Raw genomic sequence first — 226225 nt, 5'->3', positions numbered from 1 at the left:
GAGCAGGGCCGCCACGCCCAGCGCGCAGACGAGCGGCAGCTTCGCAATCGGGAGGTTGCGCATGAGGGTCTCCTTGAATGTCGTCGGGATGTCGAGCTCCCGCTTCAACACTAGGCGCGCCCTGCTGGCGCCGTTCCTCGGAGAGACCCTCGTTTCACGGGCGTCGATCGACGCCCGATGCATTCCGTGCCATTGGAAAAGGGGGCGAAGGGCGGCACGCCGCGTGCCGGGTGCCGTGTGCCGAATGCACGCTCAGCGCAGTTCAGACCCCCGGCACGCACACCATCGCGATGCTCGCCCACACGCCGAAGCTGAAATACGGGGTGAGCCAGAGCGCATCGGCCTTCCACGCCGTCCAGCTGCCGCTGTGCACGCGTCGGTTCCAGGCGTCGCGCGCGCCTTCGTCCAGGCGCATGTAGACCATCCCGCGCGCGCGGCCCTCGCGGTAGCGGCGGCAGTACATCGGCACGTCCACGCTCAGCACGTACGCGACGAAGCCCGCCGCACCGACGATGCCGGACAGCGCCACCGCCTGCACCCAGCCGGTGCTGTTGAACGCGATGACGCCGAGCAGGATCGCCATCCAGCTGAAGCCCGCCGCCCAGAGCGAGGACTCGACCGCCTGCGTGATGTGATTCAGCGTCAGCACGCTGTGCCAGCAGAACGCCTGCGCGATCACCATGAAGAGCGGGATCGCCCACGCCGCCTTCTGCACCGCCGGCATGCCGGCATGCGCAGCCAGTTGGTGGACCAGCAGGCCGAGCTGGAAGGCGAAGCAGATCTCGGCGATCGTGGCCGCGGTGCGGCCCAGGAAGATGCTGGACAGCTGCGTGTCGACGACGACCAGCCGCTCCAGATCCACCCGGGGAAACAGCGAGCGATAGGCGCAGACCAGCACGTAGACGCCGGACAGCGCCAGGTGCAGATGCGCGTAGACGCCGCTGACCGGCGCGAACTGCAGCACCGCCAGCCACAGGCAGACGTTCAGCGCGGCGATCGCGCGCAGGGCGCGCCACCAGGACAGGACGCCGGGATCCACGGCGGCGACGCCTATCGGAGATATGTGACGAAGTGATGACATGTCGCCGCGAGGGTAACCCCGGGACGATCGTCGAGGGAATGGCCCGGAAGGCTCATCCGGCGGATCGCGCGATGATGGACGGTCCCTTTCAGGAGAGTCCATGTTCGACCACGTCAAATTCGGCGTCCGCGACTATGCCGCGAGCAAGGCGTTCTATCTCCAGGCGCTCGAACCGCTCGGCGTGACCGTCGGCGGGGAGGGCGTTCCGAGCTACGGCATCGAGATCTGCGGCAGCAACAACGCGTCGCTGTGCCTGTTCGAGACCACGGAGCGGACCGCGCCGCTCCACATCGCCTTCGTCGCGCAGACGCGCGCGCAGGTCGATGCGTTCCACCGCGCCGCGCTCGCGGCCGGCGGCGCGGACAACGGCCCGCCCGGGCTCCGTCCGAAGTACCACGCGAACTACTACGCGGCCTTCGTCATCGATCCGGACGGGCACAACATCGAGGCGGTCTGCCACGCGCCGGGCTGAACTTCCTCAGCCCGGATTCATCGCCGCGAACATCGTCTCGTACCTGCCGTCGCGTTCCGCCCATCGGCGCGGAAGATCGCGGTCCAGCAGCACCTCGCCGCGCGGCGTGCGGCCGTCCTCCAGCAGCTGCAGCACCTCGGCCACGTAGTCGGCGAGGGGCATCGCGCGCGGATCGCTCGCCTGCTGCGCGCCGGTGAGGCCGGTCTGCACGTACGGCGGCGAAAGCTCCAGCACCTCGATCGGCACGTGGCGCATCTGGTGCCGCAGCGACTGCAGCCAGGAGTGCAGGAAGGCCTTGCTCGCGCAGTAGGTCGGGAAGTCCGCGCGAGGCACGAAGGCCAGCGCCGAGCTCGTCGCCAGGAAGGCGGCGTCGACCTTGCCCTTGAGCAGCGGCAGCACCGCCGCCGCGACGCGCACCACGCCCAGGATGTTGGTCTGCACGATGGCCTCGGCGTCGCCGGCGTTCCAGTCGTCGCTCGTCATGTCCTCGGTGCGCGAGATGCCCGCGTTGGCGATCACGACGTTGAGGTCGGGGAAGCGCGATCGCAGCGTCGACGGCAACCGTGCGAACGAGGACGGATCGTCGACGTCGAGTGCAAGCCCGACGAGGCCGGGCCGCCCGGCGCTCATCTCGTCGAGCAGGGACTGGCGTCGTCCGGTGACGATGACACGGTTGCCGCGGTCATGCAGCGCCTCGGCGAGCGCACGGCCGATGCCGCTGGTGCCGCCGGTCACGAGGACGGTGTTGTCGGTGAGTTTCATGGGAAGTCCTTCTGGGGATGCAGGGTTGCTGTGAAGCCGCAAACCAGACCGGCAGAAAGACGCCCAGGCGTGAGGGGCCCGGGCAGGCGATACCAGCGGTCATCGAAAACGGCGTCGTGATTCATCGAGAACTGCCCCGCTGGGCTCCTCTCGACAAAGGACGCGTTGGATGACGGTAACGCCTACGGCAGCGCGAGGAACGCGCTGCGGGGCGAAGTGTAGCGGAGGTCGCCGACGCGGCGCTCAGAAGCCGTAGAGGCTCAACGCGTTGTCAGTGAGGACGACCTCGGTCATCGAGTCCGAGGCCAGCCATCGCGCGAGCCATGCCGGCGACACCGACGTCGCCTGCGCCTGCTCATGGGCGGTGCACGGCCAGTCGCTGCCCCACACCAGCCGCATCGGCCCCACGCGGTCCAGCCAGCGGGCCGCGAGGTCTTCGGCGGCGCACCCGGTCGCCAGGCGGTAGGGCGCGCTCAGCTTCACGTAGAGCCGGTCGTGCTGGCCGGCGACCAGGCCGCTCACTTCCGTCGGCACCGCCGGCTTGCCGAAGTGGTCCACGACGACCGTGAGCGATTCGGGGAGTTGGCGCAGCACCTCCGCGAGCCGCCCGTGATCCGTGTGGATCTGCAGATGCCACGACAGCGCTTCGAGTTGGTCGAAGAGCGGATGGAGTTCTTCGCCGATCCGATGGTCCGTACCGACCAGGTTGAGGCGGATGCCGCAGACACCCAGCGCGTCCATGCGCCGGAGTTCGCTCACCGCGAAGTCGGCCGCGACGACGGCAACGCCGCGCAACTGCGCGGGCCGGTCCGCGAGGATCCGCAGCAACTGGCTGTTGTCGGTGCCCAGGAAGCTGGGCTGGACCAGCACGCCATGCGAGATCCCGTGCGGTGCGACCGCCGCGTCCCACGCGTCGATCGGAGCGGCGTAGGTCGGTACGTAGCGCGATCCCGGCGCCCCGGCGGTCGTCAGCGAAAACGCGTGGAAGTGCGTGTCGACCACGGCCGTGAGAGTCGCGGCGGGCGTGACGGCGGGCTTGACGGCGGTGTGGGGCGTCGGCATCATGAGCGAATTCTAGTCCTATAGAGGACTATAGGAAAACAGTCTTGGGAAACGCCAGTACTTCCAGCATCGCCAGCGCCGCGGGATCCGCGGACGCGGGACTCGCCCCGACCGCGGGCGTCAGCCGTTACGCGCAGCTCGCGCAGGACCTGCGCCAGCGCATCGTCGGCGGCGAGTGGTCCGCCGGCGCGGCCATTCCGTCGGAGACCGATCTCGCGCAACGCTTCGGCGTGGCGCTCGGCACGGTCCGGCAGGCTGTCGCCATGCTGGCGGCCGAAGGCATCGTCCAGCGCGTGCACGGCAAGGGCACCTTCGTCACGCAGGGCTTGAACGGCCCCTCGCTGCTGCGCTTCTTCCGATTCCGTGGTCCGGCCGACGGACCGCCGACCGCGCAGGTCCGACGCTGCCAGACCGTGCGCCTGCGCGCGGCCGAGGCGCAGACGCTCGGACAGGCGACCGGCGACAGCGCGCTGCGCGTGAAGCGGGTGCGGCTGCTTGACGGCAAGCCAGTGCTGGCCGAGGACATCCTGCTGCCGCTCGATCGTTTCGCGGCGCTGCGCGACTTGCCACCGAGTGACTGGGAAGACCTGCTCTATCCGATGCTGGCGCGCCTGTGCGGCGTGACGGTCGCGCGCGCCAACGATGAACTGACCTTCGGGCATCTGGACGCCGCGACCGCGGCGCTGCTGGACCTGCCTGAAGGCGCGCCCGGGATCCGCGTCGACCGCAAGGCCTTCGACCTCGGCGGGCAGTGCATCGAGCTGCGCACCACCTGGGGCGACGCCACCGCTTTCCACTACAGCGCCGAGACGCGCTGATCTTCTTTCCCTGGAGACCCACGATGATCCAACGACGCCATGCCGTGCTGACGGCGCTGGCCCTGGCCGCCCTGACCAGCTTCTCCGGCGCCGCCTCGGCGCAAGCCTGGCCGACCAAGCCGGTGACCTTCATGGTGAGCTACCCGCCCGGCGGCGGCGCGGACCTGATCGCGCGCCTGATCGCGCCCAAGGTCGGCGAAGCGCTCGGCCAGACCGTCATCATCGAGAACCGCCCCGGCGGCAGCGGCCAGATCGCCGCCGGCGCCGTGTCGCGCGCGCCGGCCGACGGCTACACGCTGCTGTTCGACGCGTCCTCGTACGCGGTCACGCCGACGCTGTTCCCCAACTCGCCCTACAAGCACGGCAAGGCCTTCAAGACGGTCGCGGTGACGGCGCTGTTCCCCAACGTCGTGCTGGTGAACGCGCAGTTCCCGGCGAAGAACGCCGCCGAGCTGATCACCGCGGCCAAGGCGAAGACGGACGCGGTCGCGTTCGCGTCGTCGGGCAACGGTTCGGCCCAGCACATCGCCGGCGTGCTGTTCGAGCAGGCCGCGAAGGTCGAGATGATGCACGTGCCCTACAAGGGCGGCGGTCCCGCGCTGACCGACGTGATCGGCGGTCAGGTGCCGGTGTTCTTCGGCAACGTCGCCTCGACGCTGCAGTACGTGAAGCAGGGCAAGCTGCGTCCGCTGGCGGTGAGCGGGAAGAAGCGCTCCGTCGCGCTGCCGGACGTGCCGACCGGCGCGGAGGCCGGCCTGCCGGGCTTCGAGATGTACGAGTGGAACGGGCTGTTCGCCCCGGCGGACACGCCGGCGCCGGTCGTCGAGCGCCTGTCCAAGGCCGTCCAGCAGGCGCTGGCCTCGCCCGAGGTCAAGGCGCGGATCGCGGAACTCGGCGGCGACGCCTTCCACGGCGGCGTGAAGGAGTCCGAGAAGTTCGTCGACGCCGAGCTCAAGCGCATGGCGACGCTGATCAAGGACCGCAGCATCACTGTTGAGTGAGCGCGACTCCGCTTTGGGCGCCCCGCGTCGTTGCAAATCCTCGCCATAGCGCTGCTATGGCTCCGGTTTGCGCCTAGCGGTGCATCCCAAACCGGAGCCGCGTGGCGTCAGTCGCGCAGCATCTTCAATCGAACGAGGCTCTCCGCGGTCGCGACGATCGCTTCCTCGTTCGAGCGCGGCCGCCAACCGAGCAGGCGTCGGGCCTTGTTGCCGGAAGCGTTGAGGTTGCGGTCGAGCAGCGAGGCGACGCTGCGGCCCGCGGGCGTGCCGCGCCCCATCAGCTTCACGAACCAGTTCGGCAGCACGCGCGTCTTCACGCGGTGCGCGGCGGCGCCCAGCTGCCGCTTGAGCACCCTGGCGATGTCGACCATCCACAGGCTGTCGCCGGCGGTGGCGAGGAAACGCTCGCCGTTGGCGGCCGGATTCGTCATCGCGCGCAGGTGCAGATCGGCCACGTCGCGGACGTCGACGACGCAGGTGTTGATCTTCGGGCAACCGGGCTGGCCGTTCATCATGCGCTGGATGATGCCGATGGAATGGGAGGTGTCGTGGCCCAGCGCCGGGCCGAACACCGCCACCGGGTTGATCGCGGACAGCTCCAGCCCGCGGCCTTCCTTCGCGATGAAGTCCCAGGCGGCACGCTCGGCCAGGGTCTTGGACTTCTGGTACGGCCAGACTTCTCCGGACTTGCCGGAGAGGTCGCTCCAGTCGGTCTCGTCGAAGGGGCGCGACATCGGACCGTGACCGGCGCTGATCGCGCCGAAGGCGGAGGTCAGGACCACCCGTTTCACGCCGGCATCCCGCGCCGCGCGCAGCACGCGCAGGTTGCCGTCCACTGCGGGACGGATCCAGTCGTCCTCGGTCGCCTGGGCGCCGGACGGCGTCGGCGAGGCGCCGTGCAGCACGTAGCGGCAGCCGGCCGCGGCGTCGGCCCAGCCGGCGTCGGCCGACAGATCGGCGACGACGAAGCACAGGCGATCGCCGGGTTCGGCGCCGCCGACGCGCAGATGGGCGAGGACCTCCGCCTCGCGCTTCGCCGTGCGCAGCGTGGTGCGCACGCGGTAGCCCGCCGCCAGCAGCGCCAGGATGCAGTGCTGGGCGATGAAGCCGGTGCCGCCGGTCACCAGGACCAGGTCGTTCGAGTTGCTCATGTCTTTCAGGCTCTTTCTGTCTTCCACGGGAGGTGACGTCGATGAACGAAACGATAGAAGGCGCGACTCGAACTGTGAATGCTTGAGCGTCCGCATCACTTGCGCGATAGTTCGGAAATGCAGGCCGATCCGTTCTCCGACATCCTCAAGTTCACGCGCGCCGCGTCGCTGGTCACCGGCGGGTTCCAGGCCGGCGGCGAGTGGGCGATCCGCTTCCCCGCGCCGGACAAGATCAAGTTCTTTGCAGTTGTGAAGGGGCGGTGTTGGGTTCGCATTGAGGGCGAGCCCGAGGCCGCCCTCTTCGAGACCGGCGACGTGGGACTGCTGGCGGCGAAACGGGCCTCGGTGCTGTCCAGCGCGCTGGACGTCGAGCCGGTGGACGCGATGGGGCTCTTCTCGGGCGCGGGTCGCTCGACGGCCACCTTGGGCAGCGGCGAGGACTTCGCGCACATCGGGGGTCATGTCTTGCTCGACCCGGCGAGCAGCCGTCTGCTGGAGGGCGTCCTGCCGCCGTGGATCCACATCCGGGCGGCCTCGCCGAGGGCGACGGTGTTCCGCTGGGTGCTGAACCAGCTCGTCGAGGAAAGGGCTCGTCCGATGGCGGGCACGCAGCTGGTGTCGGAACAGCTGTCGCAGCTGCTGTTCATCCAGATCCTGCGCGCGCATCTGGAAGCCTTGGGTCCGATGCCGGCGGGCTGGCTGCGCGCGCTGGCCGATCCGCGCATCGCGCCGGCGCTGCGCCTGATGCACGGCGACCCGGCGCGGAGCTGGCATCTGGAAGAACTGGCGAGTGCCTGCGCGATGTCGCGCACGACCTTCGCCGTGCGCTTCAAGGAGGTCGCGGGCGTCGCGCCGCTGAGCTACCTCGCCGACTGGCGCATGCGCCTCGCGGATCGCGCGCTGAGGGAGGAGGACACACCGGTGGCGGTGCTGGCGCAGACGCTCGGCTACGCGTCGGAGAGCGCGTTCAGCAACGCGTTCAAGCGCATCATGGGTCGCTCGCCGACGGCGTGGCGCAAGGCGGCGCCCGAGGTGCCCGCCGGCTGACCGGTGGCCGAAGGTCACGCGGCGCAGTCACCTCTGCCGTTTAGGCTTCCGGTCGGATGCATGGGCGTGCTGCTGTGAGGTGCGCCCGCATCGACGCACGGAGCCTTTTGATGATCGAACAAGCCGCCTTCGCTGAACTCTTCCGGGGCCGTCCCGTCCCGCAGGAGTTGTCCCGCCTGCTGGATTTCCAGAACGACCTCGATGCCGAATACACCGAGAGCCTCTTCCTGACCCTGCGGGAAACGAACGGGCTGACGGCGGGTTGGTCGAGGGATCCTGCCTTCCTTGCCCGGCTGACCGCCTTCGGCGTGGCCACCGGCTCGGGCTCGTTCTACGCGCTGTGGAACCCCGAGGACGGCTCCGAGCCGGCACAGTGGCCGGTGATCGTGTTCGGCGACGAAGGCGGGGAATGGGTGATCGCCGGCAACGTGCGCGAACTGCTGCAGCTGGCGGCGTTGGACGTCGAGCCCATGGTCATGCACGACAGCGCGTACTTCTACATCGACGATGAAGACGACGAAGACGACGAAGAGGACGAAGAGGACGAAGAGGACGAAGACGACGGCGAGTACATCGAGGCCATCGTCGCCTACCGCGACTGGTTGAAGGCGACCTTCGATCTGGAAGCCGTCGAGGATCCGGATCCCGTGGTCGAGGCCGCGCAGGCGCGATGGCAGGCCGCGTTCGACGCTTGGAAAGGGCCGTTCGTGCAGGGCGACGAGGTCGAAGGAGCCCATGCCGCGTCGGAGGACGAGCCCGAGGAAGCCGAAGAGGAGGAGGTGGACGAGCCCACGCCCAGCCGTCCCGACACGCCGGAGCGCCAGTTGCTCCTGGACTTCATCTCCGACGAGGCCACCTCGTTGCGCTACGGCGAGCAGGGCAAGTTCTGGCCCAGCCACCATCACCTGATCACGCCCCTGATCGACCAGGCGGGGACGTTCCTCGTGCCGGCGGAGCACACCGCGTTCTTCTTCCATCTGCTCCGGCTGGACCACCCGCCGTCGCTGACGTCGGAGGAGGATTTCGCGCTGCTGCTGCGCGCCTACGAAGGCCTGCGCAGCATCGTGTGGCGCGGCTACCCCGTCTGCAGCCTCCCGTTGCATGCCGCGGTCTTCCTCTTCGGGAACGACCAGTTCGCTCGCCTGCCCGGCGAGCCGGAACCCTCGCTCGCGGGCTACCAGTCGTCGCTGACTTTCCTGCGCTACGCGCGCTCGTTCTCCCACATGCCGGGCATCATGGGCAAGCGCCAGAAGTTCGTCGACCTGAGCGCCGATCGGGCCCTCGTGGCCCGGGTCCGCAAGACGCTGGTGCATGGCAACCAGGAGCTGATGGACGGTCTCGGTCAGCTGTGGCTCTGGGCCTTCGTGTTCCTCGTCCTGCAGGTGGAGGAGGAGGCGCAGCCGGTCATCCGGCAGATCCGCGAAGACGCCGACAAGGCGGGCGATCCCAGACATGTGGAGACGCTGGAAAGATTCATCGCCGCCGCGGCGGGATGACCAGGACGCCTGTCACGCCGCTGTCATCTTCTCGACACACACTCCGGAGCACAACAACAAAAAGAAGAGACGAACATCCAGAACAGGAACGACAAGAACAAGAGCGGCCAGTCCTACGACATGAGCCGCCATCGGAGGAATGAGAGCCTCCTGGACAGGCTGCTGAGGCGCCTGCGCCATGCCAATTGGGCGCGGCACCTTCATCGGCATGAGCAGCGGCAGCGTCAAGCGGCCCGACAGTGGCAGCGGCCCGCGCCGCCGGCCTTTCCCCCACACCTCAAGACCGCCTGGCTGAAGCAGGTCGCCATCGAGCATCCCGGCTGGAAGCCGGGAGAACGCGGTTGGCGCCTCGCGGCCTACGCCCTCGAACAGTTCTTCGACGCCAGTGCCGCCGCCGCGCCGCAGTCCTGCGCGCTGCCGTCGCGGGCGGCGGATCTGGTGTGGCACCTCTGGATCGAGCGCGATCCCGAAGGACTCGCCGCCTGGCAGCTGCAACGCTACGGGCGCACGGTGACCCATCGCGAGCATGAACCCGGCGAGGACAACGGCGCATCGCTCGCCCGCTGCCTGGTCCGCGCCTGCAGGGCGGAACGGAGCTCTCCAGTGCGAGGCGCGCTGCCTCTGGTCTTCCGCGCCGACCGGCTTCTGCGGACCCCCTGCGGCTGGTCCTACGAGCGCTTCCACGGTACGGTGCTGCACACCGACCTCAACGCGGACGGACGACCCTGCGGGCACGCGCACGGGCACGGCACGCTGATGCCGGCGGCGTTGGTCGGGTTCGGCCTCATCGGCGCGCGTGAGGCGGGACTCGCCGCGCGCGAACGCGGAGAGAAGGGCGACAAGGGCGGAGGGAGCGGCTGTGGCAGCAGCTGTGGAAGCAGCTGCGGCAGCGGCAGCGGAGACTGCGGGGGCGGCAACGGAGGAGGATGTGGCGATGGCGGAGGCGGGGACGGTGGAGGGAGCGGTTGCGGGAGCAGCTGCGGCGGCGGCTGCGGGAGTTGACGCCTAGGCGGCCGCGCCCTGCGCCTGCTCGAAGAACCGCATGAGGCTGTACGGCGCGTCCTCGCCGAGGCAGGCATCGAGCACCTCCACCGAGCCGATCGCCGCGGCCGCGCTGCGGGTGAACATCGTGGCCTCATAGATCGACAGCGCCGCCTCCAGATCGCCTGGATGCGCCGCGATCGCTGCGCCAAGCTCGGCGCCGTCGACCATCGCGAGGTTCGCGCCGTCGCCCGCCGGGGCCATCAGATGCGCCGCGTCGCCGATCAGCGTCACGCCGGGGACCCGGGTCCATCGGCCATCCGGAGGCAGCGCGTGGATGGGACGAAGCACCGGATCGGTCTCGCCGTCGGTGATCAGCGCGGTGAGCGCCGGCGCCCAGCCTTCGAACTCCGATGCCACGAGACCCAGCGCAGTTGCAGGCTCGGCGGCTTCGATCTCCGACACCCACGTCATCGGCTTGCGCAGCGCGACGTAGGTGTGCAGGACGCCGTCCGGCTCGCGATGCGCGAAGATGCCTTGGCCCGGCGCCATCGCGAAGAACGCGCCGCCGCCGACGGCTTCGGCACTCTCGGGATGACGGACATCGGCGTCGGACAGGTAGGTCTCGATGAAGGTGGTGCCGACGTACTCGGGCTTCGCCTGCGAGAGCCGCGGACGGACTTTCGACCAGGCGCCATCGGCACCGACGAGCAGATCGGTCGTCGCCGTCGAGCCATCGGTGAAGGTCAGGGCATGTCGACCATCGCCGCGCGCGTCGACCGACGCGAGCTTTCGTCCCCATTGCACCGTGCCTGCGGGCAGCGCGTCCAGCAGCAGCCGACGGAGTTCGCCGCGCCGAACCTCGGGGCGACCGCCCGTGCCGTCGTCGGGTTGGTCGAGCAGCACCGCGCCGGTCTTGTCCAGCACGCGCGAGGCCTGTCCGCCGGGATGGATGAGCCGCACGAACTCGTCGTGCAGCCGCGCCGCCTTCAACGCGACCTGGCCGCTGTCGTCGTGGATGTCGAGCATGCCGCCCTGCGTGCGCGCGGTGGGCGAGGCTTCGGCCTCGTAGACGGTCGAGGCGATGCCGTGGACGTGGAGGACCCGGGCGAGCATCAGGCCGCCGAGGCCGGCGCCGACGATCGCGATCGTGCGTGTCATCTGGAATCCTTCAGGATGAAGTGACATCGCCCGAAGAGGAAACAGGGTCGATGTGCAGCGTAGGTTTGTGGAATGACGTTCCATGATGATGGAGCGGCGTTCCAGATGTGTCAAGATCCGGGCATGGTCAAGAAGACACGTTCGCCTCAAAGGCGGGAGGATTCGCTCTCGCGGGATCGCATCGTCGACGCGTCGATCGAGCTGCTCGACAGCGCCGGGGAGGGCGGTCTGACCTTCCGCGCGCTGTCGGAGCGGCTCGCGACGGGGCCCGGCGCGATCTACTGGCATGTCGCCAACAAGGGCGATCTGCTCGTCGCCGCGTGCGACGCGGTGATCGCGGGCGTGATGGCCGAGGTGATGGCCGAGGTGACGGCCGAGGTGGCGGCCGCGCAGGTGGACGCGAAGGCCGGCGCGCAGGCCGGCACGCCGTCGCCGGAAGACACGATCCGCGCGCTCGCGCTCGGCATGTTCGACGCGATGGACGAGCACCCGTGGATCGGCTCGGCGCTGTTCCAGTCGGCCGGCGCGCTGCCGACGGTGCGCCTGTTCGAATGCATCGGGCGGCAGGTGAGGGCGCTCGGCGCGCCGGCGGCGGGGGAGTGGTCCGCGACCTCGGCGCTGCTGCACTACATCCTCGGTGTCGGCGGACAGAACGCGGCGAACCGGCTCTCCGCGCAGACGCGCGAGCTCGATCGGGAGGACTTCCTCGGCGAGGTGGCCCAGGCATGGACGGCGCTCGACGAGCGCGACTACCCGTTCACGCGATCGGTCGCGGACCAGCTGCAGGGCCATGACGACCGCGGCGACTTCCTCGCGGGGATCGATCTGATCTTGGGCGGGATCAAGGCGTTGACGGGAACCACGGCGCGCAGGCGGGTCGCCGCGCGGAGGTGAGCATGCAAGGAACTCACGAACCACCGACCGGGAACGAACCTGGCACGAGTCCCAGCCCTCGCCATTCGCTGCTGCGCTCTCGCGGCTTCTGGATCGGGGTCGCGCTGGCGGTCGTGATGATCGCTGTGATCTTCGGCTACGTCGAGATCAAGACGAGAGAGTGCCGACTGGTGTGCGGCGAGCAGTCCGCCAAGACGGCCCGCTTCGTCGTCGGCGGGGGCATCGTCCGGCAGTCCGACAAGCCGGTGACTGCACGCTGCGCCTGCGGCGGTTGAAGGCTTGTTGACTGCCGCGTCCGCTGGCCCTCACCCCCGCCCTCTCCCGCAAGCGGGAGAGGGAGTCCGACCGCGGCCCTTCTTGCTGCGTCTCCTTTTTGCGGGAGAGCTGCACGGAGTCCGCGGTGTACCGACTCCCTCTCCCGCTTGCGGGAGAGGGTCGGGGTGAGGGGCGCGCGCAGCGCGCTGGGTCTAGGCAGTCATGCGGCTTCCAGCGCCGATCAGACCCCGAGCGACTCCCGCAGTCGTTGCCCCGCGAACGCCTGTGCCTCGCGGGCCTTCTCCAGCACCGCCGCCGCGCCGAAGAATTCGTGAGCGACGCCTTCATAGTCGCGGCGCTCCACCGGCACCGACGCCTTTTCCAACGCGTCCGCGAGCTTCGTGCTGTCGCTGCGCAGCGGGTCGAGGCGGGCGCTGATCAACGTCACCGGCGCCAGACCTTCCAGGCGCGCGTCGATCAGTTGCAGGCGCGTGTCCTTCAGGTCCTCCTCGCTGCGCACGAGGTGATCCACGAACCACTTCACCATCGCGCGGTTCAGCGGCTTGGCGATCGCGTTCTCCAGATAGGACTCGGTGTTCAGGCTGGTCTGCGCGACCGGATAGACCGCCAGCACGTGGCGCGGCGAGGGCAGTCCCGCATCGCGCGCCGCGATCGCCGTCGCCACTGCTAGATTGCCGCCGGCGCTTTCTCCCGCCAGCGCCAGGCGCGCCGCATCGCCGCCGATGGAGGCGGCGTTCATGGTCAGCCAGCGGTAGGCCGCGAGCGCGTCGTCCCAGGCCGCCGGAAACTTGTGTTCCGGCGCCTGCCGGTAGTCGACCGACACGACGATCGCGCCGCTCTCCTTGGCCAGGCCGCGCGCGCCGCCGTCGTACACCCGACGGTCCGCGATCACCCAGCCGCCGCCGTGGAAGTACAGGATGACCGGCAGTGGTCCCGGAGAAGCCTGCGCCGCCGGCGTGTAGACGGTCGCGCCCAGCGGGCCGTCCGCGCCGGCGACCTGGATGTCGCGCGCCGTCACGCCGGGCACCAGCTGCACCGGATCGCTGCCGCGTCCCTGCTGCGCCAGCAGCGCCTTCACTGCGTCGGCGACCGTCGGCTGCCGGCGCGCCTCGGCGACGTCCAGCTTCTCGATCGCCTTCGGCCCGAGGGCCTCATGCGCCTTTGCGAGTTCGAGTTGATCGTCGTCCGCGCGGATCGCGGCCACCGCGTTGGACACGGCGTTGAGGATCGGATTGGGTTTGCCGTCGTCGGCGGATCGGTCGTGATCGGTCATTGAGATGCTCCGTGAAGTGGCCCCGGGGAGGAGAGCCGCCCGCTCCCTTCGGCAACACCCATGCCTACGCAGCGGTCTCACGCGCCGCGCGTACGCATCGTCAGGACATTCGGATTCATCGCATTCCCGTCCGACCTGTCCCCTTCAACGCTGACGCGTCGGCGGGCATACGGGTCGCCCCCTTGCCCTAGCGGTTGCAGCGGCGGACCTCCAACCCGCGACGCGGACAAACCGGCGCATCCAGGACGCCGTCGGCTGCGTAAAGGGACTCGGGCGGCCACCCTCCGCGCCCGCCTCCACCACATCGTTCCCTCCACAACGAGGAGCACTCCATGACCCCCATCCCGTTCGCCCCCTCGGCGACGACCCTGCGCATCGGCCTGTTCGCCGCAAGCGCGCTCTGCGCGGGCCTGGCCTTCGCGTCCAGCCATCGCGAGGCGCCCTTCATCACCACCGTCCCCAAGGCCGACGCGACCGATTTCTACATGTTCATGAGCTACGAGACCGGCCGCGCGGACTACGTGACGCTCATCGCCAACTACGTGCCGCTGCAGGACCCCTTCGCGGGCCCCAACTACTACGCGATGGACCCCAACGCGCTGTACGAGATCCACGTCGACAACAACGGCGACGCCAAGGAAGACATCACCTTCCAGTTCCGCTTCAAGAACACCTTGAAGGCCACCACACTGGCGATCGGCGACAAGAACGTCGCCATCCCGCTGGTCCAGTCCGGTACCGTCTCCGACGTGAAGGCCGCCGCGCTCAACGTCAACGAGAGCTACACCGTCGACATCGTGCGCGGCGACCGCCGCTCCGGCACGCGGACCCCGATCGCCAACGCCACCGGCGGTGCGACCACCTTCGACAAGCCCGTGGACAACATCGGCAAGAAGACGATCGCCGATTACACGGCCTACGCGGCCAAGCACATCTATTCGGTCACGATTCCCGGTTGCAACCAGCCGGGCAAGGTCTTCGTCGGCCAGCGCAAGGACCCGTTCGCGGTCAATCTCGGCACGATCTTCGACCTGGTGAACGCGCCCGTCGGGCTCATCACCGACCCGGCCCAGATCAACGCCGCGCCCAACACGCTCGACGGCAAGAACGTCACCACGCTCGCGCTCGAAGTGCACAAGAGCTGCCTGGTCGCCGGCGCCGAGCCGGTGATCGGCGGCTGGACCTCCGCCAGCATGCGCCAGGCCCGCATCCTCGATCCCGCGCCCAAGGCCGGCCATCAGACCGCCGACAAGGCCGGCGGCGCCTGGGTCCAGGTCTCGCGCCTGGGCATGCCGCTGGTCAACGAGGTCGTCATCGGGCTGCCCGACAAGGACCGCTTCAACGCCTCCAAGCCCAAGGACGACGCGCAGTTCGCCACCTACGTGACCAACCCGACCCTGCCGGCGCTGCTCGCCACGGTGCTCAACCTGCCGGGCTCCGCGCCGACCAACCTGCCGCGCAACGACCTGGTCACCACCTTCCTGACCGGGATCAAGGGCGTGAACCAACCGGCCAACGCGGTCGCCTCGGAAGAGCTGCGCCTGAACACGTCCATCGCGGCCGTGCCTTTCGCGCAGCAGAACCGTCTGGGCATCGTCGGCAACATCCTCGCCAAGGGCAACGACAACGCCGGGTATCCCAACGGCCGCCGGCCCAAGGACGACGTCGTCGACATCTCGCTGGTGGCGGTGATGGGCGGCCTGTGCGTGGCCAACGGCGATACCGACGCGCTGGGATTCGGCGCGGCCTGCAAGCCGTCCGCGGTGCCGCTGGGCGCCACGGCCTTCAAGCTGCATGACGCCGTCGACCAGGCCGTCGTGCCGCTGCTGCCCGGCTTCCCCTACCTGTACACGCCCATGGGCGGTACGCAGTGAACGAGGAGCCCCTCATGAGCGAATCCTCTTCGAGGCCCTCGGGCCCTTCGGTCTCCTCCGATCCTGACGGACGGTCACCCTCGGCACGCTGGCGCCGTCCGGCGCTCGCGCTGACCGCGGTCGCCGCCGCCGTGATGGTGGCTGGCTGTTTCGGCGGCGACGGGGACGGCGACAGCGGTGTCCCGGGCGATCCCAAGCCGGCATCGGTGCCCGACAGCGCGCTCGGTTCGTCCACGGCCTACACGCAGTTCACGCTGACGACCTCGCAGTCGAGCAGCGAGACCGCGGAGCCGCTGACGGCCGACAACGTGACGACGCCGCCCGCCAGCGAGACCGACGAACCGGCGTCCGTCACTTGAAGGCCGCGCGAGCCCTCGCGCTCGCGTGCGTCGCTCTGGTCGCCGCCGTCGCGTCGGCGGAACCCTTCACGCCTCGTCAGGACGACGAGGTCGTGGAGCGGTTGCCGCTGCGCGCCGGCTCGGCGGGAGAGCGTGCACGCCAGCGCGCCGAGCAGCGCGTGCTGGCGCAGCAGCCGCGCGATCTCGGGCTGGCCTTGCGCGCCGCGCGCGAGGCCGTCGAACGCAGCCGGCGCTACGGCGATCCGCGCGATCTCGGCACCGCGCAGGCATGGCTGCAGCCGTGGTGGAACGACCCCGCCGCGCCGCCTGCCGCGCGTCTGCTGAAGGCGACGGTGCTGCAGGCGCGGCACGACTTCGACCCGGCGCTGGCGGAACTCGACCGGCTGCTGCGCGAACGCGGGCTACCTTCGACCTTGCAGGCGCAGGCGGAGCTCACGCGTGCCGGCATCCTGCAGGTGCGCGGACGATGGGACGAAGCGCGAGCCGGTTGCCACCGGTTGGCGGCGCCTCCGCTGTCGCTGACGCATGGGCACGCGTGTCTGGCGGAACTCGACAGCCTGCAGGGCAAGGATGACGCCGCGACGCAGCGTCTGGCGATGCTCGACCGCGCCGCGGGTGCGCCGCATGCGTGGATCGCGCTGCTGCGCGCCGAGCTCGCCGAGCGTCAGGGGATCGCGACGGCGGGGCCGCTCTATGCACGGGCGCTGCAGTTGGACGATGACCTCTATGTCCGCGCGGCGTATGCCGACTGGCTGCTGGACGCGGGACGTCCGAAGGATGCTGCCGCGGTTGTGCGTGCCGGTCAGCCGGAAGGTCTGGACCAGATCCCCGATGCGCTGCTGCTGCGCCTGGCCATCGCGTGGAAGCGATCGGCCGATCCCGGCGCCGAGCGTGCAGCGACGGAGGTGCAGCAGCGCTTCGACGCCGCCGCGCTGCGCGGCGACAACAGCCACGCGCGGGAGCGTGCCCGCTTCGCGCTGGACGTGCGAGGCGACGCGGCGACGGCGTTGAAGGAAGCCTTGATGAACTGGGCTCAGCAGCGCGAGCCGGCCGATGCGGTGCTGCTCATGCGTGCCGCGCGCGCCGCGAAGCAGCCCGACGCGGCCGAGCCCGTCCGAACCTTCGTCCGCGAGCGATCGATGCAGGACCGGCGTCTCAAGGAGCTCGGATGAACGCGTGCTCCCGACGGGTCCTCGCCGCCTGCCTCGCGCTGGCAGGCGTCATGGGCGTTTCCGTCGCCGAGGCCCACAAGGCCAGCGACGCGTACCTGCAACTGCGAACGGACGGCACTGCCGCGACGCTGCGCATCGACATCGCCCTGCGCGACCTGGACCGCGATCTGGTGCTCGACGCCGACGACGACGGACTGCTGCGCTGGGGCGAGGTGCGATCGCGCGCGGCGGACATCGAGTCGCTCGCCGACCGCGGCGTGCGGATGGAGATCCGCGACGCGCAGGGGGCCGCCTGCCGGGCCGGCGCCCCCGCGCCCTTGCAGCTGGAGCAGCACAGCGACGGCCGGTATGCGGTGCTCGTGCGGACGTGGACCTGCGCCCACGCGCCGGCGATCGGCACGCTGTCCTACGGCCTGTTCGCGACGACCGATCCGACGCATCGCGGTGTGCTGGTCTGGCGGCAGGGCGGCGCGGCGAAGACCGCCGTCGTCGTGCCGGGAACGGCGGGCATGACCGTCGCACTCGGAGCGCAAACGGGATCCGAGCCTGCCCGGACGCACAGCCTGGCCGGCATCTTCCGCGACGGCGTGCACCACATCTGGATCGGCATCGACCACGTGCTGTTCCTCGTCGTGCTGCTGCTGCCGGCGGTCCTGCGCCGCGAGTCCGGGCAGTGGCATCCCGCCGATGCGTGGCGACCGGCGCTGTGGAGCGTGCTCGGCGTCGTCACGGCCTTCACCGTGGCGCACTCGATCACCCTGGCGCTGGCGGTCTTCGACGTCGTCAACCCGCCGTCGCGCTGGGTCGAAAGCCTGATCGCGTTGAGCGTGCTGCTCGCCGCGCTGAACAACCTGCGGCCGGTGCTGGTCGAGACGCGCTGGCGGCTGACCTTCCTCTTCGGTCTGGTGCACGGCTTCGGCTTCGCGAGCGCGCTGAAGGACCTCGGCCTCGCGCGGTCCGAGCTGGCGGCGCCGCTGGTGCTGTTCAACCTCGGCGTCGAGGCGGGACAGCTGGCGATCGTCGCCGTGCTGGTGCCGCTCGCCTGGGCGGCGCGGCGCTGGCGCGGCTATCCGCGATGGGTGCTGGGCGCGGGATCCGCGATCGTCGCGTCGATCGCGATCGTCTGGCTGGTCGAGCGTCTCTTCGATGTGCAGATCCTGGGAGTGGGCGGATGACAGCCGATCTTGTGATGGCCATGGCCGCGGTGACGCTGACGATGAGCCTGCTCAGCACGGCTCGCGCGGCTGAGCCGGCGACGGACGTGTCGAACGGTTCTACATCTTCGACGGCGGCCGCGAACGCCATCACGCAGACGGTCGCGCTGCAGCGCGTCGAAGTCGAAGGCCGCCATTACGACAACGGCATCGGCAGCAGCGACGCGGCGTCGCAGGGCACGATACGGGCCGGTCTTCTCAAGAGCCGGCCGGTGCTGCGGCCCGGCGAGGTGCTGGAGTTCGTGCCTGGCCTGATCGTCACGCAGCACAGCGGCGACGGGAAGGCGAACCAGTATTTCCTGCGCGGCTTCAACCTTGACCACGGCACCGACTTCGCCACCACGGTAATGGGCGTGCCGGTCAACATGCCCAGCCACGCGCATGGGCAGGGCTACGCCGATCTCAACTTCCTGATCCCGGAACTGGTCGATCGCATCGACTACCGCAAGGGGCCGTACTTCGCCCGCAACGGCGACTTCGCCGCGGCGGGATCGGCGGACATCGACTACCTGCGCGAACTCGACGCCCCCTTCGTCAGCCTGACGCTGGGCGAGGGCCGTTACCGGCGCGCGCTGGCGGCCGGATCGATGCGCATTGCGGAGGGCTTGCAGTTGCTGGGGGCCGTCGAGGCGATGGGCAACGACGGCCCGTGGCGCCTGCCGGAAGACCTGAACCGACGCAACCTCGTCCTGAGCCTGTCCGGCGCTTCCGGCACCGACCGCTGGCGCGTCGGCCTGATGGACTATCGCGCCGACTGGACGTCTACCGATCAAGTGCCGCAGCGCCTCATCGACGCCGGCAGCTTCAATGGCCGGCCGTTCGGCCGCTTCGATGCCATCGACCCGAGCGACGGCGGCCGCACGAGCCGCAGCAGCCTGTCCGGCGAATGGTCTCGCGACGACGGCGATCGCAGCACCCGCGTGGCCGCGTACGCGATGGCGTACCGGCTGTCGCTCTACTCGAATTTCACCTACGCGATGGAGCGCCCCGACACCGGCGACCAGTTCGCGCAGAAGGACGATCGCAAGGTCTACGGCTTCAGCGCGAGCCACGCGGCGGAGACGACGCTCGCCGGGCTGCCGGCCCGCGGAGAGGTCGGCGTGCAGCTGCGCCAGGATCGCGCGCGGGTCGGGCTCTTCGACACGCAGGCGCGCGCGACCACAGGCACGACGCGCGACGACCGCGTGCGGGAGACGCTCGCGAGCGTCTACGGCGACCTCGGTGTAGCGCTCGCGCCCTGGGCGCGCACTGTCGTCGGCGTGCGCGCGGACCAGGCGCGGTTCCGCGTCGACAGCCTCAGCGATGCGACGAACTCGGGGTCCGCGCGGCAGACCCTGGCGTCGCCGAAGTTCTCGCTGATCCTGGGACCCTGGTCGCGCACCGAGCTCTTCCTCAACGCCGGCCGCGGTTTCCACAGCAACGACGCGCGCGGCGTCACGGCGCGCGTCGATCCGCGCACCGGCGATCCGGTGGAGCCGGTGCCGGGGCTGGTGAAGGCGAAGGGCTACGAGCTCGGCGTGCGCAGCGAGATCGTGCCCGGGCTGCAGAGCTCGCTGGCGTGGTGGAAGCTCGACTTCGACTCGGAGCTGGTCTACGTCGGCGACGCCGGCGCCACGGAAGCCAACCGGCCGAGCCGGCGGCACGGCGTCGAATGGAACAACCGCTACGTGCCGGTCCCCTGGCTGCTGATCGACGCCGACCTCGCCTGGACGCGGGCGCGCTTCTCCGATGCCGATCCCGCCGGCGCGCGCATTCCCAACGCGGTCGACCGGGTGGCCTCGTTCGGCATGACGGTGCGCGAACTGGGCCCCTGGTCCGCCAGCCTGCAATGGCGCTACCTCGGCAGCGCGCCGCTGATCGAGGACGACAGCGTGCGGTCCCGTTCCTCGCTGACGACCAACCTGCGCGTGAGCCGCCGCATCGGCGCGAAGACCGAAGTGACCCTGGATGTCTTCAATTTGTTCGACAAGCGGGTCAACGACATCGAGTACTTCTACGAGTCGCGGCTTCCCGGCGAGGCGGCGGCCGTGGCCGACCGCCACGTCCATCCGGCGGAGCCGCGCACGCTGCGCGTCACCCTGCGCCGAAGTTTCTAGAGCGAGGACTGATCCAGATGTGCCTGGCCCGCGTAGAACCGCCCATGACGACCCCCTCCGACGACTCCGGTCCCCACCCGCGGATCGACGCCGCGCCGTCCTCTCTTGCTGAGCGCGACGCCCGACTCGCGGGGCTGATGACCCGGGTGGCGGCGTCCGATCGCAGCGCGTTCGACGAGCTCTACCGGGCGACCAGCGCGACGCTGTTCGGCATGGTGCTGCGCATCAACCGCGACCGCGGTCATGCGGAGGAAGTGCTGCAGGAGATCTACATCACCGTCTGGCGGCAGGCGCCGAGCTTCGACCTCGCGCACGGCAAGGTGCTGACCTGGCTCACGACGATCGCGCGGCACCGCGCGATCGACAGCCTGCGGCGCCGGGCCGCGCAGCCGTCGACCATCAGCCACTTCGGCGCCCTGGGCGGACGCGACGGCGGCGGAGACGGCCAAGGCGGGGAGGGCGAGCGCGACCTGCTCGACCACCTGCCCAGCGAACAACCCAGCCCGCTGGACCTGCTGGACGACGCCAACCGCGCCCACGCGCTGGAACGCTGCATGTCGCAGCTCAGCGGCGAGCAGCGCAGCAGCCTGGCGCTGGCCTACTACCAGGGTCTGTCGCACGCCGAGGTGGCCGAGCACATGAGCCAGCCGCTGGGCACGGTGAAGAGCTGGGTACGGCGCGGGCTGTCGAGCCTGCGCGGCTGCCTGGACCGGGCGACCGAACGGTTGGCGACGATGGGCAGGGCGATCTGATGGACTACGGACATCCGGAACGCGCGGAGCGGCTGGCCGCCGATTACGCCGTCGGCACGCTGCGCGGCGGCGCTCGTCGCAGATTCGAGAAGCTGTTGCCGGCGCATCCCGCGCTGGCCGCCGCCACGGCGACCTGGACTGCGCGTCTGCAATTGCTGGCGGGGCAGGTGGCCGCCGTCGAACCGCCTGCCAGCGTGTGGGCGACGATCCAGATGCGTCTGTTCGGCGCCTCCGACAGCGCGCCGTCGTCGACGCAGTCTTCGACATCGACGTTGCCAACGCCAACGCCCACGCAAACCTCAGCGACAACGGATGTGCGCCCGGCGGCCAACGATCGCCCAGGCGCGCTGCGGTTCTGGCGCGGACTCAGTGCCGTGGCCCTCGCGGCTTCCGTGGTGCTGGCGGTGATGGTCGCCCGGCCTGTGCCCGAGGCGGCGCCCATCGTGGTGGTGCTGCGCAGCACGCCGGAGGGCGTGGAGCTCGTCAAGACCGGCTTCGTCGCCAGCGTGTCCGCGGACGGACGCGCGCTGGTGCTGAAGCCCCTGGCGCCGGTGGTGATCGACGCGGCCCACGCGCTGGAGCTCTGGGCCGTGCCGAAGGCCGGCGCGCCGCGCTCGCTGGGCCTGATCGCGGCCGGCGATGTCCCGACGACGGTGACGCGCGCGAACCTCCTCGACGACACCCAGGCCTTTGCTGTCAGCCTGGAGCCCAGCGGCGGCTCGCGCACCGGCAAGCCGACGGGGCCGATCGTGTCGGCGGGCGGGATCTGAAGGGGCGCGCCAAGACGCACGAGGCGCCGATCCGGTGAGAGGTCTCCCAATGGGGTGTTCTTTTGTCGTACTGGGTTGTCCCTGATGTGGAGGACCTTGTCGAAAACATCGACGCCCGCTCGTCGTGTCTACGATGACCCCCCAACCCCAAGGAGACCCCATGCAAGCGAAGAACACGATCTGCGTCTGGTACGACAAGGACGCTGAAGAGGCCGCGCGTTTCTACGAGAAGACTTTCCCGGACAGCAAGGTCGGCCGCATCGCGCGCGCGCCGGGCGACTATCCCTCGGGCGTCGAGGGCGACGTGCTGGTGGTCGAGTTCACGGTGATGGGCATTCCCTGCATCGGCCTGAACGGCGGGCCGGGTATGAAGCACAGCGAGGCGTTCTCGTTCCAGGTCGCGACCGACGACCAGGCCGAGACGGACCGGCTCTGGAACGCGATCGTCGGCAACGGCGGTCAGGAGAGCGCGTGCGGCTGGTGCAAGGACAAGTGGGGCATCTCGTGGCAGATCACGCCGCGGGTGCTGTCGGAGGCGCTGAACAACCCCGACCGCTCGGCCGCCAAGCGCGCCTTCAGCGCCATGATGGAGATGCACAAGATCGACGTCGCCAAGATCGAGGCGGCGTTGAAGGGGTGAGCCCCTGAGGCACTGAGCCACCGATCGCCTGCGCTCAGTTCTTGGCGATCACCTTGTCGGCGAGCTTCTCCAGCAGGTTGAGGAGCTTCTCGCCGACCAAGGTGTGAAGATTCTTGGTCGTGACGTCCGGCTCGGTCTTCACCGACGAGGAACTCCGGATGATCGTCAGCAGGATCATCGTGGGCACCGAGAAGAGCGCGATGACCGTGGTCACGACGATGTGCCACTTGTCGGCGGAGACGGGAGGCCAGTGATCGAAGACGCCGACAAACACGCTGAGTGAGAACAGCCCTGCGGCGTAGAGCACGGCCGCGGTGGCCAGGCCGCCGCGTCCAGCCCAGGCACGGAGGCTCAGGTCAAGCTTCTGCGGCTTGCTCATGAATCGGTCTTCGACCATTTCGGCTTCTTTGACAGGGCTTGCCGCGGCGGTCATCTCCAGAGCCGAGATTGCGGGCAACTTCGGAAGTGTTGCTTTAATGGGGCGAGGCATGCGGCACCATCTTGGCGAAGTGTTTACGGATGACGTCGTCTCGCATCACGGTGATCTTCGCGTTCCTCGTTTCTTCCCAAGGTCCGCCGGGGTCGTGGGCGAGTGCCGACAGTTGATACCTGTTGAGCTTTCCGTACCGGCCCAGAATCTGATCGACGTAGAACCAGAATCGCTCGTCCTCCTGGCTGGGTATGAGGGGAACGAACTCGCATGTCTCGGGCTGGAACTCGGGCAGCATCTCGATCGCCTCGGCCTCGAACTCCTTGAGGCGGTAATAGAGCGATGAGAACAGTGGCCCGTATTCCCAGGCTTCGGGACGCTCGGAGACAACCGATTGCCCAAGAAGCGTCAGCGTCCACGCGTGAATGAAGAAAACGAGCTTCTGAATCTCCAGGTGGACGAAATTGCGTCCCGCCTGTTTTCCGCGGTAGACGAATGCATTGGCGACGAGTGCAGGTGCGTAACTCATGGCATGCGATTATCCGAGCGCATCCCGGCAGCGAAAGCGATTCGGCGGGGGAGGTGGACTCCCTCTCACGGGGGAATCGCGCCATTCAATTCGACGGACTTCTGACGATGAGTGACAACGACGAGTGGGGTGACCTACCCACAGCACTGGGTCAACTGCTGAATCGCCGCTTCGAGCACATCGTCGTGTTCAGCGGCGCCGGGATGTCGGCTGACAGCGGCATTCCGACCTTCCGTTCCGGCAGCAATGGGCTGTGGGGCGAATTCGATCCGCAGCAGCTGGCAACACCTGGCGCCTGGCAGCGGGACAAGGAGACGGTCTGGGGCTGGTACGAATGGCGCCGCGGGCATGTGATGGCCGCCAGGCCGAATCCGGGCCATGTCGCGGTGGCGCGCCTGCAGCGCGAATTCGGCGCGCAGGTCGTGACGCAGAACGTCGACGACCTGCATGAGCGCGCGGGCGTCGAAGGCGCCTTGCACCTGCACGGCAGTCTCTTCGCGGCGCGATGCGACCGGTGCGGCGCACGCGCCGCGCTGAATGATCCGCCGCCCGAAGCGCAGCGTCGACTGACGCCGCCGACCTGCGCGGCGTGCGGCAAAGGCTCGATCCGCCCGGGCGTGGTGTGGTTCGGCGAGCAGCTCGACGACGAGGTCGTGAACGCGGCGGCGCAACGCATCGCCGAGTGCGACCTGCTGCTGATCGTCGGCACCTCCGGCGTCGTCTATCCGGCCGCGGGCATGGTGCGGCTGGCGCCGAAAGGCGCGGTGATCGTGGAGATCAATCCGCAGCCGGGCGACGTCGCCGCGAACGTGAGCTTCCGGTGGCAGACGACCGCGGCGGCCGGGTTGCCGGCCGTGGCGGCGCGTCTGTCAGCGGGGGTGTCGGCGTCTCCGTGAGCCGCGGCGCTCAGCCCTTGGGCGGACGCTTGACGCCGTAACGCGGGCCGAGCTCGGTCCACAGGAACTGCGCGTCATAGACCTTGCCTTCGGCGGCCTCGGCCGGCTTGTCGTGGAAGCACTGGATGGTCAGCGTCGTGGCCGGCTGCTTCTGCGTGACCGTCTTGGCTTCGTTGTAGGTCGTCGTCGAGACCGACTTGGTCTCGTTGCCTTCGACCTTGCTCGTGGTCTCGGTCGTCTGCGTCGCCGGCACCTGGTAGCTGCTGGTGAGCATGTCGTTGCGCTCCTCGACGACGACGAAGTAGCGGTAGCCCTTGGTCAGCGTCACCTCGGCGCTGCGCAGCAGGGCCTGGTCCGCCGCCTTGGACGGCACGTCGTTCTGGTAGCCGGCGAAGGTCACGCGGTAGCGGTCCGGCGACAGCGGCACGTCGTTGTAGCCGTAGCCGCCGAACATGCGGGTGTAGGACGTGAAAGCGCAGGCGTTCAGAAGCGCCAGCGCGCCGATGGCGATCCATTTCTTCATTCAGGGTTCCTCCTCGGGGGACGACTGTCCGGAAGCGCCGTGACCGTCTCATTGCGGTCATGTTGCGGAATGCTTCGGAGTCGTCAGCAATTGCTCGTTCGAATAACGCGGCGGTTCATCATTCGTTGACTGCCGAGGCCGCTGGCCCTCACCCCCGCCCTCTCCCGCAAGCGGGAGAGGGAGTGAGAATGCACCGAGCCATTCGACTCAGGAGCACTGGGGTGGCCCCCTCTCCCGCACTGCGGGAGAGGGTGGGGGTGAGGGCCAGCGGCGTCTCGAACCGCGCAGTCCGGATTGGACCACCAATCCAGGCAAGACCTGTCACCGCTCGAACCGGTAGCCCACGCCGTAGATCGACCGGATGCGGTCCGTGCCGGCGCCCGCGCGCTCCAGCTTGCGCCGCAGGTTCTTGATGTGGCTGTCGACCGCGCGCTCGGTGACCTCGCGGCCGTCCACGTGCAGCAGGTCCAGCAGCTGCGTGCGCGCATACACGCGCCCGGGCTGCGCGGCCAGGATGTGGAGCAGCCGGAATTCGATCGGCGTCAGGTCCAGCGGCTCGCCGCGCCAGCTTGCCGTCCAGCCGGCCTCGTCGATGAAGAGCGCCTCGCTGCCGGCCGCGAAGGCGGCGACCGCGGCGGCCGTCGCCATCTCGTGCGCACGGCCGCGGCGCAGCGCCGCCTTGACCCGCGCCATCACCTCGCGCGGGCTGAACGGGTTCTTCGCGATGTAGTCGTCCGCGCCGGTCTCCAGGCCGGCCAGCCGGTCCGACTCGTCCGCCCGCGCCGTCAGCATCAGGATGGGCACGCTGCTCATCGCGCGCAGCGTGCGGCACAGCGTCAGACCGTCGATGCCCGGCAGCATGAGGTCGAGCAGGATCAGGTCGTGCCGCCGCGCCGTCCACGCGGGAATCACCTCGCGGCCGTCGGCCACGCATTCCGGCTCGTGTCCGGCCGCGCGCAGGTAGTCTGCCAGCAGCGCCGCCAACTTCGGTTCGTCCTCGACCACCAGGACCCGCGACGGGCCCGGCTCCATCGGCATCGGCGCCAGACCCGAGCCCGATCCCGCACCCGACCCGGATGGTGATCCAGATCCCTGCCCCGATCCGGACGTCGATCCTGCGCCGTTCTCAGACATGGACCGGCAGCTCCACGCGCATCCACAGGCCGCCCAGCGGCGAGGGGCGCGCTTCGATGCGGCCCTCGTGCGCTTCCGCGATGCGCTGGCAGATCGACAGCCCCAGCCCCGATCCGCCGCCGCGACGGCTGCGCGACGCGTCGACGCGGAAGAAGCGCTCGAACAGCCGCGGCAGATGCTCCGGCCCGACGCCGGGCGAGGTGTCCTGCACGTCGATCACCGCATGGTCCCCGCTGCGCCGCGCGCTGATGCTCAGCGCACCGCCGGCGTCCGTGTAGCGGCAGCTGTTCTCGACGAGATTGCCCAGCAGCTGCCGCAGCCGACGCTCGTCGCCGAAGACGCGCAGCGGCTGCTCCGGCAGGTCCAGCTGCAGCTTCAGGCCGCTGCCGTGCATGCGTTCGCCGAAGGCGCCCGCCGTCACGTCGATCAGCTGGCACAGGTCGACCTCCGACTTGCGGTAGGCGAGGGCGCCCACGTCCGCCATCGACAGCTCGTGCAGGTCGTCGACCAGCTTGTGCAGGATGCCGACCTCGCCCTGCAGCGAGCGCAACGCCTGCGCGTCGAGCTTGCGCACGCCGTCCTCCAGCGCCTCCAGCTCGCCGTGCAGCACGCCCAGCGGCGTGCGCAGCTCGTGCGAGACGTCGGCAAGGAATTCGCGCCGCATCGCCTCGTTGCGCTGCAGGGTCAGCGCGAGCTGGTTGAAGTCGCGGCCCAGGCCGGCGATGTCGTCGTTGTTGCGCGTCTCGGGCACGCGGACCTCGAAGTCGCCCGCCGCCAGCCGGTGCGTGGCGACGGCGACGCGACGCACCGGACTCAGCAGCCGGCGCGAGATCCAGAACGCGACCGCCCCGGCGAGCAGCACCGCCGCCCCGCCGACCACCCAGGCCGAGCGCAGCTGCGCGTCGTAGAAATGCTTCTCCGCGCCCGGGCTCACCGATTCGATGGGCGTCAGCGTCAGCCAGCCCACGGTCAGCCCGTCGACGATGATGGGCCGCTCCACGCTCGGCTCCACCGGCCCGGCATACCCGGCCACGCGCTCGCGGTTCTCGTCGAACAGCGTGAAGCGCCGCGTCGCGCCTGTCAGCTCGGCCGGACCGTGCTTGACGGCGGGCATGTCGGCCTCCGGCACCAGCGGGCGCAGCAGGCGGCCCCAGAGCTCCGGCTTCTGGCGCAGGAAATCCCAGCTCTTGCCGTTCTCGCGATAACCGGCGGTGACGCTGGTCCGTGCCAGTTCCAGCCGGTTCACGCCCTGCTCGTTGAGGTAGCCGATGAAGTCCCGGTTCAGGTTGATGTGCGAGAACACGCCCATGGCCAGCGCCACCGCCATGGCGGTGCTGAAGACGGCGGCGAAGAGCCGGGCGGTGAGGGTGAACGAGAGCTTCATCCGGGAGAAGGAAAAACGAAGGGGAAGCGCGGAACGGACCGTGGCAGTGTGCCGAAAGTGATGGGTAAACCGTCGACGGACGGGATGATGAGGGCGCCCGCGTGCGACGGGCAAGCCATCCGGGCGGAGGCCGCGCGCCTGACGCGATCTTCAAGGTCTCTCCACATTCGTGGACGAGCATCCGCCGCCATGCCGAAGAAGATTCTGACATCCACGTCGTTGAAGTCCTTGATCCCGTCGCGCACCCCGCGCGCGCCGTCCCTGGGTCCGATCGCCGCGGCGCTGGCCGCCCTGGCCGTGCTGGTGCTCGCCGGCTGCGGCGAGAAGAAGGACGAGACCGCCAAGCGCGCCCCGCCCGAAGTGGGCGTGATCGTGGTGACGACGCAGGACGCGCCGCTGGCGCTGGAGCTGCCGGGCCGGCTGTCCGCCAGCCAGGTCGCCGAGATCCGCCCGCAGGTGACGGGCATCGTGCAGAAGCGTCTCTTCGAGGAAGGCAAGCTGGTCCGCGCCGGCCAGCCGCTGTACCAGCTCGACGCCGCGACCTACGAGGCCGAGCGCGCGCGCACCGCCGCCGCGCTGCAGAAGGCCGAGGCCCAGGTGGCCGTCGCCCGTAGCCGCGCCGAGCGCGATGCGGAGCTGCTCAAGGCCGACGCCCTCAGCCGCCAGAGCGCCGACGACAGCGCCAGCGCGCTGCGCCAGGCGCAGGCCGACGTGGCCGTGGCCCGCGCCGCGCTAGCCGCCGCCCGCGTGCAACTGGACCGGACCCGCATCACCGCGCCGATCTCCGGCCGCATCGAGGTGTCGACGGTGACCGCCGGCGCGCTGGTCACCGCCGCGCAGACGCAGGCGCTGACGACGGTGCAGCAGCTCGATCCGATGCACGTGGACATCGTCCAGAGCAGCGCCGAGATCCTGCAGCTGCGCCGCCAGCTCGACGCCCGCAGCGGCAGCAGCAGGATCAAGCTGGTGCTCGAGGACGGCACCGAGTACGCGCGTCCCGGCACGCTGCAGTTCAGCGGCGTGACGGTGGACCGCGGCACCGGCGCGGTCACGTTGCGCGCAATCGTGCCCAACCCGGACGGCGCGCTGCTGCCCGGCATGGTGGTCCGGGCCAAGCTGCTGGCCGGCGTCGACAGCGGCGTGATCCTGGTGCCGCAGCAGGGCGTGACGCGCTCGCCCACCGGCGAGGCGACGGCGTTGGTTGTCGGACCCGAGAACAAGCTGCAGCTGCGCCAGCTGGTGCTGACCCGCGCGGTCGGCAACCAGTGGCTGGTCGCCAGCGGCCTCAAGGCCGGCGACAAGCTCGCCATCGAAGGTCTGCAGCGCGTGCGCGCCGGTCAACCGGTGACGCCGGTGCCGGCGGGCATGAAGAAGGGCGGTGCCGCAGGTGCCGGTGCAAAGCCGGCGTCGGCCGCGGCCTCCGCCACGGCGGCGGTCGCCGCGGAAATCGGCGGTCCGGCCGCTTCGGCGGCCACCACGGCCCCCACGGCATCCAGCGCGGGACGCTGACACCATGGCCTCGTTCTTCATCGACCGGCCCATCTTCGCGTGGGTCATCGCGATCGTGATCATGCTGGCGGGCGCCGCCGCGGTGCGCATCCTGCCGCTGGAACGCTACCCCGACATCGCGCCCACCCGCATCTCCATCAACACCAGCTACCCGGGCGCGGCCGCCAAGGCCATCGAGGACTCGGTGACGCAGGTCATCGAGCAGAACCTCAAGGGCATCGACGGCCTGTTCTCGATCGAGTCCAGCAGCAACGCCTCCGGCGGCGCCAGCACGGTGCTGAGCTTCGTCGCCGGCACGGATCCGGACCTGGCGCAGATGCAGGTCCAGAACAAGGTCTCGCAGTCGCTGTCGCGGCTGCCGCAGGCGGTGCAGGCGCAGGGCGTGCGCGTGACCAAGGCGGGCACCGAGAACCTGATGGTCATCATGCTGACCAGCGACAACCCGGCGGTGACCTCCGCCGACCTGGGCGACTACCTGTCCAGCACGCTGGTCGACATCGTCAGTCGCATCGAGGGCGTGGGCGACGTCAACGTCTTCGGCTCCGGCTATGCGATGCGCATCTGGCTGAACCCGGCGCAGCTGCAGCGCTACGCGCTGGTCCCGGGCGACATCCGCAGCGCGCTGCTGGCGCAGAACACCGAGGTCTCGGCCGGCCAGCTCGGCGCCCAGCCGGCGCCCGAGGGCCAGCGCCTGACGGCCATCATCACCGCGCGCGCCAAGCTCACCACGGCCGAGCAGTTCCGCAACATCGTGCTGCGCGTGCAGCCCGACGGCTCCGCGCTGAAGCTGGGCGACGTCGCCCGCGTGGAGCTGGGTCGCGACAGCTACACCACCAACGTCAAGAGCACCGGTCAGACGGCAGCGGGCATGGCCATCCTGCCGGCCAGCGGCGCGAACGCGCTCAAGACCGCGGAGCTGGTGAAGGCCAAGCTGGCGGAGCTCGAACCCTTCTTCCCGCACGGGATGAAGTCGACCATCACCTACGACACGACGCCGTTCATCAGCGTGTCCATCGAGGGCGTGGTGCACACGCTGGTCGAGGCGATGGTGCTGGTCGTGGCGATCATGTACCTGTTCATGCAGAACCTGCGCGCGACGCTGGTGCCGGCGATCGCCGTGCCGGTCGTGCTGCTGGGCACCTTCGGCGTGCTGGCGGTGGCGGGGTACTCGATCAACTCGCTGACGATGTTCGGGCTGGTGCTGGCCATCGGGCTGCTGGTGGACGATGCGATCGTCGTGGTCGAGAACGTCGAGCGCCTGATGCGCGAGGAGGGCATGAGCCCGCGCGACGCGACCCGCGAGAGCATGAAGGAGATCAGCGGCGCGCTGGTCGGCATCGCGGTCGTGCTGTCGGCGGTGTTCATCCCGATGGCCTTCTTCGGCGGCTCGACCGGCATCATCTACCGCCAGTTCTCGATCACGGTGGTGAGCGCGATGATCCTGTCGGTGCTGGTGGCGATGAGCCTGTCGCCGGCGCTGTGCGCGACGCTGCTCAAGCCCGTGCACAAGGGCGAGCATGCGGCGCACGGCGGGCCGTTCGGCAAGCAGCTGGACTGGTTCTTCGGCGGCTTCAACCGCCAGTTCGACAAGTTCAGCGACCGCTACACGGCGCGCGTGCGCTGGCTGACGGCGCGCGGCGTGCGCAGTTTCCTCGTCTATCTGCTGCTGATCGGCGGGATGGCGCTGCTGTACAAGTCGCTGCCGACCTCCTTCCTGCCGGACGAGGACCAGGGCAGCCTGCAGATGCAGGTCCGCATGGCGCCGGGCGCCACGGCCGAGCGCATGGAAGCGGTCGCGCAGGCGATGGAGGCCTACCTGGGCGAGCAGAAGGAAGTGCAGTTCTACAACCTCGTGCGCGGCGCCAACGGCGACCAGGGCTCGGGGCAGGGTTTCATCCGGCTGACCGACTGGAAGGAGCGGCCCGAGAAGGCGCAGGGCGCCGCGGCGCTGGCCGAGCGCTTCAGCCGCGAACTGGGCAAGAAGATCCGGGACGCCAACATCTTCATCGTGCAGCCGCCGACGGTGCGCGGCCTTGGCGGCAGCTCCGGCATCCAGCTCTTCCTGCAGGACCTGGGCGGCGTCGGCAGCGAGGCGCTGGCCGAGGCGCGCGAGCGCCTGATCGACGAGGCCAACAAGCATCCCGAGCTGGCGCGCGCGCGCATCAACAGCCTGACCGAGACGCCGCAGCTGCAGATCAACATCGACGACCACAAGGCGGGCACGCTGGGCGTGGCGACGACGACGATCAACGACACGCTGTCGATCGCGCTGGGCAGCAGCTACGTCAACGACTTCATCGACCGCGGCCGCGTGAAACGCGTGCTGGTGCAGGGCGAGGGCGCCTACCGCGCCGATCCCGACGCGCTGCGCCACTGGTACGTGCGCAACGCCAGCGGCGCGATGGTCTCGTTCAACGCCTTCGCCACGGCGACCTGGCAGAACGGCCCGCGCCAGCTGGTCCGCTACAACGGCAGCGCGGCGTATGAAATCCAGGCCGACGTACCGCCGGGCGTGAGCTCGGGCGCGGCGATGAAGGCGATGGAATCCATCCTGCGCGAGATGCCTCCGGGCGTCGGCTTCGAGTGGTCCGGCCGCAGCTACCAGGAGCGGCTCTCGGGCGACCAGGCGCCGATGCTGTATGCCGTGTCGGTGCTGTTCATCTTCCTGTGCCTGGCGGCCCTGTACGAGAGCTGGTCCGTGCCGTTCAGCGTGATGCTGGTGGTGCCGCTGGGCATCATTGGCGCGCTCGCGGCCAGCCACCTCGGCGGGCAGCAGAACGATGTGTTCTTCCAGGTCGGGTTGCTGACGACGGTGGGTCTTTCGGCGAAGAACGCGATCCTGATCGTGGAGTTCGCCGAGACCTTGCGCGGGCAGGGGATGAGCGTGCTGGAGGCGACCTTGAAGGCGTGCCGGCAGCGATTGCGGCCCATCCTGATGACTTCGCTGGCCTTCATGATGGGCGTGCTGCCGCTGGCCTTCGCGAGCGGCGCGGGCTCGGGCTCGCAACGCGCCATCGGCGTCGGCGTGCTCGGCGGCATGGGCAGCGCGACGCTGCTGGGGATCTTCTTCGTGCCTCTGTTCTATCTGTGGGTGAAGCAGCGCTTCAGCCGGGCCAAGCACGTTGAACCGACTCCGGACGATGCAGCCAAGGCGTCGGAGGTGAAGGCATGAAGACCGTCGCCCTCCTGCCGCTGCTGTTGGGCCTGAGCGCCTGCGGCAGCCTCGTTCCGAGCACCGACACACCGCGTCCCCCGCTTCGGGAAGACTTCCGTCCGAAGGCGGCATCGGCCGCCGAGCCAGCGCCTTCTGCCCCCGCGGCCTCGCACGAGTGGCGCGGCTTCTTCGCCGATGCGCGACTGGACGAGGTGGTCGCGACGGCGCTCGACCAGAACCGCAGCCTGCGCGCGAGCGCGGCCGCCGTCGAGCGCGTGCGGGCGCAGTACCGCGTGACCGCGGCAGACCGTCTGCCGGAGATCGGCGTCGGCGCGTCCGCGACGCGCCAGCGCACGATCAACGGCGAAGGCGCGACGACGACCTACGGCGTCAACCTCGGCCTGGCCAGCTACGAGATCGATCTCTTCAACCGCCTGGGCAGCCTGGAAGGCGCGGCGCTGTCGCGCTTCCTCGCCGAGCAGGAGACGCAGCGCAGCGCGCGGCTGAGCCTGGCCGCAGAGGTCGCGACCGCGTGGTTGTCGCTGGCGGCGGCGCAGCAACGCCTGGCCCTCAACCAGGAATTGCGCGACAGCCAGCAGCGGTCGCTGGACCTGGCGGAGCGTCAGTACGCGCTGGGCGCGGCTTCCGGACTCGATCGTGCACGTGCGCGCACGGCCTTCGAATCCGCGCGCGGCGACGCGGCGGAAAGCGTGGGCGCAGTGACGCAGGCGCGACTCCAGCTGGAGCTGCTCGTCGGTCAGCCGCTGCCGGATCGGCTGCTGCCGACCGCGCAGGAGGCGCAAGGCGCAACGAGCCTATCCAACGCCTCCAACGCCTCGAACGGTTCAAGCGCTTCGGGCGCTGCGACGGCCTCGGGCGTGACGGCGTTGCCGGCCATCCCCGGCGGCCTGCCCGCCGAGGTGCTGCTGCAGCGTCCCGACCTGCGCGCAGCCGAGCAGCGCCTGCGTGCGGCGGCCTTCGACGTCGGTGCGGCGCGCGCGGCGCGCTTCCCGCGCCTGACGCTGACGGCCAGCGCCGGCACGCGCAGTCCCGATCTGGACGGCCTCTTCAAGAGCGGCAGCGGCGTGTGGAGCATCGTGCCGCAGATCGATCTGCCGATCTTCGACGGCGGCCAGCGCCGCGCGCAGGTCGAGGTCAGCGAGGCCAGCCGGCGGGAGGCGCTGGCGGGCTACGAGTCCGCGCTGCAATCGGCCTTCCGCGAAGTCGCGGATGCGCTGGCGGTGCGCGACCAGCTCGCGGAGCGGCTGGATGCGCAACAGGCGCAGGTCGATGCGGCGGAGCAGTCGCAACGTCTGGCTGAACGCAGCTACCGCCTCGGCGGCAGCAGCCAGCTGGAATTGCTCGACGCGCAACGTCAGTTGACGACGGCCAAGCGCGCGCTCGTGACGCTGCGTCAGACCGAGCAGAGCAATCGCGTGGCGTTGCTCAGGGCGCTCGGCGGCCGTTGGACGCAATGACGGTGCAATGACGGCGCAGTGATGGCGCCGTGCGCCGGGGTGGGGGCTCAGCGCCCCGACTTCGGCGACGCCTCGCCCTGGAGCAGCGCGGTGAGCAGGCACTCGATGAAGCCGTCGCAGTTGCTGCTCGCGCGGGCGCGGTCGCTGCGGTCCTGTGCGGCACCGCTCGCCTGACGCGCACCGGCGCGTTGCAGGTCGATCGAGGCCTGCTGTTCGCGGGCGGCGGTTTCCCCGGAATGCGTGGCGCAGCCGGTGCTCAGCGCGGCGGCGATCGCCAGCATGAAGGGCAGGCCGAGGCGGCGGGTGATGGTCATCTGTTGCTCCCTGGATTCGTGTGCGTGCGCGCCCGTTCTTGTGGGTGTGGAGACGGTCGGGAGACCGTGTTCGAGCGCGACAGCGGCGAAGTATTCCTCAAGCGCCGGAGGTCTGCAGGAGCGCGTGGCGGTGATTTTCGCTTTCGAATAAATCGAAAATAAAGCTTTCGATTTATGTTGTAAGGAAAGAAAAAAACGTGGCGTAAACGATATTCGAAAGAATTCGGTGACTTTCTAGACTGGCCTGGTCATTCACCACGACCAGGGGACTTCATGAAGCAAGCCACGCGTCCGAACGCCAGGTTCAACTCGGCGTTCAACACGTTCACCCGTCTTTCCGCCGTCGTCGCGCTGGCCGGCGCGGCCGCCGGATTCGCGACCACGGCCGCGGCGGCGCCGACCGGTTTCGGCCTGATCGCCTACTGGGGCGAGACCGCCAGCACCTACGGCGGCCAGGTGCCCTCGGGCAGCTACGTCGTCATCAATCCCAACAGCGGGGCGCAGGGACTGAGCGCGAGCCAGGTGACCAACTGGAAGGCGGTCATCGCCAACATCCGCGCGCAGGGCGGCAAGGTGCTGGGCTACGTGCCGACCGGCTACGACCGCAACACCGCGGACGAACTCGCGCGCTACAACGCGATTCCCGCCGAGCTCTCGGCCTACAAGAACACGCTGGGCGGCGTGGACGGTTTCTTCTTCGACGAGGCCGCGCACGACGACGCCGCGCTGAGCGACGCGCAGAAGTGCAGCGGCACGCCGTCGAAGTGGGCCAACGTGCGTTCGATGGTGTCGGGCTCGGGCGCGGGCGGCATCAAGGTCTGGAACGCGGGCTGGCCGGGCGCGAGCGGCTGCTTCGTCAGCGCGGCGCAATCCGGCGAGCACATCGTGATGTACGAGGCCGCGTACGCCGACTACCTCAACGGCGCAAGCTGGCTCAACGGCGACGTGCAGAACCTGGCGACCTCGCTCAACGTCAAGACCTGGCTCCTGATCCACTCCGCGACGCAGGCGCAGATGCAGGCGACGCTGCGCGGCACGACGGCCAACTACGTCTACGTGACCAGCATGACCTACAACCCCAGCCTGCCGTGGGGCGGGCCGATCTGGAACTACACGCCGACGTATTGGGGCAACGACACGACCAGCGGGACGGAGCGCTGGTGCCTGAAGAGCTTGAAGAGCGGCGGCAGCTGCTAACGCTGCCTTAACACGTCCACGAGTCCCTCTCTCTCATGGATCGACCCGGTGCCGGCGCCGGGCGATCTCCCCAAGAATGCGCGCATTCAAAAAAGCGTTTCTTGGAATGAGGGAGAGAGGAATGAATCAATCTCGTCGGCGGCGCCTTGCCGCCTGGGCGCATGCGTCCGTGTGTGTGGCGATCGGCACGCTAGGATTGATGAACGGGGCCGCGAACGCGCAGGCGGCACAACCCGCTGCGGCTGCTGCGGCCGCAGCGGCGAACAAGGGCGCTCCGCCCTCGATCGCCGATTTCTTCCGCGATCCGATGATGCGGCGTCCCAAGATCTCGCCGGACGGCCGCGCCATCGCGCTGGTCGTCAGCAGCGCGCAGCACGATCGCAGCGCGCTCGCGGTGATCGAGCTGGACCAGGGCGGCCGCGCCACGCAGGTCGCCAGCTTCGTCGATTCCGACATCGCGCGCTTCGACTGGGTCGGCAGCAACCGCCTCGTCTTCACGTCCGGCAAGGACCAGGCGGGCAAGCGCAGCGACTACAACACCGCGGGCCTGTGGACCGTCAAGCGCGACGGCTCCGAACGCCGCCAGCTGATCATGACCCGCTACGCGCAAGGGCAGACCGGCGAGACGCGCGTCATCTCGCGGGCGCTGCCCTACGAATGGGTTTTCCTCGGCACGCCGGACGACGACACCGGCGAGGTCATCGTCGGCTACGGCCGGTACGACGCGCGCGGCGATCTGAAGTCGGTGCAGCTGGCGCGCCTCAACGTCGAGACGCAGCAGCGCCGCATGCTGGACACCAAGTCCCCCGAGAACGCCGTCGGCTGGAACCTCGACCCCGTCGGCGAACCGTGGGCGCTGAAGACGCGCGATGAGGACCGCGAGGCCCTCTACTTCAAGACGGCCGACGGCACCTGGACGCTGGCGCAGGAGGGCAACTACGTCACCTCGCCGACCGTCACGCCGCTGGCGTCCGACGGCCGCGACCTCCGTCTGGTCATCAGCAGCTCATCGGGCACCGACGCGCTGTATCGCATCGATCCCAAGACCCTGAAGAAGGAGGCCGAGCCGCTGGTGTCGCTGGCGGGCTTCGACTTCGACGGCGAAGCCGTCTTCGACGCGGAAAGCCGGCGCCTGCTCGGCCTGCACTTCGTCAGCGACGCGCCCAACACGCACTGGTTCGATGCGACGCTCAAGCAGATGCAGGCCAACGTCGACGGCGCGCTGCCCGGGCGCATCAACACGCTGCAATGCCGGCGCTGCCTCAAGACAGGTCGCGTGCTGGTGACTTCGATGTCGGACACGCAGCCGGAGGAATACTTCTTCTACGACCACGCCGCGAAGAAGCTGAGCTCGATCGGCGCGTCGCGCCCGTGGATACGCGCCGCCGACATGGCGCACGTCGAGCAGAGCCGCATCGTCGCGCGCGACGGGCTGGAGATCCCGGTGACGGTCACGATGCCGCGCGGCAAGGCGGATGGACCGCGTCCGGCGGTGGTGCTGGTGCACGGCGGTCCGTTCGTGCGCGGCACCACCTGGGGCTGGAAGGCGGAGGCGCAGTTCCTGGCCTCGCGCGGCTACGTCGTCATCGAGCCCGAATTCCGCGGCAGCTACGGCTACGGGAGCAAGCTGTTCCGGGCAGGCATGAAGCAGTGGGGCGAAGGCATGATCGACGATCTCAGCGATGCGCTGGCGTGGGCGGTCAAGCAGGGCTGGGTCGACGCGAAGCGCGTCTGCATCGCCGGCGCGAGCTATGGCGGCTACGCGACCCTGATGGGCCTGATCAAGGACCCGGGCCAGTACCGCTGCGGCGTGAGCTGGGCCGGCGTCACCGACCTCGACTACCTGTTCAGCCTGGACTGGAGCGATGAGAGCGAAGCGGGACGTCGATACGGCCTGCCGGCGCTGGTCGGCGATCGGGTGAAGGACGCCGAGATGCTGCGTCGCACCTCGCCGCTGCGCCGCGCCGCCGACCTGAAGGCGCCAGTGCTGCTGGCCCACGGCTATGACGATCGCCGCGTGCCCATCGACCACGCGTCGGACTTCCGCCGCGCGCTCGACAAGGCAGGGCACACGGACCTCGAATACGTCACCTACGAGGGCGAAGGCCACGGCTGGCGCAAGCTGTCGACGGAGGTCGATTTCTACGGGCGGATGGAGCGCTTCCTGGCGAAGCATCTCCAATAAGGAAAAAGGCCTCGCCGGGAGGCGAGGCCTTTCAACTGCGGGAGGCCAGGCGCGGGCACTCCACGGCGCAGGGGGCGTCCCTCCGGGAACCCCCAGCACCATTCCGGCCCCACTCACAGCCGCAGACTGCGGACCGAGATCTGCGGGGGCAGGTGTTGCGCTGGTGCGGCTTACCAGCCGATCGTGTACGTCACCGTCGTCGGCGCGTTCGTGTGCAGGGACGGGCTGAAGCCGCCGACGTCGTCGTAGGCGAAGCCGTATGCCAGGCCGTAGCCGTTGGCAGCGCCTTCCGTGCCCTTGATCGAGTGGTCATGCCAGAACTTGGCGAACCAGTTGCCGCGCGTGCCGGCCGGGTAGAAGGCCGCCGGACGGTACCAGTCCGCCGGCGTCGCCAGCACGTGGCGGTTCAGCGCCGCGCACACCTGCGCCTGGATCTGCAGCTGGATCGACTTCGCCGCGTCGGCCGGCGTGTCGACCTGGAAGCTGCCGTCGGGCTTGCGCGGATCGTCCAGCTTGCCCGCACCCAGGAACACCTCGGCCGTGTTGGGCTTGCCGTTGATGTAGTACGTGCCGTTGGAACGCCCGCCGGTGAAGACGAAGCGGTTGGTGCTGCCGTCCACGCGACCGCGGAAGGTGCCCAGGTTGTCCAGCGTGAAGACCAGGTCCTGCGTCTTGAAACGGTTCCACATGTCGCCGATGTAGCCGTCCAGGTAGGCACCGTTCACGTCGCCCGGGCGGAAGCTCGCATGCGCAGGCGCCAGGATGCGGGTACGGTAAGGGACGTTCGGGAAGTTGGGATCCGCCAGGCTGCGGAACTCGACCGGCACTTCCTGCTGGAACTTGGTGAACAGCGCATCGCGCGATTCGGTCAGCGGCTCTCCCACCGTCTTGTCGTAGCCGCCCAGACCCTGCACGCGCAGCTTCAGCGGGAAGCCGAAATGGTCCACGCGCGTGGTGTTGATGAAGATGCCCTGGTCCGGCTGGCCCTTGGGAATGAGCGCGAATTCACCGAAGTCGAAGATGACGTCCAGGTTGGGATCGCTCGAGTTTTCGATGTTGGCGCCGGCGTAGGCGATGTTGCCCGCGCCGTCGGTGTTGACCTCGATGAACATGGGGCTGCCGACCGACATCAGCACGCGCGCCGAGTTCACCGGCGGGATCGTGATCTGCTTCGTCTGCGACAGCGGGAAGAAGTAGTTGGCGTACTTGCGGCCGTTCTTCGTCACCGTGTTGTCGGACAGGCGCATGGGCACGACGTTGCCGCCGGCGTCCACGTGCACGAACTCGCCCGTCTGCCAGCTCTTGCCGATGATGGCCCAGTACACCTGCGAATCGGGCCAGCGGCCGTTGGTCGCGTTCTCGATCTTGAAGGTGGTCCTGGCGTTCCAGTCGGCCGGGTTGCCCGGATTCCCTGGATTGCCCGGATTGGTCGGCGTGCCCGGATCGGTCGTGCCGCCGCCGGCCGTGACCGTCGCGGTGAAGCGCGCGCTGTCATAGGCCGGGTTGCCGTTGTTGTAGGTGAACCAGTAGTCCACGCGGGTGCCCAGGGGCGCGCCGGGCAGTGTCAGCTCGTAGCGCGCCGCGCCGCCGTTGAAGGGCATGCGCAGGTTCTGCTGCGCACCGCCGTTGAGCTGGTAATGCGCGTCGACCCAGGTGGTCGCGACGTTGGACTTGAACCAGAGCGAGGCCTGGCTGCCGTTGTACGCGACGCCGTGCGAGAAGCTCGCGTTGGTCTGCGCCTGCGTGGGCACGCTGACGCTCAGCACCAGGAAGGCCAGGCAGGCGCCCAGCCAGGAGAGGAGACGATTCATGAAGGCTCCAAGAGGTTTCGATGGTGTGCTGGAGGCACCGATCGACGCAGTCCGTGGAACGTTCTGCGACGCTCCAACGGGTCCGCGACTTCTCTCCTGCGCCAACCATCCTAGGGAAAAGCCGTGGATTCTGAAAGCGCTTTCACCATTTCGAGGTATGCGATTGCAACGGCTTGAAAGCGGCGGACCGGCCACGGTCCCTGCAGTCATGGCGTGAGGACCGGTGCGAACAACGGGCGGACCGACAAGGCGGAAGAGGGCGCAAGAGGCTTGAAATGGGGGCTGCGGGCGAAGAGCGCCGCCCGCTGGTACGGACCTCGCTTATCGTCATGGCCGCCTTTTTCCGCTTGCCCGCAGCCGATCCAAGCCCGATTCACGCCCGATGTCGACACCTTCCGCAACGTCTGAAGCCGAGTTCTCCTTCCGCAAGATCGCCGTGCCGGCGTTCGGGCCGTCGATGTTGTTCGGACTGGGCGAGGGCGCGATCCTGCCGATCGTGCCGCTGATGGCGCGGGACCTGGGCGCGTCGGTGTCGATGGCGGCCTTCGTGGTGACGCTGATCGGGCTGGGCTCGCTGCTCAACAACATCCCCGCGTCGGTGATCACCATGCGCTGGGGCGAGCGCTGGGCGATCGTCGCGGCGGGCGTCTGGAGCGCCCTGGGCATGGCGCTGGCCGTGCTGCTGCCCGGCGTGCTGGCGCTGGGCATCGGCTGCTTCATGGTGGGCATGTCCCAGGCCGTCTACAACCTGGCGCGCCAGAGTTACCTGACCGAGGCCGTCCCGGCCGCCTACCGGGCGCGGGCGCTGTCCACGCTGGGCGGCGTGATGCGGATCGGCATGTTCATCGGTCCGTTCCTGTCGGCGGCGGCCGTGCACGCCTTCGGGCTGCAGGCCGCCTTCGGCGTGGGCATCGCGGGCGTGCTGGCCGCGGCGGCCATCGGCGCGCGGCTGCCGGACCTGGAGGCGCCGCCGCATCCCGCGGGCGGCGCCGCGCCGGCGCCGGTCTCGCTGAAGTCCATCGTGGCCGACCACCGCAAGGTCTTCCTGACGCTGGGCCTGGGCGTGATGCTGGTCAGCGCCGTGCGCGCGTCGCGGCAGGCGGTGATCCCGCTGTGGGCGGACCACCTGATGCTGGCGCCGGCGGTGACCTCGCTGATCTACGGCATCTCCGGCGGCATCGAGATGCTGCTGTTCTACCCGGCCGGCCGCGTGATGGACCTGAAGGGCCGCCGCTGGGTGGCCGTGCCGTCGATGGCCATCATCGGCATGGCGCTGCTGGCGATGCCGTTCACCGTCGGCTTCACGACGCTGCTGATCGCCGCGACCGCGATCGGTTTCGGCAACGGCATCGGCTCGGGCCTGATCATGACGCTGGGCGCCGACCACGCGCCGCGCCACGGCCGCGCCTACTTCCTCGCGGTGTGGCGCTTCCTGTCCGACGTCGGCGGATCCTGCGGACCCGCGCTGCTGTCGGCGCTGGTGGCGACGGCGTCCCTGGCCGGCGGCATCGCGGTCACGGGCTTGCTGGCGATGCTGGCGGCGACGCTGCTGGGGATGTGGATCCCGGCGCGGAACGCGGGGACGTCCGCGGCGTCGGGAACGACGGGATCGGCGGGAACGTCGGCAAGGCCGCCAGCGCCTCCGCGCTGATCCCGCGCCGGTCCATCACGGGCGGGACGAGGGCGTCCCGCCAGCGATCCTCGAAGGCGTCGACCTCGCGCAGGTAGCGGACGTGGCTGGCGACGTCGGTGCCGGCGAGCCGTTCGCCGCGCAGCGTCAGTGCAAGTCCCGGCGACAGCCACGACCAACGCTCGATCCACGCCGCCTGCCGCAGGCGCGCGTCGTCGAAGCGCCGCATCAGCGGTCGCAGCACGCGGTCCTGGGCGAGCACCCGCGGGACGAAGCTCGCGGGCCACACCGCCGGCAGCTGCGCGGGGATCGTCGGATGTCGTCCGTACCAGTCGCGGGCGAGGGCGTCCTCGTGGACCTCGCTGTTCTGTTGCGCCTGACGGATCTGAACGATCGCGGCCAGACGGGACGGCATGGGCGCCTCGCGCTGGGCGCCCCACACCAGACCGGCGGGGACGACGAAGGTCAGCGTCAGCCACAGCCCCAACGCGGTGAGCATCGCAGCCGGTCCGGACAACGGCAGCGCGGAAAGCAGTCCGCCCAACGCGACCCATGAGCCGCAGAAAGCTGCCAGCGCGAGCGCCCAGTCTCCGACCACGGCCGCACTCCCGTCCGGATCGAGCAGCAGGGCTGGCAGCGTCGCGATCCAGGCCGTCGCCCACAGCGCGAGGAACCGCCACCCCAGCGCCGCCAGGATCACCGGCAGCATGCCGCGGCGCGCCTGCACGCGCAGCAGGCCGAGGCGGCCCTGCTCGCGCTCCTCCTGCAGCAGTCCGGCACACAACGCCAATGCGACCAGCGGCAGCAGCAGCGCCACCATCGCGGGAACGCCGGGCAGACTGCTGTCGACGAGCAGCGGGTTGCGCAACGGACCGGGCGGCCGCGCGTCGACATGCCGGCTGTCCAGCGTCGCCTTCAACTGCACCGGCAGCACGCGCAGTCGATGGCCGCCGAGCCCGAGCCCGTCGCCGACCGTCATGCGCGTCGCGCCCAGGTCTCCGCGGCCGAGCTGGTAGGTCGCCTGCGCGGCGGCGGGACCGGGTGTCGCCGCGCGGGCCTGCGCGACGGCGGCATCGATGAGCGTCGTGCGTCGCGCCTCGTCGGCCGCCGCGGCGCGTCTCCAGTCGCGGGCCTCGAAACCCGCGGACACGGCGGCGACCAGCAGCGCCAGCAGCAGCGCGCCCAAGGCAATCCATGCGAGCGGCTGTCGTCGCAATCGCATGCCTTCGGCGCGCCAGGTGTCGAGGTCGGGAATGAGGGTCGTGGGACGAAGGATCGCCGCACGAAGGTTCAAGGGGAGAGCGTTCATGAAGTGGGCGTTCATGGGACCAACCTCCGCGCGCTCAGCAGCAAGCCCGCGACCGCTGCCGCGAGCCAGAGCGCCAGCAGTCCGAGATCGGGCAGTGCCGCGCCGAAGGTGAAGCGCCACCCGGGTGGCTCGTAGGTCCACGCCGGGATCGCCCGCCACTGCGCGTCGCCCGCGTAGCGGCTCTCGAAGGAGGTGAGACCGCGCGTGGCGTCGCGGTCCCATTCGTCCATGCGCGAGGTGAAGGTCTGGCGGTATCGCTCCGCCGCTTCCTCGAAATGCCGGCGATGCGCGAGGTCCGTACCGGCCAGCGCGCCGCCGATCGCGCGCATCGGCGCGTAGGGACTGATCGCGGTGAGCGCGCGCAGCAGCGTCTGCTGGCGCAACTGCGCGGCCCACAACGCGTCGAAGTGCAGGGCATGCACGCGTGCCGCGTAGCCATCGCGGAACAAGCGGCGCGCCGCGTTCGCGCCCAGCGGCAGGTCTTCCAGGCGCGTCACGCCGTGCTGGACGAGCAGATCGGCCTCGAAGGCCTTCAGGCGTTGCTTCGCATCGCCGTCGCCCGGCAGGCCGTGCTCGATGTCGCGGCCGATGGCCGACCAGAATGCCTGGCCTGTCGGCAAGGGCGCGAGGCGTTCGACCGCCGCCGCGCCCAGACGCGGCACGAGGAACACCGCGACGACCCAGAGGCCGGTCAGCGTCAGCAGCGCGGCGCGGGAACTGCGACAGTGCGCGGAGACGATCACCGTCAGCGCGGCCCAGACGGCGCAGGAGACGAGCAGCGCGGCGCCGAGCGAGGCGCCCAGCGCGAGCGCCTCGAACGCCTTGATCGCGTCCCTTCCGTCGGCGACCAGCCAGGCGCCGAGCAGCAGTGCCGGCAGCAACACCAGCGATACGGCGGCGCACAGGCCCAGCCATTTGCCGAGGATCATGGGACGCGTCCGGAGCCCGACCGCCTGCAGCATCCGCAGCGTGCCGGATTCGCGTTCTCGCGTGACGGCGCCGTGTCCGAATACGGCGATCAGCAACGGCACCAGCGCGCTCAGCACGAACGCCGGCGTCAGGTCACCGAGACCGATCGATGGCGCGGCATCCGCCGCCGCGGCGAACATCGCCATGTTCCGCTTGTGAGGCTCCAGCCAGATCGCCTGGCCGGTCTGCGCATCGATGCCGGGCTCCACCGCCGCCAGCGGCGCGCTCGGCTTGAACGCATACAGCCCGAAGTGCGCGCCGCGGTGCGGATGCTTGTCGCCCTGGTGGTCCCATTGCGCGCGGGACGCGGTCTCGACGTCCCGTCGTTCCCGCTCGGCGGTCTCGCGCCGTTGCTGCGCCAGCGCGAGCATCGCAGCGAAGAGCAACACCAGTGCGATGCCCAGCACCCATAGCCGACCGTCGCGCAGCTGCGCGCAGGTCTCCTTCATCACGAGGGCAGCGATCATGTCGAGGTCTCCTCGACGGCACGGGGCCCGCCGCGCGCATGCTCCAGGTAGATGCGTTCGAGCTCGTCATGCGCGACGCCGCGCGCATCGAACTCCGCGACGAGGCGACCCTCGCGGAGGATGCCGATGCGGTCGGCGACCTGCAGCGCATTGAAGAGGTCGTGGGTCGCCATCAGGATCGCCATGCCGGCGTCGCGGGCGTCGAGCACCCCGCGCGCGAACTCGTTGGCCGCCGCCGGGTCGAGGCCGGAGGTCGGTTCGTCCAGCAGCATGGCGCGCGCCTGGCGCGCCTTCGCGATCGCGAGGCCGACCTTCTGCCGCATGCCCTTCGAGTACGCGGCGACGCGCTGCGAATGCGCCTCGGCCGGCAGGCCGGCGGCGGCGAGCAGGTCGCAGGCCCGGCCGAAGGCGATGCGCGATCCGGAGAGCGTGCAGAAATACTGCAGGTTCTCGATGCCGCTCAGGTACGGGTAGAGCGCGACGTTCTCCGGCAGGTAGGCGAGCCGGGCGCGCGCCGCCTGCGGATCGCGCGTGGCGTCGACGCCGTCGACCAGCGCCTGGCCGGCTGCCGCCGGCACGAAGCCGAGCAGCGCGTTGAGCGTCGTGGTCTTGCCCGCGCCGTTGCCGCCCAGCAGCGCGTACACGCAGCCGGACGGCACGCGCAGGTCCAGCGCGTCCAGCGTGACGCGCGCGCCGCGCCGCACGACGAGGCGTCGGGTTTCGAGCAGCGGGTTCGCGTCCGGCGACTGGGCGGCGCCCGTCGGCGGCGTGGCGTTCCTGCAGGGAGCGGCGTCCGTCAAAGGTGCGGCGCTCATCAGAAGAACACTTTCAACGAGGCGCCGACGGTGCTGCGCGGCACCGGCGACAGCATCAGCCCGGCGGCGCTGCCGTAGGCGATCTCGGTGCCGTAGCGGTGGGGCTGGAACACCGCGTACAGCGTCGCCTGCATCGAGGACCAGTCGTAGGTCGCGCGCAGGTCGTAGCGCGTGTAGACGGGCATCTCGCGCTCCTGAGTGGCCGGCGTTCCGACGTACCAGGGGATGCCGGCGATGTAGTAGGCATCGGCGTTCAGCGTCATCCGGCCGGCGCCGAGCGCGAAGCGGTGCTGCACGCCGCCCTTGAGCTGGCGGCCGGGCACCGACAGCTTCGCGCCGGTGTTGACCGCGGGGTTGTTCACCTTGGCTTCGAGGATGCGGCCGAGGCTGGCATAGACACTGGTCGACGCGGCGATCTGCCAGCGGGTCTCGAGCTCCACGCCCTTGCGGGTCGTCTCGCCGACCGACTTGAAGGAGCCGTCGGGCTGGCCGGTGATCTCGTCGTCGTTCTGGATGTAGTACGCGGTACCGGACGCAGTCCAGCCGGCCAGCGGCGCGGTGGTGAAACCGGCGTCGTAGGAGCGGACCTTGCTCGGGGCCACCAGGCTGATGACGCCGCCCGACGCGCCCAGCGGTCCGGTCGCGCCGCTGCTGCTGATCTGCTCGGCGGCCGGCGAGCGCATGCCTTGCGCGACGTTGGCGAACAGCTCCAGCGTCGGCAGCACCGACCACGACGCGCCCAGCTTGGGCGTCAGCACGCCCTTGCGGTAGTCGGTGCTGGCGGCCGGCAGCTTGAGGTTGTCGATGTCGTAGTCGAAGCGGTCGTAGCGCGCGCCCGCGCTCAGCTTGAGGTCGCGGACGGGACGCCACTGCGCCTGCGCGAAGACGCCGTAGGTGAGCAGGTCCAGGTCTTGCGCATTGACGTAGTTGGGCGTCGGCGCGCGGTTGACGAAGATCCGGCGCGAGGCGTCGCCGCGGTCGACGCGCGCTTCGGCGCCGACGGCGATCGCGGCGTCCTCGCCGAGGCGGAAGTTCTGCAGCACGCGGCCGCCGAAGATGTTGCGGTGATCGACGCCGACGGTGTGCGTCGTGACGTTCGAGGTGATGCCGCGCGTGCGGTCGAAGCGCTCGGCGTAGGCGGTGCCGTACCAGCCGGCGTCGCCCTCGGCGGGCGCGCGGTTCAGGACCAGGGAGGTCCGGCGCGCGTTGCCGAAGCCCGGGTTGTTGGCCTGCGTCGAGCGTGGATCGAGCCCTTTCTCCAGATCGGGCAGCAGCAGGTAGCCGGCGGCGGCGAAGTCGGCGACGTAGCGGGTGACGCGCAGGCTGTAGCGGGCGTCGCCGATGCGGGTGCCGAGCTTCCAGAAGACGGTGTCGCGGTCGGTGCGGGAGTCGCGCCGGTAGCCGTCGTTGCGGTAGAGGTCGGCGACGAGCAGCGAATCGATCTTCGGGAGCCCGCTGAGGAACGTGCTTCCCGATGCGTTGCCGGAGGCCCGATCGACGGCGCTGGCAGTGCCTCCTCCCAAGGTGTTGGAGAGCACGAGGGTCGCGCGGCGCAAGCCGTAGCGCTCGACGCTGACGCCGAGGCTGGACGGCGTCGCGGCGCCGCCGTCGCGGGTGCGGATGTCCACCGCGCCGGCGCGGTTCTGGTCGCCGTAGAGCGCGGAGATCGGTCCCTTGACGACGTCGATGCCGCCGATGAGGTCGCCGACCAGCCATTCGAGGAACACGGGGCCGTGGCCGGCGCCGCCCTGGCTGGACGGGATGTTCTGCGGCACGCCGTCGACGTAGACGGCGGTGTCGGCGCCGTGCGTGCCCTGCGTCGCGAAGCCGCGCATGCGGAAGCCGTTGCCGGTCTCGCCCTGGTCGATGTTGTTGGCCAGGACGCCCGGCACGCGGCGGAAGACGTTGGAGATGTCGCGGCCGATGTTGGTGGCGGCGATGTCGTCCTCGCTCAGGTGCTGGACGGAACCGGGCAGGGCGGTCGGCTTGAGGCTGAGCTCGTTGCGGTCGCCGGGTTGGCGGATCGTTGAGGCGGCCTTGCCGGAGACTTCTACGCGGCGCAGCGGTTGAGCGTCGGCGGGCGTGTCGGAGGCCGGAGCAGGCGCATCGGCGTGCGCGATGTCGACCGCGAAGACCAGTGCGAGGAGGAGGGCGAGGTGAGTCGGCGCGAAGGGGGTGGAGAGGGAAGAGGAACGATTCGAGTACATGAGGGAAGGCCCGGGAAGAGGAAAGTCGACGCCAAGCGCGGCCGTCACCCGGCACCGGGGGTGCGGATGAAGCCGTGAAGACGTGAGAGGTCAGGCGTCCGGAGAGGACGGGAACCTAGGCCCGGGGTGGCCCTCGAGGAGGGGCGGCCAGCTCGCAGCGGCCGGTGGGCAGGCCACAGGTCGGTGCGAGGGGCGGGGGAGACGCTTCCGCGTGGAAGCTGAAGACGAGCGGCGTGTCCGATGCGGCGAAGAGTTGCGCATGGAACAGGCACCACGCGCAGCCGTCGCCCTTGACCTCGCCGGCGCCGCTGCCGCCGTCGAGGCCGTCGGCATCGCCGTGGTCGTCGAAGGCGAATGCGTTGGCGAAGGCGTTGGGGCCGGGGTCGGAGGTCATGCCCTCACCAGAGGACGTCGTCGCGCCGACGATTTCGGCGATCGCCTGACCCGTGTGCCGGGCTTCGTGCAACGGCCACGCCAGGAGCACGCTCGCCACCAGCAGGGCGAACGTCCACAGCGTGAGGGACCGGTTGAAACGAGGCATCGGTGCGGAGGAGGGGCGGTGAAACGCGCGGCCGGCATTGTGCACCGGTCTTCGTGACGCTCCGTTGGTCATGCAGGTCCGGCGCGGCAGGTCGCCGGCTGATAGAGTCGCAAATGATGAACAACAAATGGATTGCGACATGAAGGTGTCGGTGCTCGCGCTCGAAGGCCATTTCGATACCGGCCTGGCTGTCACGCTCGATGCGCTGCGCGCGGCCAACAACCTGTCGGCCTTGCTGCCGGGTCTGGCGCCGCCGTTCGACGTGACGGTCGTGGGCGTGCGCAAGCGGGTGCGCTCCGGACAGGGGTTGACGGTGCCCGTCCAGGAGATCTCGTCGCGGTCGCGGCCGGACTGGGTCGTCCTGCCCGCGCTGGCCGCGACGACGCCCGACCGCCTGCTGCCCGCGCTCGAACGGCGCGACGTGGCCGATGCGATGGATCAGCTGCGGACCTGGCATGCGAAGGGTGTGCCGATCGGCGCGTCCTGCATCGGAACCTTCGTCGTCGCGGAGGCGGGTCTGCTCGACGGGCGCGAAGCGACGACGACCTGGTCGCTGTCGCCGCTGTTCCGGCAGCGCTACCCGAAGGTCGCGCTCGACGAATCGCGGATGCTGGTGCCGACCGATGTCGGCGTCACCGCGGGCGCGGCGATGGGGCACCTCGACCTGGCGCTGTGGCTGATCCGCAAGGCGAGTCCGGAACTGGCCGCGCTGGTGTCGCGCTATCTCCTCGCCGACATCCGCAGCCTGCAGGCGCCGTACATCATCCCGAATCACCTGGCGCAATCGGATCCGTTGATCCTCAGTTTCGAGCGCTGGGCGCGCGGGCGCCTGAAGGACGGCTTCTCGCTGCAGGATGCGGCCGGTGCGCTGGCGACGACCGCACGCACGTTGCAGCGGCGGTGCCAGGCGGTGCTGGGAAAGTCGCCGCTGGACTATTTCCAGGACCTGCGCGTCGAGCGCGCCCAATCGCTGCTGCACGGCAGCGGGCAGGACCTCGAGGCCATCGCGGCGGAGGTCGGTTATGCCGACGGCGCGACGCTGGGGACGTTGCTCCGTCAGCGACTGGGACGCGGCGTCCGCGAGCTGCGCAACGATCTGCGCTGAGCCCGCGGGAGCCGGATCGTCCCGTCCGACCGGACCTTCGACGGAACGTCCGGTCGGGCGACGATCACTTCGCCGGAATCAGCCGCGCGAGCGGCATCAGCGGCACGACGGGGCGCAGTTCATAGCTCATGAGTCCGTCGGCGACCAGCGGCAGCGCGTCCAGCGTGGCCTTGGCGTCTTCCACCGACGGGACGTCCATCAGGAAGATCGGACCGGCTTTCTCCTGGAACCAGAACTGCTCGACCTTGCCGCCGAGGTAGAGGCGGACGGTGTCGTGCACTTCGGCGGGCATGTGCGACTCGATCGCCTGCGGGGTCAGCGAGGCGGTGGGCGTGGCGATGGCGAAAACCTTCATGGTGAGCTCCTTGTCAGATCGAAGGGGTTGGACAACGAAGTGAACTCTATCGATGGCGTTCGGAGGCATGAACGGTCACAAACGACATCTTCTGAGCCGATTGCGACATCCGGATTCGTCGTCGAGCCGGGGGACTACAGTTGCGCCATGTCTGTTCCACCTGTCGACTTCCCCGCCGGCGTGCCGGCCGATCCGCCTGCGGGCTTCCGACCCGGATCCCCGCTCAAGCTGCTGCGGACCGGGCGTCTGCTGATGCGGTCTTCCACGCCCGCATTGGCCGAGGCGACGATCGCCTTCCAGTCGCGCAACCTGGCGCACTTCGCCCGCTGGGATCCGACGCGGCCGGCCGATCATTGGGAGCTCGATGTCACGCGGGCCCGTCTGGGCCGCGAGGATAAGGCCTTCGACGCGGGCACCATCTGGCGCTACTGGCTGTCGCTGGCCGAGGCGCCGGAGCGCGTGATCGGCGTGTGCGCGGTGTCCGACGTGGTGCGCGGCGTGTTCCAGAGTGCGATGCTGGGCTACAGCCTGGACGAGGGTTGCGTCGGCACAGGGCTGATGCAGGAGGCGCTGACGCATCTGATCGACGAGGTCTTCGGGCCGGCGGTGTCGCTGCATCGCCTGCAGGCGTCGGTGAGACCGGAGAACGCGCGCAGCCGTCGCGTGCTGGAGCGGCTGGGTTTCCGCCGCGAGGGCTTCAGCCCGCGTTACCTGTTCATCGACGGCGCGTGGCGCGATCACGAGACCTTCGCGCTGATCAATCCGCAGTGGGGCGAGACCCAGCGGCCGGCGACGTGATGCGCCGTCCATGCTCGCGACGCTGACCATCCTCCTTCCGCTATTCGGCCTGATCGCCGCCGGGTACGGCGCGCGCAGGTTGTCGCTGCTCGACGGCCATGCGGCCAGCGTGCTCAACGCCTTCGTGGTGTGGCTGGCACTGCCGGCGCTGCTCTTCGACATCACCGCGCACAGCAGCTGGGCGGCGTTGTGGCAGCCCGGCTTCGTCGGTGCCTTCGGCCTGGCGACGGCAATGATCTTCGCGACTGTCTTCCTCGTGCGGTTGCGCGCCGGACGTCCGATGGCGGACGCGTCGGTCGAGGCCGTGGCGGCGTCCTACTCCAACACCGGCTACGTGGGCCTGCCGCTGTGCCTGCTCGTCTTCGGTCGCGGCAGCCAGGTCGAGGCGACGATCGCGACCTTGATCGTCGTGTGCGTGCTGTTCTCCGTCGCGATCGTGCTGATCGAGCTCGGCCTGCAAGGCGGCGAACGCAGCCGGGCCGGTCGGGTGGGCGCGGCGCTCTGGCGCTCGCTGAAGCATCCGCTGGTGCTGTCGCCGCTGCTCGGCGCGGCGTGGTCGGGGACAGGTGTTGCGCTGCCGGCCGTGGCGCACACCTTCCTGCAGCTGCTCGGCCAGGCGGCGACGCCGTGTGCCCTCGTGGCGCTGGGGGTGTTTCTCGCGGACTGCCCCGTGCGGCGCGCCGATCGCGGCACCGCGTGGGCGCTGGTGGCGGTGAAGCTGCTCGCGTTGCCGGGCCTGACGTGGTGGCTGGCGAATCACGTCTTCATGTTGCCGCCGCACAGCGCGGACGCCGCCGTGCTGCTCGCCGCGCTGCCCACCGGCACCGGGCCGTTCATGCTGGCCGAGTTCTACCGACGGGACGTCGGGGTGTCGTCGACCACCACGCTGGTGTCGACCGTGCTGTCGCTGGGGACGCTGGCGGTGGTGCTGACGCAGCTGCGATAACACGACTCCGACGACCTTCAGATCAACGGAGGGGCGCTGTTGTGTTCTTGCCGACTGGGTGAAATGGACCTTCTCCGGGGCTGCCTAGACTGGTCATCAATCTCAAGCGTGCTGAAGGTGGTGCACATGACGAAGTTGATGACTGACGAGTCGATCAAGGCATTGATCGAGATGCCCAAGACGGTTCGGAATCCGCGGGCTCGATGGATCGAGCAGAAGGGCTCGATTCGCAGGACTTTCGATGCGGAGAGCGCGGATGGCCGGTTCAAGTTCCGCGTCTACCAGCGACAGAACCTGGAGGAGCCTGAATCCTTCTCTTGCGGGTTGAGCCTCCTGGACCAGGACGGCGAAGAGGTCACGCTGGTACGTTGCAATGGCCCTTATCACCGCCATGGCAATCCGCTGGAGGGTGAACGCCTCGACTATCTCAGCCATGTCCATTTTGCGACCGAGCGATACATGGCGGACGGAAGGAAGGCAGAGCATTTCGCCATTCGCTGCGATGCATATGCTGACCTGTGCGGGGCCACGCGCCATCTGGTGCATCTTTGTGCCATCGCGAATCTTCCGATGACCGTCAAGATCGCTGGAGAGATGACGCAGGGTGTCTTTGACGTGGAGTACTGAACATGACTGCTGCAAATCTTCAAGAGCGGTTGTGCGAGTTGGTGTGTCAGGAGATGCAGCTCGTCGAGCGGCGAGGGCAGTGGATGGTCTCGCTTCCGTTCGAGGGCAGGGACGGCGATCACCTCGTGGCACATCTGACGCAGCAGGGCGATGGCTGGCGGATCAGTGACCGGGCCAACACGTTGATGCGCCTGAGCTACGAGAACGATCTGCCGAAGTTGCTGAGCGGGGCTCGCGGCAGGTTGTACGAGCAGGTCATGCGGGAGTCCGGAATCTCGGAGGACGATGGTGAACTGTTCATCATCGTGGGCGCCGACGATCTGGCGCGCGGACTGTTTCGCCTCGGGCGCGGGATGTCGCGGCTGGAAGATCTGGGACTGTGGAGTCGAGGTCGCGTCGAATCGACGTTCTACGACGACCTGAACTCGGTCTTGCGCAATGTGGTCGGGGGGGATCGTCTGATCCGGGACTACGTCGATCCGGATGTTCCAGGAGGCGACAACTACCCCGTCGACTTTTTCGTGCAAGGGATTCATGCGCCGCTGTACGTGTTCGGCGTGAAGGGGGCGGACAAGGCCCGCCTGACAACCATCACCCTTCAGCATCTGAAGGCACATGCGGGGAGTTTCGATTCGCTGGTGGTCGTCAACGACCTGGGAGACATCACCAAGCCGGACATCGAACGTCTGACGAAGGTGGCCAACGACATGGTGTTCGGGCTCGACGACACCGGCGCGATCCGAGAAAAGATCGATCACCGACTTCGGGCCTGAAGCCACGGTTGCGGGTTGAGCATCGTTGGAGAGCGAAGGCGATCACAGTCTTCGCATGAGCATGTGCGCGGAGCTTCGTTGGCCGGGCACGCCGACGCCCGCAGGCTATGGGGTTGTCGTGACTGATGAATCCCCGAAAGCCCCCATGTCTTCTCGCTTGTCCCTTCGCTCGCCCGCTCGTTCGTCCTTCCGTCCGCTGAACGCCGGAATCCCGCTGAGCGCCGTCGCGCTCGCCGCCATCGCCAGCCTCGCACCGGCCGTCCAGGCGCAGAGCCAGACCCAGACGTCGATCTCGACGTCCGCCGCGACCGCACCGTCCGACCAGCTTCAGCAGGTCGTGGTCACCGGCACCCGTCGCGTGAACCGCACGGTCGCGGAGTCCGAATCGCCGGTCGACGTGCTCAGCGTTGCCGACCTGCAACGCACCGGGACCTCCGAACTCGCGACGGCGCTGGGTCAACTGCTGCCGTCGTTGAACTTTCCGCGTCCCTCGCTGACCGACGCCTCCGACGCCGTGCGGCCCGCCCAGCTGCGCGGACTGTCGCCCGACCAGACCCTCGTGCTGATCGACGGCAAGCGCCGCCACACCACCGCCGTCGTCAACATCAACGGCACGCAGGGCCGCGGCTCCGCGCCGGTGGACCTGAACACCATCCCGTTCGCCGCGATCGAGCGCGTCGAGGTGCTGCGCGACGGCGCCGCCGCGCAGTACGGCTCCGATGCGATCGCCGGCGTGATCAACATCGTGCTGAAGAAGGGCGCCAAGGGCGGCAGCGTCAGCGCCGAGGTCGGTCAGACCGACTCGGGCGACGGCTTCCGCCACACCGAAGCGGCCAGCGCCGGCTTCTCGCTCGGCCAGGACGGGTGGATCCGGTTCGCGCTGGAGAACCGCCATCAGCAGCGCACCAACCGGGCCGACGTCGACACGCGCGATGCGGCGACGGAACCCCGGCTCGGTCAGGTCAACAACCGCCTCGGCGATCCGGACAGCCATCAGCAGTCCGCCGTGATCAACGCGGAGATCGCGCTCACCGGCAGCCTGCAGGCTTATGCCGTCGCCACGCTCAGCCACCGCGACACGGTCTCCGCCGCGTTCTGGCGGACTCGCGCGACCGCCGTCGCGAACAACGTCGCCGGGCTGTATCCCGAAGGCTTCCTGCCCTTGCAGGACAGCACCACGGTCGACACCGGCATCGTCGCCGGCGTGCGCGGCGAACTCGCCGGCTGGTCCTGGGACGCGAGCATCAACCATGGGCGCAACCGCTTCGACATCGATGTGGCGAACACGGCCAACTACTCGCTCGGCAATGCAAGCCCGACACGCTTCGACGCCGGCCGCCTGAGCAATCAGCAGACCGTGCTGAACCTGGACCTGTCGCACGAGGTCGATCTCGGCCTTGCCGCGCCATGGACGCTGGCCTTGGGCGCCGAAGCCCGTCGCGAGCGCTACGAGATCGACGCTGGCGAGCCCGCGTCCTATCAGGGCGGCGGCGCGTCCGGCTTCCCAGGCTTCCAGCCGAGCAACGCCGGCGCGCATTCGCGGCACGACGTCGCTGCCTATGCGAGCCTCGAAGGCCAGGTGACCAAGGCTTTCAGCGCCTCCGCCGCGCTGCGGGCCGAGCACTACAACGACTTCGGCAACGCGACCTCGGCGAAGCTGTCCGGCCGCTATGCGTGGTCGCCGGCCGTCGCACTGCGCGGCACCGTGTCCACCGGCTTCCGCGCGCCGTCGCTGGCGCAGCAGTACTTCGCCACCACCTCGACCAACCTCATCAACGGCGCGCTGGTCGATGCCGGCACCTTCCCGGTGGAGTCCGCCGCCGCGGCGGCGCTGGGTGCGAAGCCGCTCAAGGCGGAGAAGTCGCGCAACGTGAGCCTGGGCCTGCTGCTGCAGCCGCTGGCGCAGTGGCAGACGACGGTGGACGTCTACCAGATCGACATCGACGACCGCATCCTGCTGTCGGCCAACCTGACCTTGCCGGCCGCGCTGCGCAATCAGCTGGCGGCGCAGGGCGTGCTGGTCAGCGCCGGGCGCTACTTCACCAACGCGCTGGACACCCGCACGCGGGGCGTGGACGTCGTGAGCACCTGGCAGCAGGACTGGGGCGGCGCAGGGCGCGGCCAGTACACGGTGGCCTACAACCACAACAAGAACTCGATCCGGCATGTCGACGACAACCCGGCGATCCTGACCGCCAACGGCCTGGAACTGATCGACCGCGTCTCGCTGGCGCGCGCCACGATCGGGTCGCCGAAGGACAAGCTGGTGCTCGGCGCCGAGCATCGCTGGGGGCCGTGGATCGGACGCGTGGCGGCCAGCCGTTACGGCAGCTTCGTGATCCGCCAGTCCAACGCGGCCAACGACCAGACCTTCGGGCCGGCGTGGCTGCTCGATCTGTCGGCAGGGTGGGAGCAGGGCGCCTGGTCGCTCAGCGCCGGCATCGACAACGTCACCAACCGCTATCCCGATCGGGTGATCGCGGTGAACGCCGTCGGCGGGATCCTGGCCTACAACCAGTTCTCGCCGTTCGGCGCGAATGGCCGCCAGTACTACGCCAAGGCGCGGTATCAGTGGTGATCAGGCGGGGCGTGAGGGCCGGTGCCCTCCGCGGTCAAACCAGGCCTTGCTTGGAAGCCAGCACCGCGGCTTCCGCGCGGCTCGACACGTTGAGCTTCTTGTAGATGCTCTTGATATGGTCGTTGACGGTGAACCACTTGATGCCCATCAGGTTCGCGATCTCCTTGATCGTGAACCCCTTGCTGAGGTAGGTCAGCACCTCGTTCTCGCGCGGGGTCAGGCGTTCCCATTCGGGCACCGGATCCAGCGTGACGCCGCGGCTGCTGGGCGTGGCCGAGGAGGTCAGGCTGCCGAAGCCGGAGTTCAGCCCCATCGGGCCGGAATCGCCGGTCGACCCCGGACGGAAGTGCGACAGCAACCGGCGCGCGATCGCCGGCGAGAGCGGCGGCTGGCCGCGCACGATGCGCTGCAGCTCTTCCACCAGCACCTCGAAACGGTCTTCCTTGAGCAGGTAGCCGTCCGCGCCGCGTTGCAGCGCGGGGAAGAGGTGGTCGTCGTCCGAATACAGGGTGGTGACGATCTTGACCGCCGGCTTGCCGGCGAGCTCGCCCAGGAACTCCATCCCGTTGCCGTCCGGCAGCTCCAGGTCGATCAGGATCAGCTTGTAGCCCGTGGCGGGCGATTCGGCCTCCACCTTGGCCAGCTGGCGGCGTGCGCCTTCCAGGTCGCCGGCCTCGGTGATCTCCATGCCGTCGCTGAAGCTTTCGCGCACCACGCGGCACAGGAAGCTGCGGGCGACGGGGTTGTCTTCGACGATGAGAACTTTGACGGCCATGGTGTGGGGAGCGATAGCTGGCCGCATCCTAGCAGCGCCCCCCGGGCTTGCATGCCCCGTGAAACAGGGTGTCGGCGGACGCTACCTCCCCCGGTCGTCCCCAAGTCGTCCGACGGACTGTCCTCAGCGGAATGCCGGGGCGGCAGCAGCGGCAGGACGGTCAGCCGTTCACCACCACCAGCTTGCCCACCACCTGCCGCGAGGCCATGCGCGCGAACGCCCGCGGCAGTTCCTCCATCGGCAGCACCTGGTCGATGACCGGCCGGATCTTGCCGGCCGCGTACCACTGGGCCAGCGCCATCATCATCGCGGCGTTGCGCTTGGGTTCGCGCTTCGCGAACTCTCCCCAGAAGACGCCGACCAGCGACGCGCCCTTGAGCAGCGCCAGGTTCAGCGGCAGGGCCGGGATGCTGCCCTGGGCGAAGCCGACCACCAGGTAACGCCCGCGCCAGCCGATCGAGCGGAAGGCCGCCTCCGCCAGGTCGCCGCCCACCGGGTCGTAGATGACGTCCGGACCCTTGCCTTCGGTCAGGGCCTTGATCTCGTCGCGCAGGGAGCCGCTCGCGTAGTTGATCGTGGCATCGGCGCCGATCTCCCGGCAACGCGCACACTTCTCGTCCGACGAGGCGGCCGCGATCACCCGCGCGCCGGCCGCCTTGGCGATCTGGATCGCCGCCGTCCCGACGCCGCCCGCCGCGCCCAGGATCAGCACCGTCTCGCCGGCTTGCAGCGCGGCGCGGTCGATCAGCGCGTGGTGGCTGGTCGCATAGGTGCAGATGAAGGCGGCCGCGTCCTCGAACGGGAAGCCCGGCGGCAGCGGCAAGGCCAGCGCCGCCGGGACCAGCGCCTCGGTACCGAACCCGCCGGTGCCGGTGAACGCCGCCACCGCGTCGCCCGGCTTGAAGCCGGTCACGCCGTCGCCGACCGCCTCGACGATGCCGGCGAACTCGGTGCCCGGCACAAAGGGCAGCGGCGGCTTCATCTGGTACTTGTTCTGCACGATCAGCAGGTCGGGGAAGTTCAGGCTCGCCGCCTTGATCGCCACCTTCAGCTGGCCCGGGCCGGGCGTCGGGGAGGGCAGTTCCTTCCACTGCAGCGCCTCGACGCCGACCGGGTTCTCGCACAGCCATGCCTTCATGTCTCGTCTCCTGGTTCCATTGGATCCGGCCCCTGGCCGGGGTCGCCGGGCGCATGATAGGCAGCACGGGTGGACCCTCGCGTCGCCGGGGTGACGGCCTGCCTACAATGCCGCCCATGCGCATCCTCATCGCCAACGACGACGGCTACCTGGCCCCCGGACTCGCCGCCCTGGTCCGCGCCTGCGAAGGGCTAGGCACCGTGGAAGTCATCGCCCCCGAGCAGAACGCCAGCGGCACGTCCAACTCCCTCACGCTGCACCGGCCGCTGTCGGTCTACACCGCCTCCAACGGCTACCGCTATGTCAACGGCACGCCGTCGGACTGCGTCCACCTGGCCCTGACCGGGCTGCTGGACTACAAGCCCGACCTGGTGCTGTCCGGCATCAACAACGGCGCCAACATGGGCGACGACACCCTCTATTCGGGCACCGTCGCCGCCGCGACCGAGGGCTACCTCTTCGGCGTGCCCTCCATCGCCTTCTCGCAGGTCGAGAAGGGCTGGGGCCACCTGGACGCCGCCACGGCCGTGATGCGGACGCTGATCCAGGACGTCATCGCCGGCGGGCTCGACAAACCCTTCCTCCTGAGCGTCAACATCCCGAACCGCGCGGACGCCACGTCCTTGCCGCGTCGCATCACGCGCCTGGGCCGCCGGCATGCGAGCGAAGCCACCATCCAGCAGCGCAGCCCGCGCGGCGACATGATCTACTGGATCGGCCCCGCCGGCGCCGAGCGCGAAGCGGGCGAGGGCACCGACTTCCACGCGACCGCCAACGGCGCCGTGTCGGTCACGCCGCTGCAGGTCGACCTCACCGAACACGCCACGCTGGGCCACTGGCGCCAGCAACTGCAGACCGACGGCCGTCCATGACCTCCTTGCCGCCCCGGCCCAAGCGTTTTCCGCTGTCGCTGGACAAGCTCGGATCGACCCGGCCGGGCGCACCGAGCGTGGCCGCTGCGGCTGCGGCCGCCGAGGCGCGCGAGCCGCTCAAGCCGCAAGGCCACTGGCAGCAGGCCGCCGCCATCAAGGCGCGGCAGACCACGCCGATCGGGCTGGGCCTCGATTCGGCGGGCGTGCGTCAACGCATGGTGGAGCGGCTGCGCCGCGAAGGCCTGTCCGACGAGCGCGTGCTGCAGGCGCTGGCCACCGTGCAGCGCCATCATTTCGTCGACTCCGCGCTCGCCACGCAGGCGTACGAGGACACCAGCCTGCCGATCGGCCACGGGCAGACGATCTCCAAGCCCTCCGTCGTCGGCCGGATGATGGCGCTGATGCTCGACGCCCCCGGCGCGCGCCAGCGCGGCCATCTGGGCAAGGTGCTCGAGATCGGCACCGGCTGCGGTTACCAGGCCGCGCTGCTGATGCAGCTGGCCAAACAGGTGGTGTCGGTCGAACGGCTCAAGCCGCTGCACGACAAGGCGCGCGCCAATCTCGTGGGCCATCACCAGATCCGGCTCGTCTACGGCGACGGCATGCTCGGCCACCGGCCCTCGGCGCCCTACGACAGCATCATCTCCGCCGCCGGCGGCGACGACATCCCGCAGGCCTGGCTGGACCAGCTCGCGCCCGGCGGCCGGCTGGTCGCGCCCATGACCGCGCCCAGCGGCCGGGGGCAAGTCCTGGTCCTGATCGATCATGTCCGCGACGCCGCGGGCTCGCGTTTCCTGCGCAGCCTGCATGAGGCCGTCCTGTTCGTGCCCCTAAAATCAGGGGTCCTGTAGCGCGCCGGCCTCCCGTTTGCCTCCCCGCGCTTCGGCTTTCCATATGACAACTTCGCGCATGCAACCACTCTTCCGTTCCCCGCTGCTCTGGGTCACCGCGGCGGTGCTCGCGCTCTCCGGCTGCCAGAACACCCCGCACCGCGCACCGGTGGAGGATCGCCCCGTGGGCAAGGCCGCCTCGCCGGCCATCCCCGGCACGGCCATCACGCCGGCCCCGGAATCGAAACCGCTGCCCGGCGCCGAGAACGCCGGCAAGCCCGGCTACTACACCGTCAAGCCCGGCGACACGCTGATCCGCATCGCCATGGACAACGGCCAGGGCTGGAAGGACGTGGCCCGCTGGAACGGCATGGACAACCCCAACCTGATCGAGGTGGGTCAGGTCTTGCGCGTGGTGCCGCCGGGCCTCGACCCGACCGCGGCGACCACCAGACCGCTGACGACGTCGAAGGTGGAGACGCGTCCGCTGGATGGCAAGTCCCCGGCTCCGGCGACGACGACCGCCGCGGCGTCCGCGCCCGCCAGCGGTGTCACGGCGCCCAGCGCGCCCGCCGTCACCAAGGACGACGACGACATCATCTGGGGCTGGCCCGCCTCCGGCGCCGTGGCCGCCGGCTTCGACGAGGTCCGCAACAAGGGCATGGCCTTCTCCGGCAAGGCCGGCGATCCGGTCTTCGCCGCCGCCGATGGCCGCGTGATGTATGCGGGCGCGGGGTTGCGCGGATACGGCAACATGATCATCATCAAGCACAGCACGAACTATCTGACGGCCTACGCGCATAACCAGACCCTGCTGGTCAAGGAAGACCAGGTGGTGCGCAAGGGCCAGAAGATCGCCGAGATGGGTTCCAGCGACGCGGATTCGGTGAAGCTGCACTTCGAAGTGCGCAAGCAAGGCAAGCCGATCGATCCGTCCAAGTTGTTGCCCGCGCGCTAGAGGCGCTCAAGGAGGCGCCGCAACATGACCTTGCATCGCGCCTCTTCGACTGACGGACTTCTGCCTGACGGCCTGGATCGACCCGTTCATCCCGGCCGCTTCAAGCTGCCGCCCGAGCTGGCCGCCGATGGCCACGATGCGGGAGATGGTGCCGGGCGGGATGCCGCGGGCCATGACGACGGCCATGAGGGGCATGACGGCAACGGCCACCATGACGGTCACCACGACGGCCATGACCACGACGGCGAACGCGAGCCCGCATCGCGTGACGACGCCGACGCGTCCGGTCCGGTCGAGGCCGCCACCGACGATGACGACGACGTCCGCGTGCTGCGCGGCGTCGAGTCCGAGGACGGCAAGAAGGCCAAGGCGGGCAAGGGCGATCTCGGCCCCGCCGACGGCGACGCCACCAACGCGCTGCAGGCCTACCTGCGCGACATCCGGCGCACGCCGCTGCTGACCCCGCAGGAAGAGTACGACACCGCCGTGAAGGCGCGTGCCGGCGACTTCGAGGCGCGCCAGGCGATGATCGAGCACAACCTGCGCCTGGTCGTCAGCATCGCCAAGAACTACCTGGGCCGCGGCCTGCCGATGAGCGATCTCATCGAGGAAGGCAACCTCGGCCTGATGCATGCGATCGGCAAGTTCGAGCCCGAACGCGGCTTCCGTTTCTCGACCTACGCCAGCTGGTGGATCCGCCAGGCGGTGGAACGCGCGCTGATGCATCAGGCGCGCCTGGTCCGGCTGCCGGTGCACATCGTGCGCGAACTCAATCAGGTGCTGAAGGCACGTCGCGCGCTGGAGTCGCTGGCGGCGCAACAGGGCGGCGAAGGCGGCGTGCGCGCCGAGGACGTGGCGCAGGCGCTCGGCCGGCCGGTCCAGGAGGTCGCCGAGCTGCTGGCCTACGCGGAGCTGCCGAGCTCGCTGGATTCGCCGGTCGACCGCAACGGCGAAGGCGGCGAGTCCATGCTGGACCTGGTCGCGGACGAGCAGGCGGTCGATCCGGCGGGACATCGCCTCAGCCATGAACTCGAGGACCTGCTCAAGGGCGGACTGGCCTCGCTCAGCGACCGCGAGCGCGAAGTGCTCGCCGGTCGCTACGGCCTCGCGGACCGCGAGCCCGAGACGCTCGACATCCTCGCCGTGCGGCTCAGCCTCACGCGCGAACGCATCCGGCAGATCCAGATCGAGGCCCTGGCCAAGCTCAAGCGCAACATGATGCGGCAGGGCATCAGCCGGGATTCGATCTTCTGAGGCGGTCCTCCCGACCCGCGTGCGGGGCGCTGGGATAATGCGCCCCCATGACTGATGTATCGGAATGGCTGAAGGTCGACTCGCTGGACCTTGAAGCGCAGGGCGTCGCCCACAACAGCGAAGGCAAGGTGGTGTTCATCGAGGGCGCCTTGCCCGGCGAGGAAGTCCAGGTCACCGTAGGCCGCAAGAAGAACAAGTGGGAGCAGGCCGTGATGGTCGCGATGCGTCGCGAGAGCTCGCAGCGCGTGCGCCCGGTCTGCCCGCATTTCGGCCTGCACCCGGGCGCCTGCGGCGGCTGCAAGATGCAGCATCTGCATCCGGGCGCCCAGGTCGCCGTCAAGCAGCGCGTGCTCGAGGACAACCTCTGGCACCTCGGCAAGGTCAGGACCGAGGCGCTGCTGCGCCCGATCGAGGGCCCGGCCACCGGCTACCGCTATCGCGCGCGCCTGTCGGTGCGTTACGTGCCGAAGAAGGGCCACGTGCTGGTCGGCTTCCATGAACGCAAGAGCCGCTACATCGCCGACATGCAGGTCTGCAAGGTGCTGCCCGAGAAGGTCAGCGCGATGCTGATGCCGATGCGCGAACTGGTCGGCGCGATGGACGCGCGCGACCGGCTGCCGCAGATCGAGCTGGCCATCGGCGACACGGACGGCACGCAGGTCATCGCGCTGGTGCTGCGCCACCTGGAGCCGCTGAGCCCGGGCGACATCGCCAGGCTGCGCGCCTTCGCGGCCGAGCACGGCGTGCAATGGTGGCTGCAGCCCAAGGGGCCGGACACGGTGCACCTGCTCGACCAGGACGGGCCCGAGCTGGCCTACACGCTGCCGGAGTTCGGCGTGGTGATGCCGTTCAAGCCGACCGACTTCACGCAGGTCAACCACCACATCAACACGGTGCTGGTCGGCCGCGCGCTACGGCTGCTGGGCGTGCAGAAGGAGGAGCGTGTCATCGACTGGTTCTGCGGCCTGGGCAACTTCACGCTGCCGCTGGCCACGCAGGCGCGCGAGGTGCTGGGCATCGAGGGCAGCGAGGCGCTGGTGCAGCGCTCGCGCGAGAACGCGAAGCGCAACCGCCTGGACCACAAGGCGAGCTTCGTCGCCCGCAACCTGTTCGAGATGACGCCGCAGCTGCTGGCCGCCGACGGCGTGTCCGACCGCTGGCTGATCGATCCGCCGCGCGAAGGCGCATTCGCGCTGGTGAAGGCGCTGGCCGACCTGATCAAGGCTCCGTCGCTGGCGCCGGGCTGGACGCCGCCGGAACGCATCGTCTACGTGTCGTGCGCACCGTCGACGCTGGCGCGCGATGCGGGACTGCTGGTGCACGTGGCCGGCTACCGCTGCACGAAGGCCGGCGCGGTCAACATGTTCCCGCACACGGCCCACGTCGAATCGATCGCGGTGTTCGAGCGCGATCCCGAGGCGCAGGCGCGCATCGCGCGGGGCGAGGTCGTCACGCCGGTCGTCATTGATGAGGCCGCCGTCGACACATCGTCGTCCCCGAGCGCTGAGTTGTCCGATTGATGAGCTCGTGAGCGCGATGTCGGGCGCATGACGGGTCGCGAGGGCAGGGGCCGCTCGTAGAATCGACGGCTTCGGTTTCTCGCCTCGGCAGGTCCTCCAGATGTCCGGCAGCACTTTCGGCAGCTTGTTTCGCGTCACCAACTTCGGCGAGAGCCACGGTCCGGCCATCGGCTGCGTGATCGACGGCTGCCCGCCGGGGCTGGCGCTGTCGGCGGCGGACATCCAGCCCGAGTTGGACCGTCGCCGTCCCGGTACCTCGCGTCACGTGACGCAGCGCCAGGAGCCCGACCAGGTCGAGATCCTGTCCGGCGTCTACGAGGGCCTGACCACCGGCACGCCGATCTGCCTGCTGATCCGCAACGTGGACCAGCGCAGCAAGGACTACGGCAACATCCTCGACACCTTCCGTCCCGGCCATGCCGACTACACCTACTGGCGCAAGTACGGCCTGCGCGACCCGCGCGGCGGCGGGCGCTCGTCGGCGCGCCTGACGGCGCCGATGGTGGCGGCCGGCGCGGTGGCGCGCAAATGGCTGCAGGAGGAACTGGGCATCGGTTTCCGCGGCTGCATGACGGCGCTCGGCGAGATCGACCTTGCCTTCGAGGGCTGGGAGCACGTCGGCCAGAACCCGTTCTTCGCCGCCAACGTCTCGCAGATCCAGGCGCTGGAAGACTACATGGACGCGCTGCGCAAGGACGGGGACTCCGTCGGCGCGCGGCTGATGGTCGAGGCCACCGGCATGCCGGCCGGCCTGGGTCAACCGCTGTTCGACAAGCTCGACGCCGACATCGCCTACGCGATGATGGGCATCAACGCGGTCAAGGGCGTGGAGATCGGCGCGGGCTTCGAGAGCGTGCGCCAGCGCGGCAGCCAGCATGGCGACGAGCTGACGCCGCAGGGCTTCGCCAGCAACAACGCCGGCGGCGTGCTGGGCGGCATCTCCAGCGGCCAGGACCTGCGCGTCTCGATCGCGATCAAGCCGACCAGCTCGATCAGGACGCCCAAGGCGTCGATCAACCGCGCCGGCGAGCCGACGACGGTGGAGACCTTCGGCCGCCACGATCCCTGCGTCGGCATCCGCGCAACGCCGATCGCCGAGGCGATGCTGGCGCTGGTGGTCATGGACCATGTGCTGATGGACCGCGCGCAGTGCGGGGATGTCGAGCTCCCGATTCCCGCGATCGCGGGTCAACGCCCGACGGGTGACTGACGGTGGCTGACAGCCGCCGCGTGCTGCGCGCCAGCGCGCTGCTTGGCTGCGCCTACTACGGCAGCATCGGGCTGTTCAACCCGTTCGCGCCGCTCTGGTACAAGTCCCTGGGCCTGCCGGTCGTCGCGATCGGGCTGCTGGTGTCGATGCAGAGCTGGACGCGGCTGTTCGCGCCCTACCTCTGGGGCCTGGTGGCCGATCGCAGCGGACGACGCGTGGAGCTGATCCGCGCCGCGGCGCTGGCCTGCTGGGTCAGCGCGCTCGGGCTGCTGCTCGTGCCGGCCACCTCCACCTCGGGCGCGGCGCCGGTCATCGGACTGACGCTGGTCGTTTTCCTGATGTACTTCTTCAACGCCTGCGTGACGCCGCTCAACGAGGCCTTGATCGCGCATGAGCTCGCGGCCAGCGGCGGCATGGATCCGAAGCGCTACGGACGCGTCCGGCTGTGGGGCTCGGTGGGTTTCCTGGCGACCGTCGTCGGCGGCGGCTGGTGGTTCGACTGGGCGGGGATGTCGGTGTTCCCGTGGACCATCGTGGTCGGACTGACGACGCTGGTCATCGCCGCCTGGCGTCTGCCCAGGCGCGCGGCCATCCAGCACGACGCGGCCGAGCCGGTGTCCATCGCCGACACGCTGCGCCGGCCCGAGGTCGGCTGGTTCTTCCTCGGCATGTTCTTCACGGTGCTCGCGCACACGGCGATCTACGCGTTCTACAGCCTCTACCTGGACCGGCTCGGTTATGGCAAGGGGCAGGTGGGGGCGCTGTGGGCGGTGTCGGTGGCGACGGAGATCTGCTGGTTCGCGCTCCAGGGGCGCTGGGTGCGGCAACACCACCTGCACCACTGGCTGGTCGCCGCCGCGTTGCTGGCGGCGCTGCGCATGGCCGGTACCGCCTGGCTGGGCGCCAGCCTCGCCGCGATGGTGCTCCTGCAGTGCTGCCATGCCGTCACCTTCGCGGCGCAGCACACGGCCTGCATCGGCCTGATCGGCCGCTACTTCCCCGGCCGCCTGCAAGGGCGGGGGCAGGCGCTCTACGCGGTGCTGGGCTACGGCGTGTCGGGCGTGCTCGGCAGCCTGGGCGGCGCCTGGTTGGCCGAAAGTCATGGGTACGCCGCCTGCTTCTGGGCCGGTGCCGTGTTCGCGCTCATCGGCGCCTGGAGCCATTGGCGGTGCGCGAAGCGGGATCCCTTGCACGCAATCTGATGCGGGCCCTGGGAAGGGCGCCAATTTCAGTCCCGGAGAAAAGCAGGCCATGACGCGCAATCTGCAATTCGTCGCGTCCGGCCTTCGCATCAATTTGGGGATTCCTACACTCCGCCGCATTCAAGGATCATCGATTGGGTGATCCCGTGTCGACGGATGGGGGAGATCATGCGCAAGCAATGGTGGTTGGGTGGTGTGGCGGTAGCGGTCCTCGCGGGCGGCGCCGGCGTGTATGCCACGAGCGGGAGCAGCGCTCCCGCCGCGAAGAAGGACGAGGCCAAACCCGCCCTGGAATTCCAGGCCGGCGAGATCGTCAGGCCGGTCATGGCGCCCATGCCCGGCGTCATCGAGTTCTCCGGCCCGCTGGTCGCGCCCAACACCGTGATCGTCCGCGCCAAGGCCTCGGGCAGCCTGGACCGCCTGGCGGTCGCCGAAGGCAGCCGCGTGAGCGCCGGCCAGTCGCTGGGTCAGCTGGACCTGGAGGAACTGCGCCACAAGGTCGCCGAGCGCAACGCCAGCGTCGAGGCCATGCAGGCCATGTACGAACAGTCCGAGCGCCAGTACAAGGCCAACCAGGGCCTGGCGGCGCAGAACTTCATCGCGCCGACGGCGCTCGACAACTCCCGCGCCCAGCTCGAATCGGCCAAGGGCCAGATGCTGTCGGCCAAGGCGCAGCTGGGCACGAGTGAAGTGCTGCTGCGACAGGCCGCGCTGGTGTCGCCGATCAACGGCATCGTCGCCAAGCGGCACACGCTGCCCGGCGAGAAGGTGGCCGCCGAGCAGCCGGTGCTGACCATCGTCGACCTGTCCAAGCTGGAACTCGCAGGCCTGGTCGGCATGCACGAGGTCAGCAAGCTGTCGCCCGGCATGACGGTGCAGCTCCGCATCGAAGGCTTCGACGAGCCGGTGACGGCCCGCATTGCGCGCATCTCGCCGGCCGCCGAGCCCGGCACCCGCTCGATCGGCGTCACGCTGTCGCTGGACAACCCCGGCGAGCGCTTCCGCGCCGGCCAGTACGCGGTCGCCCGCGTCGAACTGGCCGACGACAAGCCGCGCCTGACGGTGCCGGTGACCGCGATCGGCGCCGTGTCCGGCCAGGAACACGTCTGGCTGATCGAGAAGGGCACCCTGGTGCGCCGCATCGTCACCACCGGCCGCCGCGACCCGCGTGAGGGCCGCGTCGAGATCCTCGCCGGCGTGACGCCGCAGTCGCAGGTGCTGGGCGCGCGATTCGACAACCTCAAGGAGGGCGAGCGCGCCGAGATCCGCGCGCCGAAGGCCAGCGTGGCCAGCGCCGCCGCGAGCGGCAGCGCCGCCCAGTAAGCACAACAACAAGAACAACTTCTGCCGAGGAGCTTCCCATGTGGATGACCCGCGTCTCGATCCGCAACCCCGTCTTCGCCACCATGGTCATGGTCGCGCTGTGCGTGCTGGGGCTGGTCGCCTATTCCAAGCTGGGCGTCGAGCAGTCGCCCGACATCACCTTCCCCGGCGCGCAGATCGACATCCAGTACCCGGGCGCCTCGCCCGAGGCCGTCGAGCGCGAAGTGGCCAAGCCGCTTGAAGAAGCGCTCAACACCATCGCCGGCGTGGAGCGCGTGCAGTCGCGCAGCTTCGAAGGCCGGGTGCAGACCTCGGTCGAGTTCTCGCTGAGCGCCGACATGAACCGCGGCATGCAGGAGATCCGCGACCGCGTCGCGATCGCGCAGGCGCAGTTCCCGCGCGAGGTGAAGCCGCCCATGGTGCAGCGCTTCCAGGGCGAGAACGCGCAGCCCATCATCGTGGCCGCGCTGATGAGCTCCAACCGCACGCTGCGCGAGCTGTCGATGCTGGCCGACCTGAACGTCTCCAAGCGCCTGGGCCGCGTCGAGGGCGTGGCCAAGGTGGACGTCGGCGGCATGGCCGTGCGCGAGGTCCGCATCGACCTGGACCCGACCCGCCTGCGCGCCTACAACATCACCCCGGCGGAGATCTCCACCGCGCTGAACGCGGCCAACACGGACGCGCCGGTGGGCCTGATCTCCAACCGCTTCGACGACGCGATGCTGCGCGTCGAGGGCAAGGTCAAGGATCCCAAGCAGTTCGTGAACGTCGTCGTCGCGCGCCGCGGCGACCTGGCGCTGACGCTCGGAGATCTGGGCACTTTGAGCGAGCGAGAACGCGAGCTCGACTCCATCGCCCGCATCAACGGCCAGCCGGCCGTGACCTTCAACATCTTCAAGCAGCAGGACGCCAACATCGTCCAGACCGGCGAGGCGGTGAAGGCCGCCGTCGAGGAACTGCGCAAGTCGCTGCCCAAGGACATGGAGCTGCGCCTGGTCTACGTCAACAGCGACTTCGTGAAGCATTCGCTGGACGGCCTGCGCCACACGCTGATCGAAGGCGCGCTGCTGACGATCGCCATCGTGTTCCTGTTCCTGCACAGCTGGCGCTCGACCATCATCACCGGGCTGACGCTGCCGATCTCGGTGATCTCCAGCTTCATCGCGATCTACGCCTTCGGCTTCACGCTGAACTTCATGACGATGATGGCGCTGAGCCTGTGCATCGGGCTGCTGATCGACGATGCCATCGTCGTGCGCGAGAACATCGTGCGCCATGTCGGCATGGGCAAGGGCCACCGCAGCGCGGCCGAGGACGGCACCAACGAGATCGGCCTGGCCGTCATGGCCACGACCTTCGCGATCTGCGCCGTGTTCGTGCCCGTCGCCTTCATGGGCGGCATCGTCGGCAAGTTCTTCTATCCCTTCGGCATCACCGTCGCGGTGGCGGTGCTGGTGTCGCTGTTCGTCAGCTTCACGCTCGACCCGATGCTGTCGTCGGTGTGGCCCGATCCGCCCAGCACCTACGTCAAGAAGGTGCCCGTGATCGGCCACCTGATCCGCGCGACAGACGCCGGCATGGACGTGCTCCACACCGTCTACGAGAAGACGCTGCGCTGGGTGTTCTCGCCGCGTCGCTTCCGGATCCCGCTGCCGGCCTTCGGTCGCCCGTTCGGGGCCGACACGCAGCGCCTGAAGGACCAGCCGCGCCGACTGCGCCTGGCGACGATCACGCCGCGCGGCATCGTCGCATGGTCGGGCGTCGGCAGCTTCGTGCTGGCGATCCTGCTGGTGCCGGCGGTGGGCAGCGAGTTCCAGCCGCAGATCGACCAGGGCTTCACCCATCTGACGCTGCGCATGCCGGTGGCCACGAGTCTGGAACGCGGCGAGGCCAAGGTGCGGCAGGTCGAGGAGATCCTCGCCACCTTCCCGGAGATCAAGACCGTCGCGACCGTCGTGGGCAGCAGCGGCGAAGGGCTGGCGACCGGCCGCAACCAGGCCAACCTGGACATCGCGCTGGTCGACCGCAAGCTGCGCAAGCGCACCCAGACGCAGGTCGAGGACGCGATCCGCGCCGAGATCGCGCGCATCCCCGGCGTCGAGGTCAGCGTGGGCTTCAACCGGCCGGTGTGGGTGACCATCCTCGGCTCCGATCCGGAAGTGCTGACGCAGGTCGCCAAGGACTTCGCCGAGAAGGTCAAGAAGATCAAGGGCGCCGTGGACGTCGACACCACCGTCAAGCCCGGCCTGCCGGCCTTCGCGGTCAAGCTGCGCGACAACGCGGTGCGCGAGCTCGGGCTGAACGCGGTGCAGGTGGCCTCGTCGCTGCGCGCCTACGTCAACGGCGACATCGCGACCTACTGGACCACGCCCGACGGCAACCAGGTCGAGGTGCTGCTGCGCCTGCCCAAGGCGCAGCGCCAGAGCATCGAGCAGATGCGCAACCTGCCGGTGGCCTTCGCCAAGGACGGCTCGCCGATCTCGCTGGAGCAGGTGGCCACCATCGAGCCGGTGTTCAACCCCGAGGTGATCCGCCGCCAGAACCTGCAGCGCCGCGAGGCGGTGTACGCCGGCGTGCAGGGCCGCCCGGGCGGCGACGTCAACGCCGACGTGCAGAAGCTGATCAAGGAGACGCAGCTGCCCCCGGGCATCAGCTTCATGGTCGACGGCGACGGCAAGCAGCAGGCGGAAGCCTTCAACGGCCTCATGATTGCGATGGGCCTGGCGCTGATCTTCATCTACATCGTGCTGGCCAGCCAGTTCGGCAGCTTCGTGCAGCCGATCGCGATCATGGCTTCGCTGCCGCTGGCCTTGATCGGCGTCATGGTCGCGCTGCTGCTGTGGAAGACGACGCTGAACATCTTCTCGATGATCGGCCTGGTGATGCTGATGGGCCTGGTGACCAAGAACGCCATCCTGCTGGTCGACTTCACCAACCACCTGCGCAAGGACCAGAGCCTGTCCGTGCCCGAGGCGCTGCTGCAGGCCGGCCTGATCCGGATGCGCCCGATCATCATGACGACGGCGGCGATGGTGTTCGGCATGCTGCCGATGGCCATCGCGCTCAACGAGGGCGGCGAGATCCAGGCGCCCATGGGCCGCGCGATCATCGGCGGCGTGATCACCTCGACCATCCTGACGCTGGTGGTGGTGCCGGTGATCTATTCGTACCTCGTGCGCGGCCGCAAGGTGTTCTCGACGGCCGATGCCGCCGCGACGCCGGGCGACTCGGAACCGGGGCACGATCGACCGGTTGTGATGCCTGTCACGCCCACCCCTGGAATCGCGGATTGAGACTGCAACAATAAGTAGTGCGGCGTAACTGGATGACTTGTTGAGGCGATGGGCCTCTTCGGGGCGGGCGGGCAGATTAGCGGCATCGTTTTCAACGCGCTCTGCCGCTCACTCCCGTGTCCATGCCGCCGCCCAATCCGCCGATCCCGCTGCTGCACCGCCAGGCGCTGAAGCGGGCATTCCCCGCCAGCGTCGCGGTTCGCAGCGCGTCCGTTCCCGCCTCGCGCGTCGTCGTGCCGGCCGCCAACGATGCCGATTTCAAGGCGGGCGACCAGGACCACGCCGTCCTGCGGTGGCGGGACCTCCATCTCGCGCCGACGCCGCTGTTCTTTGCAGTGCTCGCCTGCGCGATGCCGCTGCTGATGCTGGGCGCCGCGATCCATTCGCCGGTCGCCTTCGTCACCGGCGCGCTGCTGCTGGCCGCCGCGCTCGGCTGCCTGTGGCACGGGATCCAGACGCTGCGTGGGCTGCGGCTGCGTTGCGGCTCGCCGCTGCCGTGCTTTCCCGGCGACCAGGTGATGGTGGCCCTTGAAGTGGCGAATCCCGCCGGTCGCCCGCGCTGGGACGTCGCCGTGACCTTGGGGATGACGAAGCCGCCGGGCGTCAACGGCTGGATCGATCTCGCGCCGCGCTCCCGCCAGCAGGTGATGATGCCGCTGGTCGCGGCCGGGCGGGGCCGGCAGCCGCTGCCGCTGATCCGGCTGGAGACGCAGCATCCCTTCGGCCTGGTCGGCGTCAGCGCGTTCTGGGCGCCTCGCAGCAGCCTGCTGGTCGTCGAACGACCGGCGCTGTCCGCCGGCGCCTAACAGCTCTCCCGCAGCACCAGCTCGAAGCCCAGGTCCATGCAGGCCTCGGGCACTGCCTCGTGGCGCATCAGCGCGACCAGCATCCGCGCCGCCTCCAGGCCGATCTCCCGTCTGGGCGTGCGCACGGTGCTCAGCGGCGGCAGCATCTGGTCGCCGCCGGTCAGGTCGTTGAAGCCGACGACGGCCACCCGCTCCGGCACCTTCACGCCCTGGCGCAGCGCCTGCAACAGCGCGCCTTGCGCCAGGTCGTCGTTGTTGAAGAAGATCGCATCCACCTCGGGCGCCTCGCGCAGCACGCGTTCGAACATCACCGCGCCCAGTGCCAGCGACGACGGCGCGGCATCCATGAACTCCAGCGCCGGATCGTGCGCGGCGCCCAGCGCGGCGCGATAGCCTTCGGCCCGCTGCAGGGTGCGCGGATCCAGTTGCGCCGCGGCGAACGCGATCCGTCGGTAGCCGCGCCGGACCAGCTCGGCGGTCATCGCATGGCCGGCCGCCTGCTGCGAGAAACCGACCGAATGCAGACCGCTGTCGGTGTCACCGCCGCGGTTCTCCATCACATGGACGCAAGGCACGCCGCTGCCCTGGAGGAGGGCGCGCGACGCGTCGGTGCGATCGAAGCCCGTGACCAGCAGGCCCGCTGGCCGGTTCATGAGGTAGGTGCGCAGCAGCGCCTCTTCCTCTTCGGGGTCGTAGTGCGTGACGCCGATGAGGCTCTGGTAGCCGGCGGCCAGAAGCGTGCGCTGGGCCGCATCGAGCAGATCCACGAACAGCGCGTTCGACAGCAGCGGGATCAGCACCACGACCTGGTTGCTGCGTGCCGAGGCCAGCGCACGCGCGGCCGGATCCGGCACGTAGCCCAGTTGCGCGACGGCGGCGGTGACGCGCTCGACCAGTTCCGCGGCCACGCTGCGCTCGCCGCGAAGCGCGCGGGACGCAGTGATCGGGCTGACGCCGGCGGCGGCGGCCACGTCCTGCAGCGTGGCTCGGCCGGTGGCGCGACGGCGTTTGGAGGAGGGCGCGTTCATGGGTGGGAGGATAGCGCTGTCCTCCTGCGAAAGAAGCCGGGACGGACCCCAGGACCGTGCGTGCGAGCCTCACGAAACCCCGCGTAATCCCTGATTTGGTGCCTGCGCGCACCACCTAAGATAGCGCTATCCCGTCTGCTTTCCTGTGCGACGAGGACTCGACGGCGACCCCGGAACCCTCCGCTCGCCGTCTCTTTTCAGAACTTGGGATAGCGCTATCCAATGACTTTGCCGACCGTCACCGCCGCTTCGATCTCCGCGCGCGCCATCGTCGTGATGGGGGTCGCCGGCTGCGGCAAGACCAGCGTCGGACAGGCGCTCGCCCAGGCGCTCGATTGGCCCTTCATCGAGGGCGACGCCCACCATGCGCCGGCCTCCATCGCCAAGATGCAGGCAGGTCAGCCGCTCACCGACGAAGACCGCTGGGGCTGGCTGGAACGCCTCGGTCAAATGCTCGCCGAGCAGTCGCCGGTCGTGCTCAGTTGCTCCGCGCTGAAGCGCGCCTATCGCGACCGTCTGCGCCGCGCCTGCCCGGCGTTGCGCTTCGTGTTCATCGACATCGACAAGGCGCTTGCGCTGCAACGTGTCGCCGATCGCGCCGACCGCCACTTCTTTTCGACCACGCTGGTCGACAGCCAGTTCGCCACGCTGGAATCGCCCATCGGCGAACCCGGCGTCATCACCGTACCCGCCGCGATGACGCTGGTGGAACAGGTCGATCTGGCGCTGACGCTGCTCGCCCCAAAGAACAACCAGGAGACCGGACCATGACGCCCCCCGCATCGGACGCTCCCGCCGCATCAGCGGCATCAGCGGCCCCCGCGCGCCGTTCCCGCCTGCAGATGCTCAGCGAAGCCGCCATGGCGCTGTGCCTCGGCGTGATGGCGTTGGCCGTTTTCATCAACGTCGTGCTGCGCTACGGCTTCGGCAGCGGCATCAATGCGAGCGAAGAGCTGTCCCGGCTGCTGTTCGTCTGGATGGTCTTCATCGGCGCGACCGCCGCCTACCCGCTCGGCGAGCACATGGCCTTCACCAGCCTGCTGCTGCCGCTGCGCAAGAAGCCCGTCGCGCTGCGTGTCATCACCGCGCTGATCCGCGTCGCCGTCATCGTCGCGGCGGGCCTGGTCGGCTGGGGCGCCTGGCAGCAGGTGGTCGTCGGCATGGACAGCCAGTCGGTCGTGCTGGGCTATTCCAACGCGCTGCTGCCCTTGCCGGCACTGCTGTCCTGCAGCGCGATCGCGCTGATGGCCGTGTGGGAGTTGATCCGGAACAAGCCGATCGATCTCGAGCACGAGTCGGACATCGAATAAGGGCAGGGCGCATCCATCATGAGCAACGAAGCACTCGCCTTCATCGTCTTCTCCGGCGGCATGCTGCTGCTGATGGGCCTGGGCATCCCGATGGCCTTCGCGCTGGTGCTGACCGGCGCCGGCATGGCCTGGGCGCTGGACTTCTGGGACACGCAGCTGCTGGCCCAGAACCTGGTCGCCGGCATCGACAGCTTCCCGCTGCTGGCCGTCCCGTTCTTCATCCTCGCCGGCGAGCTGATGAACGCCGGCGGCATCAGCCGGCGCATCATCGAGATGGCCCAGGCCTGGGTCGGCCACATCCGCGGCGGGCTCGGTTTCGTCGCCATCGGCGCGGCCGTGCTGATGGCCAGCATGAGCGGCTCGGCGCTGGCGGACACCGCCGCGCTCGCCACCATCCTGCTGCCGATGATGCAGCGCCACGGCTATCCGATGGCGACCTCCGCCGGCCTGATCGCGTCGGGCGGCATCATCGCGCCCATCATCCCGCCGTCCATGCCCTTCGTGATCTACGGCGTGACGACCAATACCTCGATCTCCGCGCTGTTCATCTCCGGCATCGTGCCCGGCCTGTTCATGGGCGTGGGCCTGCTGATCGCATGGAAGCTGCAGCTGCGCAAGATCGACCTGCCGCCGGGCACGCCGCTGCCGATGCTCGACCGGCTCAAGGCCACGGTGAAGGCGTTCTTCGCGCTGCTGATGCCGCTGATCATCATCGGCGGCATGAAGACCGGCGTCTTCACGCCCACCGAGGCCGCCGTCGTGGCCGCGTTCTACGCGCTGGTCATCAGCTTCGTCGTGCACCGCGAGATGAGCCTGCGCGACCTGCACGGCGTGCTGGTCCGCGCCGCGAAGACGACGGCCATCGTGATGTTCCTGTGCGCCGGTGCGCAGGTCGCCAGCTACATGATCACGCTGGCCGACCTGCCGGGCGTGCTGACCGGCTGGCTCGGCGGGCTGATCGATTCGCCCCGCCTGCTGATGGCGCTGATGATGCTGATCCTCGTGGTCATCGGCACCGCGCTGGATCTGACGCCCACCATCCTGATCTTCGCCCCGGTGATGCTGCCCATCGCTGTCAAGGCCGGCATCGATCCGGTCTACTTCGGCCTGATGTTCGTGCTCAACGGCGCCATCGGCCTGATCACGCCGCCGGTGGGCACGGTGCTCAACGTCGTGGCCGGCGTCGGCCGGCTGTCCATGCACCAGGTCATCAAGGGCGTGAACCCTTTCCTCATCACGTACACCATCATCCTGATCGCGTTCACCGCGTTCCCCGAACTGGTCACCGCGCCCATCAAGTGGATGCGCTGAGCAGCGCCGGGCGCCTCGTCAAGAATCCCGTCGAGTCCGATTCCCCAAGGAGACAAGCATGAGCCTGAAGAGCCTGAACACCCGCCGCAAGATCCTGGCCGTCGCCTCGGCGCTGGGCGCCGTGATGCTGACCGCCGCGCTGCCCGCGCAGGCCGCCGACATCAAGCCGCGACTGATTCGCTTCGGCTATGGCCTGGCCGAGAACAGCAACCAGGGCCGCGCGGTGAAGGTCTTCGCCGACGAAGTGAACAAGCTCTCCGGCGGCAAGATGAAGGTGCGCGCCATCGGCGGCGCGGCGCTCGGACCCGACAACCAGATGCAGCAGGCGCTGATCGGCGGTGCGCAGGAGATGATGGTGGGCTCGACCGCGACGCTGGTCGGCATCGCCAAGGAGATGGCGCTGTGGGACACGCCTTTCCTGGTCAACAACGTCCGCGAAGCCGATGCGCTGCTGGACGGACCGGTCGGTGACAAGGTCAAGGCCAAGCTGACCGACAAGGGCCTGATCGGCCTTGTCTACTGGGAGAACGGCTTCCGCAACCTGACCAACAGCAAGCACGCGGTCAACAAGCTGGAAGACCTCAACGGCATCAAGCTGCGCGTGATGCAGAACAACGTCTTCCTCGACAGCTTCAAGCAGCTGGGCGCGAACGCCGTGCCGCTGCCGTACTCGGAGCTGTTCACCGCGCTGGAGACCAACGCGGTCGACGGCCAGGAGAACCCGTACAACACCATCCTGTCGGCCAAGTTCTACGAGGTGCAGAAGTACCTGACGGTCACCAACCACGTGTACAGCCCGTGGATCGTGACGGTGTCGAAGAAGTTCTGGGACGGGCTGTCCAAGGACGAGCAGGCGGTGCTGCAGCAGGCCGCGGTGAAGAGCCGCGACTTCGAGCGCAAGGACACGCGCGACGAGGCCGCCAAGGCGCTGGCCGAACTCAAGACCAAGGGCATGACGGTCAACGAGCTGAGCCCGGCGGAAACCGCCCGCATGCGCGACAAGCTGACGCGTGTGAATGCGGGCGTGGCGACGCAGGTCGGCATGGACCTGTGGAGTGAAACGCAGGCGCAGTTGGCGAAGCTGCGCGGCGGCAAGTGACGCATGACGTGACTGCATGACGTGAACGCATGACGCTTGTGCGACAGCGCGGCTCGGTGTTTTCCCCGGCCGCGTCTGCGCACGAATGCGCACCGCGCGTGTCGCTTCTCCCCGATGCGCAGGTGACGATTCGTTACCGCCGCCTATCATGGTTCGACAGCCTCACCTGATTCGCGGATGCATCGACGACACCTGACCCTGGCGGGTCTGGCCTGGCTCAGCGGCGCACAAGCCGCCAGCCACGCCACCATGCTGCCCCCGGCCGTCGCGCCGGGGCCGGCGTCGACACCGCCCGCGCCGAATCCGGCGCCCCTGGCCACCGCCTCCTCCGGCGGCGCGCCGCCTGCGTCGCTGCGCCTGCTCAGCGAAGAGTTCCCCCCGATCAACTTCACCGAGGCCGGCCAGCCGCGCGGCCTCTCCGTCGACCTCGTGCAGGCGATCCAGAAACGGCTCGGCCAGTCGCTGCCCATCGAGTTCATGCCCTGGGCGCGCGCCTTCCGCGAAGCGCAGGACGGGCCGCCGGCCGCGCTGTTCTCGATGGCCCGCATCCCCGAGCGCGAGAAGCTCTTCCAATGGGTCGGCCCCATCGTCACCTTCCAGAGCACCTTCTACGCCAAGGCGGGCAGCGGCCTCCGACTGCGCTCGCTGGCCGAAGCGAAGCGCGCAGCCAAGGTGCTGGTCGTGCGGGACTGGTACACGCTGGCGCAGCTGCAGTCCGCCGGCTTCCACAACCTGCAGCAGATCAGCGATCCCATCCAGGGCGTGCGCATGCTGGCCGCCGGACGGGCGCCGCTGTTCGCGGCGGAGAAGCTGTCGATGCCGCAGACGCTGGTGCAGGCCGGCGTCGCGAAGGACGCGCTGGAAGAGGTCTTCAGCTTCGCCGCGAGCGAGGGCTACATCGCGTTCTCGCGCAGTACCCCGATGGGGACGATCCACGCCTGGCAGTCGCAGCTCAACGAGATGAAGCGCGACGGCACCTTCCAGGCAATCCACAAGCGCTGGCTCCCGGGCGACCCGGCGCCGAGGTAGGCGAAGGCGCAAGCCTGTTCTTCGATGGCAATCGGGGCGGCGGGTCGATGCGTGCGCATCGAGCGGACGCATGGTCGACGGCGGACCTCCATCATTCGAACTTGTCGATTCAATCGACAACTCATCGGTGGTCGCCACTCTGCGCCGCTCACCATGCCGTCCCCGTCATTCCCCGGCGCTGCATGCGCCCCTCAGCCCACGCATCTCGCAGGCGTTGCTGCAGCCGTCGACGCCTCCTGGCAGGAAGACCCTGACGGCGCCGCCAGCGCGAGCACGGCATGCCGTCAGGCCGCCTGCGCGGTCCGCGCGGACTGGTGGCCCCGAGGTGTCGGACTGCACGTCGATCAGCAAGGGCTTCGCCATGAGTTCGAGCCCGTGGAAGGTGCTCGAGTCTGGCTGCAGGTCGAGCAGGAGGCCGAGGGATGGACGTCCGAGGGGCCCGGGGCTCGCCACTCGGAGCGATTTCTCGGGCATCTGTTGCATGAACTGCGCGAGCACACCCGTGGCGTTTCTTCGTCGGCGTGGTCTCGGTTGCCGGAGTCCGAGCGGGCGATGAGCGGCTCGCTGGAGAAGATCCGACAGGCCCATCTCCCGGCTGCGCCTCCCGCCGGGCGCGTGGTCGGAAGCGCGGTGTCCGGAAGATGGGAGGTCGGTGAGTCACTGAGCCCGCAAAGGCCCGTGCCGGAACAGACGCCCGGCGGCACCGGGGTGAGCGCCATCCAGGCGGACGTGGCGCGCCTCATCGGCGCGGCGCTGTTGCAACGCTTCGACTGGACTCGACCGGTGGTCCTGGAGCAAGAAGCATTTCAACGGTTGGCGCAGATCCTGGCGCGTCGCTCGTCGTCGCCTGCCCACCGGTTGCCGCGCCTCGGCAGCGAGGGCGGCGCCGTCGAGCGGCCCCACTGGTCGCTGCGTGTCGGCGGCGACGGCGCCAGCGTCGAACTGGCGCTGCATGAGGCGGGCAAGGTCCGGTCGCTCGGTACGGTGCTGAAGAAGGGGCCGCATACGGACGGCGCGAGGATCTTCCGTCCCGATCCTTCCGACAATCTCCAGTTCATGTGGGCCGAGATGGCCGAGGCCTACAACGGCGCGCCCCGGGCCATGGGGCGAGTGATGCTGCCCAAGGGCGCGGTGCCCGATGGCGCCCGGGCGCTCGACGGCATCGATCCACAGGGCCGTGTCATCGTGCTGGGGCATGGCGACCCCGGCGGCCGCTGGCGCGCCGCCACGGTCGGGGGGCTCACGGCACGGCGAGTGGCTGAGCAACTGCTCGACCAGGGTTTGCCGAAGGATTTCGCCGGTACGGTCTATCTGCATTCCTGCAGCAGCGGCAGCGGTCTGGGGCGCATGCAGGCGTTTTCCTGCCAGTTGCAGAAGGCTCTGGCCGCGAAGGGGCTTCGCGGCGTCACCGTCGCAGGACGTCCCGGTGTCACGCAGGGGTCGGTCGGGCAGTCTCGTGTAGCGCCTTCCGAAGTCGTCCTTGGCGGCGCCGGGTTGGTCCGTCGCACGGACCGGCTCGTCGTCAACCTCGAGCGGGAGCAGCGCCATTGGAGCGCCGTCGCTGCCAAGGCCCTGGACGGCGGTCAAGTCAAGGAGGCCGAGGAGGCTTCCAGGGCGGCCGACATCCATGGGCGACTGGCCGGGCAGGAGAGAGCCTATCGCGACCGGATCGCCGGCATCGGCCAGGCGGCGGCCCTGGCCCAGACGATGTCACGCATCGAGTCGATCGGATTGCCGGCCGAGCTGGGGCGCAAGCCACCTCTCCATCGGCGGCTGCTGAACGGCCTGCGGGGCCTGTTGTCCTGGCGTCGATCTGCGGACCGGCTGGAGATCGAGCGTCGGGCGGAACACGCGTTTGACGGCGAGACCTTCCGGGCCGCCGGCGTGAGGAACATGTGGGGGATCTTCGGCCCCAGGCGATGAGCCGACCTAGCGGCCTTATATTCCGGACGCCCCCGAGAAAGGTTCCCATGGCGTCGTCCTCGCGTGTTCCCAAGCCGGATCTCCGGCAGTCCCTGGATCTCGCCCTGCAGGGCGGCGGCTCCCACGGCGCCTTCACCTGGGGCGTGCTGGACCGGCTGCTCGAGGACGGCTCTCTGCGCCTGGACGGTGTCTCCGGCACCAGTGCCGGCGCGATGAACGCCGCGGTGATGGCGACCGGTTTCGCACAGGGCGGCGCGCTGGGGGCGCGACAGGCGCTGTCGCGCTTCTGGCAGGACGTCTCCGGCGTGCCGGCGTGTTTCGGCGTCGTGGGCGAGACGAAGGGGCCCGCCGACATCGCGCGGCTCGAGACGCCCGCCTGGGTCTTCAACCGCAGCGCCTGGCCCGGCATGGCCGCCTGGGACGCGTGGCTGCGGCTGTGGAGCCCGTATCAGCTCAACCCGTTCAACCTCGATCCGCTGCGGGACATCGTCCGCCGCCACGTCGACATCGACGCCGTGCACGCCGGACCGATCAAGGTCTTCGTCACCGCGACCTCGGTGCGCACCGGCCAGCCGCGCGTGTTCAGCGGCGAGGACCTGAGCATCGAGGCGCTGATGGCCTCGGCCTGTCTGCCGCACAGCGCGCAGACCGTCGTCATCGACGGCGAGCCGTTCTGGGACGGCGGCTTCTCGGGCAATCCGGCGCTGTGGCCGCTGGTCTACGGCACCGAATCGGACGACGTGCTGCTGATCCAGATCAATCCGCGCCAGCACGACGGCATCCCGCGTACGTCCACCGAGATCGACGACCGCATCAACGAGATCACCTTCAACGCCAGCCTGGTCGCGGAGCTCCGGGCGATCCACTTCGTGCAGCGGCTGCTGCGCGATCAGCGCGTCGATCCCACCCGCTACAAGCAGATGCGGCTCCACCGCGTGGCCGACGAGGGCGGGCTGGCGCAGTTCGGCGCGTCCAGCAAGCTAAACACCGATCCGCGGCTGCTCACGACGCTGTTCAGTCTCGGCCGCGCGGCCGCGGACGGCTGGCTGGCCACCTGCGCGAAACACGTCGGCCATGAGAGCACGCTGGACATCGGCGAGGTGTTCCTCGCGAATCGCGTGCGCAACGCGCGGCCGGCGGTCAAGCCCCCGAAGCGTGCCGTCGACAAGGCGGTCGGCAAGCTCATGGGGAAGCCGGGCAAGACCTGACACGACCCGACATGAAGGCATGACCCCGTGAGGGCCGGGTCTACTGGCCCGGCGACTTGAGCGCTGCGCGCGGAGCGACAAGAATGGGACTCCCATTCTTCAACCGCCCCGCACCAGCGACCTTCCCGGCAGCACGACGCGACGGGCTCCTCCGGAGTCTCACGATGTCCCATGCCCTGCCGCCGCTGCCTTATGCCGTCGACGCGCTCGAGCCCCACCTCGACGCGCGCACGATGGAGATCCATCACACCCGGCACCACCAGACCTACGTCAACAACCTCAACGGTGCGGTGGAAGGCACCGCCTTCGCCGACATCCCGGCCGAGCAGTTGATCGTCCAGCTCGATGCCTTGCCGGAGAACATCCGCGGCGTGGTGCGCAACAACGGCGGCGGACACGCCAACCACAGCCTCTTCTGGACCGTGATGGCCCCGGCAGGTCAGGGCGGGGGCGGCGCGCCGACGGCCGACCTGGCCAAGGCCATCGATGCGGACCTCGGCGGCTTCGACGCGTTCAAGGACAAGTTCACCAAGGCCGCGTTGACCCGCTTCGGCAGCGGCTGGGCCTGGCTGACGGTCGACGCGGACGGCAGGCTGGTCGTCGAGAGCAGCGCCAACCAGGACAGCCCGCTGATGCTCGGCATCGGTTCCGGCGGCACGCCTGTCCTCGGGCTGGACGTGTGGGAACACGCCTACTACCTGCAGTACCAGAACCGTCGTCCCGACTACATCGCGGCGTTCTACAAGGTCGTGAACTGGGACGAGGTCGCGCGTCGCTTCGACGCCGCGCGGAAGTCGCGCGCCTAGTCGCGCGGGCCGCGTCCCGGCGCCGGGGGACAGCGCCCCCCCCGGCGTCGCATGAATCCTTCACCGGATCGTCATCCGCTTCCCTGAACATCCATCCCCATATCTCGACGTGCGGAAAGCACGCGGTTTTCGGGACCATCAGGGAACACTTCGATGCGATCCATCCTGCTCCTGGCCGCCGCGGCGGCCGGCCTCATCCATCAGACCGAGGCCAGCGCCTTCGCCCAAGAAACCCACAAGCGCATCGCCATCGATGCGGTCCGCTACATGCAGCGGCATGCGGACACCACCAACTACGCCAAGCTGCTGGCCGGCGTGACCCGCGCGGGCTACACGATCGACCAGTTCGCCGAGCAGCTCGGCCAGGGCGCCTACGACGTCGACGATTTCGCCGACACCTACCTCTGCGGCGCCGTGACCGGCGACTGCGTGCTCGCGCCGGTCTGGGGGCTGGGCTCGGGCATCGTCAACTACACGTCCTACTGGCACTTCCAGAACCGCACGCAGGGGCCCGACGTCCACGGCAATCCCTTCGGCGGCTACAACTACGCGAAGCTCACGGTGAAGGGCGACATCGACGACCTCGCCGCCGCGTGGCTGGTCGGCGACCACCTCGACGACGGCAAGGGCGGCATGAAGGGCTGGTTCAGCGACGGCAGCAAGTACAACTCGTACGGACTGACCGAAGCGAACTACCGCCAGGGCGGCGCGTCCAGCGCGTCGATGTACGCGGACTTCGAGAAGGCGCCGTTCCAGCCGATCGACAACCTCGGTCAATACTGGTGGTCGCAGTTCCTGGCCCGGCCCACGGTGCAGAGCCTGGGCTTCGTGATGCACACGACCGACCTGCTGCAGCCGCACCACACGTGGACCACGTCGGCGTTGAACCACTCCGGCTGGGAGACCTGGGTCAAGGACTACTACGACAGCGAGACGCTGAACGCGGATGCGCTGGTCACCACGGCGCTGGGCAGCTACGCGCCGCTGGCGGCGACCGCGACCGACATCCGCCCGCTGCTGCGCCAGGGCGGGCAGATCTCGTACAGCCGCGGCGGGCAGGTGCTGTCGACGACCGACCACGCGGTCCGTCGCGACGTCGGACGCGTCGTCGTGCCGCACGCCATCGCGATGGTCGTGCATCTGCTGAATCGCGCGGCCGAGCGGCTGTGAGGGCGCGGGCCTCGCGCGCCGCGGCGGCGACCGTGGCGGCGCTGGCGGTCGTCTGCGGCGCGACGATCATGCCGGCGAGCCGCGGCATCGCGGCGACGGCGGTCGATGCGCGCGTCTCATCCGCCTGGATCGCCCGTGTCGGCGACGACACCATCCTGCGCCGTCCCGCCGAGGCGCTGCTGATGCTCGCCCGACGCGAACAGCCTGACCTGACGCTGCAGGAACTCGCGCGCCGGCTGGCGATCGATCTGCTGATGGGCGACGCGGCCGCGCGGGAAGTCGGCGACGAGTCGTTGTTCGCGAGTCGTCGCGTGGCGTTCTCGCCGGAGGTTGACGTGCGACGCCAATGGCTCGCGACCCTGCAGCAGGTCTGGCCCGAACGGATCGAGCGCGACTGGAAGGCCGCGAAGCCCGAACTGTCGTCGACGGTCGATGCGCGCGCGTGGCAGGCGCTGTGGTCGGCCGGGCAGGGCGGGGGCCTGCGGATGAACGAGGACCTCGACGCGGCGCAGCGCGCCGGCGCCGCGCGGTTCGTGCTGCTGCGGCATCGGGCGTTCGGCCGGACGCCCGCCGGGGCGATCACGCTGGCGGACGTCTGGCCGACGCAGAACGTGCAAGGCCGCCGGCTCCTGCTCGGCGGTGATCTGGACTACGCACGCGCCCAGGCGCGTCAGCTGCTGCGGGAACGCTTCGTCGAGCAATGGCTGCGCGGCGAGAGCGGCTGGAGCGGCGCCGAGCTCGACTTCGTGCGCCGGATCATCGAGGCCCGGCAACGCAAGCTGGCCTGGGAGCGATGGCAGGGTCTGAGCGGCGATCCGCATGCGGAAGCGCCGCCCCGGGACGCGTTGGCGGCGTCGGTGTCCGAGGACGAGATCGGCGCGTACTACCGCGCGCATCTGGACCGGTTCCAACGGCTGGAATCCGTTGAAGGACTGCGTCTGCGCTGCGCAGCCGCAGCTTGCGCGGACCAGGCGCCGGGGGCTGATCTGCAAGGACGCCCCGGCGCGGTGCGCGTGTCCTGGCGCCTCGGCGACCCCAGACCCGCAGCCGAGGTCGATGCCTGGGTGCTCGATCTGCTGCAGGCCTGGCCGGCGGGCGTGGCCTCGCCGCCCATCCGGCATCCGGACGGCAACGGCTGGGAACGCGTGCAGGCGCTGTCGGTGAAGCGCGGGCGTCATCCCGCGGACAGCGAGACCGTCCGCCACGAGGCGCGGCAGGCGGTCGCCCTGGAGAAGCTGGAAGCGCGCTGGCAGCAGCGCCAGGTCGAGCTGCTGGCCTCCGCGGGCCTGCGCTGGGCGCCCGGCGTCGCAGCGCCGGCATCGCCCTTCGAGCCGCAACGACCGACGCCCACGGGCGGGGAGCATGGCCATGCGCATTGAAGCGGGCGCGGCGATCGCGCTGACAGGCGTCGCGCTCGTCTGGGTCGCCTTCAACGCGCCGATCGGCTTCGGCGGCAGCGAGGCTGCGGAGCCGACCGCGGTTCACGCGGGACTTGCCCCCGCGTCGGCGTCGAGCCGTCCGGGCAACGAGGGGCTGTCGACGCGGGAAGCTGACCTCTCGTCGTCCACGGACAAGGCGGTCGATCCGGCGGCAGCCGCGTCTGCCTTGGCGCCGGCGACGCCGGCGTCGTCAGCAGGCAATGAGCTTCCCGCAGCCTGGAGCCTCGCCGATTCGCGCGTGGCCGGCGACGATCGCACGCCGCCGATCCAGCGGGCGGGCGAGGAGGCGGCCACCCCCGCGTGGCAGCTCGACAACCACCCGGCCTACGCGCGGCGCGAGCAGGACAGGCATCAGGCCGTGCAGCGCGCCTTCGTGGACGCGGCCGATCGCGAACTGCCGCTGCTCGACCGTCAGATCGAGCAGGGCCGCGCGATGGGCGTGCCGCCGGATCAGCTCGCCAAGGGCGAGGAGAAACGACGCCGCATCGCCGAGATGCGCGCGCGCATGCAGGCGGACCTGGCTGCGAGCGCGAACGCGCCCTGAGGCCGCAGGAGGGCCCCGAGGGCGGGGGCAAGCGTGTGAGAAGAAGGGCTCAGGCGATGCGCCGGAAGCGCAGTTCCTCGATGAGCGACTCGTCGCCCACGGAACTCACGCGCTGCTGGACCACCTCGGCCCGGCCGTCGGCGGCGAGCTTCTGGATCTCGCGCGCGGCGCTGTCGAAGACGAGCGGATGCTCCAGACCGGAGCCGGCGTGCGGCAGGTCGACGAGCTCCCCCGGCGAGGAGTCGAGGAACATCGTCATGGCGATCGAACTCATGCTGGACCTCACGAGTGGGCTGGACACCGGCAGACTCTATGCTGCATCGCAGCAGGTGCAAAGCCGGTTCCGACAAGTTCTGGCCCGGACGTCCGGCGATCGCACCGAACCGGCGTCTGCACCAGATTGATGCCGGAAGATGAAAGAAAAACGGGAGACTTGATGGCTCCCGTTCTGGTTTTACCTGCCGTTTGCCCGCGGTTCGCAGGCCGGGGGATGTCAGGCCACCGCCATGTTGCGCACCTTGAACCGCGAGATCGCTTCGGTCAGCGCCATCGCCTGCTGGCGCAGGCTCTCGGCTGCGGCAGCGCTCTGCTCGACCAGCGCCGCGTTCTGCTGCGTGCCGCGGTCGATCGCGGCCACCGCCTCGTTGACCTGCACGATGCCGTGGGTCTGCTGATCGGTGGAGGCGCTGATCTCGCCCATCAGGTCGGTGACCTTGCGGACCTGCGTCAGCACCTCGTCCATCGTGCGGCCGGCTTCCTGCACCTGCACCGCGCCGGCGTCGACCTTCTCGACCGAGTCCGAGATCAGCGTCTTGATCTCCTTGGCCGCCTGGGCGCTGCGCTGGGCCAGGGCCCGCACCTCGCTGGCCACGACCGCGAAGCCGCGACCCTGTTCGCCGGCGCGGGCCGCCTCGACGGCCGCGTTCAGGGCGAGGATGTTCGTCTGGAACGCGATGCCGTCGATCACGCTGGTGATGTCGCCGATGCGCTTGCTGGAACCGGTGATGGCTTCCATCGTCGTCATCACGCGGTGCACGACCTCGCCGCCCTGGCCCGCGACCTGCGCCGCGGCGTCGGCCAGGCCGGTGGCCTTGCGCGAGGACTCGGCGTTGACCTGCACCGTCTCGGTCATCTGCGCCATCGACGACGCCGTCTCCTGCAGCGCGCTCGCCTGGGTCTCGGTGCGGCTGGACAGGTCCTGGTTGCCGCTGGCGATCTGCGTCGACGCCGTGGCGATGCCGTCGGCGGCCTGGCGCACATGGGTGACCATGGTCGACAGATTGCCGCTCATGGCCTTGAGCGCGGTCAGCAGCTGGCTCAGTTCGTCGCGGCCGTCGACCTGGATCTCGTCGCGCAGGTCGCCGTCGGCGACCGACTGCGCCACCTTGATCGCGCGGTTCAGCGGCGCCGTCACCGCGCGGCTGATCAGCCAGCCGAGCAGACCGGCGACGGCGGCGGACAGCACGGCCGTCGTGATCAGCAGCGTGCGGTCGGTGGCGAAGAGTTCGGTCGCTTCCTTGGTCACCGCCGCGGAGCGCTCGTCCTCGTAGCGGATGAAGTCGCCGGTGGCGGTCAGCAGCGCGGCCAGCAGCGGGCGGCACTCCGCGTTCATCTTGGCGACCGCGTCGTCGCGCTTGCCGTCGTTGGCCAGGCCGACGATCGCCAGCGCGACCTTGCCGTACTGTTCCTCGACGGTGGCGACCTTGTCGAAGAGGGTCCGGTCCTGCGGCGTCACGTCCTGCGCGGCGGCCAGGTGGGACTTCAGCGTGGCCAGCGACTGGCCCACTTCCTCATGCGCCTTCGTCACGGCCGCCAGTTCCTTAGCCCGGTCCTCCGGCGTGGTGACCAGCACCAGATTGCGGGCCGCGATCGCGCGCGACTTGGCCGCGGATTGCACCGCGATCACCATGCGCTCCCGCGCGGCGACGCCGCTCAGGTAGTTCTCGACGCGCGAGCTCGACTGGTTCAGCCAGTGAAGCGCCGCGCCGGACACGCCGGCGACGATCAGCGCCATGACGCCGAAACCCGCCCACAGCTTGGTCTTGACCTTGAGGCCTGAGAAGTTCATTTGTTATCCCCCTGATGGATGTGGGACCGTGGTTGCGATCCCAATGTGATCTTCGGCGCTATCCGCACGTTTCTCAATTGGAAGCGCGCCGAAAGCCGTGTGCGGGGATCACCTACATCAGGGAGAGGAGGACCTCGCGGTCGGGGGAAACCCGATGGCATGCGGTCCCCGGGGGCTCAGCGGCCCCATCGGTCCCCTCGGCGACTAGGCGCCGAAGGCGTGCGCCAGGCCGGCGACTTCGCGCTCGAAGATCATCCGCTCGCGCTGCACCGCCTGCTGGGCGGGGCGCGACAGCTCCAGGTAGAGCGGGAAGTTGCGCATCAGCTCGTGCGCGCCGGCGAAGACCTGGTCGACCTGGTCCGGCTTGAAGTAGCACTCGTCGGGCAGGGCGTAGTCGCGCGCGGCGCCGACGTCCAGTGCGAAGACGCAGCAGTCGCGCATCAGCGCCTCGCGCGCCAGGCGGTCCTTGCCGGGGAAGGTGCCCAGGTCGATGAACAGCCTGCTCCGGCCCAGCGCCTCGTAGACCTGCGCGCGCGTCAGGCCGCGGATCAGGTGGACCTTGCAGCCGTTCTCCGCCTCCAGCCGCGCCGCGATGGCGCCGACGTCGTAGACGACCTTGTGGTTGGCGTTCAGGGCGATGTCGGTCTTGGCGGCGGTCTCGAAGACAGGCTCGCCCTCGGCCGGCGCGGGCTTGCCCGGCGTGTAGTCCGACAGCGGCAGCGTGCGCCCGCAGCCCAGCGCCCGGATCACGTCGTGCGCGTAGCCGGACTGGTAGGTGTGCAGCACCCGCTCGCTGCGCAGCAGGTTCAGGTTGATCTTGTTGACCGACAGGTACTCGAAGGCGTTGTCGATGCTCAGCCACCAGACCATGGGCGTGCAGGGCTGGAAGTAGCGCAGCCAGTGCACATAGGTCTCGGCCAGGACGACGCAGGTGTCCGGCGTCATCGCGATCTCCTCGGCCAGCCGCACCTGGTACTTCTGGTAGTCGGCCACGGTGTTGGGCCGCGGCTGCAGCTTGAGCGCCGTGCCGGCCGTCAGGCCGTTGCGGCGGAACAGGTCGTCGACCGCCGGCAGGTCGGTCGGCAGCACGTACCAGACGCGCGCGTCGTGCCCCTGGCGGATCAGCGAGTCCGACAGCTGGTGCAGGGCCTCCGGGCCGCCGGTCTGCACGCCGTGAGGGATCAGGATGACGATCTGCTTCTTCGCGTTCATGGGGAGGCTTTCGAGAGAGAGTCCAGCCGCGCCTGCAGCTTCTGCGCCGCGGCCGGCGAGACCGCCTGCAGTCCGGGCAGCAGGAAGCCGCTGCGGCTCTTGACGATGCGGTCGGAGAGATGGTCCAGCAGGAAGTCGGGCATCTCGCGGTAGACGTTGGGCAGGTGGAAGATGCCGTGGAAACCGAAGGTGGGGTAGGGCACCGACGGGAACTCGACCGAGAAGTGCGAGGCGATCGCCTTGGGCGCGAAGCGGCAGCCGGCGCGCTCCAGCGTCTCGCGCATGGTGCGGCAGATGAAGAGGTCTTCGGCTTCGGTCGGATCCGGGTAGTCGAGCTGCGCGACCGCGTGGACCAGCCGCTTGGAGCGCCACGAGAAGCCGCCGTTGCCGACCTCGTTGACCTCGTAGTTGGGCCAGGGCGCGCCGATGTAGTCGTAGTGCAGGAAGTGCGGTGAGAACTGGTCGGCGTTGAGCACGAAGCCGTCGTACTGGATCACCAGCACGTGGTCGGCGCTGAGGTGCTTGGCGAGCTCGCGCGTGATCAGCAGGTTGTACTCGGTGATCGAGCGCAGCGTCGGCACCGGGATGACAGGGAGGCCAGGCCAGAGCTCGGGCTTGTCCGAGTAGATCAGCACCTGGCTGAAGGGCAGGCCCTGCAGCTCCATCGCCCGCATGCTGTGCAGCAGCGCCTGGCGCGCGAGCACGTGCAGGTCGGTGTCGACGATGGCGACCGCGATGCTGGGCTTCGATACGGACGGTGCGCTCATGTCACAGCAGGTCCAGGAGCTGCTTGGTCACCGTGGCCCAGGAGAAGCGCTTCTCCAGCCGCAGGCGGGCCGCCTCGCGGCGCGGCGCCGGGGTCAGGCGTTGCTCGACGACCTGCAACATCGATTCGCGCAGGTCGTCCAGGTCGGGCACCACGAAGGCGCCGACCGGCTGCGGCGCATCGGCGTCGGTGCCGGGACGGCTGTGCAGGCGGTGACAGAGCTCGGGCGGCGTGAAGTCGTCGGTGGCGCCACCGCCGCTGACGATCACGTGCGTGCCGCAGCCCATCGCCTCCAGCACCGGCAGGTTGAAGCCTTCGGCACGGTAGGGCGAGACGTAGGCATCCGACAGCGCGTACAGCGAGCGCAGCTGCGGCAGGTTGAGGCTGGTCGACAGGATGGCGATGCCGTCGCGCACCTGCGGCGTGTTGAGCAGCGGTGCGCGCGTCGCGAGTTCGGCGAAGACGCGCTCGACGCCGATGCCGTACAAGCCCTGGTGGTCCTTCAGGATCAGACGCACCGGCAGGCCCTTCAGGCGCAGTTCGGCGAAGGCCAGCAGCAGCAGGTCGATGCCCTTGTTCCAGGTCGCCACGCCGACGTTGGTGAAGACGGTCTCGTGCGGGGCCATGCCCAGCGCCGCGCGCGCGGCCTGGCGCTGCTCGGGCGTCATCGGGAAGAAGGTGTCGGTCTTGTAGCCATGAGGCACCACCTGGACCTTGTCCGCGTCGAAGCCGTAGTCGACCAGCCGGGCCTTGGACCAGCGGGTCGGCGTGACGACGAAGTCGTCGCCCTGCGTCAGCGCGGAGGGCGCCATCTCGGGCGGATCGAAACTCTTGCCCGAGAGGCCGAACTCGGTGACCACGAAGGTGGCGTTGCGGCGCGCGGCCGCCGGGTCGGTGAGGCGCACCGGCGACGCGATGCGCAGCCGCGCGTCCATCACGCGGTCGCCCGGATCGGGCAGGCCGTCGATGATCGCCCGCTCCTCGGGCGCGAAGCCGGAATCCAGCTTGCTCTTGTCCCAGTGCGGCATGAAGAACGGGGCGTCCTTGTGGAACAGCTCGAACCGCGGGTCCTTCACCATCTCCAGGATCTGGTTCTGGTTGACCATCGCGATGGAGTGGTTCACCCCCCGCCAGCCTTCGATGCACAGTGTCTTCATCGGGCCATTGTGTCGCGCCGCCACGCCGACCATGCCCGGATAAGGGGGACAGGTCCGGGCCAACTCGGTCCGGACCGGCCGGGTCGCGCGTCGGACCGCGTTCGCCGGGACCGCGTCAGACCGTCGCCGGCAAGGCGTCCATCGTCAGCAGATCCCGGCCGCCGAGGGCCGTGTCGACGTGGCCGCCCAGCGTCACCCGTCCCCCGCCGAGGAAGCGGTCGGCGAAATCGTCTTCGCCGGTGCCCGGCGTGGCGCGCACGTCGGCACCGAGCCCGCGTTCCTTCACCCGCTGGACGGTCTCGTTGACCACCAGTTTGAAAGGCTGCCAGCTGGATTCGTCGGCCGCCGTCGCGGCGATCTGCCGCTGCAGGATCGTCACCTGTTCCTGCGCACCCGCGTCCGGAGGCATGCCGGGCGGCAGCGGACGCTGCAGCACCGCGAGCCGGTCCATGCAGGCGTTGATGGTCTCGGCGGCCTCGGCCGTGAGGCACTTGCGCTCGATGAAGACCCGGTTGCCGCCGGGCGGCAGGTTGACCAGACGGGTGAGGAAGTCGTCCAGCATCCGGTCGCCGTCCCGCAGCCGACCGTCGGGCCCGCGCTTGCCCAGGCGCGCCGACCAGGCATCGCGCTGCGTGTTCAGGACCTTGATGAAGTCGTCCCGCACGCCGAATTCGCGGTGCTTGAAGGACAGCCGGGGATGAACCTTGCCGTCTTCGGTGGTGATGCGCACCATGCCGTTCGTCGACTGGATCACCAGTTCGGTGTCGACCCCGACCTTGTGCCGTCCGAAGAGCGCGACCTTCGGTCCCCCCGGCACCGGGAGCGTGGGATGGCTGATCCCCAGGCTGACTCCGGCGCCGAGCGCCGTGCGCGAACCGCTGCCCGCCTGCACGCTGCGCAGGGCGCCGGCGGCGTCGCGCGATTCACTCTTGTTGAGCAAGGTGTGCTTGAGGCCCACGCCTGCGACCAGCGAGACGCCGACGCCGGGTCCCAGCCTCGCGGCCGCCGTGCCCTCGAGCGACACCGACACGTCGGCGGTGCGCGTCTTCGCGGCGTTCCAGCCGAAGGAGACCGTCGAGAGATCGCCGATCCGGTCCACCATCTGCGTCCACATGGCGCCGCCGTGCGCGGGTCGTTGCGCCGCGGGCTGGTCGGCGATCTCGAAGATCGCGTTCACGACGTCGGCGCTGGCGGGATTCCAGAACGCCGACGCCGCGCCGGCGGCCTCCGCCGACTTCGTCGCGAGCGTGGCGTCGCGCTTCGTACGGATCATCAGACCCTTGGACACGAGGTGGGAGCCGCCCAGCCGGGCCATGGCCTGGGCCGTGAGGTTCACGACCGGCCCCGCCTGCGCGCCGACGCGCACGCCGGCGCCGATCGAACCGGTCACCTTGCGTTCATTGCCCAGGAAAATGAGTCCTGTCGTCGGCGCGACGCCGGTGCGGAACACGGCCGCGCGGCTGTGGTCCAGGTTGAACTCTCCCACCGGCGTCACGCCGGCCGTCATGCCGCCCAAGCCGCCGACGCTCGCCACGCCGTAGCCGAAGGTGCCGCCCAGCCCGTACTTGCGACCGTCGCTGTAGGAGGACGAATCGTTGCCGGCGACGATCGGGAGCATCACCCGGCGCAGGATGTCGCGGCGTCGGGCGGGCGTCGCCCGGTCGAAGTCGGCCAGCAGGGATCGCCGTTCTTCGTCGGACGTGAACGGGCCGCCCGCCGGGTCCGCTTCGAGCTTCGCGATCCATGAGACCGCCGTCCCTGCCTTTACGGTATCCGCGGTCATGCCGACCCGCGCCACCGGTCCCAGGTCCGCGCCCATCGGCCCGGCCTGGAGCAAGGTGCGCAACGGCGATTTGTCTTTCCCCATCAGGCGGCGCACGGCGCGGACCGGCGCGCGCAACCTGTCCAGGGCGGTCGGCGACCGACCCTCCGGCGTCTTGCAGGCGAGGTCGATGTAGATCACGAACTTGCGCAGCCGCTTGGCCATCAGGTGGAAGTCGGAGCCCTGGCCGCTCTCGGTGAAGCCGTTGCGCAGCGCGACGTAGGCGGGCTTCATGTCGGGACGGGCCTCGGCCGCCCGGAACGGTCGATCCAGGTTCTCCGTCGCGTACAGGAAGGCCTGCGCGGCCAGCGTCGCGGGGTGCTCGGCCTCGCGCGGACCGCCGGGGCGGTGCCGGGCATTGCCGGTGCCCAGGCGCGAGGGATCCAGCAGTCGCGCGCTGTCCGGGTGATCCTCCAGGGCGTTCCTGATGTCGGTGGTCGACTGCCGCCCCCGTACCTTCATGCCGAGCGTGAGGAGCGCCTCCTCGGCGCGCAGCCCGAGCTTGTAATGCTCGAACGATTGCTCCGCGTATCGTCGCGCCTCAGGGCCGAGCACCGGCGCCGGCAGGGCGATCCCCTGCAGATCGAGCAGCGTCTGGAAACCGCCGGCGGTCGCCGCGAGCGTCCTCCGGGCCGCGTTGGCCATCCGTTCGATGGCGGGGTCGTGACGCGCGGCGCGTTCGGCCGCCTTGCCGCCGGCGGCCGTGCTCGTCGACAGACCTGCCAGCGCCGGCGGCAGGTCGTGGCGCAGGAACTCATGGACCTGCAGCGCCCGCGCCGGATCGGCGGTCACCGTGCGCAGCGTCGAGGCGATCAGCAGCGCCTGCTCATGGCGCAGGGGATGACCGTCCGGCCGTCCGTCGACCTCGCGCTTCGAATGGTCGAGCAGGACCTGCGCGAGACATGCGGCGTCCGTGCCCGTCCGCAGACGCGATCCGGGGCGTTCTCCGATCGAAGGGAGCGGCGCGAACAGGCGGTCGACCTCGGCGCTGAACGCCACCGCGCTGCCGAACGCTGCAGGCGCGCGCACCGGCGGGGCGTCGTGGCTCGATCGCTTCGACGCCCCCTGCGTCAGGAGCGCCGCGACCCGGCCGCCGGCCGTGCGCGCCTTCCCGTCGATCGCCTGGAGGCCGCGCGGGCTGGCGGCGGTGGTCGGACGTCGCGCCGTCGCTTCGACGTCGGGTGTCGACGTGGGCGCCTTGACGGTCGAGCTGACGGCGAACGGTCCGACCGCCGCGTCCACCTTCACTGGCGCGAGGCGCTCGCGCAGGCCGTCCAGCGGGCGGCGCAGGACCTCGCCGAGGCCGCCCCGGCGGGCGGAGGCGCTCGTCGAGGCGGCGCTCGATTCGTCGTCGCCCGGAATCCCGGTGCCCGCGTCGAGCGACGACATCGCGTGACAGCGATCGGCCAGCGCGCAGACGGCGTCATCCAGTGCTTGCAACGCCGTGTCGGCGGCCGACTGCAGCTCGTCACGCCGGCGCCGGGCCTGCGAGGCCATGTGCTCGGCCATGCCGGCATGGCCGGCCAACGCGGCGTGGATGTGGCGGCTGTCAGTCCCCTTGTCGATCGCGGCCAGCGTCGCATCGGCCAGCGCCCGGTGAGCCTGGGTGGCCTGCGTAGCCGCCTTTGCGACGACCTGTGCCGCCTCCCGATGCGCCTGGATGAGACCGCAGTGCCGGGCGAAGTCGATATCCAGCTGTCGCCGCGTCTCGATCAGCGTCGCCGCTTTCGAGGCGTCGATCCGATCGCCGACGGCGAAACGCCGCCGGTTGAGCGTTTCCCAGTCCTGATCGGCCCTCGACAGCACCGCCGCATCGGCGGACTGGCGGTCGATCGCGGTCAGGACCCGCGCGTGCGCCTGTTCGGCCTCGATCCGCGCGCGGTCCGTCGCCGCGTCGATCGCCGTGGGGATCGCCGCGTCCGTCGCTGGATGATCCGCTGCCATCAGCACGCCGGGCCGCAGCCGGCCAGGAGGCCTCCGACGCCCGGCCTGACCTGCAAGGTCCGTCTCGTCGGCGCCCTCGGCGGGTTGCGGCGTCCCGGCCGCGATGCCGGGCTGCGAATCCGTTGTCGGGCACGTCGACGGGATCGCGGCGGAGGACCGCGTGGAACTGCTGCCGAAGAGACCGAACCGCATCATCGAGCTCCTTCGCGAGACGACGGGTCCGACCGTCTCGCCACCACGGCGGACCGTCGCTCAAGGGCCCGTCATTGGCCGAAGATGAGTTCGAGAGTGGGACAGTTGTCGTTCGAGGTTCGTCGTGACAACCACTCAAAGATGCATAAGACGGGCGAGGTCCTGGGAGCGGACAGGCGTCGCCGCGGCATCGAACGGCCGCTGGTGCGAACGGCTGGGGCGGCAGGTCACGCGCTCGGCGGCGTGCGATCAGAGCAGCGGCGCGGCGCTGTCGTCTTCGAGGCGTCTGGCCGTGGCGTGAAGCGCCGCCATCGCGGCGTGATGCACGACCTGTGCCGAATCGTCCGTGGCGGCCGGCGTGGCGGACAAGGCGGCCGCGGAGGCGCCGTCCGTGCCGGACGCGCTGGCCGCCGCCGCCGCGGTGTGCGTCGCGTCCGTCAGCAGGGCGGTCGTGGTGGCCGACGGCGCCGCGAGCAGGTCCTCGGCGGCGAGATGCGCCTTGGCGGCCTGCGCGTCGAGGCCCGAAGCCGCCGAGGCGCCCGCGCCGTCCGTCGACTTCGAGAACCAGACGTCGCCCATCTGGTGCGTCACGCCGTCCACCGTCTTGTAGCCGGAGATCAGGCCGATCAGGTTGCCGTGATCGACGGTCGAGCTGGCCTGCGCGTTCAGGTCCAGCTCGACGATGCCGAGTTCCGCCAGCGACTTGAGCTCGCCCGCGTCGGTCTTGCCGTTGCCGTTGGCGTCGGCCCAGATCCGCAACTGGCTGAAGCCGGCGTCTAGCGCGTTCAGCACGTGGTCGCTGTTGGCGTCCAGGGCCTGCATCGCCTCGTAGCCGTTGGCGGCATGCTTCCCGTTGGCCAGCACGGTGCCGGTGCCGAACAGCTCCGCGCCCGAGTCGATCTGCCCGTTGCCGTTGATGTCGCGCGCCAGCAGGCCGTTGCCCTGCGCCATCCACCCCCATTGCTGGGCGTGGCCGGTGTTGTTCATGTCGAAGCTGACGCCTTGCGCCGCAGAGACCGTCCCGAGGCCGTGGCCGTCGAGGTTGAGCATGATCGGCGTGGCCAGGAACAGCGCGTCCAGTTGCGCGCCGGACATCGCATGGATGGTCTCGGTGCTGAACGCCAGCACCTGGTCCATGCTCAGCGCGGCGAGGTCGCGGGTCTCGAAGCCGACGATCGCGTCGCTGCCGATCGCATGGATCTGGTCCACGGTCAGCGCCTTGGCCTGGTCGCGGCTCAGCGCCGTCAGGTCGTCGCTGGACATCGTGGCGAAGGCTTCCGAGGTGATCGCCGCCAGCTGCTGCGTCGTCAGCGAGGCGACCTGGCGGCTGTCCAGCGCCTCGATCGCGTCGGAGTTCATCGCCGCGATCGCCTCGGTGTGCAGCGCGCGCAGCGTCTGCGTCGTCAGTCCGTGGATCTGATCGGAACCGAGCGCCGCGAAAACGTCCGTCGACAGCGCGTTCAGCATCGCCGTGCCCAGCGCGCGGAAGGCCGAGGAGGTCAGGGCCGCGTAGTCCTCGGTCCCGAAGCCGCTCAACTGCAGGCTGGTCATCTCGACCAGCTGGGTGCTGGTCATCGCGTGGATCTGGTCGGTGGACAGCGCCGCGAAGTCGCCGGCGTCCATCACCCGGATCGCCCGGCCGGGCAGCAGGGCCACGTCCTGCGCGTCCAGCGCCGCGATCTGGTCGCTGGTCCAGGCGAGCACCTGCACGTTGGTCAGGCCCAGCATCTGCGCCGTGCTCAAGGCCTGGATCTGGTCCGTGTGCATCGCCGCCGCCTGCTGGAAGGTCAGCGAGCCGACCTGATCCGGCCGCAGCGACGCGATCTGGTCGGTGCTGAACAGCGCGATCTGGTCCGATCCCATCGCCTTCAGCGCGGTGGTGTGGAGGACGGCGAGGTCCTGCGTCTCCAGCGCGGCGATCTGCGTGCCGCTCAGCGCCGCGAGCTGCGAGGACCGCAGGGCGGCGAACTGCAGCGTCGACAGCGACGCCAGCGCCGTCGGGTCCATGGCCGCGATCTGCAGCGAGCTCAGCGCCGCGATCTGCTTGGCCGATAACGCGGCGATCTGATCCAGGTCCAGCGAGCCGAACTGGTCGCTGCTCAGGCCGAGCAGCGCCTGCGAGCCCAGGCTCGCGAGCTGCGCGGTGCTGAGGTGGTCGATCTGCTCCGCGGTCAGTCCCAGCAACTGCTTCGACGTCAGCGCCGCGAGCTGCGCATTGCTGAGCGAGGCGATGCTGTCGACGTTCATCGCGCCGAGCTGGGCCGAACTCAGCCCCAGCAGCGCCCGCGTGTTCAGGCCGACGACGTCCTCGAACTCCAGCTGGCTGATCTGGCCGGTCGTCAAGGCGGCCAGCTGCTTCGACGAGAACACCGAGAACTGGGCCGAGTCCAGTCCGTTCAGGTCGGCCTGTTCCATCGCCGACAGCTGGATGGTCGTCAGCGAGGCGATCTGGTTGGTGCGCATCGCCGCGAACTGCTCGGGCACCAGGGCGTTGAGCTGGTCCGTGGTGAAGCTCTGCAGCGACTGCACGGTCAGGCCGCGCACGCCGTCCGTCGACAGTGCGTCGATCTGCGACGGCGCCAGCGCCGCGATCTGGCCGGTGCCCAGCAGCGCCGTCTGCGCGCTGCCGAAGGCGCCGACCTGCTCGCGGCTCAGCACGTGGATCTGGTCGGTCGTGAGCGCGGTGAGGTAGATCGGCTTGAGGCCGGCGAGCAACTCGGGCGCCAGCGCGCCGATCTCGTCGGTGGAGATGGCCGCGAGCTGGAACGAGGTCAGCGCCGCGAAATGGGCCGAGCCCAGCGCGTTGAAGCTGTCGTGGTCGAGGCTGCGCACCTGCGTCGTGCTCAGCGCGGCGAGCTGCGCGTCGCGCAGCGTGGCCACGCCGAGCGGGCCGAGCGCGTCCAGCTGCTCGGCGCTCAGGCCGCGGATCGCCAGCGTCGAGATGGCCTGGAGCGCCTGCGAGGACAGCACCAGCAGCTGGTCCGCGGTCAGCGCGCCGATCTGCGCGGAGTTCAGCGCGAAGGACTGCGCGGTGCTGAAGGCCGCGACCAGGTTGACGTCCAGCGCCTGCACCTGCGCGCTGGTCAGCGAACGGATCACGGTGGCGTTCAGCGCGCCGAAGTCCTCCGGCTCGAGCTGCGAGACCTGTTCGGTCGTCAGGCCGCGGAACTGCGCCGAGGTGAAGGCGGCGAACTGCGCCGTCGTCAGCGTGTTCAGGTCCTCCACGGTCAGCGCCGCCAACTGCGCAGTGCCGAGCGCCCGGATCTGGTTGGTGGTCAGCGCCTGCAGCTGATCCGAGTTCAGCACGTCCAGCTGGTGGTCCGTCAGCGTGGCGATCACGCGCGTAGACAGCGCCTGGATCGCGCCGGTGCCCAGCGCCGACAGCTGCTCGTCGCTCAGGTCGCGCAACTGCGTCGTCGACAGCGAGCCCGCCTGCGCGCCGCTGATCGCCGCGAGCTGCTCCGAGCTCAGCGACGCCAGCTGCGCCGGCGTCAGGCCGCGCAGGGTCGTGCTGCTGAGCGCGGCGAGGTCTTCCGTCGTCAGCGAATGGAACTGCTCCGGCGTCAGCGACTGCAGCTGCTTGGAGCTGAAGGCCGCGATCTGCGCGGTCGTCAGTGCGGCCAGGTCGTCGGTGTCGAAGGCGGCCAGCTGGCGCGTCGTCAGCATCGCGATCTGCACCGTCTTGAGCGCGCCGAGCTGCTCGGCGCTCATCGCCGCCAGCACTTCCGGCTTCAGTCCGACCAGCGCGCTGCTGCTCATCAGCCGCAACTCGTCGGTGCTGAAGGCCGGCAACTGGTCGCTGGTGAGGCCGATCAGTTGGGTCGAGGTCAGGCTCTGCACCTGGCGCGAGCTGAGCGCGTCGACCTGGTCCGAGGACAGGGCGCCCAGCTGCTGCGAGTTCAGCGCGCGCAGGCCCTTGGTGCCGATCGCGGCGAGGTCCTCGCCCTCGAGTGCCGCGACCTGCGCGGTGCTCAGCGACTTGATCTGCAGCGTGTTGAGCGCGCCGGCCTGCTCCGTCGTCAGCGCGACCAGCGAGTCGGTGCTCAGCGTGCGGAACTGCTGGCTGGTCAGCGCGGCGATCTGCCTGCTGTCGAGCGACTGCACGGCGTCGGACGACAGGTGCGACACGGCGGCCGTGCTCAGGCCGCGGACCGCGCCGGTGGTCAGCGCCTGCAGCGCCTCGGTGCTCAGCGCGCTGAGCTGGTCGCCGCTCAGGCCCTTGGTCTGGTTGCCGCGCAGCGCGCCGATCTGGGCGGTGTCGAAGGCGTTGAGCTGCTCGGTGCTCAAGGCGCCGATCTGCACGGTGTTCAGCACCTGCATCGAGGCGGTGCTGAAAACGGCCACCTCGTCGGTGGTCAGCATGCCGATCTGCTGGCTGCCCAGGCCGCGCACCTGTACCGACGACAGCGCCGCGACCTGCGTGCTGTCCAGCGCGGTGAACTGCGCGCTGTCCATGCGACGCAGCCGGTCCACGGTCAGCGCGGGGATCTGCGTCGTCGTCAGCGCATGGATCTGGTCGGTGGTCAGCGCCGCCAGCGAGGACGTCGTCAGCGTGCGGATCGCCGCGGTGTTGATCGCCTGGACGTCCTGCAGCTCCATCGCGCCGAGCTGGCCCGACGCGAGGTAGTTGAGCTGGCGCGCCGACAGCGCGGAAACCTGGAAGGTCGTCAGCGCCACCACCTGTTCGGCGGTCAGCAACGCCCACTCCGACCCCGTCAGCGTCGCGAGCTGCGTGGTGGTGAGCGCTGCGATCTGCTCGGGCGTGAGCGATCCGACGTCGAAGGTGGCCATGCGGGAGAGGAGGGGACTACTGGAACCTGGCGGGTCTGCCGTTTGCGGCCTTCGACCATGCGCCGGGTGGGCGCAGTTCAGAAGCCGCAAACGGCAGACCGGGGGCGCGAGGCCCCCGGTCCGGTGCTGCCGCTTAGATCAGCGGGACAGCGCCGTTCTGGTCGTCGTCATGCAGCTTCTTGTAAGCCGCGCTCATGACGTCGTGGTTCACCGTGTCGGTGGCCGCGACGGTGGTCGCCGCCGTGACCGCCGTCGCGGTGGCGGCCGTGCCGCCGCCGAGCAGGTTGGCTTCCGGCTGGGCGAGCAGGTCGCCCAACTGCGGCGCGGCTTCCCGCGTCGTGCCGTGGACCTGCTGGGTCGCGCCGTCCTTGGCGAACCACACGTCCGACATCTCGTGCGTCGTGCCGTCCGCCTTGGTGTAGCTCGACACCAGGCCGATCAGGTTGCCGTTGTCGACGTCGGTGCCCTTGGTCGCGTTCAGGTTCAGGTCGGTGATGCCGAGCTGGGCCAGCGAGTGCAGTTCGCCCGCGTCGGTCTTGCCGTCGTGGTTGGCGTCCACCCAGACCTGCAGCTTGCTGAAGTCCACGTCCTTGGCGTTGATGTGGCCGTCATGGTTCGTGTCCAGCGAGGCCAGGGCGGCGAAGCCGTCCAGACCCTTGCGGCGGTTGACCTCGGTGCCGGAGCCGAAGAGCTCCGCGCCGCTGTCGATCGTGCCGTTGCCGTTGCGATCCATCACCAGCAGACCGTCGTTGCCGCCGACCCAGCCCCACTTGTCGTTGTGGCCGGTGCCGTTCAGGTCGAAGTTCACGCCGTTCTGCGCCGACAGGGTCTGGACGCCGTTGCCGTCCAGATCCAGCACGATCGGGGTGGCCAGGAAGTGGGCGTTGATCTGCTCGTTGCTCCAGCCCGCCTTCTGGTCGGAGGTCATCGCCAGCACCTGGTCCATGCTCATGCCGGCCAGATCCTGCGTGTCCCAGCCGATGAACTGGTCGGAGGTCATCGCCACGATCTGGTCCGTCGACAGGCCCAGGATCTGGGTGGACGTCAGCGCGTGGATGTCGCCGGAGTCCAGGGCCAGGATCTGTTCCGTCGTGAACGAGTGGAACTGCGCCGAGGTCAGGGTGCCGAAGTGCGTGCTGGTCAGCGCGCCGATGTCGTCCGTGGTCAGGGCGGCGATCTGGTCCGTGCCCAGCGCGCGCAGTTGCGCGGTGCTGAATTCATGGACCTGCTCGCTGCTCAGGGCCGCGATCTGGTCGGTGTTGAACGCGTGGATGGCCGCGGTGCTCAGCGCATGGATGCCGGCGGTGGTGATCGACGCGATGTCGGCGGTTTCAATGCCGGCCACCTGCGTCGCGCCCACGGCGCTCCACTGCTGCGAGGTCAGGGCGTGGATCTGATCCGAGGTGAAGGCCTCGAAGTCCGCCGAGCCGAAGGCCACCATGTTCGCGCTGCTGATCGCCGCCAGGTCGCCCGAGTCGATCGCCTGGACCTGGTCGGTCGTGAAGGCGTGCAACTGGGCCGAGGTCATGGCCACGATCTGCTGCGAGGTCAGCGCCTGCACGTCGTCGGTGGCCATCTGGCTCACCTGCAGCGTGCTCAGCGCGCCGACCTGCTGCGTCGTCAGCGCGGCGATCTGGTTGCTGTCCAGCGCCGCCAGTTGCGCGCTGTCCAGCGAGCGGATGGCCGCCGTGCTCAGGCTGCGCAGATCGGCCGTCTCGAAGGCCAGCATCTGGTCGGTCGTCAGACCGTCGACCTGCGCCGAGCTCAGGGCCGCGGCCTGCGTCGAGCTCAGCGCGACGATCGCGTCCGTGCTCAGCGCGCCGATCTGGGCCGAGCCGAAGGCCTGCAGCTGCGTGGAGGTCAACGCGGCGACGTCTTCCGTCGTCATCGTCGAGATCTGCGCGGTCGTCAGGGCCTGCAGCTGGGCGTTGCCCAGCGCGCGGATCTGGCCGCTGGTCAGCGCGTTCAGGTCGTCGCTGGTCAGGTTGGCGATCTGCACCGTCGTCAGCGACGCGACCTGCACCGAGGTCAGCGCGGCGATCTGGTTGCTGTCCAGCGCTTCGATCTGGTCCGTGCCGAGGGCGCGCAGGGCGACCGTCGACAGCGAACGCAGGTCGCCGGTTTCCATCGCGGCCATCTGGTCCGTCGTCAGGCCCTTGACCTGCGCCGAGGACAGCGCGGCCACCTGGACCGAGGTCAGCGCGACCACCGAGTCGGTGCTCAGCGCGCCGATCTGGGCCGAGCTGAGCGCCTGGACCTGCTGCGAGCTCAGGGCGGCGACGTCGTTGCTCTCCATCGTCGAGACCTGCGTCGTCGTCAGCGCGGCGACCTGCTGGGTCGTCAGCGCCTTGATCTGGCCGCTGGTGAGGGCGTTCAGATCGTCCGAGGTCAGGTTGCTCACCTGGGCCGTCGTCAGCGCGGCGACCTGCTGCGTCGTCAGCGAGGCGACCTGGTCGGAACCGAGGGCCGCGAGCTGGTCGCTGGTCAGCGCGCGCAGCGCCACCGTCGACAGGGCCTTCAGGTCACCGGATTCGATCGCACCGATCTGGTCCGTCGTCAGGCCGGCGACCTGCTTGCTGGTCAGCGCGGCGACCTGCAGCGAGCTCAGCGCCACGACCGCTTCGGTCGTCAGGGCGCCGATCTGGTCGGAGCTCAGCGCGGCGACCTGGTTGGTCGCCAGCGCGGCGACGTCCGCGGTTTCCATCGTCGAGACCTGCGCGGTCGTCAGGGCGGCCACCTGGGCGGTGCTCAGCGCCTTGATCTGCGCGCTGGTCAGGGCGTTCAGGTCGTCGGAAGTCAGGTTGCTCACCTGGCCGGTCGTCAGCGCGGCGACCTGCTGGGTCGTCAGCGCGGCGATCTGGTTGCTGTCGAGCGCTTCCAGTTCCGCCGAGGTCAGCGACGCCACCTGACCCGTGGTCAGGGCGCGCAGCTGGCCGGTGGTCAGCGCGGCGAAGTCGTCGGTGGCGAACTGGCTGATCTGGCCGGTCGTCAGCGAAGCCACCTGGGCGGTGGTCAGCGCCTCGACCTGGTCGGAGCTCAGGGCCTGCAGCTGATCGCTGGTCAGGGCGCGCAGGGCGACCGTGGACAGCGACTTCAGATCGGCGCTTTCGATCGCGGCCATCTGGTCGGTCGTGAGACCGGCGACCTGCTTGCTGGTCAGCGCGGCGACCTGGCCCGAGGTCAGGGCGACGATCGAATCGGTGCTCAGCGCGCCGACCTGGGCCGAGCTCAGCGCGGCGACCTGGTTGGTGTTCAGCGCCTGCACGTCGGCGGACTCCATCGCGGCGACCTGGGCGGTCGTCAGCGCGGCGACCTGCTGGGTCGACAGGGCCTTGATCTGGCCGCTGGTGAGAGCGTTCAAATCGTCGGACGTCAGGTTGCTGACCTGACCGGTCGTCAGCGCGGCGACCTGCTGGGTCGTCAGCGCGGCGATCTGGTCGGAGCCCAGCGCTTCCAGCTGGGCCGAGGTCAGCGCCTGCAGGGCGTTGGTCGACAGGGACTTCAGGTCAGCCGTTTCGATGGCGGCCATCTGGTCCGTCGTCAGGCCGGCGACCTGCTTGCTGTTCAGCGCGGCGACCTGGCCGGAGCTCAGGGCGACGATCGCTTCGGTGCTGAGCGCGCCGACTTGCGCCGAGCTCAGCGCGGCGACCTGCTGCGAGTTCAGCGCGGCGACGTCGTCGCTGGTCATGGTCGAGACCTGGCCGGTCGTCAGCGAGGCGACCTGCTGGGTCGACAGCGCCTTGATCTGGCCGCTGGTCAGCGCGTTCAGGTCGTCGGAGGACAGGTTGCTGACCTGCGCGGTCGACAGCGCGGCGACCTGGGCGGTCGTCAGCGCGGCGATCTGGTCGGAACCCAGCGCGTCGAGCTGATCGGTGCCCAGCGCGCGCAGCGCCGTGGTCGACAGGGCCTTCAGGTCACCCGTCTCGATGGCGGCCATCTGGTCGGTCGTCAGGCCGGCGACCTGCTTGCTGGTCAGCGCGGCGACCTGCGCCGAGCCCAGGGCGACGATCGCCTCGGTGCTCAGGGCGCCGACCTGGGCCGAGCCCAGGGCCTGCACCTGCGCGGTGGTCAGCGCGGCGACGTCTTCGCTGGTCATCGTGGAGACCTGCGCCGTCGACAGCGCGGCGACCTGCTGGGTCGACAGCGCCTTGATCTGGCCGCTCGTGAGGGCGTTCAGGTCGTCGGAGGACAGGTTGCCGACCTGGGCGGTCGTCAGCGCGGCGACCTGCACGGTCGTCAGCGCGGCGATCTGATCGGAACCCAGGGCGTCGAGCTGGTCCGTGCCCAGGGCACGCAGCGCGACGGTGGACAGCGACTTCAGGTCGCCCGTCTCGATCGCGGCGATCTGGTCGGTGGTCAGGCCGGCGACCTGCTTGGTCGTCAGCGCGGCGACCTGCGTGGAGGTCAGGGCGACGATGGCTTCCGTGCTCAGCGCGCCGACTTGCGACGAGCTCAGCGCGGCGATCTGGTTGGTCGCCAGGGCGGCGACGTCCGCGGACTCCATCGTGTTGATCTGGCCCGTCGTCAGCGCGGCGACCTGCTGGGTCGTGAGCGCCTTGATCTGGCCGCTGGTCAGGGCGTTCAGGTCGTCCGAGGACAGGTTGCTGACCTGGCCGGTCGTCAGGGCGGCGACCTGCTGGGTCGTCAGCGCGGCGACCTGGTCGCTGCCGAGCGCATCCAGCTGGGCGGTGCCGAGCGCGGCGATCTGGGCGGTGCCCAGGGCGCGCAGCTGGCCGGAGGTGAAGGCGCCGAAATCGTCCGTCGCGAGCTGGCTGACCTGGCCGGTCGTCAGCGCGGCGACCTGGGTGGTCGTCAGCGCCTGGACCTGGTCGGTCGACAGGGCCTGCAGCTGGTCGCTGGTCAGCGCGCGCAGGGCGGTGGAGGACAGCGAGCGCAGATCAGCCGTCTCGATCGCGGCCATCTGGTCGGTCGTCAGGCCGGCGACCTGCTTGCTGGTCAGCGCGGCGACCTGGCCCGAGGTCAGGGCGACGATCGAGTCGGTGCTCAGCGCGCCGACCTGTGCCGAGCTCAGCGCGGCCACCTGGTTGGTGTTCAGCGCCTGGACGTCGGCCGATTCCATCGTGGAGACCTGGGCGGTCGACAGCGCGGCGATCTGCTGCGTCGACAGGGCCTTGATCTGGCCGCTGGTCAGCGCGTTCAGGTCGTCCGAGGTCAGGTTGTTCACCTGGCCGGTCGTCAGCGCGGCGACCTGCTGGGTCGACAGCGCGGCGATCTGGTTGCTGTCGAGCGCTTCCAGCTGGGCGGCCGTCAGCGACTGCAGCGCGTTGGTGGCCATCGCCTTCAGGTCGCCCGATTCGAGGGCGGCCATCTGGTCGGTGGTCAGGCCCGCGACCTGCTTGCTGTTCAGTGCGGCGACCTGCTGCGAGGTCAGCGCGACGACGGAGTCGGTGCTCAGCGCGCCGAGCTGGGCCGAGCCGAGGGCGGCGACCTGCTGGGTCGTCAGCGCCTGGACGTCGGCGGATTCCATCGTGTTGACCTGCGCGGTGGTCAGCGCGGCGACCTGGGCGGTGCCCAGGGCCTTGATCTGCGCGCTGTTCAGCGCGTTCAGGTCATCGCTGGCCAGGCCGGCGACCTGGGCGGTCGTCAGGGCGGCCACTTGCACGGTGTTCAGCGCGGCGACCTGGTCGGAACCCAGCGCGTTCAGCTGGTCGGTGGTCAGGGCGCGCAGCGCGGTGGTGCTCAGCGCACGCAGGTCGCCGGTCTCGATGGCGGCCATCTGGTCGGTGGTCAGGCCGGCGACCTGCTTGGTCGTCAGCGCGCCCACCTGCACGGAGCTCAGGGCGACGATCGCGTCGGTGCTCAGTGCGCCGATCTGGGCCGAGCCCAGCGACTGCAGCTGCGCGGTAGTCAGCGCGGCGACGTCGTCGCTGGTCATGGTCGAGATCTGGCCGGTCGTCAGCGAGGCGACCTGCGCGGTCGACAGCGCCTTGATCTGGCCGCTCGTGAGGGCGTTCAGGTCGTCGGAGGTCAGGTTGCTGATCTGGCCGGTCGTCAGCGACGCGACCTGGACGGTCGTCAGCGCGGCGATCTGGTCGGAGCCCAGGGCCTCGATCTGGTCGGTGCCCAGCGCGCGCAGCGCGGCGGTGGACAGCGCCTTCACGTCACCCGTTTCCAGGGCGGCCATCTGGTCGGTGGTCAGGCCGGCGACCTGCTTGGTCGTCAGCGCGCCCACTTGCGCGGAGGTCAGGGCGGCGACGTTTTCCGTCGACAGCGCGCCGATCTGGGCCGAGCCCAACGCGGCGACCTGCTGGGTCGTCAGCGCCTGCACGTCGGCCGATTCCATGCCGTTGACCTGACCGGTCGTCAGCGCGGCGACCTGGGCGGTCGACAGCGCGCGGATCTGGGCCGAGCCCAGCGCGTTCAGGTCGTCCGTGGCCAAGGCCTGGATCTGCGCCGTCGTCAGCGAGGCGACCTGGGCGGTCGTCAGCGCGGCGATCTGGTCGGAGTTCAGGGCGTCGATCTGGGCGGTCGTCAGGGCGCGCAGCGCGTTGGTCGACAGCGCGCGGACGTCCACCGTCTCGATGGCGCCGACCTGGTCGGTGGTCAGGCCGCCGACCTGCTTGGTCGACAGCGGGGCGACTTGCTGCGAGCTCAGCGCGGCGATGTTCTCGGTCGAGAGCGCGCCGACCTGGTCGGAATTCAGCGCGGCGATCTGCTGCGTGGACAGCGCCTGGACGTCGCTGCTCTCCATCGTGGAGACCTGGGCCGTCGTCAGGGCGGCGACCTGCTGGGTCGACAGCGCCTTGATCTGGCCGCTCGTGAGGGCGTTCAGGTCGTCGGAGGTCAGGTTGGCGATCTGGGCGGTCGTCAGCGCGGCGACCTGCGCGGTCGTCAGCGCGGCGATCTGGTCGGAGCCCAGCGCGGCGATCTGGTCGGTGGTCAGCGCGCGGATGGCCGCGGTGCCCAACGCCTTCAGGTCGCCGGTTTCCATCGCGGCCATCTGGTCGGTCGTCAGGCCGGCAACCTGCTTGGTCGACAGCGCGGCGACCTGCGTGGAGGTCAGGGCGACGATGTTCTCGGTCGACAGGGCGCCGACCTGGTCGGAGCTCAGCGCCTGCACCTGGCCGCTGGTCAGCGCCTGCACGTCGGCGCTTTCCATCGTGTTGACCTGGGCGGTCGTCAGGGCGGCGACCTGGGCGGTGCCCAGGGCGCGGATCTGGGCCGAGCCCAGCGCGTTCAGGTCATCGCTGGTCAGGCCCTGGACCTGGCCGGTCGTCAGCGCGGCGACCTGCTGGGTCGTCAGCGCGCCGACCTGGGCGGAACCCAGCGCGTCGAACTGGTCGGTGGTCAGCGAGCGGATCGCGGCGGTGGACAGGGCGCGCAGGTCCTGCGTTTCCATCGCGGCCATCTGGTCGGTCGTGAGGCCGGCGATCTGCTTGGTCGACAGCGCGGCGACCTGCGACGAGCTCAGCGCGGCGATGTTCTCGGTCGAGAGCGCGCCGATCTGGGCCGAGCTCAGCGCGACCACCTGCTGGGTGGTCAGCGCCTGCACGTCGGCGCTTTCCATCGCGGACACCTGGGCGGTGGACAGCGCGGCGACCTGGGCGGTGCCCAGGGCGCGGATCTGGGCCGAGCCCAGCGCGTTCAGGTCGTCGCTGGACATCGCCTGGACCTGGCCGGTCGTCAGCGCGGCCACCTGGCCGGTCGTCAGGGCGCCGACCTGGTCGGAGTTCAGCGCGTCGAACTGTTCGGTGGTCAGCGAGCGGATCGCGGTCGTGGACATGGCGCGCAGGTCGCCGGTCTCGATGGCGGCGACCTGGTCGGTCGTCAGGCCGGCGATCTGCTTGGTCGACAGCGCGGCGACCTGCGAGGAGCTCAGCGCGGCGATGTTTTCAGTCGACAGCGCGCCGACCTGGGCCGAGCTCAGCGCCACGACCTGCTGCGTCGTCAGCGCCTGCACGTCGGCGGATTCCATCGTGTTGACCTGGCCGGTCGTCAGCGCGGCGACCTGGGCGGTGCCCAGGGCGCGGATCTGGCCCGAGCCCAGCGCGTTCAGGTCGTCGCTGGACATGGCCTGGACCTGGCCGGTCGTCAGGGCGGAGATCTGCTGGGTCGTCAGCGCGGCGACCTGGTCGGAATGCAGCGCGTCGAACTGGTCGGTCGTCAGCGAGCGGACCGCGGCGGTCGACAGGGCGCGCAGGTCCTGCGACTCGATGGCGGCCATCTGGTCGGTCGACAGACCGGCCAGCTGCTTGGAAGTCAGGGTCGCGAACTGGCCCGAGGTCAGCGCGACGATGGCGTCGGTGGACAGCGCGGCGATCTGGGCCGAGCTCAGCGCGGCGACCTGGCCGGTGGTGAAGGCCTGGACGTCGGCGGACTCCATGCCCTGGACCTGGTCGGTGGACAGCGCGGCGATCTGGGCGGTGCCCAGGGCGCGGATCTGCGAGCTGTTCAGCGCGTTCAGTTCATCGGTGGACAGCACGGCGACCTGGCCGGTCGTCAGCGCGCCGATCTGGGTGCTGGTCAGCGCCGAGATCTGGTCCGAATTCAGCGCCTGGACCTGGTCGGTCGACAGGGCGCGGACGGTGGCGGTCGAGAGCGCCTTCATGTCGTCGGAGCTGATGGCCGCCATCTGGTCGGTCGTCAGGCCCTTGACCTGGGTGGAGCTCAGTGCGCCGATCTGGCCGGAGCTCATCGCCTCGATGGAGTCGGTGCTCAGCGCGCCGACCTGGGAGGAGCTCAGGGCGCGGACTTGCGCGGTCGTCAGCGCCTGCACGTCGGTGCTGTTGACGCCGGCCAGCTGGTCGGTGGTCAGCGCGGCGATCTGCTGCGTGGTGATGGCGCGGATCTGGTTGGTGTCCAGGGCGGCGATTTCATCGCTGGCCAGCTGGCGGATCTGCTGCGTGGACAGCGCGCCGATCTGGGCGGTCGTCAACGCGGCGATCTGGTCGGAATTCAGTGCGGCGATCTGGTCGGTGCCCAGCGCGCGGACGGCGGCGGTGCTCAGCGCGTGGACGGCGTCCGAGGTCAGCGCGGCGGCCTGGTCGGAGGTCAGCGCGGCGGTCTGCGTGCTGCTCAGCGCGGCGGCCTGGCCGGTGCCCAACGCGGCGACGCCCTCGGTGGAGAGGGCGTGGACCTGCTGCGAGCTCAGCGACTTGATCTGGTTGGTGGTCAGCGCCTGGAGGTCGTCCGACGCCATGGCGCCGATCAGGCTGGTGGAGATGGCGGCCACCTGCTGCGTGCTCAGCGCGCGGATCTGGTCGGAGGCCAGGGCGTTCAGGTCGTCCGATTCCAGGTTGCGGACCTGGCTGGTGGTCATCGCGCCGACCTGCTTGGTGGTCATCGCGCCGAACTGGTCGGAACCCAGCGCATTCAGCTGCGTGCTGGTGAAGGTCTGCACCGCGGCGGTGGACAGCGCGCGCAGGTCATCGGACTCGATGGCGGCGATGTTGGTCGTCGTGAACAGCGAGACGGCCTTGGTGCCGAGCGTCGCGAACTGCGAGGTCGTCAGCGCCTGGAACTGCTCGGTGGTGAACGCGGCCCAGTCTTCGCTGGTCAGGCGCGCCAGGGTCGTCGACGTGAGGGCGGCGATCTGGTCGGTCGTCAGGTTGGTAATCAGCGATGCCATCTTGGAACTCCGTGAACCTATGGGGGCGGATGCGCCCATAGGCGCGAGGTGGATTTGGGTCAGCTTGTTGTTGGCGGGCAGCCGAACTTCCGGATGCCGTCAGTCGGTTTTCGGACGCCGATTGACAAACTTGAGCTAGCCCGGAAATGTTATTGGCGGCGCGCTTAACGTGAACGGAACAAAAGGACCCGGAGTCGGCCTCAGTTCACGGTTACAGAAGCGGCGTAAAGCCCGCGAACGCGGGGGAGGAGATGCTTGCCTCGGCAAGGGATTCCGGCGGCGTCACCGAACGATCGTTCGCTTGTCACGCGGCGGACATCCAATGGTGATCGGCACTTACGTGAGATCCTGAAGGTCGATCGGCGCCGGAGGGTCGATGGGCGAACGCCGTGGCGGCACTTCCGAGGCCTGCAACACGATGTAAACCGTGTGAACGAAGACCAGATACCCGGTGACCGCGACCGGGCTTGGCGCGGGGCGGGGTGTGTCGATCGTGATAAGTTCACGGGTTTTGGACGGGCCGCCGCCGCTCAGTATGGAGGGCTGAATCCCTTCTATTAGTTATTGACGGCTCATTAATATGACGACGAACGCTCCCAGGCCCTATCGGATCCTCGGCATCCAGCAGATCGCGATCGGCGGTACGGACAAGTCGGCGCTGCGACGGCTGTGGGTGGACGTGCTGGGATTGCAGGTCGTCGGCCGTTTTGTTTCCGAGGCGGAGAACGTCGACGAGGACATCTGCGCGATCGGCGACGGTCCGGCGCGGGTCGAAGTCGACTTGATGCAGCCGCTGGATCCGGAGAAGAAGCCGGCGGTCCATGCGACGCCGCTGAATCACGTCGGGCTGTGGGTGGACGACCTGCCCAAGGCGGTCGACTGGATGGTCGCCCACGGCGTGCGCCTGGCGCCCGGCGGGATCCGCAAGGGCGCGGCGGGCCACGACATCTGCTTCATCCACCCCAAGGCCAGCGACGAGTTCCCGATCGGCGGGGAGGGCGTGCTGATCGAGCTGGTGCAGGCGCCGCCGGAAGTCGTGAACGCCCTGGGCGGCTCCGTTGGACGGAGCGGTTCAGACGGGCCGGGCGACGCCAGCGACGCCTGAACCCGGTCGGCTCACCAGAACTTCCACCAGGGGGCGGACGGCTCCGGTTCTTCGGCGGCCGCCTTGCGTCGCATGCCGGAGCGCTGGAAGTGCAGCAGCGGGATGGAGAACGGATCGACGCTCGCCTCGCCGCCGCCTTCGAGCTGATAGCCGAACCGGGCGAGCAGGACCGCCTCCCCGAGTTCCAGCGGATGGAAGGGCAAAGGGTAGGCGTCCTCGCCGTCGCCTGGGCCTGCGCCGCCGCCGTCATCGGCTTTGGCCTCGCCCCTGGCGGCGTCCGTCTGGCCCGACGTCCCGCCGACGGGCACGCGATGCGGTTCCGCCCAGAACGGGGCCTCGAAGGGCAGCGGCTCGCCGATGTCCTCCAGGATGCCGCTGTCGGGCGCCAGGCTCAGGGAACGGATGAGCCGGCCGTCCTCCCAGACGGCGAAGGCGAACCAGTCGACCACGCTGTGCATCGCGTGCAGGGTGATCCGGCGCTTGCCGGCGATGTCGAGGAAGCGGCCCGGCAGCTGCGAGGGATGATCGACGGCGAACTCGCTGGCCGCGATGACGCTGACGCCGGGGAAGCACCCGACGAACATGAGCGGGTCGGGCGGATTGGTGTAGCTCAGGTCGCCTTCGCCGATCAGCTCGAGCGTCTCGCCCGGGAAGAGCTGCTCGGCCAGCGCGCGCGACGCGTCGCGGTCCAGCGCGGGCCGCGCCTGCAGCGCCGCGCGGGCGTCGTCGTCCGCGATGACCAGCATCCAAGTCTTGGCCCCCATGCGCCATCCTCCGCGTTCAGTGGCGAGGATGGTAATCGCCCCGGGCCTCGCTCAGGCCTCGCTCAGGCCTTGCTCAGGCCTTCCTCCGGCCTTGCTCAGGCCTCGTACGGCCCCTTGCCCGGCAGCGCCCAGAGCAGGCCGAGCGTGGCGCCCGCCGGTGCCACGGTGAGGTGGTCCTCGCCCGCCAGCACGCGGGTCTCGATGCGCAGGGACTTGTAGCGGCGGCTGCGCAGCAGGGTGTCGAAGCGGCGTGCGTCGGCGACCAGGTCGCCGTCCTTGTTGAAGCGCGGTCCCGGCGCGACGGCCTCGTAGGCGCCCACGTACTGGAAGATCCGCGCGGCGAGGTCGGTATGCTGCTTCGCGTAGGCGGCCTCGCGTTCGAACATCAGGCGATGGTCGAACCAGAACGACGGGCTGCCGAGGATGTAGTGGCTGAAGAGCGCCGGGTTGGCGAACAGGACCTGCGCCGCGAACAGCGCGCCGTAGGAGTGCCCGAGCAGCACGCGGCGGTCGGGCGCGATTCGGTACCGCTCGGAGATCGCCGGGATCGCGACCTCGGCCAGATATTTCAGGTAGGCCGGCCCCTCGCCGTAACGCGGCGCGCCGTAGCGGTCGGCGGGGCGACCGGGCCTCATGCGGGGATCGCTCGGCGTGTAGTCGCGCGAGCGCATGTCGACCGCGGATTCGTCCTGCGGTCCCGCCAGCCCGATGACGGCGAAGTCGGCCAGGTTGCGCCCCTGCTGGCCGACGCGGTTGCGCAGCGCCCGCACGAGCGGGAAGGCGTACGGCGCGTCGGTCACGAACACGGCGGGCCGGAGACCGGCGGACGCGGATGCCGACGTAGAAGCATTCGGCGGCAGGTCGACCCAGACCTCGTAGCGCCGGCCGGTGACCGGATCGGGCAGCGGATGGACGAAGGTGCCGGGGAGGGCGTAGGGCCCGGTGGCGTCCGGCAGCGCGGGCGCAGAGACGGACCGGGCGGTCGGCGTCAGCAGCGAGCCCAGCGCCGCGGTGAGGAGGTGCCGGCGGTCGATCATGCGAGGAAGCGGGAGTGGCGGAGGGCCGCGAGTGTCCCGCGACCGGGCCGGGTCGCGCGCCCGGCTCGCCGTTACGGGGGTTACGGGGGTGACGGCGCCGTCGTCCTCAATCGACCAGGATGTTCCGGTTCTTCAGCGTCAGATGGATCTTGTCGCCGACCGTGTCCTTGTTGAAGGGCTTGACGATGTAGCCGGTCGCGCCGAGCTGGGCGGCGCGGATGATGTCTTCCTTGCGGCCCTCGGCGGTGACCAGCAGCACCGGGACCTTGCGCAGCGGATCGGACTCCGGCCTGGCGCGCAGGGCTTCGAGGAACTGGAAGCCGTTCATCACCGGCATGTTCACGTCGCTGAGGACGAAGTGGACCGGCTCGCCGGATTCGGCGGAGATCTCGAGCTGGCGCAGCGCGGCCTTGCCGTCCTCGGCTTCGAGGATCTTCTTGAAGCCGAGTTCCCGGAGCAGCCCGGAGATGATGCGGCGCATGGTCGAGAAATCGTCGACCACCAGGAAACAGAATTCTTCGCGTTTGATCGTCGTGACCATGTGCAACCCCTTCAGGGGTGGAATCCTAGCGCGGGCGGGCGCCGGCGTATGCGTCGAAAAGGGGCTCGCTTCGGGGTCATCGCGCTGCGGGTAGCATGACCGGATGAGCTCCACAACGCCTGACCCCGTCGCCGCGCTGCTGCGCCATGCCGCCGCCACCTGGATCGCGCCGCGCTTCCGCCACCTGGCGGACGACGAGGTGATGGAAAAGGCCCCGGGGGAATGGGTCACCACCGTGGACCGCGACGTCGAAGCCTTCCTGACGCCCGAGCTGCGCGCGCTGGTGCCGGGCTCGCGTGTCGTCGGCGAAGAACAATGCGCGGAGACGCCGGAGCTGCTCGACCAGCTCGACGAAGGCGCCGTGTGGCTGGTGGATCCGCTGGACGGCACCTTCAACTTCATCTCCGGACGCGAGCCGCTGTCGTCCATGGTGGCGCTGCTGGAAGACGGCGTGACGGTGGGGGCGTGGATGCTCAACCCGATCTCGGGCGTGCTCCATCACGCGCGGCGCGGGCAGGGCGCCTGGCGGGAGTCCGAACGTCTGCACGCAGCCTCCGGCCCCGGGCTCGAACGCGCGGTCGTCAAGACGCGCTTCCTGCCGCAAGAACACCAGGACCGCGTCGCCACCTGGCAAGGCGTCGAGATCCTGCCCGGACTCAACTGCGCCGGCGCTGAGTACCCCGCACTCGCTGAAGGCGCGTTCGACGCCACGCTCTACTGGCGCAAACTCGCCTGGGATCACGCGCCGGGCACCCTGTTCATCACCGAAGCGGGTGGCTTTGCCGCGCGGCTCGACGGCACACCGTACCGCGCCGGAGACCGGCAGCCGGGGTTGCTGGCGGCGCGCAGCCGGGAAGTCTGGGAAGAAGCAGCCGCCGCCTGGAAGAAGAAGCCGTAAGTCCGGAACGCCGATTGCCGCCTTCGCCGTCGATGACGGCTTCCCTCGATATCGCACGCCGGCTCGATCGGCTGCCCTGGTCGCGCTGGCATTGGCGCGTGGTGCTCGCCCTGGGCGTGGCCTGGGTCCTCGACGGCCTCGAGGTGACCCTCGTGGGTTCGGTCGGGGCCGTGCTGGAAAGACCTGACACCCTCGGCCTGTCCGCCGTCCAGGTCGGCTGGTCCGGGTCGCTGTACCTCGCCGGCGCCATCGTCGGCGCCCTGGTGTTCGGGCGGATGTCGGACCGGCTCGGGCGCAAACGCCTGTTCCTGGCGACGCTCGCCATCTACGCGGTGGCCACGCTCGCGACCGCGTTCTCCACCGACTTCACGTTCTTCGCGTTGTGCCGCTTCATCACCGGGCTGGGCATAGGCGGAGAGTACGCGGCCATCAACTCCGCCATCGACGAACTCGTCCCGGCCCGCGTGCGCGGACGCGTGAACCTCGCCATCAACGGCAGCTTCTGGATAGGCGCCGCACTGGGCGCGGCCTCCAGCCTGCTGTTGCTGCATCCGGACGTGCTCGGTCCGGTGCAAGGCTGGCGGGTGGGCTTCGGAATGGGCGCGCTGCTGGCGGTCGGCATGGTGCTCGTGCGGCGCCACGTGCCGGAAAGCCCGCGCTGGCTGCTGCGCCACGGCCGCGTGGAGGAAGCCACCCGCATCCTCAATGCCATCGAGGCGGAAGTCGCCGCCCAGCACGGCCCGTTGCCGCCGCTCCCGCCGCAGCAGGCGACGGACGCGCGGGAGCAGCGCCCCGTGCCGACCCTGCGCGAGGTGCTGCACGTCCTGCTGCGCCGCTATCGCGTGCGCAGCGGCGTGGCGCTGTCGTTGATGCTGGCGCAGGCCTTCTTCTACAACGCGATCTTCTTCAGCTATGCGCTGGTGCTGACGCGCTTCTACGGCGTCGAAGACCATCGGGTGGCGCTCTACATCTTCCCGTTCGCGCTCGGCAACGTGCTGGGGCCGCTGCTGCTGGGGCCGCTGTTCGATCGGGTCGGCCGGCGCCGCATGATCGCGCTGACCTACGGCCTGGCCGGGGTGGGCCTTGCCGCCACCGGCGTGGCCTTCGTTGCGGAGGTGCTGGATGCGCGCTCGCAGGCGCTGTGCTGGTCGGCGGTGTTCTTCTTCGCCTCGGCGGCGGCCAGCTCCGCGTACCTGACGGTGAGCGAGGTGTTCCCGCTGGAGATGCGCGCGATGGCCATCGCGATCTTCTACGCGGTCGGCACCGGCGCAGGCGGCTTCGCGGCGCCGCTGCTGTTCGGCTGGCTGGTGGAGAGCGCCGACCGCGTCAACGTCGGGATCGGCTACGGCATCGGCGCGGTGCTGGTGATCGTGGCGGGCCTGCTCGCGCTGCGCTTCGGTGTCGATGCGGAGCGCAAGCCGCTCGAGGAGATCGCGCAGTCCCGCTGAACTGATCGGGGTCCGTCTCCCTCTCCCGCTTGCGGGAGAGGCCAGGGGTGAGGACCAGCGGCGGTGGACGTGCCGAGGTCTTCGAGGGCGGCGCGTCAGCGTTTCCCGAACCAGCGCCTGACGCGCCGCTTCCAGTCCAGCCATTGCCGATGGCGTGACCGGTCGATCCGCTTCACATCGATCAAGGTGACGTCGCCGCAGGCGGACATGGTGTGCAAGCCGCTGGCGAAGTCGCGATGCGCCAGGTCGCCGGTGAAGGTGGCCGGCAGCGCCTGGACCTCGACGGCCTCCGGCGACAACCGGGTGAAGCGCACCCATCGCGTCGCGCCGCCGTAGCCGTTGCGGCTGTCCTGGACCGGCAGGGTCACGAAGCCGTCCGCGCCGACGAAGGGCGTGCCGGCCGGCCGGGCGCCGTCGTGCGCGGACCTCACCGGATTGGCGCGGTGCGGCGTCCACGGGCCCTGCAGCGACGGCGCATGCGCGACGTGCAGTTCGCGCTGATCGCGCTTGTCCGGGCCGATGACCGCGTAGAACATCCACCAGGTCCCGTCGTGCCGCAGCAGCGAGGCGTCCACCGCGCGCACGCCCGGCAGCAGCGCGCAGACCCGCTCCCAGCGTTCCCAGCGCTCGGCGCCGTCCACCGCGCGGTAGAGCGCGACTTCCTCGGCCTGGCTGGACTCGGGGACCATCCAGACCTGACCCTCGTGCTCGAAGACGAAGGGATAGGAGAGGTGGAAGGGCGTCTGCAGCACCGGCCTGGGCGCGCTCCACGCGCCGTTGCTCAGGTCCAGGGTGAGGCGCTGCAGGTCGGCGCGCTTGGTGCGGTAGTCGAAGTTCTCGACGAACACATGCAGCGCGTCGCCCTCGCGGAGCGCGAAGGGATCGGCGTAGTAGCGCCAGTCGCCCGCCTCGGGCATCCAGACGATGCGGTCCCGCAGCTCGTGCAGCCGCTCGGGGCTGAGCAGATCGATGCGTTCGGGGACGACGCCGACGGTCCAGAAGTCGGACTTCGGGCGCTTAACCATGAGAGCGGGGCGTCGACATCAGCCGCGCCGTTCAACCGTGGCTCAGGCCGGCCAGGTCGTGCACCTGCGCGCCTTGGCGGGTCAGCACGTCCTGGTAGAGCGCCAGCGTGGCGCGCACCGCCGTCGAGCGGTCATAGCGACGCATGTCGTAGTCCACCGGGCGGCGGTTGTCGCGTTGCCGCTGCTCGATCGCGGCGGCGATCGCCCGACCCATCGCGGCCGCATCGTCGATCGGCACGATGGCCGATTGCGCCGGGTCCAGCATCTCGTTGGCGCCCAGCGTCGCGGTGGCCACGATCGGCAGGCGCGCGCGCATGGCTTCGAGGATGGCGAGCGGGAACTGCTCCTCGCGCGACGAGGACACGTACAGGTCCATCTCGCCGAGCAGCTCGTCCACGTTCCAGCGGAAGCCGAGCAGGTGGATGCGCTTGTCGTCGCCGCGCAGCGCCTCCAGCTCGGCGCGCTGCGGACCTTCGCCGATCAGCACCAGGTGGGCGTTCGCCGGCGCGTGCTGCTGGAAGGCCTGGATCAGCGTGTGCATGCCCTTGGCCGCGTGCAGCCGGCCGACGCAGCCGATCACCGGTGCGGCATGCGGGATGCCGAGCTCCATGCGCAGCGAGCCCGAAGGCGCCTTCGCCGCGCAGGACGCGGCGCTGCGTTCCGGGGCCCAGTTGTAGATGACGCGATGCATGCCGCCGAATTCCTTCAGGTGACCGACCTGCGCCGAATTGACGCACACCAGCGCGTCCATGCGCGCGTGGTGATGCGTCTTGTACCCCACATGCAGCGTGCCGACCCGTGCGCTCTCCCTCGCCGCTGCCACCGCCTTGCAGGCGGGGCCGAGGTGGCCGTGGACGATGTCCGCGCCCAGCCTGGCCGCCAGACGTCGCACGCGCGCCCCGCGCAGCACCGGCAGGCGCAGGCCGTGGAAGCTGACGCGCTGGTCCAGCGCGTGCCGGACCGCGGATCCCGCCGGTCCGATCACATGGACCGTGTGGCCCAGCGCCGCCTGGGCGTTGGCCAGATCGACGCAGTGGTGTTCACCACCGGCGATGCGAGACGAGAAGACCACATGGACGATGGAGAGTGCGCGCATGACGTCGAATCGGCAAAAAGGATAAATAACGTCCGGAGTCTATTTCTTAACATTCAGCAATAGAGCGGGATTTCCCCCGAGATCGTGGGATGTACGGTGCGTCAATAGCAAAGGTGTGCGCAATTCCATGGGCGACGTTGACGCCAGACGAACAATCGACCCGGACCGCCTGCAGGAAGTCATGGGGAATGGGGGTGTAGTGGCTACGGCGTCGAAGAAACTGCACGTAACCAAACCGGCAGCCACCTGACGGCGGGCGGCGGCGCGACGAAGCGCTGTTTCCCTGGGATGAACTGCAGGGGGTGACCATCTGCATGCAGGGTCATTGAAGTTAAGCTAGCGCGCCTTTTTGCGGCTTTCGCACGAAGGACACATCTTTACGCCACCTGCCACGTTCCCCCGGAGCCCGCTTCATGCTGCGTCTGTCGCTGATTGCCCTTGTCGTTGCGTCCCTGCTCGCCGGTTGCGGCAAGTCCTCTCCCGACAAGAAGGCATCGCCCGCGGCCGAGGCGGCCAGCGCCGCCAGCCTGCTGGTGTCCGCCGAGGACGTCCAGACGCTGGGCGTCAGCGCCTACGCGAGCGGTCCGGTGATCACCGGCTCGATCCAGCCGGAACGCCGCGCCGACCTGCGCGCGGAACTGCAGGCCATCGTGCTGCAGGTCTACAAGGAGAACGGCGAGCGCGTGAAGCGCGGCGACCTGCTGGTGCGCCTGGACGACACCGCCATCCGCGACACCGTCCAGTCGGCGGACGAATCCGCGCGGGCGGCCTCGCAGAGCTTCGAGCAGGCCGAGCGTCAATATCAGCGACTGAAGACGCTGCAGGCGCAGGGCATGAGTTCCATCCAGGCGATGGAAGACGCCGAGATCCGCCGCAACAACGCGCAGAGCGACCTGGTCGCCGCCCGCGCCCGCGTGGCCACGGCGCGCCAGCAGCAGCAGCGCACGGAGGTGCGCGCGCCCTTCGACGGCGTCGTCAGCGACCGCAAGGTCTCGCCGGGCGATTCGGCGCAGATCGGCAAGGAACTGATCAAGGTGATGGACCCGGCCTCGATGCGCTTCGAAGGCCTGGTCTCCGCGGACCGGATGTCCGAGCTCAAGCTTGCGCAGGTGGTGTACTTCCGCGTCAACGGCTATCCGCAGGTGGACTTCCAGGGCAAGGTGCGCCGCATCGCGCAGGCCGCCAACGCCAACACCCGTCAGGTCGAGGTGCTGGTGGACTTCGCGGGCGCCCAGCAGCCCGGCGTGGCCGGGCTCTATGCCGAAGGCCGCGTGCAGACCAACAGCGTCTCGGCGCTGATGGTGGCGGACAGCGCCCTCGTGCGCGAAGGCGACAAGTCCTTCGTCTGGCGCGTGGACGGCGGCAAGGTCGCCAAGACCCCCGTGAACCTGGGCGCGCGCGACGACCGCCAGGGCCTCTACGTGGTCACCAGCGGCGTGAAGCAGGGCGATCGCATCCTGCGCAGCCCGACCAGCACGCTGCTCGACGGTCAGCGCGTCGAGTTGAGCAAGACGGCCGTCAGCGCGGCCGGCACGCCCAGTCCGGCCAAGGGCCTGACGAGCACCACGGGTGCTCCCGCGGCCGGCTCGACGACCTCGGGTTCGACGACGTCCGGCTCGACCGCCGCGCCGCTGCCCGTGCTGCCGGTGGCCTCGGCCGCCTCGGCCCAGTGACGCGCACAGGAGCCTGAACCATGTTCCTCTCCAATTTCTCGGTCAAGAAGCCGATCGCGATGATCGTGATCATCATCGGCTTGATGGCCCTGGGGCTGCTGGCCCTGTCCAAGCTGCGCGTCAACGAGCGGCCCGACGTCGACCTGCCGCTGCTGGTGGTCAGCATCAGCTATCCCGGCGCGTCGCCGGAGACCTCCGAGCGCGAGATCGTCAACCGCATCGAGAAGTCGCTGCAGAGCATCTCCGGCGTGAACGAGGTGCGGTCGACCTCGGGCGAAGGCTCGGCCCAGCTGCTGCTGTTCTTCAACTTCGACAAGAACATGATCGAGGCGGCCGACGAGGTCCGCAACGCGATCGCGGCGGTCCGGCACAAGCTGCCGACCGAGATGCGCGAGCCGGTGCTGCAGCGCGTCGACCCGTCGGCGCAGCCCATCATGCAGCTGGCGCTGTCGTCCAGCAGCCAGTCGCACGCCGAGATCTCGCGGATGGCCGAGGACCAGTTCGCCGACCGCTTCCGCGCCATCCCGGGCGCGGCGACGGTGACGGTGAACGGCTCGCTCAAGCGCGAGCTGTCGGTGCTGCTGAACGCGCAGAAGCTGCGTGAGTTCAATGTCTCGGTGACCGAGGTCGTCAACGCGCTGCGCATGCAGAACACGACGGCGCCGGTGGGCAAGGTGCGCGGTCAGCTGGAGGACCAGAGCATCCGGCTGCTGGGCCGCATCGAGTCGCCGGCCGACTTCAACCAGATCGTGGTCAAGCGCTCGGGCAGCGAGCTGATCCGCCTGGGCCAGGTGGCCACGGTGCAGGACGGCTTTGCGGAGCAGACCGGCCTGTCGGTGCGCAACGGGCATCCGAACGTCGGCATCATGGTCACGCGCTCGCGCGACGCCTCGACGGTGAGCGTGGCCAAGGAGGTCCGCAAGCTGGTCGAGGAGATCGACAAGACGCTGCCCAAGGGCACCAAGCTCGAAGTCGTGCAGGACGGCGGACAGGACGCGCAGGACAGCCTGAACAACGTGATCCACGCGCTGGTGTTCGGCGCGGGGCTGACGATCTTCGTGGTCTACGTGTTCCTGAACTCCTGGCGCTCGACGATGATCACGGCGCTGTCGCTGCCGACGTCCGTGATCGCGGCCTTCATCGCGGTCTGGCTGTGCGGCTTCACGCTGAACTTCATGAGCCTGCTGGGCCTGTCGCTGGCGATCGGGGTGCTGATCGACGACGCGATCGTGGTGCGCGAGAACATCGTGCGCCACATGGAGCGCGGCGCCGACCGCCGCACCGCGGCGTTGAAAGGCACGGCCGAGATCGGCCTGGCCGTGGCGGCGACGACCTTCTCGATCGTGGCCGTGTTCATCCCGGTGGCCTTCATGCCGGGCGTGTCCGGCGAATGGTTCCGGCCGTTCGGGCTGACCGTGGTGGCCTCGGTGCTGGTGTCGCTGTTCATCTCGTTCACGCTGGACCCGATGCTGTCGGCGTTCTGGGGCGACCCCCCGGGGCACCATGAGGCGCCCAAGCGCGGCATCTCCAAGAAGCTGCAGACCTTCAACGAGTGGTTCGACCGCCAGGCCGACGGCTACGGTCACGTGATCGCCTGGGCGCTGCACCATCGCCGCTGGATGGCGGTGTTCGCGGTGCTGAGCTTCGCGCTGGCGATCTTCCTGCAGGTGCGCCTCGGCGGGACGAGCTTCCTCCCCGCGTCGGACTCCGGGACCATCGCCATCGAGGTCCGCACGCCGGCCTCGTCCAGCCTGGAGTACGCGCGGCTCAAGATGGGCGCCGCCTCCGCGCTGGCGCGCGAGATGCCCGAGACCGTGGCCACCAACGAGAGCGTGAACGCCAGCGGCGGGCGCGTCTATGTCGACCTGGGCAAGAGCACCAAGCGCAAGCGCAGCGCCGCCGAGATCGCCGCGGACCTGCGCACGCGCGTGGCGCGGCTGGTCGGGGCGGAGTACGTGGTGCTCGATGACCTGAACAACGGCGCGCAGAAGCCGGTGCAGATCCGGTTCTCGGGCGCGGACTCGCGCAAGCTGATGGAGATCACCACCGACTACATGGAGAAGCTGCGCCGCGTGCCGGGTGCGGTGGACGTGGGACTGTCGGAGCAGGACCCGCAGAACGAGCTGCAGATCGAGCTCAACCGCGGCCTGGCCAACACGCTGGGGATCTCGGTGGGCGACGCGGCGAATTCGCTGCGCGTGGCCTTCGCCGGCGTGGAAGTGGGGGACTGGATCGACCCGAGCAGCGAGACGCGCGACGTCGCGGTGCGGCTGGCGCCGGAAGACCGGGTCGACGCCAGCAACATCGAGCGCCTGCCGATCGCCGTGACCGGCGCCGGCGTGATGGTGCCGCTGGAGCAGATCGCCACGGTGACCATGGGCAAGGGTCCGGCCAAGATCCAGCACGCGGACGGCAAGCGGATGATCGCGGTGTCGGCGAACGCGCACGGCCGCTCGCCGGGCGAGGTCACCAGCGATGCGCTGAAGCTGGCCAAGTCGATCAACTTCCCGCCCGGTTACGGCATCGAGCTGGCGGGCGCGGCCAAGGACCAGCAGGAAGTGTTCAGCGCGATGGCGATCGCGCTGTTCTCCGGCATCGGCCTGATGTACCTGATCCTGGTGATGCAGTTCGGCAGCTTCACCGCGCCCATGGGCGTGATGCTGTCGCTGCCCCTGTCGCTGATCGGCGTGGTGGTGGCGCTGCTGCTGACCAAGGGCACGCTGAACCTGATGAGCTTCATCGGGATCATCATGCTGGCCGGCCTGGTGGCGAAGAACGCCATCCTGCTGCTGGACGCCGCGCGCCAGGAGGAGGCCGCCGGCGTGCCGCGCGAAGAGGCGCTGATGCATGCGGGCCGCAAGCGCTTCCGTCCGATCCTGATGACGACCTTCGCGCTGATCGCCGGCATGTTGCCGGTGGCGGTGGGCATCGGCGAGGGCGGCGAGTTCTACCGTCCGATGGCGGTGGCCATCATCGGCGGGACGATCACGTCGACCTTCCTGACGCTGCTGATGGTGCCCAGCTTCTACGACAGCATCGAGATGTTCCGCGACAAGCAGCGCGCGCGCGTCGCCAGGGCGGCGGACGGTTGGGGCAAGGCGGGGGCGATGGCCGTCAACCGGCTGATCGAGCTGGCGGTGATCCTGGGCTTCCTCACCGGGCTGATCTTCGTGTGGTGGCTGATCGCCGGGCTGATCAACCGCGGCCGCCCGGTCGCGCACCACGAAGCCGTGCTGGGCGCGGGCGACGACTGACGCATGATCCGGGCGACCCGGCGACGGGTTGACCGGGCACATGGAGCAAAGCGGAAGGGCGCCTCATCGAGGCGCCCTTCTTTCATTACGTCGTCCGCGAGCTTTGTACGCCTGCCGTGTCGCCCGGCGCGTACTCAGACCACCCGCCCCGGATTCAGCAGCCCGCGCGGATCCAGCGCCTGCTTGATCTGCCGCATCAGCTGCATGGCCACCGGGCTCTTGCGCTGCGCGAGTTCCTCGCGCTTGAGCTGTCCGATGCCGTGCTCGGCGGAGATGGAGCCGCCGTGCGCCGCCACCTGGTCGTAGACGACCTCGTTGACCTCGGCTTCGTGCTCGCGCAGGAAGTCGGCGGCCGCGACGCCTTCCGGCGCCTGCAGGTTGTAGTGGAGGTTGCCGTCGCCCAGGTGGCCGAAGTCCACCAGCCGCGAGCCCGGGAAACGCTCCGCCAGCAGCGCGTCGCAGCGCTCGACGAAATCCGGGATGCGCGACACCGGCAGCGCGATGTCGTGCTTGATGTTCAGGCCTTCCTCGCTCTGCGCCAGCGGGATGGACTCGCGCAGGTGCCACATCGCGTGGCTCTGCGACAGGCTCTCCGCCACCGCGGCGTCGTCGATGGCGCCTCGCTCCAGCGCCTCTTCGAGCAGGCCTTCAAACTGCGTGCGGGCGTGTTCCTCGCCCTCGCTGTCCGAGAGTTCCAGCAACACTGTCCACGGACGCGGCCCGAGCGGCTGCGGCAGTTGCGGGAAATGCTTGCGGACCAGCGCCAGCGACAGCGCGTTCATCACCTCGAAGCCGGTCAGCGCCGCGCCGCAGCGCGATCGCGCCAGGTCCAGCAGCGTGACCGCGTCGCGCAGCGAGTCGCAGGCGGCCAGCGCCGTCATCCGCGCGCGCGGCAGCGGATGCAGCTTCAGCGTCGCCGCGGTGATCACGCCCAGCGTGCCCTCGGAGCCGATGAACAGGTCGCGCAGGTCGTAGCCGGTGTTGTCCTTGCGCAGCCCGGACAGCCCGTCCCAGACCGTGCCGTCGGCCGTCACGACCTCCAGGCCCAGGCACAGCTCGCGCGCGTTGCCGTAACGCAGCACCTGCGTGCCGCCGGCGTTCGTGGCGAGGTTGCCGCCTATCGTGCAACTGCCCTCGGCCGCGAGGCTGAGCGGGAACAGCCAGCCCGCTTCGCGCGCCGCCTGCTGGACGTTCTGCAGCACGCAGCCGGCCTCGACGGTCATCGTCAGATTCGAGGGATCGATCTGGCGGACGCGGTTCAGCCGTTGCAGGCTCAGGAGTAGCTGCGTCCCTGAATCGTCGGGAACGCCGCCGCCCACCAGTCCCGTGTTGCCGCCTTGCGGCACCAGCGCCACGCCGTGTTCGCGCGCGAGCGTGACGACCGCGGCGACCTGCGCCGTGTCGGCCGGGCGGACCACCGCCAGTGCGCGTCCGACGTAGCGTTTGCGCCAGTCGCGCTCGAAACCGGACAGGTCGTGTTCGGCGGGCAGCAGCACATGGGCGTCGCCCAGCGCGGCGCGCAGGGCCTCGATCAGGGCGGCGCTCATCGCTCGTCCTTCGACGTCACGACCTGCGGCGCCTCGTCGTCGTTCCGCGGTGCTTGCACCGTTGCGGCTTCCGCCGATCTCGCCTCGGCCAGCCGCTGCCGGATCTGAGCGGCGCAGGCGACGAAGATCGTCACCGACAGCACCACCTCGACCCAAGCGAGCGCCATGCCCAGGCCGCCTTCGGACGTGCCGCGCACCAGCCCCTCGGTGACGTAGAGCCAGATCATCAAACTGACCCAGCGGTAGGTGTACATGCGGTAGCGCCACAGTCCGGGCAGCGGCAGCAGCAGCGGCAGCGCCTTGATCGCGAGCGTGCCGCGTCCGGTCGGGGCGAGCCAGAGCTCCCAGGCCAGGCAGACCACGGCCAGCGCCAGCGTGGCGTAGAACGCGACCTGCCGGCTGCCGCGTTCGCGCGCGGTAGGCGCCGAACGTGTCGTCGGCGCGGTGGTGGGCGCGATGGTGGACGCGATGGTCGGCGAGGCCGGCGCGGAGCTCGTCGAAGGGGCGGCGGCTAGGCTTGACATGGCTGGCATCATAGCCAGCATGATCAGTGAAGTTCAGGCGCAGACGCAGAGCTGGCGCGAGGGAATCCGGGAGCTCGGACGCGAGCTGTTGACGTGGCCGTATGCGCGCACGCTGCGCCTGTTCGTGCAGCGCTTCCGCGAGGAGCGCCTGGGCCTGACGGCGGGCAGCCTGACCTTCACGACGCTGATCTCGCTGGTGCCGCTGCTGACCGTCGCGCTGGCGCTGTTCACCGCGTTCCCGATGTTCTCCAGCTTCCAGTCGGCGCTGGAGAAGTACTTCCTCAAATCGCTGATCCCGGACAACATCGCGCGCCCGGTGCTGATGTCGCTGACGCAGTTCGCCGCGAAGGCGAACCGGCTCGGCGTGGTCGGCCTGATCGTGCTGGCGGTGACGGCGCTGTCGCTGATGCTGACGATCGACCGCACGCTCAACCAGATCTGGCGGGTGCAGCGCCCGCGTCCGATCGCGCAGCGCGTGCTCGTCTACTGGGCGGCGTTGACGCTGGGCCCGCTGCTGCTGGGCGGCAGCCTGACGGTCACGAGCCTGCTGATCTCGGCCAGCCAGAACCTGGTCGACAACATGCCGCGCGGCCTCGTCGTGCTGCTCAACAGCGTGGACCTGCTGGTGCTCTGGGCCGCGATCGCGGGGCTGTTCCACTACGTGCCCAACACGGATGTGCGCTGGCGCCATGCGCTCACCGGCGCCGCCTTTGTCGCCGTGGCCTTCCACCTGGCCAAGCTGGCGCTGGCCTGGTACGTGAAGCAGGTGCCGACGTATTCGACGCTCTACGGCGCGTTCGCGGCGGTGCCCATCTTCCTGATCTGGATCTACGTGGGTTGGTCGATCGTGCTGCTCGGCGCGATCCTGGCCGCGAACGCGCCGGCCCTGGCCGGCGGCGTCAGCGTGCGCGGCAACAAGCCCGGCATGCAGATGGCGCTGGCGCTGGACGTGATCCGCGAGCTCGACACGGCGCGGCTCGGCGGTGAATCCGGCTTGTCGATGATCGGCCTGTCGCAGCGGATGTCGGTCGACCCGCTGCAGCTGGAGCCGGTGATCCAGCACCTGCAGAAGCTGGACTGGATCGGGCGCCTGGAAGAGGAGGGCGCGCAGCGCCTGGTGCTGCTGTGCGATCCCGCGTCCACGATCGCGGCCCCGCTGATCCGCGCGCTGCTGGCGGACCGCCAGCCCGGGCTGTCGGAACTGTGGGAGAAGGCCGGGTGGGAGCAGACGACGGTCGGCGTGCTGATCGGGCACGGGGCGCCTGATGCGATCGCATCGCCCGTCTCGTCTGCCGCCTCCGGCGCGATCGGCGGGCTTGCCGGAGCCGCAGCCGCGCTGACGCCGGCGGCGTCCTCGACGGCGCCTGCTAGCGCAGGTACATGACGGCCGCGCCGCCGATCACGGCCAGCAGCGCCGCCACCGAGTAGAGCGCGCGCCGGTACGGCGGCTTGGGCCGCGTCGCGCCGGTGGGTTTGATGCCGTACTTCGGCGTCGCGCCGAGTGGCAGGGCTGCCTTGTCGATCAAGGGAGTGGAGCGGTGCTCGCGCGCTCTCTGCTCGGCCACGCGCAGGCGCGCGGATCCATCCAGCAGCTGGAGCTGCTTCGCCTGGGTTTCGGTGTCGATCGTGGCGGGCTGGGTCGGGGTGGGGATGTGGGGGTGCTTGTCTGAAAACGAGCGTTGCTGCATGTGGACTGCCTTGACTACGCTCCCTCGCCTCCGCGAATGCGGCCCATTGTCACGACCTCGTCGTGCGGGTCAAGTAACAGGAGGTAGGGGCGGTGGAGGGGAAAACCGCAGGCGCGGTCTTTCAAGCGTGCAGCACGACGAGCAGCGCCGTCGCCGCCTTCTTCGACAGATTGCGGATCGCATGTGCGCCGTCGACCGCGTAGCGGGCGGTCTCGCCGGTCTTGACGATCTGGCGGCTGCCGCCGGCGGTCACTTCGAGTTCACCGCCGAGCACACTCAAGTGTTCGCGTGAACCTGGCTCATGCGCCGCCGACTCCAGCGCGCCGCCGGGCTGCACGGTCAGTTCGTACCACTCGAAGTTGCCGGCCAGGTCGATGGGGCCGAGGATGCGCAGCCGGCACAGGCCGTCTGGGCTGGACAGCGCCGGCGTCCCATGCGACGCGACGACCTCGATCGTCGGCGCGGCGGGTCTTTCGCCGCCCAGCAGCTCCGACAACTCCACCCGCAGCGCATTGGCCAGCCGCCATACCACGGCCACCGTGGGGTTGGCCTGGTTGCGCTCGATCTGCGAGAGCATGGACTTCGACACCCCCGCTCTTCGCGAGAGTTCGTCCAGCGACAGGCCCTGCGCTTGCCGCAAGGTCTGCAGCGTGGCGCCGACCCGGGGCGGCTCAAGTTTCTCGGAAGGATTGGCGGACATCGGGGTTGGCGCTACGGTTGGGGGAGGCCGCCGACGCCTTGACCCGGTGTCGCGCTTCCTTGATACTGCACGGCTGTTCGATATAACGAACACGTTCGATTTAACGGATTGTGCCGCAGGAGCACCGCATGACCAACATCGTCCCCCCGTCCACCGACGACTTCTATCGCCACCTGCAGAACGAACTGCAAGGCATCCGCGACGCCGGGCTCTACAAGAGCGAACGCATCATCACGGGCCCGCAAGGCGCGATCGTGAAGACGAACGACGGTCGCGAGGTCATCAACCTGTGCGCCAACAACTACCTGGGCCTGTCCTCGCACCCGCAGGTGGTGGAAGCGGCCCATGAAGCGCTGCGCACGCACGGCTACGGCCTGTCGTCGGTGCGCTTCATCTGCGGCACGCAGGACATCCACAAGGAACTGGAACAGCGTCTGGCGCGCTTCCTCGGCACCGAGGACACCATCCTGTACGCGGCCGCCTTCGACGCCAACGGCGGTCTGTTCGAGCCGCTGCTGGGCGAGCAGGACGCGATCGTCAGCGACGAGCTGAACCACGCGTCCATCATCGACGGCATCCGCCTGTGCAAGGCCAAGCGCTTCCGCTACAAGCACAACGACATGGCCGACCTGGAGGCGCAGCTGGTCGCCGCCCGCGCGGCCGGCGCGCGCCACGTCATGGTGTTCACCGACGGCGTGTTCTCGATGGACGGCACGATCGCGCAGCTCGACAAGATGCGCGAGATCACCAACCGCTTCGGCGCGCTGCTCGCGATCGACGAGTGCCACGCCAGCGGCTTCATGGGCAAGACCGGTCGTGGCACGCACGAGCACCGCGGCGTGTTCGGCAAGGTCGACATCATCACCGGCACGCTGGGCAAGGCGCTGGGCGGCGCCTCCGGCGGCTTCACGACGGGCCGCAAGGAAGTGATCGAGCTGCTGCGCCAGCGCTCGCGACCCTACCTGTTCTCCAACACGGTGGCGCCCAGCATCGTCGGCGCGTCCATCGCCGTGCTGGACCTGCTGGAAGGCAGCACCGCGCTGCGCGACAAGCTCGAGACCAACACGACCTACTTCCGCGAGGCGATCCAGCAGGCCGGTTTCCAGATCAAGCCGGGCACCCACCCGATCGTGCCGGTGATGCTGTTCGACGCGGTCAAGGCGCAGCGCTTAAGCGCGCGCCTGCTGGAGCTGGGCGTGTACGCGGTCGGCTTCTTTTACCCGGTGGTGCCCAAGGAGCAGGCCCGGGTGAGAGTGCAGATCTCCGCCGTGCATGAGCGCGAGCATCTGGAGAAGGCGGTCGCCGCCTTCGCGCAGGCGGGCCGCGAGCTGGGCCTGGTGAAGTAAGAAGAAGCCTGAGAAGTAGATCCCCATGACGAAGATCCTGTTGATCGGCGCGAACGGCCAGATCGGTTCCGAACTGGCGGTGGAGCTCGCGAAGCGCCACGGCAACGCCAACGTGATCACGAGCGACGTGGCGCCGCAGGGCCGCGTGCCGCAGCTGACGCACGAGATGCTGGACGTGACCGACGCAGCCGCGCTGGCGGCGGTGGTCAAGCGCCACGGCATCACGCAGATCTATCACCTGGCGGCGGCGCTGTCGGCCACCGGCGAGAAGCACCCGATGTGGGCCTGGGACCTGAACATGAAGGGTCTGCTCAACGTGCTGGAGCTGGCGCGCACGGAGAAGCTGGAGCGCGTGTTCTGGCCGAGCTCGATCGCGGCCTTCGGTCCGCAGACGCCCAAGCGCGACACGCCGCAGACCACGGCGATGGACCCGTCGACGATCTACGGCATCTCCAAGCTGGCGGGCGAGGGCTGGTGCCGCTGGTACCACGCCAACCACGGCGTGGACGTGCGCAGCCTGCGCTACCCGGGCCTGATCAGCTGGAAGACGCCGCCGGGCGGCGGCACGACCGACTACGCGGTCGAGATCTTCCACGAGGCGCTCAAGCACGGCCGCTACACCTGCTTCCTGAAGGAAGACCAGGCGCTGCCGATGATGTACATGCCCGACGCGCTGCGCGCGACGCTGGAGCTGATGGAAGCGCCGGCCGATCGCATCACCGAGTGGGGCAGCTACAACCTGGCGGGCGTGAGCTTCACGCCGGAGCAGATCGCCGCGTCGATCCGCCGCCGGATCGCCGGCTTCGAGATCGACTACGCGCCGGACTTCCGCCAGAACATCGCGGCGAGCTGGCCGCAGTCCATCGACGACTCGGTCGCGCAACGCGACTGGGGCTGGAAGCTGGGCTACGACCTGGACGCGATGGCGGATGACATGCTCGCCTCGCTGAAGGCGCAGGCGGAGCAGACGACGGCGCCCGCGCAGGGCTGAGCCGCCAGGCCGGCGAGGACGTAGAGTTCGGGCTGGTTCCTCCAGCTCCGACTGCCAACGTGTCCCGACTCGCCACCGAATTCCAACGTCTCTATGCCGCCGGTCCTGAAGGATCGGTGCGCGCGCTCGTGCTCGACGTCGGACGTCCGTCCGACTGGGAACTGCTGAGTGCTGTCTGGCGCGGTGTTCAGCTCGAGCTGTCGCTGCCCGCGCCGGGTATCGCCATCGCGGGGGAGAACAGCTATCAACTGTGGTTCTCCTTGCAGCAGGGCTGCACGCAGGACGAGGCGAGGGCGTTCCTCGATGGATTGAAGGCACGCTACCTGAGCGGCGTCGCCGCGCCGCGCATCCGCTGCCTGACGGAAGCTCCGGCCGTGCCGACGGAGGTCAAGGAGGGCCAATGGTCCGCGTTCGTCGCGCCGGACCTGGCGCCGGTGTTCGTCGAGGCGACCTGGCTCGACATTCCGCCGGGCGTGGAAGGGCAGGCGGACCTGCTCAAGTCCTTGAGGAGCATCACGCCCCAGGCGTGGCGGGCCGCGATGGAACAGCTCGAACCGGCGGCGGTGCAAGACCTGGCACTGATGCCCCCGTCGACGCCCGTACGGCCGTCTCCCGACGTCGCGCCGACCGCCGCGACCTATTCGCCGTCGACGACCTTCAACGACCCGCGCGCGTTCCTGCTTCAGGTGATGAACGATGCCAGCGTGCCGATGGCGTTGAGGATCGAGGCGGCGAAGGCGCTGCTGCCATCGAGCGGGGTCTGAGTGCTCGTTCAAAATGAGCATGGTTGAGTAGATGACGCGACAGGCGCCGGCGCACAGACTGGAGACTCCGGATTTCGAGGAGATTCAGATGCCCGTTAGGTTCATCGTCAGCGAATACAACCTGCTGTGGGAGGCGCTGAAGCACTATCGCCAGCACCTGGAGCATGTCTCCACAAGCTCATCGGATGAAGACGAGCAATTGTTCGTGGATGAGAATCTCGTCAAGCTCGACGGCATGTTCAAGGATGTGCAGGTGGCCGCCAAGCAGGACTGGGACCTCGACCTGAAGTGACGGGTCTTGCTCCACGTTGATCCGGGGCGCCCGCGCTTCAACCGGGCAGCATCAGCACCCCGTCCGGATATCTGGCGCACATGAAATCCACGAAGGCCTTGACCTTCGGGCTCGCGAGGCGGCGCGAGGTGTGCAGCACCCACAGCTCGACCTCCTTGCCGCGCACCGCGCCCCATTGGACGAGTTCGCCGCGCGAGAGCTGGCTCCAGACGGCGGACTGAGGCAGCAGCGCGACCCCCGCGCCGGCGAGCGTCGCGTCCCGCACCATCAGCATGGACGACAGTCGCAGCACGGGTCGCGGCGTCAGCGTGAGCGAGCCCCCGTCGAGCTCCCATACATCGCCTTCGCGCGTGGTGCTCACGACCGCAGGCACTTCCACGGCGCCATCGCCAGCCGGCGCCTTCTTCGCACGCGCCTTGCCCGAGCCGGGCTTTGCGAATGCTGGAGCGGCGACGACCACCAGGCGATCCTTTGCGAAACAGCGGCCCACCAACGCGGTGTCCATGCGCGGATTCGGCCGGATCGCCACGTCGAAGCGTTCGTCGACCAGATCCACCACCCGGTCCTCCGCGACGACCTCGACGGTCACTCCGGGATGGAGTGCCTGGAACTCGGCGCACAGGCGTCCCATCGCGAGCTGCGAGAACAGCAGCGGCGCGGCGATGCGCAACTGCCCGCGGACCTGGTCCGCGCCCTCGCGCGTGGCGGCGAAGGCGTCGACCACCTCGTTCATCGGGCCCTCGGTCCGGCTGAGCAGCAATTGACCGGCTTCGGTCAGCTCCAGCCCCTTGGCGCTGCGCTCGATGAGGCGCACGCCGAGCTGCTCCTCCAGATCGGCGACACGCCGCGACAGGGTCGCCTTCGACCGCCGGCCGGCGCGGCTGGCCCGGCCGAAGCCGCCATGCGTCGCCACCAGGTTGAAGTCGGCGAGTGCGTTCAGATCCATGTGTTCCACCAGTGAGACAGTCTGTACTGATTTTGGCGTCTGTGTTTATCAGATGCAACGACCTATCGTTCATCCATCGCAACCCCTGATGGAAAGAACTGAACCATGACCACCGTTCAAACCCAAGCCCAGACCCAAGCCCAAACTCGCGAGGCGTCTCCCGCAAGCATCCTCGTCAGCGGGGCCACCGGCACCGTCGGTTCCCTCGTCGTTCAAGGCCTGGCGCGCCGCGGCGCGTCGGTGAAGGCGCTGGTGCGAAAGCCGGGCAAGGCGCAACTGCCGGCAGGCGTTGCCGAGGTCGTCGCCGACCTGTCCGACATCCCGTCGATGCGCCACGCGCTCTCGGGCGTGAGGACGCTGTTCCTGCTCAACGCGGTCACGCCGGACGAAGTGACCCAGGCCCTGCAGACGCTGAGCCTGGCGCGCGAAGCCGGTATCGAGCGCATCGTCTACCTCTCCGTGATCCACGCGGACGAGTTCGTCGACGTGCCGCATTTCACCGGCAAGCACACGGTGGAGCGGATGATCGAGCGCCTCGATCTGCCGGTCACCGTGCTGCGCCCGGCCTACTTCATGCAGAACGATCTGCAGGTACAGGCCGTGGTTGAAGGCTACGGCGTCTACCCGATGCCCATCGGCGACGCGGGCGTGGCGATGATCGACACGCGCGACCTTGCGGACGTGGCGGTCGCGGAACTGCTGCGTCGCGACGCAGCGCCGACGGCGCTGCCGCGCGTGGTGCTCGATGTCGTGGGACCGGAGGCCCTGTCGGGCGCGTCAGCCGCCGACATCTGGGGCCGCGTGCTGCAGCGGGAAATCCGCTACGGCGGCGACGACCTGGCCGCCTTCGAGGCTCAATTGGCCCAGGCGATGCCGTCTTGGATGGCCTACGACATGCGCCTGATGATGGCCCGCATCCAGGAGCAGGGCATGAAACCGGCAGCCGGCACGGTGCAGCGGCTGGAGGCCTTGCTGGGTCGGCCGCTCCGGCGCTATGAGGACCTGGTCAAGGAACTCGCCGGGGCGCGTTGATCGCCGGCTGCGGAGCCCGGATGCCTGGGGCTCCGGAAGGAGGGACCGAAGACCGGTTCTTCAGAACCGGATCTTCCCCGTCCAGATGTCCTTGTACATGACCCAGTCGCCCATGAAGCTGTACAGCGGGCGCTTGAAGGAGGCGGGTTTGTTCTTCTCGAAGCCGAAGTGCCCGATCCACGCGAACGCGTAGCCGCACAGCAGGCCGATGAGCACGAAGCTCCAGGTCTGCGTGACCAGCGCGTAGGCCAGGCACAGCAGCCCCAGCGTCGAGCCGACGAAGTGCAGCCGCCGGCAGGTCCGGTCGCGATGCTCGCCGAGGTAGAAGGGATAGAACTCGGCGAAGCTGCGCATCGCCTTCACGCGGTCGACACCGGCGTCCGGTTCCTCGGGCGCGTGGGGCAGGGGGCTGGTGCTCATGGTCGTCTCCTGGCGCGGCCCTCGCGGGGCCGTCTGCTTGGCTGAGGTTGTCACCGGACGGCGCTCAGCCGAGCGCCGCCTTCAATGCATTCAACGTCCCCTCCGGCGCCTCGGTCATCAGTGCATGCCCGGCCGGCAGGGTCGTCACGCGTGCGCCCAGCATCTCGGCCAACGGCTTCGCGGCCTTGGGCGGGGTCATCGCGTCCTTCGCGCCGAGGATCATCTCCGTCCTCACGCCGGCTGCGGTCACCTTCGCGACAGCCTCGGGCGCGCCCTGGTAGCGATCGCAGACGAGGAAGTCGTGTTCGAAGAGGTTGCCGTGTTCGCCGTAGCCGTCCTGCAGGCGTTCCATCAGCGCCAGGTTGCCGCCGTGCATCCACGCCCCCGGTCCCGGATACGACGGCTTGCCGGACGTCGTCGAATGCGAGAACGCATTGACCATCGCCATCGCCGCCCGCGGTCGTTCGCGCGAGGTGCTCAGCAGCGCGTCGGAGACCTTCATGGGCCACGCGGTGCCGACCATGACCAGCCGCGACACGCGCGCCGGACACCGCGCCGCGGCCTCGAGCGTGATCAGCGAGCCCATGGAATGTCCGACCAGCGACACGCCGCCGTCCGCCTTCACGCCGGCGGCGTCCAGCAGGTCGTTGATCCAGTCGCCGAGCGCTTCCACATCGGCCAGCGCCGGGCCTTCGCTGCGACCGTGGCCGGGCAGGTCCACCGCCAGCACGCTGCGTCCGTGATGGGCGAAGTAGCGCGCCAGCAGCGTCCACACGCTGTGGTCGTGCAGCGCGCCGTGGATGAAGACGATGCAGGGCAGGGCCGCGTCGAAGCGCTTGCCGCCGGTGTACGCATAGGCCGCGCGGCCTTGGACCTTGAGCTGGTTCGCACTCATTTCGACGCCACCTTCAATGCGGACTTCAGATCGGCGATCAGGTCGTCGGGGTCTTCGAGACCGATCGACAGCCGGATCGTCCCCGCGCCTATGCCCGACGCCGCCAGCGCCGCGTCGTCCATGCGGAAGTGCGTCGTCGACGCCGGATGGATCACCAGCGATCTCGCATCGCCCACGTTCGCAAGGTGCGAGAACAGCCGCAGCGATTCGATGAAGCGCCGGCCGGGTTCGCGCCCGCCCTTGAGGTCGAAGCTGAAGACCGCGCCGCTGCCCTTGGGCAGCAGCCGCTGCGCCAGCGCGTGGTCGCGATGCGAGGCCAGCCCCGGGTAGTTCACGCGCTCGACGATGTCCTGCGCCTCGAGGAATTCGGCGATCTTCTGCGCATTGCTCACGTGGCGCTGCATGCGCAGCGGCAGGGTCTCGATGCCTTGCAGGATCAGCCAGGCGGTGTGCGGACTCATGCAGGCGCCGAAGTCGCGCAGGCCTTCGCGCCGCGCGCGCAGCAGGAAGGCGCCGACGGTGCTCTCCTCGGCGAACACCATGCCGTGGAAGCCGTCGTACGGCTCGCAGAGTTCCGAGAAGCGGCGGCGCTCGCCGCTGGCCGCGTGGGCGCGGTCCCAGTCGAAGCGGCCGCCGTCCACCAGCAGTCCGCCGACCACGGTCCCGTGTCCGCACAGGAACTTGGTGGCCGAGTGGTAGACCAGGTCCGCGCCCAGTGCGATCGGCTGCTGCAGGTAGGGCGTCGCGAAGGTCGCGTCGACCAGCAGCGGGCGATGCGCCTCGTGCGCGATCTGGGCGATGGCCGGGATGTCCAGCACGTCCAGCCCGGGGTTGCCGAGGCTCTCGCCCAGCAGCAGCTTCGTCTGCGGCCGGATCGCCGCGCGCCAGGCGTCGAGGTCGCCGGGGCGCACGAAGGTCGTCTCGATGCCGAAGCGCTTGAGCGTGTAGTGCAGCAGGTTGTGCGAACCGCCGTACAGCGCGCTGGACGCCACGATGTGGTCGCCGGCCGCGGCGATGGTCGCGATCGCGAGATGCAGCGCCGCCTGCCCGCTGGCGGTCGCGAGACCGCCGATGCCGCCGTCCAGCGCGGCGATGCGTTCCTCGAGCACGGCCGTCGTGGGGTTCGACAGCCGCGAGTACACATGGCCGCTGCGTTCCATGTTGAACAGGCCGGCGGCCTGCTCGGCGCTCTCGAACACGAACGAGGTCGTCAGATGCAGCGGCACCGCGCGGGCGCCGGTGCTGGGATCGGGGGCGGCCCCGGCGTGTAGCGCCAAGGTATCAAAGCCCGGGTCGGATGGACCTGACATGGGTGTCTCCTGCTTGTTATGGTGTCCAGTCGTGTCTGGCGCCGGGCATTGTGTGCTATGTTGCCAGCCAAGCTTTTTCTCATGCGGCCATGAAAGTCTCCGACATCCTGCGCGTCAAGGGCAGCACGCTCTTCACCGTCTCCCCCGACACCCCGCTGGCCCAGGCGGCCGAGACCATGGCCGAACGCGACATCGGGTCGCTGGTGGTGATGGAGTTCGGCGACCTGGTGGGCATGCTGACCTTCCGCGAGGTCATCCAGGCCGTGGTCGGCAACGGCGGCAGCGTCGGGACGCGGCTGGTGCGCAGCGTCATGGACGACGCGCCGCTGACCTGCACGCCGGAGACCGAGATCGACGAGGTCCGCCGGATGATGCTCGGCCGCCATGCGCGCTACATGCCGGTGCTCAACGGTCGCCAGCTGATGGGCGTGATCTCGTTCTACGACGTCGCCAAGACGGTGGTCGACGCGCAGGACTTCGAGAACCGCATGCTCAAGGCTTATATCCGGGACTGGCCTGCCGAAGACGGCGCGAACGCGGCCTGATCACCCCGCTCCAATGAAAACGCCCCGATCTACCGGGGCGTTCTTCATTGCAGGTGAGATTTCAACGCTCGATGACGGGCGTCTTCACATCCAAGCCACGCCGTAGTAGTCGTAAACCTTGCGGCCGTACTCGTCGGAGTACTCGGGACGATCGGTCTGCGCGTAGCGCGGCGCCTTCTCGAGTTGGTCCTCGCGCAGCGGCACGACGTAGCCGTCCAGGCTGGTGTCGTACTTCAGCATGTTCCAGGGGATCGGATAGCGGTCGGTGCCGATGCCCATGAAGCCGCCGAATTCGAGCGCCGCATAACGGACCAGGCCCGAGCGCTTGTCGATCACGAGGTTGTCGATCGAGCCGAGCTTGTCGCCGTTGCCGTTGTAGACCTTGGTGCCTTCGACGCGGTCGGATGCGATGGTGGTGCTGGCCATGAGGGGTCTCCTGGTGGGTTGGGATAAGACCTTCAAGGCAATCGCCGTGCCGTCGTCGGCGATCGCAGGGGAGCGGGAATTTCCCTTGCCTCGACAAAGAAATCCCGTCGCGCCCGACGCCCAGATCGCCGCCCCGTCGCGGCCGCCCTGCATGCCCAAGCTGCCCCACGCCGTCCAGGAAGCCATCGACATCGTCGGCGAAGCCGCGCAAGGCTGGAGCGACGACAACGCGCCCAGCATGGGCGCGGCGCTGGCGTACTACACGCTGTTCTCGATCGCGCCGCTGCTGCTGATCGTCATCAGCGTGGCCGGGCTGGTGTTCGGCGAACAGGCCGCGCGCGGCGAGGTGATGGAGCAGCTCTCCGGCCTGCTCGGCACCGACGGCGCGATGGCGGTCGAGGATCTGCTCAAGCGCGTGAACCGGCCGGAGGAGGGCGGCTGGGCCGCCGCGATCGGGACGGTCGTGCTGCTGGTCGGCGCGACCTCCGTGTTCGCCGAACTGCAGAACTCCCTCAATCGCATCTGGAAGGCGCCGACCGCGCGTCCCGGTCCGGTGTGGCAGGGCCTGGTGACGCTGCTGCGCAAGCGGCTGCTGTCGCTGGGGCTGATCCTCGGCCTGGGCTTCCTGTCGATGATCTCCATGGTGGCCAGCGCCGCGCTCGCCGCGATCAGCAAATGGTGGACGCCGTGGCTGGGGACGGAGTTCGTCCTGCTGGCCCAGATCCTCAACGGCACCTTGGCGTACGCGCTGATCACGCTCATGTTCGCCGTCATCTACAAGTGGGTGCCCGACGTCCCGGTGCGCTGGCGCGACGTCTGGGTCGGCGCGCTGATCACCTCGGCGCTGTTCAGCCTGGGCAAGACGCTGATCGGGTTGTACATCGGCCGCAGCGGCGTGAGCTCCGCCTACGGTGCGGCCGCGTCGCTGGTCGTCATGATGCTGTGGGTCTACTACTCGACGCAGGTCTTCCTGATGGGGGCGGAACTGAGTTGGGCCTTCGCCAAGCGCCACAGCCTGCGGGAGCAGGCCGTGGCGACGGTGGCGCGGACGCTGGAGCCGCGCTGAGGCTAGCGGACGATCACGCGCAAAGCCGCGCGGATCCTCGTTCTTTGTCCGGCATGCCGCTTGCCTCATGCAGGGGATGATCGCGACGTCCCTCGAGCAGCGCGCCCCTGTGTCCAGCCTTCCTGAGCTGGGCGGCTCGATCGCGTCCGATCGCGACGGCCCGTTGCCGTCCGATGCGATGCCGCTCGACGCGCTCTCTCTGGCCGAAGAACGCCACCGCCGCTGGTGCAACGTGCGTCGCGTGCTGCTGATCCGGCTGGACGGCATGGCGGGCGTGCTGGCCTCGACGGCCGCGTTCGCGGCGGTGCACGAGACCATGCCCTGGACGCAGCTGACGCTGCTGGCGGCGCCCGACGCGTTGTCGCTGCGGCCGCATCTGCAGGCGGTGGACGACCTCATGACCTTCAACGCGCCGTGGACCGCCGACGGCGCCGCGACGCTGAACGCGGAGCCGCCCACCATGCGCGGCGACGCCGAGATGCACCTGGTGCGCAAGCTGCGTCGCAGCCACTTCGACGCGGCGGTGCTGTTCTCGCCGGCTCACCAGAGTCCGCTGCCGGCGGCGCTGCTGTGCCGCATGGCGGGCATTCCGCTGACGCTCGCCCATGTGCGCGAACCGGCCCACGGACTGCTCAGCGATGAACTGCTGGCGGAGCGCGACCCCGGCGTCGACGCGGACGACGGCCGCCGCCAGCTGGCCCTCGTCGCGCACGTGGGCATGCAGACCGCCGACGAACGCCCCCGATTGCGGCTGCTGCCCAAGGACAGTCACCAGATGCGGAACGTCTTGCAGCAAGCGGGCCTGGGCTTCGGTCAGCGCTACGTCCTGGTCTGCCCGGGCGGCGGCGGTACGCGACACAGCCCGGCCGCGGCGTTCGCGGCGGCGACGGAGGTGCTGCTGGATGCCTGGGCCGACGACACGGCCGTCGTGCTGTGCGCGACGCCCGGCGAAGAGGCCGCGTTGGCGGAACTCCGCGCGGCGATGCCGGCGCGGGGCCAGGTCTTGCCGCCGGTCGCCTCGATCGGCGAACTCGCGGCGCTGGCGGCCGGCGCCCGCGTGGTCATCGCCGCCGACGAGCTGCCGCTGACCATCGCCGCCGCCGCCCGCGTGCCGGCGGTACTGCCCGGCGACGCGCTGCGCCGGGACGTCCACATCGTCTGAACCGTATCGCGACCATCGCCGACTTCAAGGGCCCGGCTTGCCTCGTGAGGGGCGGGCGCTGTCTTCTGAAAGGAATGGGACGCGATGACTTCTCCTTCGTATGGCCGTAACCCGGCGATCTCGATGCCGTGGCCCCGCGACCTCCAGGAGGAGGCCGCGACACGGGCGACCGGCGTCGAGGACGATGGCCTCGATGCGATGGCGCACGGCGGAATGGACCGCGACTTCGATCGGTCGTCCATGTACTCCGGCGCGGAGGCCGCGGACAACGTCGAGCGCCTGTTCCGCGAAGCGCAGAATGCCCGTCGCCTGGACCAGCTCAGGGAGGCCTGCCCGCGGCAGGCCCGGACGCCTCCACACGGCGGTACCTGGCCGATGACGGCTACGGCTCCTCCCGCGCACGCCGGAGGAGTCTTTTCCCAGCCACTTCAGCCGCCCTGCCAGCTGCCTTTGCAGCAGCCGTTCCAGCAAGGCTTTGCACAGCCGTTTCAACAGCCATTCCCATCAACCGCTCCCGTGTTCCGTGGCTCGTTCCCCACCGCGAGTCCCTACGGCGCCCAGCTTCCGTTCCAGTCGGCGCCCGGTTCGTTCTTCTCGCCGTTAGGCGGTACGGGCAATCCCTTCCTGAGCGGCGGCATCGGACTGGCGCTGGGCCTCGGTCTCAGCGGGCTGGCGTCCGGCCTAGGCGCGTTTCTCGGCGGCGCGCTGGGAGGATTCGGTGGCTTCGGTCCTGGCTTCGGCTTCGGTCGCGGCTGGTGCGATTTCTCGCCGTCCTACTGCGGCTGGTGGTGATCCCCTCTCCGACATCGACCTCCTGTTGAGAAAGGCGCGCGGCGCCAGTCCGCGCTGTCCCGCAAACGCGCACGAAATCGTCACCGAACGTTCGCGCGGGCACGGTGCTTGCCTCTCTCGCCAGCCGCGCGTGGACGCTCGGCAAGCGCGCGGTCCGGACGGATGTCCGGCCGCGCACCCGTTTCCATCACAGGAGGTTTCTCATGCACCTGCACAAGCTCGCCTGGGCGATGCCGCTGATGTTGGCCGCGACCGTGGCCCACGCGGAAAGCTCCGGCAGTTTCCTGGAGGGTGCCAGGCTCGCGGCGCTGGTCCGACCGGAGGCCGCGGCCCCGGCCAACGGCCCGTCCCACCACGTCCCCGCCGGCGTGCGGCCCGCCCCGCAGGGCCAGACGCCGACGTCGACGGCTGCCGTGCCGACGAGCCCGTCCTCCGTCATCGACACCGAGTCCGAGCCCACTGGCGCGTCGTTCGAGATCCGCAACTTCTTCACCCTGGTCGTCGCCCTGGCCTTGGTGGGATGGGTCCAGCGCCGCCGCCGGGATGCCTGAGCCCGACGTCCCCTCCGGCGGTCCCGCGGACCGCAGGCCGGCACCGGCGTGGTCCACGGACCGCTGCCGGTGTCCTTTTGTGGGGCGTGTTGTTCGCATGTCGTCTGCGCATGGACGCTGATCGACCCGCTCTCACCGGAATTTTTTTCAAATCGACGGCGCAAGGGGCTGGCAAGCCGGCCGCTTGCTGCAAGAATGAGTTAGACGAGATCGGTTGACCTAGTTCACGAAACGACCGACTCAAAGAAGTGATACCCCTACAACGAAGGATGTACCGGTGACCCATGCGTTGATCGTGGATGACGATGTCGATTCCGTCGCCACCCTGCAGGAACTGATTGCGAGCGAGAAGTTCACCGTGTCGGTGGCCCACACCCTGCGCGATGCCCGGCGGCACATCGCGCTGCAGCAGCCCGACGTGGTGCTGCTGGACCTGCAACTGCCGGACGGCAACGGCATGGAGCTGTTCCAGGATCCCCAGCTGGTGGCCAATTCCGAGGTGGTGCTGATCACCGGCCATGCGAGCCTGGACACCTCGATCCAGGCGCTGCGGCTGGGCGCCGCCGACTACCTGGTCAAGCCGATCAACATCAAGCAGCTGCAAGGCGTGCTGTCGCGGGTGATGAAGCCGGCCGCGCTGCAGGCCGAGGTCTCGGAGCTCAACGCCAACCTGGCCAACACCGGCCACTTCGGCCTGCTGTGGGGCCGCACCCAGCCGATGCAGCGGATCTACGACCAGATCTCGCGCGTGGCGGGCACCAGCGTGTCGGTGTTCATCAACGGCGAGAGCGGCACCGGCAAGGAACTGGTGGCACAGACCGTGCATGACCTGAGCCGTCGCCGCAAGAAGCCCTTCCTGGCGGTCAACTGCGGCGCGATCTCGCCCAACCTGATCGAGAGCGAGATCTTCGGCCACGAGAAGGGCGCCTTCACCGGCGCCGACAAGCAGCACGAAGGCTTCTTCGAGCGGGCCAGCGGCGGGACGCTGTTCCTGGACGAGCTGACCGAGATGCCGATGGAGCTGCAGGTCAAGCTGCTGCGCGTGCTGGAGACCGGGCGCTTCATGCGCGTGGGCTCGACCACGACGCTGGACGCCGACGTGCGCGTGATCGCGGCGTCCAACCGGCCGCTGCTGCAGGCGGTGCAGGCCGGCAAGCTGCGCGAGGACCTGCTGTACCGCCTCAACGTGTTCCCGATCGAGATGCCGCCGCTGCGCGACCGCCTCGACGACGTGCCGCTGCTGGCCGACCACTTCCTGCGCCAGATCGCGGCCAAGGAAGGCAAGAACAAGCGCTTCACGGCGAAGGCGCTGGCCCAGCTCCAGACGTATCACTGGCCGGGCAACGTGCGCGAGCTGCGCAACGCGGTCCAGCGCGCCTACGTGATGGCCGCGGCCGACGTGGTCGACGAGCAGTGGCTGCCCAAGGGCGAAGGCGTCGCGGTGCCGGCAGGCGCAGCTTCGGCTGCGTCCGCGGCGGTCACCAGCTTCGGCGTCGGCGTTCCTGCGCCAGCACCCGCGCCGACGTTCACGACCTCGGCGGAATCCTCGGGTCCGTCGATCACGATGCCGCTGGGCAGCTCGATGGCGCAGGTGGAGAAGGCCTTCATCCTGGCCACGCTGCAGCACTACAAGCACCACAAGGAGCAGACGGCCGCCGTGCTCGGCATCAGCCTGAAGACGCTCTACAACCGCCTCAAGGAATACGCCGCGGAAGACGCGGCGGCGGCCGATCAGGCGGCGCAGTAAGAAGGACTGCCCAACCGCGCGAAGCCAAGCGCGGGCACTCCACGATGCAGAGGGCCTCGCGTCCGCGAACCCTCAGCATCATTCCGGCCCCACCGGAAGTTGCTGACTCCGCGTTCCTGGCGCTGCCGCGTGGAACTCCCTCTCCCGCTTGCGGGAGAGGGCAGGGGTGAGGGCCAGCGGCCTTGGCATGCGGCCTGCCTTGTGAAGGGCAGGAGGACTCGTATGTCGCTGCGTTGGGTGTCCGATTGCGAACCCGGTCTGCGCCGAAAGCGCGCGGCCAAGGGCTTCCGTTACGTCGATGGTCAGGGGCGTCCCGTGCGCGACGCCTCGACGCTGCAGCGCATCCGCGCGCTGGCGATCCCCCCGGCCTACGAAGACGTCTGGATCTGCGCCCGCGACGACGGCCACATCCAGGCCACCGCCCGCGACGCGCGCGGGCGCAAGCAGTACCGCTATCACGCCGACTGGATGGCGCTGCGCGGCGAGAACAAGTTCGGCCTGCTGCTGGACTTCGGTCGACGCCTGCCCCCGCTGCGCCGCCAGGTGCAGCGCCGGTTGCGCGGGGACGGCGCCGGCGGCAACGTCGACCGTGAGCGCGTCATCGCGGCGCTGGTGCGCCTGCTCGACCGCACCTGGATGCGCATCGGCCACCGCGAGTACGCCCGCAGCAACGGCTCCTACGGCCTGAGCACGCTGCTGTGCCGGCATGTGAAGGTCAAGGGCGACGCGCTGCTGCTGAGCTTCCCCGGCAAGAGCGGCGTGCGCCACCAGCTCGCCGTGCGCGACGACCGCGTCGCGGCGCTGGTGCGGCGCTGCCGCGATCTTCCCGGCCAGGAGCTGTTCGGCTACGAGGACGACGCCGGCGAGCCGCACCGCATCGACGCCTCCGACGTCAACGACTGGCTGGCCACCGCCGGCGGCCCGACCTGCAGCGCCAAGGTGTTCCGCACCTGGCACGCGAGCGTGCTGGCGCTCGATCTGCTGTCGGACCATGCCCGCGCGGGGACCGCGCCGGTCGAGGCGTTGAAGCAGACGGTGAAGGACGTCGCCGCGCGACTGGGCAATACCGTGGCGGTCTGCCGCAAGTCCTACATCCACCCGGCGGTGCTCGAATGGGGCCAGTCCGACCGGCTGGCGTCCCTGCCGACGCAGCGCTGGATGAGCGCGCCGCCGGCCGTCGCCGGCCTGAGCGTCGCCGAGCGGCGCCTGATGGGGCTGCTCCGCACGCAGCCGCGCGTGGAGATCGCTACGCCGGCGCCTGCGCCGTTGCCGGCGAAGACATCGCGGTCGTCGTCGCGCTCAGGCGGCTCAACGGCTCGTCGAGCGGCTCGCTCATCGACGCCGACATCGACGCCGACATCGACGATGAAGTCGACGACGACGAAGCGGAGGTCGACGACGTCGGATCCGAAGCCGCTGCCGCCGCCTCGCGCAGCAGGTGGCCGGCCAGCGACGGCCAGTCGCTGAACACGCCGGCGGGCTCGCGCAGCGGCGAGCGCCGCCAGGCCGTCTCGCCGCCGGTATCGAGCAGCAGTCCGGTCGCGCCGGCGCGGTGTCCTGCCTCGACGTCGTCGAGCAGGTCGCCCACCATCCACGAGCGGCCCAGATCGAGCCCGTGCGCCCGCGCCGCGCGCGTCAGCATGCCGGGCGCGGGCTTGCGGCACAGGCAGGCCGGACGACCTTGCGCATCGGGGCCGTGCGGACAGACCGCGACATCGTCGAGCACCACGCCGAACTCGTCCTTCAGGCGGCGCAGCAACGCCCCCTGCAGCCGCGCGAACTGCACGCGGGTGAACGCGCCGCGCGCGATGCCGCTCTCGTTGGTGACCAGGACCAGGGCCAGTCCCGCGGCGCTCAGCCGCGCGAGCGCCTCGCCCGCGCCCGGGATCAGCCGCAGGCGGGACGGATCGTGGATGGCCGCATCGTCGGGCTCCACCAGCGTGCCGTCCTTGTCGACGAAGACCGCCGGACGCAGCGCCGCCGGCGAAGGGCCGTCGGGCCGTTCACGGGAGAAGTCGAGGTCGTGGAGGGAGAGGGTGGTGAGGGGGGCGTCGAGCCAGGCAGTCACTGGGAGTCTCCGCGACGCGCTCAGCGCACCCAGCCGTAGTCGGTCTGGCGCGGCGCCAGCGACTGTTTGTGCCGCGCCATCAGCCCGGACTCCCGCCGCGCGCCGTCGCCGGCCGGATCCATCATCACGCCGGTCTGCAGGCCGCCGCCCTCTGCGTGGCCCAGGCCGCTGCCTTGACCGTTGCCTTGACCGTTGCCTTGCGTGCTGCCCTGACCGCTGGCCGCGTCCGAGGGCCGCGCGCCGCGCGGCGGCGGCAGCAGCTCGGCCAGTCGGGCCAGTGTCTTGCGCACGTCCAGCGGCTTGGCCCAGAGTTCCATGAACCCGCAGCCCAGCGCATCGAAATCGGAATCGGCCGTCACGGCGATCGCCGGCACCTGCGCCCAGCCGCGCCGCATGCGCAGCAGCTTCAGCAGGTCGGAACCGTGGCAATCGGGAAGGTGGAGGTCGACCAGCAGCAGCGAGGGCTGCAACTGCGCGCTCAGGCGCCAGGCCGGCATGCCGGCTTCGGCGACGTGCAGACGCAGGTCGCGGCGTTGTTCGAACATCGCCTCCATCACGATGACGTTGAGCGGGCTGTCTTCGACGTACAGCACCGACGTGAGACCGTCGTTCATCGTTCGCTCCTTCCCTGTTCGTATCCAGTTGGTCGCGAGATATGGCAATTGCCGTGCCCGACGCGCTCCCGAAATCTCGGGATTGCCTTCGGGGACAGCGCCGTCGGCAGCGCGAGGGCGATGCGTCTGCTGCAGGTCATTCGGCTCGTCCGGTGTAACCGGTGCATGACCCTGACGTCAATCTCGGTGACATGTTGGAGGGCCTTCTTTTTCCGTCGCTTCGCGTGCGGGAAAGACGGCGTACGCGATGGGTACGAGGCTTGCCTTGCGGAGGGGGACTCCCCGTCTTTCTCCGTCACTACCAGGAGCATCCCATGGCCACCAGCATCCGTCCGGGCGCGCCCGACAGTCCCGAGGACCAGGACCGCGACGACGACAGCCGCCCCACCAGCTTCGGCGTGCACAAGCCGGTGGACCACCTGGTAATCAGCTTTCCCGGCGCGCCGGAAGCCGGACAGGCGCGCGCGGCGCTGAGCGCGCACGGCATCGCCGACGCCGACCTGCATGCGATCGGCGACCGCGAGATGCTCGAACTGGTCGAGCGCGACCTCAAGCGCGCCAGTCCGCTGGCCGCGATCGGGCAGGAGATCAACCTGCTGCGCAGCCACGGGGAACTGGCCGAACGCGGCTACCACTTCCTCGTCGTCAAGGCGAAGGACGACGCGCAGGCGCGCGAGATCGCCGAGATCGCGCGCCGCAACCGGGCCGAGCGCGCGCAGTACTACGGCCACTTCATCATCGAAGAGATGCTGGAGCCCGAAGGCGGCAGGCCGCAGGTCGCGGAGTCGCCGCACCGCGGCCTGGACACGCACCCGAAGCCGCCGCTGCCGCGCTGATCGACGCATTCGCGCGTCGCCAGGCATGGCGGCACGCCGCTTGCCATTCCGCACTCCACCGATCCATGCCCTTGCTGCCACTGCGCACGACGAAAGGAACCTTCCCATGAGCACCACGCCCAACAACGAGAAGAGTGACAAGACCGTGCCGTTCACGACGGCCGACGACGCCGCCAAGCTGGTCAACGGCACGACGCCGTCGAGCACCGCGGCCGCCGACCTCGTGAACCGCGCCGCCGACAAGGCGCACGCCACCATCGACCGGCTGGCCACGGTCGCCGCCCCGAAGGCGCAGCAATTGCAGAAAAGCCTGGAGGACACGAACGAGCTGATCCACGACCGCGCCGAGCGTCTGCGCATGACCGGCAACGAGTGGTGCGACAGCCTGCGCTCGAACGTGCGCGAGCATCCGCTGATGGCCGTCGGCACCGCGCTGGCGGTCGGCCTGCTGATCGCGCGCCTGACGCGCTGACCGCGGCGCGCCCATGAGCGACGTGCCGCACGCTTCGCCGTCCTTCCCGCCACCGTTCCCGCCGCCGCCGCCACCTCGGCAGCCGCCGTCCTCCGGGCCCGCACCCGGATCGACGGCCGGTCCTGCCGGCCACTCATCGGGCGATCCGACAGGTCATCCGGCGGGGAGCCCCACGGGCGACCCGACCGGCGGCCGTCCGCCGTCCGGCGACGGCCCTGCGGTGGGCGCCTCCTGGCTCGGCGACGTGCAGGGCATGGCCCGCGCGGCGCGCGGCATGCTGTCGGGGCGCCTGCTGCTGCTGGCGCTCGAACTGCAGCGCGCCAGACACGGCCTGGTCAGCCTCGCGATCCTGGGCGTGGTCGCGGCGATCGCCGGGGCCACCGCCTGGTTCGCGCTGTGGGCCCTGCTGGTCGCGATCGCCGTCCACTTCGGCCTGAGCTGGCCCTGGGCCTTCGCCGGCGTGCTGGTGATCAACCTGCTGCTGCTGGTCTGGATCGCGGCCGCGATGAAGGCGCTCACGCCGATGCTGGCGCTGCCGGCCTCCCGCCGCCAGTTCCACTGGCTGTTCAACGATCCGATGGATCCCGAGGAACCGAGTCCCGATGGCCGCACCGCAAGACCGTCCTGACCCCCGACGCATTCCCGACGTCCCCGACCCCGGGGGCGCGGCCGAGTCGATCGAGGCGCTGACGTTGCGCATCGAGATGGCGGAGCTGCGCGTCGTGCGCCGCGACCTGGAATTCCAGCTGCACTGGGACGCGCTGCAGCAGCGCGGCAAGGCCGTGATGGTGCCCAGCCGCTGGCTGCTGCCGGCGCTGGGCACCGGCGCGAGCTGGCTGTTCTGGCGCCTGGTGCGCGGCAAGCGACGTCGGCATGACCGACATGACCGGCATGAACGGCATGAACGGCATGAACGACCCCGCGACGACACGTCGCCGCAGCAATGGCTCAGCGCGTTGCTCGGCTCGCGGGCAGCGGCGGCAGATCACCACGCGGACCGCGCCAAGCCGGCCGCCGATCGTCCGGATGTCGGCACGCTGCAGCTGCTCACGCTGCTGTGGAGCCTGATGCCGACGACGGTCCGCGGCCGCGTCGGCCCCGAGATCACGCAGCTGGTGCTGGGCGTGATCGCCGGGTTCATGCAGGGCCGCAAGAAGCAGCGGGAAGAGACGCGAGAGGACGCCCGCTAGGCGACGATGGGTCCGCTCTCGACCCACCAGGACAAAGGCGCGCCCGAGGGCGCGCCTTGTCGTTGATGCGGCCGATACGACGCGTCCGACGCGTGCGACGACGCGTCGGACCCGCCCGATCAGACCTTCTCGGCGTTGCGCGCCTGATCGCGCAGCAGCTTGATCTGGTCGTGGTTGCGCAAGGTGCCGGCCAGCTGGCGCTGGACGACTTCCAGCACGCCTGCGGGCAGGTCCTTCTGCGCCGCCTTGCGGTAGCGCGCGACGGCCACGTCCTCGCCGCGCTCGCATTCCTCGAGCATGGCCTTGTCGCTGTAGCCGGTCAGCGTGCCCTTGACCGCGACCCAGCCGCGGTGCAGCGAACCCGCCGCACTGCCGTCGTCCTCGGGCGTGCCGCCGTGCTGGCGGACCAGCTGCTGCAGCTCCGAGGCCGCCTGGCGGCATTCCGCGGCGCGCTGCGCGAAGACCTCGCGCAGGCTCGCGCCCTTGACGTGTTCGGCGGAGCTCAGGAAGCCGTACTCGCCGTCCTTGCAGGTTTCGACGAGCGTGTTCAGTTCGTCGATGACGTCCTTGTTGTCCATGGCAGTCCTTTCCGATCGGGGGAGTGGTGATGCCATGAATCAGCAAGTCACGTACCCGTCGGCAGCCCCATCGCGCGCCGCAGCGCCTCCAGGATCTGCGACGGCGAGGCCGGCTTGCGCAGCACGATGAACGAGGACTCCGCCGTCAGCGCCTCGCTGAAACCGCTGATCAGCACGATGGGCAGGCCGGAGCGGCGCTTGCGCAGCTCGCGCGCCAGCGCCTGGCCGTCCATCGATCCCGGCATCACCACGTCCGACAGCACGATGTCCACGGCCGCGCCGCTGCCGAACAGCTGCAGCGCCTCGTCCGCGTCCTTGGCGCTGAGCACCTGGCAGGAGAAGCTGCGCAGCAGCCCGGCGGTGACGCGGTTGAGCTCCTCGTTGTCCTCGACCAGCAGCACGCGCACGCCGGCCAGGCTGTTGGTGAGGCCGTCGTCGCGCGTGCGCTCGGTGCCGTCGACGCGGGCGCCGTCGGGCACGACGCGCGCGCTCGTCTGCGCCGGCAGCAGCAGGGTCACCGTCGTGCCGGCGCCGAGCTGGCTCGCGATGCGCGCCGTGCCGCCGGCCTGCACGCAGAAGCCCAGCACCTGGCTCAGGCCCAGGCCGGTGCCCTTGCCGACGGGCTTGGTGGTGAAGAAAGGCTCGAAGACGCGCGCCAGCAGGTCGTCGGGAATGCCGGGACCGCGGTCGGTGACGCTGATGGCGACGTACTCGCCGGGCGCGAGGTCCTGCACGTCGCCGGGCGAGGCGCGACCGGCCTCGATGATGATCTCGCCCATGCCGTTGGTCGCGTCGCGCGCGTTGAGCGAGATGTTGATCAGCGCGAGCTCCAGCTCGGAAGGATCGACGCGCACGCTCGGCAGGTCGGGCGCCATCGTCAACGCGAGCTGCATGCGCTTGCCCAGCACGGTGACGAGCAGCTCCTTCATCTCGCCCAGCGTGGAGCGCAGGTCCACCACCTGCGGATGCACGGGCTGACGGCCCGCGACGCGCAGCAGATGCTGGGTCAGGCGGCTGCCGACGTCGACCGAGCGCATGATCGCGCCCAGCGGCATCGCCAGCGATTCGGCATGCGGGCTGCGCTGGATCAGGTGGGCGCTGTTGCTGATCACGCCCAGCAGGTTGTTGAAGTCGTGCGCGACGCCGCCGGTGAGCCGGCCCAGCGCCGCCGTGCGCTGCGAACGCGAGCTGAGCTGCTCGGCCTCGCGCGTGCGGTCGATGGCCTCGTTGACGCGTTCCTCGAGTTCGTAGCGGCCCTGGTGGATCGCGGCGCTCGCGTCCTCGAGCGCGAGCGCGACCTCGTCGCACTCGACCATGCCGGTCTTGCGCGCGCGCACCGGCTCGCCGGCGCGCAGTTCATTGGCGATCTCGTTGAGCGCATGGATGGGGCCGGAGATGCGCCGGCTGATCCACAGCGCGCCGAACATGCCCACCAGCACCAGCAGCAGCGCGCCGATGGCGATCGGCTGCAGCGCGGCGCGCGCGCCGAAGCCGCCCGGGCCGCCGTCGCGCGGCACCGCGGTGATGACGGTCCAGCCTTGCGGGGATTTGCTGAAATAGCCCGTCACGGGCTTGCCGTCGAGGTTGACGGACTCGAACTGTCCCTCGTCGCGCGTGGCCATCAGGCGCTTGAGGTCGTCGGTGCTGGGGCGGCCGGCGTAGCTGATGCCGCCGGGATGACGCGCGACGACGGCGCCGTGGGCGTCCACGATGGAGGCCGTCCAGTCGGCGGGCAGGCGCTGCCCGTCGATGATCTGCTGGATCTCCTGCGGCAGCACGGTGATGCTCATGTTGAGCCAGACATGACCGCCGCGCTCGATCGGCTGGATGATCTGCGCGCGCAGCTGGCCGGTGGCCGGATCGGGCGACAGGTCGCCCATCACGGCCTGCTCGACCAGCGGGACGCCTTCGCGGACCAGCACCGGACGCGACGCGGCGGTGGTCGGCAGACCAGGCGGCGGTGTCGCCGCGGCGGCGGTACCGGCGGCCGCGCCCAGCGAGGGCAGGGACGGGACGCCCGCCGAAGCCGCGATCCCCGCAGGCGTCGCGTTCGTCGCCGTCTCCGGCAACCGTCCCGGCGCGAGCCGGGTGCTGAACAGCGTCCGGTCGGGCGCGTTCAGCTCCACCCAGCCCGACAGCCCCTGCATCGCGCGGCGCGACTGCAGCTCCAGCATCGCCAGGTCGTCCGGCGGGATCTGCGGCGACGCGTCCAGGATCTGCGACAGCGACAGCACCCGCGCGATGCCGGCGCGGCGGGCCAGTTCCTTGTCGACGACCATGGACAGCGCGCGCGTGCTGTCGCGCATGTGGCGCACGGTGGCGTCCTGCTCGTCGTTCCAGGTCTGCCAGCTGACCCACAGCGCCGCGATGATGCCCGGCAACATCACGGACAGGACGAGCACGAGCAGGCGGGAACGGATCGGCAGGGGCATGGGCGATGAATCGGAGGAGCGGGCGGAAAAACCGGCGGAAAGGCGGGTGAACCACCGCGGCCCGAGGGCGGCGGCGCGGTCGCGCGGGCCGGAGCGTCGCGGCGGCAGATTATGGGTGGTGCTGTTCAAGGGCGTTCGGACGGGGCACCACGGGGGCGGCGGCGTCGGCGGAGGGCTGGGGAACGTGCGGGGACACCGGCAGGGGCACGTCCGCGGGCATGGCCACGGGCGCGTACGGCGGACGGGGCGGGGGCGGCCGCAGCAGTGTGCTGAGCGGCGTGCAGGGGCGGTCGCTGCCGCGCAGGTAGACGGCCACCGGACGCATCTGGCGGTTGCGGGCGCTGATGCTGCGCAGGCAGATCAGCAGCGGCACCGCCAGCACCGCGCCGGCGACGCCCCAGAGCCAGCCCCAGAACATCACCGACAGCAGCACCGACAGCGGATTCATCGACAGGCGCTTGCCCACGACCAGCGGCGTCACGAAATTGGATTCGATCGCGTGGATGCAGAGGTAGGACAGCACCGGCGCGGCCAGCGCCGCCAGCCCCGCGTCGCCCAGCGAGGACGCCAGCGACGCCGCCAGCAGCAGGCCGCACATGATCAGCGGGCCGAGGTAGGGGATGAAGTTGAACATCGCCGCCAGCGCGCCCCAGAAGCCGGGGTTGGGCAGGTCGACGAACCACATCGTGCCCGACACGATCAGGCCGACGCCGATGTTGATCGCGCTGACCGAGGCGACGTAGCGCGAGATGTCGCGCTGCGCCGCGCGCAGGCCGCCGAGCACCACGGCGCGCAGGCGCGGGCGATGCGGCAGCAGCTCGATGCAGCGCGACAGTACCCAGTGCTCGGACGCGAGCAGGAAGTAGAGCAGGATGGTGGTGGCCGCCGTGGACACCAGGAACTTCAAGCCGATGCCCAGGGCCTGCGCCGTCAGCGCCACGCCCTCGCTGGCGATGCGCTCGCGCACGGGATCGGTGGGCGGCGTCGGCGGCGCCGCGCGGCTCGAGCTGCGCCGCTCCGCCGGCGGACCGAAACCCGGGATCGCCGCGCGCCACTTGTCCACCTGGTTCAACGCCTGCGAGACCGCCACCGGCGCGCGCTGCCACCACTGCGCCACCGGCTCGGCCAGCAAGGCCACGCTCAGCACCGTGCACCCCACCAGCGTCGTCACCAGCATCGCCGCACTCACCGACTCCGGCAGGCCATGATGCCGCATCGTGCGCACCGCCGGCGCCAGCACGAAGGTCAGGATCAGCGCCACCAGCACCGGCAGCACGATGGCACTCGCTTCCTTCAGCAGGAAGACCAGCGCAATCAACAGCAGGCCTCGCGTCGCCCAGCGGCGCATCGTGGTCGGGGGCAGGGCGGAGGGGCGCAAGATGGTAAGGATGACGGAAGAGGGGACCGGGCAGGCTCTTGAAGCAAGGCCCGGGCCAGGAGGGAGCGCTACCACCCGGATCCAAGGCCGCCAGGTACGGGCAGTTACGGCGGTGGATGCCGGTTCGGAAGGCACCCGGACTCCGCTCCGCCAAGCGCGGGCTCTCCACGAGGCAGGGGGCATCGCGTCCGCGAACCCCCAGCCTCATTCGGGCCCCACAACCATCCGCTGACTCCCTTTCAAGTGGTCGGCGGTGAGCGAGGGGCGTGAACGCTCCGGCCGTCGGTAAAAGGTGCCGAAAGCCTTGCGAGGATCAGAGGGTCGGCAGCGGTTGCGGACGATGGGCGAACCGGCGCGGGGGCATCGAGGGGCTTCCGCGTTCGGCGGAGCTCGATGGCCCCGTTGCCCGGCAGGCCCCGTGCCTACTGCGTTTGCGGCATTCGGGCAGGCACGCCAAATGACGCAGGCTCCGCGATATGAAACTTCGCGGACGAGGTGGCATGGTCCTTGCGCTGATGGCTCCAACAGGCCGGTTCGCCGGCACTGCCTACAACCCGTTCCCGTCCTCGCCGACGGGGACTCTCCGGAACCGGTTGTCGGCAGCCTCACCCTCTACCGGACAGGAGTCTCACAAGTGGGAGCAATGGAACTCAGGCACGAGCACAGACAGACCCAGACGCTGTCGCCTCGCCTCCAGCACGCCGTGCGTCTGCTGCAGATGTCCTCGCTGGACTTCTCCACCATGGTCACCGACATGCTGGGGCGCAATCCCTTCCTCGAAGTGACCGAGGCCTCGGACGATTCGTCGCCGCTGGACGCGGACGTGCCGGTCGCCGCATCGCCGGTGATGTCGGATGCGCCGGAACCCTTCCCGGACGACCGCGAGATCTGGCGCGCCGAAAGCTCCGGCTCGATGCGTCGCGCGGAGGACGGCGAACTCAGCGCGCTGGAGATGACCGCGGCGCAGACCTGCCTGCGCGAACACCTGCGCAGCCAGCTGAACGTGCTGCGGCTGTCGCCGCGCGATCTGGTGCTGGCGACGATCGTGGCGGAATCGGTCGATGACGACGGCTATCTGCGCAGCTCGCTGGAAGAGCTGGCGGCGGTGGCGCAGATGCAGCCGCCGGTGGGCATCGACGAGATGCAGATCGCGCTCAAGCGGGTGCAGGCGCTGGACCCGCTGGGCGTGGGCGCGCGCAGCGTGGCCGAATGCCTGCTGCTGCAGCTGCCCAAGCTGGAGGACGCGCGCAGCCGCAATCTGGCCGAACGCATCATCTCGCAGCACTTGAACCTGCTGGCCTCGCGCGACATTCCGTCGCTGGCGCAGCTGCTGGACGTGAGCGTGGCGGAGGCCGAGTCGGTCTGCCTGAAGCTGCGCCGCTTCGACCCGCGGCCGGGCTGGCGCTACGAGACGACGCAGGCGGCCTACATCGTGCCGGACGTGCTGACGACCAAGGTCCGCGGCCAGTGGCGCGTGCAGCTGAATCCGGCGGTGATCCCGAAGGTGCGCATGAACCAGGTGTACGCGGAGCTGTTCCAGCGCCACCGCCAGCAGGGCCATGCGGAGATGGCCAACCACCTGCAGGAAGCGCGCTGGACGATGCGCAACATCGAGCAGCGTTTCTCGACCATCCTCGACGTGGCCAACGCGATCGTGAAGCGTCAGCGCCACTTCCTGGAGTTCGGCGCGATGGCGATGAAGCCGCTGGGCCTCAAGGAGATCGCCGACGAGGTCGGCATCCACGAATCCACGGTCTCGCGCGTGACCAACAACAAGTACCTGGCGACGCCCAGCGGCGTGTATGAGCTGAAGTACTTCTTCTCGCGCGCGATCGTGAGCAGCAACGGCAGCGCGTGCTCGGGCACGGCGATCCGCGGCCTGATCAAGGACATCATCGAGGCCGAACGCGCGGAGAACCCGCTGTCCGACGCGGAGATCACGCGCCAGCTGGCCCGTCAGGGCCTGGTGGTGGCGCGTCGCACGGTGACCAAGTACCGCCAGATGCTGCGCATCGACGCGGTCGAACGGCGCCGCCAGCACAGCTGACGACCCCTTTTCCCGAGGCGCGATGGAGACAAGGACGGAGCCCCAAGAGGCTCCGTTTTCATTGGGGACGCCGCCGCGCGCGAACGCGTGAACCGCGGACTGCCGAGGCCCACTGATGCGCCTTTGCGGAAATACGTCCGATGGCCTACTCCATGATCCCGAGCTCGTCGAGCCATACCTTCTACGGATCCGTTGTCGAACCGCCCGCGCAGGACGCCGGAGCCGTCCCTTCCGGCAGTTGCCTGGATTTCCCGGAACCGGGAGATGGCGGTCTGGCATCGGTTCCCATCGCAGCCATCCACGAGGTCGTCCAACGCGTCATCGGCACCGGCCTGCGGGCCTGCGACGACAGCGCGCGGCGCTTCTGGCATCGAACGTACACCACGCTGCGTTCGGACATGCGCCAGAACCAGGACCAGAACCAGAACCAGAACCAGAACCGGGATCGGACCGGGGTCGCCACATGGGGCGGTATCTGCCTCGAGGACTTGCGCTGGCGTTACCTCCAGTTGAGCCGGAGCGGCGATCCGTCGTGGCGGCCCTTGTGCGGCAAGATCGGCGAGTACTTCGAACTCAGGGACCAGTTGCAGCAAGCCCTCGACGCCTACCGGTCGCCGGACGTCACCGCTGAAGGGAAAGTCGACACCCGGGAGTTCTACGAGAACGTCGCCGAGGCGATGCGGTCAGCCTTGGGGGATCTCCGTGCCGAACGGCTGCATCTCACGGGCGCGTGGCCCGCGCCATCCGCTGAAGGTCCGCCGGTGCGGGGGCGCCAGTCTGGGATCGGTCTGCAGCAGCGCAGACCATTGGAAGCCTCGGCGCCGCCTTGTTCGCTGGACTTCCCTTCGCGACTGACGCCCACGGCACCGCCGATGTCGGAGTCCTGGTTCGATGTGAACAGGATCGCCTACCCGCCGATGCTCACGCGCCACAGCATGGCCCACCAGGGAACCGGGGGGGTTGACGTCAGCGGCTTGGCGCGTCTTTCGTGGACCGCGACGGTGTCGCGTCCTTGACCAGCCGATCGCGTCGCTCGGCGTCGAGTCCCGGCGTCGAGCGCAGGTCGGTGTCGACCTGACCCTGCTGCAGGTCCTCATGGGCCTGGCCGATGACGGCGCGCTGGTCCTCGCCGGCCGCGCCGGAACCCATGCCGCCGGTCGAATCGCCGCCGACGCTCTGGTCGCGTTCGTGCGGCAGCTGCGCGTCATCGTCGTTGTGCGTCGGCGCGGCGTCGGGCGCAATCGAGCCCGGCGCCACCGGGGCCTTGTCCAGCATGCGGCGCGGGGCGGCGGATCCGTTCGACGGGGCCTGCGGCTTGTCGGTGCGGTTCGTCATCGAGGTCTCCTGAGGATTGCGATGTCCCCTTGAGGCAATCGCGCGACCCGTGTTCGTCAAGCAACGAGCAGGCTGACAGACAGCGCGAAGACAGGTTTCCTGCAACCCCGTCCACTGAGCCGGGTTCACGGGGACGTATCGGACGTCCCCGGATTGCAAAGGAGAAAATCTCATGAGCCTGCCCCTGCTTGGCAACCCTGTCAGCGGAACATCGACCGCGCTCGATCAGCTGTTCGCAGCGCCGGAACTCTCTCCGGTGACGACGCGGGCCGCGATCGTGCCGGGCGATCCGCTGGAAGCCTGCCTGGAAGGCCGACTTCCGCCGGGTCGGATGCCTCGTCTCGACCGGGAGCGAAGCCATGGCCATCGGTCGACGACGGCCGGTCCGCGCGCCTATCGCGGGGACCTCAAGACGGTGAACCGCTACCTGCAGCAGACGTGCCCGTATCCGGAAGGATTGGGCCAGGCATTGCAGCTTGTTGCCAGGAGCGTGTACAGCGCCGTGCTGACCGGCGCCCTGGCGAAATCGTCGACAGTGGAGCGTCTGCTCGACACGGCGAGGGATCTGTCGATCTGCTTCGATGCGAGGGAATCGCTGACCACGCTGCATCTGCAGCTGCAGGAATATCGGGGGGCTGGCGACGACTGGTTCAGGAACGGCCTGGACCGCTTTGAGCAGTTCCTGCGGAAATTCGACGAATGTCTGAATCGTCCGGGCCTGCGCGAGGGCGGCGAATCGCTGGACGGGCAGGTCGAGGCGTTGTACGTCCGCGCGCAGGAGGCGACCAGCTATGCGAGCCAACTGGTGCGGGCGGCCAGCGCGATGCACGCCGATGTGATGAATACCCGCGCATAGGCATCGCCGGAACGGCGCTTGCCCGCCCCGCGGGATGCAAGCCTGGAAATCCCGTTTCTCTATCCTCGACGCCGACCTCATGCTCTGGGGTCAGCTGTTGCTCGGCGCGCTGGTGATCGTCGCCGGCGCGTTGCTGCTGCACGCCATCCTGCGGCCGATCGCACGACGCCTGGCGCGCTTCTCGCCGTTGCTGACCTCGGTCGTGCAGCGCGTCGACAACCCGGTGCGATGGGCGCTCCCCCTCATCGGTCTGCTGATCGCCGCGCAGGGCGTGCCCGACACGATGCCCGGCATCGACGGCGTGCAGCATCTGCTGGGCGTGCTGTGCATCGTCGCCATCGCGGCGGTGGCGGCCGGCGCGATCACCGGCGTGGCCAACGGCGTGGCGCTGCTGAATCCGGCGGACGTCGAGGACAACCTCGCCGCGCGCCGCATCCAGACCCAGACCAAGGTGCTGGCCCGCGTGGCCAAGGGCGCGGTAATGCTGACCGCGTTGGCCTTCATCCTGATGACCTTCCCGCGCGCGAAGCAGGTCGGCGCCAGCCTGCTGGCCTCCGCGGGCATCGCCGGCCTGGTCTTCGGCCTGGCGGCGAAGTCCGTGTTCGGCAACCTGCTCGCCGGCCTGCAGATCGCCATGGCGCAGCCGATCCGGCTCGACGACGTGCTCATCATCCAGGGCGAGTGGGGCAGGGTGGAGGAGATCACCTCCACCTACGTCGTGCTCAAGATCTGGGACGAACGCCGGCTGGTCATCCCGCTGCAGTGGTTCATCGAGAACCCGTTCCAGAACTGGACACGCACCAGCTCCAGCATCCTGGGCACGGTGATGCTGTGGGTCGATTTCACGCTGCCCGTCAACGAGCTGCGCGACAAGGCGACGACGATGTGCAAGGGCTCGGCCCACTGGGACGGCCGCGTCTGCGGCGTGCAGGTGGTGGAGACGACCGAGCGCACGATGCAGATCCGCGTGCTCGTCAGTGCCAAGGACTCCGGCAAGGCCTTCGACCTGCGCTGCGAACTGCGCGAAGGCCTGATCGCCTGGCTGCAGAAGACGCACCCGCAGTCGCTGCCGCGCGTGCGCGCGCTGGTGGAAGACATCCCCGCACCCGCCGCTCCGGTGCTCAAGCCGTCGTTGCCACCGTCACCCGCCCCGTGAAGGACTCCGGTAGGACTCCCTCTCCCGCTTGCGGGAGAGGGCAGGGGTGAGGGCCAGCGGCGGTGGCAGTACGGACTTCCTATTCACCTTCGCCGGCTCCTCGACTGCGGAAGCTGAGCACGGTTCGGGTCAACCGGGTCCCCTTTTCTCCATCTCCCTCCTTTGCTTGCCTCCCGGCAAGCAAATTCCCTCCCTAAGTTCCGAAAAGGGGACCCGGTCGCCCCTCTCCCGGTTCACCGAGGTGCTCCAACATGAGTCGGAGCACCTCATCGATCTCCGCCTGCTCGTTGAGGTAGTACCTCGCATGACTGTGATCGAGCCTCGGACCGACTCGCACCGTCACCCAGTCGGCGCCGGCACGCTGGAAGGCCGGCTCGTCATTGGTGTCGTCACCGACGTAGAAGCCCGCGTCGGCGCCATAGCGCGCCGTGAGACGCGTCATCGCATCACCCTTGTCGGGGGCGCCTTCGACGAGCACGTTGACGACACGCTTGCCCGGCTCGGTGACGATGCCCGCGGGCAGATCGGCGACCAGCACGGCGATCGCGTTGCGCGCCGCCACCGGATCCTTCGCCATCCGGTAATGGATCGCGATGGACGCCCCCTTGTCCTCGATCGTCGCCCCTGCCTGGTTGAGCGTCGGCTCCATGCGGAGCATGCGCTCCCGGAACGTCCCCAGCGTCGTCACCACATGCGGGTCGGGTCCGTCGAACTCGTCCTCCGCGCCGTGGTTGCCGACGATGTGCGTGGGCTTGAAGCCCAGCCGGTGCCGCACGTCCAGCACCTGGCGGCCGCTCACCACCGCGACCGGCAGGCGCGCGGCCAGCCGCTCCAGCAGTTTCGCGGTGGGCTCGGGCAACCGGGCCTCGTCGGGATGCATGACGATGGGCGCCAGCGTGCCGTCGAAGTCGAAGCCCAGCAGGGGACGGCGTGTCATGAGGCGGGCGACCGCGGCGCGGCCCTCCGCGTCGAGCAGATATCGCACCGGCATCATGGCGTCAGCGTCTCCTGTCCAGCTTCCCTCGATCGCCGCTGCACGCGGCGCGTGATGCGCTCGCGCAGCCGCCATTGACCCGCGTCGGTCAGCATGCGGCCGGCCCAGCGGTAGACGTTGAACTCGCGCACCGTCATGCGCAGGCTGGCCATGCGCTCGCGCTGTTCCTGCGGCGGCATGAGCGCCGCGCGGTGCAGGGCGTCGGTGGTCTCTTCGACGTGGTACGGGTTGATGACCAGCGCCTCCTGCAGCTCGCGCGCCGCGCCGGCGAAGCGGCTGAGGATCAGCACGCCCTGTTCGTCGTCGCGCGCGGCGATGAACTCCTTGGAGACCAGGTTCATGCCGTCATGCAGGCTGGTCACCACGCACATGTGCGCGGCACGGTAGAGCGTCATCAGCGCCGCATGGTCGTGGTGCTCGGCCAGCAGCACGACCGGCTTGTAGCCGGCGTCGCCGAAGCGCAGGTTGATGCGCTCGGTGACGCGATGGATGCGGTCCTGGAATTCGCGGTACTCCTCCAGCGCGTTGCGCGTCGGCGCGGCCACCTGCACGAGCACGAAGCGCCCCTGCCACTGCGGATGCTTCTCCAGCAGGCGCTCCACCGCGTGCAGCCGTTCCAGGATGCCCTTGGTGTAGTCGAAGCGGTCCACGCCGACCGCCATCACCGTGTCGGGGGCGAGCTTCAGCCGTTCGAAGACCGCCGCGCGCGCGTCCGCCGGCGAATCCCAGCCGGCACGTTCCTCGTCGGTCGGCCACGCGATCGAGATCGGGTAGCTTTGCACCAGCGTCGGCTCGTCCTGGTAGCTGATGGTCGAATGCTCGTGCTCGATGCGCGCCTCCAGATAGCGGTCCACCGTCTCGGTGAAGTTCTTGCAGTGGAAGCGGGTGTGGAAGCCCAGGATGGTGCTGCCCAGCATGCCTTGCAGCAGCTCGCGGCGCCACGGGCAGATGCCGAAGGACTCGGGGTTGGGCCAGGGGATGTGCCAGAAGGTGATGATGGTGGCCTTGGGCAGTTTCTCGCGGACCATCGCGGGCAGCAGGGCGAAGTGGTAGTCCTGCACCAGCACCACCGGATCGTCGCCGCGGGCCTCTGCGACGACCGCGTCGGCGAAGCGCTGGTTCACGGCCTTGTACTGCGCCCAGTCCGATTCGCGGAACACCGGCCGCACGTGCGCCACGTGGCACAGCGGCCAGAGACCTTCGTTGGCGAAGCCCTGGTAGTAGCCGCGCTCCTCCTCTTCGCTCAGCCAGACGCGGCGCAGCAGGTAGTCCTGCGTGTCCGGCGGCACGGCGACGCGGTCGTGCGCGTCGACGACGTCCCGGTCCGCGCTGCCGCTGCCGTGCGCGATCCAGGTGCCGGAGCAGGCGCGCATGACGGGTTCGACCGCGGTGACCAGGCCGCTCGCGGGCCGGCTCACGCTGATGCCGTCCGGACCGCGCTGGTGGATGTAGGGCTCGCGGTTGGAGACCACGATCACCTGGTCGCCGCGCAGCTGCGTGCGCAGCAGGCTGCGCAGCCGCTCGGGGTCCCAGGGCGTGAGCGGACCGTGCTCGCGGTAGAGGTTGTCCTCGAGCTCGCGGATGTGCTGGCGGATCTCGACCTCCAGCGGCTGCAGCTCGGGCGGGGCCGTCTCGGGGCCGCCGCGGAAGCCGCCGGTGTTGAGCAGCGGCCGCACCAGCCCCTCGCCGCGCAGGATGGCGCGCATGCCGGAGACCCAGCCGCGCCAGCTCAGCTGCGCCACGATCATCGTGATGCCGGCGATCGCCAGGCCCAGCACGGTGATGAAGATGATCATGTAGCGCCGCGTGTCCAGGCTGCGCCGGTCGGGCAGGCTGAGGTCGTGCAGCAGGACCAGCCGCTCGGCGTCGGGCTGCCCGGGATTGACCGGGAACACGCCGATGTGGACGGCGCCGCTGGTCAGTTCCAGCCGGGGATCTTTCAACGCGGCGCTGGCCTCGGCCTCCTTGCAGCTGAGCGAGCCCGGGAAGCCCTTGGTGCTCATGACCTGCGTGCCGTCGGGCGCGCACAGCGCGATGCCGACGAGGCGCTCGTCGAGCACGCCGCGCTCCAGCAGGTTGCGCAGGCGTTCGCGCTGGGCGCTGGGATCGATGTCGCTGATCGCGACGGACAGGGTCTTGGCGACCATCGCGCCGCGCAGGCTCAGGTCGCGCGAGAACCAGCGCAGCGTCATGCGGTCCAGCAGCGGCAGCGCCAGCAGCGCCGCGAGGGTCAGGGTGATCAGCAGCGGAACCAGGAAACGGATCTGGAGGTGCAGCGACTTCATGCCCGGCCCCCCGCGCGACGCGGCGCAGGGTCTGCGAGGAAGAAGTCGCCGTCGCCGTCGTCCGCATCCTCGTCGCCATCGTCGGCGTGGACCGGATGCCCCTTGAGCGCGTGCATGCCGCCCAGCGCCAGTCCGGCGGCGAAGGCGCCGTAGACCAGCAGCAGGCTGGTGACCGAGGGCGGCCGCGTGCCCGAGGCGGTGGCCCGCTTGTCGGCGCCGGGCGTGAGCACGCTGGGCGTGACGACGCGGTCGACGCCGACGGCGACCGCCGTCAGCAGCAGCGCGTCGGTGACCGCGTTGCCGCGCGTGGGCCGGCGGCGCATCGCGCGCAGCCGGTCGTAGAGGGCGCCCCAGACGATGCCGGTGGCGGCGTGCAGCGCGATGTCGGCGGCGGAGGTCTTGAGCGGCGGACGGCCGACGCGGTACTCGGAACGACCGACCAGATGGGCATGGTCGGACCGGCTGCCGCGCAACAGCGCCAGTCCTGAGAACAGGCTGGCCAACACGCCGTCGGCGCATGCCCGGCGCAGCGCCGGGAGCAGCAATGCATTCAAAGGCGACTCCTGTGACAGAGGGAAACAAGCCCCTGAAGATGGCAATCGCCGTGCCGCCCAAGGCCGGTGCGGGCCGACATGCGCCCCGGGGGCGCGGCCCGGTCCGCCCGGAGTGCCCGGACCGCCTGGCTCAGGCCTCAGTTCACGGCCGTCGGCGGCGGCATGTAGGGCGGTTCGCGCACGGGCACCGGGTTCTCGCCGGGAATGGGCGGGTCGATGACGCCGGGCGGATCGTCGCCGGGCTCGGGCGCGGGGCCGTGCGGCGGCGGCGGGACGAAGGGGACTTCGTTCGGATGCGGCGGGTTCGGCGGCACCGTGTGGGCCTCGAAGGGGAGGGGCAGTTGGTACATGGCTTTCCTTGTGTCGCGGGACGCCTTGCAAGCGGCGCGCCTGACAGCGACGAGGGTCGGCGACCGGACTCGTGCGCTTCCTCCCGATTGCGGTGCGCCACCGGACGTTCTGTCGGCAAGCGCTGCCGAAGCGGGCGTCGTGACCGCCCCGGGGGCGGCACCGCGTTTGCCGGATCACGATGAACACAGGCTTCCCAGGAGTTCCGCCTCATGAACGACCCGGCCTTCGAGACGTTCCGCACCGCAGTGCTGGCGGCCTCGCCCAAGCCCGACCAACCGCGACGCGCCGACGAGGAGCGTCCCGCCGAGCCGCCCGCGCCCGGACCGGACCAGGCGCCGCATGAACATCCCGACGATCCTGGCGTGCATCCGGACGGACCGAAGCGCTATCACGACGATCACGCCGCGCCGGCGCGCCAGCAGCTGGATAGCCGGGTGTCGCAAGGAGAACCCGCATGAGGTCGCACGTCCTGCCGCAGACCGATTTCCGCGCGGACCTGATGGCGCGCGACGAGGTCGTGGGGCTGCTGGTCGACGACCACCAGCGCGCGCAGCACGCCTTCCACCAGTTCGACCGGCTCTGGGCGCTCGGCGACCACGAGTCCTGCGAGGCGCTGGTGCGCCGCACCTGTGCGCTGCTGACCGTGCATGCGACGCTGGAGGAAGAACTGTTCTATCCGGCGGTGCGCAAGTGCCCGGAGATCGGCGCCGTCGAGCGCCGTCTCATCAACGAGGCCGAGATCGAGCACCTGGTCGTGCGCATCCTGATGTCGCAGTTGCGCCGCATGCGCGCGGACGACACGCAGTTCGCGCCGCTGGTCGGGGTGCTCGGCCGCTACGTCACCCACCACGCGCAGGACGTGGAGCAGGGCATCCTGCCGCGGCTCACGCATGCGTCGTCGGTGGACTGGCGCGCGCTGTCCGCCGCACTGCGACGCCGTCGCGACGAACTCGACCGCCAGTGGCGCGACGAGCTCAGCCAGGAGAGCCGGGAGTACGAGCGTCAGCAGGACGCGTGAGCGGGGAGTCGGCCCGTTCTGCAGCGCGTTCAGCCCGACGCGCCAGCGACGCCACCATGGGATGCGCGGTGAACTGCGCGAGCAGCCGCGCCTTCTGCTGATCGGTCAAGGTCGACGCTTCGATCATCGCGGGCCAGGTGGCGAAAGCCGCCTTCACGCAGCGCGTGATGGCCGTTTCCGCCGGCTTGACGGGGATCCTCAGGCGATCGCAGAAGACCTGCAGCAGTGCCGGGGACATCGACTGCCGCAGGAGGGGCGCGTCACCGGCGTCCGTCGAGGCGGTGCGTCGCGGCAGGAGATGGGGCGGCACGATGTGGAGCGCATGCCCGCGCAGTCGATGGAACACCGCATAGGCCACCAGGTCGTAGGCGGGCGACAGCGTCGGAGTGACGCCGTCGAGGTAGCGCACGCCGATGTTCTTCAGGTGCATGTCGGCGTTGCCGATCAATTCGTTGACGACGATGCGCCGCAGCAGTTCGTGCACGGCCGGCTCGCCCATGGAGGGCTCGGTCATGAGCACCGCCGCGAGGTCGAGGTAGCTGAGCCGCGCGCCGTCCGGCCCGCGACCGTACTTGTCCTCCGGCGAGCAGCCCAGGATCTGCGCGAAATCCTCGACATGGATGCGCCCCGCCGGCGACCGGTCGAAGCGCGTCACGGCCAGGAAGTTCGTCCGTGCCGTCGCGTCGCCCAGTTCGTAGCCGTGCTGCAGGCCCAGCCGTTCCAGCGGTTCCAGCACGGCCTCGCAGGTGTCCACGCCGGCCGCGCGCGCCAGCCGCAGGCTCAGGTCCTCGACCTCGGGCAGCAGCGGCTGGCCCACCACCGGCAGCTTGGCGATGATGTGGGTGTCGTGGTCCTTGGTGCGGCCGACGTAGCGCTCGCCCTCGCGGATGACGCCGAGCTTCGGTTGCACGCCCGACAGCGAGACGCCTTCCTCGAGCGGGTCCGCGGTGACCGACATCTCCAGCGCGTCCTGACCCTGCGTGACGTAGCGCGCGAGTTCCTCACGCGTCAGCTCGACAGGGAGCGCATGAACGTTGCCGGGCAGATCCTTGCCGCAAGCCGCGAGCATCTCGAAATGGTCGTTGGGCGCGCAGTCGCGCAGTTCGGCGACGTGGTGGCGGAAGACGCCCTCGGGCAGCAGGTTCTGGAAGAAGCCGGGCAGCATCCAGCCGGCGGACGGGGAGTGACGGCCGTTGAAGCTGACCGAGCGGATGTCGCGCCACAAGGCGGCCTGCGCCTCGGGCGTCGCCGCCCGCATGGACAGCGACAAGGTCGGTGCGGCCGGACCCGCGCGTGTCATCAGGTCTTCGTCGGCCACGAACCGGTTGATGACCGTGTCGTCGTTCAGGACGTACTGGAACAGCACGCCCAGACGCAACGCGCCCAGATGGATGGCCAGCACCTTCACGTTCATGCGCGTTCCTTGCCGGCGGCGCGGGCATCCTGACGCGCATGCAAGGCCTCCAGGGCCTCGGTGACCACGGAACGCACCGGCGGGCCGACGGCGTCCCCCGCGGCGACCGCCCGGGCGGCGCCCTTGGGCACCAGCACCAGCTCCAGCCCCAGTTGATGCGCCACGCTCATCAAGGTGGAGACGCGGAAGTCCTCCTGACCGCTGAGCACGTGCGTGAGCGTGCGGGCCGAGATGCCCGCCGTGTCGGCCAGACGCGCCTGCGTCAGCCCGTTGCGACGGGCGGTGTCACGGAGGATGCCGGAGATCTCAGGGAGTGTGAGCATGGCAATAAAGTTCCAATTCGTCCTGAAACAGTACTTTATTGCTGATTTCAGGTCAAGTGAATTGGAAATAAAGTGCCAAATCAATGGAATATGGAACTATGTTGCCACGTCGGCACGTGAGGCCGGGGACGACAGCCATCGCTCTCGGACCCGGTCTGCGGCGCGGGCATGCGCCCTTTTCTTGCGGACGCCGCGCCAGCAGGCGGCGGGCAGGCAGGCCGTCAGTCGCGCCAGCAACCGTCCCGGCAGCGACCTCCGGGAGGCCAGCCTGTTCGCGGCCCACACGGCGCGCAGATCGTCCAGCAGCCGGTTCACGGTCTCGGTCTCGGCTTTCTGCCGCCGGGACTCGCGCCGGCTGTGCAAGTTGAGGAAGGTCCACCCCGCATCCAGGAACGCCGTCATGGTCTCGCCGGTGGCGGGACGTCCAGCGTGGCACCATGCCCGATGTTTCGCCTGGACCCCGGTCATGGTGATCGGTGCCGGAGGCCGGACGTCGATGCGAGTCGGCGGTCCGCGAAAGGCCTGGCGTATCCGGGCGCCCAAGCGGGAGAGGAAGTGTTGCTGCTGACGGTCGCGCGGCGTCCGGGCCGCCGCGGATGCCGCCGGGCCGCCCTCGGGAAAGTCGGCGTCGTGGACATCGTTCGCAGGGTGCCGGAGCAGCGGGAACAGGGGAGGGAAGGACATGGGGAGTACCGGCTCGCCCGTCGCCGACCCGAACGGGTTGTCGCGAGGGCCTGCCGGACTCTGTCGATCCCCCGGCCGTCCGGTTCGTCTCAGCGCGACGCCGGCGTGCTGGCCGCGCCCGCCGCGGCCGGGAAGGCCGCCTGCGGCCCCGCGGCCCCGGACGCGGTGACGCGCCAGATCACGTTGCCGACGTCGTCGGCCACCAGCAGCGCGCCCTGGCGGTCGAGCGCGACGCCGACCGGGCGGCCCATCGCCTGACCCTGGGCATCGAGGAAGCCCGTCACGACGTCGATGGGGAGTCCGCTGGGCTTGGCGCCCACGAAGGGCACGAACACCACCTTGTAGCCCGCCGGGACCTTGCGATTCCACGAGCCGTGCTGACCGATGAACATGCCGTGCGCGAAGTCCTGCGTCAGCTTGTTGCCGTCCGACGAGGCCAGCCCCAGCGAGGCCGTGTGCGCGCCCACCGCGAAGTCGGGCACCAGCGCCTTCTCGACGAGCTCGGGCCGCTGCGGCTTGACGCGTTCGTCGACGTGGTTGCCGTACCAGCTGTACGGCCAGCCGTAGAAGCCGCCGTCCTGGACCGAGGTGATGTAGTCGGGGACCAGGTCGTCGCCGAGTTCGTCGCGCTCGTTCACCGCCACCCACAGCGCCTTGCTGGTGGGCTCCCACGCCAGGCCGACCGGGTTGCGCAGGCCCGAGGCGAACACCCGCGTCGAGCCGCTCTGCAGGTCGACCTCCAGGATCGCGGCGCGGCGCTGCTCGTTCTCGATGCCGTTCTCGGCGACGTTGCTGTTGGAGCCGATGCCGGCATACAGCTTCGTTCCTTCGGCGTTGGCGATCAGGCTCTTGGTCCAGTGGTGGTTGATCGTGCCGCCGGGCAGGTCCGCCACCTTCGTCGGCTTGCCGGCGAGCTTGGTCTGCCCCGTCGCATAGGGGAAGCGCACGATCGCGTCGGTGTTGGCGACGTAGAAGCTGTTGCCGACCAGCGCCATGCCGAACGGCGAGTTCAGGCCCTCCGCGAACGCGAAGCGCTGGTCCGCGACGCCGTCGCCGTTGGTGTCGCGCAGCAGGGTGATGCGGTTGGCGCTCTTGGGCCCGGCGCCGGCCTTCTTCTGGAACTGCTTGGTGATCCAGGCCTTGGGGCCCTTGCCGTCGTCGGGGCGCACCGGCGCGTTGGTTTCGGCGATGAGCACGTCGCCGTTGGGCAGCACGTAGAGCCAGCGCGGATGGTCGAGCTTGTCGGCGAAGCGCGTCACCGCCAGACCGGCCGCGGCCTGCGGCTTCGCGCCGGCGGGCCAGCCGACGGCCTTGGCGACGTTGATGGTCGGCACCAGCGATTTCTGCGGCTCGGGCAGCGCGGGGTTGGGGCCGTAGCCGGGCGGCGTCGCGGGTTGGGCCTCAAGCGCGAGCGCCGGGTGCGAGCAGGCGGCCAGGGCGCTCAGCGCGACGACGGCACCCGCGACGCGGGTGATCCGACGGGCGCGAAGGGAAGGGCGCGGGGCAGGGCCCACGGACAGGGGGCGGGCGGTCATCTTCTTGTTCATCGGCTTCTCCGTCGAAGGGCCGCCCCGGTCGGGGCGGCGGCAGCCGACGGATCAGCAAGCGGGATGCCCGGCCGCCACCGGCCGTCCGCGGCTCACCGGGGATGGCGGAGGGACAGTGCTTCCGCCGCGTCCGCCAGGACCATCGCCAGCGGCAGGTGGGGCCCCGCCTTCAGCGCCGTCTGCAGCGCCCGCAGCGGTTCGAGCATGAGGCCGATCGCGTCCTTCCGCGTTCGGGCGAAATGTCGAGGAGGCAGACCCGTCTGGGCGGCCCGCCTGGCGACGGCGACGTCGATCCGTGCGCGGTCGATGTGCAGGCTCCGTGTCAACGCCTGAAGATCCAGCCGCACGATGCATTCCGCCAGCGCCGCGTCGACGGGCTGGTGCAGCGCCGGCAGGGTCTCGCCGGCGCGCCGGGGATGCGTGAACAGCGGCGAGACGCCGCGCAGCCCTTCCCGCGCGATCTCCCCGGGCCGGGTCACGTCCATCTGCAGTGCGGACGGCCGCAACTGGCCGCGCGTGTCGAATCGCATCTGGTCCCACCCCGCGCCGGGCCGCCCCATCAGCCACTGCGCCAGCACGGCGCGCTGCAGGGCGGGTCCGCCGACCAGGTCCGCCCCCAGGTGCCCCTCCAGCCACTGTCCCTCGCCATCGACCAGGACGCCGACGGCGCCGTCCAGCGTCGCCGCGGAGGCCTCGGGAATACCGAGGTCCACCCCGAGCTGCTTCAGGCGCGCATCGAGCGCGCCCATCAGGGCGGCGTTCTGGGGTCCCCGGCCGGACTCGCCGGCTTGCGCGCGCGTGGGCATCGGATGGAAGCGGTACACGTCCAGGTCGTCGATGTCCCGGACGACCGCATCCGGCGCGACCGGGGCCGGCGTTCCCGGGGGCGCGGGCTCCGCGTCCGCCGCCTCGGCGAGATCGACGTCGCGGCGGAGTTCGCGCAAGGCCTGGGCATGCGCCTCCCGGCCTTCCTCGCGCTTGGCGGGCCGGTCGCCGTGGCGGTCCGGGAATTGCGCATCGATCGCCTGCTGACGTCGCCGGCGGTCGGCCAGGAGGCGTTGTTCGAGTTCGAGCAGGTAGCAAGAAGCCAGGTGGATCTTGGCCTTGCCGACGTCGTCGGGGCGGCCGGCGCGCGACTTCCGCGCGATGTAGCTCGTGGCCGACCGGCGCAGGCGCCGTGCCTCGCCTTCGTCGAAGGCCTCGGTCCGGGGACGGGCGCACCAGGCGTCGTAGTCGCGCCGCAGTGAGGCGAAGCTGTGCGGATCCGGCGTGCCCACGTGCCTGCCGATCACCTTGACGGCCTTGCGCACGGCGCGGTCGACCCGCCGGGCGAAGGCGCGTCTCGTGGGGCGGTGCGCCTGCTTCGTGAGCAGCGTCTGGAGAAAGCCCTGCTGGGTCGCGGTCATCCCGGCGTCCGGGACGGACTTCGACGGTGGGGCGCTCTTGCGCGTGTGGATGAATGAGCTGATGAAGGATGGCATGCGCGACGATCTCCCGGCGGCCCGGCCGTGGTCCCGACGGGATCGCTGCGGGGGCACTGGGCTTGGTCCTCGTCCTGCACCCCGGGGTTCCGCGCCACGCACCCACCGGCGCAGCCGCAGGAGCCTCGGCACGACCTGGCACTCCGCTTGCTCAAGCGGCGGCTGGTTCGACGTACGCTACACGGGCATTCCCGGGAGGACGATGAAGACGAAGCGATACACCGCCTGCGCGGGCGTGGCCATGCTCGGCGGCCTGTGCGGCGCGGTGCAGGCCCAGGTGCAGGCCCAGGTGCAGGTTCAGGAGCAGGTGCAGGTTCAGGAGCAGGTTCAGGAGCAGGTTCAGGCCCGGACACCGGCGGCTTCGGCGCCGGCCGGGAGCACCCGGCCCCTGCCGACGGTCGTGGTCTCCGGCAGCGTGGCCGAGCGCCGGCTCGACGAGGCCCCGTACGCGGCCTCCGTGATCGACGCCGACACCCTGCGCGCCGCGGGCCCGATGATCAACCTGTCCGAGGCGCTGAACCGCGTGCCCGGCCTCACCGCCAACAACCGTCAGAACTACGCGCAGGACCTGCAGCTGTCCTCGCGCGGCTTCGGCGCGCGGGCGCCGTTCGGCGTGCGCGGGCTGCGCCTCTACACCGACGGCATTCCGGCGACGATGCCCGACGGACAGGGCCAGGTCACGCACTTCGACCTGGCCTCGGCCGCGCGCGTGGAGGTGCTGCGCGGACCGTTCTCGGCGCTCTACGGCAACAGCTCGGGCGGCGTGATCGCGCTGGTGAGCGCGCCGGTGCGCGAACGCTTCGCCGAACTGGACCTCGACGCCGGCAGCGCCGGGCTGCGCCAGGCGCGCGTCACCGCCGGGACGCCCTTCGGAGACGGATGGGAGGCGCAGGTCGGCGCCTCGCGCATGGAGACCGATGGCTTCCGTCCGCACAGCGCCGCGCGGCGCACGCTGGCCAACGGCCGCCTGGCCTGGACGGGCGCGCGTGATCAGGTCCTGCTGCTGGTCAGCGACATCGATCAGCGCGCGCAGGATCCGCTCGGGCTGACCGCGGCGCAGTTCGCCGCCGATCCGGACCAGACCGCGTCCCAGGCGGAACAGTTCAATACCCGCAAGAACGCGAGCCAGACGCAGCTCGGTACGCGCTGGCGGCATCGTTTCGACGACGGCGGCATCCTGTCCGAGAGCGTGCTCACCGCCTACACCGGGCGCCGCTCGGTGACGCAGTGGCAGTCCATCGCCGTGGGCGCGCAGACGCCGCCGGGCAGCGGCGGCGGCGTCGTGGACTTCAGCCGGGACTACGACGGCATCGACACACGCGCGCTGTGGCGGCTCGGCTCCGCGACGCTGGCCACCGGCGTGAACCTGGAACGCCAGGAGGACGACCGTCAGGGCTACGAGAACTTCCTCGGCGCGGGCGCGTCGCAGCAACTGGGCGTCACGGGCGCGCTGCGCCGCGACGAGCAGAACCGGGCCGTCACGCGCGAGGCCTACGCCCAGGGCGAACTCCCGCTGACGACGACGCTCACCGCCAGCGCCGGCGTGCGCGCGGGACGGGTCTCGCTGTCGGCGCGCGACCGCTTCCTGGGCAACGGCGACGATTCCGGATCGCTGCGCTACGACTACGCCAACCCGGCGGTGGGACTGGGCTGGAAGGTCGCGCCCTCGCTGCTGCTGCATGCCGCGCTGGGTCGCGGATTCGAGTCGCCGACCCTCAACGAGCTGGCCTATCGCGCCGACGGGCAGGGCGGTTTCAACACCGCCTTGCGGCCGCAGAAGAGCGTGCAGCAGGAAGTCGGGGCGAAGTGGCGCGCCGGGACGGTCGAGTTCGACGCCACAGCCTTCCACGTCGCCACGCGCGACGAGATCGGCGTGCTGACCAACAGCGGCGGACGCTCGAGTTTCCAGAACGTCGGCCGCACGCGGCGCAGCGGCGTGGAGCTCTCCGGCGCGTGGGACCTCGCGCCGCGCTGGCGCGCGCAGATGGCGCTGGGGACACTGAAGGCGCGTTATCGCGACGGCTTCCTGACCTGCACTGGCACGCCGTGCCCGACCGCCGACGTGCCGGTGGCCGCGGGCAAGCGCATCGCGGGCACCAACGGCGGCAGCGCCTACGCGGAACTCGCCTGGCGGCCGTTCGAGGCCGCGCGCGACGGCGAACTCGCGGTCGAATGGCGAGGCGTGAAGCGCACCGCGGTGAACGACGTCAACAGCGAGTGGGCCGGCGGCTACGGCGTGCTCAACCTGCGCGCCCGGCACGGCTGGACCCTGGGCGCGATGCGCGCGGAGCTGATCGCGCGCGTCGACAACGCCGCCGACCGGCGCTACGTCGGCAGCGTCATCGTCAACGATGGCAACGGCCGGTTCTACGAGCCGGCGCCCGGGCGTTCATTCTGGCTGGGCCTGTCGCTGCGCGCGGCGTCGCCACGGCAACCATGAACGCCTGGTGACGGTCGCCGACGCCGGCGGCAACTCCGGCAGAGGCAGGTCGTAGCGGTTCCTGGTGTCTTCGATGAGCCGCCAGAGCGTCTTCAGGCGCCCGTTGTCCGCCTCCACGCGCCGCGCGTCGTCCTTGCCGAGTCGCTCCAGACCCCTGGAGATCTTCTCCGCCGCCTCGACAGTCGCCCGGAGCAGCTTCTCCGCGGCCCGCCGACGAAGCGGGCCCGAGGCCCGCAGACGCAGGGCGATGGCGTCGCGCAGAAGCGGCGCGACGGTTCTGTCCCGCCGCTTGAACGGGTTGAACGGGGCGTAATGACGCAGCCAGGCGGACAGCTCGTTGTCCGCGATGGTCGCCGGCGGGTCTGCCCGGCACGGCGGGTCGGGCTGGCGCGGCGATGCCGCCACGGGCCGCGAGCGCCCGGAGACCGCTGGCGGACACGCCAACGTCGCCGGCGATGTCGGTGGAAGCACGGTCGTGCGCATCTCGCTCTGACGGTGGCCGCGAGGCACGGTCTGGACGGCATCGAGGCCGTCCGGACGGAGGTGGGACAGCCAGATCGTCACGTGATTGGAGAAACGTTCGAACAGTTCCCGCAACGTCGCGCGAGGATGTGCCTGGAGCACGTTCTGGAACGTCCTGATCGTGTCGACGCTGCGATAGACCGCACCGCGGCTCAATCCCGCCTGCCGGTCGCCGTGGCCGGCGCGAGGCCAGCGGTGCCAGTCCAGGGCGCGGTCGAGGGACGCCATCAGCGCGTGAGGGGCTATCCGCAGGATCCTGTCGACGAGCGTCGGATCGAGCGGCCGTTCCCAGCCTCCGCCGCCTCGCGCTGCCGCCAGGAACAGGTCGGGGGGCGTACGCATGTCGTCGATCCTCAACAGGAGGGGTTGCAGCGCGTCGTTCTCGGGAAACGCCGAGGTCGCGTCGACGCCGCCGGGACATGGCGTCTCCCAGCGGTTGGTGAACAGGCGAGCCAGCGCTCGCGCCTGCATCGGATCGGGCTTCCCTGGTCCGGGCGACTCCCCGGCGCGCAGACGCACGCCCCAGTCCGCTTCCAGAAAGTCTTCGAGACAGTGGGCCATCGATGCCCGTACCGCAGCGGCCCGGTCGCACCCATGCCGGTCGGCCAAACGGTCGGCGAGTCGGTCGATGAAACGGACTTCGCACGACCGCAGGCGGGCCGGGTCGTGGACGTTCGACGCCGGGAGCGGTGGCGTCTCGCGCGCGCCGATGCACAAGGACTGCGAGAGAGGCATGGTGTCAGCTCCTGGGGGGCGGATTGGAGATCGCGGCGGTCGCGGCGGTCGCGGAGGTCGTCGTGGCCGCCTCGACGCCGAGGCGCCGCGCGAGTTCGGCCAGCGCGGCGTCCAGCCCCGATCGCAGGCCGAGTTCCACGAAACCGTTCGTGTCCATCAGTTCCACCAGGTCGTCGCACGCGAAGCGCTGACGGCCGTCGGCCACATGGACCCCGACGCGGCGCAGCACGTCGTCGCGGACGCCGCGGTCCGACGCCTTCTCGGCGGCCTCGAGCAGCTCGACCAGGGGGCCGTCGAAGCCGTCGATCAGGGTCTCCAGGTCGGTGATCGCCTCGTCGAGCGCGATCGTCAGGCGGGCGCGATCCGGATGGGCCTCGCAGCGCTCGATGACGGCGCGACGCAGGTCGTCCACGGCCAGCCGCAATCGGCGACGCGTCTGGCGCCAGGCCTGGCGCGGAGGAGGAAGCGGCGTGCCGGGGCGCGGCAGGGCCGGGCGTGCGTCGGCCGCGGCGGGGCGTGGGGCAGGCAAAGGTGTCATTCCCGTATGTCGCGTGGCAACGGTCCCGGGTTCACGCGACCGGACGAGATCGCGCGTCCTCACGCTCATCCGCCGCGAGAAGCCATCGCACCGACCCATGCTCGGTCAGCAGGTGCTGCAGGTCCATGACCTCCGTCGGATCGTCCTCGGCCAGCAATTGAGCCGCCATGCGGTTGACGTGCGCAGCCCAGGCGCCGACTTCCACCAGACGACGTTGCAGCCCCGCCAGCTCGGCCGGGGAGGGCCACAGCGCGTCCAAGGCCGCGAGGTCGTCGCCGGTCCTGCCCAGCGCCTCTGCCAGCAGCCGTCGTTCGCGATCGGTGGGCTGCCCGAACGTCCCGGTGTCCTTCGTCGGGCTTTCCAGTCGCGCCAGGGCGCGCAGCCTGTCCGGGCGCATCGGCATGTCCTGCGGGAGCCGTTCCTGCGGGAGCCGTTCCTGCGCGGTCAGGCCGGCCGCCGCCTGCCGGGCGGCGAAGGAACCGTCGTGATCGAGCATCCAGGCGCGACCGCCTTCGTCGACCAGCACGCCGTCGAGACCGAGGCGGGTGTCCCCCGCGCACATCGCGGTCAGGGCCAGAAGTTCGAAGGTCTCGTTCGTCAGAGGACGGGCCAACGCTTCGGACAGGCGACGCCCCCCGGCTTCCGTGCCGTGTTCCCGCTCGTCGTCTGCGGAGGCCAGACAGAGGTCGAAGCCGGGCGGTGCGATCATCAGGAGTCCGAGCGTCTCCTCGGCCTCCTCGATGTCACGCTCCGGATGCGCCGACGTCGCGACCGTTCCCCAGCGTCCCGGCATCGACACGATCACCGCCGGCACCGGGTGGGACGCGATCTCCGCCTCGATCGAGCCCTTGCTGACCGCCCTGCTCATGGAGACATGGAGCCTTGACCTGCAGACGGCGCGCGGCGCCGCTTCCGTCATGGGCTTGAAGGCGTAGGCGACCTTGCCGCGGGCGTCGAGGATGAAGTCGACGCCCGGCACATCCGGTCCGCGATGGACACCGAAGCATTCGGCCATCAACCGCGCACGTTCGCGTGTCGTGAGGGCGAACTCATCGGATCGCGACGTGATCCGGACTCTGCCGCCCATGGGTTGTGGCGTCCGCAGGATGCGTTCTGCGAGCGTCTCCCGGGCGCGAAGCCGGACCTCGCGGGCGTACCGCCCCAACCGCGTGTCGCCGGCCGCGGGGGTGCGGAGGAAGGCTTCCGCCGAGTCCGCCGCGCGCCGCGCGGCCAGCGCGATGGCGCCGTCGTCGGCATCGGGATCGACCCCCAGCAGTTCGATGCCGCGCGAACACATCGCCTTGAACGCGGGATCCTCCGAGGCGACGTGGCGCTCCGTCAGATTCAATGGCGAGAAATGGGTGGAGAACGCTGTCTTCGTTCGATGGGCCCGCTCGACGATCCCATTGATGAATTCGAGCTGCTCCACCTCCAGGTCTTGCCCATCTTTCCGACCGATGATGACTTCAAAGTCGTCCAGGTCGATCGACGTGTGCTCGTAGGGCTGAGCCTGCGGGGAATTCCTGAAGAACGGCATGTTGGAATGGCCGCCGGCGCGCTCGCGCCCGGCAACGCCAGGAAGTTGTACGTGCTGGCTTTGTCACGCGCCACCCCGGCTCCGGTTTGCCTGGCGAATTGACATCCGTCATTCGCGTCATCGACCAGCAGGACATTACTGGCGAACCCGTCGCATCCGTTCAAGGATCGGACGTTTGACGTCCTATCGCCGGCCTCCGCCGGCCTCCGCCGGCCTCAATTCGCCGCGAACTGCGCCACCAGCCGCATCAGCAGCTGCGGCTTGAGCGGCTTGGCCAGGTGCGCGTCGAAGCCCGCCTGCAGCGCCTGCTGGCGGTCCAGGTCGCGCGAGAACGCCGTCAGCGCGATGGCCGGCAGACGTTCGCCGGGAACCTCCAGCGCGCGGATGTCGCGGATCAGCTCGTAGCCGTCGCGGCCCGGCAGGCCGATGTCGCTGACCAGCAGGTCGAACCCGCTGCCCGCCAGCGCCAGCAACGCCTCGTCCGCGCCGTGGACCACGGTCACTCGCAGCTCGCGCTCCTCGAGGATCAGCTTCAGCATCGCGCCCGCGTCCACGTCGTCCTCGACGACGAGTACGCGCAAGCCGGTCAGCAGGACGGGGGGACCGTCCGCTGCGGCCGTGCCGGCACCGGCACCGACACCGGCCTCGCCCGGCGTGCCCACCATGCCTTGGGCGCCCAAGGCGCCGAACGCGCTCAAGCCGCCGGAAGCCGTGTCCGTCTCGACCACCGCCGGCGCCGCGGCTTCGCCGGGCAGCCAGAAGCGGATCGCCGCGCCGTGGCCGCGGCCTTCGCTGCGCACGTCGACCCAGCCGCCGTGCGCCTCGACCAGGCTCTTCACGATCGCCAGCCCCAGGCCCAGCCCGCCGTGCTGGCGGCTGCTCGCGGCGTCGCTCTGGGTGAAGCGGTCGAAGACATGCGGGAGGAACTCGGGCGCGATGCCCTGGCCCTGGTCGCGCACCTCCACCACCACGCCGGCGTCCTGCGCGTGCAGCGACAGCCTGATCGCGCTGCCGCGCGGCGAGAACTTGGCCGCGTTGCCCATCAGGTTCCACACCACCTGCTGCAGCCGGCCGCTGTCGGCGAGCAGCACGGTGGCCTCGTCGCGCAGCTCGAGCTCGATCCGATGCCCGCTCTCGTCCAGCGTGTGCTGGATCGCGGCCACCGCCGTGCGCAGGACCTCGCCGGCCTCGACGCGCTCGCGCGCCAGCGGCAGCTTGCCGATGTTCATCCGCGACATGTCCAGGATGTCCGTGATCATGCGCGCCTGGATCGTCACGTTGCGGTCGATGGCGGACAGGCCCTTGGCCAGCAGTTCCGGCGGGCTGTGCCGCTGCAGCACGTGCGTCCAGCCCATGATCGCGTTCAGCGGCGTGCGCAGCTCGTGCGACAGCACGGCGATCAGGTCGTCCTTCATGCGCGACAGCGCCTCGGCCTCGCTGCGGGCGCTGCGCTCGCGGTCCAGCAGCTCCTGGCGCTGCCGCGCGAGCACCTGGCGCTGCGAGATGTCCGCGGCCATCGCCATGCACACGCCGGATTCGATCGGCGGCGAGGCGGTCCATTCGACCGGCACGTCCGCGCCGTCGTTGGACCGCAGCGCGAATTCGGCGTGCAGCCCGTCCTGGCCGAGCGCCGCCACGAAGGCCCGCGCGGCGGGCAGGTCGGGCTCGCCGACGAAGTCCGTCAACGGCCGTCCGATCACGGCGTCGCCTTCGTCCGGCCCGAGGCCGAGCAGCGCCAGCATCGCCGGATTGGCGTCCAGCAGCGTGCCGTCGCCGGCCTTGAGCAGGCAGATGCCGCCCGGCGCCTGCGCGTACACGGCGCGGAACTTGGCCTCGCTGCGGCGCATCGCGTCCTCGGCCGTGCGCGTGCGCACCAGCGCCTGGATGGTCGACACCAGCACCGCCGGTTCCACCGGGTGGGTGAGGTACGCATCCGCGCCGGCGTCCAGGCCGCGCACCTTGTCCTCGTCGGTCAGGTAGGCCGCGGTCAGGTGGATCACCGGCAGCCGGAAGGTGCTGACCTGCGCGCGCAGGCGCTGGCAGAGTTCGAAGCCGTCGATGTCGGGCAGGTGGATGTCGAGCACGACGGCCGACAGCGCCTGGTCCGCGATGCGCAGCGCCTCCGCGCCGGTGGCCGCCTCCACCGTGGGGAAGCCGGCCGCGTGGAGCTGGCGCACCGTCGTGTAGCGGCCGATCGGGTCGTCGTTGACGACCAGCACGCGATGCTGCGACCGGTCGATGAAACGCGCCTCGCTCATGCGTCGGGCACCTCCGTGGCGGCTCCCGGGACGGCGGTCTCGGCGGACACCGCAGGGTCGGCCGCACCCGGCAGCCGCAGCGGCAGCGTCACGGAGAACACCGAACCCACGCCCGGCGCGCTGCGCAGGCCGACGCGCCCGCCCAGCAGCTCCGCCAGCCGCTTGCTCAGCGACAGGCCCAGGCCGGTGCCGCGCAGCCGCTTCTGGATCGGCGAGCCGATCTGGGTGAAGTCCTGGAAGATCGCGTCGTGGAACTCCGCCGCGATGCCGATGCCGGTGTCGGCGACGGAGAAGGTGATCTCGTCCTCGCCGGGAGCCCCCGAGGCGTCGGCAGCGCCCGGCGCGATCACGGCGCTCACCCGCACCTCGCCCTGCGCGGTGAACTTCAGCGCGTTGGAGATGTAGTTGCGCAGGATCTGCGACAGCTTGGCGTCGTCGGTGAAGAGCTGCGCGATGCCTTGCGGCTCCTCGAAGACCAGCTGCACGTCCGGGTTGACCAGCACCGGCTTGAACATGCCGCGCAGCGCGGCGAACAGGTCCACCAGCTCGAACCAGGCCGGCGACACGTCGATGCGGCCCGCCTCGACCTTGGCCAGGTCCAGCAGGTCGTTGACCATGTCGGCAAATTCTTCCGACGTGGTGCGGATGAAGTTGACCTGCTTTTCCTGCTCGTCGGTCAGCGGTCCGTCGACGCGGTCCAGCAGCAGCCGCGTGAGGCTGCGGATGGACGAGATCGGCGTGCGGAACTCGTGGCTCATGTAGGCCAGGAAGCGGCTCTTGAGCTCGGTGGCCTGGCGCAGCTGCTGCGCCTGCGTGTCGAGTTCGGCGTACAGCGCCAGCACGCCGCGGTTGGTCTCGTCGAGCTCCGCCTGCAGCGCCTCGAGCTGCGCCTGGGCGGCGTCCAGCGCGTCGCGCAGGGCGGCGGGGTCGTCGGTGGGCATGGTGTCCTTCCTGAGCATGTCCCGCCCTGTCAGGCGTGGGGGCGGCGGACCACGACCACGGTCGCATCGTCCTTGCCGCGCAGATGGTCCCGCAGGATCCAGCCGGCGATCACGGCGGGATCGGCCTGCAGCAGACCGGGGGTGTCTTCCAGCGACCAGCGCGAGACGATGCCGTCGGAGTACAGGATCAGCACCGCGTGCGGCGGCCAATCGTAGACGACATCCTGCAGCCGCCGGATCTGCACGCCCAGGGTGCCGTGCTGGGACAGCAGCGTCCGGTCGGACACGCCCGAGATCAGCCGGCCCGAGATGTTGCCGGCACCGGCGAACAGCAGCGGACCGCCCGGCGTCAGCGACAACGCCGCAGAGGCCGCCCCGCGCGTGCTGCGCAGGAGGTCGTGGGACCGTTCCAGGAAGGCCGCCGGGGAGGCGAGGTGGCCCGGCTCGGCGCGCGCGAGCAGCGCCATCAGCTTGTCCGACGCTTCCGCCGCGTGGAAGCCGTGCCCCAGGCCGTCCGCCACGGCGAGCGACCAGCGGTCCTCGTCGCGGCGCAGCGCCCAGGCGTCGCCGCTGACGGTCTCGCCCGGCGCGGCCAGCGACAGGCCGGCGACGTCGAAAGCGTCGTCGGCAGTGCCGGCAGTGCCGGCAGTGCCGGCGGTCAGGCCGAGACGACTCCGGTCGGTCCGGGGTCCGAAGCGCGCGGCCAGGACGGTGCCACGCTGCGGCGCGGAGAACCCGCCGAAGCGGTCGGCCATGCGCCGGATGGCGCCGAGTCCGGTCCCGGCGGTCCCACCGGTGCTGTAGCCGTCCTGCAGGCAGCGCGACAGGTCCATGCCGTTGCCCTGGTCCAGCGACAGCACCTGGATGCCCGGGCCGTCGTCGCCGAGGTCGTTGCCGACCCGGGGCTCGTCCACGCCGATCAGCAGCGCGGCCTGGCGACCGGGGCCGACGTGACGGAAGAGGTTGGTGCCGAGTTCGGTCACCGCCAGCGCGAGCCGCCCGGCGGATTCCTCGTCGAAGGCGAGTTCGGTCGCGAGCGCCTGCGCCGCACGGCGGGCTTCGCCCACCTGACTCGCGTCGTCGATGGGACAGCGTCGGAACGCGCGCACGGCTATTTCCAGCGCGTGATCGTCACGCGCGTCCCGCGCCCGGGCGCGGACTCCAGTTCGAAATCGTTGACCAGCCGCTTGCTGCCGGACAGGCCCATGCCCATGCCGCTGCCCGAGGTCCATCCGTCCTTCATCGCCAGCTCCAGATCCGGAATGCCGGGTCCCTCGTCGACGAAGGCAAGTCGCAATCCCGAGCGCACGCCGGACTGGACGATGGCCCATTCCATCGCGCCGCCGCCGCCGTAGACCAGCGTGTTGCGCGACAGCTCGCTGGCCGCGGTGATCATCTTGGTCTGGTCGACCAGGGAGAACTTCAGCTCCTGGGTGAGCTTGCGCACCAGCTGGCGCGACAGGACGATGTCGGGCTCGCTGCGGATCGGCAGGCTGCCCGAGGTGCTCGAGCTGCTCGAGGCGCCCGGCGTGCCGGCGGCGGGGGAGGGGGTGAAGGCGTTCATGACGGGCGCCGTCACCGGCCGAGCCCGGTGGCCAGGGCGTCATCGCCCTCGTCGTCAGCCGACAGGCCGCCGCTCGCGGCGTCGTCGAGCTCATCGGCCTGGCGCAGCAGGTCCATGCCGCGTTCGACGTTCAGCGCGGTGCGCACGCCGTGCAGCGTCAGGCCCAGTTCCACCAGCGTGATCGCGACCGCCGGCTGCATGCCGACGACCACCGAGTTCGCGCCCAGCACCTTGGCGATGCTGGAAATGCCGGCCAGCATGCGGCCGATGAAGGAGTCGACGATCTCCAGCGCGGAGATGTCGATCAGCACGCCGGTCGCGCCGGTGTCCTGGATCTTGTTGGCGAGGTCGTCCTGCAGCGCCAGCGCGGTCTGGTCCTGCAGGTCGACCTGGATGGTGACCAGCAGCGTCCTGCCCATGCGCAGGATGGGGATGCGCGTGGTCATGCGGCGCCCAGTCCGAGGGTTCCGCCGGCGACCGGACGGCCCTTGGTGACGACGAAGCCGGTGCGCTTGAGCGCCAGCGACAGCGCATCGGCCAGCGTCGCCTTCGTGGTGATGCCTTCCAGGTCGATGCCCAGGTGCACGATGGTCTGGGCGATCTGCGGCCGGATGCCGCTGATGATCGCGTCCGCGCCCATCAGCCGGATCGCGGTGACGGTCTTGAGCAGATGCTGCGCGACCAGGGTGTCCACGGTCGGCACGCCGGTGATGTCGATGATGGCCAGCGCCGAGCCGGTCTCCACGATGCGCTGCAGCAGCGCCTCCATCACCAGCTGCGTGCGGCCGCTGTCCAGCGTGCCGATCATGGGCACGGCGAGCACGCCGTCCCACAGCTTCACGACCGGGGTCGACAGCTCCAGCAGCTCCTGCTGCTGGCGGCCGATGATCTCCTCGCGGCTGCGCTGGTAGGTCGTGACGGTGTATTGCGCCATGTTGTCCAGCAGCGAGGACACCTCCCAGGTCGACTCGCCCAGGGCCGCCGCGTCGCTGGCGAACTTGCGCTGCAGGCCGGCGAAGAGCGGCTTCTTCAGCGCCAGCACGAAGCGGCTGGTGTCGGCGGCCGTGGAGCCCTGCGCCGCGCGCGAGGCCGACAGCTGGGCCAGCACGCCGCGCACGTTCGACCAGGCCGCATCGTCGAAGTTCTCGGTGCTGCCGTTGGCGCGCACGCCGCCCAGGATGGCGTTGAGCACCTCGCCGGTCTCGCGGATCTCGCTGGACAGCCCGCGACCGCCGCCCCCGGCGGTCAGCTCGGCCTGCCATTCGGCCAGGACCTGGTCGCGGTGGACGGACAGGAGTTCTTCGACGGCGGCGCTGTTCTGTTTCATCGTGTCCTCTCGAGGCGCGGGGACCGCGCCGGGGATGCAGGGAGTGAGGCTGGGAAAGGCTGAAAGGGAGGTGGCGTCCGTCTCCGGCAAGGGCAGGGCGGACGGACGTCACGGCGGCGCGATCGTACGCTCGCCGCTCCTCGCCCAACGACATCCCTGGGCGAGGATTGGGGGAGGGTATCTCCCAGGTCGGCGTGGGCACGCCGGTTGCCCAATGGCGCTGTCAGACATTCAAGACCAAGATGATCATGATTGGGAGAACGACGTGGCGGATCAGATGAGCGTGCTGGTGGTGGACGACAAGCCGCAGAACCTGCTCGCGATGAAAGCCTTGCTGGCCGACTCCGGCCTGGAAGTTTTGACGGCGGATTCCGGCCCCGCCGCGCTGGAACTGCTGCTCACGCACGACGTGATGCTGGCGCTGCTCGACATCCAGATGCCGGGCATGGACGGCTTCACCCTCGCCGAACTGATGCGGGGCACGGAGCGTACCCGGCATGTCCCGATCATCTTCCTGACCGCCGGCTCGCAGGAGGCGCAGCGCAGCTTCAAGGGCTACGAGGCCGGGGCGGTGGACTTCATCTACAAGCCGGTCGACGCCCACGTGCTGCGCAGCAAGGTGGCCGTCTTCGCCGACCTGCACCGCCAGCGCCAGCTGCTGGCCGAGCGCATCGTCGAGCAGGAACGCCTGGCGCGCGTGAACGCGCTGATGCTGAGCGCGCTCAGCCACGACATCCGCAGCCCGCTCTCGGTCATGATGCTCAACGCCGAGCTGCTGATCCGCCAGACCGAATCGCCGTCGCTGCAGAAGGCCGGCCAGCGGGTCAAGGCCGCGGCGACCCTGCTGGGCCGCCAGGTCGACCACCTGGGCAGCCTGGCGCGCCGGCCCTGCGAGCTGCTGCAGGTGCAGCCGGTGCGCAGCGACCTCGGGACGCTGGCCGCGCAGCGCCTGGACATCGAGAGCAACCAGGCCGTGATGTGGGCGCCGCCGGCCTTCGACCGCCTCGGCGACACCGGCGGCGACTTCGACGTCGAGCTGATGGCGCAGGCGCTCGACCAGCTGCTCATGCAGGCCGCCACGCACGCCGGCGACAGCGCGATCCGCATCCAGGTCGACGGCAGCGCGCAGCGCTCGCTGATGCTGCGCATCAGCTTCGACACGGTGCTGGAGCCGGAAGCCTCCATCCACCTCTTCGGCGGCAACGAACCGGTGTCGGGCATGTCCTCGGCGCAGGTCGGCCCCGGCCTGCAGGAGCCCGAACGCGTCGCGCGGGCGCACGGCGGCTCGCTGATCGGCGTGTCGCGGGCGCGGCAGGGCACGATGTTCGAGCTGCTGCTGCCGCGGCTGCAGTCGGAACGCTGAAAGTCCAGGGAATGTTGTCCTACACGCGGTCCCAGCGCGGCCCGACAGACCCGGCGCGTGCGCCGGCCCACAGTGGGAGCATCACAGCAACCACGATGGGGACCGCCATGAACCGTTCCGCCGCACCGAAGATGAAGTTGGCGTTCAAGCCTGCGCTGAAGGTCGCCGTCGCGGCGGCCGCATGCGCGCTGGCGGGCCACGCGATGGCCGACATCACCTTCTACGAGAACGAGAACTTCCGCGGCCGCACCGCGGGCGCCGACGCGCAGATCAACTTCCTGAAGGAGATCGGCTTCGACGACCGCGCGTCCTCGATCGAGGTCCGCGGCGAGCGCTGGGAAGTCTGCGAGGACCCGGGCTACACCGGCCGTTGCCGCGTGCTGCAGCCGGGCAGCTATCCGTCGCTGAAGTCCATGGGGCTGGACAACCGGATCAGCTCCGCGCGCCGCATCGGCGAGGACGTCAGCCGCGACCGCTACGGCCCGGATCCCCAACCGACCTACCTGCGCCGCGGCGACGAAGGCCTGTACCAGGCCCAGGTCGTCTCGGTGCGCGCCGTGATGGGCGACGAGCAGCAGCGCTGCTGGATCGAGCAGAAGGAAGTGCGGGACCGTCCCAACGTCGGCGGCGCGGTCATCGGCGGCGTGCTCGGCGGCATCCTGGGCCACCAGTTCGGCGGCGGCTCCGGCCAGGCGGTGACGACCGCCGCGGGCGCGGTCGGCGGCGCGGTGGTCGGCAGCAACGTCAACCGCGACAAGGAAGTGCGCAACGTGCAGCGCTGCGGCGCTTCGCCCAACAACGGCAATCCCCAGTACTGGGACGTGACCTATCGCTTCAAGGGACAAGACCATTACATGCAGACCCGGCGACCGCCGGGAGCGACCGTGACCGTCAACGCACGCGGCGAGCCGCGCGAATAGACGGACACGGTCATCGATCGAACGACCCAGTGAGGACTGCTGGGACCGGCCGGAGCGGGAGCGCGTTAGCATGCGCCCCCGTTCCGGCCGCCCCGTTTCCGCTTTCATGAAGAACATCACTTCCTCCGCCGCCAAGGCCAATTCGGGCAACGACCTCCACCTGGCCCACGGCGTGCGCCGGCACGACTGGCTGCCGCTGTCCACCGCGCTGGGCTTCGTGCTGGCGGTGATCACCATCCTGATCACGGCCTGGTTCTCCTACCGCTCGCAGCAGGCGCAGTCCGATTCGGCCGACGCGATGGCGCGCACGTTGATCGTGCAGGAACAGATCCAGACGCTGGGCTCGGCGATGAAGGACGCGGAGACCGGCCAGCGCGGCTACCTGCTGACCGGGATCGACAGCTACCTCGTGCCCTTCAACACGGCGCAGGTGACCATCCCCGCCGCGGCCGAGCGGCTGCGGGCGAGCTTCCAGAACTACCGGCCGCAGCTGGCGCGGCTGGAGACCGCGGAGCAGCTCTTCAAGGCCAAGCTCGCGGAGATGGAGGAGACCATCGCCGCGCGGCGCGCCGGCGAGAGCGCCGCCGCGGTGACGCTGGTGAAGGGCGATCGCGGCCGCATCCTGATGGAGCGCATCCGCACGCTGCTCGGCGAGATGGAGCGCGAGGAACGCGACCGCGCCGCGGAGCGCCGCGCGCTGTGGGACGGCGCGGTGCAGCAGACGGTCGGCGTGATGTGGGGCGGCTCGGCGCTGCTGCTGGTGCTGACGGGTGTCGCCGCGGTGCTGAGCTCGCGCGGCTACCGCGCCGCCAAGACCGAGGAGTGGCTGAAGGCCGGCCTCGCCGGGCTGGGCGTCGAACTGCAGGGCGACCCGCACGTCGAGCGCCTCGCCGACATCGCCACCAGTTTCCTCGCCCGATGGACCGACGCGCGCGTCGGGGCGTTCTACGTGGCGCATGAGGACGGCACCTTCCTGCGCGTGGGCGGCTATGCGCTGCCGGTGGCGACCGGCACGGAGGCGGCGCCCCCGGTCGTGCGCGGCGGCGACACGCTGCTCGGCCAGGCCGCGCGCGACCGCCGTCCGGTCCACGTGACGCAGCTGCCCGCGGACTATCTGCCGATCACCTCGTCGCTGGGCAAGGCCGGTTCGGCCGAACTGCTGATCGCGCCGGCCGGCCTGGACCGGCGCGTGCAGTGCGTGATCGAGCTGGGCTTCCTCCACCACGTCGGCGAGGCCGAACGCGAACTGCTGGCGCGCGTCGCCGAGCCGATCGCGATGGCGCTGCGCGCCGCCAAGGACCGCAGCCGCCTGGAGGCCCTGCTCGAGGAGAGCCGCCGCCAGGCCGAGGAGCTGCAGATGCAGCAGGAAGAGCTGCGCGCCAGCAACGAGGAACTCGAGGAGCAGGGCAACGCGCTGCGCGACTCGCAGCTGCGGCTGGAGAAGCAGCAGACCGACCTGGAGGAAAGCAACACGCAGCTCGAAGAGCAGGCGCGCCAGCTGGAACTGCAGCGCTCCGAGCTGACGGCCGCGCAGGAGATGCTGACCGACCGTGCCGAGGCGCTGGAGCGGTCCAACCAGTACAAGAGCGAGTTCCTGGCCAACATGAGCCACGAGCTGCGCACGCCGCTGAACTCGACGCTGATCCTGGCCAAGCTGCTGTCGGACAACAAGGACGGCAACCTGAGCGAGGAGCAGGTGCGCTTCGCGCAGACCATCAGCTCGGCCGGCAACGACCTGCTGATGCTGATCAACGACATCCTGGACCTGTCCAAGATCGAGGCCGGCAAGGTCGACATGCAGATCGAGCGCGTCTCCGTGCCGCGCCTGCTGCAGCAGCTGACGCAGGTCTTCGCGCCGGTCGCAGCGCAGCGCAACCTGGCTTTCGGGCTGCAGCTCGCGCCGGGCGCGCCCGAATGGATAGAGACCGACGAGGCGCGGATCGGCCAGGTGCTCAAGAACCTGCTGTCGAATGCGCTCAAGTTCACCGAGCGCGGCTCGGTGCGCATGGAGGTCGGCGCCACCACCGACGGCCGCCTGGCCTTCACGGTCAAGGACACCGGCATCGGCATCCCGGCGCACCAGCAGGCGCTGATCTTCGACGCCTTCCGCCAGGCCGACGGCAGCACCCACCGCAAGTACGGCGGCACGGGGCTGGGCCTGTCGATCTCGCGCGACCTGGCGCGCCTGCTGGGCGGCGACATCCACCTGCAGAGCACGCCGGGGCAGGGCTCCGTCTTCAGCCTGGTGCTGCCGCTGGCGCATGAGGCGCCGCTCGGCGACGAGCGCCCGCGCCCGCTGACGCCGTCGCAGGCGCCGCACTACGGCGGGATCAAGCCGCCGCCGGCGGTGCCCGCCTTCGACGCCGTGCTGCCTTCGCTGGGCGAGTCCGAGGAGGAGACGGCCACCGCCGAGGCGCTGCTGCGCGAACCCGCGCCCGCCGCGCCCGAGCCGCGCCTGCCGCAGCTCGACGACGACCGCCTGTCCTGGGTGCCCGGCGACCGCGCCATCCTCATCATCGAGGACGACCAGCGCTTCGCGCTCATCCTGCGCGACCTGATCCGCGAGATGGGCTTCGTCTGCCTGATGGCGCACACGGCCGGCAACGGCCTGTCCATCGCGCAGCGCTACGCGCCCAGCGCGATCCTGCTCGACATGAACCTGCCCGACCACTCCGGCCTGGGCGTGCTGGACCAGCTCAAGCGCGAGCCGCTCACGCGCCACATCCCCGTGCACGTGATCTCGGTGGCCGACTACACGCACGAGGCGATGGAGCGCGGCGCGGTCGGCTACGCCTTCAAGCCGGTCAAGCGCGAGGAGCTCGAGGTCGCGCTGAACAAGCTGGAGGCCAAGTTCTCGCAGCGTCTGCGCACGGTGCTGGTGGTCGAGGACGACGCGCGCCAGCTCGACAGCATCCGCCACCTGCTGGCGGCCGACGAGGTCCGCATCGAAGGCGTCGCGACGGCGGCCGAAGCGCTGGAAGCGCTGCGCCGCTCGACCTTCGACTGCATGGTCATGGACCTGAACCTGCCCGACATGAGCGGCTACGACCTGCTCGACCAGATGGCGCTGCAGGAGGACGTCGCCTTCCCGCCGGTCATCGTCTACACCGGCCACACGCTGACGCCGCAGCAGGAGCAGCAGCTGCGGCGCTATTCGCGCTCCATCATCATCAAGGGCGCACGCTCGCCGGAGCGGCTGCTCGACGAGGTGACGCTGTTCCTCCACCAGGTGGAAGCGCAGCTGCCGCCGGAGCGGCAGAAGATGCTCAAGGAAGTCCGTGCGCGGGACAACATGCTCGAAGGCCGGCGCGTGCTGGTCGTCGAGGACGACGTGCGCAACATCTTCGCGCTGTCCGCGGTGCTGGAGCCCAAGGGCGTGAAGGTCGACATCGCGCGCAACGGCCGCGAGGCGCTGGAACGGCTGTCCGCGCCGCTGCAGGGGCCCGGCGCGATGCCGCCGGTGGACCTGGTGCTGATGGACATCATGATGCCGGAGATGGACGGCTACACCGCGATGCGCGAGATCCGCGCGCGGCCCGACATGCGGCGGCTGCCCATCATCGCGCTCACCGCCAAGGCGATGAAGGACGACCAGGAGAAGTGCATGGCCGCCGGCGCCAACGACTACATCGCCAAGCCGCTGGACATCGAGAAGCTGCTCTCGCTGGTCCGCGTCTGGATGCCGCGATGACGGCCTGCAGGACCGCCCGACGATGACGCGGCGTTCGAACGAGGCCGACGACGGCCAGGAAGGGCAGGGCAGGCATGCGGACGACCTCGAGGTCCGACTCATCCTCGAGGCGATCTACGCGCGCTACCACTACGACTTCCGCGACTACGCGGGCAGTTCGCTGCGTCGCCGGCTGAAGGCCGGGCAGCAGCGCTTCGGCTGCGCGAATCTCTCGCAGCTGCAGGGCCGCGTGCTGCACGAGCCGGAGGTCTTCCGCTCCGTGCTGAGCGACCTGACCGTGCAGGTCAGCGAGTTCTTCCGCGACCCCGAGTACTTCCGCGCGCTGCGCGAGCAGGTCGTGCCGGTGCTGCGCACCTTCCCGTCGCTGCGCATCTGGGTGGCGGGCTGCAGCGGGGGCGAGGAGGCGTACTCCATGGCCATCCTCATGAAGGAGGAAGGGCTGCTGGACCGCACGCTGATCTACGCGACCGACATCAGCCAGGAGGCGCTCGCGCAGGCGCAGGCGGGGGTGTACCGGGTGGACCAGGTGCCGCTGTACACCGAGAACCACCGCGCCTCGGGCGGGGTGGGGTCGCTGTCGGAGTACTACACGGCCGCCTACGACCATGTGCTGATGGACAAGTCGCTGAAGGAGCGCATCGTCTTCAGCGACCACAGCCTGTCCACGGACAGCGTGTTCGCCGAGGTGCAGCTGGTGTCCTGCCGCAACGTGCTGATCTACTTCAACCGCGCCCTGCAGGACCGCGCGCTGGGGCTGTTCACCGAGGCGCTCTGCCGCAACGGCTTCCTCGGCCTGGGCGCGCGCGAGACGCTGCGCTTCTCCGCTCACGCCGGCGAATTCGTCGAGGTCGCGGCGAAAGAGCGCGTGTACCAGAAGCGCTCCGGCTGAACGTCGGGCTCGGGGCTTGCCTGATTCCTGCATCGACCCGCATCGGGTCTCTCAGGAGAAGCACCATGGCCACCAGCAGCATCCTCGGCGGAACACAGGCGCCCGCGCAGGCGAAGGGGCGGGGCACCGATTCGCTCGGCCCGAGCGACAGCTCCGACAGCGGCAGCGACATCTCGGGCGAGCGTCAGATGAGCACGGGTCCGGACGATCCGGACGAACTCGGCGCGACGCCGTCGAATCCTTCGAGCGACACCGATCGCTTCGGCACCGGCGAGCGCGCGTCGGCCACGCCGGGCAGGGACGATGAGGCCGCCGACATCTCGCCGGATCGCGTCAGCCGCGAACCGTCGCCGGACGACATCGACGCGAGCATCGATGTGGAGGACCTGGCCAGCGGCGACGATCCGTCGGCGGGGCCCGATCCCGAGCATGCGGACGACGACGAGGACTTGGACGAGTAAGGGATTCAGCGACGCCGGGAGGCGTCGCGCTCAGCGCTCAGCGCTCAGGCACGAGCGCAGAACAAGCGCGGAACGACCTCAGAACGAGCCGATCGCCGCCATCGACGCGAAGGCGCCCAACGCGAGCGCGCCCACCCACAGCCGCCACGGCGCGGGCTCGTCGCGCGGACGGCGCTGCTGATGGCGATGCGCGAGGAAGCAGGCGACCGACGCGCCGCCGGCCACCAGGAACACGAGCGCGTAACCCAGGCCCTCGACGGTGCGGCCGTGATGCAGCGCCAGCGCCAGGACGATCTGCCCGAGCATCAACCCCGCCACGCCGGAGGCGGCAGTCGAGGACAGGGCTGCGGAGGCGGCGGTACGGCGGGGATGCGACATGGTGGGCGGAGCTCGTGGACGGCGTCGGAAAGGTGTCGACAGGAGTCGAGAGGAGTCGAGAGGAGTCGAGAGGAGTCGAGAGGAGTCGGAAAGCGACAGCGGATTGTCCCGTCCGCCTCTTCCCCGGAGCTTCCTGAAAAGCGCCGTGCGAGCGCAGTAATTCGCGCTGATCGCGCTGATCGCGATGCTGGGAATGGCATCGCCGGACACGTGGCATTGCGCCGAAATCCGTCGCCTGGCGAACCGCTGTCGAGCCCCTGTTCATGGCAGGGTGCCGACCCCTCCATTTGCGGCGCCGCAGCGAGCGCTTTCCCCCTGAAGACATCGAAGAAAAGCGTGTTTTTGTTGCACTGCATCACCCCCTGTTCGCGGGGTGTTTTCAGGCACGGAAACCCCGGTTCGTAGCACCTTCCTGGTACACGCGCGAGGGCCCCCGTTTTTATGTGGGTGGACGAACAGACTCCCTCTGTAGGGGGTGGTGAACTGCGACGTCCGCGATGTGCGGATTTCCCTTTCGGAGCAACCACCATGACCCTGCCTTTGCTCTCCCGGAAGCCCGTGGCGTTCCAGCGTACCCTGCTGGCTCTCGCCCTGCTTGCCGCCAGTGCCACCGCGTCCGCGCTACCGCAGTTCACCTGGGATCCGGGCGCTGCCGGCCTGAACGGCTCGCCGATCACGGCCGACAACCTGCTGGTGTCGAACTACTCGACCATCACCTTTTCCGGCGCGACCTTCACCGAATCCGGCTACCTGGCCGTCAGCGCGGCCCAGCTGGGCGGCCTGACCCTGCCGTCCAACGGACTGAACTCGGACTACGGCTACTACATCCAGTTCAGCGGCGCCGGCACGCTGACGCAAGCCGGCAACCCGGGCACCACCCCGACGCTGGGCACGCTGACCTCGCTGACCTACACCCTGTACGGCTACAACGGCACCTCGTCGTTCGGCTTCTCCGGCAACACGCCGACGGAAACCGCGACCGGCGAAGTGGCCCTGGCCAGCGGCTCGCTGCTGCTGGGCACCGTGTCGACGATCCCGCTGGGCGACGGCACGAACTTCAGCCCGTCGGCCAACGCCAAGCTGACCCTGAACTGGCTGGTGCCGGGCTTCCAGAGCTCGACGCTGCCCCAGAACATCGCGCTGACGTCGTTCTCGAACACGTCCTCGCAGGTCGAGCCCTTCGCGGGCGGTTTCCGCATCCGCCAGGGCGGCGGCTCGATCAACTTCGCGTCGGCCGTGCCGGAACCCTCGACCTACGCGATGCTGCTCGCCGGTCTGGGCGCCATCGGCTTCGTCGCGCGTCGCCGGACCCGTTCGGAGAAGTGATCGCGAGACCGGTGGACCGGTGATCGTCCGCGATCACCGGCAGCCGGTCCGAGGCGTCGGGGTCTGACGGCATGCGGGTGCCCGAGGATCCCGGACCTCAACAGGAGAGACGCGCACGAGCGCGCCGGTACGAGCCGGTGCGTTCAGGCGCGACGAACGTGTTCACGACACGTCGACGAGTCCCCCGTCCCCGACGGGTGGCTCGCTGCGGTGCTTGAACAGCGATGCAGAGCCCTCAGGCCTGCACGGCGACGGGCGCGAAGGTGGCAGAGGTGGCCGCGTTCCCGCCGTCCGGGTCCTGAGGCAGCAAGCGCTGGAAGTCCTGCTTGAGCAGGGCGTAGCACTCGCAGGCCCGGGCTTCCAGCCCCGGCCGGTCCAGTACCGCGATATGACCGCGGGAATAACGGATCAGGCCGGCGGCCTGGAGGCGCTGGGCGCTTTCGGTGACGCCTTCCCGGCGCACGCCCAGCAGGTTGGAGATCGACTCCTGGGTGACCGACAGCTCGCAATGCCCATGTTGACGATCCAGGCACAGCAGCAGCCAGCGGCACAGCTGACGTTCCAGCGAGTGGTGCCGGTTGCAGACCGCGGTGTGCGCGATCTGGCTGATCAGGGACTGCACGTAACGCAGCAGCAGCGCCGTCGACGGCCCGGCGCGCATCATCTCGTCCTTCACCAGCGACACCCGCATGCGGAAGGCCAGGCCGGCGCGCTGCACGACCGCGCGGCACGCGGGAGATTCCCCGCCCATCGCCGCGGCCAGGCCGGCTGCGCCTTCCGAGCCGATCATCGCGACCTGCGTCGAATCGCCCGAGTGGGTGGTGTGGATCAGCGAGACGATCGCGCTGATCGGGAAGTAGACGTGGGTGGCGGGGGCGCCGGCCTCGAAGAGCACGCGGCCCTTGAGCAGCTCCACCGTCTCGAGCTGCGCGGACCAGCGCGCCTGATCCTCGACGGGCAGCTGCACGAGCAGCTGGTTCGCGCGAGGCGTCATGGCGGAAGGGTTTGCGGCAAGAGACAGGGACATCGATGGGCTCCGGGAACTGGACATCCGTTCCAGCGGAACACTATGGCAATCACCGTACCCGCCGGGGTATCGGCGCGTGTCTTTGGTGCCATTGCGTGTCCTCCCGGTGCAGCTTCGGGCGTCGGCCGCGTCACTGTTTCATGTGTCCCCAAATCCGTGCGTCAGCGCACCAGGTTTCCGATGCTGTCCGCACAGCGATCTAGGGGGAGGGGGGGTGGCACGCCTACCGGACGGCGTCCCGGTCCCTATAACGAAGAAGCGCGTGGCCATCGGCACTTGCCGGCTTCGCGCGCAACCACGACTACAACCGAGGAAGACCAATGATCCGATCCATCACCCGGTTTCCAGGGACGCTCGCCGGGCTCGCGCTCGCGCTGTCGGTCGGCGCGGCGCAGGCCGAGACCATCCTGTTCGTCGGCAACAGCTTCACCTACGCGCAGGGCTCGTCGGTGATGCAGTTCAATCCCGGCTCCGTGACCGACCTCAACGGCACCGGCATCGGCGGCATCCCGGCGCTGTTCAAGGCCTTCACGGCGCAGGCCGGCCTCAACTACGACGTCAGCCTGGAGACCGTCGGCGGCAGCGGGCTGGACCTGCACTACAACACCAAGATGGGCCTGATCGACAAGCCCTGGGACCGCGTCGTGCTGCAGAGCTACAGCACGCTGGACGCGGCGCAGCCGGGCAATCCGGCCAAGCTGATCCAGTACTCGGGCCTGCTGGCCGATGCGCTGCATGCGCAGAACGCCAACGTCAAGATCAACCTGATGGCGACCTGGTCGCGCGCGGACCAGACCTATCCGCCCAGCGGCGCCTGGTACGGCCAGTCCATCTACAAGATGGCCGAGGACGTCTACACCGGCTATCTGCAGGCCGACCAGGCCTCCGACAAGATCGACGGCGTGATCCCGGTGGGACTGGCCTGGAACCGGGCGATGTCCCAGGGCTTCGCCGACACCAACCCTTACGACGGTATCGATGCGGGCAAGGTCAAGCTCTGGGCCAGCGACAACTACCACGCCAGCATGTACGGCAGCTATCTGGAGGCGCTGACCATCTTCGGCTCGATCACCGGTCTGGATCCGCGCAGCCTGGGCGTCAATGAGACCGCGGCGGCGCAACTGGGCATCTCGCAGGCGCAGGTCCGGGTGATGCAGCAACTGGCCTTCGAGCAGTTGGCCGGGCCGGTCCCCGAGCCGTCCACCTGGGCGATGCTGATGGCGGGCATCGGCGTGCTGGCGGTGTGGCGCCGCAAGGGCGACCGCGGCGCCGCGCATGCCCCTCAAGCCGCGCATGCCGCGCACGCCGTTCAGGCGTCGCGCTTCTCCAGCACGTAACCCATCCCGCGCACGGTGTGCAGCAGCTCGACGTCGAAAGGCTTGTCGAGCTTGCCGCGCAGCCGTCGCACGGCGACTTCGACCACGTTGGTCTCGCTGTCGAAGTTCATGTCCCAGACCTGCTCGGCGAGTTCGGTCCGGGACAAGACCTGACCCTGACGCCGCAGCAGCAGCGTCAGCAGGCTGAATTCCTTGGGCGTGAGGTCCAGGCGCTGGCCGGCGCGATGGACCTTGCGTCTCAACAGATCCACTTCGAGGTCGGCGAGCTTGAGCACGGTGGCCTCCACCGCCGGCGCGCCGGCCGCGCGGCGCAGCAGCGCCTGGATGCGGGCCACCAGCTCGGAGAAGGCGAAGGGCTTGCACAGGTAGTCGTCGGCCCCGGCCTGCAGGCCGCGCACGCGGTCCTCGACCTCGGCGCGCGCGGTCATCATGAGCACCGGCAGCGCGCGGGTGTGGTCCTGCTGGCGCAGCGCCGCCAGCACGGCCAGGCCGTCGATGCCCGGCAGCACGCCGTCCAGCAGCACCAGGTCGTAGGCGCCCTCGCTGGCCTGGTGCAGACCGTCCACGCCGTCGCGCACCAGGTCGACGACGAAGCCCTCCTGCGTCAGGCCGCCGCGCAGATAGTCGCCGAGCTTGTCCTCGTCCTCGATGACGAGCAGTTTCATAGCGGGTCCTTCATCCCGGGTGCCGGGCAATCGGTGAGCCCTGCCGACGGTCCGCGTCGACGAAGGGCGCTCGCCGGGCCGGGCGCGGCGGGGGCGTCAGGCGAGGGCAAGTCCCGCCCCTAGAATCCGCCCACCATGCCCCAACGGACCCCTTCCTCCTCCGCGCCGCGCGCCGGGTCCGTCCGCGGGAAGCTGCGCGCCATGGTCTGGCTGATCGTGCTGCCGACGCTGCTGCTGTCGGTGTTCGCCGGCATGGCCGTCTTCCAGACCGAGCGCCGCGCGGCGGTCTCCGCCGCCACCGAGACCGCCGAGGCGCTGAGCCTGGTCGCCGACCGCGAGATGGCGGTGCGCACGGCGCTGCTGCAGGCGCTCAGCGTCTCGCCCAGCCTGGCCGAGGGCCGGCTGGAGCAGTTCCACGGCGAGGCCGCCCGGCTGGTCGCCGGCACCCCCAACACCATCGTGCTGGCCACGACGGAGGGCCGCCAGCTGATCAACACGCGGATTGCCTGGGGTCAGCCCTTGCCCGCTGCGGGCGGCTTCACCGACGGCATCGACGCGTCGCGCCGGCTGCTCGTCTCCAACCTCTACGTCGGTCCGGTGGACCGCAAGCCCAGTTTCGCGGTCCGCGTGCCGGTGACGGTGCTGGGCAAGCCGATGTACCTCGGCTACGGCAGTCCCGTCAGCGAGATGCAGCAGATCTTCCGCCAGCAGCCGCTGCCCGAGGGCTGGCTGGGCGTGGTGCTGGACCGCAACGGCCTGGTCATCGCCCGCACCCGCGATCCGGAGAAACGTGTCGGCCAGCGCGCCAGCGCCAACATGCTCCAGGCGCTGGGCGGCGGGGATCGGGGCGTCGTCGACGCGCGCACGCTCGACGGCGAGCCGGTGTTCACCGTGTTCAGCCGCGCGCCGGATTCCGGCTGGGTGGTGCTGATCGGCCTGAGCCAGTCGGAGCTCGCCAAGGGCGCCTGGCGGGCGTTCGGGATGATGCTGGCGCTGTCGCTGGCCTTCATCGCGCTGGCGCTGGTGCTGGCGCGGCGCATGAGCCGCGCGATCGCGGATCCGCTGCGGCGGCTGCGCAAGGACGCGATCCGCATGGGCGGCGGCGCGACGATCGAGGAGGCGCCGGGCGGCGTCGACGAGATCGACGTCGTGCAGCACGCGCTGGCCACGGCCAGCCGCGAGCGCGCGGGCAACGAGCTGCGCCTGCGCGAGGAGATCGACGCGGCGGTGGCGCAGACGCGCCACGCCCAGCAGGCGGCGCTGCGCAGCCAGAAGCTGGAAGCGCTGGGCCGGCTGACCGGCGGCATCGCGCACGATTTCAACAACCTGCTGCAGACGATGACGACCGGGCTGCAGCTGGCGCGTCGTCTGAGCAGCGACCCGCGCGCGGACACGGCGCTGGAGGCCTGCCAGCGCGCCACCGCGAAAGCCGCGCAGCTGACACGGCAACTGCTGGCCTTCGGACGTCCGCAGGTGGGGCATGAAGCCGTCATCGACCTGCGCCGGCAGTTGCCGGAGCTGATGGCCCTGGCCGGCGGCGCGGTGGGTACGGCCGTGGAGGTCGAACTGAACATCGACGACGACCTGTGGCCGGTGCGCACCGACCCGGTCCAGCTGGAGCTGGCGGTGCTCAACCTCGCGTTGAATGCGCGCGACGCGATGCACGGGCGCGGCCGGCTCACCGTGTCGGCGCGCAAGCGCGTGCTGGCGCAGGGCGATCCGGTGGGACTCGCGCCGGAGCTGCTGCCCGGCGAGTACGTCGCCATCGCGGTGCGCGACACGGGCGACGGCATGACGCCGGAGCAGATGGAGCGCGCCTTCGAACCCTTCTTCACCACCAAGGCGGTGGGGCAGGGCACGGGCCTCGGCCTGGCGCAGGTCTACGCGCTGGCGCGATCGGCGGGCGGCACGGCGGCCATCGTCAGCAAGATCGGCCTGGGCACGGAGGTCACGCTGTGGCTGCCGCGCTCGCACGGCAGGGCGGAGGCCGAGGGTCCGGAGGCGCAGGAGACCTCGGCGGACGGGGCGCGGCGCTTCACCGGCACGGTGCTGCTGGTCGAAGACGAGCCCTCGGTGCGGGAGCTGACCGCGCAGGCCCTGGAGGCGCTCGGATTCAGCGTGAAGACGGCGCCGACGGCCGATCATGCGCTGGACCTGCTGCGCGGCGGGCTGACGGCGGACGTCGTGCTGACCGACATCGTGATGCCGGGCGAACGCAGCGGCGTGGACCTGGTGCGGACCTTGAAGGTGCTCAAGCCGACGCTGCCGGTGGTGCTGGCCAGCGGCCATCCGGTGCGCATCGAGGAGGCGCCGAACGTGCCGCTGGTGCCCAAGCCCTATGACGTCGACGTGCTGGCCGCGGTGCTCGCGGAGGCGATGAATCCGACACGGGATGCGGTGCGGACGAACGCGGACTGAGGCGTCCCGGACTTCGCCTCGTCCAACGACATGTGGGCGTCGCATGAGGAACCGGGAGGGCATGCCGGGCACTGAAACGCTTTCTCCGAGGACGCTGCAGATGTTCGTATTCACGCCCAACGACACCGTTTACTCCCTTGTGCCGCGCACTCAGGCGCTCACCACCGTCGCAAGCTTGCCGTCGCCCATGGAAGCGCAGGGGCAGCCTTCGGCCTGGCCGAGGCGGTGGGACGACCTGCGGCGCTTGCTCGACGCCCCGGGCGTGCGGGGCGGAGACACGATGCGATTGAGCCGGATCAGCGCGCTGGGCGGTCTCCTCACGGCGGCGCTGGAGGGAGACGACGGACGCCAGGTCGCTCAGGACCTGGCGGACCTGCCGGAAGATCAGCGGTCGGGCTGGATCGCTGCGCTGGTGCTGGCGGGCTATCAGGAGCCTGGTGGTACGCGGGAAGCGCTCGAGGGAAGTCCTGCCGTGCAGGCGTGTCGATCGGCGCAGTCTCTGGCCACGGCCGTGAACGGCCTGCTGCGGGACCTGCTCGGCGACCGCGCCTTCCAACGGCTGCGCGAGGGGCCGCACCGGTCGACGCTGTGCACCTACGTCATGCTGGAAGCCCTGGGGCCGGGGCGTCCCTTGGTACCCAGGGCGTCTATCGCGGCTGTGACATGGACGCCGCCGTCTGGGCTGGAATCGAGTCTGTCGGCGGCGGCGCGGTCGGCGCAGACCCTGCGACGCGCCATGCAGGCGGCGCGCGCCGCATGGGAACATACCGTTCAAAATGTGCCGGAGCCGCAATACCAGTCGCCGTACATGCCGACGACGTCCGACTTCCGCAGCATCGGGGTCGCAGTGCGCGGAGATATCGCGGGACTGAGGGAGCCGGTGCCCTCGGTCATGCGACCTTCGGCAGATCCTTCAGCAGCTTGTCGAGCGTCACCGGATAGTCCCTGACGCGCACGCCGGTGGCGTTGTAGATCGCGTTCGCGACCGCCGCGGCGACGCCGCAGATGCCCAGTTCCCCGACGCCCTTGGCCTTCATCGGCGAGGACAGCGGATCGGTCTCGTCGAGGAACACGACCTCCTGGTGCGGGATGTCGGCGTGCGCCGGCACCTCGTAACCCGCGAGGTCGTGGTTGACGAAGAAGCCGCGCCGCTCGTCGACGTGCAGCGCTTCCATCAGCGCCGCGCCCACCCCCATCGTCATCGCGCCGATGACCTGGCTGCGGGCCGCCTTCGGGTTGAGGATGCGTCCCGCCGCGCACACGGCCAGCATGCGACGCACGCGGACCTCGCCGGTGAACGCGTCGACCGCGACCTCGACGAAGTGGCCGCCGAAGGTGGACTGCTGGTACTTCTTGTCGAGGTCGCCGAACTCGATCCTGTCCTCGGCCACGAGGCCTTCGGTGCCGGCGACTTCGCCCAGCGGGATGCTGCGTCCGCCGCCGCGGATCTGGCCGTCGGCGAAGACGGCTTCCTTGGCGTCGATGCCGGCCTTCTTCGCGATCACCTCGCGCAAGGCGACGCAGGCCGCGTAGACGCCCGACGCCGAGCTGTTGGCGCCCCATTGACCGCCCGAGCCCGCCGACACCGGCAGCGCCGAATCGCCCAGGCGCACGACGACCTGCTCCAGCCCGACGCCCATCATCTCCGCCGCGGTCTGCGCGAGGATGGTGTAGGTGCCGGTGCCGATATCGGTCATGTCGGTCTCGACGGTGACGATGCCGCGCCGGTCCAGGCGCACGCGGGCCGCGGACTTCATGACGATGTTGTTGCGGAAGGCCGCCGCAACGCCCAGGCCGATCAGCCAGCGTCCGCCGGGGCCTTCGCGCCGCTGGCCGGGTGCGGCACGCTTGCTCCACCCGAAGCGCTCCGCACCGGTGCGCAGGCATTCCGTCAGACGCCGCTGCGAGTACGGCCGCTCCGGCTTCTCCGGATCGACCTGCGTGTCGTTGACGATGCGGAACTGGATCGGATCCATGCCGACCTTCTCGGCGATCTCGTCCATCGCGATCTCCAGCGCCATCAGTCCGGGCGCCTCGCCGGGCGCGCGCATCGCGTTGCCTTCGGGCAGGTTCAGCACCGCGAGCTTCATCGCGGTCATGCGGTTCGCGCCCGCGTACAGCAGCCGCGTCTGCGCGACCGCCGTCTCCGGTCCGCCGCCGGGCAGGTCGCCCGACCAGCTCTCATGCCCGATCGCGGTGATCTTCCCGTCGCGTCCCGCGGCGATGCGCAGGCGCTGGATGGTCGCGGGCCGGTGCGTCGTGTTGTTCATCATCAGCGGCCGCTGCAGCGCGACCTTCACCGGCCGGCCGCTGGCCTTCGCGCCCAGCGCGGCCATCAGCACGTCCGCGCGCAGGAACAACTTGCCGCCGAATCCGCCGCCGATGAAGGGCGAGATCAGGCGCACCTTGTCGCGCGCCAGTCCCAGCGTCTTCGCCAGGTCGCCGCGGCCCCAGTCGATCATCTGGTTGGCGGTCCAGACGGTGAGCTTGTCGCCTTCCCAGACCGCCAGCGTCGCGTGCGGCTCCATCATCGCGTGCGACTGGTCCGGCGTCGTGTAGGTCTGGTCGATCTTCACCGCGGCCTGCGCGAAGGCGCCGTCGAAGTCGCCGACCTTCGTCTCGGGCGGCGTGCCGCCGGGACCGTCCGCTTCCTTGGGCGGCTTGGCCTGGTCCTTGGCCTTCGCCAGGCTGAAGGCGCCGTCCTCGCGCGCGTACTCGACGCGGATCAGCGCCGCGCCCGCGCGTGCCTGCTCGAAGCTCTCGGCGACGACCACGGCGATGGCCTGGTGGTAGTGGTCGATCTCGGGGCCGCCCAGCAGCCTGGCCGTGTTCATCTTGCCCTGGCCGAGCTTGCCGGCGTTGTAGGCCGTGACGATGGCGAGCACGCCCGGCGCGGCCTCCGCGGCCTGGACGTCGAGTGTCGAGATCCGACCCTTGGCGATGCCGGCGCCGACGACGACGCCGTAGGCGACGTTCTTCGCGACGTCATGGCGCTCGTACGCATAGGGCGCGGTGCCGGTGGTCTTGCGCGGTCCGTCGATGCGGTCGGTCGGCTTGCCGACGATGCGCAGCTGATCGATCGGGTTGGTGGTGGCGGGGGTGTCGAACTTCATGCGGGCCTCCCGGCGGCCTTGGCTTGCGCGAGCACCGCGGCGAGCGTGCGCTCCACCAGCGGCAACTTGAAGGCGTTCTCGGCGGTCGGCGTCGCGCCCGCGAGCAGCGTGTGCGCCGCCGCGGCGGCGCCGCGTCGCAGGTCGCGCTCGGCGGCTTCGGAACGCCACGGTTTCGGTGCGATGCCGCCGACCGCGAATCGTCCGCCGCCGTCGCGCTGGACGATCGCGCCCACCGAGACCAGCGCGAACGCGTACGACGCCCGGTCGCGGACCTTGTGATAGAGGTGCGTGCCGACGACGGGCTTGGGCAGGGTCACCGCGGTGATCAGCTCGCCGGCCTCGAGCGTGGTCTCGAGGTGCGGCGTGTTGCCGGGCAGCCGGTGCAGGTCCGCGATCGGGATGCGCCGCGCCTGGCCGTCGGGGCGCAGGGTCTCGACGGTCGCGTCCAGCACCCGCATGGCCACGGCCATGTCGCTGGGGTGCGAGGCGATGCAGGCCTGGCTGACCCCGATCACCGCGAGCGGCCGGCTCATGCCGCCGATCGCCGAGCAGCCGCTGCCCGGCTGGCGCTTGTTGCAGGGCTGGTCGGTGTCGTAGAAGTAAGGGCAGCGGGTGCGCTGCAGCAGGTTGCCGGCGGTGGTCGCGCGATTGCGCAGCTGGCCCGAGGCGCCGGCGAGCAGCGCCCGCGACAGCACGCCGTAGTCGCGCCGTACGCGGGCGTCGGCGGCCAGGTCGGTGTTGCGCACCAGCGCGCCGATGCGCAGGCCGCCGTCGCCGGTCGCCTCGATGCGGTCCAGGCCGAGGCCGCCGGGCCCGCCGGGCACGTTGGCGCCGGCCAGGCTGTTCAGATCGATGAGGTGCGTGGGCGTCTCGACCTGCAGCTTCATCAGGTCCAGCAGGTTGGTACCGCCGGCGATGAAACGCGCGCCGGGTTGCTTCGCGGCGGCGGCCACGGCGGCGGCGGGCGAGGCCGCGCGTTCGAAGGTGAAGGGCTTCATGCGGACCTCCGGTCGCCGGCGCCCGGCACGGGGACGCCGGCCACCTCGGCCATGGCGTCGATGATGTTGGAGTAGGCCCCGCATCGACAGAGGTTGCCGCTCATGCGCTCGCGCAGTTCGTCGATGGACAGCAGCGGACGGACGTTGAGATCGGGCGTGACGTGGCTGGGCATGCCGGCCTTGATCTCGTCGAGCACGGCGACGGCCGAGCAGATCTGTCCCGGGGTGCAGTAGCCGCACTGGTAGCCGTCATGGCGCACGAAGGCGCTCTGCATCGCATGCATCTTCTCGGGGGTGCCCAGGCCTTCGATGGTCACGACCTTCGCTCCTTCGTGCATCACCGCCAGCGTCAGGCAGGCGTTGACGCGTCGGCCGTCGAGGTGGATGGTGCAGGCGCCGCACTGGCCGTGGTCGCAGCCCTTCTTGGTGCCGGTGAGCTGCAGGTGCTCGCGCAGCAGGTCCAGCAGCGAGGTGCGGTTGTCGACGACCAGGGTGTGCGGCTGGCCATTGACGCTGAGCGTCACGCGGGAAGTGGCCACGAGGTTCTCCTGAGGCTGGGGGCCGGCGACGGCCCTGGGCGAGGTCGCCTGCGCGGCGGCGTCCAGCGGCGTGCCGGCGGCCACCGCGGCGGATGCGCCCGCGCCGGCGATCAGCAGGCCGCGGCGCGAGATCGCGCAGGACTCAGCGTCGCATGCGGGGCTGTCGGGTGGGGACAGGGGAAACAAGGACGGCGCGAGGTCCGCGTCCGATCGATCCGTGTCGAGATCCATGCTGGGGACTCCTGGCTGGCCGGGATCGGCAAGCTGTCGAGTCGGCAATCGTCGTGCCACGCCACGCGGGTCTCACTCATCCGCTCTTTGGAGGGGGCTGGGGTGAGCGCAGCGGTGAGGGCCGGCGGCCGTGGCGGTGCGGACGTTCAGGCCGCGATCGGCGCGAGATGACACCCCGCCGAGTCCCCGTCCGTGGACAGGGCGTTCCCGACATCGACGGGCAGCTGAAGCCCTGGCCCGCCGCAGGCCGTCGCGCGCACCAGCGGCGCGAACGGCGCCTGCACCTGCCCGAACAGCGTCGCGAACGGCACGTCCGCCGCGTCGCGCCCCGTGCCGATGCGCACGAACCCCATCGGGATGCCGGTGCCCGACGCATCGAAGGTGTACCAGCGCCGGCCGAGGTAGACCTCGACATAGGCATGGAAGTCGGGCGCCTTGGTCGGATCGGCGCCGTAGTCGGTGCCGGTCACATAGCGAGCCGGCATCGACAACGCCCGGCAGAGCGCGATCATCACGTGCGCCTGGTCGCGGCAGACGCCGACGCGATCGGTCAGGGTATCCAGCGCGGAGGTCTGCGTGGTCGAGCCATAGGGCGAATAGGCGATGTGCCGCTGCACCCAGCGCGCGATCGCGGCGGCGCGGGCGTATCCCGGCGACAGGTGGCCGAACTCGGCGTCGGCCCAGGAGACGAGCCGGTCGGATTCGCAGTAGCGGCTGGGCGCGAGGTAGCACAGGTACTCGCTGGGCAGCTCGTCGACGGGCGTTTCCTCGATCGCCGCCGGATCGTCGATGCGGTGGTCGATCGTGACGCTCGCGCTGTAGGTCAGGTGGAAGTTCCCCTGCGGCGCGCGCACGCGCAGCAGCCGGTTGCGGCTGCCGGCCAGCGTGTCCGAGCGCCACGGCACCTCCGGCGTCACGACGACCTGTTCCTGCAGCACGCGCTGCGCGGCCGTGTGCGCCGGCTGGATGTTGAACACGAAGTCGCCGAAGGGCGAGTCGATGCGGTAGTCCAGTTCGAAGTGGAGATCGAGGCGAATCATGGGGTCCTGCCGTTCTCGACGACGCAATGAATGAAGTGCAGCTTGGGAACGACCCGGCGCTGCAGCACGAAGGGATAGAAGTCGGGCTGGCCCATGGCGCGGGACATCTCGTTCATCACGCTGGTGATGGCGAGCCAGTCGCGCAGCAGGCGCAGGAAGTCGGGACCGGTGGCGTGACCGGACGACCAGAGGTCGTCGAGCCCGTAAGGCAGTGGCCGCGCCTCGTCGACGGTGCTGAGCAGATTGAAGCTGCCGGCGGTGTCGATGGTGTCGCGCAGGTGCAGGTAGTGCGCCCAGGTTTCGGCCCAGTCCTCCCAGGGATGGGCGCTGGCGTACGAGGTGATGAAGCGCTGCGACCAGTCCGGCGGCGGACCGGCGGCGTGGTGGCGCCGGAGTGCGCCGGCGTAGTCGAGGCGCTCGTCGCCGAACAGCGCGCGGAAGGGCTCGTGCCAGGTCGTGCCGGCGACCAGCCGGTCCCAGTAGTAATGACCGATCTCATGGCGGAAATGCCCGAGCAGCGTCCGGTAGGACTCGCCCATGCGCTGGCGGGCGGCCTCGCGCTTGGCGTCGTCGGCTTCCTCGATGTTGATGGTGATCACGCCCCAGGCGTGTCCCGTCATCACGCGCGGCTGGCCGGGCAGCGTGCGCAGGAAGTCGAAGGCGAGGCCGCGGTCGCCGGCTTCGGATTTCGGCGCGACCGGCAGCTGCAGCCCGAGCAACTGCGAGACCAGGCGCCGCTTGGCGCGCTCGAGCCGGCCCCAGAGTTCCGCGTTGATGGGGTCCGATAGATCGGGAATGGTGCGGTTGAGCGCACAGGCGACGCACAGCGGACCGCGACATCGGTCATCCACCGGGAGCAGCCAGTTGCAGCCGGCGGCGGTGTGGAAGTTCGCGCACCGGGTGAAGAGGCCGTCCACGCCGTCGATGCGCCAGGTCGCGGTGGCGGGGCCCGGCAGCAAGGCGTGCAGCGTCAGGTCGTCCGGCAGGAAGCCGAGGGGCGCCGCGCAGGCCAGGCAGGCGCTGTTGCGGAAGTAGAGCCGGTGGCCGCAGGTGCAGCGGTAGACGCGAGGGGAAGTCATGGTCAAGGCTCCCATGGCAAGCATGGGGCCTGACCGGGGCCTGCTAGTGAGGGGGTTGTGCCCACCACGACGGCAGCAGCCGCTGCACCTCCGCGCGGGCGAAGCGGTCGTCGATGAGGTGGACGACGCCGCGGTCCTCGGTGGTGCGGATGACCCGACCCGCCGCCTGCACGACTTTCTGCAAGCCCGGGTAGAGGTAGGTGTAGTCGTAGCCCGCGCCGAAGAGCTTCTCCATGCGTGCGCGGATCTGCTCGTTGACGGCGTTGACCTGCGGCAGCCCGAGTGTCGACAGGAAGGCGCCGATGAGGCGCCGTCCCGGCAGGTCCACCCCCTCCGCGAACGCACCGCCCAGCACGGCAAAGCCGACGCCTCGACCCTCCACGGTGAAGCGGTCGAGGAACTGCCGCTGCTCGACTTCGCTCATGCGGCGCGACTGACGCCACTGCGGCACGTCGGGATGCCGCTCGGCGAGCAGCGCCGCCACCTGCTCGAGGTAGTCGTAGCTGCTGAGGAAGGCCAGGTAGTTCCCCGGCGCGCGTCCGTACTGCGCGGCGATCAGGTCGGCGATCGGCTGCAGCGACGCGCGCCGATGCTGGTAGCGCGTCGAGATGTGCGAGGCGACATGCACCTGCAGCTGGCTGGCGTCGAAGGGCGAGGGCACCTCGACGCTCGCGTGGTTCTCCGGCAGTCCCAGCAGATCGGCGTGGAAGGCCTGCGGCTGCAGCGTCGCGGAGAACAGCGTGCTCGTCTGCGCCGCCGCCAGCCGTGGGCGCAGGAAGGGCGCCGGCACGATGTTGCGGATGCAGATGACGGACGGTCCCGGCTTGACGTGGGATCCCTCCGGTTTCTGCACATCCACCAGCGAATGCGGCCCGAAGGACTCCACCGCGCGCGCCACGTGCATCGCCTCGAAGTGGAAATCGAGCAGCGCGTCGTCGGCATCGTCCGGATGCGTGGCGAGGTGTTCGGCGATCACGCCGATGCCGTGCTGGAGCGCGCTCAGCAGCGATTCGGGGAAGGCCTCATACGCCACATAGGGCTCGGCCTGCGCCTTGTCGATCGCCCGCCAGCTCCGGCGCACCTTGTCCAGGGCCTTGCGCACGAGCGGCGAGCTCGACGCGCCCGACGAGTGCCGCGCCTGGAAGAGCCGCTCCGGCGACAGCGTCGCGCTGAACATCTTGCGGCCGCGTTCGACGAGGTTGTGCGCCTCGTCGACCAGCAGGCCGATGCGCCACTGGTTCACCTGCGTCAGCCCGTGCAGCAGCGCGCCGTGGTCGAAGTAGTAGTTGTAATCGCCGACCACCACGTCGGCCCAGCGGGCCAGTTCCTGGCTGAGGTAATACGGGCAGACGTCGTGAGCCAGCGCGGCTTCGCGCACGACATCGCGGGTCCATGAGTGGCCCCGCAACGCCGCCGACCGCGCGGCCGGCAGACGGTCGTAGAAGCCTTTCGCTAGCGGACAGGACTCGCCGTTGCAGGCCTTGTCCGGATGCTCGCAGGCCTTGTCGCGGGCGACGAGTTCCAGCACGCGCAGCGGCGCTGCGGGCGCCAGCCGCTCGATCGCATCCAGCGCGGTCTGTCGTCCCGAGGTCTTCGCCGCGAGGAAGAAGACCTTGTCCAGACGCTGTCCGGGTGCGGCCTTGAGCAACGGGAAGATCGTGCCCATCGTCTTGCCGATGCCGGTGGGCGCCTGCGCGAGCAGGCAGCGGCCCGATGCCGCCGCGCGGTAGACCGCCTCGGCGAGCGGCCGCTGTCCGACGCGGAAATCTCCGAACGTAAAGCTCAGCGCCTGCAGCGCCGCATCGCGCCGCTCGCGGTGATCGAGCTCCAGCGCGGCCCAGGCGAGGAACCGCTCGCACAGCGATTCGAAATGCGCTCTCAGTTCCGCCGCCGAGCAGTGCTCGGTCAGGATCGTTTCCTCCTGGCTGCCGAGCTCCAGGTAGACCAGCGCGACCTCGATGTCGGACAGGTCCTCGGCCTGGCACTGCAGCCACGCGTAGACCTTGGCCTGCGCCCAATGCAGCCACGCGTAGACCTTGGCCTGCGCCCAATGCAGCCGCCGGTGCGTGGGCCGCTGCCGATCGAGGCTGCCGCGGAAGGTCTTGATCTCCTCGAGGCGCCGCCGCCCCGGATCGAAGCCGTCGGCGCGACCGCGCACGCGCAGGTCGCCGTATTCACCGCTCAGCGTCACTTCCCGCCGGTAGTCCGGACCGCGGCGCTCGTAGACGAGCGTGTGGCCGGCGATGCCTTCCTGCGCCGTCGGCGCGGGCGTGAAGCGCAGATCCAGGTCGCCCTGCTTGGCGGTGAATTCGCAGAGCTCGCGGACGGCGACGGTGTAGGGCACGACGAGGGTCAGGTGTGATGACTGATGTTATATACAGTATCTCAGACTCCGGCCGCCTTGTTGGCCGCGGCGACCAGCGCGTCGGTCGCGGCGAGGAACTGTTCCCGCTCCGGCTCATCGGCGAGATGGCGCGCCAGGGCGCGGGACAGGGTGCCGATGTCGCCGTCGCCGTGGCGCGCCAGATCGCGCGACACGAGGTGCCTGGCCAGCGGCCCGATGTGGGACGCGAGCGCGCGTTCGATCTGCGAGATCAGGGTGGCGTCGAGTCCGCCCGCCGTCCGCGTTCCAGCGCGACTGCCCGCGACGCCGCCCGTGCCCGTGCCTGTGCCGCTGTTGCCTGTCGCGGCCGTTCCCGCCCCTGTTCCCGATCCCGATCCCTCCCGGACCGGCAGCGTCGGCGCAAACGCGCCATCGTCAGGGACCTCGCGCGCGACGGACGCCAGCGCCGCGCGCAAGGCCGCCGCATCGGGAAAGCGATCCTCCGGGTCGCGAGCCATCGCGCGGCGCACGACGGCATCGAGCGTTTGCGGCAACTCGCCCGGTCGCAAGGACGTCGGCATCGGCGGCTGCTGATGCAGCGTCTGGTACATCACCGCTTCGGGCGCGCCGCTGAAGGGCATGCGTCCGGTCGTCAGCCGGTACAGCAGCACGCCGCACGCGAAGAGGTCGGCGCGATGGTCGATGGCACCGCCGAGGATCTGCTCCGGCGCCATGTAGCCCGGCGTGCCGATCTGCGACGCGGCCTGGGTGAGGTGGTGGTCGGCGATCCGCGCGATGCCGAAGTCCGTCAGCTTCACGCGGCCGTCGCGCGTGATGAGCAGGTTGCCGGGCTTGATGTCGCGGTGCCAGACGCCCTGCGCATGCGCGCTGGCGAGCGCGTCCAGAAACTGGTCAAGGACGCCGAGCGACCAAGCCAGCGGCGGCGTCGGCATCTCACGCTTGAGGATCTGGTCCAGCCCGCGGCCGTCGACCAGCTCCATGACGAGGAAGGCGTACCCCTTCATGCCGTCCGCGCTCGTCACTTCGCCGAAGTCGTGGATGGTCACCACGCCCGGGTGGGCGATGCGCCCGACCGCGCGCGCCTCGTTGCGGAAGCGCGCGGAGGTGGAGTCTTCGCGGGCCGCCTCCTCGGCGTCCTCCACGTCTTCCCTCGGGCGACGGATGAGCTTGATGGCCACCTCGCGCTGGATGTGCGGATCGAAGGCGCGATACACGACGCCCATGGCGCCCTCGCCGAGCTTGCCCCGCACGAGGTACTTGCCGATGTGCGGGGCGGGGCGCGCGATCCTGCCGCCGGAGCCGGAGCCGGAGCCGGAGCCCGTCATGTCCCGCTCTCCAGCATCGCCATGGCCTGGTCCAGGCTGCGGCGCATGCGTCCGAACGACGCGGCCAGCACGCCGATCTCGTCGCCCGGGCGGACCTCGAAGGCCGGGGCATCCTCGCCCAGCGAGACCCGGTCGGCGATGCGCGCCAGACCGGTCACCGGCCGGATCACCAGCGACCACAGCATCAGGTTGAGCGCGGCGCCCATGACCAGGAAGGTCGCCGTCAACGCGCCCATCACCAGCCAGAAGGTCTGCGAGGCCTGCTTCAGCGGCAGCGTCATGGGCACGGTCACGACCTCGGCGCCCAGCGTCTCGTCCAGGCGCCAGCCGAAGCCGTTGGACGGGCCGTAGCGCGCGACCAGCGTGGCAGGCGCCGTCTGCGGCGACGCATGGCAGCCCAGGCAGGCCGCGTTGGTGATCCGGATGGGGCGCGCGATGTAGAGCGCTTCGCCGCCGGGCGTCTCGCGACGGCCGACGAACTCCGTCAACGCGGGCCGGCGCGCGAACTGCGAGATCACGTCCTCCTCCCAGCTCACCGCCCGGTTGCGCGGGTTGGTGGGATTGAGCATGGCCGCCTTGTAGCCGTAGTCCTCATAAGCCTTGGAGAGCGTGGCCAGCACCTCGTGGGCCGAGAAGGCCGGCACCGCCTCGGGCACGAAGCGCTCGCGCAGGTGGTCTTCCAGGAGCGGGCGGATGTGGTCGGCCGTGTAGGTGCTGACGGCCCCGGCGCTGCGCATCAGCAGCCGGGCGCGGTCCGTCACCTGTTCCTGGGCGCTGGCCTGCAGCCAGTGGCGCGCCAGCACCGCGGTGCCGGCCAGGCCGACGAGGAACACCGCCAGGAAGATCGCGTTGAACTTCACCAGCAGGCTCATCGATCGCAGGCGGTGGCGGAACCGGGCGGCGGGCGTCGCGCCCGGGACGGGACGGGTGCCGGACCGTCCGGCGGCAGTGGGAATGCGGCTCATGGATCCATCTACGGAGGCGGCCGTCACCCGGATGCGGGCGACGGCGGAATTTCTTTCCCGGTGCAGGATCAGCCGATCACCAGACCTTCACGCAGTCGCCTTCCCAGACGAAGGGGGTGAGGGGCGCGGTCGGCGTGGTGGCCGCGGGTTCGATGGTGACCGCGAGGCGGCGCACCGACTTGAACAGCCGTTCCGACGTGTCGGCCAGCGTGGCCTGCGTCGTGCCCTTGGCGGGCAGCGCCGCGGCCAGCAGGATGGGCGCGCCGTGGTCGGGCAGGGCCCACAGGCGGGCGACCTGGCCGGCAGGCAGGTCCAGCGGCTGCAGCAGGCGCACCGTCATCAGCGTGCCGTGGCGGCGGGAGCTGGCCACCAACGTCGGCTGCCCCTTGGCGTCGTGCAGCAGGCCGACATAGCTGGCGGGCGTGGCCTGGTCGGCCTGGACGTTCTCCATCCAGGTCGGCGAGCTGCGCAGCACCGCCACGCAGCCGAGCGCGCCCGCGAGGGCGCCGGCGACGGCCCAGCCGGACACGGCGACCGCGCCGCGCGCACCGCCGGGCACGAGCCGATGCCACCAGCGGGATCCTTCGCCACGCGAGGCGCCCGCGCGACCTGGCGCGGTCTGTCCGACCTCATCCGGGAACAGCCGGCGCTGGATGCCGGGCCAGTTGCCCAGCGGCGGCGCGACCGGCGGCGTGACCGCTTCCAGGGACGACAGACGTTGCTGCCAGATCTGCGCGGACAGCCGCACGGCGGCCGAGTCGCGCATCAGCGTCTCAAAGCGGCGGCGGGCGCCGCCCGCCAGCGTGCCCAGCGCATAGGCGCGGGCGAGGGCGTCCAGCCGTTCGGGGCGGAGATAGTTCATGCGCGCACCCCCACGCTGTCCAGGCAGGACTTGAGCTGATCGAGTCCGCGCCGGACCCAGCTCTTCACCGTGCCCAACGGGGCGCTCAGCATCTCGGCGATCTCGGTATGGACCAGGCCGCGATAGTAGGCGAGGGCCAGGGCTTGCCTCTGGGCGGGCGCCAGGGCGAGCATGCAGGCGTCGATGCGCATCTTCACGAGGCTTTCATCGAAGAGGGCGTGCGGATCGCCGCTCGCGTCCGCGGCGACGTCCATCGCCTCGTCGCCGAGCTCGACGGTGCTGTCGCGTTCGTTGCGGCCGGCGCGCAGGGCGTCGATGGCGCGATTGCGGACGACATTGATCATCCAGGTCATCGGCGTGGCGGCGTCGGGCTGGTAGCTCGCGGCCTTCTGCCAGATGCTCACGTAGGCCTCCTGGAGCACCTCGTCGGCGCGCCCCTCGTCGCGCAGCACGCGCAGCGAGATCGAGAACAGGTGGGCGGAGGTGGCGCGGTACAGACGTTCGAAGGCGGCCCGGTCGCGCAGGGCGACGCGGGCCATCAGCGGGCGCAAGGGATCGGAGGGCTCGGGCGGGGAGGCTTCAGCGCTGGCGTTCATCGGAGGCATTGTTGGTCAACGCCGAGGCGTCGACCGGCCATTCTCCGCGCACGCGTGCGGCGTACAAGGCGGTTGCCCGTCGATGGTGCGCGAACGACGCGACGTGCTTACCCTTTGGGGGTATTGCCGTTCCGACCCATCCGCCGATCACACGAAGTGCGCGCGGTTCATGTCGACGAACTGTTCGACCGTCGTGAGCGGACGTCCCAGGATCTCGAGCCCGATGTTGTCCTGGCCGCGCAGCAGGCCCTCGCGCTGGTCTTCGCGGATCGCCTGGAAGTGGTGACCGAGGACGGGGTGTCCCGCCGCGCCCAGCAGCGCCAGGAAGTCGTCGACGGCCACCTGCTCGAAGGGGAGGGCCTTGCCGAGCGCGCGGCCCGTCACCTCCGCCAGTTCGATCTGGCTGTATTCGACGGGGCCGTGCAGGTGATAGGTCTGTCCGGCATGGAGTCGCGGGTCATGCAGGATGCCGGCGACGATGCCTCCGATGTCCACGCCGGCGATCGGCGCGTGGCGGCTGTCCGCGTCGAAGTGCGTCACATAGCGTCCCTGACGGATCAGGTGCGCCGTGTAGAGCAGCCACTCGGTGAAGAACGTGATCCGCAGAGTCGTCACCGCCAGGCCCGACCACTGGAAGACCTGTTCCGAGAGCCAGTGGTTGAGCGTCTGCTGGCTGCGCGCGTGGGGGCGGGACTGCTTGTGGGACATGTTGACGACGTGGGCGACGCCGGCTTCGCGGGCCGCCTGCGCGAAGACCGCGGTGGCCTCGACGAGGCCGTCGGACAGCGCGTAGCAGAAGTAGGCGCCGTCCATGCCGACCAGGGCCGGGCGCATCTCCTTGAGCCGGAGCATGTCCGCGACGACGACCTCCGCGCCGAGATCGCGCAGCGCTTGTGCGCGCTCATCGTCGCGATGCACGACGGCGCGCACGTGGTGACCCTTCTCCAGCAACGATCGGACCGCGGGGGCGCCCGTCGCGCCGGCCGCGGCCGTCACGAGAAATTTCTTCATCTCAAACTCCAGGTGGATGGAAAACATGCACGGCTCCGCCAGCATTCAAGCATGATGCTCATCATGTTAGAGTGCGGACCTGTGTCCTGGCCCGAAGCCATGCAATGTTTGAAGCATGACAGTCATCATGCTTGACGTCAACCGCGCGTGGACGGCGCGACGAAAGGAAGACGACATGCGATATCCCGCTGAAGAAACTGCCGAGAAGCACCAGCGCATCCTCGACCAGGCGGCCTTGCTGCTGAAGGAGCGGGGACTGTCGAAGGTGTCGGTGAGCGAGGTGATGAAGGCGGCGGGGCTCACGCACGGCGCGTTCTACAACCACTTCGACTCGAAGGAGGACCTGATCGCCAAGACGGTGGCGCATGCGTCCGCGACGGCGCGCCAGGAGATGGCGGACGCGGCGGCGTCGCCTCAGGGCTTGATGGCGTACCTGGAGCACTACCTCAGCGCGGAGCATCGGGATGCGCCCGCCCTGGGCTGCATCATGCCGGCGCTGGGTGCCGAGGTCAGCCGCGAGAGCGCGGCACAGCCCGCCTTCACGGCGCACGTTCAGGCGATGGTGAAGCAGCTGTCGGCGCCGTCGGGCAAGATGAAGTCGAAAGCGGATCGGTCGCGCGCGGAGGCGCTCCGGCTGCTGTCGATGATGGCGGGCGCGGTCGTCCTGTCCCGCGCGGTCGGGGACCCGGCGCTCGCCGATGAGATCCTGGACGCGGCCAGGAAAGGGCTCAAGTGAGGCGCAGGACGGAAACTCCATGCGCGAACGCATCCGCATTCACCGAAGCGGGACCTTCAGGACGACGACGTGCCTCGTTGAGATCAAGGGAAGTGCGATGACCACCGTGCCGTTCAAATGCGAGAAGACTGGCGCCGCGTTTTTGCCTCACGAGGGCGGGCATTGCGGCTTGTGCCGTCGCCTTCTGTTGACGCGATTCCTCCACACGCAGGTGTTTCCGCGGCAAGCCGCTCCGATCTGCTCGGACTGCGTCGCCGACTTGCAGGCGATCGCCAAGGGCAACAATTGGCCGCGCCCGTGGATACCTTGATCGGGCGTTCTGCGGCGATTCGATCGGTCGTCAGCAAGGCCTGGCACCTCACCTGAGACTTTTGCATGCCACCGCTTCACCGATATCGACGCGCGCTGCTGCTCTTTCTCGTGTTGGGGCAGCCGATCATCCTGCTCGTGCTGTACGTGCACGAGGGGTTCGTGATCCTGGCGCTCGCGCACCTGTTTTTCTGGAGCTGGCGGGCGAAGTCGGTACGCTGCGACCGCTGCGACACCCCGCTCGCGCCGCCGGTGGGCGCGAGCGCGGCTGCGCTCATCCACAGCTTGCAGGACAAGACCTGCAGGCATTGCGGAGCAACGCTGGACTGAAGACGGCGGGTCTGCCGCGCCGACCGGATCGAACGGCCGCGGCAGACCCTGCCGCTTACTTCATCGCCTTCTTGTCGGCCTCGGCCTTCTCCTTCATGGCCTTGGCATCCGCCTCGGCCTTTTCATGAGTCGCCTTGGCGTCCTTTTCGCATTGCTTCTCGGCATCGCCCTTCATGGCGTTGCAGGCCTTCTTGGCCGCCTTGTAATCGGCATCGGCCTGCTTCTTCAGGGCCTTGGCCTGGTCCACGGTGCCCGAGCTCGGGCTGGAGGCCGCTTGCGCCATGGCCGAGCCGGTGGCGACGCCCAGGGAAAGAACGGTGGCCGTTGCGGCGATGAGCAGGGAACGCTTCATGAGGATCTCCTTGTCTTTGAACAAAGTGGACGGCGACCGAGGTCGCCGGCTTGCGAGCCACCTGTTCTGGCAAGAAGCGATCCTTGTGAAGATCGTGCGAGGAAAACGCCTTGCAGACGCTCACCTCCACAGCATGAATCCGCCCTTCAGAGCTTGTACCCGCCCGTCGCCTCGATGACCTGCCCGGTGATCCATCCGCCCTGATCCGACGCCAGGAAGGCGACGACCTGCGCGATGTCGGCGGGCTCTCCGAAACGCCCCAGTGCGGTATCGGCCTCGATGGACTTCACCATCTCAGCGTTCTCGTGAACCGCGGTGTTCATGTCGGTCCGCGTCCAGCCGGGCGCCACGGCATTCACCGTGATGCCGCGCGGCCCCAGCTCCATCGCCAGCGCATGCGTCAGGTTGTTGATGCCGGCCTTGGCCATCGAATAGATCGGCACGACGGGCATCGGACGCGTGGCGAGCGCGGAGGAAATGTTGATGACCCGCCCGCCGTCCGCCAGGCGGTCCAGCGCGGACTGGATCATGAAGAACGGCGCGCGGGCATGGACGGCGAACAAGGTGTCCCAGCCGTCCGGCGTCGCGTCCGGCAAACCACCCCAACCGGCATTGCCCGCGTTGTTGACGAGTATGTCCAGACGCTTGGCGCCGTGCCTCGCGAGCAGTTCGCCATCGAGTTTCTCGAACAGCGCCGGGATGGCGCCGGCATCGACCAGGTCGGCCTGGAGCGCGAAGGCCTGGCCCCCGGCAGCCTCGATGGCGGCGATGGTTTCATCCGCGCCAGCACGGCTGGCGTTGTAGGTGAGGGCGACCGTGGCGCCTTCCCGGGCGAGACCTTGGGCGATGGCGCGTCCGATACCGCGCGATCCTCCGGTGACCAGGGCCGTTTTTCCAATCAGCGACTGCGACATTGAATATTTCCTTTGAGGGACTCAATCTGAGCGAGAAGCCAATGTAGATAAGGCACCGGAATATATAAATGGCGCCAAAAACCTTAGACTGTTGTCCATGGAGACATCAATCGATCTCGCGGACATGCGGGCCTACGCGGCGGTGGTGACGGACGGTTCCTTCACCGCGGCGGCGGAGCGGCTGGGCATCGACAAGGCGCGGATGAGCCGCATCGTGCGGCGTGTCGAAGAGAAGCTCGGGGCGCAGCTGCTCGTGCGCTCGACACGCCATGTCCACGTGACCGAGGTCGGGCGCGACTACTTCGAACGGGTCGTCGCCATCCTGGCCGCGGTCGATGCCGCCGGCGCCGCCGTGGCCCGCCAGTCCGGCGAGCCCAAGGGGCTGCTCAAGATCACCGCGGGCGCCGAGTTCGGCAACCTGCTCGTCGACGAATGGACGGCGGAGTTCCTCCGGCAGGCGCCGAAGGTGCGCGTGGAAGCGGAGTACACCAACCGCCTCGTGGACATCGTCCATGAAGGGATCGACGTGGCGATCCGGGTCGGCGCGCTGCAGGATTCGGGACTCTCGGCGCGGCGCCTGGGCGAGGTGACCTACGGGTTGTATGCGTCGCCGGATTACCTGACGAGCCGGCCGGCCTTGTCCGGGCTCGGCGATCTGAAGGCGCACGACCTGGTCATGCATGCGCCGCGCGGGCGTCCGGGCTGGACACTCGTGAACGGCGCGGCGACGGAGCGCGTCGCCCAGTCGCCACGCTGCGCGGTCGACAACTCGATCGCGGCGAGGAACCTGGCGCTCGCGGGACTCGGCATCGCGCTGCTGCCGCGATTCCTGGCAGGGTCCGCCGTGGCCCAGGGCGCGTTGCGCGCCGTGCTGCCCGGATGGACGCGCAGCCCCGCACCCGTGCATGCGGTGTTCGCCTCGAGCCGCTACATGGATCCGAAGGTGCGCGGTTTCGTGGACCTCTGCGTGAGCAGGTTCGAGCAGGTCGGCGCCTAGCAGTCCATCCGACCCGTCGAACAAGGGGTGAGCCGGACCCGGGCGGTCCGACCCGTTTCAGTCCGCCTTCAAGGCGCCTGGAACTTCCACCGCGCGTTGTCCCCGGCGCAGTCCCACTGCTGGATGCCCGCGCCGTCCAGTCCCGACACGTTGGTCACGTCCAGGCACTTGTTGCTGTGCGAGGCGCGCAGGTAGAAGAAGCCGTTGCCCTGGTCCTCGATCCGGAACAGCTGATTCGCGCCGCCGGTGCAGCTCCATTGCTGGACCGCCGCGCCGTTGGCGGTGCTGACGCCGGTGATGTCCACGCACTTGTTGCTGGACGTCGAGCGGAACTGCCACAGGCCGTTGCCCGCGCTTTGCGCGACCCACTTCTGATTCGCGCCGCCGCCGTAGGCCCATTGCTGGAGCAGGCCGCCGTCCTGCGTCGAGCGCTCGCGCACGTCCAGCGCCTTGCCGCTGTGCTTGGCGACCAGGACATAGGTCTGGCCGGACACCGGCGCCGTCGCACCCGGCGGGTTGGTGGGCGGGGTCGTCGGGGGATTGGTCGGCGGCGTCGGCGTGTTGGTGCCGGTCGAGTCCTCGAACTGCAGCCAGTCGAGGTTGGCGACGCCCGTGCCGCCCTTGGCCACCAGGTAGACGTTGTGCACGCCGGTGCTGCGCTGGACCGGCGTCGTCACTTCCTGGAAGCTGGTCCAGCCGCCGGTGCTCGGCACGGTGACCGTGCCGACCGTCGCGCCGGTCGGGCTGTCCAGGCGGACCTCGATCTGCTTGCCGGCGCTGGACGCGTCCACCGCCAGACGCAGCTTCAGGCGGTCGACGCCGCTGCCGAAGTCCACGTCGATGTAGCGCAGCCAGTCGCCCGCATCGAAGCTGCCGATGCCGGTGCTGTCGAAGCTCACGCCGTTCTGGGAATAGAACATCTCGGCCTCGAGCCGCGTGGTCGCGCGCCAGGTGCCTTCGAAGGGCAGGTTGCGCACCAGGCTGTTCTTGCCCGTCAGCGCGGCCTTGAACACGCTGTTGAGCATGGTGTTGGGGGCCATGTTCTTCTCGACGTCCCAGCTGCGCCACTTCGACTCGATGGTGGCGTAGCTGTCGGTGGCGACGTTGGGCGTGTTGGCGCCGGCGTTGGTGCTGTTGTAGAGCGCCCAGTTGCCGATGTTGGTGCCCTTGTAGGTCCAGCTCGTCCAGTGCCAGCCGGCCTCGTTGTAGCGGCGCAGGCCGTACTCCCAGCTGCTCTGCAGGTTGAAGTACATGAACTCGCCGACGTAGTGCGGCACGTTGTATGAGGCGTACTGCTTCTCCTGGTTGATCTTGGCCTCGGTGAAATTCACCTGCGACTGGTAGTTCGAGTCGTTGCCCCAGTTGTAGTAGTGGAACTCGTAGATGACGTTGGTCCAGCCGTAGTCGGACGGACGCGTGATGGCGGTCCAGTCCCAGATGCCTTCCATGATCACGATGTGATTCGGATCGACGGCGCGGATCTCCTTGTAGATCCGGTCGTACATGTCGAGCACCGGCCGCGTCGCGGGCGCCGGGTAGTTGAGCGAGGGCTCGTTGAGCACGTCGTAGCCGGCGACGGTGGGCTCGTTGCGGAAGCGCGTGGCGAGCTCGCGCCAGAAGGTCAGCGTCTGATTCTGGTACGTCGTGTTGTTCCACAGCTGGCCCGAGCCGCCGATGCGGCCGCTGTGGTCGGCGCCGTTCTGCGAGCCCGGCGCGCCGTGCAGGTCGAGGATGACGTACATGCGGTACTTCTTGGCCATCGCGACCACCCACTCGATGCGGCGGAAGTCGATCTTGCCGGCGGCGTCGCGCTTCCACGAGCCGTCCTCGTTCATGTGGTTGAGGTAGTAGATGGGCAGGCGCAGGGCGCTCATGCCGAGGTCGGAGAGGATCTTGAAGTCCTTCTCCTGCAGGTAGCTGTCCTGGTAGGCGTTGATCAGCGCGTCGCGGCCGGCGTCGCCGAAGCGCTGGCTCAGCGTCTTGCGCATGGTGTAGTCGTCGCCGGCGCCGGCCAGCGGCGACATCCAGCCTTCGTGCACCTGCCAGCCGCCGAGGTTGACCCCGCGCAGATAGATCGGATCGCCGGTGCCGTTCTGGTTCCTCACGGTGCGTCCGTCGACCTTCAGGAAGCTGCTGTGGGCGAGGGCGGTGCCAGTCGTTGCCAGGGCGGCTGCCGCGACCACGGCGGCGCCGGCGAGGGTGGGCAGGAGAGCGAAGCGCTGCGGGAGTTTCATGGGCGTCGAGGGTGAGGTGAAGGGACGGGCCGACCGTCTGGATCGGTGCCCGTGGGCGATGTGCGATTCTTCGCCTTCACATCCTCAAAACGGTGCACGCGAAAGCTACAGCGGCTACAGCGCTGCTCTCTTTGTGATGAGCTGAAACCGTTTTCACTCTGAAGAGGTAGAGCGGCGGGTGGCGCGCGTCCGACGCGTTAACCTGCTGCGCCATGAACAAGCTCTACCAATCCCTGCACGACCGTCTTCCTCCCTGGCTGGCCGAATGGCTGGACATCTTCGTCCCGGTGATCGAGGTGGTCGTCATCGGACTGGGCGCCTGGCTGGTGATGCGCGTGGCCGGGCTGATCAGCCGCCGGCTCACGACCCGCTACGGCTTCCCCGTGAAGGTCGCCTCGCTGTTCCTGCGCAGCATCGGCGTGCTGGTCTACGGCGGTGCGGTGCTGTGGTCGCTGGAGCGTCTGGGCGTGTCCGGATCGGTGCTCTGGACGGCGTTCACCGGCTTCGCGGCGGTGGGCGCGGTCGCGTTCTTCGCGGCCTGGAGCGTGCTGTCCAACCTGTTCTGCACGCTGCTGATCTACATCACGCATGCGTTCCGGATCGGCGACGTCGTCGAGCTGCTCGAGGCCGGCGATCGTCCCGGCGTGAAGGGCCGCGTGGTCGACATCAACCTGGTCTACACCACCCTGCTGGAAAGCGGCGACGCGCAGAACGGGACCACGCTGCAGCTGCCCAACAGCCTGTTCTTCCAGCGCGCATTGAGGCGGTGGAATGGGGAGGCGACCGTGGAGTCACTTGTGAGGGTCCCGACGGACCATCGGTGACGGGCCGGTGGTGCGGTCACGCGGTCACGCGGTCGCGGGCAATCGCCACGCGACGTCGTCTACGATCGACGACGGTTCATGACTCTCACACGTCGAACAGGGAGATCAGGATGACGACTCGCCACGTTGCCGCGCTGCTTGCGATCGGCGCGCTCATCAACATGCCCGTGTCCGCCGCGGCATCCACGGCATCGCCGCTGGTGGGCGATTGGACGCTGGACGTCTCCACTCTGCCGATGCCGCCGGAGGTCCGGCCGCAACGGGTTGCACTGGCGTTCAGAGAGGGCCCCGAAGGCCAGTGGTCGACACGGGTGGAGATCGTCGACGCCAAGGGCGCGCGACTGCACGCGGCGTCGACGGTGGCGCTGGACGGGACGCCCGGCCGTGCGACCGGGACTTACTGGGTCGACCTGGTCGCCGCGAAGATGCCGTCGCCGGATGTGCTGGTGATGCAGTTCGTCTACGAAGGGATCCCGCGATCGACGCGGGTCTACTCGGTCAGCGCGGACGGCGCGGTGCTGACGGAGACCGAGTCGTACTTCAGGGACGGCACCCCGGTGCTGCGAACCGCGCATTTCAAGCGGGCCGCGGGCAAGCCCTGACAGCGATGCAAGCGGCCTGCCGGCAACTGCTGGCGAGTCAGGCGCCCTGATCGGGAATGCCCCTATCCCCGAATTAATCGCCGTCTAAGACACGCCGCCAAGAATCCGTCCGCTCATTCCGAGAGGACGCTCATGCAACGAAGAACAGTGCTTTCGCTGCCGGCAGTGCCGGTGCTCGCCGGCGTGTCCGGCGTCCCGATGCTGGCGTCGGCCGGCACGACCGCGACGTCGACGCCGACGGGTTGGCGACCTGTCGAGGGTCAGCACTACGAGCGTCTGGCCACGCCGATCGCGACGGCCGCAGGAGGCAAGGTCGAGGTCGTCGAGTTCTTCTGGCTCGGCTGCGGTCACTGCAAGGCCTTCGATCCCATCCTCGACGCGTGGCAGGAACAGCGCCGGGACGTCGTGTCCATGCGCCGCGTGCACATCTCCGGACGGGCGCAGGTGGCCGCGCATCAGAAGCTGTTCTTCGCGCTCGAATCGATGGGGCTGCAGGAGCACCTGCGGCCGGTGGTGTTCGATCTGCTCGTGCAGCAGGGGAAGTCGATGAACACGCCGCAGGAACAGGCCGCCGTGCTCGCCGGCGCGGGCGTGGATCCCAAGCGGCTGATGGAGACCTGCCAGTCCTTCAGCGTGGCGACGAAATGCCAGCAGGCCAATCAACTGCAGGAGCGGGCCGGCGTCGACGGCGTGCCGACGCTGATCGTCGGCGGGCGCTTCCGAACGTCGCCCAGCATGGCGAGCCGCGGCGCGCGGTTGACGGAAGAGGAGAGCGGCCGGCGGGCGACCGCCGTGGTCGACTACCTGCTGGGCGGGCCGTTGCGCGCCTGACTGGAAGCGCCGCCGTTCTGTCGCACGAGGACGTCGCTGCCGAGGTCGAGCAGGCGGCACGCGCGCGAGTTGATGGCGAGGTCGATGGCCGCGCCCCGGTCATCGTCATCGCCGATGAACCAGGCCGCAGAAAGACCCGTCCAGGCAACGATCCAGCGCAGGAGTCGTTCGGCCGCTATCCCTGTCGACGCGGTGACGATCTCCAGCCGGCGCTCCAGGCGGCCAGGCAAGGTCGCCAGCGGTCGGTCCGGATCGCTGAGATCGGGATTGGTGAAGAGATTGGCGTAGTCGAAGCCGCGTTCTCCCCGCAGGCCGTGCGGATCGATGGCCAGCCAGCCACGCGCGCCGAAGTCGAGTACGTTCTCGTGGTGCAGGTCGCCGTGCAGAGCCACGATCTCGCGCGGCGCGGCCAGCAGTTTTCGCGCGATCGCTGCGGCCGGCGCAAGCGCCGCATGTGCCGGAGCGAGCTGGAAAAGCGGCAGGAACCAGTCCTCCAGCGGATGGAGTTCTGGCATCGGTCCTTGGCGAGGCGCGTGCAGGCGCGCCGCCGTGTCGCAGAGGATCCTGCAAGCTTCGTCGTCCTGGCCGGACCAGGCCATCTGCGCGAGATCGCCGGGTCCTGACGCCCTCTCCATCAGCAGAGCGCCCTCGGCCGATTCAAAGACCCGTGCGGCGCCTTCGCCGTTCCACCAGGACAGCAATCGGAACCCGGCCGCTTCGTCGGGGATGCGGGCGACCTTGAGCATGGCCGCTGAATCCTTGTGCCGGACCGGCAGCACCCAACTCGATCGCGTGGTCCGCAGGTCCCCGTCGGGGCTCAGCGTCCAGCGTTCAAGCCAGGCGACGACGTCGGAAGGAAGGTCAGGATGCGGCTTCACAGACGCTCAGACCAGCGCCTTCGCCAGCAGCGGCAGGCTGACGTCCATCCGGTAGTCGACGGCGGTGTGGTTGTCGTCGAATTCCTCGTAGACGTGCTTCACGCCCATCGCCTCCAGCCGCCGGTGCATGCGGCGGGCGCCGTAGACCAGGTTGTACTGATCCACGTCCCCGCAGTCGATGAAGAGCGCCTTGAGCGCGCTCAGGCCGCGGCCGTGCGTCTCGACCAGCGTCAGCGGATCCCAGGCCAGCCAGTTGGCCCAGCGATCGGGGATCAGCTCGCAGGTATCGAGCGTCACCGGCAGCCGCACGCCGTAGGGCGCCGACGGATCGGGATCGAAGCTCGCGGCCTGCGCGAACATCATGAGGATGTGGACGTCGCTGTCCTTGGGCTTCCTCGCGGACCAGAAGGCGTCGACCCACTTGCCGATGTCCGGCTCCTTGGCCAGCGCGCGCAGCACCGGGACGAACTCGTGGCGGTAGAGCAGCTCGAAGCCCATGTCGCCGGAATGCACGGCCGCGGCGGACCAGAAGTCCGGATGCAGCAACGCATGGACCATCGCGCCGTAACCGCCGCTGGACTTGCCGAAGATCCCGCGACGGCCGTCGCCGCCGCAGTCGAAGCGTTGCTCGACGAAGGGCACGACCTCGTCGCGGAGGAAGTCGTCCCAGCGCCCCATGGCGACCGAGTTGACGTACTGGTTGCCGCCCAGCTTCGTGAAGCAGTCCGGGAAGGCGACGACGACGGGCGGCATCTCGCCGGCGGCGATCAGGCGGTCCAGCCGCTCGGGCAGGTTCTCGCCGAAGTTCTTCCAGTTGGTGTGCACGGGGCCGCCGGCGGTGAAGCCGACGATGTCCACGAGCAGCGGCAGGCCGTGGCCGTCGTGGCCGTGCGGGATGTAGACGTCCACCAGGCGTCGCGTGGGTGCGCCGACCAGGTTGCCGGCGAGGACCTCGCTGTCGACGCTCAGACGATGGACGGTACCGGCGGGCGTGTTGGGGCTTCTGTGCATGGGACCTCAGGCGGACGATGGACGGTGCAGGCCTCCCCGCGCCGTTGAGCGGAAATGTTAGCGCGCCGGTGCCGTTCTGCCCGACGCCGCCTCAACCCAGCGGCGGCATCAGGTTCAGCGCGAACACCATCAGCAGCCCCACGACGGACACGATGGACTGCACCACCGAGATCGTGCGGGTGGCTTCGCCCATCGACATGCCGAACGACTCCTTGACCAGCCAGAAACCCGCATGGTTGGCGTAGTTGAAGAAGAGCGATCCGCAGCCGATGGACAGGGCCAGCAACGGCATGTTGACCGTCTCGCCGGACGTCGCCAGCGGCGCCAGCAGGCCCGCCGCGCCGACGATCCCGACCGTGGCGGAACCGGTGGAGACGGACAGCAGCATGGAGATGAGCCATCCCAGCAGCAGGGGGGACAGCGCCAGCTGGTGGCTCATGTGCACGATCGCGTCGCCGACATGCGCATCGGTGAGCACCTGCTGGAAGGCGCCTCCGCCGGCAATGATCAGCAGCACGTTGGAGATGGGCTTGACGCTCTGGCTGAGCGCCTTTCTCACCGCCTCCGGCTCGCCGGCGCGGAGCATCACCATCGCGAAGATCAGGCCCAGCAGCATGGCGACGATCGGGTTGCCCAGGAAGGCCGTCACGTGCAGCACCGGGGAGGTCTTGTCGAGCACGATCTCCGCGATCGCATGCGCCAGCATCAGCAGCGCCGGCAGCAGCGCGCACAGCACGCCGACGCCCACGCCGACACCCACGCCGGGAGGGGCCGATGAGTCGGCCGGGGTTCGGTCCGCCGGTGCGGGGAGTCCTTCGCTCTCCGGCACGTACTGGTGGATCATGGCCTCGTCGGGTCGCGCCTGCATGCGCGGCGCGATGAACGTGCCGTAGATCGGTCCGGCGAGGATGATCGCCGGCACGGCCGCGATGAAGCCGTAGATCATCGTGGCGCCCACGCTGGTCTTGAGCGTGGCGATGGCCGTCAACGGGCCGGGGTGCGGCGGCACCATGCCGTGCATGGCGGCCAGCGCGGCAATCACCGGAACCGACACATACACATAGGCGGAGCCGCGGCCGACCTTGCCGGTCTCCAGCTTGCGCGCCACGCCGAAGATCAGGGGCAGCAGCACCACGAGTCCCACTTCGAAGAACATCGGGATGCCGATGACGAAGGCCACGCCGGCCATCGCCCAGGGCAGGGCCCTGTACGAGGATCGGCTCACGATGGCATCGGAGACCGCCGTGGTGACGCCCGATTCCGCCAGTAGCTTCCCCAGCATGGCGCCGAGCGCCACCACCAGTCCCACGGCGCCCAGCGTCTTCCCCGCGCCGCCGGAGATGGCGGAGGCCACCTTGTCCAAGGGCATGCCGGTCGCGAGCCCCACGGCGATCGAGACCAGCAGCAAGGCCAGCAGCGGATGGAGTTTGGGCTTCGCCACGATGAGGGCCACCAGGCCCAGCACGCTGACCAGCGCGATGGTCAGCAGTCGAATGTCCACCAGGCTCATGGATGCCTCTCTGCGTTGTCGTCGACCCGAGGACCTCTCGCGCGTCGGACGCGGACCCATCCCTCAGGGAATGGATTCACGTTAGCAGGGAGGGCCCGGCGTCAGGGCGAGGAGTACGCCGGGCCGGGGCGCCCGTGCGGTGGATGGCCCTCGAGGCGCCGACGACGTGAAGGCCCTGTGGAGCAGCGACCCGCTGGTCGCACGTTCGGTACACGAGACGTGCGCTGACAGCGTCTGCCGCCGCTCGGTCGCCGCTCGATCGCTCAGCGGCTCACGGATTCGCGCCGCCCACCAGCACGTTGCCGCTGAACACGGGGATACGCGAGGTCAACACCGCCGTGCTCGCGTTCAGTCCGGCATGCGAGTAGTCGTTCGACGCATTCCACACCTGGGCCCAGTCCGACAGGCGCAGGGTGATGTTGTAGTTGAGCGTTGCGCCGGCTGCGAGCTGGTGGCTGCCGAAGTCCAGTTCCGCGTAGTACACGTTGCCGGCGTGCGGCTTCAAGGCGCTGCAGGAGAAGGCCGCCAGGTTGGTACCGGACCGCTCTTCGCAGACCACCGTCGACGCCGCGCGGTTGCTGGCGAGCAGCTCCGAGACGTCGACGTAGACGCGGGCCTTCAGGTTGGCCAGCGGTGCGGTGCCGAGGTTGCGCAACGCGAGGTTGTACTTCGTCTGCTTGCTGTCGTCCTGATTCAGCAGCGCCTTGACTTCGACCTGGCCCGGCGCCGGCGCTGGTGGAGGGGCGGGAGTCGGCGCGGGCGCGGGCGCGGGCGCGGGGGCTGGTGATGGTGCCGGCGCGGAGACATTCACCAGGAACAACGACGCGCTCGCGCCGTCCGTGCGGCTGCTGTTGACGCCGTTGCGCGGGCTCATCGCGTAGTCCAGCGTCTCGCTGCCGCCCCAGTCGGCGAGTTTCGCGCCGGGAGCCGTCTCCAGGTGCTTGTAGACCGCCTCGTTGCCCGAGGCGGCCCACTGGAAGGTGAAGTGGCGCACGTTGCTCAGCCGGTTGCCGGCGTAGAGCGAGTCCCACACCTTGCTGCCGCGCATGTAGCCGTTGCCGCCCTTGCCCTTGTTCCAGGCGCCGTCGATCGCGTTGTCCTGCACCTGGATGTTCTTGGCGAACTCGGTGACGATCGGGTGAGAGCCGGTCATCGCGAGCTTCACGTCGCGCACGAAGGCGTCCGCCGCCCATTTGAAGACGATGCCGTGCATCGCGTATTCGGGCGCGAGGTTGCCGTAGTTGTGGATCGCGTTGGCCGGCGTCACCGCATAGGTGCCGCCGCCCAGCTTGGGCAGGCCGTTGAGCGCCATCTCGGCGTAGAGGTTGGAGAAGCCGACGCCGCGCACCACCTGCAGCGGAACGGCCTTGCTGTAGTACGCAACGCCGGGGCCGCCTTCGGTGGAGGGCAGGGTGGTCGACCCATCGGCGACGTTGTCGCGGTTGAGGTCGAATTCCAGCGGCTTGTCGAGCGTGAGGGTGCGATTGGCCGCATCCACCGCGACGACCTTGAACATCTGCGACTTCATCAGCCCGTTGACGCACTCGTCGGGCGTGGCGACGCAGTCGGCCCCCATCTCGTCGACGAACATCTTGCGGGTGTTCGCGGCGGCGATCAGCACATAGCCGCCGACGCTGAAGCGCGACATGGCGGCGGAGGTGTCCAGCGGGACGACGGTCGCGCCCTTCAACGCGGCGTAGGGCGCGCTCTGCCGCACCTTCACGCCGGCCTTCCAGTGCTGGTTCACGCTGCCTTCGAAGATGTCCTTGCGGTTGGCCGGCGCGGCGGCGTAGTCGCTCGCGTAGTCGGCGTGCACGGCGGTGGTCTGCACCCGGAACATGCCCCGGCCGGGCCAGGCCCAGCCCATCTGCCCGGAGCCCGAGGCCATGCCGGCCATGTCCGGCTGGCTCTTGTCGGCGCTCTTCCATGGCGAAGGCTACGGGTGGCCGCCGGACCTTGTCAACGTCGAGCTTGTGCGATGTGTAAGCCGATGAAGGACCGGCTGCAGGCCGGCCTGGAGAACGCGATGCGCCATGCCGATGGTGCCCCGTCGATCAGGGTGCCGGCGCGAACAGCCTTGAGAACACGCCGGTCTCCTGCTCGACGCTGACGATGGACCACGAGGTCAGATGCGCCAGCAGGTTGATCTGCTGCGCGCTCAGATGCGTGTCCATCGTCTTGTAGTTCGGGAACTTGTGGAAGACCCGCTCGTAGTCGATGAGCGCCTCCATGGACAGGTTGCCGGCGAACTGGGCCCGCCAGTCGCTCGCGTCGTTCAGATAGACCCACACGATCGTCATCGTGTCGCGCGCCTGCACGCCGAACCACGGGTTGCGCACGACCTTGAGGCTCTGGCTCAGGATGGCCGGTGCCGTGTCCGGGGCCGTGGTGGTCGGTGACCCGCCGGCGGCCCTCCACAAGGCGTTCAGGAAGATCGCGAAGTCGCCGGACTCGAAGACCTGGTTCTTCGCGTATTGCTGGTGGGCGGAGGCTCCCGCGTCGGCGTAGGTCACGTAGCCCTTGCCCTCGTCGTAGGGCATGTACCCGAACAGCGGCGGGATCTGGTCATCCACCAGCACCCGGGTGTCGACGGCGCAAGTGTCGGGATCGTCGGCGCCGGAAACGCCGCGAGACGTCCGCGCCAGGGCCGTCTCCGCATTCACGCACACGATCACGCTGTCGACGTCGCCGTAGGCGAGCATGCTCGCCAGCCCCGTGTTGTCGAGGCTGCCGCCGTCGGCGTAGCGATTCGGCTTCGGGTTGGGCCCGGGATCGGCCACCGGCCAGGACGGGTATTCCGGAATGAGGGCGCCCAGCCCCAGCAGATCGAGTGTCGCGTCGAGCAGGGGATCGCCGTCGACCAGACCCTTCGCGTCGTCGTGATGCTCGGGCGGCAGATGACGCTCGATCCAGTCGTGCAAGGCGGCGCTCTCGATCGCCAGCCAGGCGCGGAACTTCAGGCGGTCGCGCTGCCATTCATCGATCACCTGCTGGAGATTGAACGCGAACGCGGCGCTGCTGGTGCCCATGATGTCCGCGAGCGCCCAGGGACGCGTCTGCCGCACGGCGGCCTGTTCCCCCGCGATGTCGACGAAGGTGGAACTCACGGCGAACGCGTCCACGCCGCCGCCGCCGACGTCGCGACCGTTCGCGTCCTTGATGCGGACGTGTTCACCGTCGATCTTCTCGCTCGGCTCGCCCACCACGCCGCCGAAGAAGCCCGTGGCCTGGACGGGCACGAGCGGCAGGTACGGCGTGGGATCCGTGGAGGTGTCCGCCTCCTGGAACATCCCCATGTTGCAGAGCAGGAACGGACGCTGCGCACGGCCGCTGCCCGTCGCGAACAGGTGGGCGGATCCCGTCGGCAGATGGGCGTTGGAGGACTCGATCCTGCCCAGGCTGGTCGAGTTGGCGGTGAACATGTCCCGCGGCAGGTAGTTGTCCGGCGGATGGTCCTTGTCGCCGTGCAGGAACAAGCCGCAGGGCGCCAGGATGTGCAGGGCGATCACGGTCTGCCAGAGCATGTTCGCGGGCAGCGGATCGTCGGGGCTGTTCAATCGGGCCAGCGCATGGATGACCACCGCCGTGGCCGCGATCCCCTCGATCGAGAAGGTGTCCGAGGCCATCGGGACGCCGGCGTTGCCGGGCGGCAGTTCATGCAGGTCGACCGGCTTCAACGCGCCCTGATCGGCGTCGTAGACGCCGAGGTAGTCGTCGTCGCCGGGACCGTCGGCCGGCAGGAACATGTAGGGCACGCCGAGCCACGATCCGCCGGACACCGTCGACAGCGCCTTGATCTGCGAGAGCAGGCTGGCGCCGTTGGCCTGCAGGTAGGCCAGCGCGCGCAGCTGGCCCATGCCCGCGCAGCAGGCCCGCGTACCGCCGCCGGACAGGCAGAGGCCGACGTTGCCGGGCGTATCCGGGACGGGGGAATAGAACTGGCGGACCGTCAGCGGCGGTGTGGGTGGCGTAGGCGGTGCAGGTGTCGGTGTGGACGTGGACGTGGACGTGGACGTGGACGTGGACGTGGACGTGATGGCCGCCGTCGCGGCGTAACTGTCAGCCATGGGTGCGCTCCGAAAGTTCATGACGCCGAAAGGACCTGCGCGACTGTCGCAGGCCATGCGGTCGAGCGGTCCTGTCAGGCATGACAGCTGTGTCGGATCCGAAGGCTCCTTACAGTGCCTGCGCGTCAATACAACCGGAACGCCAGATTCACCCAGACCCGGTCGATCTTCGAGGTGTTCACCGCGTAGACGCCGGGCTGGTAGTTGACGTTGAGGTTGACCTTGCCGAAGTCGTAGACCACCGACGGGCCGACGGCCAGGCTGCGTCCGCGGTTGCCGTTGGGCGGCGCGACGGCGCCGTGCGACTTGTCGTCGGTGTACTGGTTGACGTAGGCGCCGACCACGCCGAGCTTCCACGGTCCGGTGTTCCAGCCGGCGGCGAACTCCCCGATGTAGGCGCTGCCGGAGCGGTAGTCGGTGTCGCCGTTGCGGCCGTTGATCGCCAGGCGGTTGGAGATCGCCAGGTCCAGCCCTTGCGGATCGCTGTAGCGCAGCGCCACCAGCGGCTGCGCCGAGGCGTACCCGAAGGCGACGCTGGGCCGCGGCGTCCGGTAGGCGCCGCTTTCGAGCGTCAGGTCCAGCGCCGCCACCACGGTGAGGCGGTCGGTGGCGGTCCACTTCAGGATCGCCGGCGTGAGGGTCACGTTGGTCAGCGCCGTCTGCGTCGCCGTGACGCCGGCGACGTTCGACTTCAGCGAGGTCACCGGCAGCACCAGCTGCGAATAGAGCTGCGCCCCGAACGGCTTGACCGGATACGACGCCAGCAGCCGCGTCGTCGCCGCGGTCACCGTCGTGTGGAAGGGCACCGGCAGCTTCTTGCCGTCGTCGCCGTAGAGGTCCTGCGCTTCGGCATAGCTGAACTGCTGCAGCACGAAGAGCCCCGGCACCGGCGGCAGCCGCGCGATGTTGGTGCCGGCCGCGCCGGCGGGGAAGGGCACGATGCCGCGCTCGAACGCCATCGCGCCGCCGGTCAGCCCCAGCGACAGTGCTGCGCCGAGAGCGGCGCCGGCCGCGCGCCAGACAGTGGCCCGGCGCTTGGGTCGGAAGGACGATCGCCTCGTGGGAAGGGAAGTCGCACAGGATGTTGGGCGGAAGGTCGTTGCTCTTGTCATGTTGTCTCCTCGGGGTGGGGGTGGAATCGGAAGTCGGGGATCGGAAAGCGGAAGTTGGAATGCGGAAAGCGGAACGCGCGGACGAGCGACTCCCCGACGCGCCGGTGGCGCGCCTGTCAACAGAGAGGGAAGGAGTCGGAGGAAGCGCAGCCGTCAGCGACGGATGAACTCGCTGAACGGCAGTTCCTGGCCGCCGCGGGCGACCACGTGGAAGACGTTCAGCGTCATCGCGACCAGCGCGTAGTAGCCCAGCAGTCCCGTCAGGTTGACGGTGGTCTCCAGGCCGAAGCGCGCGATCAGCGCCTCGTAGGTCGCGTCGGAGAGGCGCCGGCGTTCATAGAGTTCATCGACGGTGCGCCAGATCAGCGCCTGCGCGGGATCCTCGAAGCGCGGCGGATGACCGGCCCGGATCGCCTCGATCTGCGTCGCGTCCAGCCCGGCGTCCAGCCCGATCGGATGATGGATCTGCCACTCCGCCTGGGAGCGCCAGCGCGCGGCGGTGCACAGGATCGCGAGCTCCGACAGCGCCAGCGGCAACCCCGTTCGGTAGCGGCAGAAGGCGCCCAGCTGCTGCGCCAGCTGCGCGAGTTCCGGGCTGTGGATCCAGGACAGGAAGGGCCCGTCGAGGTTGCCGCGCGGACCGCGCAGGATGTCCTCCAGGACCGCGGCCTGGGCCGGCGTGGCGGCGGCGACGTCGAACTCGGGCAGGCGGGGGCTCATGTCGACTCCAGCGGGGTGGGCGTCGCGTGCGCGGCGTGCGCTTCGATGCGCGCTTCGCGGCTCGCCATGCGGCGCGTCATGCGGTGAAGCACCGCGAGCAGGACCGCGCAGAGCAGCGTCGCGAGGGCGAAGACCAGCAGGCCTTCGCGGTAGCGGCCGGTGGCCTGGCGCAGCAGCGGCAGCATCGCCGCGCCGGCGCCGGCGCCGAGCTGGAAGACCGCGAACACCAGGCCGTAGAGCTTGCCGAAGCTGCGCATCCCGAAGTAGCGCTTGAGCAGCACGCTGAGCACGTCGAACTCCGCGCCCAGCACCATGCCCAGCAGCGCCGCGCAGACGAACACGATGTCGCCGACGGGGCCGGTCGCGTAGATGAGGCAGGCCGCGCTGGCGCCGAGCACCAGCACCATCATCACCAGCGGCGGTGCGACGAAGTCGATCACCAGGCCGGTGAGCAGCCGACCCAGGATGACGAAGAGACCGAAGGTCGACTGCACGAGCGCCGCGCGCTGCGGCGTCAGGCCGGCGTCGATCAGCAGCGGGATCTGGTGCACGAAGAGCGCCGTGTTGATGAGGCCCAGGAGGACGAAGATGCCCGCGAGCAGCGCGAAGGGCCGGCTGCGGGTGGCGCTGCGGAAGTCCAGGCCGGACAGGGTCGCCGAGGCGGCGCGGGTGGGGCCCGTCGCCGGCTTCTCGCGGACGAACAGCAGCACCGCGGGGAAGCTCACGAGCATCACCAGCAGCGCCATGCAGAGGAAGCCCGTGCGCCAGCCCTGGGTCGCGATGACGGCGCTGAGCAGCAGCGGCAGCACCGCGCCGCCCAGGCCGATGCCGGCGTTGGCGATGCCGACCGCCAGGCCGAGCCGGCGCTCGAACCAGGTGCTCACCACCCGCAGGTAGGACAGCGGGAACAGCCCGATGCCGAGCGCGGGGATGGCGATCCAGGCCGCGTAGTAGACCCACGGCACCGGCGGCAGGAAGTACATGAGGCCCACGGCCGTCGCGAACAGCGGCAGGCAGGGCAGCATGACGCGGCGCGCGCCGAAGCGGTCGACCAGATAGCCCTGCAAGGGCGAGATGAGCATGACCGTGTAGGCCACGATCGAGCTGGCCAGGGCGATCTGCGTGCGGCTCCAGCCGAAGTCCGCCTCCAGCGGACGGATGAAGATCCCGAGGCTGAGCACCGCGACGGTGCTGGGCCCGAACATCAGCGCGATCATCGCGGCCACGGCCACCGGCCAGCCTGCGTAGCGCCAGGAGGTCTCGGTGACCGGGGATCCCGAATCGAGGGGCGAGGGCATGTTGTCTTGTCTCCGTTCATCCCCGCTTGAGGACCGCGGGGTGAGCGAAATCTAAGCGCCGGCCGATCTCCCGCTTGTTCGTGGGCGCACTCGGCGTTGACTCGCCGCGCGGTGGGCGGCGTGGCTCAGGGTTGGCCCGGAGGCCCCGCCGGGACGCGGGTCGGGGCGTTTTCCTATACTGGCCCGAACAGGAGACCGACATCGCCATCCAACGTTTTTCCACGCGGGCGGAGCTCGCCACCGAGAGCGCGCGGCTGTTCGAGCACGAGATGGCCTGCCTGTTCTCCGTCGGGTTGAGCCTGCAGTCCGAGGACCGGCAGCCGCTGGTCACTGACGTGCTGGCGTACCGCGGTCGACGCCTGCAGTTCGCGTCGCTGCAGTTCACGCCGCATCACACCTCGGCCGGCGTGCGCACCTCGACGGCGCCGCCCCGCTGGCTGGTCACGCTGCAGAAGGCCGGGGAGGGCGAGGTCTCGCAGGCGGGCCGCACGCGCCGCGTCGGACCGGGCGACATGTTCCTGCTGAACCTGGGCGAGCCCTTCCACATCGAGACCGGGCACATCACCACCCATTCGGTCTACCTGGACGCCGCGATGCTGCGGCGCGCGGTGCCCGACGCCGCCGGCATGACGGCGATGCCGATCGCCACGGACGAGGGACCGGGCGCGGTCTTCCGCGCGGTCAGCGACGAGATGTTCGCGCTGGCGCCGAGCTTGACCGAACACACCGCCGACCGTCTCGCCGACGCGCTGCCGTTCGCGCTCGGCGTGGCGCTGTCCGGGCGGGCGGCGGAAGTGACCGCCGCGCCGTCCAGGCTGCAGGTGTTCCACCGCGAACGGGTCCGGGCCTTCGTCGTGGAGCATCTGCACGAACCCGAGCTCGACGTCGACGCGATCGCGCAGGGCGTGAAGCTGTCGCCGCGCTATCTGTACCAGCTGTTCGGCGGCGAAGGCGTGTCGCTGATGAAGTGGGTGTGGGCCGAGCGGCTCGAGCGCTGCCGCCAGGACCTGTCGGCCACGACGCTACTGAACCGCTCGATCGGGTCGGTCGCCTACAGCTGGGGCTTCAGCGACGTGGCCCACTTCAGCCGCGCGTTCAAGGACCGCTTCGGCGAGACGCCGAGCGGCTTCCGCAAGCGCCAGCGCTGAGGCCGGCGACGCGGCACGCGTACGTGCACGCGGCTGGCATTCAGCCGCGCGACTGACCGGCGAGGTCAGATTCCCGAGATGGTCATCCAGGCCTTCCCTCAGACATTGTGCGCACGGATCTCCGTCGTCGCCTGATGGCGCGGCCGCTTTGCGGTCGCTAAGTTTGACGGCACAGACCGATCCACCATCAGCACGGAGGAGACCATGCCTGGATACAACGATATCTTCATGCGGGATTTCGTCGGAGACACAGGGCAGATACCCAGCACGACCCGCGTCGCGGTCAGCTGCTCGCCGGACATCATTCCGGCGGGGACGACACAGATCCCCAACTACATGACCGCCCTGGTCAACAACTACAACGGCGCATTCAACTACTTCCAGAACATCCAGCAGAACCTGTACAACTACATCTACGTCCGGGGCTACAACCTCCGGGCCGGCGCGGAGACAGGCACCATCGCGCTGTACTACGCACCGTCGTCCCTGTTGCTGACCCCGGCGAGCTGGATCAACAACCGCATCAGCAACTTCAACGGCACGCAGGTCGCCAATCTCTCAGCCAACGCGACGAATCAGGTCGTGGTGGGCGATGCGCCCTTCTACTGGCAGCCACCCCCGCTGGCACCCAACATGGGCCACTACTGCCTGGTTGCCCAGGTCGTGACCCCCAACAACCCCAATGCGTTTCCGTCCAGCGGCAGTCTGGAGGACTTCGCGGTGTGGGTGGCCAACCACCCGGGCATCGCCTGGCGCAATGTGACCGTGGTCACCTCCATGCCCAGTTCCAGCTACACCGGATTCCAGGGCATTCAGAACCCGCAAGGCTCCGCAGTCCTGTCCACCCTGACGGTGCGTTGCGTGAATGTGCCTGACAACACCAATGTGCAATTGGTCTGCCCCGTCAGCGGCCCCCAACCCGCGATCGCCGTCAATGGCGCAGTGGGACCGGGCAATCGCATTCAAGACCCGAAGTTCCCCAACGACAAGATCAACATCTTCGCCGCCGTGTCGTTGCTGCCCGCCAATTTCCAGGCGCAGGTGCAATTGACGCTCAACGTGCCCCAGGGCCAGACCTTGCCGAATGACGCCTCCGTCACGGTCAGCTACTTCCTGAACAGCAACACCAGCAGCAAGGCTGCGCACGTGGGCATCGCGCCCGAGGTGGTGGGACTGACCAGCGCAGACATAGGCGCAGCCGCAGGGAACGGAATCATGCTGCTGCTGGGCGACTACACCTACGAATTCGATCTTCATTGATCGGGGGGGATCCACCATGTCCGGCAATACAGCTTTCGGCCGTCGTGCGACGGCCACCGCCTACATTCCCCCAGGAGGGACGGTCAATCTGGGCACCTCGCTGCCTGTCCCGTTCGACGGGACGCAGTCGTTCTCACTGGGGGTGTGGGTACGGATTGATGACCCTGCCGCCACGACTGCGGTGCTGTCTCAGTCGGGCGCATTCCAATTGGGCGTGCAACAGGGTTGCCCCAGTTTCTCGATGACCGGTCTGCTGATGGGGGTCACCAGCCCGTCCGTGCTCCCCGCCGGATCGCACTACATCGTGGTGACCTACGCCGCGAGCGCGCCCCATACGGGACAGATCTCCCTGTACGTCGACAACCTGTTGGTCGCGCAAGCTTCGGGCTCCAATCTGGGCGCCCGCAGCACGCAGCCGATCGTTCTGGGCGGATCGTCCCAACAGTATGTCTGGAGCTTGAGCCTGTACAACGCGGCCTTGCCGGCCTCGCAGGTGGGTTGCAACTGGACACCGGGTGCTGCTGCCCCCAACCAGGTGGCGTGCTACTGCTTCTGCGATGTGCCGCCCAAGGAGATGGTGGCCAATCTGCCCTTCAGCTTCCAGGGCGGCGCGGCACAGAAGATTGAAGTCCCCGCCACCTACTTCACGGCCAACGCCTGGGTACAGCCGGCTTCACAGTCACCGCTGGCCTTGCCCACCAGCGCCTTCACCGTTCAAGCCTGGTGCAATCCGGTCAGCGGTATCAGCCTGCCCATGACGGTGGCCTGCGCGGGCACGCAGGACTTGAATCAAGCCGTCGCGATCAGCCTGGTCCCCGTGTCCGGCACTGGCTACGCCGTGAAGGCCCAGTGTGGCGGCACGTTCATCCAAGGAGGTCAGGTCGCCGCGGGAAGCATGGGCAACATCGCCCTGACTTTCGACGGCAGCACGCTGAGCCTCTATCTCAATGGCGCCCTCATCACCTCCCAGGCGTGCGCGCCCGCCGGCGCCATCACCGGACCGACCTTGGTGGGGATAGGCGCGATCTCCACCACCCCCAACTTCAGCAACTGCTTCCAAGGCGACATCCAGACCGTCGACTTCTGGTCGCAGTGCCTCACGCCAGCGCAGATCACGCAGTACATGACGGAAGACCCCAGCGCCCAAGCAGGCTGTCTGGCGTCGTACCAGCTCTTCGCACGTCCTCTGGATGGCGTCACGCAGCGGGCGATGGTGGCGGTGGGCTCGCCGCAGCTGCGCACCAGCTACCTCGCGCCACCCACGGGCATGCAGACGCCCCAGCGCCTCATGACCTCGGCGTCCGCGCAACAGCCGACCCTCGCAAGCGCGGTGGCATTGCCCACCTTGGCTGGAAAGGTCACGCCGGGTCAGATTGATGCGTGGGTGAAAGACCTGGAAGACTTTCTCTCTCCCTACGCCAACCATGCAGGCGCAGCCACCTTGGCCCCGGAACTGCGCACCCGCCTTGAAGCCTTGGCCCGTGGCGAACACCCGGCCGAAGGCCACCTGGTCTTCAACCGTCTCGAAGGGACGGAATGGGTCTTCTACCACCGCCACAATGGCCTAACCACGGTGTGTCTGCGGCTCAAGGCCTCGGACACCACGACCTGCGGCGCGTGGTACATCTCATTGATACTGACCTTGATCCTGGGCATCCTGGCCGTATTCGGCGTTTCCCTGTCGAGTCAGCGGCTCAGCGGAGCCGTGGTGCGCTGGGTCAATCGCTACCCCAATCTGGTACGGGCCTTTGCAGATACCTTGCAAGGTGAGGTCACCGCACGCAGCCTGGTCGTCGGCTTGCGCGCCTTGGTGGTGGGAGATACGTTCACCTCCCTGCTGTGGGATGTA

The 226225-nt window shown here is 69.6% G+C and carries 190 protein-coding genes and 2 pseudogenes (2 of these 192 only partly in view); 98 read left to right on the top strand and 94 right to left on the bottom strand.

Features of this window, described 5'->3' with window-relative positions; all coding sequences use genetic code 11:
• Together ACQZ13_RS16330 and ACQZ13_RS16325 are read right to left on the bottom strand one after the other, a co-directional pair.
• Window positions 1–63, bottom strand: partial view of a PEP-CTERM sorting domain-containing protein gene (locus ACQZ13_RS16330; RefSeq protein ID WP_431046201.1) — the 5' portion only. 660 nt of this gene lie to the left of the window's left edge; only the first 63 of its 723 coding nucleotides appear in the window; it begins with the start codon at window positions 61–63; its stop codon lies off the left edge, out of view.
• 199 nt (window positions 64–262) lie between these two features.
• Complete coding sequence (locus tag ACQZ13_RS16325) at window positions 263–1039, bottom strand: hypothetical protein (RefSeq protein ID WP_431046199.1); 777 nt, start codon at window positions 1037–1039, stop codon at window positions 263–265.
• A 142-nt stretch (window positions 1040–1181) separates the two neighbouring features.
• On the opposite strand from ACQZ13_RS16325, the gene ACQZ13_RS16320 reads away from it, so the two are divergent.
• Window positions 1182–1553: a VOC family protein gene (locus tag ACQZ13_RS16320; protein ID WP_431046197.1), complete on the top strand. Its 372-nt coding sequence runs from the start codon at window positions 1182–1184 to the stop codon at window positions 1551–1553.
• 6 nt (window positions 1554–1559) lie between these two features.
• Here ACQZ13_RS16320 and ACQZ13_RS16315 read toward each other — a convergent pair whose 3' ends face one another.
• Together ACQZ13_RS16315 and ACQZ13_RS16310 are read right to left on the bottom strand one after the other, a co-directional pair.
• Window positions 1560–2315 carry an SDR family oxidoreductase gene (locus ACQZ13_RS16315; RefSeq protein WP_431046195.1) on the bottom strand — a complete coding sequence of 252 codons (756 nt, stop codon included), beginning with the start codon at window positions 2313–2315 and terminating at the stop codon, window positions 1560–1562.
• Between the two features lie 243 nt (window positions 2316–2558).
• Window positions 2559–3380, bottom strand: a complete 822-nt coding sequence (locus ACQZ13_RS16310) for an amidohydrolase family protein (RefSeq protein WP_431046193.1) — start codon at window positions 3378–3380, stop codon at window positions 2559–2561.
• A 41-nt stretch (window positions 3381–3421) separates the two neighbouring features.
• Between ACQZ13_RS16310 and ACQZ13_RS16305 the strand changes: the two genes are divergently transcribed.
• On the top strand, window positions 3422–4195 hold the full coding sequence (locus ACQZ13_RS16305) for a GntR family transcriptional regulator (RefSeq protein WP_431046191.1): 774 nt from the start codon (window positions 3422–3424) through the stop codon (window positions 4193–4195).
• A 23-nt stretch (window positions 4196–4218) separates the two neighbouring features.
• On the top strand, window positions 4219–5196 hold the full coding sequence (locus ACQZ13_RS16300) for a Bug family tripartite tricarboxylate transporter substrate binding protein (protein WP_431046189.1): 978 nt from the start codon (window positions 4219–4221) through the stop codon (window positions 5194–5196).
• Window positions 5197–5303: 107 nt separating this feature from the next.
• Here ACQZ13_RS16300 and ACQZ13_RS16295 read toward each other — a convergent pair whose 3' ends face one another.
• A complete protein-coding gene (locus ACQZ13_RS16295; protein WP_431046187.1) occupies window positions 5304–6347 on the bottom strand; it encodes an SDR family oxidoreductase in 1044 nt (347 codons plus the stop codon).
• A gap of 117 nt (window positions 6348–6464) precedes the next feature.
• On the opposite strand from ACQZ13_RS16295, the gene ACQZ13_RS16290 reads away from it, so the two are divergent.
• From ACQZ13_RS16290 to ACQZ13_RS16280, 3 genes are all read left to right on the top strand, one after another.
• Window positions 6465–7394: an AraC family transcriptional regulator gene (locus tag ACQZ13_RS16290; protein WP_431046185.1), complete on the top strand. Its 930-nt coding sequence runs from the start codon at window positions 6465–6467 to the stop codon at window positions 7392–7394.
• 110 nt (window positions 7395–7504) lie between these two features.
• On the top strand, window positions 7505–8890 hold the full coding sequence (locus ACQZ13_RS16285; protein ID WP_431046183.1) for a hypothetical protein: 1386 nt from the start codon (window positions 7505–7507) through the stop codon (window positions 8888–8890).
• 120 nt (window positions 8891–9010) lie between these two features.
• Window positions 9011–9892, top strand: a complete 882-nt coding sequence (locus ACQZ13_RS16280; RefSeq protein ID WP_431046181.1) for a hypothetical protein — start codon at window positions 9011–9013, stop codon at window positions 9890–9892.
• 3 nt (window positions 9893–9895) lie between these two features.
• Here the strand turns inward: ACQZ13_RS16280 and ACQZ13_RS16275 are convergent, their stop codons facing one another.
• Window positions 9896–11032 (bottom strand): FAD-dependent oxidoreductase, encoded by a 1137-nt coding sequence (locus tag ACQZ13_RS16275; RefSeq protein ID WP_431046179.1) that lies wholly within the window; start codon window positions 11030–11032, stop codon window positions 9896–9898.
• Between the two features lie 123 nt (window positions 11033–11155).
• Here ACQZ13_RS16275 and ACQZ13_RS16270 point away from each other — a divergent pair, with 123 nt between their 5' ends.
• Window positions 11156–11926 carry a TetR/AcrR family transcriptional regulator gene (locus ACQZ13_RS16270; protein ID WP_431046177.1) on the top strand — a complete coding sequence of 257 codons (771 nt, stop codon included), beginning with the start codon at window positions 11156–11158 and terminating at the stop codon, window positions 11924–11926.
• Between the two features lie 116 nt (window positions 11927–12042).
• Window positions 12043–12201 carry a hypothetical protein gene (locus ACQZ13_RS16265; RefSeq protein WP_431046175.1) on the top strand — a complete coding sequence of 53 codons (159 nt, stop codon included), beginning with the start codon at window positions 12043–12045 and terminating at the stop codon, window positions 12199–12201.
• A gap of 221 nt (window positions 12202–12422) precedes the next feature.
• Here the strand turns inward: ACQZ13_RS16265 and ACQZ13_RS16260 are convergent, their stop codons facing one another.
• Window positions 12423–13475: an alpha/beta hydrolase gene (locus tag ACQZ13_RS16260; protein WP_431046173.1), complete on the bottom strand. Its 1053-nt coding sequence runs from the start codon at window positions 13473–13475 to the stop codon at window positions 12423–12425.
• 332 nt (window positions 13476–13807) lie between these two features.
• Here ACQZ13_RS16260 and ACQZ13_RS16255 point away from each other — a divergent pair, with 332 nt between their 5' ends.
• The 8 genes from ACQZ13_RS16255 (at window position 13808) to ACQZ13_RS16220 (ending at window position 22352) form a co-directional block, all read left to right on the top strand.
• Complete coding sequence (locus tag ACQZ13_RS16255; protein ID WP_431046171.1) at window positions 13808–15349, top strand: DUF4331 domain-containing protein; 1542 nt, start codon at window positions 13808–13810, stop codon at window positions 15347–15349.
• Between the two features lie 14 nt (window positions 15350–15363).
• The gene (locus tag ACQZ13_RS16250) at window positions 15364–15708 is read left to right on the top strand and encodes a hypothetical protein (RefSeq protein ID WP_431046169.1); all 345 of its coding nucleotides are present in this window, start codon (window positions 15364–15366) and stop codon (window positions 15706–15708) included.
• Window positions 15705–16880 carry a hypothetical protein gene (locus ACQZ13_RS16245; RefSeq protein WP_431046167.1) on the top strand — a complete coding sequence of 392 codons (1176 nt, stop codon included), beginning with the start codon at window positions 15705–15707 and terminating at the stop codon, window positions 16878–16880. The genes ACQZ13_RS16250 and ACQZ13_RS16245 overlap by 4 nt, the downstream gene beginning before the upstream one ends.
• Complete coding sequence (locus ACQZ13_RS16240) at window positions 16877–18055, top strand: HupE/UreJ family protein (protein ID WP_431046165.1); 1179 nt, start codon at window positions 16877–16879, stop codon at window positions 18053–18055. The genes ACQZ13_RS16245 and ACQZ13_RS16240 overlap by 4 nt, the downstream gene beginning before the upstream one ends.
• On the top strand, window positions 18052–20190 hold the full coding sequence (locus tag ACQZ13_RS16235) for a TonB-dependent receptor (RefSeq protein WP_431046163.1): 2139 nt from the start codon (window positions 18052–18054) through the stop codon (window positions 20188–20190). Before ACQZ13_RS16240 ends, ACQZ13_RS16235 begins: the two co-directional genes overlap by 4 nt.
• A 44-nt stretch (window positions 20191–20234) precedes the next feature.
• Window positions 20235–20942 carry a sigma-70 family RNA polymerase sigma factor gene (locus tag ACQZ13_RS16230; RefSeq protein ID WP_431046161.1) on the top strand — a complete coding sequence of 236 codons (708 nt, stop codon included), beginning with the start codon at window positions 20235–20237 and terminating at the stop codon, window positions 20940–20942.
• Complete coding sequence (locus ACQZ13_RS16225; RefSeq protein WP_431046159.1) at window positions 20942–21712, top strand: anti-sigma factor; 771 nt, start codon at window positions 20942–20944, stop codon at window positions 21710–21712. Before ACQZ13_RS16230 ends, ACQZ13_RS16225 begins: the two co-directional genes overlap by 1 nt.
• A 160-nt stretch (window positions 21713–21872) precedes the next feature.
• Window positions 21873–22352 (top strand): VOC family protein, encoded by a 480-nt coding sequence (locus ACQZ13_RS16220; RefSeq protein WP_431046157.1) that lies wholly within the window; start codon window positions 21873–21875, stop codon window positions 22350–22352.
• A 34-nt stretch (window positions 22353–22386) separates the two neighbouring features.
• Here ACQZ13_RS16220 and ACQZ13_RS16215 read toward each other — a convergent pair whose 3' ends face one another.
• Window positions 22387–22842 (bottom strand): hypothetical protein, encoded by a 456-nt coding sequence (locus tag ACQZ13_RS16215; RefSeq protein ID WP_431046155.1) that lies wholly within the window; start codon window positions 22840–22842, stop codon window positions 22387–22389.
• Window positions 22826–23311 (bottom strand): Panacea domain-containing protein, encoded by a 486-nt coding sequence (locus ACQZ13_RS16210; protein WP_431046153.1) that lies wholly within the window; start codon window positions 23309–23311, stop codon window positions 22826–22828. The genes ACQZ13_RS16215 and ACQZ13_RS16210 overlap by 17 nt, the downstream gene beginning before the upstream one ends.
• A 107-nt stretch (window positions 23312–23418) precedes the next feature.
• Here ACQZ13_RS16210 and ACQZ13_RS16205 point away from each other — a divergent pair, with 107 nt between their 5' ends.
• Window positions 23419–24207 (top strand): SIR2 family NAD-dependent protein deacylase, encoded by a 789-nt coding sequence (locus ACQZ13_RS16205; protein ID WP_431046151.1) that lies wholly within the window; start codon window positions 23419–23421, stop codon window positions 24205–24207.
• Between the two features lie 10 nt (window positions 24208–24217).
• On the opposite strand, the gene ACQZ13_RS16200 is transcribed toward ACQZ13_RS16205, so the two are convergent.
• The 3 genes from ACQZ13_RS16200 to ACQZ13_RS16190 form a co-directional block, all read right to left on the bottom strand.
• Complete coding sequence (locus tag ACQZ13_RS16200) at window positions 24218–24730, bottom strand: CC0125/CC1285 family lipoprotein (protein WP_431046149.1); 513 nt, start codon at window positions 24728–24730, stop codon at window positions 24218–24220.
• 321 nt (window positions 24731–25051) lie between these two features.
• Window positions 25052–25864: a response regulator gene (locus ACQZ13_RS16195; RefSeq protein ID WP_431046147.1), complete on the bottom strand. Its 813-nt coding sequence runs from the start codon at window positions 25862–25864 to the stop codon at window positions 25052–25054.
• On the bottom strand, window positions 25857–27248 hold the full coding sequence (locus ACQZ13_RS16190) for an ATP-binding protein (protein WP_431046145.1): 1392 nt from the start codon (window positions 27246–27248) through the stop codon (window positions 25857–25859). The genes ACQZ13_RS16195 and ACQZ13_RS16190 overlap by 8 nt, the downstream gene beginning before the upstream one ends.
• A gap of 189 nt (window positions 27249–27437) precedes the next feature.
• Here ACQZ13_RS16190 and ACQZ13_RS16185 point away from each other — a divergent pair, with 189 nt between their 5' ends.
• The 3 genes from ACQZ13_RS16185 to ACQZ13_RS16175 are packed head-to-tail and all read left to right on the top strand — an operon-like array spanning window position 27438 to window position 33389.
• The gene (locus ACQZ13_RS16185; protein WP_431046143.1) at window positions 27438–28757 is read left to right on the top strand and encodes an efflux RND transporter periplasmic adaptor subunit; all 1320 of its coding nucleotides are present in this window, start codon (window positions 27438–27440) and stop codon (window positions 28755–28757) included.
• Window positions 28758–28761: 4 nt separating this feature from the next.
• Window positions 28762–31929 carry an efflux RND transporter permease subunit gene (locus tag ACQZ13_RS16180; protein WP_431046141.1) on the top strand — a complete coding sequence of 1056 codons (3168 nt, stop codon included), beginning with the start codon at window positions 28762–28764 and terminating at the stop codon, window positions 31927–31929.
• The gene (locus ACQZ13_RS16175; protein ID WP_431046139.1) at window positions 31926–33389 is read left to right on the top strand and encodes an efflux transporter outer membrane subunit; all 1464 of its coding nucleotides are present in this window, start codon (window positions 31926–31928) and stop codon (window positions 33387–33389) included. Before ACQZ13_RS16180 ends, ACQZ13_RS16175 begins: the two co-directional genes overlap by 4 nt.
• Window positions 33390–33436: 47 nt before the next feature.
• On the opposite strand, the gene ACQZ13_RS16170 is transcribed toward ACQZ13_RS16175, so the two are convergent.
• On the bottom strand, window positions 33437–33703 hold the full coding sequence (locus ACQZ13_RS16170) for a hypothetical protein (RefSeq protein WP_431046137.1): 267 nt from the start codon (window positions 33701–33703) through the stop codon (window positions 33437–33439).
• Window positions 33704–33976: 273 nt separating this feature from the next.
• On the opposite strand from ACQZ13_RS16170, the gene ACQZ13_RS16165 reads away from it, so the two are divergent.
• On the top strand, window positions 33977–34900 hold the full coding sequence (locus ACQZ13_RS16165; RefSeq protein ID WP_431046135.1) for a spherulation-specific family 4 protein: 924 nt from the start codon (window positions 33977–33979) through the stop codon (window positions 34898–34900).
• A gap of 121 nt (window positions 34901–35021) precedes the next feature.
• Entirely contained in the window at window positions 35022–37085 is a 2064-nt protein-coding gene (locus tag ACQZ13_RS16160) for an alpha/beta fold hydrolase (protein WP_431046133.1), read from the top strand.
• A 170-nt stretch (window positions 37086–37255) separates the two neighbouring features.
• Here the strand turns inward: ACQZ13_RS16160 and ACQZ13_RS16155 are convergent, their stop codons facing one another.
• The gene (locus ACQZ13_RS16155; protein ID WP_431046131.1) at window positions 37256–38896 is read right to left on the bottom strand and encodes a glycoside hydrolase family 64 protein; all 1641 of its coding nucleotides are present in this window, start codon (window positions 38894–38896) and stop codon (window positions 37256–37258) included.
• A gap of 382 nt (window positions 38897–39278) precedes the next feature.
• On the opposite strand from ACQZ13_RS16155, the gene ACQZ13_RS16150 reads away from it, so the two are divergent.
• A complete protein-coding gene (locus ACQZ13_RS16150; RefSeq protein ID WP_431046129.1) occupies window positions 39279–40547 on the top strand; it encodes an MFS transporter in 1269 nt (422 codons plus the stop codon).
• Window positions 40548–40572: 25 nt separating this feature from the next.
• Here ACQZ13_RS16150 and ACQZ13_RS16145 read toward each other — a convergent pair.
• From ACQZ13_RS16145 to ACQZ13_RS16125, 5 genes and pseudogenes are all read right to left on the bottom strand, one after another.
• Window positions 40573–40941, bottom strand: a pseudogene (locus ACQZ13_RS16145) (DUF3526 domain-containing protein); the annotation flags it as partial.
• Between the two features lie 905 nt (window positions 40942–41846).
• Window positions 41847–43271 carry a DUF3526 domain-containing protein gene (locus tag ACQZ13_RS16140; RefSeq protein ID WP_431046127.1) on the bottom strand — a complete coding sequence of 475 codons (1425 nt, stop codon included), beginning with the start codon at window positions 43269–43271 and terminating at the stop codon, window positions 41847–41849.
• Window positions 43268–44086: an ABC transporter ATP-binding protein gene (locus tag ACQZ13_RS16135; protein WP_431046125.1), complete on the bottom strand. Its 819-nt coding sequence runs from the start codon at window positions 44084–44086 to the stop codon at window positions 43268–43270. Before ACQZ13_RS16135 ends, ACQZ13_RS16140 begins: the two co-directional genes overlap by 4 nt.
• Complete coding sequence (locus ACQZ13_RS16130) at window positions 44086–46293, bottom strand: TonB-dependent receptor (protein WP_431046123.1); 2208 nt, start codon at window positions 46291–46293, stop codon at window positions 44086–44088. The genes ACQZ13_RS16135 and ACQZ13_RS16130 overlap by 1 nt, the downstream gene beginning before the upstream one ends.
• A gap of 115 nt (window positions 46294–46408) precedes the next feature.
• Window positions 46409–46834: a DUF2946 family protein gene (locus ACQZ13_RS16125; RefSeq protein WP_431046121.1), complete on the bottom strand. Its 426-nt coding sequence runs from the start codon at window positions 46832–46834 to the stop codon at window positions 46409–46411.
• 139 nt (window positions 46835–46973) lie between these two features.
• On the opposite strand from ACQZ13_RS16125, the gene ACQZ13_RS16120 reads away from it, so the two are divergent.
• On the top strand, window positions 46974–47939 hold the full coding sequence (locus ACQZ13_RS16120) for a GlxA family transcriptional regulator (protein ID WP_431053256.1): 966 nt from the start codon (window positions 46974–46976) through the stop codon (window positions 47937–47939).
• A gap of 64 nt (window positions 47940–48003) precedes the next feature.
• Here ACQZ13_RS16120 and ACQZ13_RS16115 read toward each other — a convergent pair whose 3' ends face one another.
• The gene (locus ACQZ13_RS16115) at window positions 48004–48294 is read right to left on the bottom strand and encodes a hypothetical protein (RefSeq protein WP_431046119.1); all 291 of its coding nucleotides are present in this window, start codon (window positions 48292–48294) and stop codon (window positions 48004–48006) included.
• 147 nt (window positions 48295–48441) lie between these two features.
• Here ACQZ13_RS16115 and ACQZ13_RS16110 point away from each other — a divergent pair, with 147 nt between their 5' ends.
• The 5 genes from ACQZ13_RS16110 to ACQZ13_RS16090 all read left to right on the top strand — a co-directional run bounded on the left by ACQZ13_RS16110 (window position 48442) and on the right by ACQZ13_RS16090 (window position 54016).
• Window positions 48442–49092, top strand: a complete 651-nt coding sequence (locus tag ACQZ13_RS16110; protein WP_431046117.1) for a GNAT family N-acetyltransferase — start codon at window positions 48442–48444, stop codon at window positions 49090–49092.
• A 10-nt stretch (window positions 49093–49102) separates the two neighbouring features.
• Complete coding sequence (locus tag ACQZ13_RS16105; RefSeq protein WP_431046115.1) at window positions 49103–50038, top strand: AEC family transporter; 936 nt, start codon at window positions 49103–49105, stop codon at window positions 50036–50038.
• Between the two features lie 126 nt (window positions 50039–50164).
• A complete protein-coding gene (locus ACQZ13_RS16100; protein ID WP_431046113.1) occupies window positions 50165–50665 on the top strand; it encodes a DUF6978 family protein in 501 nt (166 codons plus the stop codon).
• Window positions 50666–50667: 2 nt separating this feature from the next.
• On the top strand, window positions 50668–51438 hold the full coding sequence (locus ACQZ13_RS16095) for a DUF1828 domain-containing protein (protein WP_431046111.1): 771 nt from the start codon (window positions 50668–50670) through the stop codon (window positions 51436–51438).
• A 145-nt stretch (window positions 51439–51583) separates the two neighbouring features.
• Window positions 51584–54016: a TonB-dependent receptor plug domain-containing protein gene (locus tag ACQZ13_RS16090; RefSeq protein WP_431046109.1), complete on the top strand. Its 2433-nt coding sequence runs from the start codon at window positions 51584–51586 to the stop codon at window positions 54014–54016.
• A 34-nt stretch (window positions 54017–54050) separates the two neighbouring features.
• On the opposite strand, the gene ACQZ13_RS16085 is transcribed toward ACQZ13_RS16090, so the two are convergent.
• Window positions 54051–54791 carry a LuxR C-terminal-related transcriptional regulator gene (locus ACQZ13_RS16085; protein ID WP_088404380.1) on the bottom strand — a complete coding sequence of 247 codons (741 nt, stop codon included), beginning with the start codon at window positions 54789–54791 and terminating at the stop codon, window positions 54051–54053.
• Between the two features lie 160 nt (window positions 54792–54951).
• A complete protein-coding gene (locus ACQZ13_RS16080; RefSeq protein ID WP_431046106.1) occupies window positions 54952–55929 on the bottom strand; it encodes an NADPH:quinone oxidoreductase family protein in 978 nt (325 codons plus the stop codon).
• Window positions 55930–56045: 116 nt separating this feature from the next.
• On the opposite strand from ACQZ13_RS16080, the gene surE reads away from it, so the two are divergent.
• The 10 genes from surE to ACQZ13_RS16030 all read left to right on the top strand — a co-directional run bounded on the left by surE (window position 56046) and on the right by ACQZ13_RS16030 (window position 69197).
• Complete coding sequence (gene surE, locus ACQZ13_RS16075; protein WP_431046105.1) at window positions 56046–56801, top strand: 5'/3'-nucleotidase SurE; 756 nt, start codon at window positions 56046–56048, stop codon at window positions 56799–56801.
• Window positions 56798–57652, top strand: a complete 855-nt coding sequence (locus ACQZ13_RS16070) for a protein-L-isoaspartate(D-aspartate) O-methyltransferase (RefSeq protein WP_431046103.1) — start codon at window positions 56798–56800, stop codon at window positions 57650–57652. The genes surE and ACQZ13_RS16070 overlap by 4 nt, the downstream gene beginning before the upstream one ends.
• Before the next feature lie 58 nt (window positions 57653–57710).
• Window positions 57711–58589, top strand: a complete 879-nt coding sequence (locus tag ACQZ13_RS16065; protein WP_088404376.1) for a peptidoglycan DD-metalloendopeptidase family protein — start codon at window positions 57711–57713, stop codon at window positions 58587–58589.
• Window positions 58590–58613: 24 nt separating this feature from the next.
• On the top strand, window positions 58614–59843 hold the full coding sequence (gene rpoS, locus ACQZ13_RS16060) for an RNA polymerase sigma factor RpoS (protein WP_431046100.1): 1230 nt from the start codon (window positions 58614–58616) through the stop codon (window positions 59841–59843).
• Window positions 59844–59890: 47 nt separating this feature from the next.
• A complete protein-coding gene (gene rlmD, locus ACQZ13_RS16055) occupies window positions 59891–61363 on the top strand; it encodes a 23S rRNA (uracil(1939)-C(5))-methyltransferase RlmD (RefSeq protein WP_431046098.1) in 1473 nt (490 codons plus the stop codon).
• A 100-nt stretch (window positions 61364–61463) separates the two neighbouring features.
• On the top strand, window positions 61464–62573 hold the full coding sequence (gene aroC, locus ACQZ13_RS16050) for a chorismate synthase (protein WP_431046096.1): 1110 nt from the start codon (window positions 61464–61466) through the stop codon (window positions 62571–62573).
• A gap of 2 nt (window positions 62574–62575) precedes the next feature.
• A complete protein-coding gene (locus tag ACQZ13_RS16045; protein ID WP_431046094.1) occupies window positions 62576–63775 on the top strand; it encodes an MFS transporter in 1200 nt (399 codons plus the stop codon).
• 168 nt (window positions 63776–63943) lie between these two features.
• Window positions 63944–65098, top strand: coding sequence for an efflux RND transporter periplasmic adaptor subunit (locus ACQZ13_RS16040; RefSeq protein ID WP_431046092.1), 1155 nt, complete (start codon window positions 63944–63946; stop codon window positions 65096–65098).
• 38 nt (window positions 65099–65136) lie between these two features.
• Window positions 65137–68391 (top strand): efflux RND transporter permease subunit, encoded by a 3255-nt coding sequence (locus ACQZ13_RS16035; RefSeq protein ID WP_431046090.1) that lies wholly within the window; start codon window positions 65137–65139, stop codon window positions 68389–68391.
• Window positions 68392–68507: 116 nt separating this feature from the next.
• On the top strand, window positions 68508–69197 hold the full coding sequence (locus ACQZ13_RS16030) for a hypothetical protein (RefSeq protein WP_431046088.1): 690 nt from the start codon (window positions 68508–68510) through the stop codon (window positions 69195–69197).
• On the opposite strand, the gene ACQZ13_RS16025 is transcribed toward ACQZ13_RS16030, so the two are convergent.
• Complete coding sequence (locus ACQZ13_RS16025; protein WP_431046086.1) at window positions 69194–70225, bottom strand: LacI family DNA-binding transcriptional regulator; 1032 nt, start codon at window positions 70223–70225, stop codon at window positions 69194–69196. The genes ACQZ13_RS16030 and ACQZ13_RS16025 overlap by 4 nt on opposite strands.
• Before the next feature lie 222 nt (window positions 70226–70447).
• Here ACQZ13_RS16025 and ACQZ13_RS16020 point away from each other — a divergent pair, with 222 nt between their 5' ends.
• The 11 genes from ACQZ13_RS16020 to ACQZ13_RS15970 all read left to right on the top strand — a co-directional run bounded on the left by ACQZ13_RS16020 (window position 70448) and on the right by ACQZ13_RS15970 (window position 82064).
• Window positions 70448–70996 (top strand): gluconokinase, encoded by a 549-nt coding sequence (locus ACQZ13_RS16020; protein WP_431046084.1) that lies wholly within the window; start codon window positions 70448–70450, stop codon window positions 70994–70996.
• Entirely contained in the window at window positions 70993–71535 is a 543-nt protein-coding gene (locus tag ACQZ13_RS16015; protein ID WP_431046082.1) for a TRAP transporter small permease, read from the top strand. Before ACQZ13_RS16020 ends, ACQZ13_RS16015 begins: the two co-directional genes overlap by 4 nt.
• Before the next feature lie 18 nt (window positions 71536–71553).
• Entirely contained in the window at window positions 71554–72846 is a 1293-nt protein-coding gene (locus ACQZ13_RS16010) for a TRAP transporter large permease (RefSeq protein WP_431046080.1), read from the top strand.
• 58 nt (window positions 72847–72904) lie between these two features.
• Window positions 72905–73945 carry a TRAP transporter substrate-binding protein gene (locus tag ACQZ13_RS16005; protein WP_431046078.1) on the top strand — a complete coding sequence of 347 codons (1041 nt, stop codon included), beginning with the start codon at window positions 72905–72907 and terminating at the stop codon, window positions 73943–73945.
• Window positions 73946–74122: 177 nt separating this feature from the next.
• Window positions 74123–74974, top strand: a complete 852-nt coding sequence (locus ACQZ13_RS16000; protein ID WP_431046076.1) for a substrate-binding periplasmic protein — start codon at window positions 74123–74125, stop codon at window positions 74972–74974.
• Window positions 74975–75526: 552 nt separating this feature from the next.
• Window positions 75527–76897, top strand: coding sequence for a hypothetical protein (locus ACQZ13_RS15995; RefSeq protein WP_431046074.1), 1371 nt, complete (start codon window positions 75527–75529; stop codon window positions 76895–76897).
• Between the two features lie 47 nt (window positions 76898–76944).
• Window positions 76945–78105 carry a patatin-like phospholipase family protein gene (locus ACQZ13_RS15990; RefSeq protein ID WP_431046072.1) on the top strand — a complete coding sequence of 387 codons (1161 nt, stop codon included), beginning with the start codon at window positions 76945–76947 and terminating at the stop codon, window positions 78103–78105.
• A 164-nt stretch (window positions 78106–78269) separates the two neighbouring features.
• Window positions 78270–78911, top strand: coding sequence for a superoxide dismutase (locus ACQZ13_RS15985; RefSeq protein WP_431046070.1), 642 nt, complete (start codon window positions 78270–78272; stop codon window positions 78909–78911).
• Between the two features lie 153 nt (window positions 78912–79064).
• Window positions 79065–80081 carry a phospholipase gene (locus ACQZ13_RS15980; RefSeq protein ID WP_431046068.1) on the top strand — a complete coding sequence of 339 codons (1017 nt, stop codon included), beginning with the start codon at window positions 79065–79067 and terminating at the stop codon, window positions 80079–80081.
• Complete coding sequence (locus tag ACQZ13_RS15975) at window positions 80078–81460, top strand: hypothetical protein (protein ID WP_431046066.1); 1383 nt, start codon at window positions 80078–80080, stop codon at window positions 81458–81460. The genes ACQZ13_RS15980 and ACQZ13_RS15975 overlap by 4 nt, the downstream gene beginning before the upstream one ends.
• Window positions 81450–82064: a hypothetical protein gene (locus tag ACQZ13_RS15970; RefSeq protein WP_431046064.1), complete on the top strand. Its 615-nt coding sequence runs from the start codon at window positions 81450–81452 to the stop codon at window positions 82062–82064. The genes ACQZ13_RS15975 and ACQZ13_RS15970 overlap by 11 nt, the downstream gene beginning before the upstream one ends.
• A 49-nt stretch (window positions 82065–82113) precedes the next feature.
• Here the strand turns inward: ACQZ13_RS15970 and ACQZ13_RS15965 are convergent, their stop codons facing one another.
• From ACQZ13_RS15965 to ACQZ13_RS15930, 8 genes are all read right to left on the bottom strand, one after another.
• Complete coding sequence (locus ACQZ13_RS15965) at window positions 82114–82338, bottom strand: hypothetical protein (protein ID WP_431046062.1); 225 nt, start codon at window positions 82336–82338, stop codon at window positions 82114–82116.
• Window positions 82339–82557: 219 nt separating this feature from the next.
• Entirely contained in the window at window positions 82558–84132 is a 1575-nt protein-coding gene (locus ACQZ13_RS15960; protein ID WP_431046060.1) for a methyl-accepting chemotaxis protein, read from the bottom strand.
• 204 nt (window positions 84133–84336) lie between these two features.
• Entirely contained in the window at window positions 84337–85344 is a 1008-nt protein-coding gene (locus ACQZ13_RS15955; protein WP_088404357.1) for a hypothetical protein, read from the bottom strand.
• Window positions 85341–86111 (bottom strand): DUF5672 family protein, encoded by a 771-nt coding sequence (locus ACQZ13_RS15950; protein ID WP_431046058.1) that lies wholly within the window; start codon window positions 86109–86111, stop codon window positions 85341–85343. The genes ACQZ13_RS15955 and ACQZ13_RS15950 overlap by 4 nt, the downstream gene beginning before the upstream one ends.
• Window position 86112: 1 nt before the next feature.
• Window positions 86113–87267 (bottom strand): glycosyltransferase, encoded by a 1155-nt coding sequence (locus ACQZ13_RS15945; RefSeq protein ID WP_431046056.1) that lies wholly within the window; start codon window positions 87265–87267, stop codon window positions 86113–86115.
• A gap of 115 nt (window positions 87268–87382) precedes the next feature.
• Complete coding sequence (locus ACQZ13_RS15940; RefSeq protein WP_431046054.1) at window positions 87383–91225, bottom strand: hypothetical protein; 3843 nt, start codon at window positions 91223–91225, stop codon at window positions 87383–87385.
• 249 nt (window positions 91226–91474) lie between these two features.
• Window positions 91475–96016, bottom strand: coding sequence for a hypothetical protein (locus ACQZ13_RS15935; protein ID WP_431046052.1), 4542 nt, complete (start codon window positions 96014–96016; stop codon window positions 91475–91477).
• 133 nt (window positions 96017–96149) lie between these two features.
• A complete protein-coding gene (locus ACQZ13_RS15930; RefSeq protein WP_431046050.1) occupies window positions 96150–105605 on the bottom strand; it encodes a hypothetical protein in 9456 nt (3151 codons plus the stop codon).
• 580 nt (window positions 105606–106185) lie between these two features.
• On the opposite strand from ACQZ13_RS15930, the gene ACQZ13_RS15925 reads away from it, so the two are divergent.
• Window positions 106186–106710 carry a VOC family protein gene (locus ACQZ13_RS15925; RefSeq protein WP_431046048.1) on the top strand — a complete coding sequence of 175 codons (525 nt, stop codon included), beginning with the start codon at window positions 106186–106188 and terminating at the stop codon, window positions 106708–106710.
• Window positions 106711–106721: 11 nt separating this feature from the next.
• Here the strand turns inward: ACQZ13_RS15925 and ACQZ13_RS15920 are convergent, their stop codons facing one another.
• The 3 genes from ACQZ13_RS15920 to ACQZ13_RS15910 all read right to left on the bottom strand — a co-directional run bounded on the left by ACQZ13_RS15920 (window position 106722) and on the right by ACQZ13_RS15910 (window position 109052).
• Window positions 106722–107474 carry a DUF6928 family protein gene (locus ACQZ13_RS15920; RefSeq protein ID WP_431046046.1) on the bottom strand — a complete coding sequence of 251 codons (753 nt, stop codon included), beginning with the start codon at window positions 107472–107474 and terminating at the stop codon, window positions 106722–106724.
• A 95-nt stretch (window positions 107475–107569) separates the two neighbouring features.
• A complete protein-coding gene (locus tag ACQZ13_RS15915) occupies window positions 107570–108511 on the bottom strand; it encodes an alpha/beta hydrolase (RefSeq protein WP_431046044.1) in 942 nt (313 codons plus the stop codon).
• 106 nt (window positions 108512–108617) lie between these two features.
• Window positions 108618–109052, bottom strand: a complete 435-nt coding sequence (locus tag ACQZ13_RS15910; RefSeq protein WP_088404349.1) for a response regulator — start codon at window positions 109050–109052, stop codon at window positions 108618–108620.
• Window positions 109053–109155: 103 nt separating this feature from the next.
• Between ACQZ13_RS15910 and ACQZ13_RS15905 the strand changes: the two genes are divergently transcribed.
• Together ACQZ13_RS15905 and ACQZ13_RS15900 are read left to right on the top strand one after the other, a co-directional pair.
• Window positions 109156–109950: an inositol monophosphatase family protein gene (locus tag ACQZ13_RS15905; RefSeq protein ID WP_431046042.1), complete on the top strand. Its 795-nt coding sequence runs from the start codon at window positions 109156–109158 to the stop codon at window positions 109948–109950.
• Between the two features lie 32 nt (window positions 109951–109982).
• On the top strand, window positions 109983–111398 hold the full coding sequence (locus ACQZ13_RS15900; protein ID WP_431046040.1) for an MFS transporter: 1416 nt from the start codon (window positions 109983–109985) through the stop codon (window positions 111396–111398).
• Between the two features lie 95 nt (window positions 111399–111493).
• On the opposite strand, the gene ACQZ13_RS15895 is transcribed toward ACQZ13_RS15900, so the two are convergent.
• Together ACQZ13_RS15895 and ACQZ13_RS15890 are read right to left on the bottom strand one after the other, a co-directional pair.
• Entirely contained in the window at window positions 111494–112423 is a 930-nt protein-coding gene (locus tag ACQZ13_RS15895) for a glucosamine inositolphosphorylceramide transferase family protein (protein ID WP_431046038.1), read from the bottom strand.
• 31 nt (window positions 112424–112454) lie between these two features.
• The gene (locus ACQZ13_RS15890; RefSeq protein WP_431046036.1) at window positions 112455–113519 is read right to left on the bottom strand and encodes a glycosyltransferase; all 1065 of its coding nucleotides are present in this window, start codon (window positions 113517–113519) and stop codon (window positions 112455–112457) included.
• A 413-nt stretch (window positions 113520–113932) separates the two neighbouring features.
• Here ACQZ13_RS15890 and ACQZ13_RS15885 point away from each other — a divergent pair, with 413 nt between their 5' ends.
• Both ACQZ13_RS15885 and ACQZ13_RS15880 read left to right on the top strand, forming a co-directional pair.
• Window positions 113933–115192, top strand: coding sequence for an efflux RND transporter periplasmic adaptor subunit (locus tag ACQZ13_RS15885; RefSeq protein WP_431046034.1), 1260 nt, complete (start codon window positions 113933–113935; stop codon window positions 115190–115192).
• Window positions 115193–115212: 20 nt separating this feature from the next.
• Entirely contained in the window at window positions 115213–118446 is a 3234-nt protein-coding gene (locus ACQZ13_RS15880; protein WP_431046032.1) for an efflux RND transporter permease subunit, read from the top strand.
• A gap of 134 nt (window positions 118447–118580) precedes the next feature.
• Here ACQZ13_RS15880 and ACQZ13_RS15875 read toward each other — a convergent pair whose 3' ends face one another.
• Together ACQZ13_RS15875 and ACQZ13_RS15870 are read right to left on the bottom strand one after the other, a co-directional pair.
• Window positions 118581–119993 carry an FAD-binding oxidoreductase gene (locus ACQZ13_RS15875; RefSeq protein WP_431046030.1) on the bottom strand — a complete coding sequence of 471 codons (1413 nt, stop codon included), beginning with the start codon at window positions 119991–119993 and terminating at the stop codon, window positions 118581–118583.
• A complete protein-coding gene (locus tag ACQZ13_RS15870) occupies window positions 119990–120517 on the bottom strand; it encodes a DUF2069 domain-containing protein (RefSeq protein WP_431046028.1) in 528 nt (175 codons plus the stop codon). The genes ACQZ13_RS15875 and ACQZ13_RS15870 overlap by 4 nt, the downstream gene beginning before the upstream one ends.
• A 19-nt stretch (window positions 120518–120536) precedes the next feature.
• On the opposite strand from ACQZ13_RS15870, the gene ACQZ13_RS15865 reads away from it, so the two are divergent.
• Window positions 120537–121901 (top strand): YihY family inner membrane protein, encoded by a 1365-nt coding sequence (locus ACQZ13_RS15865; RefSeq protein WP_431046026.1) that lies wholly within the window; start codon window positions 120537–120539, stop codon window positions 121899–121901.
• On the opposite strand, the gene ACQZ13_RS15860 is transcribed toward ACQZ13_RS15865, so the two are convergent.
• Together ACQZ13_RS15860 and ACQZ13_RS15855 are read right to left on the bottom strand one after the other, a co-directional pair.
• Window positions 121885–122205, bottom strand: coding sequence for a hypothetical protein (locus ACQZ13_RS15860; RefSeq protein ID WP_431046024.1), 321 nt, complete (start codon window positions 122203–122205; stop codon window positions 121885–121887). The two genes, ACQZ13_RS15865 and ACQZ13_RS15860, sit on opposite strands and share 17 nt — an antisense overlap.
• 121 nt (window positions 122206–122326) lie before the next feature.
• Window positions 122327–122905, bottom strand: a complete 579-nt coding sequence (locus tag ACQZ13_RS15855) for a helix-turn-helix domain-containing protein (RefSeq protein ID WP_088404143.1) — start codon at window positions 122903–122905, stop codon at window positions 122327–122329.
• A gap of 128 nt (window positions 122906–123033) precedes the next feature.
• Between ACQZ13_RS15855 and kbl the strand changes: the two genes are divergently transcribed.
• The 4 genes from kbl (at window position 123034) to ACQZ13_RS15835 (ending at window position 126298) form a co-directional block, all read left to right on the top strand.
• Entirely contained in the window at window positions 123034–124251 is a 1218-nt protein-coding gene (kbl, locus tag ACQZ13_RS15850; RefSeq protein ID WP_431046022.1) for a glycine C-acetyltransferase, read from the top strand.
• Between the two features lie 25 nt (window positions 124252–124276).
• On the top strand, window positions 124277–125242 hold the full coding sequence (locus ACQZ13_RS15845) for an NAD-dependent epimerase/dehydratase family protein (RefSeq protein WP_431046020.1): 966 nt from the start codon (window positions 124277–124279) through the stop codon (window positions 125240–125242).
• Between the two features lie 59 nt (window positions 125243–125301).
• On the top strand, window positions 125302–126006 hold the full coding sequence (locus tag ACQZ13_RS15840) for a hypothetical protein (RefSeq protein ID WP_431046018.1): 705 nt from the start codon (window positions 125302–125304) through the stop codon (window positions 126004–126006).
• Between the two features lie 88 nt (window positions 126007–126094).
• Entirely contained in the window at window positions 126095–126298 is a 204-nt protein-coding gene (locus ACQZ13_RS15835) for a hypothetical protein (RefSeq protein WP_431046016.1), read from the top strand.
• 37 nt (window positions 126299–126335) lie between these two features.
• Here the strand turns inward: ACQZ13_RS15835 and ACQZ13_RS15830 are convergent, their stop codons facing one another.
• On the bottom strand, window positions 126336–127244 hold the full coding sequence (locus ACQZ13_RS15830; protein ID WP_431046014.1) for a LysR family transcriptional regulator: 909 nt from the start codon (window positions 127242–127244) through the stop codon (window positions 126336–126338).
• Window positions 127245–127349: 105 nt separating this feature from the next.
• On the opposite strand from ACQZ13_RS15830, the gene ACQZ13_RS15825 reads away from it, so the two are divergent.
• A complete protein-coding gene (locus tag ACQZ13_RS15825; protein ID WP_431046012.1) occupies window positions 127350–128276 on the top strand; it encodes an SDR family oxidoreductase in 927 nt (308 codons plus the stop codon).
• 60 nt (window positions 128277–128336) lie between these two features.
• On the opposite strand, the gene ACQZ13_RS15820 is transcribed toward ACQZ13_RS15825, so the two are convergent.
• The 3 genes from ACQZ13_RS15820 to ACQZ13_RS15810 all read right to left on the bottom strand — a co-directional run bounded on the left by ACQZ13_RS15820 (window position 128337) and on the right by ACQZ13_RS15810 (window position 130901).
• Entirely contained in the window at window positions 128337–128696 is a 360-nt protein-coding gene (locus ACQZ13_RS15820; protein ID WP_431046010.1) for an Mpo1-like protein, read from the bottom strand.
• A gap of 64 nt (window positions 128697–128760) precedes the next feature.
• Window positions 128761–129591 (bottom strand): alpha/beta fold hydrolase, encoded by an 831-nt coding sequence (locus ACQZ13_RS15815; protein ID WP_431046008.1) that lies wholly within the window; start codon window positions 129589–129591, stop codon window positions 128761–128763.
• On the bottom strand, window positions 129588–130901 hold the full coding sequence (locus ACQZ13_RS15810) for an O-acetylhomoserine aminocarboxypropyltransferase (RefSeq protein WP_431046006.1): 1314 nt from the start codon (window positions 130899–130901) through the stop codon (window positions 129588–129590). Before ACQZ13_RS15810 ends, ACQZ13_RS15815 begins: the two co-directional genes overlap by 4 nt.
• 89 nt (window positions 130902–130990) lie before the next feature.
• Between ACQZ13_RS15810 and ACQZ13_RS15805 the strand changes: the two genes are divergently transcribed.
• Window positions 130991–131446 carry a CBS domain-containing protein gene (locus tag ACQZ13_RS15805; RefSeq protein ID WP_088404153.1) on the top strand — a complete coding sequence of 152 codons (456 nt, stop codon included), beginning with the start codon at window positions 130991–130993 and terminating at the stop codon, window positions 131444–131446.
• 84 nt (window positions 131447–131530) lie between these two features.
• Here ACQZ13_RS15805 and ACQZ13_RS15800 read toward each other — a convergent pair whose 3' ends face one another.
• Window positions 131531–131872 (bottom strand): PRC-barrel domain-containing protein, encoded by a 342-nt coding sequence (locus ACQZ13_RS15800; RefSeq protein ID WP_088404154.1) that lies wholly within the window; start codon window positions 131870–131872, stop codon window positions 131531–131533.
• A 151-nt stretch (window positions 131873–132023) separates the two neighbouring features.
• Between ACQZ13_RS15800 and ACQZ13_RS15795 the strand changes: the two genes are divergently transcribed.
• The 6 genes from ACQZ13_RS15795 to ACQZ13_RS15770 all read left to right on the top strand — a co-directional run bounded on the left by ACQZ13_RS15795 (window position 132024) and on the right by ACQZ13_RS15770 (window position 138657).
• The gene (locus ACQZ13_RS15795; protein ID WP_431046003.1) at window positions 132024–132938 is read left to right on the top strand and encodes a YihY/virulence factor BrkB family protein; all 915 of its coding nucleotides are present in this window, start codon (window positions 132024–132026) and stop codon (window positions 132936–132938) included.
• Window positions 132939–133014: 76 nt separating this feature from the next.
• Window positions 133015–134100 carry a glycosyltransferase family 9 protein gene (locus ACQZ13_RS15790; RefSeq protein ID WP_431046001.1) on the top strand — a complete coding sequence of 362 codons (1086 nt, stop codon included), beginning with the start codon at window positions 133015–133017 and terminating at the stop codon, window positions 134098–134100.
• Between the two features lie 84 nt (window positions 134101–134184).
• The gene (locus tag ACQZ13_RS15785) at window positions 134185–134892 is read left to right on the top strand and encodes a hypothetical protein (RefSeq protein ID WP_431045999.1); all 708 of its coding nucleotides are present in this window, start codon (window positions 134185–134187) and stop codon (window positions 134890–134892) included.
• Window positions 134893–135095: 203 nt separating this feature from the next.
• Window positions 135096–135443, top strand: a complete 348-nt coding sequence (locus ACQZ13_RS15780) for a hypothetical protein (RefSeq protein WP_431045997.1) — start codon at window positions 135096–135098, stop codon at window positions 135441–135443.
• A 277-nt stretch (window positions 135444–135720) separates the two neighbouring features.
• On the top strand, window positions 135721–137190 hold the full coding sequence (locus tag ACQZ13_RS15775) for a sigma-54-dependent transcriptional regulator (protein WP_431045995.1): 1470 nt from the start codon (window positions 135721–135723) through the stop codon (window positions 137188–137190).
• Between the two features lie 222 nt (window positions 137191–137412).
• Entirely contained in the window at window positions 137413–138657 is a 1245-nt protein-coding gene (locus ACQZ13_RS15770) for a DNA topoisomerase IB (RefSeq protein ID WP_431045993.1), read from the top strand.
• Window positions 138658–138715: 58 nt separating this feature from the next.
• Here ACQZ13_RS15770 and ACQZ13_RS15765 read toward each other — a convergent pair.
• Window positions 138716–139126: pseudogene (locus tag ACQZ13_RS15765) on the bottom strand (D-glycero-alpha-D-manno-heptose-1,7-bisphosphate 7-phosphatase); the annotation flags it as partial.
• A gap of 152 nt (window positions 139127–139278) precedes the next feature.
• On the bottom strand, window positions 139279–139872 hold the full coding sequence (locus ACQZ13_RS15760; protein WP_431045991.1) for a response regulator: 594 nt from the start codon (window positions 139870–139872) through the stop codon (window positions 139279–139281).
• Between the two features lie 314 nt (window positions 139873–140186).
• Between ACQZ13_RS15760 and ACQZ13_RS15755 the strand changes: the two genes are divergently transcribed.
• The 4 genes from ACQZ13_RS15755 (at window position 140187) to ACQZ13_RS15740 (ending at window position 142370) form a co-directional block, all read left to right on the top strand.
• Window positions 140187–140708 (top strand): hypothetical protein, encoded by a 522-nt coding sequence (locus ACQZ13_RS15755; protein ID WP_431045989.1) that lies wholly within the window; start codon window positions 140187–140189, stop codon window positions 140706–140708.
• A 106-nt stretch (window positions 140709–140814) separates the two neighbouring features.
• Window positions 140815–141180, top strand: coding sequence for a DUF883 family protein (locus ACQZ13_RS15750; protein WP_088404163.1), 366 nt, complete (start codon window positions 140815–140817; stop codon window positions 141178–141180).
• Between the two features lie 13 nt (window positions 141181–141193).
• Window positions 141194–141808 carry a hypothetical protein gene (locus tag ACQZ13_RS15745; protein WP_431045987.1) on the top strand — a complete coding sequence of 205 codons (615 nt, stop codon included), beginning with the start codon at window positions 141194–141196 and terminating at the stop codon, window positions 141806–141808.
• Window positions 141783–142370: a hypothetical protein gene (locus ACQZ13_RS15740; RefSeq protein WP_431045985.1), complete on the top strand. Its 588-nt coding sequence runs from the start codon at window positions 141783–141785 to the stop codon at window positions 142368–142370. Before ACQZ13_RS15745 ends, ACQZ13_RS15740 begins: the two co-directional genes overlap by 26 nt.
• 119 nt (window positions 142371–142489) lie before the next feature.
• Here ACQZ13_RS15740 and ACQZ13_RS15735 read toward each other — a convergent pair whose 3' ends face one another.
• The 3 genes from ACQZ13_RS15735 to ACQZ13_RS15725 all read right to left on the bottom strand — a co-directional run bounded on the left by ACQZ13_RS15735 (window position 142490) and on the right by ACQZ13_RS15725 (window position 146758).
• Complete coding sequence (locus ACQZ13_RS15735) at window positions 142490–142948, bottom strand: PA2169 family four-helix-bundle protein (RefSeq protein ID WP_088404166.1); 459 nt, start codon at window positions 142946–142948, stop codon at window positions 142490–142492.
• A 47-nt stretch (window positions 142949–142995) separates the two neighbouring features.
• Entirely contained in the window at window positions 142996–145380 is a 2385-nt protein-coding gene (locus ACQZ13_RS15730) for an ATP-binding protein (protein ID WP_431045982.1), read from the bottom strand.
• 109 nt (window positions 145381–145489) lie between these two features.
• A complete protein-coding gene (locus tag ACQZ13_RS15725; protein ID WP_431045980.1) occupies window positions 145490–146758 on the bottom strand; it encodes an AI-2E family transporter in 1269 nt (422 codons plus the stop codon).
• 643 nt (window positions 146759–147401) lie between these two features.
• Here ACQZ13_RS15725 and rpoN point away from each other — a divergent pair.
• A complete protein-coding gene (gene rpoN / locus ACQZ13_RS15720) occupies window positions 147402–148805 on the top strand; it encodes an RNA polymerase factor sigma-54 (protein WP_431045978.1) in 1404 nt (467 codons plus the stop codon).
• A gap of 140 nt (window positions 148806–148945) precedes the next feature.
• On the top strand, window positions 148946–149821 hold the full coding sequence (locus ACQZ13_RS15715) for a hypothetical protein (protein WP_431045976.1): 876 nt from the start codon (window positions 148946–148948) through the stop codon (window positions 149819–149821).
• Here ACQZ13_RS15715 and ACQZ13_RS15710 read toward each other — a convergent pair.
• Window positions 149772–150140 (bottom strand): hypothetical protein, encoded by a 369-nt coding sequence (locus tag ACQZ13_RS15710; protein ID WP_431045974.1) that lies wholly within the window; start codon window positions 150138–150140, stop codon window positions 149772–149774. The genes ACQZ13_RS15715 and ACQZ13_RS15710 overlap by 50 nt on opposite strands.
• A gap of 172 nt (window positions 150141–150312) precedes the next feature.
• Between ACQZ13_RS15710 and ACQZ13_RS15705 the strand changes: the two genes are divergently transcribed.
• Together ACQZ13_RS15705 and ACQZ13_RS15700 are read left to right on the top strand one after the other, a co-directional pair.
• Window positions 150313–150996, top strand: coding sequence for a hypothetical protein (locus ACQZ13_RS15705; protein ID WP_431045972.1), 684 nt, complete (start codon window positions 150313–150315; stop codon window positions 150994–150996).
• 34 nt (window positions 150997–151030) lie between these two features.
• Entirely contained in the window at window positions 151031–152152 is a 1122-nt protein-coding gene (locus ACQZ13_RS15700; RefSeq protein ID WP_431045970.1) for a mechanosensitive ion channel family protein, read from the top strand.
• A 193-nt stretch (window positions 152153–152345) separates the two neighbouring features.
• On the opposite strand, the gene otsB is transcribed toward ACQZ13_RS15700, so the two are convergent.
• From otsB to ACQZ13_RS15680, 4 genes are all read right to left on the bottom strand, one after another.
• Window positions 152346–153146 carry a trehalose-phosphatase gene (gene otsB, locus ACQZ13_RS15695; protein WP_431045968.1) on the bottom strand — a complete coding sequence of 267 codons (801 nt, stop codon included), beginning with the start codon at window positions 153144–153146 and terminating at the stop codon, window positions 152346–152348.
• Complete coding sequence (locus ACQZ13_RS15690) at window positions 153143–155431, bottom strand: alpha,alpha-trehalose-phosphate synthase (UDP-forming) (RefSeq protein ID WP_431045966.1); 2289 nt, start codon at window positions 155429–155431, stop codon at window positions 153143–153145. The genes otsB and ACQZ13_RS15690 overlap by 4 nt, the downstream gene beginning before the upstream one ends.
• Window positions 155428–155985, bottom strand: coding sequence for a hypothetical protein (locus ACQZ13_RS15685; RefSeq protein ID WP_431045964.1), 558 nt, complete (start codon window positions 155983–155985; stop codon window positions 155428–155430). Before ACQZ13_RS15685 ends, ACQZ13_RS15690 begins: the two co-directional genes overlap by 4 nt.
• 137 nt (window positions 155986–156122) lie before the next feature.
• Window positions 156123–156335, bottom strand: coding sequence for a hypothetical protein (locus ACQZ13_RS15680; protein ID WP_431045962.1), 213 nt, complete (start codon window positions 156333–156335; stop codon window positions 156123–156125).
• 210 nt (window positions 156336–156545) lie between these two features.
• Between ACQZ13_RS15680 and ACQZ13_RS15675 the strand changes: the two genes are divergently transcribed.
• Both ACQZ13_RS15675 and ACQZ13_RS15670 read left to right on the top strand, forming a co-directional pair.
• Window positions 156546–156794, top strand: coding sequence for a hypothetical protein (locus ACQZ13_RS15675; protein WP_431045960.1), 249 nt, complete (start codon window positions 156546–156548; stop codon window positions 156792–156794).
• Entirely contained in the window at window positions 156791–157354 is a 564-nt protein-coding gene (locus tag ACQZ13_RS15670) for a hemerythrin domain-containing protein (RefSeq protein ID WP_431045958.1), read from the top strand. Before ACQZ13_RS15675 ends, ACQZ13_RS15670 begins: the two co-directional genes overlap by 4 nt.
• Here the strand turns inward: ACQZ13_RS15670 and ACQZ13_RS15665 are convergent.
• From ACQZ13_RS15665 to ACQZ13_RS15645, 5 genes are all read right to left on the bottom strand, one after another.
• Window positions 157311–158768 carry a type II toxin-antitoxin system HipA family toxin gene (locus ACQZ13_RS15665; RefSeq protein ID WP_431045956.1) on the bottom strand — a complete coding sequence of 486 codons (1458 nt, stop codon included), beginning with the start codon at window positions 158766–158768 and terminating at the stop codon, window positions 157311–157313. The two genes, ACQZ13_RS15670 and ACQZ13_RS15665, sit on opposite strands and share 44 nt — an antisense overlap.
• Complete coding sequence (locus ACQZ13_RS15660; RefSeq protein ID WP_431045954.1) at window positions 158765–159091, bottom strand: helix-turn-helix domain-containing protein; 327 nt, start codon at window positions 159089–159091, stop codon at window positions 158765–158767. Before ACQZ13_RS15660 ends, ACQZ13_RS15665 begins: the two co-directional genes overlap by 4 nt.
• A gap of 96 nt (window positions 159092–159187) precedes the next feature.
• Window positions 159188–159775, bottom strand: a complete 588-nt coding sequence (locus ACQZ13_RS15655) for a hypothetical protein (protein WP_431045952.1) — start codon at window positions 159773–159775, stop codon at window positions 159188–159190.
• 89 nt (window positions 159776–159864) lie between these two features.
• The gene (locus ACQZ13_RS15650) at window positions 159865–161310 is read right to left on the bottom strand and encodes a PQQ-dependent sugar dehydrogenase (protein WP_431053254.1); all 1446 of its coding nucleotides are present in this window, start codon (window positions 161308–161310) and stop codon (window positions 159865–159867) included.
• A 104-nt stretch (window positions 161311–161414) separates the two neighbouring features.
• A complete protein-coding gene (locus ACQZ13_RS15645) occupies window positions 161415–162803 on the bottom strand; it encodes a hypothetical protein (protein WP_431045950.1) in 1389 nt (462 codons plus the stop codon).
• Between the two features lie 202 nt (window positions 162804–163005).
• Here ACQZ13_RS15645 and ACQZ13_RS15640 point away from each other — a divergent pair, with 202 nt between their 5' ends.
• A complete protein-coding gene (locus ACQZ13_RS15640; RefSeq protein ID WP_431045948.1) occupies window positions 163006–165243 on the top strand; it encodes a TonB-dependent receptor family protein in 2238 nt (745 codons plus the stop codon).
• Here the strand turns inward: ACQZ13_RS15640 and ACQZ13_RS15635 are convergent.
• The 9 genes from ACQZ13_RS15635 to ACQZ13_RS15595 form a co-directional block, all read right to left on the bottom strand.
• Window positions 165193–166500, bottom strand: a complete 1308-nt coding sequence (locus ACQZ13_RS15635; protein ID WP_431045947.1) for a hypothetical protein — start codon at window positions 166498–166500, stop codon at window positions 165193–165195. The two genes, ACQZ13_RS15640 and ACQZ13_RS15635, sit on opposite strands and share 51 nt — an antisense overlap.
• A gap of 4 nt (window positions 166501–166504) precedes the next feature.
• Window positions 166505–167029 (bottom strand): hypothetical protein, encoded by a 525-nt coding sequence (locus ACQZ13_RS15630; protein ID WP_431045945.1) that lies wholly within the window; start codon window positions 167027–167029, stop codon window positions 166505–166507.
• Window positions 167030–167069: 40 nt separating this feature from the next.
• A complete protein-coding gene (locus tag ACQZ13_RS15625; RefSeq protein WP_431045943.1) occupies window positions 167070–168575 on the bottom strand; it encodes a hypothetical protein in 1506 nt (501 codons plus the stop codon).
• A gap of 215 nt (window positions 168576–168790) precedes the next feature.
• Window positions 168791–170833 carry a response regulator gene (locus ACQZ13_RS15620; RefSeq protein ID WP_431045941.1) on the bottom strand — a complete coding sequence of 681 codons (2043 nt, stop codon included), beginning with the start codon at window positions 170831–170833 and terminating at the stop codon, window positions 168791–168793.
• Window positions 170830–171774 carry a sensor histidine kinase gene (locus ACQZ13_RS15615; protein WP_431045939.1) on the bottom strand — a complete coding sequence of 315 codons (945 nt, stop codon included), beginning with the start codon at window positions 171772–171774 and terminating at the stop codon, window positions 170830–170832. Before ACQZ13_RS15615 ends, ACQZ13_RS15620 begins: the two co-directional genes overlap by 4 nt.
• Before the next feature lie 29 nt (window positions 171775–171803).
• A complete protein-coding gene (locus tag ACQZ13_RS15610) occupies window positions 171804–172883 on the bottom strand; it encodes a SpoIIE family protein phosphatase (RefSeq protein ID WP_431045937.1) in 1080 nt (359 codons plus the stop codon).
• 2 nt (window positions 172884–172885) lie between these two features.
• Window positions 172886–173338 carry an anti-sigma regulatory factor gene (locus ACQZ13_RS15605; protein ID WP_431045935.1) on the bottom strand — a complete coding sequence of 151 codons (453 nt, stop codon included), beginning with the start codon at window positions 173336–173338 and terminating at the stop codon, window positions 172886–172888.
• An 11-nt stretch (window positions 173339–173349) separates the two neighbouring features.
• Window positions 173350–173784 (bottom strand): STAS domain-containing protein, encoded by a 435-nt coding sequence (locus ACQZ13_RS15600; RefSeq protein WP_431045933.1) that lies wholly within the window; start codon window positions 173782–173784, stop codon window positions 173350–173352.
• Complete coding sequence (locus tag ACQZ13_RS15595; protein ID WP_431045931.1) at window positions 173781–174665, bottom strand: STAS domain-containing protein; 885 nt, start codon at window positions 174663–174665, stop codon at window positions 173781–173783. The genes ACQZ13_RS15600 and ACQZ13_RS15595 overlap by 4 nt, the downstream gene beginning before the upstream one ends.
• A 265-nt stretch (window positions 174666–174930) precedes the next feature.
• On the opposite strand from ACQZ13_RS15595, the gene ACQZ13_RS15590 reads away from it, so the two are divergent.
• From ACQZ13_RS15590 to ACQZ13_RS15570, 5 genes are all read left to right on the top strand, one after another.
• Window positions 174931–176028, top strand: a complete 1098-nt coding sequence (locus ACQZ13_RS15590; protein WP_431045930.1) for a response regulator — start codon at window positions 174931–174933, stop codon at window positions 176026–176028.
• 107 nt (window positions 176029–176135) lie between these two features.
• Complete coding sequence (locus ACQZ13_RS15585) at window positions 176136–176948, top strand: beta/gamma crystallin-related protein (protein ID WP_431045928.1); 813 nt, start codon at window positions 176136–176138, stop codon at window positions 176946–176948.
• A 70-nt stretch (window positions 176949–177018) separates the two neighbouring features.
• Complete coding sequence (locus ACQZ13_RS15580; protein WP_431045926.1) at window positions 177019–180639, top strand: response regulator; 3621 nt, start codon at window positions 177019–177021, stop codon at window positions 180637–180639.
• Window positions 180640–180661: 22 nt separating this feature from the next.
• A complete protein-coding gene (locus ACQZ13_RS15575; RefSeq protein WP_431045924.1) occupies window positions 180662–181528 on the top strand; it encodes a CheR family methyltransferase in 867 nt (288 codons plus the stop codon).
• A 65-nt stretch (window positions 181529–181593) separates the two neighbouring features.
• Window positions 181594–181989: a hypothetical protein gene (locus tag ACQZ13_RS15570; protein WP_431045922.1), complete on the top strand. Its 396-nt coding sequence runs from the start codon at window positions 181594–181596 to the stop codon at window positions 181987–181989.
• A 78-nt stretch (window positions 181990–182067) separates the two neighbouring features.
• On the opposite strand, the gene ACQZ13_RS15565 is transcribed toward ACQZ13_RS15570, so the two are convergent.
• On the bottom strand, window positions 182068–182367 hold the full coding sequence (locus ACQZ13_RS15565; protein WP_431045920.1) for a hypothetical protein: 300 nt from the start codon (window positions 182365–182367) through the stop codon (window positions 182068–182070).
• Between the two features lie 528 nt (window positions 182368–182895).
• On the opposite strand from ACQZ13_RS15565, the gene pepA reads away from it, so the two are divergent.
• Window positions 182896–183693 (top strand): flocculation-associated PEP-CTERM protein PepA, encoded by a 798-nt coding sequence (gene pepA, locus ACQZ13_RS15560; RefSeq protein ID WP_431045918.1) that lies wholly within the window; start codon window positions 182896–182898, stop codon window positions 183691–183693.
• 235 nt (window positions 183694–183928) lie between these two features.
• On the opposite strand, the gene ACQZ13_RS15555 is transcribed toward pepA, so the two are convergent.
• Window positions 183929–184687 (bottom strand): Crp/Fnr family transcriptional regulator, encoded by a 759-nt coding sequence (locus ACQZ13_RS15555; RefSeq protein WP_431045916.1) that lies wholly within the window; start codon window positions 184685–184687, stop codon window positions 183929–183931.
• A 353-nt stretch (window positions 184688–185040) separates the two neighbouring features.
• Between ACQZ13_RS15555 and ACQZ13_RS15550 the strand changes: the two genes are divergently transcribed.
• Window positions 185041–186057: a DUF4886 domain-containing protein gene (locus ACQZ13_RS15550; protein WP_431045914.1), complete on the top strand. Its 1017-nt coding sequence runs from the start codon at window positions 185041–185043 to the stop codon at window positions 186055–186057.
• On the opposite strand, the gene ACQZ13_RS15545 is transcribed toward ACQZ13_RS15550, so the two are convergent.
• Window positions 186030–186722, bottom strand: a complete 693-nt coding sequence (locus ACQZ13_RS15545) for a heavy metal response regulator transcription factor (RefSeq protein WP_431045912.1) — start codon at window positions 186720–186722, stop codon at window positions 186030–186032. The genes ACQZ13_RS15550 and ACQZ13_RS15545 overlap by 28 nt on opposite strands.
• 135 nt (window positions 186723–186857) lie before the next feature.
• Between ACQZ13_RS15545 and ACQZ13_RS15540 the strand changes: the two genes are divergently transcribed.
• Window positions 186858–189140 (top strand): ATP-binding protein, encoded by a 2283-nt coding sequence (locus tag ACQZ13_RS15540; RefSeq protein ID WP_431045910.1) that lies wholly within the window; start codon window positions 186858–186860, stop codon window positions 189138–189140.
• Window positions 189141–189240: 100 nt separating this feature from the next.
• Window positions 189241–190089, top strand: a complete 849-nt coding sequence (locus ACQZ13_RS15535; protein ID WP_431045908.1) for a hypothetical protein — start codon at window positions 189241–189243, stop codon at window positions 190087–190089.
• On the opposite strand, the gene paoC is transcribed toward ACQZ13_RS15535, so the two are convergent.
• The 11 genes from paoC to ACQZ13_RS15480 form a co-directional block, all read right to left on the bottom strand.
• Window positions 190031–192253 carry an aldehyde oxidoreductase molybdenum-binding subunit PaoC gene (gene paoC / locus ACQZ13_RS15530; protein WP_431045906.1) on the bottom strand — a complete coding sequence of 741 codons (2223 nt, stop codon included), beginning with the start codon at window positions 192251–192253 and terminating at the stop codon, window positions 190031–190033. The genes ACQZ13_RS15535 and paoC overlap by 59 nt on opposite strands.
• Window positions 192250–193251, bottom strand: a complete 1002-nt coding sequence (locus tag ACQZ13_RS15525) for an FAD binding domain-containing protein (protein ID WP_431045904.1) — start codon at window positions 193249–193251, stop codon at window positions 192250–192252. The genes paoC and ACQZ13_RS15525 overlap by 4 nt, the downstream gene beginning before the upstream one ends.
• Window positions 193248–194021: an aldehyde dehydrogenase iron-sulfur subunit PaoA gene (gene paoA / locus ACQZ13_RS15520; protein ID WP_431045902.1), complete on the bottom strand. Its 774-nt coding sequence runs from the start codon at window positions 194019–194021 to the stop codon at window positions 193248–193250. The genes ACQZ13_RS15525 and paoA overlap by 4 nt, the downstream gene beginning before the upstream one ends.
• A 146-nt stretch (window positions 194022–194167) precedes the next feature.
• Complete coding sequence (locus ACQZ13_RS15515; protein ID WP_431045900.1) at window positions 194168–195061, bottom strand: transglutaminase-like domain-containing protein; 894 nt, start codon at window positions 195059–195061, stop codon at window positions 194168–194170.
• A complete protein-coding gene (locus ACQZ13_RS15510; RefSeq protein WP_431045898.1) occupies window positions 195058–196140 on the bottom strand; it encodes a zinc-binding metallopeptidase family protein in 1083 nt (360 codons plus the stop codon). The genes ACQZ13_RS15515 and ACQZ13_RS15510 overlap by 4 nt, the downstream gene beginning before the upstream one ends.
• A gap of 43 nt (window positions 196141–196183) precedes the next feature.
• Window positions 196184–198484 carry an ATP-dependent DNA helicase gene (locus ACQZ13_RS15505; RefSeq protein WP_431045896.1) on the bottom strand — a complete coding sequence of 767 codons (2301 nt, stop codon included), beginning with the start codon at window positions 198482–198484 and terminating at the stop codon, window positions 196184–196186.
• 41 nt (window positions 198485–198525) lie between these two features.
• Complete coding sequence (locus ACQZ13_RS15500) at window positions 198526–199809, bottom strand: serine/threonine-protein kinase (RefSeq protein ID WP_431045894.1); 1284 nt, start codon at window positions 199807–199809, stop codon at window positions 198526–198528.
• On the bottom strand, window positions 199806–200774 hold the full coding sequence (locus tag ACQZ13_RS15495) for a c-type heme family protein (RefSeq protein ID WP_431045892.1): 969 nt from the start codon (window positions 200772–200774) through the stop codon (window positions 199806–199808). Before ACQZ13_RS15495 ends, ACQZ13_RS15500 begins: the two co-directional genes overlap by 4 nt.
• A 76-nt stretch (window positions 200775–200850) precedes the next feature.
• Window positions 200851–201636: an anti-sigma factor gene (locus ACQZ13_RS15490; RefSeq protein WP_431045890.1), complete on the bottom strand. Its 786-nt coding sequence runs from the start codon at window positions 201634–201636 to the stop codon at window positions 200851–200853.
• Window positions 201633–202232, bottom strand: coding sequence for a sigma-70 family RNA polymerase sigma factor (locus ACQZ13_RS15485; RefSeq protein ID WP_431045888.1), 600 nt, complete (start codon window positions 202230–202232; stop codon window positions 201633–201635). The genes ACQZ13_RS15490 and ACQZ13_RS15485 overlap by 4 nt, the downstream gene beginning before the upstream one ends.
• 147 nt (window positions 202233–202379) lie before the next feature.
• A complete protein-coding gene (locus tag ACQZ13_RS15480) occupies window positions 202380–203243 on the bottom strand; it encodes an NmrA family NAD(P)-binding protein (RefSeq protein ID WP_431045886.1) in 864 nt (287 codons plus the stop codon).
• 175 nt (window positions 203244–203418) lie between these two features.
• On the opposite strand from ACQZ13_RS15480, the gene ACQZ13_RS15475 reads away from it, so the two are divergent.
• From ACQZ13_RS15475 to ACQZ13_RS15465, 3 genes are all read left to right on the top strand, one after another.
• A complete protein-coding gene (locus ACQZ13_RS15475) occupies window positions 203419–203979 on the top strand; it encodes a TetR/AcrR family transcriptional regulator (RefSeq protein ID WP_431045884.1) in 561 nt (186 codons plus the stop codon).
• Window positions 203980–203998: 19 nt separating this feature from the next.
• Complete coding sequence (locus ACQZ13_RS15470) at window positions 203999–204289, top strand: hypothetical protein (RefSeq protein WP_431045882.1); 291 nt, start codon at window positions 203999–204001, stop codon at window positions 204287–204289.
• 65 nt (window positions 204290–204354) lie between these two features.
• Window positions 204355–204618: a hypothetical protein gene (locus tag ACQZ13_RS15465; protein WP_431045880.1), complete on the top strand. Its 264-nt coding sequence runs from the start codon at window positions 204355–204357 to the stop codon at window positions 204616–204618.
• A gap of 55 nt (window positions 204619–204673) precedes the next feature.
• Here the strand turns inward: ACQZ13_RS15465 and ACQZ13_RS15460 are convergent, their stop codons facing one another.
• Window positions 204674–204970 (bottom strand): hypothetical protein, encoded by a 297-nt coding sequence (locus ACQZ13_RS15460; protein WP_431045878.1) that lies wholly within the window; start codon window positions 204968–204970, stop codon window positions 204674–204676.
• 146 nt (window positions 204971–205116) lie between these two features.
• Window positions 205117–205884 (bottom strand): SDR family NAD(P)-dependent oxidoreductase, encoded by a 768-nt coding sequence (locus tag ACQZ13_RS15455; protein ID WP_431045876.1) that lies wholly within the window; start codon window positions 205882–205884, stop codon window positions 205117–205119.
• A 97-nt stretch (window positions 205885–205981) separates the two neighbouring features.
• On the opposite strand from ACQZ13_RS15455, the gene ACQZ13_RS15450 reads away from it, so the two are divergent.
• Window positions 205982–206881 (top strand): LysR family transcriptional regulator, encoded by a 900-nt coding sequence (locus ACQZ13_RS15450; RefSeq protein ID WP_431045874.1) that lies wholly within the window; start codon window positions 205982–205984, stop codon window positions 206879–206881.
• A 68-nt stretch (window positions 206882–206949) separates the two neighbouring features.
• Here ACQZ13_RS15450 and ACQZ13_RS15445 read toward each other — a convergent pair whose 3' ends face one another.
• Window positions 206950–209115, bottom strand: a complete 2166-nt coding sequence (locus tag ACQZ13_RS15445) for an RICIN domain-containing protein (RefSeq protein WP_431045872.1) — start codon at window positions 209113–209115, stop codon at window positions 206950–206952.
• A 212-nt stretch (window positions 209116–209327) separates the two neighbouring features.
• Here ACQZ13_RS15445 and ACQZ13_RS15440 point away from each other — a divergent pair, with 212 nt between their 5' ends.
• From ACQZ13_RS15440 to ACQZ13_RS15430, 3 genes are all read left to right on the top strand, one after another.
• The gene (locus tag ACQZ13_RS15440) at window positions 209328–209939 is read left to right on the top strand and encodes a mechanosensitive ion channel domain-containing protein (RefSeq protein WP_431045870.1); all 612 of its coding nucleotides are present in this window, start codon (window positions 209328–209330) and stop codon (window positions 209937–209939) included.
• 110 nt (window positions 209940–210049) lie between these two features.
• Window positions 210050–210541, top strand: coding sequence for a hypothetical protein (locus tag ACQZ13_RS15435; protein WP_431045868.1), 492 nt, complete (start codon window positions 210050–210052; stop codon window positions 210539–210541).
• 132 nt (window positions 210542–210673) lie between these two features.
• Window positions 210674–211372 carry a thiol:disulfide interchange protein DsbA/DsbL gene (locus tag ACQZ13_RS15430; protein ID WP_431045866.1) on the top strand — a complete coding sequence of 233 codons (699 nt, stop codon included), beginning with the start codon at window positions 210674–210676 and terminating at the stop codon, window positions 211370–211372.
• Here the strand turns inward: ACQZ13_RS15430 and ACQZ13_RS15425 are convergent.
• The 8 genes from ACQZ13_RS15425 to ACQZ13_RS15390 all read right to left on the bottom strand — a co-directional run bounded on the left by ACQZ13_RS15425 (window position 211342) and on the right by ACQZ13_RS15390 (window position 221968).
• On the bottom strand, window positions 211342–212250 hold the full coding sequence (locus tag ACQZ13_RS15425; RefSeq protein ID WP_431045864.1) for an APH(6)-I family aminoglycoside O-phosphotransferase: 909 nt from the start codon (window positions 212248–212250) through the stop codon (window positions 211342–211344). The genes ACQZ13_RS15430 and ACQZ13_RS15425 overlap by 31 nt on opposite strands.
• A gap of 6 nt (window positions 212251–212256) precedes the next feature.
• Entirely contained in the window at window positions 212257–213261 is a 1005-nt protein-coding gene (locus ACQZ13_RS15420) for an alpha/beta hydrolase (protein WP_431045862.1), read from the bottom strand.
• Between the two features lie 91 nt (window positions 213262–213352).
• Window positions 213353–214771, bottom strand: a complete 1419-nt coding sequence (locus ACQZ13_RS15415; protein WP_431045860.1) for a GntP family permease — start codon at window positions 214769–214771, stop codon at window positions 213353–213355.
• A 271-nt stretch (window positions 214772–215042) separates the two neighbouring features.
• Window positions 215043–216668 (bottom strand): hypothetical protein, encoded by a 1626-nt coding sequence (locus ACQZ13_RS15410; RefSeq protein ID WP_431045858.1) that lies wholly within the window; start codon window positions 216666–216668, stop codon window positions 215043–215045.
• A 157-nt stretch (window positions 216669–216825) separates the two neighbouring features.
• Window positions 216826–218838: a hypothetical protein gene (locus ACQZ13_RS15405; RefSeq protein WP_431045856.1), complete on the bottom strand. Its 2013-nt coding sequence runs from the start codon at window positions 218836–218838 to the stop codon at window positions 216826–216828.
• 125 nt (window positions 218839–218963) lie between these two features.
• Window positions 218964–219797: a SphA family protein gene (locus tag ACQZ13_RS15400; RefSeq protein ID WP_431045854.1), complete on the bottom strand. Its 834-nt coding sequence runs from the start codon at window positions 219795–219797 to the stop codon at window positions 218964–218966.
• Window positions 219798–220103: 306 nt separating this feature from the next.
• Window positions 220104–220670 (bottom strand): carboxymuconolactone decarboxylase family protein, encoded by a 567-nt coding sequence (locus ACQZ13_RS15395; protein ID WP_431045852.1) that lies wholly within the window; start codon window positions 220668–220670, stop codon window positions 220104–220106.
• Entirely contained in the window at window positions 220667–221968 is a 1302-nt protein-coding gene (locus ACQZ13_RS15390; protein WP_431045849.1) for an MFS transporter, read from the bottom strand. The genes ACQZ13_RS15395 and ACQZ13_RS15390 overlap by 4 nt, the downstream gene beginning before the upstream one ends.
• A 131-nt stretch (window positions 221969–222099) precedes the next feature.
• Here ACQZ13_RS15390 and ACQZ13_RS15385 point away from each other — a divergent pair, with 131 nt between their 5' ends.
• From ACQZ13_RS15385 to ACQZ13_RS15375, 3 genes are all read left to right on the top strand, one after another.
• Complete coding sequence (locus ACQZ13_RS15385) at window positions 222100–223116, top strand: helix-turn-helix domain-containing protein (RefSeq protein ID WP_431045847.1); 1017 nt, start codon at window positions 222100–222102, stop codon at window positions 223114–223116.
• 204 nt (window positions 223117–223320) lie between these two features.
• Complete coding sequence (locus tag ACQZ13_RS15380; RefSeq protein ID WP_431045845.1) at window positions 223321–224376, top strand: hypothetical protein; 1056 nt, start codon at window positions 223321–223323, stop codon at window positions 224374–224376.
• A 16-nt stretch (window positions 224377–224392) separates the two neighbouring features.
• A protein-coding gene (locus ACQZ13_RS15375; RefSeq protein WP_431045843.1) for a LamG-like jellyroll fold domain-containing protein crosses the window boundary here: on the top strand, window positions 224393–226225 show its 5' portion. Its footprint extends 180 nt past the window's final position; only the first 1833 of its 2013 coding nucleotides appear in the window; it begins with the start codon at window positions 224393–224395; its stop codon lies beyond the right edge, outside the window.

Source organism: Roseateles sp. L2-2, assembly GCF_050613215.1.
GTDB classification, from domain to species: Bacteria; Pseudomonadota; Gammaproteobacteria; order Burkholderiales; family Burkholderiaceae_C; genus Roseateles; species Roseateles noduli.
The sequence above is the reverse complement of the archived record's forward strand: the minus strand, read 5'-3'. Positions and strand labels throughout refer to the sequence as shown.

Excerpts from the sequence above, each read along its gene's own strand:
- ACQZ13_RS15440 (WP_431045870.1), top strand. The coding sequence starts at position 209,328 with ATGAACAAGCTCTACCAATCCCTGCACGACCGTCTTCCTCCCTGGCTG.
- ACQZ13_RS15585 (WP_431045928.1), top strand. The coding sequence starts at position 176,136 with ATGAACCGTTCCGCCGCACCGAAGATGAAGTTGGCGTTCAAGCCTGCG.
- ACQZ13_RS16195 (WP_431046147.1), bottom strand. The coding sequence starts at position 25,864 with ATGTCTGAGAACGGCGCAGGATCGACGTCCGGATCGGGGCAGGGATCT.
- ACQZ13_RS15885 (WP_431046034.1), top strand. The coding sequence starts at position 113,933 with ATGCTGCGTCTGTCGCTGATTGCCCTTGTCGTTGCGTCCCTGCTCGCC.
- surE (WP_431046105.1), top strand. The coding sequence starts at position 56,046 with ATGCGCATCCTCATCGCCAACGACGACGGCTACCTGGCCCCCGGACTC.
- ACQZ13_RS15745 (WP_431045987.1), top strand. The coding sequence starts at position 141,194 with ATGAGCGACGTGCCGCACGCTTCGCCGTCCTTCCCGCCACCGTTCCCG.
- ACQZ13_RS15495 (WP_431045892.1), bottom strand. The coding sequence starts at position 200,774 with ATGAGCCGCATTCCCACTGCCGCCGGACGGTCCGGCACCCGTCCCGTC.
- ACQZ13_RS15970 (WP_431046064.1), top strand. The coding sequence starts at position 81,450 with ATGCGCATTGAAGCGGGCGCGGCGATCGCGCTGACAGGCGTCGCGCTC.
- ACQZ13_RS15415 (WP_431045860.1), bottom strand. The coding sequence starts at position 214,771 with ATGAGCCTGGTGGACATTCGACTGCTGACCATCGCGCTGGTCAGCGTG.
- ACQZ13_RS15535 (WP_431045908.1), top strand. The coding sequence starts at position 189,241 with ATGTTCGTATTCACGCCCAACGACACCGTTTACTCCCTTGTGCCGCGC.
- ACQZ13_RS16185 (WP_431046143.1), top strand. The coding sequence starts at position 27,438 with ATGCCGAAGAAGATTCTGACATCCACGTCGTTGAAGTCCTTGATCCCG.
- paoA (WP_431045902.1), bottom strand. The coding sequence starts at position 194,021 with ATGGATCTCGACACGGATCGATCGGACGCGGACCTCGCGCCGTCCTTG.
- ACQZ13_RS15420 (WP_431045862.1), bottom strand. The coding sequence starts at position 213,261 with ATGCACAGAAGCCCCAACACGCCCGCCGGTACCGTCCATCGTCTGAGC.
- ACQZ13_RS15705 (WP_431045972.1), top strand. The coding sequence starts at position 150,313 with ATGAGCCTGCCCCTGCTTGGCAACCCTGTCAGCGGAACATCGACCGCG.
- ACQZ13_RS15460 (WP_431045878.1), bottom strand. The coding sequence starts at position 204,970 with ATGAAGCGTTCCCTGCTCATCGCCGCAACGGCCACCGTTCTTTCCCTG.
- ACQZ13_RS15835 (WP_431046016.1), top strand. The coding sequence starts at position 126,095 with ATGCCCGTTAGGTTCATCGTCAGCGAATACAACCTGCTGTGGGAGGCG.
- ACQZ13_RS15730 (WP_431045982.1), bottom strand. The coding sequence starts at position 145,380 with ATGCCCCTGCCGATCCGTTCCCGCCTGCTCGTGCTCGTCCTGTCCGTG.
- rpoS (WP_431046100.1), top strand. The coding sequence starts at position 58,614 with ATGACCTTGCATCGCGCCTCTTCGACTGACGGACTTCTGCCTGACGGC.
- ACQZ13_RS16270 (WP_431046177.1), top strand. The coding sequence starts at position 11,156 with ATGGTCAAGAAGACACGTTCGCCTCAAAGGCGGGAGGATTCGCTCTCG.
- ACQZ13_RS15395 (WP_431045852.1), bottom strand. The coding sequence starts at position 220,670 with ATGAGCCCCCGCCTGCCCGAGTTCGACGTCGCCGCCGCCACGCCGGCC.
- kbl (WP_431046022.1), top strand. The coding sequence starts at position 123,034 with ATGACCAACATCGTCCCCCCGTCCACCGACGACTTCTATCGCCACCTG.
- ACQZ13_RS16200 (WP_431046149.1), bottom strand. The coding sequence starts at position 24,730 with ATGAAGAAATGGATCGCCATCGGCGCGCTGGCGCTTCTGAACGCCTGC.
- ACQZ13_RS15810 (WP_431046006.1), bottom strand. The coding sequence starts at position 130,901 with ATGTCAGGTCCATCCGACCCGGGCTTTGATACCTTGGCGCTACACGCC.
- ACQZ13_RS16035 (WP_431046090.1), top strand. The coding sequence starts at position 65,137 with ATGTGGATGACCCGCGTCTCGATCCGCAACCCCGTCTTCGCCACCATG.
- ACQZ13_RS15870 (WP_431046028.1), bottom strand. The coding sequence starts at position 120,517 with ATGTCAAGCCTAGCCGCCGCCCCTTCGACGAGCTCCGCGCCGGCCTCG.
- ACQZ13_RS16180 (WP_431046141.1), top strand. The coding sequence starts at position 28,762 with ATGGCCTCGTTCTTCATCGACCGGCCCATCTTCGCGTGGGTCATCGCG.
- ACQZ13_RS15485 (WP_431045888.1), bottom strand. The coding sequence starts at position 202,232 with ATGAACGCCAGCGCTGAAGCCTCCCCGCCCGAGCCCTCCGATCCCTTG.
- ACQZ13_RS16105 (WP_431046115.1), top strand. The coding sequence starts at position 49,103 with ATGCTCGCGACGCTGACCATCCTCCTTCCGCTATTCGGCCTGATCGCC.
- ACQZ13_RS15410 (WP_431045858.1), bottom strand. The coding sequence starts at position 216,668 with ATGGCCGGCATGGCCTCGGGCTCCGGGCAGATGGGCTGGGCCTGGCCC.
- ACQZ13_RS16085 (WP_088404380.1), bottom strand. The coding sequence starts at position 54,791 with ATGGCCGTCAAAGTTCTCATCGTCGAAGACAACCCCGTCGCCCGCAGC.
- ACQZ13_RS15985 (WP_431046070.1), top strand. The coding sequence starts at position 78,270 with ATGTCCCATGCCCTGCCGCCGCTGCCTTATGCCGTCGACGCGCTCGAG.
- ACQZ13_RS16300 (WP_431046189.1), top strand. The coding sequence starts at position 4,219 with ATGATCCAACGACGCCATGCCGTGCTGACGGCGCTGGCCCTGGCCGCC.
- ACQZ13_RS15615 (WP_431045939.1), bottom strand. The coding sequence starts at position 171,774 with ATGCCCACCGACGACCCCGCCGCCCTGCGCGACGCGCTGGACGCCGCC.
- ACQZ13_RS15830 (WP_431046014.1), bottom strand. The coding sequence starts at position 127,244 with ATGGATCTGAACGCACTCGCCGACTTCAACCTGGTGGCGACGCATGGC.
- ACQZ13_RS15795 (WP_431046003.1), top strand. The coding sequence starts at position 132,024 with ATGCCCAAGCTGCCCCACGCCGTCCAGGAAGCCATCGACATCGTCGGC.
- ACQZ13_RS15515 (WP_431045900.1), bottom strand. The coding sequence starts at position 195,061 with ATGATTCGCCTCGATCTCCACTTCGAACTGGACTACCGCATCGACTCG.
- ACQZ13_RS15945 (WP_431046056.1), bottom strand. The coding sequence starts at position 87,267 with ATGAAGACACTGTGCATCGAAGGCTGGCGGGGGGTGAACCACTCCATC.
- ACQZ13_RS15900 (WP_431046040.1), top strand. The coding sequence starts at position 109,983 with ATGACGGCTTCCCTCGATATCGCACGCCGGCTCGATCGGCTGCCCTGG.
- ACQZ13_RS15820 (WP_431046010.1), bottom strand. The coding sequence starts at position 128,696 with ATGAGCACCAGCCCCCTGCCCCACGCGCCCGAGGAACCGGACGCCGGT.
- ACQZ13_RS15575 (WP_431045924.1), top strand. The coding sequence starts at position 180,662 with ATGACGCGGCGTTCGAACGAGGCCGACGACGGCCAGGAAGGGCAGGGC.
- ACQZ13_RS15445 (WP_431045872.1), bottom strand. The coding sequence starts at position 209,115 with ATGAAACTCCCGCAGCGCTTCGCTCTCCTGCCCACCCTCGCCGGCGCC.
- ACQZ13_RS15940 (WP_431046054.1), bottom strand. The coding sequence starts at position 91,225 with ATGCGGTTCGGTCTCTTCGGCAGCAGTTCCACGCGGTCCTCCGCCGCG.
- ACQZ13_RS16235 (WP_431046163.1), top strand. The coding sequence starts at position 18,052 with ATGACAGCCGATCTTGTGATGGCCATGGCCGCGGTGACGCTGACGATG.
- ACQZ13_RS15380 (WP_431045845.1), top strand. The coding sequence starts at position 223,321 with ATGCCTGGATACAACGATATCTTCATGCGGGATTTCGTCGGAGACACA.
- ACQZ13_RS16115 (WP_431046119.1), bottom strand. The coding sequence starts at position 48,294 with ATGAAGGTTTTCGCCATCGCCACGCCCACCGCCTCGCTGACCCCGCAG.
- ACQZ13_RS16215 (WP_431046155.1), bottom strand. The coding sequence starts at position 22,842 with ATGCCTCGCCCCATTAAAGCAACACTTCCGAAGTTGCCCGCAATCTCG.
- ACQZ13_RS16310 (WP_431046193.1), bottom strand. The coding sequence starts at position 3,380 with ATGATGCCGACGCCCCACACCGCCGTCAAGCCCGCCGTCACGCCCGCC.
- ACQZ13_RS16125 (WP_431046121.1), bottom strand. The coding sequence starts at position 46,834 with ATGCCTCGTTTCAACCGGTCCCTCACGCTGTGGACGTTCGCCCTGCTG.
- aroC (WP_431046096.1), top strand. The coding sequence starts at position 61,464 with ATGTCCGGCAGCACTTTCGGCAGCTTGTTTCGCGTCACCAACTTCGGC.
- ACQZ13_RS16090 (WP_431046109.1), top strand. The coding sequence starts at position 51,584 with ATGTCTTCTCGCTTGTCCCTTCGCTCGCCCGCTCGTTCGTCCTTCCGT.
- ACQZ13_RS15580 (WP_431045926.1), top strand. The coding sequence starts at position 177,019 with ATGCGCCCCCGTTCCGGCCGCCCCGTTTCCGCTTTCATGAAGAACATC.
- ACQZ13_RS15995 (WP_431046074.1), top strand. The coding sequence starts at position 75,527 with ATGAGCGGCTCGCTGGAGAAGATCCGACAGGCCCATCTCCCGGCTGCG.
- ACQZ13_RS15735 (WP_088404166.1), bottom strand. The coding sequence starts at position 142,948 with ATGGACAACAAGGACGTCATCGACGAACTGAACACGCTCGTCGAAACC.
- ACQZ13_RS16220 (WP_431046157.1), top strand. The coding sequence starts at position 21,873 with ATGCAAGCGAAGAACACGATCTGCGTCTGGTACGACAAGGACGCTGAA.
- ACQZ13_RS15805 (WP_088404153.1), top strand. The coding sequence starts at position 130,991 with ATGAAAGTCTCCGACATCCTGCGCGTCAAGGGCAGCACGCTCTTCACC.
- ACQZ13_RS15540 (WP_431045910.1), top strand. The coding sequence starts at position 186,858 with ATGCCCCAACGGACCCCTTCCTCCTCCGCGCCGCGCGCCGGGTCCGTC.
- ACQZ13_RS15915 (WP_431046044.1), bottom strand. The coding sequence starts at position 108,511 with ATGATCGACCGCCGGCACCTCCTCACCGCGGCGCTGGGCTCGCTGCTG.
- ACQZ13_RS15865 (WP_431046026.1), top strand. The coding sequence starts at position 120,537 with ATGATCAGTGAAGTTCAGGCGCAGACGCAGAGCTGGCGCGAGGGAATC.
- ACQZ13_RS16265 (WP_431046175.1), top strand. The coding sequence starts at position 12,043 with ATGATCGCTGTGATCTTCGGCTACGTCGAGATCAAGACGAGAGAGTGC.
- ACQZ13_RS15620 (WP_431045941.1), bottom strand. The coding sequence starts at position 170,833 with ATGAGCGAGGCGCGTTTCATCGACCGGTCGCAGCATCGCGTGCTGGTC.
- ACQZ13_RS15655 (WP_431045952.1), bottom strand. The coding sequence starts at position 159,775 with ATGTCCTTCCCTCCCCTGTTCCCGCTGCTCCGGCACCCTGCGAACGAT.
- ACQZ13_RS15660 (WP_431045954.1), bottom strand. The coding sequence starts at position 159,091 with ATGCTCACACTCCCTGAGATCTCCGGCATCCTCCGTGACACCGCCCGT.
- ACQZ13_RS15910 (WP_088404349.1), bottom strand. The coding sequence starts at position 109,052 with ATGGTCACGACGATCAAACGCGAAGAATTCTGTTTCCTGGTGGTCGAC.
- ACQZ13_RS15470 (WP_431045882.1), top strand. The coding sequence starts at position 203,999 with ATGCGCGAACGCATCCGCATTCACCGAAGCGGGACCTTCAGGACGACG.
- ACQZ13_RS16000 (WP_431046076.1), top strand. The coding sequence starts at position 74,123 with ATGCATCGACGACACCTGACCCTGGCGGGTCTGGCCTGGCTCAGCGGC.
- ACQZ13_RS15895 (WP_431046038.1), bottom strand. The coding sequence starts at position 112,423 with ATGGTTAAGCGCCCGAAGTCCGACTTCTGGACCGTCGGCGTCGTCCCC.
- ACQZ13_RS15990 (WP_431046072.1), top strand. The coding sequence starts at position 76,945 with ATGGCGTCGTCCTCGCGTGTTCCCAAGCCGGATCTCCGGCAGTCCCTG.
- ACQZ13_RS16260 (WP_431046173.1), bottom strand. The coding sequence starts at position 13,475 with ATGACCGATCACGACCGATCCGCCGACGACGGCAAACCCAATCCGATC.
- ACQZ13_RS15755 (WP_431045989.1), top strand. The coding sequence starts at position 140,187 with ATGGCCACCAGCATCCGTCCGGGCGCGCCCGACAGTCCCGAGGACCAG.
- ACQZ13_RS16110 (WP_431046117.1), top strand. The coding sequence starts at position 48,442 with ATGTCTGTTCCACCTGTCGACTTCCCCGCCGGCGTGCCGGCCGATCCG.
- ACQZ13_RS15690 (WP_431045966.1), bottom strand. The coding sequence starts at position 155,431 with ATGAAGTCGCTGCACCTCCAGATCCGTTTCCTGGTTCCGCTGCTGATC.
- ACQZ13_RS16230 (WP_431046161.1), top strand. The coding sequence starts at position 20,235 with ATGACGACCCCCTCCGACGACTCCGGTCCCCACCCGCGGATCGACGCC.
- ACQZ13_RS15545 (WP_431045912.1), bottom strand. The coding sequence starts at position 186,722 with ATGAAACTGCTCGTCATCGAGGACGAGGACAAGCTCGGCGACTATCTG.
- ACQZ13_RS16005 (WP_431046078.1), top strand. The coding sequence starts at position 72,905 with ATGAGCCTGAAGAGCCTGAACACCCGCCGCAAGATCCTGGCCGTCGCC.
- ACQZ13_RS16120 (WP_431053256.1), top strand. The coding sequence starts at position 46,974 with ATGAAGGTGTCGGTGCTCGCGCTCGAAGGCCATTTCGATACCGGCCTG.
- ACQZ13_RS15860 (WP_431046024.1), bottom strand. The coding sequence starts at position 122,205 with ATGCAGCAACGCTCGTTTTCAGACAAGCACCCCCACATCCCCACCCCG.
- ACQZ13_RS15645 (WP_431045950.1), bottom strand. The coding sequence starts at position 162,803 with ATGCCATCCTTCATCAGCTCATTCATCCACACGCGCAAGAGCGCCCCA.
- ACQZ13_RS15855 (WP_088404143.1), bottom strand. The coding sequence starts at position 122,905 with ATGTCCGCCAATCCTTCCGAGAAACTTGAGCCGCCCCGGGTCGGCGCC.
- ACQZ13_RS15760 (WP_431045991.1), bottom strand. The coding sequence starts at position 139,872 with ATGAACGACGGTCTCACGTCGGTGCTGTACGTCGAAGACAGCCCGCTC.
- ACQZ13_RS15510 (WP_431045898.1), bottom strand. The coding sequence starts at position 196,140 with ATGACTTCCCCTCGCGTCTACCGCTGCACCTGCGGCCACCGGCTCTAC.
- ACQZ13_RS16250 (WP_431046169.1), top strand. The coding sequence starts at position 15,364 with ATGAGCGAATCCTCTTCGAGGCCCTCGGGCCCTTCGGTCTCCTCCGAT.
- ACQZ13_RS16210 (WP_431046153.1), bottom strand. The coding sequence starts at position 23,311 with ATGAGTTACGCACCTGCACTCGTCGCCAATGCATTCGTCTACCGCGGA.
- ACQZ13_RS16255 (WP_431046171.1), top strand. The coding sequence starts at position 13,808 with ATGACCCCCATCCCGTTCGCCCCCTCGGCGACGACCCTGCGCATCGGC.
- ACQZ13_RS15680 (WP_431045962.1), bottom strand. The coding sequence starts at position 156,335 with ATGTACCAACTGCCCCTCCCCTTCGAGGCCCACACGGTGCCGCCGAAC.
- ACQZ13_RS15875 (WP_431046030.1), bottom strand. The coding sequence starts at position 119,993 with ATGAGCGCCGCCCTGATCGAGGCCCTGCGCGCCGCGCTGGGCGACGCC.
- ACQZ13_RS16225 (WP_431046159.1), top strand. The coding sequence starts at position 20,942 with ATGGACTACGGACATCCGGAACGCGCGGAGCGGCTGGCCGCCGATTAC.
- pepA (WP_431045918.1), top strand. The coding sequence starts at position 182,896 with ATGACCCTGCCTTTGCTCTCCCGGAAGCCCGTGGCGTTCCAGCGTACC.
- ACQZ13_RS16140 (WP_431046127.1), bottom strand. The coding sequence starts at position 43,271 with ATGATCGCTGCCCTCGTGATGAAGGAGACCTGCGCGCAGCTGCGCGAC.
- ACQZ13_RS15825 (WP_431046012.1), top strand. The coding sequence starts at position 127,350 with ATGACCACCGTTCAAACCCAAGCCCAGACCCAAGCCCAAACTCGCGAG.
- ACQZ13_RS16100 (WP_431046113.1), top strand. The coding sequence starts at position 50,165 with ATGACGAAGTTGATGACTGACGAGTCGATCAAGGCATTGATCGAGATG.
- ACQZ13_RS15785 (WP_431045999.1), top strand. The coding sequence starts at position 134,185 with ATGACTTCTCCTTCGTATGGCCGTAACCCGGCGATCTCGATGCCGTGG.
- ACQZ13_RS16275 (WP_431046179.1), bottom strand. The coding sequence starts at position 11,032 with ATGACACGCACGATCGCGATCGTCGGCGCCGGCCTCGGCGGCCTGATG.
- ACQZ13_RS15435 (WP_431045868.1), top strand. The coding sequence starts at position 210,050 with ATGACGACTCGCCACGTTGCCGCGCTGCTTGCGATCGGCGCGCTCATC.
- ACQZ13_RS16290 (WP_431046185.1), top strand. The coding sequence starts at position 6,465 with ATGCAGGCCGATCCGTTCTCCGACATCCTCAAGTTCACGCGCGCCGCG.
- ACQZ13_RS15480 (WP_431045886.1), bottom strand. The coding sequence starts at position 203,243 with ATGAAGAAATTTCTCGTGACGGCCGCGGCCGGCGCGACGGGCGCCCCC.
- ACQZ13_RS16095 (WP_431046111.1), top strand. The coding sequence starts at position 50,668 with ATGACTGCTGCAAATCTTCAAGAGCGGTTGTGCGAGTTGGTGTGTCAG.
- ACQZ13_RS15405 (WP_431045856.1), bottom strand. The coding sequence starts at position 218,838 with ATGGCTGACAGTTACGCCGCGACGGCGGCCATCACGTCCACGTCCACG.
- paoC (WP_431045906.1), bottom strand. The coding sequence starts at position 192,253 with ATGAAGTTCGACACCCCCGCCACCACCAACCCGATCGATCAGCTGCGC.
- ACQZ13_RS15640 (WP_431045948.1), top strand. The coding sequence starts at position 163,006 with ATGAAGACGAAGCGATACACCGCCTGCGCGGGCGTGGCCATGCTCGGC.
- ACQZ13_RS15665 (WP_431045956.1), bottom strand. The coding sequence starts at position 158,768 with ATGAACGTGAAGGTGCTGGCCATCCATCTGGGCGCGTTGCGTCTGGGC.
- ACQZ13_RS15500 (WP_431045894.1), bottom strand. The coding sequence starts at position 199,809 with ATGACGGGCTCCGGCTCCGGCTCCGGCTCCGGCGGCAGGATCGCGCGC.
- ACQZ13_RS16165 (WP_431046135.1), top strand. The coding sequence starts at position 33,977 with ATGAAGCAAGCCACGCGTCCGAACGCCAGGTTCAACTCGGCGTTCAAC.
- ACQZ13_RS16155 (WP_431046131.1), bottom strand. The coding sequence starts at position 38,896 with ATGAATCGTCTCCTCTCCTGGCTGGGCGCCTGCCTGGCCTTCCTGGTG.
- ACQZ13_RS15800 (WP_088404154.1), bottom strand. The coding sequence starts at position 131,872 with ATGGCCAGCACCACCATCGCATCCGACCGCGTCGAAGGCACCAAGGTC.
- ACQZ13_RS15595 (WP_431045931.1), bottom strand. The coding sequence starts at position 174,665 with ATGAAACAGAACAGCGCCGCCGTCGAAGAACTCCTGTCCGTCCACCGC.
- rpoN (WP_431045978.1), top strand. The coding sequence starts at position 147,402 with ATGGAACTCAGGCACGAGCACAGACAGACCCAGACGCTGTCGCCTCGC.
- ACQZ13_RS16280 (WP_431046181.1), top strand. The coding sequence starts at position 9,011 with ATGAGCCGCCATCGGAGGAATGAGAGCCTCCTGGACAGGCTGCTGAGG.
- ACQZ13_RS16295 (WP_431046187.1), bottom strand. The coding sequence starts at position 6,347 with ATGAGCAACTCGAACGACCTGGTCCTGGTGACCGGCGGCACCGGCTTC.
- ACQZ13_RS15920 (WP_431046046.1), bottom strand. The coding sequence starts at position 107,474 with ATGGGGGCCAAGACTTGGATGCTGGTCATCGCGGACGACGACGCCCGC.
- ACQZ13_RS15455 (WP_431045876.1), bottom strand. The coding sequence starts at position 205,884 with ATGTCGCAGTCGCTGATTGGAAAAACGGCCCTGGTCACCGGAGGATCG.
- ACQZ13_RS15960 (WP_431046060.1), bottom strand. The coding sequence starts at position 84,132 with ATGAACTTCTCAGGCCTCAAGGTCAAGACCAAGCTGTGGGCGGGTTTC.
- ACQZ13_RS16285 (WP_431046183.1), top strand. The coding sequence starts at position 7,505 with ATGATCGAACAAGCCGCCTTCGCTGAACTCTTCCGGGGCCGTCCCGTC.
- ACQZ13_RS15905 (WP_431046042.1), top strand. The coding sequence starts at position 109,156 with ATGAGCTCCACAACGCCTGACCCCGTCGCCGCGCTGCTGCGCCATGCC.
- ACQZ13_RS16170 (WP_431046137.1), bottom strand. The coding sequence starts at position 33,703 with ATGACCATCACCCGCCGCCTCGGCCTGCCCTTCATGCTGGCGATCGCC.
- ACQZ13_RS16015 (WP_431046082.1), top strand. The coding sequence starts at position 70,993 with ATGACGCCCCCCGCATCGGACGCTCCCGCCGCATCAGCGGCATCAGCG.
- ACQZ13_RS15770 (WP_431045993.1), top strand. The coding sequence starts at position 137,413 with ATGTCGCTGCGTTGGGTGTCCGATTGCGAACCCGGTCTGCGCCGAAAG.
- ACQZ13_RS16025 (WP_431046086.1), bottom strand. The coding sequence starts at position 70,225 with ATGAACGCGCCCTCCTCCAAACGCCGTCGCGCCACCGGCCGAGCCACG.
- ACQZ13_RS15625 (WP_431045943.1), bottom strand. The coding sequence starts at position 168,575 with ATGCCGTTCTTCAGGAATTCCCCGCAGGCTCAGCCCTACGAGCACACG.
- ACQZ13_RS15475 (WP_431045884.1), top strand. The coding sequence starts at position 203,419 with ATGCGATATCCCGCTGAAGAAACTGCCGAGAAGCACCAGCGCATCCTC.
- ACQZ13_RS15815 (WP_431046008.1), bottom strand. The coding sequence starts at position 129,591 with ATGAGTGCGAACCAGCTCAAGGTCCAAGGCCGCGCGGCCTATGCGTAC.
- ACQZ13_RS15710 (WP_431045974.1), bottom strand. The coding sequence starts at position 150,140 with ATGACGAACCGCACCGACAAGCCGCAGGCCCCGTCGAACGGATCCGCC.
- ACQZ13_RS16020 (WP_431046084.1), top strand. The coding sequence starts at position 70,448 with ATGACTTTGCCGACCGTCACCGCCGCTTCGATCTCCGCGCGCGCCATC.
- ACQZ13_RS15925 (WP_431046048.1), top strand. The coding sequence starts at position 106,186 with ATGACGACGAACGCTCCCAGGCCCTATCGGATCCTCGGCATCCAGCAG.
- ACQZ13_RS15950 (WP_431046058.1), bottom strand. The coding sequence starts at position 86,111 with ATGAGCGCACCGTCCGTATCGAAGCCCAGCATCGCGGTCGCCATCGTC.
- ACQZ13_RS15700 (WP_431045970.1), top strand. The coding sequence starts at position 151,031 with ATGCAAGCCTGGAAATCCCGTTTCTCTATCCTCGACGCCGACCTCATG.
- ACQZ13_RS16130 (WP_431046123.1), bottom strand. The coding sequence starts at position 46,293 with ATGTACTCGAATCGTTCCTCTTCCCTCTCCACCCCCTTCGCGCCGACT.
- ACQZ13_RS15525 (WP_431045904.1), bottom strand. The coding sequence starts at position 193,251 with ATGAAGCCCTTCACCTTCGAACGCGCGGCCTCGCCCGCCGCCGCCGTG.
- ACQZ13_RS16190 (WP_431046145.1), bottom strand. The coding sequence starts at position 27,248 with ATGAAGCTCTCGTTCACCCTCACCGCCCGGCTCTTCGCCGCCGTCTTC.
- ACQZ13_RS15790 (WP_431046001.1), top strand. The coding sequence starts at position 133,015 with ATGATCGCGACGTCCCTCGAGCAGCGCGCCCCTGTGTCCAGCCTTCCT.
- ACQZ13_RS16070 (WP_431046103.1), top strand. The coding sequence starts at position 56,798 with ATGACCTCCTTGCCGCCCCGGCCCAAGCGTTTTCCGCTGTCGCTGGAC.
- ACQZ13_RS15570 (WP_431045922.1), top strand. The coding sequence starts at position 181,594 with ATGGCCACCAGCAGCATCCTCGGCGGAACACAGGCGCCCGCGCAGGCG.
- ACQZ13_RS15490 (WP_431045890.1), bottom strand. The coding sequence starts at position 201,636 with ATGAACTATCTCCGCCCCGAACGGCTGGACGCCCTCGCCCGCGCCTAT.
- ACQZ13_RS15450 (WP_431045874.1), top strand. The coding sequence starts at position 205,982 with ATGGAGACATCAATCGATCTCGCGGACATGCGGGCCTACGCGGCGGTG.
- ACQZ13_RS16205 (WP_431046151.1), top strand. The coding sequence starts at position 23,419 with ATGAGTGACAACGACGAGTGGGGTGACCTACCCACAGCACTGGGTCAA.
- ACQZ13_RS15635 (WP_431045947.1), bottom strand. The coding sequence starts at position 166,500 with ATGCCTCTCTCGCAGTCCTTGTGCATCGGCGCGCGCGAGACGCCACCG.
- ACQZ13_RS15565 (WP_431045920.1), bottom strand. The coding sequence starts at position 182,367 with ATGTCGCATCCCCGCCGTACCGCCGCCTCCGCAGCCCTGTCCTCGACT.
- ACQZ13_RS15390 (WP_431045849.1), bottom strand. The coding sequence starts at position 221,968 with ATGCCCTCGCCCCTCGATTCGGGATCCCCGGTCACCGAGACCTCCTGG.
- ACQZ13_RS15400 (WP_431045854.1), bottom strand. The coding sequence starts at position 219,797 with ATGGCGTTCGAGCGCGGCATCGTGCCCTTCCCCGCCGGCGCGGCCGGC.
- ACQZ13_RS15430 (WP_431045866.1), top strand. The coding sequence starts at position 210,674 with ATGCAACGAAGAACAGTGCTTTCGCTGCCGGCAGTGCCGGTGCTCGCC.
- ACQZ13_RS16160 (WP_431046133.1), top strand. The coding sequence starts at position 35,022 with ATGAATCAATCTCGTCGGCGGCGCCTTGCCGCCTGGGCGCATGCGTCC.
- ACQZ13_RS16010 (WP_431046080.1), top strand. The coding sequence starts at position 71,554 with ATGAGCAACGAAGCACTCGCCTTCATCGTCTTCTCCGGCGGCATGCTG.
- ACQZ13_RS15650 (WP_431053254.1), bottom strand. The coding sequence starts at position 161,310 with ATGACCGCCCGCCCCCTGTCCGTGGGCCCTGCCCCGCGCCCTTCCCTT.
- ACQZ13_RS15980 (WP_431046068.1), top strand. The coding sequence starts at position 79,065 with ATGCGATCCATCCTGCTCCTGGCCGCCGCGGCGGCCGGCCTCATCCAT.
- ACQZ13_RS15550 (WP_431045914.1), top strand. The coding sequence starts at position 185,041 with ATGATCCGATCCATCACCCGGTTTCCAGGGACGCTCGCCGGGCTCGCG.
- ACQZ13_RS15605 (WP_431045935.1), bottom strand. The coding sequence starts at position 173,338 with ATGAACGCCTTCACCCCCTCCCCCGCCGCCGGCACGCCGGGCGCCTCG.
- ACQZ13_RS16040 (WP_431046092.1), top strand. The coding sequence starts at position 63,944 with ATGCGCAAGCAATGGTGGTTGGGTGGTGTGGCGGTAGCGGTCCTCGCG.
- ACQZ13_RS16080 (WP_431046106.1), bottom strand. The coding sequence starts at position 55,929 with ATGAAGGCATGGCTGTGCGAGAACCCGGTCGGCGTCGAGGCGCTGCAG.
- ACQZ13_RS15965 (WP_431046062.1), bottom strand. The coding sequence starts at position 82,338 with ATGAGTTCGATCGCCATGACGATGTTCCTCGACTCCTCGCCGGGGGAG.
- ACQZ13_RS15880 (WP_431046032.1), top strand. The coding sequence starts at position 115,213 with ATGTTCCTCTCCAATTTCTCGGTCAAGAAGCCGATCGCGATGATCGTG.
- ACQZ13_RS15555 (WP_431045916.1), bottom strand. The coding sequence starts at position 184,687 with ATGACGCCTCGCGCGAACCAGCTGCTCGTGCAGCTGCCCGTCGAGGAT.
- ACQZ13_RS16320 (WP_431046197.1), top strand. The coding sequence starts at position 1,182 with ATGTTCGACCACGTCAAATTCGGCGTCCGCGACTATGCCGCGAGCAAG.
- ACQZ13_RS15955 (WP_088404357.1), bottom strand. The coding sequence starts at position 85,344 with ATGAACGCGAAGAAGCAGATCGTCATCCTGATCCCTCACGGCGTGCAG.
- ACQZ13_RS16240 (WP_431046165.1), top strand. The coding sequence starts at position 16,877 with ATGAACGCGTGCTCCCGACGGGTCCTCGCCGCCTGCCTCGCGCTGGCA.
- ACQZ13_RS15890 (WP_431046036.1), bottom strand. The coding sequence starts at position 113,519 with ATGCGCGCACTCTCCATCGTCCATGTGGTCTTCTCGTCTCGCATCGCC.
- ACQZ13_RS15600 (WP_431045933.1), bottom strand. The coding sequence starts at position 173,784 with ATGACCACGCGCATCCCCATCCTGCGCATGGGCAGGACGCTGCTGGTC.
- otsB (WP_431045968.1), bottom strand. The coding sequence starts at position 153,146 with ATGATGCCGGTGCGATATCTGCTCGACGCGGAGGGCCGCGCCGCGGTC.
- ACQZ13_RS16065 (WP_088404376.1), top strand. The coding sequence starts at position 57,711 with ATGCAACCACTCTTCCGTTCCCCGCTGCTCTGGGTCACCGCGGCGGTG.
- ACQZ13_RS15715 (WP_431045976.1), top strand. The coding sequence starts at position 148,946 with ATGGCCTACTCCATGATCCCGAGCTCGTCGAGCCATACCTTCTACGGA.
- rlmD (WP_431046098.1), top strand. The coding sequence starts at position 59,891 with ATGACTGATGTATCGGAATGGCTGAAGGTCGACTCGCTGGACCTTGAA.
- ACQZ13_RS15845 (WP_431046020.1), top strand. The coding sequence starts at position 124,277 with ATGACGAAGATCCTGTTGATCGGCGCGAACGGCCAGATCGGTTCCGAA.
- ACQZ13_RS15935 (WP_431046052.1), bottom strand. The coding sequence starts at position 96,016 with ATGGCCACCTTCGACGTCGGATCGCTCACGCCCGAGCAGATCGCAGCG.
- ACQZ13_RS15780 (WP_431045997.1), top strand. The coding sequence starts at position 135,096 with ATGCACCTGCACAAGCTCGCCTGGGCGATGCCGCTGATGTTGGCCGCG.
- ACQZ13_RS15740 (WP_431045985.1), top strand. The coding sequence starts at position 141,783 with ATGGCCGCACCGCAAGACCGTCCTGACCCCCGACGCATTCCCGACGTC.
- ACQZ13_RS16315 (WP_431046195.1), bottom strand. The coding sequence starts at position 2,315 with ATGAAACTCACCGACAACACCGTCCTCGTGACCGGCGGCACCAGCGGC.
- ACQZ13_RS15930 (WP_431046050.1), bottom strand. The coding sequence starts at position 105,605 with ATGGCATCGCTGATTACCAACCTGACGACCGACCAGATCGCCGCCCTC.
- ACQZ13_RS15465 (WP_431045880.1), top strand. The coding sequence starts at position 204,355 with ATGCCACCGCTTCACCGATATCGACGCGCGCTGCTGCTCTTTCTCGTG.
- ACQZ13_RS16150 (WP_431046129.1), top strand. The coding sequence starts at position 39,279 with ATGTCGACACCTTCCGCAACGTCTGAAGCCGAGTTCTCCTTCCGCAAG.
- ACQZ13_RS15670 (WP_431045958.1), top strand. The coding sequence starts at position 156,791 with ATGAGGTCGCACGTCCTGCCGCAGACCGATTTCCGCGCGGACCTGATG.
- ACQZ13_RS15675 (WP_431045960.1), top strand. The coding sequence starts at position 156,546 with ATGAACGACCCGGCCTTCGAGACGTTCCGCACCGCAGTGCTGGCGGCC.
- ACQZ13_RS15750 (WP_088404163.1), top strand. The coding sequence starts at position 140,815 with ATGAGCACCACGCCCAACAACGAGAAGAGTGACAAGACCGTGCCGTTC.
- ACQZ13_RS16175 (WP_431046139.1), top strand. The coding sequence starts at position 31,926 with ATGAAGACCGTCGCCCTCCTGCCGCTGCTGTTGGGCCTGAGCGCCTGC.
- ACQZ13_RS16135 (WP_431046125.1), bottom strand. The coding sequence starts at position 44,086 with ATGAGCGCCGCACCTTTGACGGACGCCGCTCCCTGCAGGAACGCCACG.